We start from the raw sequence: 217,621 nt of genomic DNA, 5'->3' as shown, positions 1-217,621 counted from the left end.
TGGGTGGCTTTTTTGCGTTTGGGGGAAAGAAAAAATATTTTTCACCTGAATACGTGTTCTGAACCGGATAGCATGAATCAAAGTTTGCTAAGATAGTGACGGGCAGAAGCAAACAGTATCGGGGTCATCGTTGAAAGAGAAAAAAAACTGGTCTGTCCGGTATGTCGCAGGGCATCCGGCACGACAATCCGTCCTGAGTAGATCATAATGAATCACGGTGAGAAAGTGCACTATATACATGTATCGCTGTCATCTTTCTGATATCTTTCATATTCCTCAGAATGCAAACAAATAAGCTAAATCATCTCCTTCCCGGACTACCGGTAACACTCAGCAAAATAATTCCGTTTGTATTTTATCTGTCATTACAACGATACTTTCATCATCACTCTGATATTTCCCGGTCTTATTTCCTTAAATCACCAGAGAAAACTGAGTTTCTTCTCCAACAGGTATTCGGATAATTACGTTAATAATGGTAGTTTGCAGATAATGTATATACTTACCTTAGTTGTTTCAGAGCAAGACAGGGATACAACAGTAATAGTAATAAATGTTGCCGGGGATGATATCTTCAGGATAGATTCGTGAAATCAGTGAAGAAAAACAAGCAGATAATGAATCGGCTAATCAGCGCTGTGGTTTAAATAAACGGGTTGGTATTTCTGTGCCGGAATAAGATTATCTGTTGTTTTCTGTGGATTAATTTTCCTGCAGCTGTTTTATCCGCCAATTTGTCAATTCAATCTGACAGGCTTTCATGATATCGCCGGCACCGCTACCGCCGAGAGTGGCATCATAGCGATACCGGCATTCAGCCGGGTATTTGCGGTATTCAGCTTTGCATCCAGGCAGCCTGCAATTTTTGTCCGTGGTGCATCCCTGACAGACTGATAGCATTGCTCCAGCGGGCTCAATCCTTTTTCCTCTGCCGCTGTTACAGCGGAAAAGCTGATGCTTAGACCGGTAATACTCAGCATTACAGCAGTACGGGATAAATTCATGCTTACTCCTTATTTCAATCTATCATAGGTTTCCCCTGTGCCATAAGGGTATAAAATAATACCACTTTCCGGATCTTTAATATCCACGGGTAAACGTCCGCCGGGATAATTAAGCGGACGGGCATTTTTATCGGAAAATAACGTCCGTAAGCCACTCCGGATATTCGTTTCCAGTGCGTTACGCTGACCATTTGTGATATCAAACCCGGTAATACCATAGATGGCAATATTGGCTTTTACATTGCTCAGACGCGCAATATCGTATGGATCCCGTGACGATATCACGACGACAGGAATGTCCGCATTATTGGCGGAGTTGATGATAATTTGTGCATTTGTATCGCGGCTCCGCAGGTTGTAGGTGACCAGTAAAATAATATCCTGCCCGCTGATCATAGTGCTGACTCTCTTTTCAGAGAGTGTTTTCTGATCTGTTTTTATTTTTTGTGTAGTGACATGAATTCGGATTTCCGTTTCCTGCGCAATATCATTCAGATGTTTTTTAATTAACTGATTACGGGGATATTCATCAGAAATTACCAAAATTTTATTATCCGGTTTCAGTTGGTAAGGCAGGATGCCGTCATTTTTTATAATGGTAACAGCCTGTTCTGAAATTTTGTTTTCCTGATTTTTATGTTCTGCTGAAGCAACAATTTGCTGCGCTTTCACCGAATCAGCAGGTGCCCCGCTGAGAGCGTTATTCAGTTTCATCACAACCACCCGTTTTGCTGATTCATCAATACGTTGCTGTAGTTCCGGGTTTTTTTGTGCCTGTTCATCCAGGTAGCGGTATAAATTATCAAGGCGCTTAACCGCATCTTGATCCCACATTTTTACCGGCATCAGGATAATATCTGCACCTGCGGACAGAGCATGCTCAACGGCAACATTGAGCTCAAAGTTATCAGTGATGGCTTTCATATCCATGGCATCCGTAATTATCAGCCCCTGAAAATGAAGTTCATTGCGTAATATACCGGTCAGGATAGGTTTGGATAATGTGGCGGGTGTTCCCGTTTCTGAACCGTCCCGGGTTATTATTTTTGTATCATCCAGTGCCGGTACAATAATATGTGCAGTCATAACTGCGTCTGCGCCATGTTGCAGTGCATAAGTAAATGGCGGTAATTCTGTTTGCCGCCAGCTTTTTTCATCTGATGTGACAACCGGAAGAGAGACATGTGAATCCGTTGAGACATTGCCGTGGCCGGGAAAATGTTTCAGAGCAGTGATAAGTCCGTACTGATGAATACCACGGATATATTCAACCGACAAAATTTCTGTCAGCTCTTTTCTGTCAGAATAAGCCCTTACACCAATAACCGGGTTATCCTGATTATTATTGATGTCCACGACCGGGCCAAAATTCATGTTAAATCCCAGAGCGGATAGCTCACTGCCATGAATTTTACCGGTTAATCTTGCGGATTCCGGATCACGGGCAGCACCCAGGGCCATATTTCCCGGCATTTCTGTGCCGACCCGTAACCGGGTGATATATCCGCCTTCCTGGTCAGTACTGATAAATAACGGAAGACGATAACGGGAGGATTGAATATCATTGATCAGTTTTACTGTTTGCGGAGTATCAATTAAATTCTCCCTGAATAATACAACGCCGCCTAACCGGTAACGATAGATGATATCTTTGATATCGTTATTTATATTAATGACAGGGATAGAGACAGGACTCCGGAACATATCCCAATAGCGAAAATCAAGCATCATCAGTTGACCGATTTTTTCTGTCCTGCTCATTGATGCAACAATTTGTTCAGCTGCCTGCTCAGGATTTTTTCTCAGTGTATTCAACTCCTGATGCGTCAGTGGTTCAGCAATTCCCCTGAAACTGAATAGTATTATAAATAACAGTATTGATTTTTTCATAATGACATCCTTTTCATGATGTTCTTTCAATTATTTATTATTGCCGTTTATTTTTATTTTCTGAATTATCAGACTACTAATAATTCCTTTTATCCTGATAGCGTTATCCGGCGGATTTTTGTTCTAATTTCTGTTTGTCAGCAGGATATAACGGATGAATAAGGAAATCAAAAAATGATGCAAAAGACAGTATTGGCAAATACAATCTGCGGCGTACTTTTAGTGAATTCAATGACTGCTTCGGCGGCTATAACCTATCAATATGAAAAGGACGTTACGAACAAGACCGTTATTGATAATCAGGTTGGCATTAAGCCGGGTTCTGGTGATGACGGGAGACAAACAATTAGTCAGGGCGGAAAGTCAATCAACAGCTGGGTTTTTGATCATGGCAGTGTTGAGGTGGATGATGGCGGTATCCTGGATAAAGCTAAGGTGGGTGCCCCGAGAACGGCTTCTGAACTAAACAGTGAAAGTCGTTCAGACATATACCGTCCGGCAGGCCGTGATGGTCAGGTTGATGTGTACAGCGGCGGAAAAGCGACAGATACGCAGATCATTGGTCAGGGAATTGTTAATGTCCATGAAGACGGTATTGTCAGTAATACATCTGTCAGAGATTTGGGTGTTCTGCGTTTTCATATCGGCGGTGAAAGTCGCAGCGCACTGAATGTTGAACGCAGAGCATTCGTCATTTTGGATAACAATCCTTATTATGGTTCAGGTAAAAATACATTTATAGAGCAGATGAATCTTGCCGGTACTCTCTATATTCAGGATATATCTACAGTAATAACAAATGATAACTCATCATTGAGATGGGCAGGGCGGGATATAGATGTTGATCCTGATAGTTATTTTCAGGTTTCAGAGATCAATAAACTTCATTTGGATCACGGCTCAGTTTACCTTAAACCCTCTCTGGATAAGAGAAATGTAACGTTTAATCAGTTAGTGGTAAAGAATCTCAGCGGGCAGGGAACGTTTTCATTCCATACTCAAATTGCAGATGATGTTGGTGATAAATTAGTGGTAACCAATAAAGCAACCGGGAAATTTAACGTCAATGTTTATGATACCGGAAAGGATATTACTGACCCGGATGAAACTGTTGAGCTGATTGAAATTAATAAGGGTAATGCGAGTTTTAAATTAGCCGGAAAGAATGGTGTGGTTGACTTGGGTATTTATAAATACCGGCTGATTAAAGGTATAAAGAGTAACGGGAAATCCACCTGGTATTTAGCGACAAAAGCAGACCATATTCCGTACCCGGATATTGATCCTGACGGAGAAACTCAGGGCGAACCGGATATTGATAAAAACGATGAGTATATTCAGGAAATTGATACGGAAACCGGAAAGGATGTTACTGATGATACCAGTATACCTGAGCTCCGGGATGTACTGTCCAACAGCGCACTGGCCGGGTTATCAATGGCATCAGTAAATCGTCAGATACTGCGCAGTGAGAACATGTCCGGACCGTCACGACGCTATATCACAGATGATTTATCAGATAAGAAATACGGAGCCTGGGCAAATTACCGCTATGACAATACAAAATTCAGTGACAGTAAAAGCCGTGCGTTCAGAAACAGCCTGAATATTCTGGAAATCGGTTACGATAAAGTCAATAAAGCGCGTTACGGGGATATTGCATTCGGTTTATTTACCAGCGCAGGGAAAACCCGATCAACATTTGATTATACACCGGGGCAGGGCAATACGGACAGTTTTGCTATCGGTGGCTATACCCACTGGCAATATCAGGATGGGTATATCGCCGGTATGCTGAAAGGCTCGCATTTTAAAAATCGTGTTAATACTCAAAGCAGTGGTGGCGGAGCAGTTGATGGCTCATTTAAGCAAAATGCGCTGACCGTCAGTGCGGAAGCCGGAAAGAAACTGATTATTACACCGGAAATCAGCTTAACGCCTTACGGGCGGATAGATTACAGTCGTTTCAGTGAGGCAAAATATCAGTTATCGAACGGAATGGATATTCATGAGCATAACAGTGACAGTGTGAACGGGGAATTGGGGTCACGTCTCAGCATGAAGACGAAAATTAATGACATCAGCGTCAGTCCTTTTGTGAATATCGGTGTTTCACATGAGTTTGTGAAAAATAATAAAGTGACGCTGAATAAAAAAGATTTTTCCGCCAGAAATGAAACCACTACCGGTAAATACCAGTTGGGCGCAACGATTGATTTGACACCGGATACCCGGATAACCGGCAGCCTGGGTTATCGTCATGGTGATAAAAATGAATCACCGGTCAGTGCTTATATCGGATTGAAAGTCAGTTTCTGATGTTTATTTTTATCAGATAAACAGCCATACCGTTTCTCCGGTATGGCTTTTTTAATATCGTTACTGATGCGTGGCGGTCTCTTCCCGGGGTAATGCGGAAGCCGGCACCCCGAAAAGTTTGTCAAATGCCCAGTTGAAGAAGAATGTGTAGATCGGAATAAAAATAATCAGGGCAAAATCCAGCAGAAAAGCCTGTATTAAGCTGACCGATAACCACCATGCAATCAGCGGGATAAGGAAAACCACCAGTGTCAGCTGAAACAGAACGGCATGCACCAGTCTGCGGCGGAATGTCCGGATGCGGGACACCTGCCGGGATTCCCAGAACTCGAACAGAGTATTAAAGATAAAATTCCAGCTGACGGCGATGGTGGTGATCACCAGTGCCAGCGGTCCGGTCACCCCGGCTGAATTACCGGAAAGTAACGCCAGTCCTAAGGATGAGATGATCCAGCCGATAATCTCATAAGTGGTGATAAAGACCAGTTTTCGTTTTAAACCCTGCATATTTGTATCCTGAGTGTATCGCTGAAATAGAGAAGGCCGGAAAGGTAAATCAATAGAGATGATAATAAAAGTCAGCTACTATCAGATTTTCTGACAGGAAGGAGGGGGAATGCCGTTTAACAGTGATAATTTACAGCTTTTTCTGACCGTGCTGGAGAAAGGCTCATTTTCAGCTGCCGCAAGGGCACTGCACCGGGTGCCGTCAGCGGTCAGTATGGCGGTCAGTAATCTGGAAGCGGAACTGGGGTTTGCACTGTTTGAACGTTCTGGCAGAGCGCCGGTACCGACAGAAAGAGCCCTGGCGCTGGCGCCGTATGCCAGAGAGATAACCGATAAAATTCATCAGCTGAATGTGTTTACCCGTGAACTGACACAGGGTGTGGAGAGTACACTGGCTGTCGGTGTGGCAACGGATGTGAACCCGGCGTGCCTGTTTGCTGCACTGCAGATCATTAATCAGCGTTATCCGTTGCTGAAAACGGAGATTTTGTCCGCACCGCAGGATGACATCCTGCCATTGCTGCATCAGGGGCGGATCCAGCTGGCGCTGGTGTTCGGCGGGCTGCATGTGGATCCGCGTGAGCAGTTTCACTGTATCGGCTATGAATCCCTGGTGGCGACTATTTCAGCCACACATCCTTCACTTTCGCAGCAACAATCTGTTTATATTGAGGATTTGGTACAGATAAAACAAGTTGTGATTGCCAGCCATCACCATTCTCTCAGTGATGTCCGTTCTCAGGTGGCGACAAAAACCTGGCAGACCGATAATTTTTCGATGGCGCTGGGACTGGTTAAAGCGGGTATCGGCTGGGGGAATCTGCCGGAATCGATGATCCGGGCGGAAGTGGCGTCCGGGACACTGAAGGTACTGTCATTCCGCAATACCCGCAACGGTCTGGTGCTGCCGGTGCATATTGTCAGCCGGAAAGGGGATGTGCTTAAACGTGGTGCGCAGGAGTGTATCGGGTTGCTGACGGAAAGCCGTGTGTCTGCGGGAAATTAGTTGTTATGATAACGGGATAAATCAGCAGAGAGGAAAAGCGTATGTTTGAAATCCGCGATTTACAGGTTATTCAGGGCGGAAAAACATTGTGGGACGGCCTTTCTTTCCGGCTGAATGCCGGTGAGCGTCTGGGGATCTCCGCACCCAGCGGGTTCGGGAAAACAACGCTGGGGCGGATCCTGGCACAGTGGCAGCAGCCGCATGCCGGGGAACTGCTGCTCGACGGCAAGCCGGTACCGAAAACCGGCTATTGTCCGGTGCAACTGGTGCCGCAGCATCCGGAGAAGTGTTTTAACCCGTACCGTACGACCGGTGCCGGGTTATATGATGCCTGGAAACCGGATGCGGAATGGCTGGAAAAGCTCAGTATTGAGCCTCACTGGCTGGAACGCCGTCCGGATGAATTGTCCGGCGGGGAACTGGCGAGAATCGCACTGCTGCGGGCGTTAGATCCGCGTACCCGTTTCCTGATCGCCGATGAAGTGACCGCGCAGCTGGATGCACATATTCAGGCGCAAATCTGGCAGGTGCTGATTGAAGAATCAGAGAAACGGCCGCTCGGACTGGTCGTGTTCAGTCACAATAAGGCGCTGCTGGACAAGGTCTGCACATCGGTATGGGTTGCCGGGGAGCCGGAGGATAGCCTGCTGTCTGATGTGGCGGTTTGACTTTTCTGTCCGGTGACATAAAAATACGAAGCTGATAAATAATAATGATAATTATTACTGATTTTGAAGGATCAGCGACGTGAAAAAAACTCTGCTCTGCTGCGCGGCATTCTCTGCATTTTCCGCGCAGGCCTCTGCTTCCTGCCAGTCACTTTCCGCTCCGGATGAGAAACAGACGGTGGTGATTACCGGCACGTTTGATCACAACGGACAGGCTTGTGTGCAGTTGCCGCTGTCAGAAAAACAGGTTGTGATCGCGGAAAGTGAGAATGTCCGTGATTTGTCACTCTATGACAGTCAGATGACACCCCGCCGTGCGCTGCTTACCGATAATCCTGTCACCGAAATGCAATCTGTGACGTTCACATTACCGTTTGATGACACCTGGACACTGACCTCACAGGGTATACCCGGCTCTGAATGGAAGTTGGCGCTTACTAACTATCCGTATCAGCCGCTGGTTGAAAACCTCTCCCTGCCGGTGGACAGTGTTCGCCTGCAGCAGCTGATAACGCGGGTTAACGGGGGGGATACCTCGGCTTTCTGGCAGGCGGTGACAGAAACGCCGCTGGTTGAGGAGTATGACGAGCACCACAAACGGATCACTTTCCTCTGGCGAGGTGCGAAAGTGAATGCTTACATACTTGGCGCGCCTTCCGGACAGCATGATCCGATGGCCAGACTGAATGATACCGATATTTGGTATCGCTCCTACATTGTTCCCGCAGAGACTGTCAGCCAGTATAAAATCGCCCCGGATATTCCGCAGCTTGACCGTTCCGTTGAAGGTGCCCGCCGCAAAGCGCTGCTGAGCACGGCACAGGCGGATCCGCGTAACCCGCTGAGTGCGGGTGCAGACGGGGCGGATGAATTCAATCGCCATGCCATTATTGCGTTAGATAACAACAGAGTGTGTGATTTCCGGACGCCCGGACAACAGCCGGTTTTTGGTACGGTGGCACTGCATCAGCTGCACAGCGATATCCTGAATAATCAGCGGGAAATTGCAGTGTATACCCCGCCGGAGCCGGGTGCGGAGCCTTGGTTGCTGGTGCTGTTTGACGGGCAGATATACCGCAAAAACTATCATATCGTCACATTTATTGATCAGTGGGTGAAGCGCGGGGAAATTCCGCCGCTGTATGTGGTGATGGTGGACAGCATCAGCAGTGAACAGCGCGGCAAAGAGCTGCCGCCGAATGAGCTGTTCCCGCAGTTTCTGGATAAAGAGCTGATGCCGTGGCTTGTACAGCAGGGTATTGATATCCCGGCCGGCCGGACCATTGTTTCCGGCAGCAGTTACGGTGGTCTTGCGTCTTCCTGGAATGCGATGAAATTACCTCACCGTTTTGGCAATGTGCTGAGTATGTCCGGCTCTTACTGGTGGTCACCGGAGGGAGAGCCGCCGGAATGGCTGATTCGCGAGTTTGCAGGTACTCACAAACTTCCTTTGCGGTTTTTCCTTGAGGCCGGTGTGTTTGAAACCCGTGCCGGTGCCGGCGGGATTTTGCATAACAACCGGGCGCTGTATCAGATTTTACAGGAAAAAGGTTACGAGGTTACCCGTGAGGAGCGCCCGGGCGGACATGACTATGTCTCATGGTGCGAAACTCTGCATTCCGGGCTGATGTATCTGACTGACACAAAGAGGTCACAATAGTGTCACGCTGATGTCATAAGAGCGGATTAGGCTGTCCTGCGTTGATAACTGACTACGTTTTATTAATGACAAGGATTCTGCTCATGCTTCATGCGACGATGAAAACACGGGTTGCAGCTGCCGTTCTGGCACTGCTGACGGGCTCTGCATTACCGGCAGTTGCAGCGGGGAATGCCGATGCCATTCTGGCACAGGATCGCGCCGCCAAAGGCAATATCACGGAGTTCGGCGGTGCGCGCCGTCTGTCATCCGATCAGACTGAGGCGCTGAAAGCGGCTATCGGTCAGACCAAAGCAAAAAATGTGATTCTGTTTATCGGCGACGGAATGGGTGATTCCGAAATTACCGTGGCGCGTAACTATGCAGAAGGCGCGGGCGGCGTGTTTAAAGGGATTGATGCCCTGCCGCTGACCGGTCAGTACACCACGTATGCGCTCGATAAGAAAACACAGAAACCGAATTATGTGACTGACTCCGCTGCCTCTGCGACTGCCTGGGCGTCCGGGGTGAAAACCTATAACGGGGCGCTGGGCATCGATGTTACCGGCAAACCGCACACCACCATTCTCGAGCTGGCAAAGAAGAACGGCAAAGCGACCGGGAATGTCACCACATCTGAAATTCAGGATGCCACACCGGCAGCCCTGATCTCTCATATCAGCCAGCGTAAATGCTACGGTCCGGAAGAAACCGCAGAGCGCTGCAGTGCCGATGCACTGGAAAACGGCGGGTTGGGCTCTATCAGTGAGCAGCTGCTGAATGCCCGTGCGGATGTCACGCTCGGCGGCGGCGCGAAGAGTTTCCGCCAGACAGCCAAAGCCGGGGACTATGCCGGAAAAACCCTGGAAGAGCAGGCTGCGGCACGCGGTTATCTGGTTGTGAAAGATGCCAAATCGCTGGCGGATGTGAAAGCGGCAAATCAGGATAAACCGGTGCTCGGATTATTCAGTGACGGCAATATGGAAGTGGCGTGGGAAGGCCCGAAAGCGTCCTACCGCGGCAACCTCGATAAACCTGTCGTGGAGTGTAAACCAAGTTCAAAACTGGACCCGAATGCCCCGACACTGGCTCAGATGACTGAAAAAGCCATTGATCTGCTTAAAGATCATGAAAACGGCTTCTTCTTACAGGTGGAAAGCGCCTCCATTGATAAACAGGATCATGCGGCAAACGCCTGCGGTCAGATCGGTGAAACGGTCGCGCTGGATGAAGCGGTGCAGATCGGTATGGAATACGCGAAAACACACGGTGACACACTGGTGATTGTCACAGCTGACCATGCTCATTCCAGCCAGATTATTGAGGCGGATGTGGTCTCACCGGGGTTGACTCAGGCACTGCTGACCAAAGACGGCAGCGTGATGGCAGTTAACTACGGTAACTCGGAATCAGATTCGCAGGAGCATACCGGTGCCCAGCTGCGTGTGGCAGCTTATGGTCCGGGTGCGGCGAATGTGGTGGGGCTGACGGATCAGACCGATTTGTTCTTTACCATGCGGGATGCGATGGAACTGAAGTAATCTGCGGTACCTGATATTCACACTGTTCTGAAGTGCTTTTCTTCATGTTGATTGCATCATTTTGCTGATTTCAGCAGTGGCTGCCGCCGGTACTCTGTGCCGGCGGTTTTTTATTATTTTTTGTAACATGATGATTTTTGAAATATATTTACCATAAGGTATACTTATCCGATGTCCCGGCTCCGGGACAGATATCCTGTATTCCGTAAAACTGTGTGTTTTATGCGATTTTTTTCTTCTGATAGCGGCGGTGTTTATTACCATTATCACATTGCGGCACAGTGCCTGTGTGATATACCGTTGATCTGATCGTTTTAACGGAACTTTATGCTGACAAAAACACTATGCTGACATTACTCCATCTTCTTTCATCGGTTGCGCTGCTGGTCTGGGGGACACACATTGTCCGGACCGGAATTATGCGTGTCTTTGGCGCGGATTTGCGGCGTCTCCTCGAAAAAAGCATCCGGAAAACATCACGGGCGTTTCTCGCCGGTCTGGGGGTAACTGCGCTGGTGCAGAGCAGTAATGCCACCGCATTGCTGGTGATCTCGTTTGTGGCGCAGGGCATGATAGCGCTGCCGCCCGCGCTGGTGATTATGCTGGGGGCGGATGTCGGCACGGCACTGATGGCACGGGTGCTGACGTTTGATCTCTCCTGGCTCTCACCACTGCTGATCCTGGCGGGAGTCACTACGTTTCTCAGTCAGAAAAAGAGCCGGACAGGGCAGCTGGGTCGGGTGGGTATCGGGCTGGGTCTGATTATCCTGGCGCTTCAGCTGATAGTGTCCTCCGCAGAGCCGATTACACAGGCCTCTGCGGTTCAGGCTGTTTTCACGTCACTGAGCGGGGATGCGGTACTGGCGCTGCTGGTGGGGGCGTTGTTTGCCATGATCAGTTACTCCAGCCTGGCGGCGGTGCTGCTGACGGCTACCCTGAGTGCCACCGGTCTGGTACCGCTGCATATCAGTCTGGCGATCGTCATCGGCTCCAATCTCGGCAGCGGGTTCCTGGCCATGCTGAGCAGCCGTGGTCAGAATGCGGTTGCACGTCAGGTAGTGCTCGGCAGTATGCTGTTTAAGCTGATTGGCTGTGTGCTGGTGCTGCCGTGGGTGAAACCGCTGGCGCTCTGGATCGGCCAGTATAATCTGCCGGCGGCGGAAGTCGTGATTTATTTCCATGTGGTCTATAACCTGGTCCGCTGCGTACTGATGCTGGCGCTGGTAAAACCGATGGCACGGCTGTGTCAGCGGCTGATCGCCGAACCGGAGGCGGAAGAGGACAGCGCTGCCCCCCGTTATCTGGATCAGAGCGCGCTCGATACCCCGTCTCTTGCGCTGGCTAATGCGGTGCGGGAAACCCTGCGTCTGGGGGATGTGATTGAGCAGATGCTTCAGCGTTTTGACAGCCAGCTGGCGGGTAAAGGTGAGCAGAAACGGCTGATCGGGCACCTGGAAGAAGAAGCGGAGCTGCTGCACAGCAGTATCAAGCTCTATCTGGCACAGTTACAGCAAACCGAGCTGGGGGAAAGCGATTCCCGGCGCTGGGCGGAGGTGATTGATACCGCGATGTCGCTTCAGCAGTCGTCCCTGATTATCGGGCGGATGTCCCACGATGTGGCGAACCAGACAGCCGACCCGCAACGTATCTTCTCGAAGGACGGCTACGGTGAACTGACTACCATGATGTCGCGGTTGCAGAATAACCTCAATCTGGCGATGTCAGTGTTTGTGTCCGGGGATGTGGATAATGCACGGCGGCTGCGCCGGGCAAAACACCGGTTCCGTCTGCTGAATCAGCGTTATTCTTTTGCCCATGTGGAGCGGCTGCATGTCAACAATCTGCAGAGCATCGGCAGCAGCCGGTTACATATCGGGCTGCTGGGGGATATGAAGCGTCTGAACTCTCTGTTTTGCTCTGTGGCCTATCATGTGTTAGAAGGTGTCGCAGAGATAAAAACAGAGACAACAAATGATGATACTTCTCACGAGACAGCTTGAACGGCAGGAAATACCGCAGGTCTGGTCAATTGACCGGACCGAACTGATTGAACACCTGTACCTGCATCAGCACGGGGAGCTGGTGCTCTCCGCGCAGCGCTTTGACATGCGTGACTGGCCGACGGGCGAGGCGGAGCATTACACGCCGATCCTGCTGGACAGTTTTGATCGCGGTGCGCCGTTTTTCGCGGTATTTGACGGAGAGATGCTGGTGGCTGCCGCCAGTGTTGATCCGCGCCCGGTGGCATTTGAGGAAGATGAAACGGCGTTGCGTCAGCTCTCCTTCCTGCATATCAGCAAAGCATACCGGGGCAGAGGGATTGGTCGTCAGCTCTTTGCCTGCTGTGAAACGGCAGCAAAAGAGATGGGCGCAAAGGGGTTTTATGTTTCATCCATTCCGTCAGAAAATACCGTGCATTTTTATCAGCATCTGGGATGTGAACTGATCGCAAAGCCGGATCCGGCGCTGTTTGCCCTTGAACCGGAAGATATTCATTTTGTGTTTCTTTTCCGGAACTGATCATTTAACACATTAATATCCGTTCAATTTATAGACACATTAATTATAGGTGTATGATTTTCAGGTATATAATCATGCACCTTTTTTGCATTTTATGCGAAAAATCGGTTGCAACAGGCGGCAGATTATTTATGATAACAGGAATGATTCTCATTTCGTTATTGTAAGGAGTGGCTGTGATGCAAATCAAACACCCGCTTTCATCGTTTTTCTGGCAGCAGTTAACCGGGGTCGGTGGCATGATGCTGGCGCTGATACCGGTCGTGTTGTTTTTATCACAGGGGCATGAACAGGATGCTGCGCGTATTGCGTTAGCAGTGGTGATCCTGCTGACAATGCCGATGCTGTATAACCGCGTATTGCGTCATTTCCTGCTGATTCCGGCAGGTATTGCATTTGTTCTGGGAAGTCTGCTCTGGTTCGAGCATCTGAGGATGTGATATCCGGAAGTAAAGATTATTGCAGAAGATTGTCATAACAGTGGTGCGAAGGGGGGGACTTGAACCCCCACGTCCGTAAGAACACTAACACCTGAAGCTAGCGCGTCTACCAATTCCGCCACCCTCGCAGGTACTGTCATTCAATCTGCTGTCAGTTGTGTGTGATAAGATCTGATTGGTGCGAAGGGGGGGACTTGAACCCCCACGTCCGTAAGGACACTAACACCTGAAGCTAGCGCGTCTACCAATTCCGCCACCCTCGCAATTCAGAACTATCTTGTCACTGATAGCATGGAGGCGGATTTTAGCGGTTTTATCCGCGCCGTCAATAATTTTTTATCAAAATTGGTGACTTCGCTTAATTATTAGGCATTTGTGGCCAGGTAGACCTTAAATTTACCGGTTTGCGCCAGAACCTGATGCCGACCGAACGTGCTGTCCAGCAGATCCGGATACGGTAAAAAGGCGTTGGCCACGATACACAATTTTCCGCCGCGGTTCAGGCGGGCTTTGGCACCGGAGATAAGGCGCTGTGCGGCACTGTAGCTGGTGTTCAGACCGTCATGGAACGGCGGGTTGGCAACAATCCAGTCATAGCGGTCACTGATATCTGAATACACGTCACTGGCGATCACCCGGCCTTCCAGCTGGTTCCGTGCCAGGGTTGCACGTCCGGCCTCAAGAGCGGCGGCAGAGACATCACTGAGTGTCAGGGTCAGCCCCGGATTACGTTTTGCCAGTACAGTCGCGATAACGCCACTGCCGCAGGCAATATCCAGCAGTGAGCCGGTCACCGGCTGGTTCAGTGATTCCAGCAGCAGCGCACTGCCGGCATCAATATTGTCCTGGCTGAATACCCCCGGCAGCGTCACAATTTGCGCACCTTCTGCGGTATAACTGCCGATCCACTCCTGCAGGGCAAAGTGTGCCGGGGTGGTCAGTTCGCCGTAATAGAGGCCGCAGCGGCGTGCGCTGTCGATTTTACGCAGTGCGGTGAACGGTTCTGTCATTTTTTCCGCACTGCGGACACCACTGCGGTTTTCACCGACAATAAAAATATTACTGCCAACCGGCAGGCAGGAAAAAATCTGTGTCAGCTGGAACAGGGCTTCCTGTTTACTCTTCGGCCAGAAATAGATCAGGGTGTCGCACTGTGCGGCAGCTTCCGGGCTGACGGTCAGCGCAAATGCGGCGCGATCACCCAGCGCAGCGCGCAGGGCCTGCCACTGATGATACTGGCTGGTGCTGACATACACTGACTGCGCGGAAAGCTGTGCAGCGAGGGAGTCCTGAATGTCTCCGGCAAGCAGGACACGGCTCCCGGTAAATTCGTCTGCATGACGTAAAATCACTTCACTGGCCGGGGTAAGCATGGACATCCGTTAACTCCTGTAAATCATAATTCGGCAGCATTGGCGCGGGCAGCGCGCTTTGCTAAGATAGTGTCGTTTGTTATTTCAGGGATACATTATGACGCGACGAGACAGAATGCTGGCTCAGATGGGGATCACCCAATGGACGCTGCGTCAGCCGCAGCGCCTGAAAGGGGAACTGTCTGTACAGATCCCGGCTTCGGCACGTCTGCTGATCATAACCGATGAGCAGGCAGATCTCACCTGTGATTTACTCAGCGATATCTTCCGCAGCCTGAATATTACGGCAGAGGATGTGTACTGCATCACCCCGGACAATGTACAGAGTATCCCGGCGCAGACAAACTGCCTGTGCTGGCTGCCGGGAACGGAAGCTGAACTGCCGGATTCACTGCCTTCATTACACTCCCCCCGTATTGCCGATCTGTATCAGGATGCGCAGGCAAAACGCGGGTTATGGACACAAATTTATCATTATGACCAGACTGTCACCGCTGCTTCCCGCTGATTTTGCCGCCGCATTCCGTATTGAACAGGCCGCTCATGCTTATCCCTGGAGTGAAGCCACATTCCGCAGCAATCACGGCGAACGCTACCATAACCTGAAACTGGACGCAGACGGGGAACTGGCCGGATTTGCTATCAACCAGACCGTACTGGATGAAGCAACGCTGTTTAATATTGCGATTTCGCCTGAGCACCAGGGGAAAGGTTATGGCCGTCAGTTACTGGAAAAAGTGATTGAAGACCTGACAGCAAAAGGGATTGCGACACTCTGGCTGGAAGTCAGGGCATCAAACCGCCCGGCGATTGCGCTGTATGAATCGCTTGGTTTTAATGAGGTCTCGGTGCGGAAGAACTATTATCCGGCGGCACAGGGTAAAGAGGATGCACTGATTATGGCGCTTTATCTGAGTTTCGGAATGTAATAGCGCGATAAGTCAGATAAAACGGTGTTTTTTCATCCATTTCCCGGGTTTCTTTCCATGCTATCGTGATAATATACTTTTATCACAGGCGCTCTCCGTCATGTTTATCCATAAAATTATCACACCAATGTTTATCCGGCGCTTTGAATGCGTTGGTTCTGAGTGCCTGTCACACTGTTGCCAGGATTGGTTTATCAGTATTGATAAAAAAACCTACAAAAAATATCACAGTGCAGACAGTATTGAAATTAAACAAATTTCACAGGATTATGTACTAAAATCAGACCGCCCGGGGGCATATGCTTATATCCGGCTGACGGAAAAAAAATTGTGTCCGTTTCTGACAGAAAAACGGCTGTGCGGAATTTACAGCAAACTCGGTCCTTCGGCAATGAGTCATACCTGCCGGGAATACCCGCGCAGTGAAGTAAAATATCAGAATGCAACGTTTAAACGTCTGTCACTCTCCTGTCCGGAGGTTGTCCGCCAGCTGCTGTTTTCCGCCGATGCCATGCAGTTAACGGAAGAAGATCAGTTCCTGAAAAAAATACCACAGGATGCCGCGCTGACTGACCCGAAATACCTAGTGTATCTCTGGTGTATGAACCTGGTGCAGGCACCGTCACCGGAGTTTGAGGATAATCTCTATGCCGTCATGCAGTTACTGACGTTTATCAGCAAACTCAACTATGATATTGAGACGAATTTTGATCGTATTCAGGGTGTGTATGAATTCCTGCTCAATGCAACGGAAAACGGGGAACTGACTGCAGAACGCAGAGCACTGCCGCATCCGGTCAGTTTTCAGACGGGGATATTGAGTGTGTATGGCAAATTTATTCCGAAATTATCCCGTAACGGCCCTTTTTTACTTTCAACCTATATCAACACGCTGAACCAGCTGGGGCTGGACGATCAGCAGACGACAGCCCGCACGGAAGAGAATATGGCACGCCTGCGGGCAGAATGGAAAGTGCAGCAGCAGGACAGTTGTCTGAGTGAGTCGTACACGCTGCGCAATCTGTTTGCTTATCTGCTGTATCACAGTCAGTTTCCGCACGCGGATAATTTTGGCGGTGATGCTGCCGGTACCGATAATGCATTGTCTCACCTCAGTTTGCTGGTCATGGATTATTTCTATCTGCGCACCAATCTGGCAGCACTGGCGGCAACGGAAAAACGGCTTCTGACGGAACGTGATGTTCAGCTTTTGCTGGCAGCGTATTTTTCACTGAAAATGCATATGGGTGATATTAATAAGGATTTACTGGCACTGATGGAGAGTTGCCGGATGAGTGATGCACTCGCCTGTATCTGCCTGCTGGACAACTGACAGGGCCTGATTTTCAAGCTTTTGTTGTTTCACGGGGCAAACCGGGCGAAAATAAGCCCTATTAATGAGAAATCAGAGGCGGAAACCGGGTGTTTCTGCCTCACAGCCCCAGAAGAACGCTCAGATGTCAAATAATGCATTTTTACAGGAAGTGGCCAAGCGCCGCACCTTTGCGATCATTTCGCACCCCGATGCCGGTAAAACCACCATTACCGAAAAAGTCCTGCTGTTCGGACAGGCTATCCAGAAAGCCGGGACAGTCAAAGGGCGCGGCTCTAACCAGCACGCCAAATCTGACTGGATGGAGATGGAAAAACAGCGCGGGATCTCCATCACCACATCTGTGATGCAATTCCCGTATCACGATGCACTGGTGAACCTGCTGGACACCCCGGGGCACGAAGACTTCTCCGAAGATACCTACCGCACCCTGACGGCGGTGGACTGCTGCCTGATGGTGATCGATGCGGCAAAAGGGGTAGAGGATCGTACCCGTAAGCTGATGGAAGTGACCCGTCTGCGTGACACCCCGATCCTGACCTTTATGAACAAACTTGACCGCGATATCCGTGACCCGATGGAGTTACTGGATGAAGTGGAAAACGAGCTGAAAATTGCCTGCTCGCCGATTACCTGGCCTATCGGCTGCGGTAAGCTGTTCAAAGGGGTCTATCACCTGTACCGCGATGAAACCTATCTGTATCAGACCGGTCAGGGGCATACCATTCAGGAAGTCCGCACTGTAAAAGGGCTGAATAACCCGGATCTGGATGCCGCTGTCGGTGAAGAGCTGGCGGCGCAGCTGCGTGATGAACTGGAACTGGTGCAGGGCGCATCCCATGAATTCGATGAGGAACTGTTCCTCGCCGGTGAACTGACGCCGGTTTTCTTCGGTACCGCGCTGGGGAACTTCGGGGTGGATCATATGCTGGACGGCCTGGTTTCCTGGGCACCGGCACCGATGCCGCGTCAGACCGATGTCCGTGAAGTGACGGCGAAAGAAGACAAATTTACCGGATTTGTGTTTAAAATTCAGGCCAATATGGACCCTAAACACCGTGACCGCGTGGCATTCCTGCGCATTGTCTCCGGTGTGTATGAAAAAGGCATGAAACTGCATCAGGTGCGTCTCAAAAAAGACGTGGTGATTTCCGATGCGCTGACCTTTATGGCTGGTGACCGTGCGCATGTGGATTGCGCCTATCCCGGTGATATTATCGGGCTGCATAACCACGGTACCATTCAGATTGGTGATACCTTCACTCAGGGCGAGATTCTGAAATTCACCGGCATCCCTAACTTCGCACCGGAACTGTTCCGCCGTATCCGTCTGCGTGATCCGCTGAAACAGAAACAGCTGCTCAAAGGGCTGGTTCAGTTATCTGAAGAGGGCGCTGTGCAGGTTTTCCGTCCGCTGGCAAACAACGACCTGATTGTCGGCGCGGTGGGGGTGCTTCAGTTTGATGTGGTGGTTGCCCGTCTGAAAAGCGAATACAACGTCGAAGCGATTTATGAGGCGGTTAACGTCTCTACCGCCCGCTGGGTGGAGTGTAACGATGTGAAGAAACTGGAAGAGTTCAAACGTAAAAATGAACTGCATCTGGCACTCGACGGCGGCGATAACCTCTCTTATATCGCACCGACTATGGTGAATCTTAATCTCACCGCAGAACGCTATCCGGATGTGAGTTTCCACAAAACCCGCGAACACTGACAGAAAAATAACGCGCCGCCGGGCGCGTTTTTTTTATGGCGGAGTTAAGATACACTGACGGACAGATGATGTTCATCATGAAAATAAAGAAGGGGACGATAATGCGCAATACCATGAAATCACTGGCTGTTCTGCTGGTCAGCGGCACACTGTTCAGTGCATCCGCCATGGCGGAGGAATCGCTGAGTCAGAAAGCCGGGCAGGCGTGGGACAGTGCTTCTCAGTCTGCGGAAGATCTGGGTAAGCAGGCAGAGCAGAAATTTGACGGCGCGGTAAAAGATGCCTCACTGCTGGTGGATGACAGCACCATCACCGCGAAAATCCGCGGGCAGTTGTTAAGTGCAAATGACATTGACAGCAATGATATCGCTGTAAAAACCATTAACGGTACTGTGTATCTCTCCGGGTTTGTCACCACTGATGCTCAGCGTACAAAAATCATCGATATTGCCAAAGGCATCCCCGGCGTCCGCGCGGTGGAAGTCAGTATCGGGCAATATAAATAACCGGCAGATAATCTGCGCCGGGGGAAGACAGGATGGGAACGTATATCCCGGTAACGCCCGGGAAAATCGCACCGCTGGCCTGGTTGCCTGATCCGCTTCAGGCAGCCGGTAAACTGGCACTGGTCTGTGAAGGCGGCGGTCAGCGCGGGATTTTTACCGCCGGGGTGCTGGATGAATTTCTCAAAGCCGGGTTTAACCCGTTTGATTTACTGATCGGTACTTCTGCGGGAGCGCAGAACCTGTCGGCCTATTTGTGCGGTCAGCGCGGCTACGCCCGTCATGTCATCACCCGTTACACCACGGACAAACAATTCTTTAATCCGCTGCGTTTTATCCGCGGCGGAAATCTTATCGATCTCGACTGGCTTATTTCGTCAACCTCTGCAGAATGTCCGCTGGATATTGCGCATGCACTGCGGCGCTTTGAGAAGGGGCAGGAATTTTATATGTGCGCCAGCCGGGCGGATAATCTGAATGCCGCGTATTTCAGCCCGCAGGCGGAAGACTGGCTGGAATATATCAAAGCCTCCAGCGCCATCCCGGGATTCTACCGTGAAGGGGTGGAGATTGACGGTATCACCTATCATGATGGCGGCATCAGTGATGCAGTGCCGGTTATTGAGGCATGGCGGCGCGGTGCCACCCGGATTGTGGTGATCCGGACAGTGCCGTCACAGCTCTATTACACCCCGGAATGGGTGAAACGAATGGAACGCTGGCTGGAAAAAAGCCATCTGAAACGGATGGTTGCCATGATGAAACAGCACGCCAAAAGTTATTACCGGACACAAAAATTTATTCAGTCACCGCCGCCCGGGGTTGAAATTGCTGAAATTTATCCTAATGCCCCACTGGCGAGTAATGCGCTCGGCAGCAGGGTTAAAACCCTGATGCAGGATTACCGCCTGGGCCGCCGCAGCGGGCGCTATTTTCTGGCAACACTCGGTGAGCGCTGGGCGTCATATCAGCCGGTACGACGTTCCGTACTGAGGGTTCCGCCCGCATCCAACGACAGCGACTCTCGGTTGCCCGTCACTGACGGCACCGCCGCGGTATTGCATTCACCGGAACATTCACTAAAAAAACCGGCGGACTGAATAAATGCCGTTTATTGATACCCACTGCCATTTTGATTTCCCGTTTTTTACGGATGATCTTACCCGCCACAAAGCTGCAGCGGCACAGGCCGGGCTGACTGATATTATTATCCCTGCGGTCAGTCACTGGAATCTCAGCACCGTGGCCGGGCTGTGCCGGTCATCCGGCGATACCTGTCCCCGCCTGCACGCAGCGTTTGGTCTGCATCCGCTTTATATTGCAGAACACACCCCTGAACATCTGGAACAGCTTGAGTTGCTTATCACCGGAAGCGGAACAGAATGCGTGGCAGTAGGTGAAATCGGGCTGGATCGCTATATGGCGGAGCCGCAGTGGGATAAGCAGCTGGATTTTTTTATTGCTCAGCTGAAACTGGCCGCGCGGACAGATAAACCGGTTATTCTGCATTCCCGAAAAACCCATGACACGCTTGCTGCGGTTCTGCGCCGTCATCCGGTTCCCCGCCGTGGAGTGGTTCACGGTTTTTCGGGCAGTTTTTCCCAGGCGGATGCCTTTGTGAAACTGGGTTATTACATCGGGGTCGGCGGGACGATTACTTACGACCGGGCGCAGAAGACCCGGCGGGCAATCGCACAGCTGCCTCTCTCTGCGTTATTACTGGAAACCGATGCCCCGGATATGCCGCTCAGCGGTTTTCAGGGTGAGCCGAACCGGCCGGAGCGGATTGTCCGCACCTTTGAGGTGCTTTGTTCACTGCGCAGTGAGTCTCCGGAGGAAATTGCTGCTCAGATTTATCGCAACAGCTGTACACTTTTTTCGCTGTAATCATCTGATTAAGGTTCCTGAATCGATTTTTCCGCGATTTTGTCCTGTACGGCCTGCATTCTGTGTGCCAAATCACCCGAAATCACTTACAATTGTAAGCGGATATTATTTCACGGTCGTCATCTGGTTAAATACCCGCCAATTCCCGGTTTAGCAGGGTTTTTTCAGATAAAAACAGTTGAATAATGTGATTGTCATCATATTTTTGTATTTTTTGTTACTTTTTTCAGTCGTTATTTGTGACGCAAGTTGATTGTTGACCGGACTGACCGGGTATAATCAGCGCCACAGGGTCCTGCTCTGAGCTGCATGCGGAACAGGACTATTACTCTACATTATCGTGAACAGGGATACTTCCATGCAACTCCTTATGAGTCTGGTCGGGATGGCAGTGCTGATCTTTATCGCAGTGCTGTTTTCAAGTGATCGCCGGGCAATCAAACTGCGGACTGTCACCGGTGCCTTTATTATTCAGGTGCTGATCGGTGCGCTGGTTCTTTATGTCCCGGTGGGACGCAAAATCCTCCTGGCAATGTCCAACGGTGTCGCCAGTGTTATCGGCTACGGCCAGAAAGGGATGGACTTTATTTTCGGTGGCCTGGTATCCGACAAAATGTTCGAGGTATTCGGCGGCGGTGGTTTTGTCTTTGCCCTGCGCGTTCTGCCGGTTATCGTTTTCTTCTCCTCGCTGATTGCTGTTCTGTATTACCTCGGCATTATGCAGCTTGTGATTAAAATTCTCGGCGGTGGCTTACAGAAACTGCTGGGCACTTCCCGTACCGAATCCCTGTCCGCGACAGCCAACATCTTCGTGGGACAAACGGAAGCTCCGCTGGTGGTGCGTCCGTATATTTCAGGAATGACCAACTCAGAACTGTTTGCGGTGATGTGTGGTGGTCTGGCATCCGTGGCCGGTTCTGTTCTCGCCGGGTATGCGCAGATGGGGGTACCGCTGGAGTACCTGATCGCGGCATCCTTTATGGCGGCGCCGGGTGGCCTGCTGTTTGCGAAACTGATGGTACCGGAAACCGAGCATTTCGATGACCGCCGTGAAGCCATGGCCGGTATGGCAGAAGAAGAACGCCCTGCCAACATCATTGACGCGGCGGCAAGTGGTGCATCTTCCGGTATGCAGCTGGCGCTGAACGTGGGTGCAATGCTGCTGGCATTTATCGCGCTGATCGCCTTAATTAACGGTATCCTGGCCGGGATCGGCGGCTGGCTTGACTATCCGCAGTTATCACTGGAACTGATCCTCGGCTGGGTCTTCTCACCTATTGCCTTCCTGATTGGTGTTCCGTGGAATGAGGCAATGACGGCGGGTTCCTTTATCGGGCAGAAAGTTGTGGTGAATGAGTTTGTCGCCTATATGAATTTCGGTGAATACCTGAAGCCGGATACGCAGGTGATTGCTGCCGGTTTACAGCCGCTGTCTGATCACACCAAAGCGATTATCTCCTTTGCCCTGTGCGGTTTTGCTAACCTGTCCTCCGTTGCTATCCTGCTGGGTGGCCTGGGCGGTATGGCACCTAACCGTCGTAAAGACGTGGCACGTCTGGGTATGAAAGCGGTGATGGCCGGTACTCTCTCCAACCTGATGAGTGCAACTATCGCCGGTTTCTTCCTGGCACTGTAAAGCGCTTCCTGCACAGGTGAACCCGGTTCACCTGTGCATTCACTGATTCAGTGTACTTGTCTTTCTGTCTCTCCCTGTTTATCCCTTTCCTGCGCTATACTATGCCGTGAATATGTGCTGTCATTTTGCGCATATCGGGCTATTAACGTGATTTTTATCACATAATCATATGTATTGATGTAAATGCTGTTATATAAACGTGATGAAAGGCACGTATTATAGCGCCGGGACATGCTCAAATACGGCATGGATACCCTATAACGGATTCGGTGATTCTGTTTGTCAGGTCACCTGTATGACAGCGCGGTGAGAAGGATCTCAGCGTTAACTCTTAGCTCAAGAGAAACAACGTCTTCACGGAACCAAGTCCCGCTCGCCAACACATTTTGCATCGTTCAGATATTGCGTCTGCCCGGTAACGGCGCAGACATACGTTGGAGAGTTTTATGACCGATTTAACCGCCGCAGCGCAGCGCGCGCTGTCCTTAATGGATTTAACCACCCTGAATGATGATGATACTGATGCGAAAGTCACCGCGCTGTGTCATCAGGCGAAAAGCCCGGCCGGCCAGACTGCGGCTGTCTGCATTTACCCGCGTTTTATCCCGCTGGCCCGTAAAGTTCTGCGTGAGCAGGGTACGCCGGACGTGCGTATCGCGACTGTCACCAACTTCCCGCACGGCAATGATGACATTGAGATTGCACTGGCTGAGACCAATGCGGCGATTGCTTACGGCGCAGATGATGTGGATGTGGTGTTCCCGTACCGCGCACTGATGGCCGGTAATACACAGGTTGGTTTTGATATGGTGAAAGCCTGCAAAGAAGCCTGTGCGAAACACAATGTGCTGCTGAAAGTGATCATCGAAAGCGGTGAGCTGAAAGATCCGGCGTTAATTCGTCAGGCATCTGAAATCGCCATCAAAGCCGGTGCTGACTTTATTAAAACCTCCACCGGTAAAGTGCCGGTCAACGCCACGCCGGAAACAGCGGAAATCATGATGACCGTGATCCGTGATATGGGCGTTGGTAAAACCGTTGGTTTCAAACCGGCCGGTGGTGTCCGTACTGCGGAAGACGCTGCGCAGTATCTGGCGATGGCTGACCGTATCATGGGCGAAGGCTGGGCTGACCCCCGTCACTTCCGCTTTGGCGCATCCAGCCTGTTAGCCAGCCTGCTCAACGCACTGGGTTACGCAGACGCCAAATCTGACAGCAAGTATTAATCACGCTTTCCGGGCTGCTTTTGCCGCCCGGCTTTCTGATTAACCCGGTATCTGTGGTACCGGGACGGATCCGGTATTTTAAGGAGATCTCTGTGTTTCTGGCTCAGGAAATCATTCGCAAAAAACGGGACGGACACCCGCTCTCTGATGAAGAAATCCGTTTCTTTATTAACGGTGTGCGTGATAACTCAGTCTCTGAGGGACAAATTGCCGCGCTGGCGATGACGATATATTTCCATGATATGAACCCGCAGGAGCGTGTCTCGCTGACATTGGCGATGCGCGATTCCGGCTCGGTGCTGGACTGGAAAAACCTTGATTTACCGGGCCCGGTTGTGGATAAACACTCCACCGGCGGCGTGGGGGATGTGACCTCCCTGATGCTCGGCCCGATGGTGGCTGCCTGTGGCGGCTATATCCCGATGATCTCGGGCCGCGGCCTGGGACATACCGGCGGCACGCTCGACAAACTGGAAGCGATTCCGGGCTTTGATATTTTCCCGGATGATGAAACCTTCCGCCGTATCATTAAAGAGACCGGTGTGGCGATTATCGGCCAGACCAACTCACTGGCACCGGCGGACAAACGTTTCTACGCGACCCGCGACATTACGGCAACGGTGGATTCCATTCCGCTGATCACTGCCTCTATCCTCGGCAAAAAACTGGCTGAAGGACTGGATGCGCTGGTGATGGATGTGAAAGTCGGTTCCGGGGCATTTATGCCGACTTATGAATTATCGGAGCAGCTGGCGCAGGCGATCGTGCAGGTTGCCAACGGCGCGGGCTGCCGGACAACGGCACTGCTGACTGATATGAATCAGGTGCTGGCATCCAGTGCCGGTAATGCGGTGGAAGTGCGTGAGGCGGTGCGTTTCCTGACCGGTGAGTACCGCAATCCGCGCCTGTATGAAGTCACTATGGCGCTGTGTAAAGAGATGCTGGTTTCCGGCGGGCTGGCGGCTGACCGCACAGAGGCGGAAGCAAAATTACAGCGCGTGCTGGATAATGGTAAAGCAGCGGAAATTTTCGGACAGATGATTGCCGCACAGCGCGGACCGGCTGATTTTATCGAACGTTATCCGCACTATTTGCCATCGGCAGTGCTCAGTAAACCGGTCTATGCTGAGACAGAAGGGATTGTGACCGCGATGGATACCCGCGCACTGGGGATGGCGGTTGTCTCGCTGGGCGGCGGACGCCGTAAGGCCAGCGATCCGATCGACTACAGTGTCGGATTAAGTGATATTGCCCCGATCAACAGTGTGGCTGACGGACAGATGCCGCTGGCGATGATCCATGCCAATAATGAAGATGCGTGGAATGAAGCGGCTCAGGCAGTGCGTCAGGCGGTCACACTCAGTGAAAGCCCGGTTACCGATACCCCGCTGATTTACCGCCGGATCAGCGAATAAGAACAATTTTGTTATTCACGCGGAGCCCTGCATCCTGACGTGATCTGACACAGGAGAGAAGTATGAAACGTACATTTATTATGGTGCTGGATTCATTCGGTATCGGTGCTGCACATGATGCCGCTGATTTCGGTGACACCGGTGCTGACACGTTAGGTCATATCGCACAGGCCTGTGCCCGCGGTGAAGCAGACAAAGGCCGTAAAGGGCCGCTGCATCTGCCGAATCTGTCCCGTCTGGGGCTGGGTAAAGCCGCTGAGGAATCCACCGGACACTTCCCGGAAGGTCTGGATAAGAATGCGGAGATTATCGGCGCATACGGCTATGCCGGTGAGTTATCTTCCGGTAAAGATACCCCGTCCGGTCACTGGGAAATTGCCGGGGTTCCGGTTCTGTTTGACTGGGGCTATTTCAGCGATCATGAAAACAGCTTCCCGCAGGAATTACTGGATATCCTGGTTAAACGCGCCAATCTGCCGGGATACCTCGGTAACTGCCACTCATCCGGTACTGTGATTCTGGATCAGCTCGGCGAAGAGCACATGAAAACCGGCAAACCGATTTTCTATACCTCTGCGGACTCCGTTTTCCAGATTGCCTGCCACGAAGAAACGTACGGCCTGGAAAAACTGTATGAGCTGTGTGAAATCGCCCGTGAAGAACTGACCAAAGGCGGTTACAACATTGGCCGTGTGATTGCGCGTCCGTTTACCGGCGAAAAAGCCGGCTCATTTGAACGTACCGGTAACCGTCACGACTACGCGGTAGAGCCGCCGTCAGCGACCATGCTGCAAAAGCTGGCGGAAGAGAAGCAGGGCGAAGTGGTCTCCATCGGTAAAATCGCGGATATCTATGCCCATGTTGGTATCACCAAAAAAGTGAAAGCGACCGGTATTGATGCCCTGTTTGATGCATCACTGGAAGAGATGAAACTGGCGGGTGATAACACCATTGTGTTTACCAACTTTGTTGATTTCGATTCTTCCTACGGTCACCGCCGTGATGTGGCGGGTTATGCCGCTGCACTGGAACTGTTTGACCGCCGTCTGCCGGAAATGCTGAAACTGGTGAAAGAAGACGATATTCTGATCCTGACCGCAGACCACGGCTGTGACCCGACCTGGCCGGGTACCGATCACACCCGCGAACATATCCCTGTGCTGGTTTACGGGCCGAAAGTTAAACCGGGCTCACTGGGCTACCGTGAAACCTTCGCGGACATCGGGCAGACTGTTGCATCCTATTTTAATTTATCCCCGATGGATTACGGCAAAAACATGCTGTAATGTGTCTCTTTTTTCGGGCAGACTTTCAGTCTGCCCTTTCCCTTTGGATTGACTGAAAGGATTTTTTTATGGCTACCCCTCACATTAATGCCGAACGCGGTGATTTTGCTGATGTTGTTCTGATGCCCGGCGATCCGCTGCGTGCGAAATACATTGCAGAAAATTTTCTGGAAGACATTAAACAAGTCAACAATGTGCGTGGCATGCTGGGTTTTACCGGAACCTATAAAGGCCGCCGTATCTCCGTGATGGGGCACGGTATGGGGATCCCGTCCTGCTCTATTTATGCCAAAGAGCTGATCACGGAGTTTGACGTGAAAACCATTATCCGCGTCGGTTCCTGCGGGGCTATCAGCCCTGATGTCAAACTGCGTGATGTGGTTATCGGCATGGGCGCGAGCACGGATTCCAAAGTGAACCGTCTGCGCTTCAAAGATAACGATTTCGCGGCTATCGCGGACTTCGGGCTGGTACGTAATGCGGTTGAAGCGGCAGAAACCGCCGGGATCCCGGCTCGTGTCGGTAATATCTTCTCTGCGGATTTATTCTATACACCTGATCCGCAAATGTTTGACGTGATGGAGAAATACGGCATTCTGGGCGTGGAAATGGAAGCCGCCGGTATTTATGGCGTGGCTGCTGAATTCGGTGCGAAAGCACTGACTATCTGCACCGTTTCTGACCATATCCGTACCGGTGAAAACTTACCGGCAGAAGAACGTCAGACGACTTTTAATGAAATGATCACTATCGCGCTGGAATCTGTTTTACTGGGCGATAAAAAGTAATTTATTTCAGTCATTATAAAAACCGCTGCCGGTATTATTTTCCGGCAGCGGTTTTTTGTTATTTACTGTTGTCAGGTTCGGTATACATTTCTGAAGCACGGTTTTCCGTCGTAAGAGCAGTTATTAATACCACTGCAACTATAGCTAATGTTGTTATTGTTCTTCCGGTCATTTCTCTTGACTCCTTTAATTTAAGGAGGCAGAATCCCTATTGTTCAGGTAGAGATTCGGCCTCGGTTTATGTTGAAAAACGTAATCGGGGCTTTCTTCTATCCGGAACAGGGGAAATATAGCCTGATCCGGACAGAATCAGGCACCCGCAGAAAATATAACAACTGTGTTTCTCTTTATCTCTACCCCATTCGGGTGATAATACGGAGATATATCACAAAATATATTTTCACTCTCCGTTAATACAATGATCGTTATTTTTTTGGACGGCGAAAAAATAAAACCGCTGTTAAGCGGCTTTGTTTTATTATGGCGGAGTGAGCATAAATAATTTTTCATTCTCACCGCTATAGCGGGATAATGCCCGGTTTATATCCTCTGCAGTAATCTGATTAATTAACGCCTCTTCCGCGGTTATCCGGGTAAACGCATTATCGTCCCCGGCAATCTGAGCCAGTGATTCTGTCCAGAATGCGGTACTCTGATAAACCTGCTGTTTTTCCAGTAACCAGTTGGCTCTGGCTTCATTCAGAGCATTGTCACTGATACCGTCTGTTTTCAGGGTTTTCAGCACATTCCGGCTTAATGCCGTCATTTCGGCGGCGCGCTGAGGATCGGTGGTGAAATTCAGCCGGGCGCTGTAATACGGTGATGGTAGTTTTGCCAGCATAGAAGAGAAACTCAGGGCGTAAATACCGCCCGCCTGTTCCCGCAATGCACCACGCAACTGTTTGCTGATGATGCTGTCGGCCAGTTGCAGTGTCAGGCTTTCTTTCTGTGACCACTGTGCCGGGGCGGCATACTGAATACTCACCATGGTTTTATCAGAGCTGGCTATCGGGTAAGTCCGGCTGAAGGATTGCATTTTGGGTGCGATAGCCGGATCCCGCCACTGCAGGCGCTGACCGGACGCGGGAAGGGTGGCAATCCATTTCTCAACAGCCTGTTTTATCTGTTTTTTATCTGCTGCACCACTGATCACCAGTGTCATGTCCTGTACCGGGCTTAGCAGGAGACGGTGATTTTGCTGTAACTGTGCGGCAGTAAACTGACGCCAGCCGCCGTTTTCATTTATTACCAGACGTTCGCCGTGAGTATGGCTTTCGCGGTTAATGGCATCCAGGAAGCGGCGCTCCACCGTGGTGCTGTTCAGGCTTTCCAGCGTCAGCTGCTGATTGCGGCGTAATTTTTCGCCGCTGAACTGTGGCTGTGTGATCTTCAGGTGCAGCAGTTTCAGCAGGGTATCCAGCTCTTCCGGCGGTGCCTCACCCCGGAATCCGTGGTTCAGTAGTTCGCTGTACGGGCGCAGGCTGAGACTGTGCTGTTTACTGAATAATGCCAGCTCACGGGCGCTCAGCTCACCGTAGCCGCTGCTTTCCGGCAGTTTCAGTGCCCAGTCGGTCAGTCCTTCCTGTCCGGCAGGCTCCAGTGAGCGACCGCCCGGAATGCGCAGATTGATCTGAATATTATCTTTCAGGCTTTTATCCTGATGCACAATCACCCGCAGACCGTTGGATAACTGCCACGATTCCGTGGACGGCAGCGGCAGTGCCTGCTCCTGAACAATACTACCGGCTGCTGCCGGGGTAACATTCAGCGCAACCTGCCGCACGGTCAGGGAAAACGGCCCGGGATCGGACTGCCGGATCTGCTGCCAGCGGTCAGTGAACGCTTTTTCATCAAAACGGGTCTGTTCGCTGTCCGGCCCGAGCAGGGCCAGCCGTGGTGAGGCCTGATTCAGGAATTCGTTCACATGGGTTTTCAGCGTATCCGGCGTGACCGGTTTAAGCAGTTCCCATGCCGTAGTGAGCTGCTGGCGCTTGTCCTGAACCGGCATCCGGTATTCCAGTGCAGTGGTGATGGTATCGGCGAGATAATCATTGCCGTAGCGGGATTCCCCGGCAGCCTGCTGACTGAGTTTCGCCAGCAGACTCTGCCGGGCATCGTCCAGCTCTGCCTGTGTGACGGGCTGTGTCGCCAGGCGCTGAATTTCTGTCCACAATAAGGTGATACTGCCGGGGTAATCCGCGCCCTGCGGATGCATTATCATCAGTTGCTGAAGACGGCGGCTGTCCAGCATAGCGCCCTGCGGGTTGATACTGGCAGCCGGTAACTGTCCGTTATCCACCAGCGCGGTCAGGCGCTGATTAAGGATTGTCACCCAGAGATTATCCAGCAGGTCATCATACTGACCGTCACGGGTATTGAGCGGCGCGCGGATATCTCTCTGCAGCGCGAACTGCATGATGCGCTGTCCCTGCTCCTTATCAAAGATTGGCTTTACCAGCAGCCCCGGCTGCGGGGCAAAATGCTGACGGGCCGGATCATCCTGTGCGGCATCTTTTTTGGCAGGCTGATTAAAATACGCCGCCGCCAGATTACTGACTTCATGGCGGTTAAACTGCCCGATAACCACCAGACTCATCCGCTGCGGCTGGTACCAGGTCTGATAATAGTCTTTTGCTGTGCTGACCGGCGCATGGCGGATCACATCCAATAACCCGATCGGGTCACGCTCCGCATAGAGACTGCCCGCATAGCGCAACTGCTCAAGGGCATTATTGATGCGGAAGCCGATGCCCTGGCGCAGCCGCCACTCCTCAATAATCACGGAGCGTTCTTTATCAAACGCAACAGGGTCAAAGGTCATGCCCTGTGCCCAGTCGGCGAGTACCTGCAAACCGGTCTGAATCTGTTCCGGCGTGGCCTGCGGCAGTGACAGTTTATAGACAGTTGAATTGAGGCTGGTGGCGGCATTGACATGGCTGCCGAGGTTCAGCCCCTGTTTTTCCAGCTGTTTAAAACTCTGTGTGTCCGGGAAATGCGTGGTGCCTTTAAAGGCCATATGTTCGGTAAAATGTGCGAGACCGCGCTGCTCTTCTGTTTCCTGTAATGAACCGCTTTCCACCAGCAGCCGCAGCTCTGCGCCGGGCTGCGGGCGTGACAGAAGATACACATTCATGCCGTTTGCCAGGCGAATGTGCTGTAAATCACTGCGCTGCGGCAGCGGACGATTATCTGTGCCGGTTGTGCTGACAGCGGTACAGCCGGTGAGGATCAGCGCCACACCGGCAAAGGTCAGTTTATAATGCATATCGGACTCCTGATGTGCAGGTGGCGGCAGGGGCGGACAGGGCTATCACGCGATCTGCCTCCTGCTGAAGAAAGCGCTGGTGGCTGACCAGCAGAAGTGTGCTGTCCGGCAGACGCTGACGGAGCAGACGGATCATGCGGACCGCATTGTCATCATCCAGTGCCGAGGTAATCTCATCGAGCAGCATCAGTTTCGGCTGACTGAGCAGCAGACGGGCGATCAGCAACCGCTGCTGTTCACCGCCGGACAGGCGCTGACGCCAGTCGGCATCGGTATCCAGTTGTGATGCGAGTACGGTAAGCCCGGTGGCGTCGAGGACATCACGGTAATCGTTTGTCGTGAACTGTGATGCGGCATGCGGATACGCCAGCAGGGATTTCAGTGTCCCTGACGGCAGATAAAGTGACTGCGGCACCCACATCACATCCTGTTCACGGCTGATATTGCCCCGGTAGTAAGGCCAGTGGCCGCTGAGCGCGCGCAGCAGGGTCGATTTCCCCAGCCCGGAGCGGCCGCTGATAATGGCAAATTCCCCGGCGTGCAGAGAGAGTGAAAAATTCTCCAGCAGCGGCCGGTTATCCGGCAGCAGAATATCGGCGCAAACATCCAGGCGTACTGCGGACTGACAGGTTTCGGTGACATCAGACACCGCGTCATTTTCCAGCAGGCGGACAAAATGGTACAGACGGGTTACCGTCGCCTGCCAGGCTGCTATCTCTTTATAGGCAAAAATAAACCAGCCGAGTGACGTCGCGACACTGGTAAAGGCCTGACGCAGCTGCATTAATCCGCCCAGCATCAGTTCCCCGGCGAGGAATTTCGGCAGTGCAAACAGGATCGGTGCCAGCGCGGTTACCTGCTGATAACCCACGGTATAGAATGATAAATTCCGCTCGCAGCGGATCAGCTGATTCCAGTTGGCCGCCACCCGGGCAAAACGGGCCAGCAATTGCTGTTGATCCTGCAACTCCCCCCGCTGTCCGGCGATAGCATCACCGTGCTGTCTGCGGGTGATCAGTGCCGCACGATAATCCGCCTCACGCTGCTGTTTTTCCATATTCAGTTTACGCAGCGGCCCGCCGATAAGTTGTGTCAGCGCGATACCCACGAGGGTGTAGGCGATACAGGCCCAGAACATATAGCCGTCGATACGCCAGTCAGTACCGGCGACAGAGAGCATAATACTGCCGGAAAGCTGCCAGAGGATGGCGGCAAAGGACACCAGGGTCAGCAGCGAATGCAGGAACGTGATCAGCAGACTGAGGGTGGATTCCACCAGCAGGCGGACATCCTCGGCAATCCGCTGATCCGGGTTATCCGGCTCGCGGGCGGTCAGGCGCAGCAGATAATGGCGGCTCTGCGGCGACAGCCAGCGGCTGAGGATCTGCTCTGTCATCCCCTCCCGCCAGCGGATAGCCAGTTTCTGCCGGAAATACGTACCGAGCACCACCACCAGGATCAGCCCGCTGACCAGCACGACGAAAAATTTGATCAGCTGATACAGCGCCGCACCGTCCAGCTTTTGCAGTGCATTGTAAAAATCCCCGTTCCACTGGTTCATGCGGATATTGAACCAGACGGAAGAGAGTGTCAGCCCGAGAGACAACAACAGCAAGAACCAGCAAAACAGGGCGGCACGCCGCCCCCAGAACGGTTTCACCAGCCAGAAAAAGTGTTTTATTGTTTTCATTGATTATTCATAACGTTAAGAGACATTGCTCACATGCTCAGATTAAAAATCGTAATTCAGCTGTAACCAGAACTGACGGCCCGGATCATAGGCAATCACCTTGTTACCGGCATAGATAAAGGTATCCGCGACATTTTTGTTATTCAGGACGTTATTCACTTCCAGCGAGACAGATGCGCCGTAAGCAAATTCCGGTTTCCAGTTCACGCGGGTGTCCCAGGTGAATTTGGATGCGAAATGTTCTTTCTGATAGACACGTAACTCGCCGTACTGCGGATCACGGACCACTTCGTTGTCATGACGGACAGCCTGATTACGCGCTCCCCACCATTGCAGGCGGTTGTACCAGGAAATGTTGTAGTTATCCCAGTCACTGGTCAGCTCAACGTTCAGTTTCAGCGGCGAGTTAAAGTTGCTGGCAGGCAGGTCACTGACATCGATCACCTTGCCGCCGTACATTACTTTGTCGGAGTTAATGGCACTGCCCGGCTCAAAGAAGGCATAACCCTGGTCAGACGGGAAGTTGGTTTTGGTATCCTGCCAGACGATTGAGGAGGTAAAGACATGAGTTGCCTGACCCCATTCCCACGGCTGACTGTTACTGACCGCCAGGGTGACGGAATCATGCTTGCTGCGTCCGGCATTATCAAAGGTGCGGATGTTGCCTTTGTCGGAGTATTTGTCCGGGCCGGTCAGATTGGTATATTTGGTGCGGCTGCGGACTTCATCGTAACCTTCGCGGTGGACATAGGTCAGACGCCAGGTGGTGCTGAGGATTTCCTGTTGCAGGCCGAGGGAAATTTCATCGTTATACGGTGTTTTCAGTGAATCCAGACCTTCAAAATCATTGCTCGGGATCCAGTTTTCTCCCCAGTTACACATATAGCATTTTTCCAGCCCGGCATTTTGCGCACCGTACAGGGCGTAGGTCAGCATGGAGCGACCGTAATAACGGTTGGCACCGGCGATCAGCAGCGTTTCTTTATTGCCGAACAGATCATAAGTGGCGGCCAGGCGTGGTGCGACATTGGTGCGCTGAACAAAATCATCCCGATCCACGCGGATACCCGGACGCAGTGTCAGACGGCCAATCTCAATATTGTCATCGGCAAACAGCGCGTAGTTGTTATAACTGACCGAGGCCGTTCCCGGCAGGAAACGGTGGATATTGGTCATCTCCATGCCCATATCCGCATAAGTGGCCTTGTCATCACTGGTGTGATAATGCGATTTATCGCGGATATAGCGGCCTTTGGTATGGGTGGATTCCATCCCGAGTATCGGGCGGTGTGTGATCCCGAAGCCTTCTGACGGCAGGAAACGGGCAACGGCTTTGGTGGTGACATTGTCCTGCTCTGTCCGCAGATCACCCAGTCCGCCCATTTTGGTGTTAATAATTGTTTTGCCGTCCGGCAATTTATCCTTCATTTCATAAAAATGCTGCTCGTCATTCACGCGGTTATCTTTCAGTTTCTGATAACCCAGGGTGAATTCCAGATCAGCCAGGCTGGTCTGGTGCTTCAGAACACCGGTTACGCCTAACCCTTTGTGATTATTGTCATAACCGGAGTTGGCAATATTGGAGGCGAATAAACGCGCCTTGTAGTCAGAATAATTCAGGGAAATATCCGCCGTGGTGACCGGCGAGAGATCCATCGCATACTTCACAAACAGGTTGTCTGAGGTACGTTTCTGGTTACGTTTGCGCTTATCAAATTCATAACCGACCAGATCGTCGCCGTCCATCACCGCCATCAGTACCGAGGTATTGGCCGGGATGGTGGAGGTACGGCGGGAGGCCGATACTGTCAGGCCGCTGTTTTCTGTCACGCCGACTTCAAACCAGCCGCCGAAATCGTGTTTGTTATATTCATTCTGGAAACGGGCCGGATGGCTGATATCATTTTTTGATGAATCAATCGGCTGTGAGGAATCCTCAAACAGATGATTCCAGGCGGAGCGGGTGGTGCGGTAATACACATGGCCGCTGTTTTCGCCGTTCCAGCGGCGGCTGGTGACATCCACACTGCCGCCGGTAAAGCCGCCGAATTCTACCGGGATGTTGTTATCGTAAACCGTCACGCTGTCGATCAGACGGCTGTCGATATACATGCCCTGGTCGCCGCTGTCCAGACGGGTGGAGGTTTCGCCCAGGGTATCTTTTGCCGGGTCGAAATCGTTGTTAAAACTGATGCCGTCGAGTTTATAGGCGTTCTGGAAACTGGACGCGCCGTGAATGGAAATCCGTGACGGTTTGATTTCGCCCTGGTTGAGGGACGAGCTGTCATTACCGGCGAACTGCACCGCCGGGTTGGTGCGCAGCAGCTCCGTGACGTTGCCGTCACCGGTATTGCGCTGGCGGATCTCCTCCGCAGTAATGTATTGCGGGGCCGACATGACATCGGTAGCCGGATGGTAAGCCAGTTCGCCCTGAACCCGTGTTTCCGGGATTAAAATGGTTTCCGCTTCCGTGGTCAGCGGGCGGATAACATAGCTGCTGCCCTGCTGTACCAGTGTCAGGCCGGAGCCTGCCAGCAGTGTCTGAATGGCAGTCTGCGCGGAATAGCTGCCGTGCAGAGCCGGTGCCCGCAGTGCGCCGAGCTGCCCGGCATCATACAGTAACTGGATTTGTCCCTGCTGCGCGATGGTGTTCAGCGAACGGCTCAGTGCCTGTTCCGGCAGATCAAGCGTGAGATCCGCCGCCCCTGCCGGTGACGCTGTCAGCCCGAGTGCCAGCACAATGGCGGAACTGACTGCCCTGATGCTGAATGGTGATGGTTTTATTGTCATTTTTATCATTTCCGGAAGTGTCATCGTTATCCCCTGTATCAGAAGACGCGGAAATGAGAATTATCCTCACCTGATAATTATTCTTTTTTTCATTTATTTTTATTTTTCTTCACAATCAACAGGCTGCCGTCATGCAGTACGGTGACTTCAACCGGTAACAGCAGCGGCAGTGCGGTGAAAAAGGCATCGGTTTCGGAAAGGGTGACCCGGCCGGAGACGGTCAGATCCGCCGCATTGGCGGCAAGTGAAACGGGGTGGCTGCGGTAAGGTGCGAGGCGGTCAACAACATCACGCAGCGGGGTATCGGTGAGGGTGATTTGTCCGTTGCGCCACTCCCCGGCCTGTTCCGGCGGGATATGGCTGAGCAGCAGTGCAGCTCCCGGCGCGGGGCTGACGGCTTTATCCCCGGCGCGCAGATACACCGGTTTTTCATCCGGCGTATCCCGCAGAGCGACAATCCCGTTTGCCACGGAGACTGCCACTTCCGTTCCCCGGCGGCTGACATCAAATTCCGTGCCGACAACGGTTATCTCTCTGCCGTCCGCGCGGATAACAAACGGTCGCCACGGGTTGGATTTCACCTGAAAAAAGGCGGTACCGCGCACGAGGGTGATGCGGCGGTGTGTCTGTTCATAGGCAATATCCGCTTCGCTGTCACGGCTGAGAAAAATACGGCTGCCGTCCGGCAGGATCATGGATTTGCTCTCTGCGGCGGTGGCGAGTGTCAGGTTATCCATCAGCAGGGCGGGTAACTGACTGTAGGGCAGAAACAGCATTACCAGGATAAACAGTCCGGCGAGGGTATAACGCAGCGGGCGCAGGAGCGGAAAAGTCCTTACAGGTGTCTGCTCTGTGATTTCCGGACGCGGCAGAGCCGACATCTCCCGCCACAGCAGTGCCATATCATCAAACGCCTGCCGGTTTTCCGGGCAGGCCGCCAGCCATGTCTGTAATTCCCGCTGCTGCTGTGCCGTCATGCTCTGGCTGTGCCAGCGCGTAAACCATAATGCGGCGGCGTCTTCCCGTTCGTCCTGCTCCCGCCGGTCTGTCATTCCCCGTCCTTCTGTTCTGCGGCATTCATGGCGCGTTTACATTGCAGCAGGGCACGGGCGATATGCTTTTCCACCATACTGACAGAAATATCCATCCGTTCTGCAATGTCACTTTGCGAAAGTCCGTCAAACCGGTAAAGCACAAAGGCTTCCCGCTGACGGGGCGGCAGTGCATTCAGCACCTGATACAGCCGGTCCAGGCGCTGCCGGTGTTCGAGCTGTACCTGAGGATCGGCTTCCTCCTGTGCCACGTCCGCCGCCAGTGAATCATCCCACTCACTGACACGGTCACGTCCCTTCCGCCGGCTGTGACGCCAGTGGTCGGTCAGCACATTGTTGGCGATCTTAAACAGGAACGCGCGGGTTTCCTGCACAGAGGTCTCGTTGCCGCCTTTGAGCCAGCGGGCAAACACATCCTGCGACAAATCCCGTGCATCCTGAGTGTTGCCCAGCCGCTTATGGAAGAAGCGGACAAGCTGATGGTAGGTTGAGTGATAAGCACCGGCGATAAGCCTGCTTACCGATTTTTCAGTCGTCATTTTTCTGGTGTGTGTCGAAGTCATCGTAATTGAAGGAGTCATTACGCATTGCTTAGAAAAATCCAAAAAATCTCATTGTTGTTATTTGAATTATTATTTAATAATAAAAAGCAATATCATTTGCGTTATCATTATGCCTGTAATTTTACAAATTGAAATACGTGAATAACGATTAAAAAAGTGAGTTGAGTGATGTTGAATATGGCTGCGGCCTGTTATCAGAACAGGCGATATTCAGTCGGCGGTACGGTTGCCAGTGTGGGCGCACACGTGCTGTTGCTGGCATTGTTTCTGGGCTGGCTGAGTTTTTCAGCGGACGATCCGAAAGGCATGCTGCCCCCGGCGTTTGTGCTGACAGCGGGCGTTTATCAGCTGGAAAGTACACCGCCGGAAAAGGCGGAAGGCGTCAGACAGGTGATGTCACAACCGGCACCACAGCCGGTGGCTGAGCCGGAGCGGGAATCTGTGGTTGATAAACTGGCGGTTTCTGATCAGGGCACCTGGACGCGGAAAGCGGAGAAACCAAAGAAAAAAGCAGAGAAAAAGCTGCTGACGGAGATCAAAATGCCGGAAACGGATAACCCGTCCCCGGTACTGGCAGAAAGCACTTCCGCACCGCGTCAGGGCGACAGTTCCGCGAGCCGCGCGGATTTTACCAGTCATGCACCGCAACCGGTCAGCGGCAGTACCGGCTGGGAAAGCGCAGTGCATTCGCATCTGGCGAAATACAAACGCTATCCGCGTGCGCTGCTGCGTTATAAGTCCACCGGTGTTTCTCATGTGAAAGTGACACTGAACATGCAGGGAAATGTTGTCTCTGTGGAGCTGGTCAATTCATCCGGCACAAAATTGCTCGATAAAGAAGCACTTGCCACCGTACAACGGGCATCCCCTTTTCCGCTGCCGCCACAGGAACGTGGCAGAAACGGCCATATTGAGATAGTCACCCCCATCGGTTTTTACCTGTAACCAGCAGACAATTCCCGAAATTTCATTTTTATTACCAGGAATTGTCTGTATTTTCCGTTTTTTTATTTCTCACGTGACCTTTTCCCTGTTCAATATTTCGGTTTTTATATGGGTTTTCTTAATTTATCTGAATGAGTTTCAGTCACTCATATTGTAACAAGCACAGTAAGGCCGGTTCAGGCCTGGATAAAATGCTGTTATGACGTATTCCGATAGTATTTTCAAAACAGAAATAATTAATTTAATTAATCAATTTTACCGGGGGAAATTCAACCGTCATTCTCAAAAAGAGTGTGCTACACTGCAAAAAAAGGGGCTGCGGTGGTGTTGATGATACTCCCCCGGAGCTCATGTGTAATAAGTATAATATCTTGGCAAATCATCATTTTTTGTCTGTTTATGGGTTAATTGTTACAAAATATTTCATTTGTGAATTATCAGAGAAATATAAAATAGCGTTATTATTCAGCAGCAATATTGAATAAAAGAATTTAATATATGAGAAATCCGATTTTTACCACGATTCATTAGTATGCATCATTTCCGGACGTGATTTTAGTGGCATAAACTCTGTTTTCTTTGGTAGATTAATTTTTACAGGTGATTTTTCGTAATACCGGATTAACTTAAAATTAAATAATGAAAATTTTAGTTAGGTAAGGATGAATAATGACTAAAAAGTCAGTTTTTGCAAGAACACTCGTCTCTCTGCTGTTAGGTACAGCAATCAGTGCTTCAGCGCTGGCTGCGGCAGAAAATACCGGTCATACATTGCGGCTGGCCATCGGCGCAGAACCGACAGAAGGGTTTGACCCGATGCTCGGCTGGAGCCACGGCAGTTATCTGTTACTGCACAGCCCGCTGCTCAAACAAAAGGCCGATCTTTCCTGGCACAGCTATCTGCTGGACAGCTACGACCACAATGCCGACGGCAAAGAGTGGACACTGAAGCTGAAAAAAGACCTGAAATTCTCTGACGGCTCCCCGCTGACTGCCAAAGATGTGGCGTTCACTTATAACAATGCCGCCGCCGGCGGCGGCAAAATCGACATGGGTAACTTTGCCAAAGCGGAGGAAATTGACCCGCTGACAGTGAAAATCACCCTGTCCGAACCTCAGAGTACGTTTATCAACGTGCTCGGCTCTCTCGGGATTGTGTCTGCTGATAAATATGATGCCAGACAGTATGCCCAAAAACCGGTGGGTGCCGGGCCGTACCGTCTGGTGGCTTTCCAGCCGGGCCAGCAGCTGATTGTTGAGGCGAACCCGTATTACGCCGGGCCGAAAAACGACTTTAATAAGCTGGTGTTTGTGTTCCTGGATGAAGATGCCGCCTTTGCGGCCGCACAGAGCCGTCAGCTTGAGGTTGTCCGCATTCCGCCGGTGATCGCCGCAACTGCCGGTGATGTTAAAGGAATGAAACTGGTGGAGCGTGCCAGCGTGGAAAACCGCGGTATTGTCTTCCCGATTCCGAAAGCCGGTGAAAAAGACGCACAGGGTTATCCGATCGGTAACGATATCACTGCCGATATCGCCATCCGTAAAGCCATCAACTACGCGATTGACCGCAAACTGCTGTCTGAACAGGTGATGGAAGGGTACGCCGTACCGGCCTTTACCGGTGTTCACGGGCTGCCGTGGAACAATCCGGAAGCCGCCTTTAAAGATGGTGATGCGGAAAAAGCCAAACAGATTCTGGAAGACGCCGGCTGGAAACTGAATAAAGACGGGCTGCGTGAAAAAGACGGCAAAGTGGCCAAACTGACGCTGTGGTACACCAGCGGGGATACCACCCGCCGTGACCTGGCTCAGGCTATCCGCGCCTTCCTGAAACCTATCGGTATTGAACTGGATTTACAGTCCGGCAGCTGGGAAACCGTCGAACGCCATATGCACGCCAACCCGACGCTGTTCGGCTGGGGCAGTCTGGATCCGATGGAGTTAGTCCATCACTACAGCAGCAAAGCGGCGGGCGTGGAATTCTACAACCCGGGCTATTACAAAAATCCGCAGGTGGATGCCATCCTTGAGAAAGCCATGAGTGCACCGGACCAGGAAGCGGCTATTCCTGTCTGGCAGCAGGTGGACTGGAACGGCAAAACCGGTACCGGGATTAAAGGGGATGCCGCCTGGGCGTGGCTGCTGAATGTGCAGCATACCTATGTGGTGAGTGATTGTGTTGATTTGGGCAAGGGCGCACCGGAGATCCACGGATCATGGTCACTGCTCAACAGTGTGGATGATTGGGCCTGGACCTGTAAATAATGCGCAGTGCCCTGTTCCTTTTCGTGCGGTTTGTTTGTCTGCTGACGGTCACGGCGGCGGGGGTATTTATCCTCCTCAGTTATTCGCCAATCGACCCGATCAGAGCCTATATCGGAAATGATCTGCTGCATGTTCCGCCGGAGCAGTATCCGGCGATTGCAGCCCGCTGGGGACTGGATCAGCCGCTGTGGCAGCGGTTCTGGATCTGGTTCTCACAGATGCTGCGGGGCGATCTCGGTTACTCCATGCTGTATAACGCGCCGGTGTCAGAGGTGATTTCGGCGCGGCTCGGACCGTCACTGGCACTGCTTATCAGCGCCTGGCTGCTCTCGGGCATTGCCGGGCTGCTGCTGGGGCTGGTGGCCGGGCGTTACCTGAACCGCTGGCCGGACAAAATGATTTCGGCGCTGTCGTATCTGCTGGCTTCGATACCGACATTCTGGATAGGGTTGCTGCTGTTGTCGCTGTTTGCGGTCACCCTGAACTGGGCACCCATCTGTTGTGCCTGGCCGATGGGCGAGGATGCGGACACGGCAACCGTCGGGCAGAAAATTCATCACCTGATTCTGCCGGTGCTGGCGCTGGGCTTACTCGGTGTCGGTAACATTGCCCTGCACACACGGGCAAAAGTGGCGGAAGTGATGGGAACCGAATTTATCCGTTATGCGAAAGCGCAGGGGGATAAAGGCTGGCCGATGATTAAATTTCATGTATTGCGTCACGCTATTACCCCGGCACTCTGTTTACAGTTTGCCTCTGTGGGGGAACTGCTGAGCGGTTCGCTGCTGGCGGAGAAAGTGTTCGCCTATCCGGGACTGGGACAGGCGACGATAGACGCGGGGCTGCGGGGGGATATCCCGCTGCTGATGGGCATTGTGATGTTTTGCGCGATCCTGATTTTTATCGGTAACAGCACGGCGGATATTTTACTGCGCCGCGTGAATCAGGGAGTGATCCGCGAATCATGACGCATAACCCGAACCGCGCGCTGTTAAAACTGACGGGCACATTACTGATGCTGATCCTGCTGGGCGTGTATGCCATCTGGATCACACACACTGATATTGATATGGATTTCCTGGCGCGGCGGCAGGCACCGTCTGTCGCGCACTGGTTCGGCACTGACAGCCTGGGGCGTGATCTGTGGGATCGCACTTTTCAGGGGATGGCAACCAGTCTGCAGATCGGGCTGATTTCCGCCCTGACCAGCGGACTGGTGGCGCTGACGATGGCCGGGTTATCAACAATTAACAAAGGGACAGATTATCTGGTGCGCGGGGTGATTGATGCACTGCTGGCACTGCCGCACCTGCTGCTGCTGATTTTAATCTGTTTCACTCTGGGCGGCGGAAAATCCGGCGTGATCTGGGCGGTAGCGCTGACACACTGGCCGAAACTGACGCTGATCCTGCGCTCAGAAATTTTGCGGGTACGGGAAACGGATTATGTGATGCTGGCGCAGCGTATGGGAAATTCACGGTTGTATTGCTGGCGTCATCATTATCTGCCAATGTTATTACCGCAGTGGATTGTCGGCACGCTGCTGATGTTCCCGCATTCGGTACTGCACAGTGCGGCGCTCAGTTTTCTGGGCTTCGGGCTTGCGCCGCATGAGGCGTCACTGGGGATCCTGCTGTCAGATGCACTGCGCTATCTCAGTACCGGTGCCTGGTGGCTGGCATTTTTCCCGGGACTGGTGCTGGTCGGACTGGTGTTACTGTTTGATCAGTTTGCGAAAGCCTTACAACAGCTCTGGCTGAGGATCGCATAATGCTGAAATTTGACCGGCTTGCCATTGATGTCGCGCAGTTCAGCTGGCTGCGGAAAAAACGCTGGCAGCCGCTGCTGACAGATATTTCCCTGGCAGTTCAGCCCGGTGAGCTGGTGGCGCTGGTTGGCAGCAGCGGGGAAGGCAAAAGTCTGCTGCTGCAGAGTGCGCTGGGGCTGCTGCCGGACAATATGCGCTGCCGGGGCGCTATCTCGCTGGCGGGAGAAACCCTGACGGATGAGAGCAAGCCGCTGCACCGGGGCAACACCCTGTGTTATGTGCCGCAGGGGGTGAGCGCGCTCAATCCGCTGGTGCGGGTCGGCCCGCAGCTGGAACGCGCAGCCACGCTCAGCGGCATGCATGTGAAGATGCACGATGTGGCGCGTCAGCTGCAACGTTATAACCTCCGGCCAGAGCTGACGGATGCCTTTCCGAACCGGCTCTCAGGCGGGATGGCCAAACGGGTGCTGACCTGTGGCGCGACCCTGACCGGGGCGCAGTACATTCTGGCGGATGAAATTACCTCCTGGCTGGATGATGAACACGCGGGGCAGATACTCGCGCACCTGAAAGTGCTGTGTGCGGACGGGCGCGGCGTATTGTGGGTCACGCATGATCTGGCAATGGCAGCCCGCTTTGCTGACCGGATTGCGGTGCTGCGTCACGGGATTTTACAGGAAACACTGACATCACAGGCGTTACTGAACGGGGAAGGCAGTCCGTGGCTGCAGTCACTGTGGGATGCATTGCCGGAGCACCGTTTTCTGGCGGGCAGAAACAGACCGGGATGAGGCGATAATAAAATTGACGGATGAATACAGGTGATAATCTGCTTTATTTTGTCCGTATCTGAGTATTTTTTATTTATTAGCTGAAAATCTGCAGGGTTATTTATTTTATATTTAAACACAGTGGCAGATATTTACGCATTTATATGGCGGTAACGGAAGCACCGCATAGTCTGACAGGGATCTGAACCTCGTTTTCTTATCAGGAGAACAGCGGTGCATGATTTATTTTTTTATGGCTGATTAACAGCTTACATTTTTCACACTTTAGTATTTCCGGGTGTGCGCCTGCGCATGTCCGGCGGTCAGTGGCGGATTGTGTCTGCATTCAGCGGATGTGTCACTGAAATAAAAACTGAAATCACGGTGACCCGGAAACCGAAAATTCCCGGATTGCTGTCTGATGACTCTGGTTTCATTCAATTGTGGAGGCGTTATGCAATTAACCCCGAGAGAAGTTGAAAAGCTGATGATATACACCCTGGCGGATGTCGCGCAGCGACGCCGTGACAGAGGGGTAAAACTGAACTACCCGGAAGCGGTCGCGATTATCACGGTAACAGCACTGGAAGGCGCCCGTGACGGCAAAACAGTGGAAGATGTGATGAAAGAAGCCGCTACTGTGCTGACCAAAGCCGATGTGATGGAAGGGGTGGATGATTTAATCCCGAATGTGCAGGTTGAGGCGATTTTCACAGACGGCAGCCGTCTGGTGACGGTTCATAACCCAATCAAATAAACGTACAGCAAAAAGGTGAGGTTCTGATTATGAGCAATACAAAACAACCCACGCCGTTAGGCGGAGTCATTTTTGCGGATACCCCGATTGAATTTAATACCGGTAAGCCGGAAACCAAAATTAAAGTCCGTAATACCGGGGATCGCCCGATTCAGATCGGTTCGCATTTTCACTTTTTTGAAGTGAACCATGCCCTGGAATTTGATCGTGAAGCGGCTTACGGCAAACGCCTGAATATTTCATCCACGACTGCCATCCGTTTTGAGCCGGGCGATGAAACTGAAGTTTCTCTTATTCCTTACGGCGGCAAACAGACAGTGTACGGGTTTAACAACCTGGTGGACGGCTGGGCCGGTAATAATGTGGCCATCAGCGAACGTCCGGCAAAAGCGATTGCCCTGAACGAGGCAATTGCCCGCGGTTTCAGCCATAAAGCAGAAGCGAAGAAGTAATTCTCCGTCCTGACACGATTTTCCGGCAGTGATGCACAGGCATCCTGAACGAAATAAGGAACACGTTATGCCACAGATTTCCAGACAAGAATATTGCGGCCTGTTCGGGCCGACCACCGGAGACAAAATCCGTCTTGGTGATACTGATCTCTATATCGAAATTGAAAAAGACTTACGCGGTTACGGTGAAGAATCTGTTTACGGCGGCGGGAAATCCCTCCGTGACGGGATGGGTGCGAACAACACACTGACCAGCGACAACGGCGTGCTCGACCTGGTGATCACCAACGTTACGATTCTGGATGCCAAATTAGGCGTCATCAAAGCGGACGTGGGTGTGAAGGACGGTAAAATTGTTGGTATCGGTAAGAGCGGTAACCCGAATCTCCAGGACGGTATCACCCCGGGAATGGTTGCCGGGGTATCGACTGATGCTATCTCCGGTGAGCATCTGATCCTGACAGCGGCGGGTATTGATACCCACATTCACCTGATTTCACCACAGCAGGCTTATGCGGCGCTGTCCAACGGTGTCACCACCTTCTTCGGCGGTGGTATCGGGCCGACAGACGGTACTAACGGGACAACCGTTACCGCCGGTCCGTGGAACATCCGCGCGATGCTGCGTTCACTGGAAGGTTTACCGGTTAACGTCGGTATGCTCGGTAAAGGTAACTCTTTTGCCCGCGATCCGCTGGTTGAACAGATCATTGCCGGTGTTGCCGGTCTGAAAGTCCACGAAGACTGGGGTGCAACCTCCAACGCCATCCGTCATGCCCTGCGTGTGGCAGATGATTATGATATCCAGGTTGCGGTACACACTGACAGTCTGAACGAAGGCGGGTATGTGGAAGATACCATCGAAGCCTTTGAAGGCCGTACTATCCATACTTACCACACCGAAGGTGCGGGCGGTGGTCATGCGCCGGACATCATCAAAGTGGTCAGCCAGCCGAACGTGCTGCCGAGCTCCACCAACCCGACACTGCCGTACGGTATCAACAGCCAGGCAGAACTGTTCGACATGATCATGGTATGTCACAACCTGAACCCGAATGTGCCGGCTGATGTCTCCTTCGCGGAAAGCCGTGTGCGTCCGGAAACCATTGCGGCAGAAAACGTGCTGCATGATATGGGGGCTATCTCCATGTTCTCCAGTGACTCCCAGGCAATGGGCCGTGTCGGTGAGAACTGGCTGCGTGTGATCCAGACGGCTAACGCCATGAAAGCGGCGCGCGGCAAACTGCCGGAAGATGCGGCGGGTAACGATAACTTCCGTGTTCTGCGTTACGTGGCAAAAATCACCATTAACCCGGCGATTGCCCAGGGTATCAGCCATGTTCTCGGCTCAGTCGAAGTCGGCAAAATGGCGGACCTGGTCCTGTGGGATCCGCGTTTCTTCGGCGCGAAACCAAAACTGGTTATCAAAGGCGGCATGATCAACTGGGCAGCGATGGGTGACCCTAACGCTTCCCTGCCGACACCGCAGCCGGTCTTCTATCGTCCGATGTTTGGTGCGATGGGTAAAACCCTGCAGGATACCTGTGTGACCTTCGTTTCCCAGGCAGCACTGGAAGATGGTGTGAAAGAGAAAGCCGGTCTGGAGCGCGAAGTTGTCGCGGTGCAGGGCATGCGCACCACCACCAAACGCGACCTGGTCCGTAACGGCGAAACCCCGGATATTGAAGTGGATCCGGAAACCTTCGCGGTGAAAGTTAACGGGGAACACGCGACCTGCCAGCCAATCTCGGTAGCGGCAATGAACCAGCGTTATTTCTTTGGTTAACAGAATCCGGGGCTGAGAGGTCCCGGGTTAACTGACTTCCCCGGCGGGTGTTGTTCAGCCCGCCGGGCATAACAAAAAGGTAATTCCATGATCCTCATTGAGCACATTCTCGGCAACGTCAGAAAAGATCAGGCGTGGGCTGATAAAGCGAACGACATGACGGTGGATATGCTGATCCTCGATCAGCGTGAAGCCCAGAAAAGCCGCTGCCGTAAACACACCCAAAACGGGCTGGATATCGGGATCGCGCTGGATCGCAACGTGCTGTTGTCTGACGGAGATGTGATCCACACCGATGACGCCGCCAATACCATGGTTGTTGTCCAGATCGATCTGCGTGATGTCATGGTTGTTGATCTTAAACGTCTTCAGGGCAGCACGCCGGAAGAGCAGATCCGCATCAGTTTTGAACTGGGCCATGCGCTCGGTAACCAGCACTGGAAAGCCGTTATCAAAGAAAACAAGGTGTATGTCCCGCTGACCGTCAGTGAAAAAGTGATGGAATCGGTGATGCGCACTCACGGTTTCGGCAATGATACGTTTGCTTTCGTCAAAGGCGAAACCATTCTGCCGATCCTGACCAACTCAGAATCCCGTCTGCTGTTCGGCGGCGCGGAAGAGACAGATACTCACGTGCATGTGGCACATAACCACGGGCACTCACATGCACACGGCCACGATCACGGGCACAGCCATGATCATGACCACAGTCACGACCACGGTCACAATCATGATCACCACCACGATCACGACCATGATCACAAACACTGACAGACCGGAACGGGAGAACGTGTGATGAAAGCGGCTGATCTTATCCGGATCATGCAGTTTGGTGATTCGGCACTTCCCGTCGGCGCCTTTACTTTCTCAAACGGTGTGGAATCGGCGATTCAGACGGGCGTGGTACATGATGCCGAAACCCTGAAAGGCTTTGTCCGCACCGCACTGAAGCAGGCGGCGAGCGGTGACGGTATTGCCGTTGTCGCGGCACACCGCGCAGTACTTGCCGGTGACAATGATGCCATTCTGCGGGTCGACCGGGCGGTGAATAACCGTAAACTGAATGAAGAAGCCCGCCTGATGGCGACACGGATGGGGAAAAAACTGGCGGAAATTTCCGTTCATATTTTTGACGATCCGCTCGTGGCCTGGTGGCTGGCACAAATCAAAAGCGGGGACACCCCGGGCACCCAGCCTGTCACTCAGGCTATTGTGATGGCGGTACAGGGTATCGGCGAGCGTGAAGTCGTGGTTATGCATCAGTACGGGATCGCAATGACGATCCTCAGCGCCGCCATGCGCCTGATGCGGATTACGCACTTTGAAACACAGCACATTTTATTTGAACTGAACAACGACATTGAAACCTTCTGCGATATCGCAGCCTGCGGCGACATTGAACAGATGTCTTCCTATGTGCCGGTGATCGACGTCCTTGCGGCAGTTCATACCAAATCTTTTGTCCGCCTGTTTATGAACTGACCGGCGGCTGACTTATTTTCCGGGAGTATACTGATGAAAAAAATGACACGGATCGGCATCGGCGGCCCTGTTGGCTCAGGCAAAACGGCGATTATCGAAGTGATCACTCCGATCCTGATTGAGCGCGGGATCAAGCCGTTAATCATCACCAATGACATCGTGACCACCGAAGATGCAAAACAGGTCAAACGTACCCTGAAAGGGATTCTCGACGAAGAGAAAATCCTCGGTGTTGAAACCGGTGCCTGCCCGCACACTGCTGTGCGCGAAGACCCGAGCATGAACATTGCTGCTGTGGAAGATATGGAAGAACGCTTCCCGGACAGTGATGTCATCATGATCGAAAGCGGCGGCGATAACCTGACGCTGACTTTCAGCCCGGCGCTTGCTGACTTCTACATCTACGTCATCGATGTGGCGGAAGGGGAAAAAATTCCGCGTAAAAACGGTCCGGGCCTGGTGCAGGCGGATATCCTGGTGATCAACAAAATCGACCTCGCCCCGTATGTCGGTGCCAGCCTGGAAGTTATGGAAAGTGACACCAAAGTGGTGCGCGGTAACCGTCCGTATGTCATGACCAACTGCAAAACCGGCGAAGGCGTGGTGGAGCTGGTGGATATGATCATGGATAAATTCCTGTTCACCCACCAGGCGGGAGCAAAAGCATGACACAACTGAGGGCTGAGATCGCGGGGACGCCGACACGTCTCCGGGCTCATCTCTTAGGGGAAAAGGCGCCGGAAATGGCGCCTTACCAGGATGAGCCAAAACAGATGCAAAGTGGTGCCATCGGGAAAAGCGGCTATCTGAAACTGCGGTTTGCCAAACGGGAATACCGCAGTGAAATGGTGGAAATGGAGCGCCGAGTGCCCTCTCTGGTGCAGCGCGCGCTGTACTGGGATGAAATGATGCCGCAAATGCCGTGTGTCACGATGATTTCCACCTCCGGCTGCCTGTTACAGGGCGACCGCCAGGCGCTGGATCTGATTGTGGAAGAAGGGGCGTGCGCCCATGTAACCACACAGTCCGCCACCAAAATTCACATGATGGAGGCGAACTACGCCACGCAGTACCAGAATGTGGTGGTGGAAGCAGGCGGTTATCTGGAGTTTATGCCGGATCCGATTATCCCGCACCGTAATGCCCGTTTTTTAACGGACACACAGATAACGATTGATCCGACGGCCACGATGATCTATTCCGAGATCCTGATGTCGGGACGGAAATATCACCATCCGGATGAACAGTTCGGTTTTGATATTTTTTCATCAAAGATCAGGGCGGAAGATAATGAGGGGAAAGAATTATTTGTTGAAAAATACATTCTGGAACCGAAAAAAGAAGCCCTGAATGTGGTCGGCGTGATGGGGGGATTTGATGTCTTCGGTAATGTGATTTTACTGACACCGAAAGAGCATCATGCCCGTATCCTCGAGCGCCTGGAAGCCCGTTATGACACGGATGAAGAGGTTGCATTCGGGGCAACGCAGTTGCCGAACGAATGTGGTCTGGTCTTCAAAGTGCTGGGAATCGACAGCCCGAAAACCAAAGAAGCTGTCCGTTATTTCTGGCAAATCGCCCGGGAAGAGATCCTCGGCATCACATTGCAAAAACCGTTCCTGTGGCGCTGATGCGCTGCAGGATAACACCGGTGGTTACTCAGGGGACTGGTTATTATCAGCATAATCAATCCCTTTATCCGGTTTACCTTCAGGGGAAAGACGATGGCAACTTCAACAGTCAGTCAGAACGGCTGGAATAAACTGGCCGGATCCAATCCTGTCATACACTTTATTGATATCACACTGCGCGGCTGTGCACAGGTGATGTTTCAGAACAACCCGCTGACCGGGCTGTTCTTTTTCGCCGCTATTTTTATTGGTGCATACAGTGAAGGCATTCCGGCAGTCGGCTGGGGCTGTTTGCTCGGTACCGTGGTATCCACGCTGACCGCGTATGTCAGCAAAATGGATGTCACCTCACTGCGTGCCGGGCTGTACGGTTATAACGGCTGTCTGGTCGGTGTGGCGCTGCCGACCTTTCTGAATAACACACCGTTTATGTGGGCGGCCATTGTGCTCGGCAGTATCGTGGCGGTGATCGCCACCATTTCACTGACCGATTTCCTGAAAAACTGGAAAGTGGCGGCGCTGACCGCGCCTTTCGTGCTGGTGACCTGGACTATCCTGCTGGCCAGCTACAGTTTCTTCGGTATCAAGGGCGTCAGCCTGCCGGGACCGGCACTGCCGGATCAGTATGTGGCTCCGATCGCCGGGATCCCGTATTCCGATCTGATCCCGGATATTTTCCGTGGAGTGTCAGAGGTCTTTCTGCTGAGCAGTATCACGGTGGGCATTCTGTTTGTGATCGGCCTGGCGGTCAGCTCGGTGTGGGCAGCGGTCTTTGCGGTGCTCGGCTCACTGCTGGCTTTTGGGGTGGCATCTTTCCTGAAAGCGGATTTCGGCAGTGTGCATACCGGGTTGTATTCCTTCAGCGCCGTGTTAACCGCGATCGCGCTGGGCTCCACATTTAACAAACCGAGCTTCAAAGTGCTGGTGTATACCGTTGTGGGGGTGATTTTCACGGTGTTTGTCCAGGGCGCGCTGGATGTGGTGGTCTCGCCGTTCGGCATTCCGACACTGACCATGCCGTTCGTTCTGGCTTCCTGGCTGTTCCTGGTACCGAATCAGGACATCATGCCGGAACACCGTCAGTAAAAGGGGAGAAATATGCAGACTAATCTGCTGAAAACCGGGTTACATGAATTACTGAGTCTGCGGGTGATCCTGTCGGTACTGCTGTTTATTGACGGGGTGATGATCCTGTCGCCGGTGCTGTTTTCCTATACCGGGGATATTGCCTGGCAGGACGGCGGTTTCACTGCGTGGTTACAGTCGCTCGGGTTTATCAAACTGCTGGATATTCCCCGCTTTATGCTGGGGTTACTGCTGGCACTGCTGGCGCTGCTGATGCTGACCGGCGCACGTATCGCCTGGCTGTTCTCCCTGTTTATCCTGCTTACAATGGTGCTGATGGATCTGGGGCTGGCCCGGGAATACTCGCTGCAGGGGCTGTTCTCGCTGGCGCTGCTGATTGCGGCCGGCTGTCTGTGGCGGCAGTTCCCGCATCACAGCCTGACCAGTGCCGGGGTGGTGGCGGTCAGCAGTATTATCCTGCTGGTGGTGTATTCCGTCTTCGGCACCCTGTATCTCGGTAATGAGTTCCAGCCGCATGTTACCGATATCTCGGCGGCGTTCTATTTTGCCCTGGTCTGTATGACCACCGTCGGCTTCGGGGACATCATTCCGATCAGTGTGGAAGCACGGATGTTTACCCTGACGGTGGTGGTGTTCGGTATCACGATTTTCACCACATCCATTGTGTACATTGTGGGTGTCGTCCTGCGCGGCACACGCGAGATTGTCAAAAAGAGGTTGTTACACATGAAAGAGCATTATGTTGTTATCGGCGCGAATCCGCTGGCGGTCAGTATTTATAAGGGACTGAAAAAACGCGGTTTGCAGGTGGTGGTGATCTGTTCTGATGAGGACAAAGCTCACTTCCCTGACGGCACCGTGACCGTTGCCGGTGACAGTGCGGATGCCGTAACCCTGAATGAAGCCAATGTGAAAGATGCCCGCTGTGTGATGGCTATCAGTGATAATGACGCGGATAACACCTTTGCACTGCTGGCGGTGAAACAGCTGGCCGGTGAAGGTGTGAAAACCGTGACCGTGGTGAATCAGGAAGAGAACCGCGACAAAATGCGCCTGCTGCATGCGGATATGACCTTTTCCCTGTCACAGCTCGGCAGTGAAGTGCTGATGAAAATGCTGTGCGGCGAGAACATCAATAATAGCGTCATGGCTGACATCTTATTAGCCAAAGCGCCATAAGCAGGGCCGGTTGTGAAGCATAAAGAAAAAAAAATAAATCTGAGCCACGGGATCACCCGGGCTCAGTCATTCTTTTATTCCCGGTTTAAACAGCTGCACGGCATCCGCATTGCGCTGGCATTTACACTGACGTTTCTGGTGTTCCGGGAATTACACAGTGATAAGCTCGATTATATCATCATGACACTTATCTCTATCCTGATGCCGATGCCGTACTGGGGAAATGTGCTGATCCGCTCGATGCAGCGCACCCTCGGCACCGTTATCGGCTCGCTGATAGGGATGCTGCTGTTGTACACGGAAACTCACTCCTTTCCGCTGATGCTGGCGCTGGCGACGATTGCGATGTTTGTCTGCGGTCTGATCGCGCTGGGTAAAAACATGTATGTCGGGATGCTGATCGGGATGACCATCAGTATCGTTGCCACCGCACCGGTCGGGGATATGGACTCCGCGCTTATTCGTTCGGCGCAGACCGTGGGCGGCTCGATTCTGGCACTGGTGTTCTCGGCGATCCTGCCGCTGAAAGGGTTTGTGTTCTGGCGGATGAATATCAGCACCATTCTGCGTGATATTGCCAGATTATATGATGAGCACATCATGAAACTGAGCAGTACCGACCCGGAGCGGTGGGATAATCAGCTGAAAGACACGTTATCCACATTGCTGACCTGCAATACTTATATTGCACCGGCTGTCAAAGAAACCCATGTGCCGGCGGCTACTTTTACAGCCATTCACGGGCGCATCCGGCGGCTGGTGGCGATTCTGGAACTGCTGACCGATACCTTCAGTAAAAACTACTTCGCTCACGCGCTGAACACCGAAAATCCCTACATTGTGCAACTGCAGAAAAGTAACAGTGAGATCATGAAACTGCTCTCTGACATCTTTGTGCAGGGGAAAGACGATGACACCATGGATAAGCTTCAGGCACTGCGTGCCAGCACACATGAGCTGCATCAGAAGATCAATGCACAGCCGGAAAGTAATTCGGCGGATGCCATGATGGTCGGAATGAGTGTGGAGGTTATCAAACTGCTGGATGAAGTGTGCGGACTGGTTCAGATTGACATTTTAAAGAAATGCGCATAAACACAGAAACATTGAAACAAACATGACGTAAGGTTTTTCTATGTTAAATGTGATCCTCAGCATTTCCGCAGGATCAGTACTCGGCGGCCTCGGCCGCTGGGTGTTGAGTAATAAATTCAACCCGGTGCTGGCAATGATGCCGCTGGGGACGTATCTCGCTAATATTATTGCCGGTTATATTATCGGGCTGGCAGTGGCGTTTTTCTCTTCTCACCCGACACTCCCGGCAGAATGGCGGCTGTTTATTGTCACCGGGTTCTGCGGCGCGTTATCGACATTCTCGACCTTTTCACTTGAGATTGTGCAGGCTTTCCAGGCCGGACGCATTCACCACGGTATGGCAGAGATCGCCCTGCATGTACTCAGCTCCCTGCTGATGACCTGGCTCGGCCTGCTGACCTGGCAGGTGTTGCAGCACCGGTAATTTGCTGAATATAAAAACAGAATCTGCAAATTCTGCCTGTTTTAATCCGGCATGTTTGCAGATTGTTTTAATACCGGAACCGGGAGTTCGTGTTTATTTTCCGGTGCCGGAACAACGTGTCCTTTTTCAATTGCTACCATCTTTTCCATGCTGCTGACCAGATTTTCAAAAAGTGTTTTATCCATACTTTATTTCACTCATCCTTTTTATCTTTCTTCCCCGGCTTCTCATCTTCATTTTTCAGATTAGCGGTCAGCAGATACAGGGATTGCTGCCAGCGGCTCGGGGTCAGCTGCAGCAGATTATTAGCCAGTACAAAACCGATGCCGAGAGCGAGAAGTAACATCACCCGCAGCAGATTGGTGGTGTTATCCACCTGAGTGGATTCCGTGGCCAGCCGGTGAGTATCGATGGTCAGGCGCAGAAAGCCTTTCGGGCCTTTTTTCCCGGGAATGGCGGCGACAATCTGATGATTAAAATAACTGCCGGCTTTTTGCCCGTCCAGCGCCAGCCGGTCGCGAACCGTAATACTCTCACCGTTACCGGCTATCTGCACCCCGTCATCCTGATATACTGTGGCATCGAGAATGCGGCTGTTGGTGGTCAGCTGCGCTAAATTTGCCGTAATTTGTTTCTTATTGAGCACTTTCCCGTTATCGTCTATAGCATCGGAAAGGTTAAACGCCACCTGTTGTGCCAGCGAATAGGCCAGTTCATTAAACTGATCCATTGACGACTGCTGGTGGACGCGGCTGAAATAAGACACACCCTGTAACAGACACACCATCAGGGCGAGACAAATCAGAATAATGGCTGTTTTATGCAGCCGGAATGTTAACTTCGTTTTGGCCATTGTTTATCCGTTTTTCCGTTGTCGCCACCATATTGCCAGAAGCGGAAATTTTTATCTGCTACCATCATGAATATTATCAGGGATTATAGGAGTATCTGTTGATGTCAACGAGTCTGACCTACTGTTATTTGCCGAATGAAATCCATAAGTGGCCGGGCCTTCCTCTTTCCCTGAGTGGTGATGAAGTGATGCCGCTGGACTACCGGGCGGGTGACAGCGGCTGGCTGCTGTACGGGCGCGGACTGGATAAGGCGCGGATCAGCGATTTCCAGCACCGGCTGGGTGCGGCTATTGTGGTGGTTTCGTCATGGCGGATCGATGACTATCAGGTGGTGCGGATCGCAGGCAGCCTGACCGGTCGCATCAAACGGGTGGCGGATGAGTTTCAGATGGATGTGGTGCCGCTGGGGAACATTCCGAAATTGCGCTCTCCCGGATTATTGATGATGGATATGGATTCCACCGCAATCCAAATCGAATGTATCGATGAAATTGCCCGGCTGGCGGGTGTCGGTGATGAAGTTGCGGAAGTGACAGAAAGAGCGATGCAGGGCGAGCTGGATTTCAGCGAAAGCCTGAAAGCGCGTGTCGGCCTGCTGGCCGGGGCGGATGCCGCCATTTTACAGCAGGTGCTGGATACGCTGCCGCTGATGCCGGGGCTGACCAGCCTGGTGCGCAAACTCCAGGCGATGGACTGGCATGTCGCGATTGCCTCCGGCGGATTTACTTTCTACGCCAATCATTTAAAAGATTCTCTGCGTCTGATCGCCGTCTATGCCAATCAGCTGGAAATTAAAGACGGCAAACTGACCGGCAAAGTCAAAGGTCCGGTGGTGGATGCCAAATACAAAGCACAGGCGCTGGTGAAACTGGCGGAATTTCTCAATATTCCTTTAGAGCAGACCGTGGCGATCGGTGATGGTGCTAATGACCTGAAAATGCTGAAAAAAGCCGGTCTCGGCATTGCCTTCCATGCCAAACCGAAAGTGTATGCACGGGCGAAAGTGGCCATCCGCCACGCCGATCTGATGGGGGTGATGTGTACCCTCAGCGGTGGTCTGAAACACGAAGAACGTTAATTTATCAGTTATTACGGGGTCACGAGTGGCAAAACCAGCAAAACGCGCCTTTGTCTGTAACGAGTGCGGGGCGGATTATCCCCGCTGGCAGGGGCAGTGTACCGCGTGTCAGGCGTGGAATACCATCACGGAAGTCCGGCTGGCTTCAGTCTCATCCTCTGCGGCACGCAATGATCGCCTCAGCGGTTATGCAGGGCAGAGCGGCGTCAGTAAAGTGCAGAAGCTGTCGGAAATCAGTCTTGAGGAACTGCCGCGTTTCTCCACCGGTTTCAAAGAATTTGACCGTGTGCTGGGCGGCGGTGTGGTACCGGGCAGCGCCATTCTGATCGGCGGTAACCCGGGCGCCGGGAAAAGTACCCTGCTGTTACAGACCATGTGCCAGCTTGCCGCACAGATGAAAACCCTGTATGTCACGGGGGAGGAATCCTTGCAGCAGGTAGCGATGCGGGCCCACCGCCTCGGGTTGCCGATGGATAACCTCAATATGCTGTCGGAAACGGCGATTGAGCAGATTTGCCTGATCGCAGAGCAGGAACAGCCGAAGCTGATGGTGATTGACTCCATCCAGGTGATGCACATGGCGGATATTCAGTCTTCGCCGGGCAGTGTGGCGCAGGTGCGCGAAACCGCCGCCTATCTGACCCGCTTTGCCAAAACCCGGGGTGTGGCGATCATTATGGTCGGCCACGTCACCAAAGACGGCTCTCTGGCAGGGCCGAAAGTACTCGAACACTGTATTGACTGCTCGGTCATGCTCGACGGCGAGGCCGATTCCCGTTTCCGCACACTGCGCAGCCATAAAAACCGCTTTGGTGCGGTGAATGAGCTGGGCGTGTTTGCCATGACGGAGCAGGGGCTGCGCGAGGTGAGCAACCCGTCAGCCATTTTCCTGAGCCGCGGGGATGAAATCACGTCCGGCAGTTCGGTGATGGTGGTCTGGGAAGGCACACGTCCGCTGCTGGTGGAAATCCAGGCGCTGGTGGATCATTCGATGATGTCGAACCCGCGCCGTGTGGCGGTCGGGCTGGAGCAAAACCGGCTGGCGATCCTGCTGGCGGTACTGCATCGTCACGGCGGATTGCAGATGTCGGATCAGGATGTGTTCGTCAACGTGGTCGGCGGGGTGAAAGTGACCGAAACCAGTGCGGATCTGGCATTGCTGCTCTCGCTGGTGTCCAGTTTCCGTGACCGGCCGATCCCGCGTGATGTGGTGATCTTCGGCGAAGTCGGGCTGGCGGGGGAGATCCGTCCGGTGCCGAGCGGTCAGGAGCGGATCTCGGAAGCAGCCAAACACGGCTTTAAGCGGGCGATTGTGCCGAATGCCAACCGCCCGAAAAATCCGCCGCCGGGTATGCAGGTGTTCGGGGTGAAAAAACTGTCAGATGCCCTGTCTGTACTGGATGAACTGGAATAAGTGAGGCAGAGAATGACCGATTTTTCCTATCTGAAACAAGCCATTAAGCAGGCAGGTGTCACACTCCAGCAACTGGCGGATCAGTGCGGGGTGACCAAAGGGTATCTCAGCCAGCTGATCAACAACAAAATCAAAAGCCCCGGCGGTCAGAAACTGGCCAGTCTGCACAGTGCGCTGGGTCTGGATTATCCGCTGAAGAAAAAGAGCGTCGGAGTGGTGTTCGGAAAGTTTTATCCGCTGCATACCGGGCATATTTACCTGATCCAGCGGGCGTGCAGTCAGGTGGATGAGCTGCATGTGATCCTCTGTCACGATGAACCGCGTGATAAGGCGCTGTTTATCAACAGTTCGATGTCACAGCAGCCGACCGTCAGTGATCGCCTGCGCTGGCTTCTGCAAACCTTTAAGTATCAGAAAAATATCCGCATTCACTCATTTGATGAACACGCTTATGATCCGTATCCGCACGGCTGGGAGCACTGGAGTCAGGGCGTGTGTCAGTTTATGCGGGAAAAAGGGATCTCACCGGATTTTATCTATTCAGGCGAAAAAGCGGATGTGCCGCGCTACCGTGAATCGTTCGGCATTGAAACGGTGCTTATCGACCCGGAGCGTACCTTTATGAATATCAGTGGACGGCAGATCCGTCAGGCACCGTTCCGCTACTGGGACTATATTCCGACAGAGGTCAAACCCTTCTTTGTGCGGACGGTGGCGGTGCTCGGCGGGGAGTCCAGCGGCAAATCCACCCTCGTCAATAAACTGGCGAATATGTTCAATACCACCAGTGCATGGGAATACGGACGCGATTATGTGTTTTCCCACCTGGGCGGTGATGAAATGGCACTGCAATATTCCGACTACGACAAAATCGCACTGGGGCATGCTCAGTATATTGATTTTGCAGTGAAATATGCCAATAAAGTTGCCTTTGTGGATACCGATTTTGTCACGACCCAGGCTTTCTGCAAACGGTATGAGGGTAAAGAGCATCCGTTTGTGCAGGCGCTGATTGCGGAATACCGCTTTGACCTGGTGATCCTGCTGGAAAATAATACACCGTGGGTGGCAGACGGACTGCGCAGCCTCGGCAGTGACAATGACCGCAAAGCGTTTCAGGATCTGCTGATCGATATGCTGCGGGAAAACGGCATTAAGTTTGTCCATGTGACATCGGCAGATTACGACACCCGTTTTCTTGAGTGCGTCGGGCTGGTTCAGCGTCTGCTGATGCTGGATGCCCCTGAAATTCGTGACGGGGATCAGCAAAAATAAAGAATGTTGTGAGAATCGGAAAATAATCGGGTAGTTTCCGTGAGAAATTATTTTTCTCTTCTATACTGAAAGAACAAGGACAACACACAGCGTCCGGCAGAATTCAGGGCAACAAAGGGAGGAACGATGAAGAGTAAAGGATCCCTTTACTGATGGTGTTAACTGATTGATAGTTTGTCAGTTTTAAGTGTTATGAAAGCGGTAAACAGGAAGTAGTCAGTCAGCTTCGGTTGTACCTTAAGTACCAGGTTCAATGCAATACCCATAACAAAAGACACTCTTTTATCCATCCAACCAAAAAATGCCGCGTGGTTCCTCACTACGCGGCATTTTCAATAATGGTACCGGCAGGCAGCTACTTCAACTCCCTGGTTAGTAACACGGTAAACCAGCCGGTGTTCTTCCGTTATCCGCCGTGACCACCAGCCGGAAAGGTTATTTTTCAGTGGTTCCGGTTTTCCGATGCCTGTGAAAGGTGTTCTCTGTGCGGTTTTAATTAGTTCATTGATACGTCTGAGCGTTTTTTTATCTGTTTTTTGCCAGTACGGATAGTCTTCCCATGCCTGAGACGAAAACGTCAATGTCATTCATTGATTTCCTTTTTGAGCCCCTTTCCGGCATTTAATTCATCAATGGAATCCATTAAACGCCGTGCGTTATTCGGCGAACGCATCAGATAGGCGGTCTCTTTCAGAGACTGGTATTCATCAAGTGATAATAATACGCATGCAGTACCTTTCTGCCGTGTGATTAAAATAGGGATACGGTCATCCACTGTTTCATTCATCGCAGCGGTGAGATTTTGGCGTACTTCACTGTATGTTAATGTTTTCATATTGATTTCTCATGTACGAATTCTGTACAGTGAGAGTATAGCTTACCGGTCTTTCAGGTATAAGTTATTGTACAATGTGTGCGGGGATACAAAAAAGCCGCGTCATTTTCATTACGCGGCATTTTCCGTTATATGACCTATTTGGTCATACGTTTGTACTTGATGCGGTGTGGCTCCAGTGCGGCCTCGCCGAGAGTCCGTTTCTTGTAATCTTCATATTCACTGAAGTTACCTTCGAAGAACTCCACTTTGCCCTCATCCTGATAGTCGATGATATGGGTGGCGATACGGTCAAGGAACCAGCGGTCATGGGAAATGACCATGGCGCAGCCCGGGAATTCCAGCAGGGCGTTTTCCAGTGCGCGCAGGGTTTCGATATCCAGGTCGTTGGTCGGTTCATCGAGCAGCAGCATGTTGCCGCCGACCTGCAGCAGTTTCGCCAGATGCAGACGACCGCGCTCACCACCGGATAACTCACCGACACGTTTGCCCTGGTCAACGCCTTTGAAGTTAAAGCGTCCGACATAAGCACGGCTCGGGATCTCAGTGGTGCCGATACGCATGATATCCTGCCCGCCGGACACTTCTTCCCAGACGGTTTTCTTATCATCCATGGCATCACGAAACTGATCAACAGACGCGATAGTCACGGTATCACCGAGAGTGATAGTACCGGAATCCGGCTGTTCTTTGCCGCTGATCATGCGGAACAGGGTGGATTTACCCGCACCGTTCGGCCCGATAATCCCGACAATCGCCCCTTTCGGCAGGGAGAAACTCAGGTTATCGATCAGGGTGCGGCCATCGTAGGATTTGGTCAGGTTTTCCACTTCCAGTACTTTGTCACCCAGACGCGGACCAGGCGGAATAAAGAGTTCGTTGGTCTCGTTACGTTTCTGGTACTCGACGCTGTTCAGTTCCTCAAAGCGGGCCAGACGGGCTTTGCCTTTGGACTGACGGCCTTTCGGATTCTGACGGATCCACTCCAGCTCTTTCTCGATAGACTTGCGGCGGGCCGCTTCAGAAGAGGCTTCCTGTGCCAGACGGGCATCTTTCTGCTCCAGCCAGCTGGAGTAGTTCCCTTCCCACGGAATACCTTCACCGCGGTCAAGTTCGAGGATCCAGCCGGCGACGTTATCAAGGAAGTAACGGTCATGGGTGATCGCCACAACGGTGCCCTCGTAGTCGTGCAGGAAGCGTTCCAGCCAGGCGACCGATTCCGCATCCAGGTGGTTGGTCGGTTCGTCGAGCAGCAGCATGTCCGGTTTTTCCAGCAGCAGGCGGCAGATAGCCACACGGCGGCGCTCACCCCCGGACAGATTACCGATTTTTGCATCCCAGGCCGGTAAACGCAGGGCATCTGCCGCACGTTCCAGCTGGTTATCCAGGTTATGACCGTCATGAGACTGGATAATCGCTTCCAGTTCACCCTGCTCTTTGGCGAGTTTGTCAAAATCCGCATCCGGATCGGCGTACAGCGCGTACACTTCATCCAGACGGGTCAGGGCTTGTTTTACTTCAGCAACGGCTTCTTCAACCGCTTCGCGGACAGTGTGTTCCGGATTCAGTTTCGGTTCCTGCGGCAGATAGCCGATGTTCAGGCCGGGCTGCGGACGTGCTTCACCCTCAATGTCGGTATCCACACCAGCCATGATGCGCAGCAGGGTTGATTTACCGGCACCATTCAGGCCGAGAACACCGATTTTGGCGCCCGGGAAGAAACTCAGAGAGATATTTTTCAGTATATGACGCTTCGGCGGCACAATTTTGCCGACACGGTGCATCGAATAAACGTATTGAGCCAATGTAGTATACCTTTTGAAAAATAAGAAAATTATTTAACAACTTTTCGTTTATGGGGCATCTGAGTGGCATTATGACTGAGTTTTTCGTTTAGTTAAAGTGACTCCGGCTGCGGGATACGCCGGCGGCAGATATTCCCGTCCGGAAAAAGCAGCGGACACCCGATCGTCGTTGTATTATCCGGGGGTATTTACCCGGTTTAAAAAAAAAGACGACCGGAGTCGTCTGAAATACATTCACTACTTATAGAGTTATTGGTAGTGTTCAGGATCCCGTTTACGGCGGTAACCGGGATCCTGAGTTGTTATCATTTTAATTTTGAATTAAATTTTACTATATAGTAAAAATGTCAGTAATGCCAGATGATATCACTATGAAATAGTGGATAAACCATCATTTACGGCAAAGGGAATACACAATAAGAATAATCAGATATATATTCTGAATAATCCGATTTTGGGTATCGGGTTATCCGGCACCACAGTATGATTTGTGTCTGCATGACAGGGCACTTACACTGTGCATCAGGGTCTGAGGTATTGTGCAGATAAACGGGAATTTAGGAGACTGGAGCAGATCATGAGGAAATGTATATGGCCGGGCGTTGCAGCCCTCAGCATGCTGATGTTTTCAGCACTGGCGTCAGCGGATTCACTGAGTGAGCAGCGTCAGCGCTATCAGGATGTCAAATCTGCTTGGGATGCCAATAATATGGCGGAAGTGGAACGCCTGATGCCGTCACTGCGGGACTATCCGCTCTATCCTTATCTGGAATACCGTGAACTGACACAGGACATGAGCCTGCTGACAGCCGGTCAGGTGAAACACTTTACGGATACCCATCCGAACCTGCCGTCAGCGGCAAGCCTGAAAAATAAATTTATCAGTGAGCTGGCCAAACGTAATGACTGGCAGGGGCTGGTCAGCTACAGCACGACTGTGCCGAAACCAGTCAGTGCGAAGTGTGACTATTATTATGCCAACTGGCAGACCGGAAACCGTCAGGTGGCACTGGACGGAGCGAAATCTGTCTGGCTGGCGGGAAATTCTCTGCCGTCCTCCTGCGATAAGTTATTTGATGTCTGGGATCAGTCCGGCGGACTGACACCGGAGCGTGTCCTTGAACGCATCAGTCTGGCGCTGAAAAACGGCAACTCCTCTCTGGTCAGTTATCTGGCAAAACGCCTGCCCGCCTCTTATCAAACCATCAGTAATGGTCTGATTAATTTACAGAAAAACCCGGCATCCGTGGTGACATTTGCTCAGCTGAGCCCGACGGATTTCACCCGCCAGGCCACGATTTCCGCTTTCTCCGCCTATGCCCGCAAATCACCGGATGCGGCGCGGGCTGATCTGAACAGTGTGGCACGCGCCCAGAAAATGAATGACAGCGAGCGTCAGCAACTGAAAGACGCCGTTGCGTGGCAATATATGGGGAGTGACGTGACAGATGAGCAGGCGGCCTGGCGTGATGAGGTGATTCAGGAAACCGATTCTGTCACTCTGCGCGAGCGCCGTGTGCGGCTGGCGCTGAGTAACGCGGATGACCGTGATCTGGATCGCTGGCTGACCCGGTTACCGGCGGACGCTCAGCAGAAAGAGGAATGGCAGTACTGGCGCGCGGTATTGCTGGAAAAAGGCGGCAATAAAGCGGCAGCAGATGCCATTCTGGAAAAAATCACTCAGGGTCGCGGGTTCTATCCGATGGTGGCGGCACAGCGTCTGGGTAAACCGTATGTCATGATGATTAATGCGGCGGACAAACCGGACAACAGCATCAGCAATCTGCCGGAAATTCAGCGTATCCGTGAGCTGCTGTACTGGCAGATGGAAGGGCTGGCCCGTACCGAGTGGCTGAATCTGGTGGACAGCCAGATACCGGCACGCAAAGCACAGCTGGCGCGTTATGCGCTGGAACAGGGCTGGGCGGATCTGAGTGTGCAGGCGACGATCAACGGCAAGTTGTGGGATCATCTGGAAGAGCGCTTCCCGCTGGCCTGGCAGAATGAGTTTGATGAGTTCACGCAAAATAAAAATATCAGCAAAAGCTATGCGATGGCGATAGCCCGTCAGGAAAGTGCCTGGAACCCGCAGGCTCGTTCACCGGTCGGCGCGACCGGACTGATGCAGCTGATGCCGGCAACGGCAAGCCAGACTGTCCGCGACAACGGCATTACGGATTACAGCAATACTGCGCAGCTGGTTAATCCGCGTAAAAATATTGAGATAGGCACGGCGTATCTCAACGGTGTGTATAACCAGTTTGGTCAGAACCGTATCCTGGCGAGTGCCGCTTATAACGCTGGCCCGAACCGGGTAACCCGCTGGCTGAGCAACAGTGGCGGGCGGCTGGATGCGGTTGCCTTTGTGGAAACCATTCCGTTTGCAGAAACCCGGGGTTATGTGAAGAATGTGCTGGCGTTTGATGTCTTTTATCAGAACTTCCTGAAGGGGCAGCGTCCGGCAGATGTGCTGACACCTTCCGAACAATCAATGCGTTACTGATCCTTCCCATCCGGCCCGGTTCAGCAGAAGACAGCTGCACCGGGCTTGTGTTATCCTAGGTGTACTAGTTAACGGGTACTTTTTGTACTCCCGATCCTATGGGGTGACACATGACGACAGACCAACTTCAGGACAGCGACTGGCAGCGCTTTGTCAGCCTGCTGCGCAACGCCTATTCACAGGATATTGAATCCCACCTTTTTCAGCTGCTGTTTACCCCGGATGAGCGCACAGCGCTGGGAACACGTGTGCGGATCGTCGAGGAACTGCTGCGCGGTAAGATGAGCCAGCGTGAGCTGAAAAGTGAGCTGGGGGTCGGCATTGCGACCATCACCCGCGGCTCCAACAGCCTGAAATATGCTCCGGAAGAGGTGAAAGCCTGGCTGGAGCAGGAACTCCTCAGCAGCAAAAAATAACTCAGCGGTTCTGCCGCCGGTACGTTGTCAGGGAAATGCCGGTTTCCCGTCTGAAATAGCGGCACAGGTAGGACGGATCATCAAAGTGCAGTTTGTCTGCGATTTGCTCCACTGACAGCGTGCTGTAACGCAGGAGTGTCTTGATTTCAGGGATAACCCGGCGGTTGATCAGTGACTTGGGTGAATGATTGAAAAACGTTCCGGTCAGCTGTGACAGATAAAACGGCGTAATATTTAACTGCCGCGCATAGTACTGCACATCCCTGTGTTCCCGGCTGTGGCGGCAGATAAGTTCCCAGAACCGCCAGCACAGCGTCTCTTTCCGGCTGTATTTTTGTGTGGTTGCCGGGGCATCCGGCGGCATTCTTTCCGCTATCCGCAAAAACAGATTCTGTAAATGATTACGCTGCATAATATGCCGGTAAACCGGGCTGTTGCGGGTGATATCCTGCATTTGTGCCAGCCACATTGTCAGCAGCGGTTTTTCCTCCGGCAGCGGGATGCAGCGGGGATATTCATGCAGAAACAGAAACAGCGGATTCGGCAGGACATAAGCGATTTCGGCAGAGAAGGAGGCCGGGATCAGGCAAAAAAACACACGGAATCCCCGCGAGCGCCTTTTCAGCAGTGCGATCGTATCTTCCGCCAGCACCAGAATACCCCCTGCCCGCACAGCCTGAGATTTAAAATTCAGCGTCATATGCGCGTATCCCGTCCGGCAGATCATCAGGGTGAGATACGCATTTCCGAAGGTCAGCGGCACGCCGTTGTGATCGGTCAGTGTGCTTTCCCCTGTCAGCAATGTGTCTGTTTCTTCCGTCAGCACCGGAATCTGGTCTGTCAGTGTAATATCGTGAGTTGCCATTTTTGCCATCCAAAAGCAGATATCAGAGGAAATTTATCACAATAGTTTTCAAAAGTACCGAAAGTGCGGAGGTTTGTTGCTTACCGCCGGTCTGACGTCAGGCTACACTTCCCGTCATCACAGAGAGAGCCGCTGAGGCTGAATGTATAACTGAAGTAAGGTAAGCCGTATGACATTAGAAACAGAACGTATGATTTTGCGCCCGTGGGCAGAAACCGATGCCGCCGATTTATATGACGTGGCGAAAGATGACCGTGTCGGCCCGATAGCCGGCTGGCCGCCGCACAGCTGCGTTGCGGAAAGTGCGGATATTATCCGCACCGTCTTTAACCTTGATGAGGTTTATGCCACGGAACTGAAAGCGAGCGGACGGGCGGTGGGATGCATCGGGATTCTGATCGGTGAAAACAGCAACTTTGATATCAGTCAGCGGGAAGGGGAGATCGCCTACTGGATTGGTGTGCCGTACTGGGGACAGGGGCTGATCCCGGAAGCGGTCAGGGAAGTGATGCGCCATGCATTTGAAACCCTGGAGCTGGAGGCACTGTGGTGCGGCTATTTTGAAAACAATGAACAGTCACACCGCGCACAGGCCAAATGCGGGTTCCGTCATCATCATACGGAAGAGAACAAATTTAATCCGTTCCTGAATGATTACCGGACTGAACATATCAGCCGCATTACGCGGGAAGAGTGGCTGGCACAGCCGTAATGGTGCTGGGAAGGTCGCCGGGCCGGTAATTACCGGTCCGGTTTTTCAGATCAGGATTCTTTGGTGTTCAGGGACTTATAAATTTCGTGCTGGATAGGCACCAGCGCCAGGATAATCGCCTGCTCATAGACACTGGTCCGGGTCAGCGCGCCACCGGTGAAGAAACCGATCGCCCCGCCTTTTTGTTTGATATCTTCGACCCCGGTCAGGTCAGCCATTTCATCACCCAGCTCACGGCCTTCACGGATCCCCGCAAGAATTTTTTCCGGCAGCATCAGACTGGCGGAACGGGATTCCCCGCGCAGCTGGCGGTGCTCGATAACAATCCAGGCAAAGGTCATATCGCCTTCAATACCTGCCTCAACACCAACCCAGAAATCGGCTTCCGGTCTGACCTGACGGGCGGCATTGACGCGCTGGCGGGCGCCGGTACGGGTCTCGGTGTTCCCGATAGGCTGCTGCGGCACACTGCTGTCCACATTCACATCTTCAATATCAAAATTGCCGTTACCCAGTACCACTTCAAAAGCGGAACGGATAGCCTGAATTTTAGCCGGATTAGTCGTTGCTGCGATAATATGAAACATGATAATTAAACTATCCACGTAATTATGTTTGCCGCAGTATAGCGAATATTGACGGCTTTCCGCAGATTTTTTTAGACGGTGCCGTGCGGTGAAAGCGTTTCAGGGATAAAGCGTGATCCCGGGAATGTTTTTACGGTATGGTAGCGGGGTAATCAGACTTTCACACAGTAAAAACAGAGATTGATAGTTATGTCACAGGTATTTCTTGTCCGTCACGGTGAAACTGAATGGAACGTTCAGCGCCGTATCCAGGGTCATTCTGACAGCCCGTTAACACAAAATGGTATCGATCAGGCGAAGCAGGTTGCCGCGCGTCTGAAAAATGAAGGGATCACCCATATTATTGCCAGTGATCTGGGCCGCACACAGCAGACCGCGAAACTGATCGCAGAAGCCTGCGGTTGTGAGATTATTGCGGATCCGCGTCTGCGTGAGCTCAATATGGGCGTGCTGGAAAAGCGTCAGATCCATACCCTGACCGAAGAAGAAGAGGGCTGGCGTAAAAGCCTGCTTAACGGCGCGGAAGACGGGCGGATCCCGGAAGGGGAATCGCTCGCGGAGCTGGAAAGCCGTATGCGGGCGGCGCTGGAAAGCACCCTGGATCTGCCGGAGGGCAGCAAAGTCCTGCTGGTCAGTCACGGTATTGCGCTGGGATGCCTGATTGGCTCTGTGCTGGGGCTGCCTGCGTATGCGGAACGCCGTCTGCGTCTGCGTAACTGTTCGTTATCCGTACTGGAGTATCAGGAAAGCCCGTGGCTGGCGGATGGCTGGGTGGTTGAGACGGCCGGTGACACCACACATCTGAGTCTTCCGGCGCTGGATGAAGTACAGCGCTGAGTAAAACGGTAAATCAGACACCGCCCGGGTGAACAAGACACCACCACCGGCGGCGGTGTTTGTTCTGCGGCAGTGATTACTGCGGATCGCGTCTGACAGGAATGTAGTACTTAAATTCCTCAATATGACGGCGCGGATCGGTATCATCCACATCAGCCACATCCGGATACCGGATATCGGCACCTTTCTTCAGCTTATACCGCTCAATATCATAACCGCGGCGGCGGGTGATCCCCAGGCGCGGCACACACTGACCATAAATGGTGAACAGGAAATCCTGTATGGCGCTGCGGTAAGGAATACCGCTGAAGGTAAAGCAGAGATATTCCCCGCCCGGCATCTCCATTTCGCGGACATTTTCCTCAGTTGTGAAGGCGGCAAATTCACTTGCAACGGCGGTAGTATATGTCACCGTCTGCTCATCTTCTTTATCCGGATTGCGGGTGGTGCGGTACAGCCCGTACACATAATCCGGAATGATTTTCGCCACGGAAACATGATGCAGCCAGAACTCCTGACGCATATGGGTACAAGCGGTAGCCCAGTCTTCCAGACGGTGGGAACAGCTGTGCTCAATTCCGGTAACGGCAAGCGGCGGCAGTGTGACAAACTCATGTTCCGGCATCGGGGTATCATCGAGAAGAATCGCGGAACAAATTCCGTCAGAGCACCAATCATCAAGACGGCGGTACAGTGCCGGTGTTTTATTAAACTGTTTCTTGAATGCGCGGGTAAAGGTTTGCTGAGAATCGAAACGATACTGTAAGGCGATATCTAAAATAGGACGGGCAGTCAGCCGCAGTGCAATGGCTGCGCGTGATAAACGGCGGGCGCGGATGTAAGCGCCGATGGCTTCACCGGTAACGTCCTTGAACATACGTTGTAAATGCCACTTGGAGTAGCCTGCCTTCGCAGCGACGTTATCGAGGGAAAGTGGCTGATCTAAATGCTCATCTAACCAACGGAGTAAATCGCGAATGATGCTGGTCTGATCCATACATCTCCCTTATTGGATTGATGAAGTTCTGAAAGAGATATAACGAATTTATATTCTAACCTGAGTGATTATCAACAAGATAATCATTTACCAATTATTACTTTTGGCCGGAAAAATGTTTTAAGAACAGGGCGACTGTCATAAACTGGTAAGATGGATTATCTTTAAAATCATACAATTTTCAAATGGTTTTCTTGGGCTATTAATATTATGAATCAGACTCACCGGTCTATACTGGGAATTATCACAGCTATTTCATTGAGTTCGTTATCCTTTTTGAGCCATGCTGAAGAAATCGGCTCTGTGGACACCGTATTCAAAATTCTGGGGCCGGATCACAAGATTGTGGTGGAAGCCTTTGATGATCCGGATGTGGAAAATATTACCTGCTACCTGAGCCGGGCAAAAACCGGCGGGATAAAAGGCGGGCTGGGTCTGGCGGAAGATACCTCTGATGCCGCGATTTCCTGTCAGCAGGTCGGGCCGGTTACAGTCAGTGATAAAGTGAAAAAAGGCCGTAAAGATAAAGGCCAGGTGGTGTTCCAGAAACGGACATCCATGGTATTCAAAAAGTTACAAGTGGTTCGTTTCTATGATGAGAAACGTCATGCGCTGATTTATCTGACTTATTCAGACAAAGTGGTCGATGGCTCGCCGAAGAATGCGCTGAGTGCGGTGCCGATTATACCGTGGAACAAATAACCGGATAACAGCAACAACAAATCCCCGGTGGTGCTCGGCATCACCGGGGATTTCGTATATACGTTACCGCAGCGGAAGATTACTCTTCGAGGTCGCCGCAGAACCGGTAACCTTCGCCGTGAATGGTGGCGATGATTTCCGGCGTATCCGGTGTGGACTCGAAATGCTTACGGATACGGCGGATGGTGACATCCACGGTACGGTCATGCGGTTTCAGTTCACGGCCGGTCATTTTCTTGAGCAGTTCAGCACGGGTCTGAATTTTGCCCGGATTCTCACAGAAGTGCAGCATTGCACGGAACTCACTGCGCGGCAGCTTGTACTGTTCGCCGGTTGGTCCGATTAATGAGCGGCTGTTGATATCCAGTTCCCAGCCGTTGAACTTGTAACTTTCCACACTGCGGCGCTCTTCGCTGCCACCGGCCAGATTCATGGTCCGTGACAGTAAGTTGCGTGCGCGGATAGTCAGTTCACGCGGGTTAAACGGCTTGGTGATGTAGTCATCAGCACCGATTTCCAGACCGAGGATTTTATCCACTTCATTATCACGGCCGGTTAAGAACATCAGTGCCACGTTTGCCTGTTCGCGGAGCTCACGCGCCAGCAACAGACCATTTTTTCCCGGGAGGTTGATGTCCATGATAACCAAATTGATATCATGGTCTGACAGCACATTGTGCATCTCTGCACCGTCAGTGGCTTCATGTACCACGTAACCCTCTGCTTCGAAAATACTTTTCAGGGTGTTACGGGTGACGATTTCATCTTCAACAATTAAAATATGCGGGGTTTGCATAGTCGCTACCTAAATTACTTAGAATAATAAGAAATCTGATTATCTGCCTGTGTAACCGGTGCCGGTATCGTTGTGGTTATGTCCGGCACATCACCACAGACAGAAAAAAATCTTGTTCAGACCGCATTTTAACAATCACTCAACTCAGAACGTAAGGAATTGAAACGATTCGTACCAATATTAGTCTATTAACACCAATATAACAGCAACCCAATCATTTACCATCCGGAAATCTAACCTTTGTTGATACATATCAAAATCAATTGTAGCACGTTAACACAATTTTCAATTGTTAATTGCCGGTTTTAATGATTGTCAAATAAATAGAAATACAATGTTAAGCATTATATCTGACTTGTCTGATTATTGTACATTTTTCTGCCGGGTAAACAGCGAAAAACGCAACCTGTATGATAAAAGTGAAAAAATACAGAAACTCCTGGTTCTGTAAAATTAAATGCCGGTTGATGAGATGATAACGGCGTTAATTTGCCGTAATTTCTTTTTATACTGATATGTGATCAGATTCAAATTGTCTGATTCTGCGGGCAAATCTGAAGAATAATTTGACATCAACCTGCCTTTCCTTTAACCGTAATAGGGTTAACCAGACAAATGACAGACAGGAACCCCATGCGTAATCACAGCCTGACCATGATTATTATTACCACCACCACCACCATTACCACCGGCGGTGCGGGCTGACGCATATCTGAATCACGAAAAAAGCCCGCACAATGACTGTGCGGGCTTTTTTTTTGGACTAAAAACGGCAGGAGCAGGTGACACATGCGTGTACTTAAATTTGGCGGCACATCCGTGGCAAACGCGGATCGTATACTGAACATCGCAGGCATTGCGGAGAAAAAACTCGCACAGGGACAGCTCGCCATGGTGCTTTCCGCACCGGCGAAAATCACTAATTACTTAGTGGCGATGGTGGAGCAGACCGTCAGCGGGCAGGAAGCAAACACCCTGGTACACGATGCCGCCGCGATCCTCGGCGCGATTCTGGACGGGCTGCGCGATGCGGTGCCGGGCTTTGAATATGACCGGCTGAAGCATGAAACAGAGCAGGAAATCAGCCGGATCCGCCGGGTATTGCATGGCGTGTCACTGCTGGGACAGTGTCCGGACGGCATCAATGCCAATATGATCAGCTGCGGTGAGCGTTTTTCTATCGCCGTGATGGCATCACTGCTGAAAGCCCGCGGCCATAAAGTGACGGTGATTGACCCGGTGGCGAATCTGCTGGCGGTTGGCGGTTATCTCGAATCCACTGTCGATATTAATGAATCAACAAAACGCATTGCAGCGCTGAATATTCCGTCTGACCACATCATTCTGATGGCGGGATTCACCGCCGGTAATGAAAACGGCGAGCTGGTGGTGCTGGGACGTAACGGCTCTGATTATTCCGCAGCGGTACTGGCGGCGTGTCTGCGAGCGGCCTGCTGTGAGATCTGGACTGACGTGGACGGTGTGTATACCTGTGATCCGCGTTTTGTCCCGGATGCCCGTCTGCTGAAAGGCATGTCGTATCAGGAGGCGATGGAGCTTTCCTATTTTGGGGCAAAAGTCCTGCATCCGCGCACTATTGCGCCGATTGCTCAGTTCCAGATCCCGTGCCTGATTAAAAACACGCTCAATCCGGACGCGCCGGGCACGCTGATCGGCGACGGTCAGCGGGATGACAGCCTGCCGGTGAAGGGGATCACCAACCTGAATAATATGGCGATGTTTAACGTCTCCGGGCCGGGCATGAAAGGGATGGTCGGGATGGCAGCGCGGGTGTTTACGGTGATGTCCCGCCGCAATATTTCTATCGTACTGATTACTCAGTCTTCTTCCGAATACAGCATCAGTTTCTGTGTGGCGCAGAAAGATAAGGCGCGCACTCAGCAGGCGCTGGAAGAGGAATTTTATCTGGAGCTGAAAGAGGGCGTGCTCGACCCGCTGGACGTGCTGGATAACCTGGCGATTGTCTCCGTGGTCGGGGACGGTATGCGGACACTCAAAGGAATTTCCGCCCGGTTCTTCTCAGCACTGACCCGCGCCAATATCAATATCATTGCGATTGCGCAGGGCTCATCCGAGCGTTCCATTTCTGCGGTGGTGGATAATGATCTCGCGGCGGCGGGTGTGCGCCTGTGTCACCAGATGCTGTTTAACACTGACCGCATTGTGGAGGTGTTTGTGGTGGGCACCGGCGGGGTCGGCAGTGCGCTGCTGGAGCAGATCCGCCGCCAGCAGGCATGGCTGAAAGCCCGGAGTATCGACCTGCGCGTGTGCGGTATCGCCAACTCAAAAGCGATGCTGACCAATATGCGCGGCATTGATTTGCAGGACTGGCATCAGTCGCTGGCGCAGGCCAAAGAGCCGTTCAGCCTTAGCCGTCTGATCCGCCTGGAAAAAGAATATCACTTCCTCAACCCGGTGATTGTGGACTGTACGTCGAATGAGGAAATCGCCCTGCAATATGCGGATTTCCTGAAGGACGGTTTCAACGTGGTGACGCCGAACAAAAAAGCCAACACCCTGTCGATGGATTATTACCATGAACTGCGCAGTGCGGCAGCGGCATCAAAACGTCAGTTCCGTTATGACACCAACGTCGGTGCCGGGCTGCCGGTGATCGAAAACCTGCAAAACCTGCTCAATGCGGGGGATGAGCTGGTTCAGTTCAGCGGTATTCTGTCCGGTTCGCTCTCCTTTATTTTCGGTATGCTGGATGAAGGGATGTCACTGTCTGAGGCAACAGCGGCGGCGAAAGCCAAAGGCTTTACCGAGCCGGATCCGCGTGATGATCTCTCCGGGATGGATGTGGCGCGTAAGCTGCTGATCCTGGCCCGTGAAGCGGGGCTCTCCCTCGAATTAGCGGATATTGAGGTGGATTCTGTGCTGCCGCCGGACTTTGATGCCTCCGGGGATGTGAACACCTTTATGGCGAATCTGCCGTCACTGGATGCGGCCTTTGCTGCGCGTGTGGGGAAAGCCGCAGAAGCAGGGCGCGTTTTACGCTATGTTGGCATTATCGATCACGGCCGCTGTCAGGTGAAAATCACGGAAGCAGACGGCAATGATCCGCTGTATAAAGTGAAAAACGGCGAGAACGCCCTGGCGTTTTATACCCGCTACTATCAGCCGATTCCGCTGGTACTGCGTGGTTACGGCGCGGGGAATGATGTGACAGCGGCAGGGGTATTTGCGGATGTGCTGCGGACAATGTCATGGAAACTGGGAGTGTAAAACGTGATAAAAATTTATGCACCGGCGTCAATCGGGAATGTGAGTGTGGGGTTCGATGTGCTGGGTGCGGCAGTGTCTCCGGTCAGCGGGGCACTGCTCGGCGACTGTGTGTCCATCGCGAAGGCAGAGACGTTTTCACTCAGAAACCGCGGGCGTTTTGCCGGGAAGCTGCCGGTGAACCCGAAGCACAATATTGTGTATCAGTGCCGTGAACGGTTCAGTGAGATCATTCATGATGATCTGCCGGTCGCCATGGTGCTGGAAAAAAATATGCCGGTAGGCTCGGGGCTGGGCTCCAGCGCCTGCTCGGTGGTAGCCGCGCTGGTGGCACTGAACGAATATACCGGCAGACCGCTGGATGAAATGACGCTGCTGCGCCTGATGGGCGAGATGGAAGGGCGTATCTCCGGCAGTGTGCATTATGACAATGTCGCACCTTGTTTCCTGGGCGGATTACAGCTCAATATTGAAACCGGTGACAGCGTCAGCCAGACGGTGCCGGGGTTTGAACACTGGTACTGGGTGATGGCGTATCCCGGCATCAAAGTCTCCACGGCACAGGCACGGGCGATTTTACCGGCGACCTATTCACGGGCGGATATTGTCAGCCACGGGCGCAACCTGGCCGGGTTTATCCACGCCTGTCATACCGGACAGGCGGATCTGGCAGCAGAGATGATCCGTGATGTGGTGGCAGAGCCGTACCGCCGTGAATTATTACCGAATTTTGATGCGGTCCGTGAGCAGGTGCTTGCACGCGGCGCGAAGGCATGCGGCATCTCCGGCTCGGGGCCGACCCTGTTTGCGGTCTGTGACAGCAAATCAGCGGCAGAGCAGGTGGCGGATGTCTTTAACACACAGTATTTGCAGAACAGCGAAGGGTTTGTCCATCTGTGCCGTCTCGATCTCAAAGGCGCACGTCAGATAAGTGCATAAAGGTAAAAAATGGAACTGTACAATTTAAAAGATGAGAGTGAAAAAGTCAGTTTTGCACAGGCGGTAAAACAGGGGCTGGGGCGCGGACAGGGACTGTTCTTCCCGCGTGAGATCCCGTTTTTTGAACCGGCGGAAATGGATAAGCTGCTGGCGATGGATTTTGTCAGCCGCAGCACCGCCATTCTGCATGCCCTGATTGGTGATGAAATTCCGGAAGCTGAGCTGGCAGCGCGTGTCCGTGCCGCCTTTGCCTTCCCGGCACCGCTCAATCCGGTGGAGCCGGATGTGGCCTGTCTGGAGCTGTTTCACGGCCCGACACTGGCATTCAAAGATTTCGGCGGGCGTTTTATGGCCCAGGCGCTGGCAGCGGTTGCCGGTGACAAACCGGTCACTATTCTGACCGCGACTTCCGGGGATACCGGTGCGGCAGTTGCACACGCCTTTTACGGCCTGAAAAACGTGCAGGTGGTGATCCTTTATCCGCAGGGGAAAATCAGTCCGTTACAGGAAAAACTGTTCTGTACTCTCGGCGGCAATATTCACACCGTGGCGGTGCAGGATGATTTCGATGCCTGTCAGGCACTGGTGAAACAGGCATTTGATGATGATGAACTGAAACAGACGCTGCATCTGAACTCGGCAAACTCCATTAATATCAGCCGTCTGCTGGCACAAATCTGTTATTACTTTGAAGCGGTGGCACAGGTTCCGGCGGAAAAACGCGGTGAACTGGTGTTTTCGGTGCCGAGTGGCAACTTCGGTGACCTGACCGCCGGGGTGCTGGCGAAAGCGATGGGGCTGCCGGTGAAACGCTTTATCGCCGCGACCAATGCCAACGACACGGTGCCGCGCTATCTGGCGGACGGGCAGTGGAAACCGGCGGCGACCGTGGCAACGTTATCCAACGCCATGGACGTCAGCCAGCCGAATAACTGGCCGCGTATTGAGGCGCTGTTTGCGCGTGAAGGCTGGTCTCTGAAAGAGCTGCGTTCCGGTGCGGTAAGTGATGATGAAACCCGGGAAACCCTGCGCGATCTGGCTGCGAAAGGCTATATTTCCGAGCCGCATGCCGCGATTGCCTATCGTTTGCTGCGCAGTGATTTGCAGCCGGGTGAGTACGGTATTTTCCTCGGCACAGCGCATCCGGCCAAATTCCTGGAGAGTGTGGAAGCGATTCTGGGCAGTAAACTGCCGTTACCGGCAGAACTGGCGGAACGCGCTGATTTGCCGCTGCTGTCAGCGGTATTACCGGCGGATTTTGCCGCGCTGCGGGACTATCTGCTGAAGACGGTGGAGCCGTAACTTCCTGTCAGTTATGTGAGAAGACTGCGCCACGGATGGCGCAGTTGAATTATCCTGCGGTTATGCTGCGTGGTGTTCCGGTCGTGTAAACACCAGTTCCCGTTCACCGGACTGGCTTTCGTCAAAACGGTAACCGTCGAGGTTAAATTCCGTCAGCTGAGACGGCTGCGTCAGGCGGTTCTGAATAATAAACCGGCTCATCAGGCCGCGCGCTTTCTTCGCATAGAAGCTGATCACTTTGTACTTGCCGTTTTTCTCATCGAGGAAAACCGGTTTGATAATCACCGCATTCAGTTTCGCCGGCTTCACCGCTTTAAAGTATTCATCAGAGGCTAGATTGACCAGCACATTATCACCCTGTGCAGCCAGTGCCTGATTCAGATTGTCCGTAATAATATCCCCCCAGAACGCATACAGATCGTTGCCGCGCGGATTGGCGAGTTTTGTTCCCATTTCCAGGCGGTAAGGCTGCATCAGATCCAGCGGGCGCAGCACGCCGTACAGGCCGGAGAGCATACGCAGATGCTGCTGGGCGAAATCAAAATCGTCCTCACTGAAGGTTTCCGCCTGCATCCCGGTATACACATCCCCTTTAAATGCCAGAATCGCCTGGCGGGCATTGTCCGGCGTGAAATCCGGCTGCCACTCCCCGAAACGGGCAGCATTCAGTCCGGCCAGCTTATCACTGATATGCATCAGCGAGCCGATATCCGCCGGGGTCAGTTTGCGGCAGGTTTCCATCAGCGCTTCTGACTGCGCCAGCAGCGCTGGCTGTGTATGGCGTTCAGTGGCTAACGGGCTGTCATAGTCGAGGGTTTTGGCAGGGGAAATAGTCAGCAGCATGGTCGGCTCCGGTCTGATATTGTCATTATTAACGGTACTCTACCAAAAAAAAGCACAGAGCGGGCAAATCACTGTAATCGGTGACAGGCTCAAAACAGGAGACACTCCGGATTACCGCAGAATAACGGCGGACCACCGGTGCGGCACCGGATTTTCCCTGCTTGCGCGGCGGGCTGTCCGTGATATTATCAGGTGCAGTTGCGGCATATTGCCATCTGTACTCGTTATACTTCAGGGTTACCGGGTGTTGACTACGCAAAGTTCACCGGCAGGCATCCCGAATTATTCCGGGTATCTTCTGACATAAGATGAGAGACGAAAATGACCGATAAATTAACTTCCCTGCGTAATCTGACCACGGTCGTGGCCGATACCGGTGACATCGAAGCGATGAAACTGTATAAACCACAGGATGCCACCACCAACCCTTCTCTGATCCTCAATGCGGCGCAGATTCCGGAGTACCGTAAGTTAATTGATGATGCGGTGACCTGGGCGCGTGCGCAGAGCGATTCACGTGAACAGCAGATTATCGATGCCGGTGACAAACTGGCGGTGAATATCGGTCTGGAGATCCTGAAACTGATCCCTGGTCGCATCTCCACAGAAGTGGATGCCCGTCTCTCTTATGACACGCAGGCAAGTATCGCCAAAGCAAAACGTCTCATCAAACTGTATAACGATGCCGGTATCAGCAATGATCGTATCCTGATCAAACTGGCTTCCACCTGGCAGGGTATCCGCGCGGCGGAGCAGCTGGAAAAAGAAGGCATCAACTGTAACCTGACACTGCTGTTCTCCTTTGCTCAGGCGCGTGCCTGCGCGGAAGCAGGTGTATACCTGATTTCACCGTTTGTCGGCCGTATCCTCGACTGGTACAAAGCAAACAGTGACAAGAAAGAGTTCGCACCGGCAGAAGATCCGGGCGTGATTTCAGTGACTGAAATCTACAACTACTACAAAGAGCACGGCTACAAAACCGTGGTTATGGGTGCAAGCTTCCGTAACTCAGGTGAAATCCTGGAACTGGCCGGTTGTGACCGCCTGACCATCGCCCCTGCACTGCTGAAAGAGCTGTCAGAAGCGACCGGTGCGGTTGAACGCAAACTGGAATACAAAGGTGAAGTGAAAGCGCGTCCTGCACCGCTGACAGAAGCTGAGTTCTACTGGGGTCACCACAGTGATGCAATGGCAACCGAGAAACTGGCGGATGGTATCCGTAAGTTTGCGGTAGACCAGGGCAAACTGGAAAAAATGATCGCCGATTTGCTGTAATCGTTATAATACAGTCAGATACAGAGGGCAGCCGGCAGGCTGCCTTTTTTGTTTCCGGCGGCAATGCTATGCTGTGCCCCGGAGTCAAAATGACGTTGAGGTGACTATGAACAATGTGTTGCGCATCGGTCTTGTCTCGGTTTCTGACCGCGCATCCGGTGGTATTTATGAAGATAAAGGCATTCCGGCCTTACAGGCATGGCTGGAAAAAACCATCACCACGCCTTTTCAGACAGAAACCCGCCTGATCCCGGATGAAGAAGCGATGATCAGCCAGACGCTGTGCGAGCTGGTGGATGAATTCGGCTGCCATCTGGTGCTGACAACCGGCGGAACCGGCCCGGCGCGGCGTGATGTGACTCCGGATGCAACACTGGCGGTGGCGGATCGTGAAATGCCGGGTTTCGGCGAGCAGATGCGTCAGATCAGCCTGAAATTTGTGCCGACGGCAATCTTATCCCGCCAGGTGGGGGTGATCCGCAATCAGTCGCTGATCCTCAATCTGCCGGGTCAGCCGAAAGCTATCGCTGAGACCCTGGAAGGGCTGAAAGATGAAAACGGCAACGTGATGGTTTCCGGTATTTTTGCAAGTGTACCGTATTGTATACAATTGCTCGACGGGCCTTACATTGAAACTGACCCTGAAATTGTCGCGGCGTTTCGTCCGAAATCAGCAATAAAGCCGCAGTAATACTGCGTTTTCAGCATAAAATAAAAAACATTCCCCCGGACACCTTTCTTGTCCTATGATGCGGTTATCCGTTTATGTAAAGTAAAGATAACAGCAATGTAAAGACAGGAAAGGTGAACCCATGGCACAGACCATTCCCCGGACACTCAACCGGCAGGATTATAAAACACTCTCTCTCGCGGCCCTGGGCGGCGCACTCGAATTCTACGACTTTATTATTTTCATCTTTTTTGCCGTCACTATCGGCAAACTGTTCTTCCCGCCGGATATCCCCGCGTGGCTGGTGCAGATGCAGACCTTCGGGATCTTTGCTGCCGGTTATCTGGTGCGCCCGCTGGGCGGTATTGTAATGGCACATTTCGGTGACCTGGTCGGGCGTAAAAAAATGTTCTCCCTCAGTATTCTGCTGATGGCGGTGCCGACACTCTGTATCGGCCTGCTGCCGACCTATGAATCTATCGGTATTGCCGCGCCGTTACTGCTTTTATTAATGCGTGTGATGCAGGGGGCGGCGATCGGCGGGGAAGTACCGGGTGCCTGGGTATTTGTCTCCGAGCATGTGCCGAAGCACCGTATCGGTATTGCCTGCGGCACGCTGACGGCGGGGCTGACAGTCGGTATCCTGCTCGGCTCGCTGGTGGCCATGATGATGGCGACACGCTTTACTGAAGCGCAGCAGCTGGCCTGGGGCTGGCGTGTACCGTTCTTCCTCGGGGGGATTTTCGGCTTTGTGGCACTGTATCTGCGCCGCTGGCTGGCGGAAACGCCGATCTTTCAGGAGATGAAACAGCAAAAAGCACTGGCGAAAGAGTTGCCGCTGAAAACCGTGGTGGTGAATCACAAAGAAGCGATTGTGATCTCCATGCTGCTGACCTGGTTGCTCTCCGCCGGGGTTGTGGTGGTGATCCTGCTGACACCGGCGTATTTACAGACTGAATTCGGTCTGGCGAAAGCGGTGGTGTCTGTTGCTAATATGACCGCGATTCTGGCGCTGTGCGCCGGGTGTCTGGTGGCGGGTTATCTGTGTGACAAATTGGGCGCCTCTGTGGTCTTTACCGTCGGCAGTCTGCTGCTGGCAGTCTGCACCGGCTATTTTTATCTGACTGCCGGTGAGCCGGGCACACCGCTGTCGCTGACCTACGGACTGGCCGGATTCAGTGTCGGCGTGGTGGGGGCGGTGCCGTTTGTGATGGTGAACAGCTATCCGGCGGAGATCCGCTTCAGCGGTATTTCGTTCTCCTACAATCTTTCTTATGCCATTTTCGGCGGACTGACGCCGGTGGTGGTCACGCTGTTCCTGAAATGGACACCGCTGGCACCGGCGTATTATATGCTGGGGCTTTCGCTGATCGGCCTGTTACTGGGGCTGTATATGGGGAAAGCGGCGGTACGTCAGCGGATGATGGTGTTCAGCTCCTGATATCTCCTGCATTGTGCTGTGTGAATGCCGTGCTGATATGACTGTCAGCGCGGCATTTTTCAGTGTTTCATCATTTTCTTTTAAATAATCTGTTTTTTTTTCATTTTCCCCTTGATGAATGTATTTATGGCCCCATCTACTTGTCATCGGAAACTGAAACTCAGTTGAATCCCCTTTAACGCTGCGGGTGTCCGGTACCGCCGGAAAGGTTCCGGGTAACGGGTGAGTGAAAAATTTTTTCTTGAAAAGTGAAAATTGAACCTCATATACATGGGTAGCGTAAGACGAACAGAATTATTCGGAGGCCTTTAGATGGGTAAAATTATTGGTATCGACTTAGGTACAACTAACTCTTGTGTTGCTGTAATGGATGGTAATCAGGCACGTGTCCTGGAGAACGCAGAAGGCGATCGCACAACGCCGTCAATTATTGCGTATACACAGGATGGTGAAATCCTGGTCGGTCAGCCGGCAAAACGTCAGGCTGTTACCAACCCGCAGAACACACTGTTTGCAATCAAACGTCTGATTGGTCGTCGTTTTGACGATGAAGAAGTGCGCCGCGATATGAACATCATGCCGTACAAAATTGTCAGCTCTGATAACGGCGACGCATGGGTGGAAGCAAAAGGCCAGAAAATGGCACCACCACAGGTTTCTGCTGAAGTCCTGAAAAAAATGAAGAAAACCGCTGAAGATTATCTCGGCGAGCCGGTAACCGAAGCGGTTATCACCGTACCTGCTTACTTTAACGATGCTCAGCGTCAGGCAACCAAAGATGCCGGCCGTATCGCAGGTCTGGATGTAAAACGTATTATCAACGAACCGACTGCAGCGGCACTGGCTTACGGCCTTGACCGTGAAGTGGGTAACCGTACTATCGCGGTCTTCGACCTCGGTGGTGGTACTTTCGATATCTCCATCATCGAAATCGATGAAGTTGACGGCGAAAAAACCTATGAAGTGCTGGCAACGAACGGCGACACCCACTTAGGGGGTGAAGACTTCGACAGCCGCATGATCAACTATCTGGTTGAAGAGTTTAAGAAAGAACAGGGTATCGATCTGCGTAACGACCCGCTGGCAATGCAGCGTCTGAAAGAAGCTGCCGAGAAAGCAAAAATCGAGCTTTCTTCCGCACAGCAGACTGACGTTAACCTGCCGTACATCACGGCGGACGCGACCGGTCCTAAACACATGAACATTAAAGTGACCCGTGCGAAACTGGAATCACTGGTTGAAGATCTGGTTAAACGCTCTATGGACCCGGTCAAAGTTGCATTACAGGATGCCGGCCTGTCAGTGAATGACATCAATGATGTTATCCTGGTCGGTGGTCAGACCCGTATGCCGCTGGTTCAGAAAACCGTTGCTGATTTCTTCGGTAAAGAACCACGTAAAGACGTGAACCCGGACGAAGCTGTGGCTGTTGGTGCTGCGGTACAGGGCGGTGTGTTAGGTGGTGATGTTAAAGACGTGCTGCTGCTGGACGTTACCCCGCTGTCTCTGGGTATCGAAACCATGGGCGGCGTGATGACTCCGCTGATTGCGAAGAACACCACTATCCCGACCAAACACAGCCAGGTGTTCTCCACAGCGGAAGACAACCAGTCTGCGGTAACTATCCATGTTCTGCAGGGTGAGCGTAAACGTTCCGGTGACAACAAATCGCTGGGTCAGTTTAACCTGGATGGTATTCAGGCTGCACCACGCGGTATGCCGCAGATCGAAGTCACCTTTGACATCGATGCCGACGGTATCCTGCATGTGTCCGCGAAAGACAAAAACAGCGGCCGTGAGCAGAACATCACCATCAAGGCTTCTTCCGGTCTGAACGAGGAAGAGATCCAGAAAATGGTACGTGATGCGGAAGCGAACGCCGAAGCTGACCGTAAGTTCGAAGAGCTGGTTCAGGTCCGTAACCAGGCCGATCAGCTGGTTCACGCTACCCGTAAACAGATCGAAGAAGCGGGCGACAAACTGCCGGGCGACGATAAAGTGAAAATCGAGCAGGCGGTGAGTGAGCTGGAGATCGCAGCGAAAGGCGAAGATAAAGCGGCTATCGAAGAGAAAACGAAAGCCCTGATCGATGCCTCTGCCAAACTGATGGAAATTGCCCAGCAGCAGGCGCAGGCAGGTGCAGCAGGTGCTGATGCCGCGCAGGATGCAGGTAAAAATGATGATGTTGTTGATGCTGAATTCGAAGAAGTTGACGACAGCAAAGACAAAAAATAAGGCCCTTAGCGGGCGCGGTGATGACTGTTATTAATCACTGAAAACCGGCACGGGCGTTGAGGAAACTCTGCGCCCGTGTGCTTGTGTTAAGGGACAAAACGGATGGCAAAAAAAGATTACTACGAGGTGTTGGGCGTCTCGAAATCTGCGGATGACAAAGAGATTAAAAAAGCCTACAAACGCCTTGCGATGAAATATCACCCTGACCGTAATCAGGGCGATAAAGACGCGGAAGATAAATTCAAAGAAGTAAAAGAAGCATACGAGATCCTTACCGACGCACAGAAACGTGCGGCTTATGACCAGTACGGCCACGCGGCATTTGAGCAGGGCGGTATGGGCGGTGGCGGCGGATTTGGCGGCGGCGGTTTCGGCGGTGCTGACTTCGGTGATATCTTTGGTGACGTCTTCGGTGATATTTTTGGTGGTGGTCGCCGTCAGCAACGCGCGGCACGCGGAGCAGACCTGCGTTACAACATCGAACTGACCCTTGAAGAAGCGGTTCGTGGTGTGACCAAAGAGATCCGTATTCCGACCCTGGAGACCTGTGATAAATGTCACGGCAGCGGGGCGAAAGAAGGTACTGAGCCGCAGGAATGTCCGACCTGTCACGGTATGGGCCAGGTGCAGATGCGCCAGGGCTTCTTTGCGGTGCAGCAGGCGTGTCCGACCTGTCACGGCCGCGGCAAAATCATCAAAGATCCGTGCAGCAAATGTCATGGTCACGGGCGTGTTGAACGCTATAAAACCCTGTCAGTCAAAATCCCTGCAGGGATGGACAGCGGTGACCGTATCCGTCTGACCGGTGAAGGTGAAGCAGGCGAAATGGGGGCTCCGGCAGGCGATCTGTATGTCGAGGTTCACGTCCGCCAGCACAATATCTTCGAGCGTGACGGCAGCAATCTCTACTGTGAAGTGCCGATTGGCTTTACCGTTGCGGCGCTGGGCGGTGAGATTGAAGTTCCGACACTGGACGGGCGCGTTAAGCTGAAAATCCCGGCAGAAACCCAGACCGGCAAACTGTTCCGCATGAAAGGCAAAGGTGTCAGACCGGCGCGCGGCGGAATGCAGGGCGACCTGATGTGCCGTGTGGTGGTGGAAACCCCGGTGAAACTGAGCGAAAAACAGAAAGCACTGTTACGTGAGTTCGGTGAATCCGTAGATGGTCAGAGCGGTCACAACAACACCCCGAAAGCAAAACGCTTCTTTGACGGCGTGAAAAAATTCTTTGATGACCTGACCAAATAAGTCACTGTCAGATAAGTGATATCAAAACCGGCCGGAAAATTTTTCCGGTCGGTTTTTTTGTGCGCTTTATACAAGCATTTAGCGCCGGTTTTTCTATTCTGCTTTAACCATTTATTCGTTAAGGCAAACAATATGAAAATCACCGGTCAGGCAGTATCTGTTACAGAACTCATTAAAGATATATCAGAAAAGTTCGGAAACGGCGGGATCAGTCGTTTTATCTCGGGTGTGCAGAATTCATCGGAGCAGCAATTCTGCTGCACAAAAGAGCAGGCTGAGATTTTCAGGATAACGGATTTTGCCGCACTCGGGAGTCTGTTCAGGGAAGATATTGTGAGCATGGATATGAATATGGATATGACTCCGTTTAAAAATATCTCAGACGAAATTAATACCCTCCGGAAGAGCCAATCCTCTTTCTCACGTTTCTGCAAAGGTCGTGCTCTGGATAAAATTCAGGAAAAATGCACAAATATTATTGTCATGGCTGAATACTTCAGTCGTCTGCCTGAGTTACACAGCGATACCACATTGCCTGATTCAGTGAGGTACAGCGCCGGGGATGTCCCGAAAGCGTATTCTGACATTCCGCAGGAATATAAGAATATCGGGAAGCAGTCATCTGAGGACGGGGGTAATACAAAAAAAATGGTTCCGCCGGGAAATCGTGCCCCCGAAATCGATCCTAATGATATGGACAAATTACCTAAAGCGAAGATAACCATCGGTGAGATTGATCTTACCGGGCTGAAGCAGTTATATGACAACAATCCGGACTAACCGCCCAGTTTTGTCACAATCACCCCGGCCACAATAATACAGGCGGCCAGAATCCGGGTGGGTGTCAGCTTTTCTTTCAGGAAATACGCGGAGAGCAGCAGTGCGAACAGCACGCTGGTCTCCCGTAACGCTGCGACAATCATAATCGGCGCTTGTCCCATCGCCCATATCACAATGCCGTAGCTGAAGATTTGCAGGATGCCGCCGGTCAGCCCGGGCTTGCTGTAGCGCAGAAAATCACGGGTGAAATGGTGGCGGTAACGGGCAAAACCCATCACGACCATCACCAGCCCGTTCAGGGCGAACAACCAGAAAATATAAGTCAGTGAGTCTGTACTGCTGCGGGCACCGAAGCCGTCGGAGAGTGTGTAACAGGCGGTAAAAAAGGCGGTGATCACCGCATAGATCAGCCCGCTGCGGGCATGTCCGGACGTCCGGTGTTTCAGTGCGGGAAGGATAACCCCGGTGATAATCAGCAGAATACCGGCTAAAGAGAGCCACGGCAGATGCTCACCAAACAGAAGTACCGCAAAAAGGGTAGTCAGCAGCGGGGCACAACCCCGGGAAACCGGGTAAATCTGGCTGAGATCGCCCCTTGAATACGCTTTGCTCAGGAAGATGACATAACCGATGTGAAACAGGGCAGACAGCAGCAGCCATTTTACCGCTGCCGCATCCGGCAGACCGAGCCAGAGCAGGGCGGGAACAGAGACCACGCCGGACCAGATGGTCATCACCGCGATACCCAGAAAGCGATCCTGACCAAATTTAATCACCGCATTCCAGGATGCATGAAAAAAGGCAGCAAACAGTACAGCAATAAACAGCGTGGCGGACATGGGATAACCTGTTTTATTCAGTGAGCGGTGGTAACGACAGCAGAATATCCGCCGGTATGAGGGATCATACGATACACGTCACAAAAACTAAAATGTTAATATAACGTTAATTTATGGGTGTTTATCAGGAAATTCTGTGATGTAAACCCCCATTAATCAGAAATTACCGAGTTATTATTGCTGAATAATCTGCTTTTTTCGAGTTAATTGTTTGCATATTATTAACGCCGACAGTCTTAAAGGAGTTAACCCATGACCGCAATTATCCGACAGTTCTTAAAACTCGAAGCCGCAGGCGGCATACTGCTCATTATCGCCGCATTGATTGCGCTGGTAATGGCAAATACGCCGCTGTCTGCGCTGTATCAGTCGTTTCTTGATATTCCTGTTGCTGTAAAATTTGCGGCACTGGAAATTGATAAGCCCTTGTTATTATGGATTAATGACGCCCTGATGGCGATATTTTTCCTGGTCGTCGGGCTGGAAGTGAAAAGAGAGCTGATGACCGGTTCTCTGGCCGGGCGCGATAAAGCGATGTTTCCGGCGATTGCCGCACTCGGCGGTATGATAGCCCCGGCGCTGGTCTATCTGCTGTTTAACGGCGGGGATGCCGCTGCTGCACAGGGCTGGGCGATTCCGGCTGCAACCGATATTGCCTTTGCCCTCGGCGTGATGGCGCTGCTGGGCAAACGCGTGCCGACGGAGCTGAAAGTCTTTCTGCTGGCGCTGGCGATTATTGATGACCTCGGGGTTATCGTCATTATCGCGCTGTTTTACACCAAAACCGTTTCACTGACCGCACTGCTGCTGGCGGCACTGATGGTGGTGGTACTGTGTGTGATGAACCTGCGTAACGTCAGCAATACCGCCGCGTATATGATTGCCGGGCTGATATTGTGGGTGTGTATTCTGAAATCCGGTGTACACGCAACCCTGGCCGGGGTGATCGTCGGGTTCCTGATCCCGCTGCGCAGCAAAGATGGTGAGCACTCACCGTCAGAGGAGCTGGAACACGTATTGCATCCGTGGGTGGCGTTTCTGATCCTGCCGCTGTTTGCCTTTGCCAATGCGGGTGTCAGTGTTCAGGGTATTTCTTTTGATGCACTGATGGGCACACTGCCGCTGGGGATCCTGCTCGGCCTGTTTATCGGGAAACCGCTGGGGATTTTCACCGCATGTCTGATTTCGGTAAAACTGGGCTTTGCAAAATTGCCGGAGAGGATTACTCTTAATCAGATATTTGCTGTATCGGTGTTATGCGGGATCGGTTTTACAATGTCTATCTTTATCGCGGGACTGGCATTTACCGGGCTTCCGGAAGCATTTAACACCTACTCTAAGCTGGGAATTCTGATTGGTTCCACCATGGCGGCAGTCACCGGGTTGTTCCTGCTCCATTCCGTGTTACCGAAGAAAACAGTCCGGCAGTAATCCGCTGTTCACCGGCCTCCCCGGCCGGTGAATACAACAGAATTTCCGAGTTAACCATCAAAAAAAGATAAGGCATGTACCGGGAAAAACTATGCGAGCCTCCCATTTAAACTACAATCACCTCTATTATTTCTGGCACGTCTGCAAAGAAGGGTCGGTGGTGGGGGCGGCAGAAGCACTCTATCTGACCCCGCAAACCATTACCGGTCAAATCAAGGCGCTGGAAGAGCGTCTGGACGGTAAGCTGTTCAAACGTCAGGGACGCGGCCTGGTGCCATCAGAGCTGGGTCAGCTGGTGTTCCGCTATGCGGACAAAATGTTTATGCTGAGCCAGGAGATGCTGGATATTGTCACTTACAGCCGCGAATCCAATCTGTTGTTTGATGTCGGGGTCGCGGACGCACTGTCAAAACGCCTGGTCAGTAAAGTGCTGGAAACGGCGGTGATGGAGCATGAGCAAATTCACCTGCGCTGTTTTGAATCCACGCACGAAATGCTGCTGGAGCAGCTCAGTCAGCATAAACTGGATATGATCCTTTCAGACTGCCCGGTGGATTCGACCCAGCAGGAAGGGCTGTTCTCCGTGAAACTCGGGGAGTGCAGTATGAGTTTCTACTGTCGTCAGCCCGCGCCGCAGAAGCCGTTTCCGGAATGTCTGGAAGAGCGCCGTCTGCTGGTTCCCGGCCGCCGTTCAATGCTCGGTCGTCAGTTACTGACCTGGATCCGCAATAAAAACCTGGAAGTGGAAATTCTGGGTGAGTTTGATGATGCGGCACTGATGAAAGCATTCGGGATGTATCACAATGCGATTTTTGTGGCGCCGTCACTCTACAGCAAAGGTATCTTTGCGGACAGTGATGTTGTCGAACTGGGAACAGTGGATACCATCAAAGAAGAGTATTATGTGATTTTTGCCGAGCGTATGATCCAGCATCCGGCGGTTCAGCGGGTGTGTAACAAGGATTTCTCTGCATTGTTCAGCGGTTCGCAGTCGTCTGCGGATATCGGTTTGCCGGACTGAGGCGAAAAAAGGACATAAAAAAACCGGCATCAGCCGGTTTTTTTATGTCTGCACAATCAGATTACATTGCTTTGATCTGAGCAGCCAGGTTCGCCTTATGACGGGCAGCCTTGTTCTTATGGATCAGGCCTTTAGCAGCGTGACGATCCACAAGTGGTTGCATGTCATTAAATGCGTTCTGAGCAGCTTCTTTGTCGCCGGCAGCGATAGCAGCGTAAACCTTCTTGATAAAGGTGCGCACCATAGAACGACGGCTAGCATTGTGCTGGCGACGTTTTTCAGACTGAATGGCGCGTTTCTTAGCTGATTTGATATTAGCCAAGGTCCAACTCCCAAATATATTCTTCGAGGACAATACAAAGGTGGAGGAATATGCCTGCTCCGCTTTATTTTGTCAATGGATTTGTGCAAATATGCGTCGTTGTACAGCGACGCAAATGTACGTTGTGATGGGCGGGGATTTTATCAGTTTACGCAGCGGGAATACAGCCCTTACACGGAAAAAAGTCACCGGAATGGTAAGATTCTGACGAAAAAAATGATTTTTCACTTTCCGCAGAAGGGGATGCTCCGTTTTTTGTACAGAGAATTCGCGATTCAGCCGCATTAGTGGGTTAACCTGACGCGGCGGACAAGGTATAATCGGACTAATTTTGACTGTATTGAGCCGGCTATGGAGCTAATTCGCGGTACTCACAATATTCGTGCGCGTCACCATGGTTGCGTGCTGACTATCGGTAATTTTGATGGCGTTCATCGCGGACATCAGGCATTACTGTCACATCTGGCGCAGGAAGGAAAACGTCTGGGGCTGCCGTCGGTCGTCATGATCTTCGAGCCGCAGCCGCTGGAATTTTTTGCCCCGGATAAAGCGCCGGCACGCCTGACCCGGCTGCGCGATAAGGTAAAATATCTTGCGCAGTACGGTGCGGACTACTTATTGTGTGTTAAATTCAGTAAACAATTTGCATCGCTGACACCGGATGCCTTTATCTCACACCTGCTGGTTGAACAGCTGGGGGTGAAGTTTCTGGTGGTCGGGGATGATTTTCGTTTCGGAAAAAATCGTCAGGGCGATTTTCACGGGCTGTGTGAAGCGGGGAAACAGTATGGTTTCACGGTTCGCAGCACGGAAAGTTTTTGTGATAACGGCAAACGGATCAGCAGCACGGTCATCCGCCGCGCGCTGGAAAACGACGATCTGGCGCAGGCTGAGGCGCTGCTCGGGCACCCTTACCGCATCAGCGGGCGCGTGGTGCACGGCAACGAACTCGGGCGCACCATCGGTTTCCCGACTGCCAATATCCCCCTGAAACGTCTGGCGGCACCGGTACACGGTGTGTACGCTGTGGACGTTTACGGCCTCGGGCCGCATCCGCTGCCGGGTGTGGCTAATATCGGCTCCCGCCCGACGGTACAGGGTAAGAGCCAGCAACTGGAAGTTCATCTGATTGATGTGTCTATGGATTTATACGGGCAGCATCCGGATGTGGTACTGCGCAAGAAATTGCGAAATGAACAGCGGTTTGCCTCGCTCGATGAGCTGAAAGCGCAAATCGCGCGGGATGAGATTGCGGCAAGGGAATTTTTACAATCCAACCCCTCGTTATGTGTTTAACGGAATAATATTGGAACTGAGAATCGAATGAGTGACTATAAAAATACCCTGAATCTCCCGGAGACAGGGTTCCCTATGCGCGGGGACTTAGCAAAGCGCGAACCTGATATGCTGAAACGCTGGTACAAAGAAGGTCTGTACCAGGCGATCCGTAAAGCCAAAACCGGTAAAAAAACCTTTATCCTGCATGATGGTCCTCCGTATGCAAACGGCAGCATTCACATTGGTCACTCAGTCAATAAAATTCTCAAAGATATTATTATTAAATCCAAAGGCATGGCCGGTTTCGACTCCCCGTATATTCCGGGCTGGGACTGCCACGGCTTACCGATTGAACACAAAGTTGAACAGGTGATTGGCAAGCCGGGTGACAAAGTCACGCCGGCTGAGTTCCGTGCCGCCTGCCGTGAATACGCAAAAGAGCAGATTGAAGGCCAGAAGGAAGACTTTATCCGTCTGGGCGTGCTGGGTGAGTGGGATCATCCGTACCTGACCATGGACTTCAAAACTGAAGCGCACATTATCCGCGCACTGGCAAAAGTGATTGCCAACGGCCATCTGGTCAAAGGGGCGAAACCGGTTCACTGGTGTACCTCCTGTGCCTCTTCCCTGGCGGAAGCGGAAGTGGAATATTACGACAAAACCTCTCCGTCCATTGACGTGCGCTTCACTGCTGTTGATGCGGATGCGGTTTACAGCAAATTCGGCGTGAAAAATGACGGGCTGCCGGTTTCTCTGGTTATCTGGACCACCACGCCGTGGACCTTACCGGCAAACCGCGCAATTTCCCTGAATCCGGAATTTGATTATCAGTTAGTCCGTGTAAACGACGAGCGCCTGATTCTGGCCGCTGATCTGGTGGAAAGCGTGATGAAACGTGCCGGTATCACCAGTTGGACTGTTGAAGCAGACTGCAAAGGCAGCGACCTGGAATTGCTGCGTTTTAATCATCCGTTTATGGGCTTTGATGTTCCGGCTATCCTCGGCGATCACGTCACCCTGGATGCAGGTACCGGTGCTGTGCATACCGCCCCGGGCCACGGCCCGGACGACTATGTAATCGGTCAGAAATACGGCCTGGAAACCGCCAACCCGGTCGGCCCGAACGGCTGTTATGTCAGCGGCACCTATCCGTCACTGGACGGCGTGTTTGTGCTGAAAGCCAATGACATCATTCTGGAACTGCTGAAAGAGAAAGGCGCGCTGCTGCACAGCGAAAATATCTCGCACAGCTATCCGTGTTGCTGGCGTCACAAAACGCCGGTCATCTTCCGTGCCACGCCGCAGTGGTTTATCGGCATGGACGTGAACGGTCTGCGTCCGCAGTCTCTGAATGAAATCAAAGGCGTGAAGTGGATCCCTGGCTGGGGCGAAGCGCGTATCACCTCGATGGTGGAAAACCGTCCGGACTGGTGTATCTCCCGTCAGCGTACCTGGGGCACGCCGATGTCTCTGTTTGTCCATAAAGAGACCCAGGAACTGCACCCGCGCACGCTGGAACTGATGGAAGCGGTTGCCAAACGTGTGGAAGAGCACGGTATTCAGGCATGGTGGGATCTCGACCCGCGTGACCTGCTGGGTGATGATGCCGATATCTATGAAAAAGTGCCGGATACCCTGGATGTCTGGTTTGACTCCGGATCCACCCATTTTGCTGTTGTCGATGCCCGCCCTGAGTTCCATGGCAATTCTGCGGACATGTATCTGGAAGGTTCTGACCAGCACCGCGGCTGGTTTATGTCCTCACTGATGCTGTCTACCGCGATGAAAGGCAAAGCGCCTTACCGCGAAGTACTGACTCACGGCTTCACCGTCGATGGTCAGGGACGCAAAATGTCCAAATCGCTGGGCAACACCATCAGCCCGCAGGATGTAATGAACAAACTCGGCGCGGATATCCTGCGTCTGTGGGTTGCTTCTACTGACTACTCCGGTGAAATCGCCGTTTCGGATGAAATCCTGAAACGCTCTGCGGATTCTTACCGCCGTATCCGTAACACCGCGCGCTTCCTGCTGGCAAACCTCAATGGTTTCAATCCGGAAACTGATATGGTGAAACCGGAAGAGATGATTGTGGCAGACCGCTGGGCTGTCGGTCGTGCGCTGGCGGCACAGACTGATATTCTGAAATCGTATGAAGCCTATGATTTCCATGAAGTGGTACAGCGTCTGATGCAGTTCTGCTCGGTGGAAATGGGCTCTTTCTACCTGGATATCATCAAAGATCGTCAGTACACCGCGAAAAGCGATGGCCTGGCGCGCCGCAGCTGTCAGACCGCACTGTTCCATATCGCGGAAGCACTGGTTCGCTGGATGGCACCGATCATGTCCTTCACCGCCGATGAAATCTGGAATGTGATGCCGGGCAAACGTCCGCAGTACGTCTTCACTGAAGAGTGGTATGACGGCCTGTTCGGGCTGAATGCACAGGACAGCATGAACGATGATTACTGGGCAACGCTGCTGGCGGTGCGTGGTGAAGTCAACAAAGTGCTGGAGCAGGCACGTGCTGATAAACAGATTGGCGGCTCGCTGGAAGCAGCGGTGACCCTGTATGCGGATGATGCCCTGGCGGCACAGCTGAACAGCCTGGGTAATGAACTGCGTTTCGTGCTGCTGACCTCTCAGGCAGATGTGAAACCGCTGTCTGCGGCACCGGAAAGTGCGGTAAACAGTGAGCTGGACGGCCTGCGCATCGGCTTCGGCAAAGCGGAAGGCAGTAAGTGTCCGCGTTGCTGGCATTATGCGACCGATATCGGTCAGGACAGTGAATATCCTGAACTGTGCGGCCGCTGTGTGACAAACGTAGCCGGAAACGGTGAAGAACGTAAGTTTGCCTGATAAATGAAAAAACCACTGTGTTCGACCGGATTGCGCTGGCTGTGGCTGGCGGTCCTGGTACTGGTACTGGATGCGATTTCAAAGCAGCTGATTTTAGCCAATTACGGGCTGCATGAATCCACATCACTGATACCGTACTTTAATCTGACCTATGTGCGGAATTACGGTGCCGCATTCAGCTTCCTCGCATCTCAGGGCGGCTGGCAGCGCTGGTTCTTCACAGCGGTGGCTATCGGTATCTCCGTGACATTATTAGTGATGATGTACCGCACCAGTGCGCGTAATAAACTCAGTAATATTGCCTATGCACTGATTATCGGCGGGGCGCTCGGCAACCTGCTTGATCGCCTGATGCACGGCTTTGTGGTGGATTACATCGACTTTTATGTCGGTGACTGGCACTGGCCGACGTTCAACCTGGCGGACAGCTGGATCATCATCGGGGCGGGGCTTATCATCATAGAAAGCTTTATCCCTGACGGTAAGAAAAGCGACAAACCAGAGAATAAGACATCATCAGACTGATGACCCGAATATCCGCCGCGAGGCGGATATTTTTTATCTGATACAGAGAGTAATAATCATATGCAGGTTGCAGAACATCACAGCGTATTACTGGATTACACCTTAACACTGTCTGACGGCTCGGTAGCAGATTCCACAGAGGCGCAGGGCAAACCGGCACTGTTCCGTCTCGGTGACGGCAGTTTGTCTGACGCACTGGAGCAGCAATTACTGGGCTTATCCGCCGGGGATAAAAAAACCTTCACACTGCCCGGTGAAGCGGTATTCGGCAAGCCGAGCCCGGATCTGATTCAGTTTTTCTCCGCCGCTGATTTCCTGGAAGCCGGCCTGCCGGAAACCGGTACGATCATGCTGTTTACCGCCATGAACGGCAGTGAAATGCCGGGAATTATCAAATCCGTTACCGAAGATTCTGTCGAGGTGGATTTCAATCATCCGCTGTGCGGACAGGATGTGACGTTTGATATCAGTGTCCGTGACGTCACCGCATAATAAACAGAGCAATAATTAGCATTACGGTCCGGGGGACGGCTCTGGTATAGTAGCGCGCAAATGTTGAATGTTTGTTTTACTGCCCGTCCGGGCGATGGTTTGGAGGCTGAACGTGCGTATTTTACTGGCTAACCCGCGGGGGTTCTGTGCAGGTGTTGACCGGGCAATCAGTATTGTGGAGCGGGCGCTGGCGTTATACGGCGCGCCTATCTACGTCCGTCATGAAGTCGTGCACAACCGCTATGTGGTCAATGATCTGCGTGAGCGCGGCGCGATTTTTATTGAGGAAATCGCTGAAGTGCCGGATAACGCCATTCTGATCTTCTCCGCCCACGGTGTCTCACAGGCGATCCGTCAGGAAGCGCGTTCCCGCAATCTCACCATGCTGTTTGATGCCACCTGTCCGCTGGTCACCAAAGTGCATATGGAAGTCGCCCGCGCCAGCCGCAAAGGTAAAGAAGCGATTCTGATCGGCCACGCCGGACATCCGGAAGTGGAAGGGACGATGGGGCAGTACAACAACCCGGAAGGCGGCATGTATCTGGTGGAATCCCCGGAAGATGTGTGGAAGCTGAAAGTCAAAGATGAGGAAAACCTCAGCTTTATGACGCAGACCACACTGTCTGTTGATGATACCTCCGAAGTTATTGATGCGTTGAATGCCCGTTTCCCGAAAATTATCGGGCCGCGCAAAGATGATATCTGCTATGCCACCACCAACCGTCAGGAAGCGGTACGGGATCTGGCGGGTCAGGCAGATCTGGTGCTGGTGGTCGGCTCCAAAAACTCATCCAACTCCAACCGGCTGGCGGAACTGGCGCAGCGGGTCGGAAAACCGTCTTATCTGATTGATTCCGCCGATGACATTAATCCTGTCTGGCTTCATGATGTCGAGACTATCGGCCTGACGGCCGGGGCATCTGCGCCGGATGTGCTGGTACAGCAGGTGATCAGCCGCCTTCAGGAACTGGGGGCCGACGAAATCAGTCAGCTCGAGGGGCGTGAGGAAAATATTATCTTTGAAGTCCCGAAAGAGTTACGGGTGGATATCAAAGAAGTCTGATACAGCAAAGCAGAACACCGGTTCTGCTTTTTTTTGTCCGCTGCCCGGCGAATACAGTTTTACTGATAATCGGCGGGCTGTATTGTGATTTTCTGATGATAGCGGCGGGTAACTGGTAATCCGGCCGGACTGCCGTTAATCTGCTGGCATACAGACAGAAAACTGAGGATAACAAATATGGGTAAGTTACGGCTCGCGGTTGCGGGTGCCGGTGGCCGCATGGGACGCCAGCTGATTCAGGCGATTGCACAGAATGATGATGTGGTACTGGGGGCGGCATTTGAGCGCGAAGGTTCCTCACTCACCGGGACCGATGCCGGTGAACTGGCGGGTACCGGGCGCAATGGCGTGATCCTGACGGCAGATCTGAACAGTGAGAAAGACAATTTTGATATCCTGATTGATTTTACCCGTCCGGAAGGTACCCTGACACACTTGGCGTTCTGTACCGCTAACAGCAAGGGAATGATTATCGGCACCACCGGGTTTGATGACGCCGGAAAAACCGCTATTGCACAGGCTGCGCAGCAAATTCCTGTGGTTTTTGCGGCGAATTTCAGTGTTGGTGTCAATCTGGTGCTGAAACTGCTGGAAAAGGCCGCCAAAGTGATGGGCGACTATACCGATATCGAAATTATTGAAGCGCATCACCGCCACAAAGTGGATGCGCCGTCCGGAACAGCGCTGGCGATGGGAGAATCGATTGCCGGGGCGCTGGGGCGTGACCTGAAGGATTGCGCGGTGTACTGCCGTGAAGGCTATACCGGCGAGCGGGAGCGGAATACTATCGGGTTTGCCACTGTGCGTGCCGGGGATATTGTGGGCGAGCACACCGCGATGTTTGCGGATATCGGTGAGCGTGTTGAAATCAGCCACAAGGCTTCAAGCCGGATGACATTTGCAAATGGCGCAGTCAAGGCTGCAGCCTGGCTGAGTGATAAAAACAACGGTTTATTTACCATGAAGGATGTGCTTGATCTGGAAAATTTATAATAAAATGTAAATCACAACAGGTTGATAAGGTGGTAATATTTCTCATTATTACTACCTTAACCTTTGTTTTTTTAAAATTTCGCATCTGACCTCTGCTTGTTGTCATTATCATCGTAATCGATCTCCTTTTTATTGCTGTTTTTGCCTTTCTTATCATTTTTTCCGGTTGTAAGCCTTTTTTTCAGTCATCTCATCAAAAATTCAGTATAAAGCTGACAATGACACGGTTTTATCCCTCTCAGTCCGCCTGTTTTGATCATGATGGGTAAAAAAATATAAAAAAGTCGATTTTCTCTGGACAACTGCCCGTTCGATCTTTAGAATGCGCCGCAATTTGTCAAAATTTGGTTAAATTTCTATTTTGGCATTGCTTTATAGCCCCAAATCTGAATTAATATGCACTAATTGTGATTTATTATTCCTCCGGAGGGTGTTGTGTTTAAGTCAGCAATCCTGGTTCTGCAAGACGGAACCACATTTCACGGACGCGCCATCGGCGCAGAGGGTGCCGTTACCGGCGAAGTCGTTTTTAATACCTCGATGACGGGGTATCAGGAAATTCTCACCGACCCCTCTTATTCCCGCCAGATAGTCACTCTCACTTATCCCCATATTGGTAATACCGGCACGAACAGTGCTGATGAAGAATCCCCGGATGTCTATGCACAAGGCCTCGTTATCCGCGACCTGCCGCTGACCACCAGTAATTTCCGCAGTGAAGAAAGCCTCTCCGAATACCTGAAACGCCGCAACGTTGTGGCTATCGCCGATATTGATACCCGCAAACTGACCCGTTTACTGCGCGAGAAAGGCGCTCAGAACGGCTGTATCATTGCCGGTGAACATCCGGATGCGACACTGGCGCTGAAAAATGCGCAGAGCTTCAGCGGGCTGAACGGACTGGATCTGGCGAAAGAAGTCACCACCGCACAGCCATACAGCTGGACGCAGGGCTCATGGACACTGGACGGCGGTTTACCGGCGGATAAAACAGCGGAAGAACTGCCGTTTCATGTGGTGGCGTATGACTTCGGTGCCAAGCGCAATATTTTGCGCATGCTGGTTGATCGCGGCTGCCGTCTGACCGTCGTCCCGGCACAGACCCCGGCGGAAGCGGTGCTGAAAATGGCCCCGGACGGCATTTTCCTCTCTAATGGCCCGGGTGACCCGGCACCGTGTGATTATGCGATTGAGGCTATCACCCGCTTCCTGGAAACCGATATCCCGCTGTTCGGTATCTGCCTGGGACACCAGTTACTGGCACTCGCCAGCGGTGCAAAGACTATCAAAATGAAATTCGGTCACCATGGCGGCAACCATCCGGTTAAAGACATTGAAAATAATGTGGTGATGATCACCGCGCAGAACCACGGTTTTGCGGTGGATGAGGCGACGCTGCCGGCGACACTGCGCGTCACGCATAAGTCACTGTTTGACGGCACATTGCAGGGTATTCACCGCAATGATAAACCCGCATTCAGTTTCCAGGGTCACCCTGAAGCCAGCCCGGGCCCGCACGATGCCGCCCCGCTGTTCGACCACTTTATTGAACTGATGAAAAACGCCCGTCACTGATCAGGAGCAGAAAAATGGCAAAACGTACAGATATCAGCAGCATCCTGATTTTAGGCGCCGGTCCGATTGTTATCGGCCAGGCCTGTGAATTTGACTACTCCGGCGCCCAGGCGTGTAAAGCCCTGCGCGAAGAGGGTTACCGCGTTATCCTCGTCAACTCCAACCCGGCAACCATTATGACCGACCCGGAAATGGCGGATGCGACTTACATCGAGCCGATTCACTGGGAAGTGGTGCGCAAAATCATCGAAAAAGAGCGTCCTGACGCCGTTCTGCCGACCATGGGCGGACAAACCGCGCTGAACTGTGCGCTGGATCTGGAACGTCACGGTGTGCTGGCAGAGTTCGGTGTCGAAATGATTGGTGCGACAGCGGATGCGATTGATAAAGCAGAAGATCGCCGCCGTTTTGATATCGCAATGAAAAAAATCGGTCTGGATACGGCGCGTTCCGGTATCGCACATACCATGGAAGAAGCCTTTGCGGTCGCTGATGATGTTGGCTTCCCGTGCATTATCCGCCCGTCATTCACCATGGGCGGCACCGGCGGCGGTATCGCGTATAACCGTGAAGAGTTTGAGGAAATCTGTACCCGCGGCCTGGATCTCTCCCCGACCAACGAACTGCTGATTGATGAATCGCTGATTGGCTGGAAAGAGTACGAAATGGAAGTGGTGCGCGACAAAAAGGATAACTGCATCATTGTCTGTTCCATCGAAAACTTCGATGCCATGGGAATTCACACCGGTGACTCCATTACTGTTGCCCCGGCACAGACCCTGACCGACAAAGAATACCAAATCATGCGGAACGCTTCGATGGCGGTACTGCGTGAAATCGGCGTGGAAACCGGCGGCTCCAACGTACAGTTCTCGGTCAACCCGAAAACCGGCCGCCTGATTGTTATCGAGATGAACCCGCGTGTGTCGCGCTCTTCCGCGCTGGCCTCGAAAGCGACAGGGTTCCCGATTGCCAAAATCGCCGCCAAACTGGCGGTGGGTTATACCCTGGATGAACTGTCAAACGACATCACCGGCGGCCTGACACCGGCCTCTTTTGAGCCGTCCATCGACTATGTTGTGACAAAAATCCCGCGCTTTAACTTTGAAAAATTCGCCGGTACCAATGATCGCCTGACCACACAGATGAAATCTGTCGGTGAAGTGATGGCTATCGGCCGCACTCAGCAGGAATCCCTGCAAAAAGCCCTGCGCGGCCTGGAAGTAGGCGCAACCGGTTTTGACCCGAAAGTCAATTTGGATGACCCGGATGCACTGACCCGTATCCGCCGTGAACTGAAAGAAGCGGGCGGCGAGCGGATCTGGTATATCGCGGATGCATTCCGCGCCGGGCTGTCAGTTGATGGTGTATTTAACCTGACCAACGTTGACCGCTGGTTCCTGGTGCAGATTGAAGAACTGGTGCGTCTGGAAGAGCAGGTGGCAGATGTCGGGATTAACGGCCTGACCCCGGAATTCCTGCGTCATCTGAAACGCAAAGGTTTTGCGGATGCGCGGCTGGCAAAACTGGTCGGCGTGGCGGAAGCTGAAATCCGCAAACTGCGCGACAGCTACCAGTTGTGGCCGGTATACAAGCGCGTGGATACCTGTGCGGCAGAATTTGCCACCGACACCGCCTATCTCTACTCCACCTATGAAGAAGAGTGTGAGGCGCAGCCGAACAACGATAAACCGAAAATTATGGTGCTCGGCGGCGGGCCGAACCGTATCGGCCAGGGCATTGAATTTGACTACTGCTGTGTGCATGCGGCGATGGCGCTGCGTGAAGACGGCTACGAAACCATCATGGTTAACTGCAACCCGGAAACCGTTTCCACGGACTACGATACCTCTGACCGCCTCTATTTCGAACCGGTGACACTGGAAGATGTGCTGGAAATCGTGCGTGTCGAAAAACCGGCGGGGGTGATTGTCCAGTACGGCGGGCAGACGCCGCTGAAACTGGCGCGCAGCCTGGAAGCGGCCGGTGTGCCGGTTATCGGAACCAGCCCCGATGCGATTGACCGCGCGGAAGACCGCGAACGTTTCCAGCAGGCAGTCGTTCGCCTCGGCCTGAAACAACCGGCAAACGCCACTGTCTCTAATATTGAGCAGGCGGTTGAACGGGCAAAAGAGATTGGTTATCCGCTGGTGGTGCGTCCTTCTTATGTACTGGGCGGGCGCGCGATGGAAATCGTCTACGACGAAACCGACCTGCGCCGTTACTTCCAGAATGCGGTCAGTGTCTCCAATGACGCACCGGTGCTGCTCGACCGCTTCCTCGATGATGCGATTGAGGTGGATGTTGATGCTATCTGCGACGGCGAACAGGTGCTGATTGGCGGCATTATGGAGCACATCGAACAGGCAGGGGTTCACTCCGGCGATTCAGCCTGCTCGTTACCGGCTTACACGCTGAGTCAGGAAATCCAGGATGTGATGCGCGACCAGGTGAGAAAACTGGCGATGGAACTGCGCGTACGCGGCCTGATGAACACCCAGTTTGCGGTTAAAGACAACGAAGTGTATCTGATTGAAGTCAACCCGCGTGCGGCGCGTACCGTGCCGTTTGTCTCCAAAGCGACCGGGGTGCCGCTGGCGAAAGTGGCAGCGCGTGTGATGGCCGGACAGACCCTGGCGCAGCAGGGTGTGACAAAAGAAGTTATCCCGCCGTACTACTCGGTGAAAGAAGTGGTGCTGCCGTTCAACAAATTCCCGGGCGTTGACCCGATTTTAGGGCCGGAAATGCGTTCAACCGGGGAAGTGATGGGCGTGGGACGCACCTTTGCGGAAGCCTTTGCCAAAGCCATGCTCGGCAGTTCTTCCTCACTGAAGAAAAAAGGCCGTGCGCTGCTCTCTGTCCGTGAAGGGGATAAAGGGCGGGTGGTGGATCTGGCGGCAAAACTGCTGAAACAGGGTTTTGAGCTGGATGCGACACACGGTACTGCGATTGTGCTGGGTGAGGCCGGTATTAACCCGCGTCTGGTGAATAAGGTACATGAAGGCCGTCCGCATATTCAGGACAGAATTAAAAACGGCGAATACGATTACATTGTGAATACCACCGCCGGACGTCAGGCGATTGAGGATTCCAAAGTGATCCGCCGCAGTGCCCTGCAATATAAAGTGCATTACGACACCACCATGAACGGCGGCTTTGCCACTACACTGTCTCTGAATATGGATCCGACAGAGAGAGTGATTTCAGTACAGGAAATGCACAGCCTGATTACTGATAAATAAGGTGATTAATTAATATAAAAAATCCGCTGCGGCGGATTTTTTTATTATACGTATAAGTGAATATTGATAATAAATTCAATAAGAATGATATCTTAATTATGTTTTTTGCTTTTTTTTGTGTTTACTTTTTGTTTATTCTTTTTTCTGGTGGTTATCAGTATATTTTCGGCAGATTAAATTTTTAACGGATATCAGGATAACCTTATGAAAAAAAGTATATTAGCTTTAATTATCTCACCTTTATTTATTCATACCGCTAATGCAGCGCGTACGGATGTTGTACCTCTTCCGCTTGCAAAGGAAATTGGTGCACCGCTGTTCCATTTCTCGGCTGATAAAGCGGAGGGTGATCGTGAGGTCGGGATCTCTGAATTAGAGCAGGTAACTAAGGGTATCGGAACGCACCTCTCTGAAGCCTATGAATATATTGATGATGTCAGAAAAGACAGTGAAACGAGAGACACTGTTTTAGAGAAAAAAATAACGCATACCCATCAGGTGGCAACAAGTACTCAAAAATTGGTTGATACATTTATCGATGACGCAGGAAAAAAAATAGTCCCTGAACATATTAACCGTATGTTACCGGATGCAATTAAAAGCGAATTGTCACCGCTGGAAGAACGGACTGAGTTTTTAGAAAATAAAACGCAGGCGATGGATGCTCAGTTGGATATCACAGCCAGAAAAGCGGAGCATAACAATACACTTATCGGTACCCTTCCTGAGCAGATTAATCGTATCTTACCGGACGCGATTAAAAGCGAACTGTCACCGCTGGAAGCACGGACTGAAGTTTTAGAGAATAAAACAGAAGAGATAAATACAAAAACAAATAGCATGACTATGTTATTCAACGAAATTCCTGTTCTGATAAAACAGGAATTTGAGACTCATCAGAGTGATGTTGATACGCAGATTGAACAGCTTAGAAATATATCTCATTTTAATGATATAAATATTCATGAAGAAAAAAGAAATGCAGCGTCAACAAAAGTCGTCACTCAGGCATTACTCGGTGCAACAGAAGACCTGGAAACTGACGTTGATAAGCTGAAAAATAAAGTCCGGGCAGTGGAACTGCAGGCCAGTTTTGCAAAACATTCGGCGTATACCAGTGAGAAAGATATTCGCGAAAACAAGAATCAACTTGGCGTACAGTCCCGGGATATCGCAAAAAACAAAAAATTACTCGAATCAGCTAAAGTGGTGACCTCCGCTATCACCGATGCCACGTTAGCACTGGAAGCGGATGTGGCGAAGATGGATACCCGTATCAGCAACGCATCAAAAAAAGCCGGTACGGCCACAAATATTGCTAATCAAAACACACGGCATATTGCTGAGCAGAAAGTGAAAGTTGAGAAAAACACGCTGGATATCCTGAAAAACCGCCAGGATCTTCGTGCGTTAGAAAATGATCTGCGTGAGACCAATGAGCGTCTTGATAACGGCCTGGCGGCCAGCGCGGCACTGAATGGTTTATTCCAGCCGTACGGTGTCGGCAAACTGAATATCACTGCGGCTGTGGGCGGATATCAATCCACTCAGGCAGTCGCAGTGGGAACCGGTTACCGGTTCAACGAGAACATCGCCGTGAAGACCGGTATGGCATACACCGGTTCGAACGATGTGATGTACAACATGGCGGTTAACCTTGAATGGTAACGCTGTGTTATTGTGACTGAAAGGTCATGTTTCATATACTCCTCCTTTCATATTGACGTTTGAATTTATTTTTAATAAATAGTGAATTAATTATATTAATGACAGTAAGACTGAAATTCAGATAATTAATCCTGCTATATTTGCCATGCTTTGGGAAATACATATTGCGTTCGTGTATTTCCCCTTTTTTATTTTTTCCGTGTGTTTGTTTCCCATGTGATTATTAAAGAATAGTTGTTTTCGGAATGGTAATTCATAGCATGGTTATTTTCTGAATGATTATCAGATAAATAAAAACCACCTGTATAATTTATACAGATGGCTTTCAGACAGTCACTAACTTAATTAAATTCTTTTGGATCCGGCCCTAAGCGGGTACCTGAATCGAGAGACTGAATCTGTGAGAGTTCTTCTTTCTCCAGACGGAAATCAAAGACATCAAAGTTTTCCTGAATCCGCGAAGGGGTGACTGATTTTGGTATCACAATCAATCCACGATCCAGATGCCAGCGAATCACTATCTGTGCCGGGGTTTTCTGATATTTTGCCGCTAATGCCTGAATGATATCAGTATCAAAAACACCTTCACCCCCCTGTGCCAGCGGGCTCCAGGATTCAGTGTGAATAGAATGGGTCGCATTCCAGGCCTGAAGCTCGCGCTGTTGCAGCAGCGGGTGAAGTTCAATCTGATTGAGTACCGGTGCCACGCCGGTTTTGTGGATAATGCGCTGCAAATGACCGATATCAAAATTACAGACGCCGATACTGCGGGTCAGTCCGGATTTCTGTAATTCAATCAGCTGCTCCCAGGCGGAAACATAATGATCTTCTGCCGGTGCAGGCCAGTGGATAAGATACAGATCCACATAATCGAGCTGTAACTTTTTCAGACTATCTTCCAGCGCTTTACCGGCGTGCTGCTGGTCGCTGTTCCACAGTTTGGTGGTAATAAACAACTCGTCGCGGGGAACGGTGGTTGCTTTCAGTGCTTCACCGACACCTTCCTCGTTCTGATAAATCGCGGCAGTATCAATCAGCCGGTAGCCGGTTTCCAGTGCGGTCTGCACCGCAGCACCAACCACATCATTCCCGGCTTTCCAGACACCCAGCCCCAGTTGCGGCATGAAGTGTCCGTCAGATAAGGTAACTAATGCAGGTTTGTTCATGTGGCCTCCAATCAGTGTTTATGGTGTATCAGACGGCAGCCCGGTAGATCCGTTCACTGACTTCCGGCGTGATGTCCTGGTGTTCACCGAGAGCAGTCTGACCGTGTTCAGTGAGCTTGGCAACCAGTTTGGGAATGCCGCTGTCATCAATCTGATAATCAGAAAAACGGGTTTTCACACCCAGCTCTTCAAAGAAAACGCGGGTTGCTTCAATGGCGCACTCAATCCGGCTCTCTTCCGAACCATCCGTCAGATGCCAGACACGCTCAGCGTACTGTAATAATTTTTCGCGTTTGGTTTTGCGTTTTTCCCGCAGCAGTGCCGGTAAGACAATCGCCAGGGTTTGCGCGTGATCCAACCCGTACAGCGCGGTAATTTCATGGCCCAGTGCGTGGGTTGCCCAATCCTGCGGCACACCGGCACCAATCAGCCCGCTCAGTGCCTGGGTGGCAGCCCACATCACATTGGCACGGCTGTCATAATCTTCCGGATTAGCGAGTACTTTCGGGCCTTCCTCAATCAGCGTCAGCAAAATACCCTCTGCAAACCGGTCCTGAATTTTGGCATTCACCGGATACGTCAGATACTGCTCGAGAGTGTGAATAAAGGCATCGACCACACCGTTGGCTGTCTGGCGCGGTGGCAGAGTGTACGTGGTCTGCGGATCAAGAATCGCGCATTTCGGATGCACCAGCGAGTGACCGAATGATTGCTTATCTCCGGTTTCACGGCGGCTGACCACAGAAAAACAGTTGGTTTCAGAGCCGGTAGCCGGCAGTGTCAGCACACAAGCAATCGGCAGCGCACTGCGGATATTGCGGCCTCCGGTGGTGATGATATCCCACGGATCGCCCGGATAATCCACTGCAGCGGCAATAAACTTGGTGCCGTCGATCACGGAGCCGCCGCCGACTGCCAGCAGATAACTGATATCGTGCTCACGGATATACGCGATCGCTTTTACCAGCGTTTCATAGGCCGGGTTCGGCTCGATACCTGAAAACTCATGAACCTCATAGCCATCCAGAGCAGTCAGTACCTGTTCGTAAACACCGTTACGCTTAATACTGCCGCCGCCGTACAGCATCAGTACTTTTGCATCTTTCGGGATTTCACTGCTGAGTTTGGCGATTTGTCCTTTGCCGAAACGGATTTTTGTCGGGGTGAAAAGCGTGAAGTTGTTCATTATTTCTCCGGGTAAGATTAGGAAAAATGAAGCGGATAACCATTAAGTGTAGTGTAAATCAGGGCGGGTGTGGTGGCGAATCGGATTGTGCTTTCCGGCATGCAGGCAGCAAAAAGGCACCCGCAGGTGCCCTTAGCTTATTTCTTATGAACGCGGTGACGTCTGCGGTTAAGCAGGGCACGGCGTCTGCGGTAGTGGCGGATCAACAAATACAGGGATGCCACGATACCGACAATCAGAAAAAAGACCGGGATCAGCAGCAGTGCGGTCATTACGGTTTTTTCATGTGCTTTGACAAACGGGATCTGATTGAGCACATACCCGAAGGTGGTAATAATCGCCACCCAGAGGAATCCGCTTAGCCAGTTAAAGAACTGGAAACGGCGGGCCGGCAGCGAGGAAAGACCTGCCAGCATCGGCAGCAGAGTACGGACAAAACCGAGAAAGCGGCCAATCAGCAGGGCATACAGACCGTGGCGGTTAAACAGCACTTCGGCTTTCTGATGATAATTTTTCGGGATCTGCGTCATCCAGCGCCTGACGGTTTTGGTATCACTCAGCCAGCGCCCCTGAACAAAACCCAGCCAGCTGCCGAACCCGGCGGCGGCGGTCAGAATCGCCAGTGTCGGCAGGAAATCCATTACGCCTTTCGCAATCAGTGCGCCTGACAAAATAAGCAGGGTATCCCCGGGCAGAAACGCGGTGGGCAGAATGCCGTTCTCCAGCACAATAACGGTGAAGAGGATAGCGTAAACCAGCCAGAGGACTTCGGGATTAGAGAGTGTGGCAAAATCGTGAGACCAGAGCGCACTCACAATCTCTGATAAACTAGACATTAGATTTCCTGTAAAACGAGATCCGGAACAACGGTACAGACAGTGTATCGCAAAAATTGCTCACTCGTTTGATTTGATCGGGTTTTTCTTCCGATTCACTGACGGTATAAAGGGAGGTTGGTGAATCATATCCTGAGTACAGTTCCTGTGCGTTTTATTTGTGGGGACGCCGGGCGGACTACTGAAAACCCTTAGCATTCTGTGTGGTATTTTCCGCCGGAATCGCATTTTTTTGGTAAACGGTAATGATAATTACTATCAAATTGCTCAGGGTTTGGTATGATCAGCGGGTTTCGTTTTTGGGTAGCGATGAATAACACGATTTATTTTTTGCTGAGAAAGAGTTCATAACAAAAGAGAGTTGAAGGCCAACTGATGCGTAATTTGACCGTTTCTGTGCTATTGGCATTATGTTTAACCGGCAGTGCATTCGCAGACAACACTGCTGCTGTCACACCAGCGACAACAACACCTGTCACCGCGCCGGCAGCAACAGCCGGTCAGCCTGCTCAGACACCGGAACAACCGGCAGCCCCGGTATCTGCAACCGATGTTCCTGTTCAGGAAATCAGTGCTGCACCGGCAGATGGTAACCGTGGCTTTGCGGCGGAATTGTCTGTGATTTCCATGTATCAGGGCGCGGATGTTATCGTTAAAACGGTTATGATCGGCCTTATTATCGCCTCAGTGATTACCTGGTCCATTTTCTTTGCCAAGGGCGCTGATCTTATCGCTTCCCGCCGCCGTATCCGCCGTGAAGCGGCTGCTATCAAAGATGCCCGCTCGCTGGATGAAGCGGCCGCGATTGCCGATACGTTCGGGAAAAAGAGCGTCACCCGGATGCTGGTACTTGACGCCGTGACTGAACGGACGGCATCAGAAAAAAGCCGTGATCTGAGTGGTATTAAAGACCGTGTGGCATTCCGCCAGGAGCGTATTGTTGCCGGTGTTGCCCGTCATATGGGGCGCGGTAACGGCTATCTGGCGACTATCGGGGCTATCTCACCGTTTGTCGGTCTGTTTGGTACCGTATGGGGTATCATGAACAGCTTTATCGGTATCGCCCACTCACAGACCACCAACCTCGCGGTTGTGGCGCCGGGGATTGCAGAAGCACTGCTGGCAACGGCACTGGGTCTGGTCGCGGCAATTCCTGCGGTCGTTATCTACAACATCTTTGCCCGTATGATCTCCGCTTACCGTGGTGACCTGGGGGATACCGCAGCACACACTATTTTATGGCTGGGCCGTGATCTCGACCTGGCAGACAGCAAAGCAGGGTAATATCTGATGGCAATGCGTCTTAATGAAGAGTCGGATGACAGCGGCGAATTGCATGAAATTAACGTCACACCGTTTATTGATGTGATGTTGGTTCTGCTGATCATCTTTATGGTGGCTGCGCCGCTGGCGACCGTTGATATTAAAGTGAATCTGCCTGCCTCAACGGCAAAACCACAGCCGCGTCCGGAAAAACCGGTCTTCCTGACGGTGAAAGCGGATAACCAGCTGCTGGTGGGCGAGCAGGAAGTCACGAAAGAAACACTGGCTCAGATCCTGGATCAGACCACGGAATCCAATAAGGAAACCACGATCTTCTTCCAGGCAGATAAAACCGTCGATTATGAAACGCTGATGGGCATTATGGATGCCCTGCGCAAAGCGGGATATCTGAAAGTCGGGTTAGTGGGTATGGAGTCTGCGGAGAAATAATCATCCGCAGCCTGAAATAAAAAAAGCCGTTCATGATGAACGGCTTTTTTGTTACCACTCCCGGATAGCCTCAGCGCGGCGGCGGGAGAGCTCGGCTTTGATATCCGCGCCTTTAAAACCGGCCTCAATTACCGGTTTGACGGCAACCTGTTGTGCCAGCGTGAAAGCTTCAGCCAGTAATTGTCCCTGCGGATAATCTGCTGTGTCCGGTGCTATCCGGCTGCGGTAATCCGCTTCACAAAGGACAGCCAGTTGTGTGATGCGTTCCGGTTTACGCCAGGCATCCAGTGAATCAAACAGGGTAATGATATCGTCAGCGGTCAGATGACTGATGTTATGAACAGTCCGGTAATGACGGGTGGCAAGCAGAGCCAGATCCCGTGCCGGGTTTGGCACCCGCAGGCGTTCAGACATCTTCTGAATTGCGGCTGTTCCTTCGGCGGTACTGTGACAGCTCAGATAAAGACACAATGCGGCAAAGCGGATGTCGGTGCTGTCTGTCAGAAGTACTGTCCGGCGCAGGAGCGAGGCTGTCAGGATGTCATAACCGGTCTGCCCGTCAGAGGTACAAAACAGGGCTTCCAGCTCCGGAAACAGTACCGCCAGCGCGCCGCAACGCCGCAGTACAGTAAAGTAGATATCCGGACGCGGACTGTTCAGGGCTTTTTCTGTCTCTTTCCAGACCCGTTCCGCCGTCAGATGAGTAAGCTCTCCCTGCTGTGTGATGGCAGACATCAGCCCGAGGGTTTCCGGCGCAATCACAAATCCTTGTGGTGAAAAACGGGCAGCAAAACGCGCCACCCGCAGCACACGCAGCGGATCTTCTGTAAACGCGGCAGAAACATGACGGAGTACCCGGTTTTTCAGATCATTCGCCCCGTGATACGGGTCATACAGCGTGCCGTCAGCCGATTGCGCCATGGCATTGATGGTCAGATCCCGGCGCTGTAAATCATCTTCCAGCGTGACATCCGGCGCACTGTAACAGGCAAATCCGGTGTATCCGGCCCCGGTTTTCCGCTCTGTCCGCGCCAGGGCATACTCCTCCCGGGTATCCGGATGGAGAAAAACAGGAAAATCGCGCCCGACCTGCTGAAAGCCGCGCGCCAGCATCATCTCAGGGGTGGCACCGACGACCACCCAGTCTCTGTCCGAGACAGGCAGACCCAGCAGGGCATCGCGGACTGCGCCGCCGACCAGATAAATATCCACACGTTTCTCCGTACTGCGGTTACAGTGAGGCTCAGTTCATCCAGCGATCTTTTTTCTTGCGGCGCGGGATCATGTGCGGCAGCAGCAGACCCAGCAGCAGACCGGCACCGGCTACACCGCCGCCGTACATAAACCATTGCAGGATAATATCGCGCTGTTTGTCATCCAGCTGAACACTGATGGCATCCAGTTTTTTCTTTGCGACCACAACCTGATTACGCAGGCTGTCATTCTCTTTTTTCAGGTTATTAATGATATCATCACTGGCAGCCACACGGTTTTGCATGTCAGCCGTTTTTTCGTTCCAGGTGCCGTCGATATTGGCGAGTTTGCCGCGCAGGGTTTTAATTTCTTCTTCCATCGCCGGAACGCGCTCTTTCAGGCTCGGCGTTGTGCTCAGCAGCTCTTTCGGTAACCAGACATCGCGGTTTTTACTGTCACGGACACGGACAAAACCGCTCTCATTATTCACATCAAGAACGGTGACTTTTTCACCGGAATTGAGTGAACCGGCAATGCGGTAACGGTTGCTCGGGCCGCTGTGAACATAGGTGGAGAGGTCATCAGAGACATAACGGATTTCTTCAGCATGGGCGGTAATGCTGACGGTTGCTGCAAACAGCAAAGGGAGTAAGGCGAGTTTTTTCATCGTCATAAGCTTTATCAATCGTTGGTTATGAATAGCATACTAATGAGTTAAGTGTGCGGGTGCAAACGGTAAACAGCCATGAGATTACTCTTAACAACGGAATAAATGACGGGATAAAGTGGATAAACAGCGAAAAATCCGGCTGTTTATAACAAATGAGTGTCATCTTTATCACGAATGCAGGGTCAGACTGACGATAAATAACGGGATAAGATTACGGGAATGTCTATGAGCGATTACGAAACAGAACTGAAATTTGCGGTAAAACCGGAAGCCATCACGGCGGTGATCACTGCGCTGACCACCTTCCCTCATCAGCATTTCCGTGCTGTCCGCCTGACCAACAGCTATTTTGAAACAGCTGACGACACACTGCGGCAGTGGGACATGGGACTGCGGATCCGGGGGTGTGATACCGAATATGAAATGACCCTGAAAACTGCCGGAAACGATATCGGCGGATTGCATCAGCGACCTGAATATAATATCCCGCTCTCCCGTCCGGAACTGGATTTATCAGCACTGCCTGCTGACGTCTGGCCGCCGGAAACGGATGTCGCGGCGCTGCAGTCATCACTGCGCGCCCGTTTTACCACCGATTTCGCCCGTGAAAAGTGGCTGCTGACAGTCAATCACAGTGTGGTGGAAGCGGTGCTGGATCAGGGCAGTGTGGTTGCCGGAGAGGCAGAAAGCCCTATCTGTGAATTTGAGATGGAGCTGAAAGAGGGCACCGCCGCTGATTTGCTGACAGCAGCCAAAGCCCTGGCGGAATTACCGGGGCTGCGCCTGGCCGGGCGCAGCAAAGCGGCGCGCGGTTACTGGCTGGCTCAGGGAGCACCGGTACCGGCATTGCCTGAGCTGTTCACAGAGTGGGATCCGCAGACTCCGCTGACGGATGTGGTTGTCCGTCTGATCAAACAGTGGCAGAGCCTGGAAGAAGCCTGGTTGCTGGATGCGGACGGTGCATTACCGGCATTGCGGCAAACCCTTTCTCTGCTGCTGACACTGGCGGACAACTATCCCGGTGCAGTGCCTGATTTTGTCCGCGACTGCCCGCTGCCGGAGGTGACGGCGGCACTGGCGGAAGCGGATGCAAAATCTGCGGATGTCTGTTTCAGTCCGGTATGGTTGCAGTGTAAACTGGCGTTCACGCAATGGGTTTTCGCACTGTGGATGGCGGCTCCTGCCATGCCGTAACCGGGTGTAGAGCTGTCATGTGAATCTGATAACAAAAGGAACATTGATGCTGCCGCTGACCCCGATACTCCGGCAAGCCGCTGAGCGGGTAACCGCCCGGCTTGATACCGGACTGGTGCCGTATTCTGAACAGGAAGCGCTGATTTTTGCCGGCAGTGATTTTGTGGCGGAGCAGTGTATCCGCCATCCGGACTGGCTCTCCGCCCTCCGCAATACCCCACCGCAGCCGGATGAATGGCAGGATTATGCTACCCGGCTGACAGAGATGATGGCGGATGCCGCACAGGAAGAGGATGTGATGCGGGTGCTGCGCCTGTTCCGTTATCAGATGCTGATGCGCATTGCCGTCATGCAGATCCTGCGCCGGAGCACAACGGAAGAGACGCTGCGCCAGCTCAGTGAACTGGCGGAAGTGTTGATTATTGCCGCCCGTGACTGGCTTTATCGGCGCTGTTGTGCGGATTGGGGCACACCCTGTTCGCCGGACGGCAGCGCGATGCCGCTGCTGACCCTCGGAATGGGAAAACTGGGTGGCGGCGAACTGAATTTTTCCTCCGATATTGATCTCATTTTTGCTTATCCGGAAAACGGTGTCACACAGGGAGGGCGCCGTGAGCTGGAAAATGCGCAGTTCTTTACCCGCCTGGGACAAAAAATTATCAGAATGCTGGATCACGCCACGGCGGACGGTTTCGTCTACCGCGTGGATATGCGCCTGCGGCCGTTCGGTGACAGCGGGCCGCTGGTGTTCAGTTTCTCTGCCCTGGAAGATTATTATCAGGAGCAGGGCCGTGACTGGGAGCGCTATGCGATGGTCAAAGCGCGTATTCTCGGCCGTGATGATTCTGCTTACAGTGAAACACTGCGCCGGATGCTGCGTCCGTTTGTCTACCGCCGTTATATCGATTTCAGTGTGATCCAGTCTCTGCGCAATATGAAAAGCATGATTGGCCGTGAAGTCCGGCGGCGCGGGCTGACCAACAATATTAAACTCGGTGCCGGGGGCATCCGGGAAGTGGAGTTTATCACCCAGGTCTTTCAGCTGATCCGCGGCGGACGTGAGCCGGGATTACAGACACAATCCCTGCATGCGGCACTGGCGGAAATCGCCCGTCTGGGGCTGCTCGGTGAGGAGCCGGTTGCGCAGTTGCTGGATGCTTACGCGTATCTGCGGCGGCTTGAAAATCTGCTGCAGGCGATTAATGACAGCCAGACACAGACGCTGCCGGACTCACCGCTGGATCAGGCGCGGCTGGCTCAGGGAATGGATGCAGCCTCGTGGGCGGATCTGGAAACGGTGCTGAACAGAAAAATGGCAGCAGTACACCAGATTTTTACCGACCTTATCGGCGAGGATGATGAGGAAAGTGACGATGAAACCGCGTTACAACCTTTTATCTCGTTGTGGGAGAGTGAGCCGGAACTGAGTGATATCACCTCACTGTTTCAGCTGAACGAGGACGATGCGGCACAGTTTCTGACCGGTTTACAGGGGTTCCGGCAGGATCTCGGCAAACGGACCATCGGGCCGCGCGGACGGGATGTGCTGGATCAGCTGCTGCCCAAACTGCTGGCGAAACTGGTATCACAACCGGATGCACAACAGGTGTTGCAGCGCCTGACGCCGCTGCTGCTCAGTATTGTCAGCCGGACCACCTATCTGGAGCTGCTGCTGGAATCCGATGTGGTACTGACCCATGTGGTGCGGCTGTGTGCGGCATCCCCGATGATCGCGGTGCAGCTGGCGCGCCATCCGCTGCTGCTGGATGAACTGCTGGATCCGGCTTCACTTTATCAGCCGCTGCCGCTGAATGCGTACCGTGATGAGTTACGCCAGTATCTGATGCGGGTTCCGGAGGACGATGAGGAGCAACAGCTTGAGGCACTGCGTCAGTTTAAGCAGGCGCAGTTGCTGCGGATTGCGGCAGAGGATATCACCGGTGTGCTGCCGGTGATGAAGGTGAGTGATCACCTTACCTGGCTGGCAGAAGCGATGATCGGCGCTGTGGTGCAGCAGGCGTGGGGGCAGATGGTCAGACGTTACGGCGAACCTGCGCATCTGACCCGCGACGGGGATAAAGGTTTTGCGGTGATCGGTTACGGCAAGCTGGGCGGCTGGGAACTGGGTTACAGCTCTGATCTTGACCTAGTGTTCCTGCTGGATTGCCCGGAAGGCACACAAACCACCGGCCCGCGTGAAATCGACGCACGGCAGTTCTATTTGCGGCTGGCGCAGCGCATTATGCATCTGTTCAGTACCCGTACCTCATCCGGCGTGCTGTATGAGGTGGATGCGCGTCTGCGTCCGTCCGGGGAGGCCGGGATGCTGGTCAGCACTTTGGAGGCGTTTGCGGATTATCAGCAGAACAGCGCCTGGACCTGGGAGCATCAGGCACTGATCCGCGCCCGTCAGGTGTACGGTGATGAGGCGATTGCCGCCCGTTTTGACAGTATCCGTCGTGATATTCTGTGTCGTCAGCGTGATAACGCACAGCTGAAACAGGATGTCCGTGAGATGCGCGAAAAGATGTATCAGCATCTCGGCAGCCGTGACGACAGTGTGTTTAATATTAAAACCGACCCGGGCGGGATCACGGACATTGAATTTATCGCCCAGTATCTGGTGCTGCATTTTGCGCCGGAAAATAAAGCGCTGATCCGCTGGTCTGATAATGTCCGGATTTTTGAACTGATGGCAAATTATGATGTGATGCCGGAAGAGGAGTCACTGCGGCTGACTGCGGCCTATATTATGATGCGCGACAGGCTGCATCATCTTTCTTTGCAGGATAAATCCGGTGTGGTGCCGCTGACGGAATTTGCCGCTGAGCGCGAATTTGTCCGCGCCCGCTGGCAGCATTGGCTCGGGGAATAAGCACCGGCTGCTGCACGCGGATTTTCTGTCCGGCGGCCGGTTTGTGATATTATCAGCAATAATTTCGTTATTCATAAGGTGGAGCAGGGGATGAAAGTAACACTCCCGGATTTTCAGAATGCCGCAGTTTTAGTCGTCGGTGATGTGATGTTAGACCGTTACTGGCACGGGCCGACCAGCCGGATCTCCCCGGAAGCCCCGGTACCGGTGGTGAAAGTCACTGAAATTGAAGAGCGTCCCGGCGGCGCGGCAAACGTGGCCATGAATATTGCGTCTCTGGGCGCAAATTCGCGCCTCGTGGGTCTGACCGGTATTGATGACGCCGCCCGCGCACTGACCGAGCGCCTGAATGATGTGAAAGTCCGCTGTGATTTTGTCGGCCTGCCGACACACCCGACGATCACCAAGCTGCGTGTGTTATCCCGCAGCCAGCAGCTGATCCGCCTGGATTTTGAAGAAGGTTTTTCGGATGTCGATCCGCAGCCGATGCTTGAGCGTATCGCACAGGCGCTGCCGCACATCGGTGCGCTGGTGCTGTCAGATTACGCCAAAGGCGCGCTGGCGCATGTGGAAGAGATGATCGCACTGGCCCGTAAATCCGGCGTGCCGATCCTGATCGACCCGAAAGGCACCGATTTCGCCCGTTATCGTGGTGCCACCCTGCTGACGCCGAATATGTCTGAGTTTGAGGCCGTAGCCGGGAAATGCACTGATAATGCCGATATCGAAGAAAAAGGGCTGAACGTTATCCGTGATTTCGATTTGCAGGCACTGCTGGTGACCCGCTCCGAGCAGGGCATGAGCCTGCTGCGTCCGGGACAGCCAGCCCTGCATCTGCCGACACAGGCGCAGGAAGTGTTTGATGTGACCGGTGCCGGAGATACGGTAATCGGTGTGCTGGCAACCTCGCTGGCTGCCGGGAAAACCCTGGATGAATCCTGTGCGCTGGCCAATGCCGCCGCAGGTGTTGTGGTCGGTAAGCTGGGGACATCCACCGTATCACCGGTTGAGCTGGAAAATGCTGTGCGCGGCCGCAGTGATAACGGCTTTGGTGTGATGACTGAAGCAGAGCTGCATCAGGCGGTGGCGGATGCCCGTCAGCGCGGCGAGAAAGTGGTGATGACCAACGGCTGTTTCGACATTCTGCACGCCGGGCACGTCTCTTACCTTGCCAATGCGCGCAAACTGGGGGATCGCCTGATTGTGGCAGTGAACAGTGATGCTTCCACCAAGCGCCTGAAAGGAGAAAGCCGTCCGGTTAACCCGCTGGATCAGCGGATGATTGTGCTCGGCGCGCTGGGTGCCGTGGACTGGGTGGTGCCGTTTGAGGAAGATACGCCGCAGCGTCTGATTGCTTCTGTTCTGCCTGATGTGCTGGTGAAGGGCGGGGATTATCGTCCGGAGGAGATTGCCGGCAGTGAGGAAGTGTGGGCTGCAGGCGGGGAAGTGAAAGTCCTCAATTTTGAGGATGGCATTTCCACCACCAACATCATCAATACGATCAATAAATCAAAGTAACCGGCTGATTATGCAGGAGATACGCACGGCGTATCTCCTGTTGTCATTACTCGCCGCCTTTTTCCGCCAGGCGCGCTTCCAGCTCTGTCAGACGTTTTTCCATCTGCGACAGTTTTTCGCGGGTGCGCAGCAGCACCTGAGTCTGCACATCAAACTCTTCGCGGTTGACTAAATCCAGTTTGCCGAGCTGTGACTGTAAAATGGCACGCATCTTTTTATCGATATCCGCTCCGATCTCCCGCACACCTTTCGGCAGCGCGCTTTGCAGCTGTGTGGCAATCTGTTCAATTTTTTTCGGGTCAATCATGAGTTTTCCTTTCTGAGCCGGAGGATCGTTATGCCGCAAATAGTAACCTGTTACGGGATTCTGAACCAGTCTGAGTTCTCATTTTGAGCCCCCGGTAAAAATAACCACTGGCTGAGATGATTTATCGGGGGTATAGTGATCACGCTATCTCAGGGCGGGGTGAAAGTCCCCACCGGCGGTAAACATTCCATTGCGAATGAAGCCCGCGAGCGCTTCACCCAGGTGAAGGTCAGCAGATCCGGTGTAATTCCGGGGCCGACGGTTATAGTCCGGATGGGAGAGAGTCAGCATCAGCCGGGCAATATCTGCCCGTCCGATCGCATATCATCAATTATCTGTGCGGGTGACAGCCTGCTGCGGCATGATGTTATGATATGTATGCAACTCCTAAGATGCCCTGGTTCTGGTAATCATTTTTAATTACGATGAGGTTTATTTACCATGAATCAGACGCTGTTATCAGATTACGGCAATCCGATTGAACGTGCAGAACGTGCCATTGAAGCTATCCGTCAGGGACGGGGTGTGATGGTACTCGATGATGAAAACCGCGAAAACGAAGGCGACATGGTGTTCGCCGCCGAAACCATCACCGTTGAGCAGATGGCACTGACCATCCGCCACGGCAGTGGTATTGTGTGCCTGTGCCTGACTGACGAACGCCGTCAGCAGCTTGAGCTGCCGATGATGGTGGAGAACAACTCCAGCCAGTTCAAAACCGGCTTTACCGTCACGATTGAAGCCGCTCACGGTGTGACCACCGGGGTGTCTGCGGCTGACCGCGTCACCACCATCCGCGCTGCGGTGGCCGATGGCGCTGTTCCGGCGGATCTGAACCGTCCCGGTCATGTATTCCCGCTGCGTGCGCAGAACGGTGGTGTGTTAACCCGCCGCGGTCATACCGAAGCCTCTGTTGACCTGGCGACACTCGCCGGTCTGAAGCCGTACGGTGTGCTGTGTGAACTGACCAACGATGACGGCTCAATGGCCCGCGCACCGGAAGTCATTGTGTTTGCAAAAGCCCATGATATGCCGGTTGTGACGATTGATGATCTGGTACAGTACCGCGAACAGTTAATGGCGAAAGCGGGCTGAGATCACTGACAGGGTCAGTAACTGAACAAGAGTGAAATCCTGAGAATGCCGCTGCTGACACAGCGGCATTTTTGTCTCCGCTCTCCCGTCATATTTTTTGAATAACTTCATCATGATTACCCTGCGTGATAAATCCCGGAATGGCATACACTGATCTCAGTGAACAATTTTTGTGTGAGGTCAGCAATGAAACGATTACCGGCTCTGTTTGCGGGTCACGGCAGCCCGATGAATGTCCTGGAAACCAACCGTTATACCGAAACCTGGCGGCAGCTGGGCGAACAGATGCCGCGTCCGTCCGCTATTCTGGTGATTTCCGCGCACTGGTATACGCAGGGGACGTGGCTGACATCGGCTGCGCATCCGCGCACTATCCATGATTTTCGTGGTTTCCCGCAGGCACTGCATGAAACGGAATATCCGGCTCCCGGATCCTCAGCGCTGGTGGCGCGGGTAAAAGATCTGCTCAGTGATGATAATATCGGTGAAGATCACGGCGAGTGGGGGTTAGATCACGGCAGCTGGGGGATCTTAGTGAAAATGTATCCGGAGGCGGATATCCCGGTGGTGCAGCTCAGCCTCGACGGCAGCAAACCGGCACAGTGGCATTATGATACCGGCCGTAAGCTGGCGTCACTGCGTGATGAAGGTGTGCTGGTGCTCGGCAGCGGTAATGTGGTGCATAATTTGCGTGAGATGGACTGGCAGAATGCACAGGCGGAGCCGTATCCGTGGGCAGTGAGTTTTAATAATTTTGTGCGTGATAATCTGGAGAGCGACACCCGGCCGCATCCGCTGGTGAATGCGCTTGAGCGCGAAGACGGCAAGCGGTCAAATCCGTCGCCGGAACACTATCTGCCGTTGCTCTATATCCTTGGCATGCGGCAGGGCAGTGAGCCTGTCACCGTGCCGGTGGATGGCATTGAATCCGGTTCACTGAGTATGCTGACGGTGAAAGTCGGCTGACGATGTCTTTTCGTTATAAAAAATCCCCGCGATACCGGATATCGCGGGGATTTTTGTATCAGCCAGAGACTATTCGTCAGTCAATAATGACATGCGGATAGAAACGGGAGAGATCCTGGGTGATAAGCTCTTTATCTTCACGGATGCAGATCCCGGCAGATTCATCATTCACCAGCCAGCTGCCCACGAGGGTATAGCTGTCGCCGAATTTCGGCAGGGGATGGAACTGCTGGACAATCATACCTTCTTCACCGTAAGGGCCATCCGCGGCAGCAATTTCTTTGCCGTTTTCGATAATACGGATATTGGCACCTTCGCGGGAAAACAGCGGCTTGATGACGTAGCTCTCCATTTCCGGATACGGTTTATCCGCAAAATAGGCAGGCAGCAGGTTCGGGTGATCCGGGAACATTTCCCACAGCATCGGCAGCAGGGCTTTGTTGGAGATGATGCTCTTCCAGGCCGGTTCCAGCCAGCGTACACCGGCATCTGCCAGCTTAGTGGAGAAAATCTCCCGCATCATAAATTCCCACGGATAGAGTTTAAACATATTGCTGATAACCTGATCCTGAAGATCAGTAAACTCACCGCGATCGCCCAGCCCGATATCTTCAATAAACAGAAAATCAGTGGTGATACCGGCTTCCTGTGCGCAGTCCTGTAAATACTGGATAGTGCCGCGATCTTCCACGGAATCCTGACAGCAGGCCATGTGCAGATAACGGAACCCGTACTCTTCCGCCAGCACCCCGAAACGCTCAATCAGCTTTTCCTGGATGGCGTTGAACTGATCGGCATTTTCCGGCAGGTTACCGGCGGCAATCTGGTCTTCCAGCCAGATCCACTGGAAGAAAGCGGATTCATACAGTGATGTCGGCGTATCCGCATTATTTTCCAGTAATTTCGGCGGGTTAACGCCGTCATAGGCCAGATCCAGACGTGAATAAAGTGACGGCTGGCGGGTTGCCCATGACTCACGCACGAAATCCCAACAGTGTTTCGGGATTTGGAAACGGGTCATCAGCTCGTCACTTTGTGTGACCTTATCCACCACCTGAAGACACATCTGATGCAGTTCGTTGGTCACTTCCTCGATTTCATCGATTTGTGCCAGAGTGAACTGATAACAGGCATCTTCTGACCAGTACGGCTCGTCGTACATGGTATGAAAATGAAAGCCGAATTCCTCAGCTTTCCCGCGCCAGTCAGGGCGCTCGCTAATCGCTGTACGTTTCATGTAAATCAGCCGCCCATTGAACGGGAGGATGAACTGCTGCCGGATGAGCGCTGCATGGTGTTCTGTTTCGCCACGCTGTCACCGAAGCCGCCGCGTGTGGTGGTGGTTGTGGTGGCCGGTTTTGGTGCCATGGCGGTTTTCGGTACCGTCATGGAGCGCCCGCCGGTGGCAGAGCCGTAGTTCTTGCCGGTGGCATCAACAAATTTACCGTTGGCCGGGCTTGCCGGGTTACGGGACGTGAACAGCGGCTGAGAGTTTGCGGCACCGCCACCCATCATACGGCCCATCATATAACCGGCCATCAGCGGCATCCAGAAGCTGCCGGAGGCCTGGGCAGGCTGCTGCTGGCTGTTGTTTGCCAGTTCTGTTGGTGCCTGGGTACACTGGGCTTCACCGAATTCCGCCACACAATCTTCGCGGGTGGCATATTTCGGTGCGGTTTTTGCCGCCTCTTCCAGTGCGTTGTTATAAGCAGTGGTACATTCACCGGCCTGTGACGGGTTCGCGGCGGAGCACTGCTCTGCGGTGGTGTAGAGCGCAACGGTTTCATCGGCTTCATCGCAGGCGGTTAACATCAGAACAGCGCCGACAGCAGCCGCAACAGGTGCCAGGCGATACTGACGCCAGGTTTTGCGGAAAGCATCGCGGTTAATATTTTTGGTGCGTTTCATTGTCATCGTCGTTATATCCGGAAACGGTTTTATGGGGAGGTAATATCTGTCTAGGATAGGGGAAAATTGTGTTAAATTAAAGTAATAATCAGATTTTTGCGTCTGACGTCAATTAAATCAGATTAACAGAAAAAAAAGATACCGGTATGGCGGTATTTTTACGGATAAAGTACACATTACGGGGGTAATTATATTGCAGTTTCCGGTATATAACCTGATATTTCACTGCCCGGCAGAAGGATTATCCGTAAAAATAGCAAAAACATAAAAAAACCCGCCGAAGGCGGGTTTTTATCATCACAATACGAAAATCAGCGGGTGGTCGGTGCCACGGAAGCCGGTGATGTGGAAATGGTTTTACCCAGCACCTGGTTGAGACGCAGGATATCGTCTTCATTCAGTGTACCGCGTGCCTGACCGATATAAAGCTGGTTAATCAGATAGTCATAACGGGCATTGGACAGGCTTTTCTTCGCTTCATACAGGGTAGTGGTGGCGTTCAGCACATCCACAATCGTACGGGTACCCACCTGATAACCGGCTTCGGTTGCATTGAGTGAGCTTTCCGCCGAGGTCACAACCTGTTTGTAGGCGTTCACGCTGCTGATTGAGGCGTTGATATTGTTGTAAGAAGAGCGGGTGGTCTGCACCACCTGACGGAGTGTCGCTTCCAGCTTTTCACTGGCGGCGGTATAGCCGTACTGAGCCTGATCAACCTGTGATGAGACGTTGCCGCCGGTGTACAGCGGGATACTGACGTTCACACCGATGGAGCTCTGGCCGGCGTAGCTGTTATCCGGACGGCCATTAGGGTAGCCGCTGCCGCTGTAGTCTGTGTTGGTAACCCCGGTACTGGCAGTCAGACCTACCGTCGGATAGTGACCGGATTCTGCCAGGCTGATTTGCTCTTTCGCCAGATTACGGCTCAGTGTGGCGCTCAGCAGATTCAGGTTACGTTCCTGTGCTTCTTTCAGCAGGGCTTCGATGGCATCCGGGGCATTGGTTTTAAAGCGGTTAACATCCAGAGAGGCTAATTCGCTGTAATAAATACCGCTCACCTGACGGAGCACTTCAATGGCGTTTTCGACATCGTTACGGCCTGCCACTTCCTGAGCCAGAACACTGTCGTAGTTAGCACGGGCGTTCTGTACGTCAGTAATGGCGACCAGGCCAACATTGAAACGCTGAGTGGTCTGATCCAGCTGACGGTAGACGGCTTCTTTCTGTGCCTGTACGAAGGACAGGGTATCCAGCGCGCGCAGAACATTAAAGTAAGCAACGGCGGTATCGACAATCAGCTGCTGTTGTGCGCTCTGGAATGTGATGTCACTGATCCCGGCAGTTTGTTCCTGCAGGTTCAGCTGACGCCATTTGCTCATATCAAAAATCGTCTGAGTCAGTCCCAGCTGTGCATTCAGTGCATTATTACGTTGATTACTGTTATCACGGTAACCACTGTTATAATTATAACCCCCGCTTAAACCTAACTGCGGCAGTAACGGACTGCGGGCTTCGTTAATTTTTTCAAACGCCTGGTTACGTTCAGCCTGAGTCTGACGGAGGGTCGGGTTGGTCTCTTTCGCTTTTTGATAAACCTGCAGGAGGTCTTCAGCCTGGGTGACAGAGCTGAAACCTGCCACACTCACAGCAATGAGAAGAGAAAGCAGTTTCTTCATTAGGATTCCTTTTTGCACAGCGCTAATCTGTCAGTTGCCTCACGGGAAGCACCAAATGGCTTTAATTCTAGCAGAGTCCGCTCGCTAATAAAGGTAGCCGTTTGTGCCTTCCGGGTTAAATTAGCTTAACTTTACCTCAACGGGATGAAAATTTCTTTATCTCAGCAGAGGAAAAAGGTCATTATCACTGATAATTGATATATTGGCGGAGAAAATAGTATGAAACGCACATCCGGATTGCCTTTTGCGTTCAGCAGCGATGACGTGGAGATAATCAGTCAGAAAACCCTGTTTTCAGGATTTTTTAAGATTAATGAATACCGTTTCCGTCACCGGTTATTTGAGGGCGGCTGGAGCCCGGAAATCCGCCGCGAAGTATTCGAACGGGGAAATGCCGGCGTTATTTTGCCGTATGACCCGGTTCGTGATGAAGTTGTACTGATTGAACAGATTCGTCTGCCCGCCATTGAAAGCAGTCAGACCCCCTGGCTGCTGGAAGCGGTGGCCGGGATGATCGATAAAAGCGGGGAATCCGCTGAAGATGTGGTGCGGCGTGAGGCGGAAGAGGAAGCGGGGCTGAAAATCGGCCGCTGCACCTTCGCACTGAGCTATCTTTCAAGCCCGGGCGGGACATCCGAGCGGATGTATGTGTATATCGGCGAGGCGGATACCGCGGCGGCAGGCGGGGTTCACGGGCTGGCGCAGGAGAATGAAGACATCCGTGTTCATGTGGTCAGCCGTGAGCAGGCGTATGAATGGGTTGAAAAAGGTGTGATCGACAACGCAGCAACTGTCATTGCAATTCAGTGGCTTACACTGCACTATGAACGTATACGCACAACATGGCGGGATAAATAATCCGGATTTTTTTATACGCAACCGGGGAATTGTGTGCGGGATTGCAGATCTTCTTCGCCGAAACACGTTATCATTATATGTTAGTTATTAAAATAACAAGGACATCGATTGGAAACCCCGTTGCACTTGCCCGTGGCTGACGGCGCTGCGGTCCTAATTTTACAGATTACCGATACGCATCTTTTTGCCGGTGAAACAGACACGCTGCTGGGCATTAATACTCTGCACAGTTACCACGCCGTGCTGGATGCTATCGTAAAACAGCAGTTACCGGCTGACCTGATTGTGGCCACCGGTGATCTGGTTCAGGACCAGAGCACCCGGGCCTATCAGCGGTTTACGGACGGTATTGCCCGTTTACCGGCGCCGTGTGTCTGGCTGCCGGGGAATCACGATTATCAGCCGTCGATGGCACAGGAACTGGCCGCCGCCGGTATCTCCTCCTCCAAGCAGGTGCTGATCGGGGAGCAGTGGCAGATCCTGCTGCTCGACAGCCAGGTTCAGGGCGTGCCGCACGGCGAACTGAGTGATGACCAGCTTATCTGGCTGGATAACTGCCTGGCGCAGCAGCCTGACCGCCATACCGTTGTGATGCTGCATCACCATCCGCTGGCATCCGGCTGTACCTGGCTTGATCAGCACAGTCTGCGCAACTCCCATATGCTGGCGGAGGTTCTGACCCGTTATCAGAATATTGAAGGCATTTTATGCGGACATATTCACCAGGATATGGATGTGATGTGGAATGGCATCCGTATGCTGGCCACGCCGTCAACCTGTGTCCAGTTTAAACCGCACTGTACTAATTTTACGCTGGATACCGCCGCGCCGGGCTGGCGTTATCTGGAACTGACCACCGGTGATAGTCCGTCGCTGACGACACAGCTGTTCCGGCTCGATACGGATGAATTCAGCCCCGACCTGGGTTCGGACGGTTACTGATGGCAACGCTCCTTTATCTGCATGGCTTCAACAGTTCCCCGCTGTCAGAAAAAGGGACGATGCTGAAAGCGTGGCTGGCAGAGCACCATCCGGCGATCCGGATGTTACAGCCGCAGATCCCCTGCTATCCGGATGACGCCGCACTGTTTCTGGAAGATCTGATGAACTCGCTGGCCGGTGAGAATACCGGCATTGTCGGGTCGTCGCTGGGCGGGTATTTTGCCCTCTGGCTGTCACAGGCGTTTGATGTCCCTGCGGTGGTGGTCAATCCGGCGGTGTATCCGTTTGATTTACTTCAGGACTACCTCGGGGAGAATGAAAACCCCTATACCGGCGAGCGTTATACCCTTGAACCGCACCATATGCAGGATTTACGGGCGATCTTTACCGATCCCGTTGAATCACCGGATTTGATCTGGTTATTGCAGCAGACCGGCGATGAAGTGCTGGATTACCGTCAGGCGGTCACCCATCTGGTGGCATGCAAACAGACGATTGAATCCGGCGGAAACCACGCATTTACCGGATTTCAGCGCTATTTTCCGCAGATAATTGAGTTCCTCGGCCTCGGCCATTAATGAAAAATCGTATTTAAATTTATCCGGGACTGGTATTATCGCCAGTATCATTCACGTATTTTGTTTATTTTTTAGCGAAAAACCGATAATCCAACATGACGCAATCATCTTATAACGCAGAGGATATTGAAGTCCTCAGTGGTTTGGAGCCTGTCCGCCGCCGTCCGGGTATGTACACGGACACGATGCGGCCGAATCACCTTGCTCAGGAAGTTATCGACAACAGCGTCGATGAAGCTTTAGCCGGTCACGCTAAATCTGTCGAAGTCATTTTGCATAAAGATCAGTCTGTTGAAGTGATTGACAACGGGCGCGGGATGCCGGTGGATATGCACCCGGAAGAAAAAGTCTCTGCGGTCGAACTGATCATGACCCGCCTGCATGCCGGGGGGAAGTTCTCCAATAAAAACTATCAGTTTTCCGGTGGTCTTCACGGGGTAGGTATTTCCGTGGTCAATGCGTTGTCAAAACGCACCGAAGTGACTGTCCGCCGTGACGGACAGGTTTATCAGATTGCCTTTGAAAATGGTGACAAAGTCAGTGAACTGGCTGTCATCGGGCAGTGCGGCAAACGCAACACCGGTACCAGTGTGCATTTCTGGCCGGATGAGCAGTTTTTTGACAGTCCGCGCTTCTCTGTTTCCCGGCTGGTGCATCTGCTGAAAGCCAAAGCGGTGTTGTGCCCGGGGGTTGAGATCCTTTTCAAAGATAATGTGAACGAGACTGAACAGCGCTGGTGCTATCAGGATGGTCTGACCGATTACCTGATGGAAAACGTCAACGGCCTGGTGACCCTGCCGGAAGCGGCGTTTACCGGCAAACATGCCGGGGACAATGAAGAGGTGGACTGGGCGCTGCTGTGGCTGCCGGAAGGCGGCGAACTGCTGACCGAAAGCTACGTCAACCTGATCCCGACCCCGCTGGGCGGTACTCATGCCAATGGCCTGCGTCAGGGGCTGCTTGACGGCATCCGCGAGTTCTGCGAATTCCGTAATATTCTGCCGCGCGGCGTGAAGTTATCCGCTGACGACATCTGGGAGCGCTGTGCGTATGTGCTTTCCGTGAAGATGCAGGATCCGCAGTTTGCCGGTCAGACCAAAGAACGTCTGTCATCACGTCAGTGCGCGGCATTTGTCAGCGGCGTGGTGAAGGATGCCTTCAGTCTGTGGCTCAACCAGAATGTGCAGGCTGCGGAACAGCTGGCGGAAATGGCGATTGCCAGCGCCCAGCGCCGTCTGCGGGCCGCGAAAAAAGTGGTGCGCAAAAAACTGACATCAGGCCCGGCACTGCCGGGAAAACTGGCGGACTGTTCATCCCAGGATCTGAATCAGACAGAACTGTTTCTGGTGGAAGGGGATTCGGCGGGCGGCTCGGCCAAACAGGCCCGTGACCGCGAATTCCAGGCCATCATGCCGCTGCGCGGTAAGATACTGAATACCTGGGAAGTGTCGTCTGATGAAGTGCTGGCGTCTCAGGAAGTGCATGATATTTCCGTGGCTATCGGTATCGATCCGGACAGTGACGATTTAAGCACCCTCCGTTACGGCAAAATCTGTATCCTCGCGGATGCGGACTCGGACGGGCTGCATATCGCCACCCTGCTGTGCGCGCTGTTTGTGCGTCACTTCCCGGCGCTGGTGAAAGCCGGTCATATCTATATGGCTATGCCGCCGCTCTATCGTATCGACCTCGGCAAAGAGGTGCATTACGCCCTCGATGAAAACGAGAAAAATGCGATTCTGGATAAATTAAGCCGCAAGCGCGGCAAACCGAATGTGCAGCGTTTTAAAGGGCTGGGGGAAATGAATCCCGGTCAGTTGCGTGAAACGACCCTGGATCCGAATACCCGGCGTCTGATACAGCTCACTATCAGTGAGGAAAACTATCAGGAAACGATGTCGGTGATGGATATGCTCCTCGGCAAGAAACGAGCGGAAGACCGCCGTAACTGGTTGCAGGAAAAGGGTGATCGGGTGGAATTGGATGTGTGATGTCACCCCGTGACGGCACAAAAGGTCAGAGGAACAGAGTGAATGAGTGAAATAACTCATGACGGTGTGGAGCGCCAGGCGCTGCATAATTTTACAGAGAATGCCTACCTCAACTATTCCATGTACGTCATCATGGACAGGGCACTCCCTTTTATCGGCGACGGGTTAAAACCGGTTCAGCGGCGTATCGTGTATGCCATGTCTGAACTGGGGTTAAGCAACTCCGCCAAATACAAAAAATCCGCCCGTACTGTCGGTGACGTGCTGGGTAAATACCATCCGCACGGCGACAGCGCCTGTTATGAGGCGATGGTACTGATGGCGCAGCCGTTCTCTTACCGCTACCCGCTGGTGGACGGACAGGGGAACTGGGGGGCACCGGATGATCCGAAATCCTTCGCCGCCATGCGTTATACCGAATCGCGCCTGTCAAAATATGCGGAAGTGCTGCTCAGTGAACTGGGGCACGGCACCGCAGACTGGGTGCCGAACTTTGACGGCACGATGCAGGAGCCGAAAATGTTACCGGCGCGCCTGCCGAACATTCTGCTTAACGGTACCACCGGGATCGCAGTCGGTATGGCAACGGATATTCCGCCGCACAACGCCCGTGAAGTAACCGGTGCCCTGCTGGCGCTGATCGACAAGCCGTCTCTGTCCCTCGAAGAGGTGATGGCGTTTATCCCGGGCCCGGATTACCCGACAGAAGCGGAAATCATCACCGGGCCGGAAGATATCCGTAAGATCTACAAATCCGGTCGCGGCTCTGTGCGTATGCGCGCCGTGTGGACCATTGAGGACGGTAATGCGGTGATCACCGCATTGCCGCACCAGGTTTCCGGCGCGAAAGTGCTGGAGCAGATAGCGGCACAGATGCGGGCGAAAAAGCTGCCGATGGTGGAAGATCTGCGCGATGAGTCGGATCACGAAAACCCGACCCGTCTGGTGGTTGTCCCGCGCAGTAACCGGATCGATCTTGATCAGGTGATGACTCACCTGTTTGCGACCACGGATCTGGAAAGAAGCTACCGCATCAACCTGAATATGATCGGCCTGGACGGACGTCCTGCGGTTAAAGGGCTGGTTGAGATCCTTAATGAGTGGCTGGTTTACCGCCGCGAAACGGTGCGCCGCCGCCTGAATCACCGGCTGGAAAAAGTGCTGCGCCGTCTGCATATTCTCGATGGTTTGCTGCTCGCGTATCTCAACATTGATGAAGTGATTGACATCATCCGTTCGGAAGATGAGCCGAAACCGGTTCTGATGGATCGCTTCGGGCTGAGCGATACTCAGGCGGAAGCCATCCTCGAACTGAAATTACGCCATTTAGCCAAACTCGAAGAGATGAAAATCCGCGGCGAGCAGGATGAGCTGGCGAAAGAGCGTGATAAATTACAGGCAATCCTCGGCTCTGAGCGTCGTATGAACACGCTGCTGAAAAAAGAGCTTGAGGAAGATGCCAGACAGTACGGTGACGATCGCCGCTCCCCGCTCAATGAGCGCGAAGAGGCGAAAGCCATGAGCGACCATGACATTCTGCCGTCCGAGCCGCTGACCGTTGTGCTGTCACAGATGGGCTGGGTGCGCAGCGCCAAAGGCCATGATATCGACCCGTCCGGTATGAACTACAAAGCGGGTGATGCGTTCCTCGGTGCGGCACGGGGTAAAAGTAATCAGCCGGTGGTATTCCTTGATTCCACCGGGCGCAGTTACTCGCTCGATCCGCTGGAACTGCCGGGGGCGCGTGGTCAGGGCGAGCCGCTGACCGGCAAGCTGACACCGCCGCCGGGGGCTGTGTTTGAACAGGTGCTGATGAATGATGAAAATCAGAAGTACCTGATGGCCTCGGATGCCGGTTACGGCTTTATCTGTACCTTCAGTGACCTGGTCGCGAAAAACAAAGCCGGGAAAGTGCTGATCACGCTGCCGGATAACGCAAAAGTCATGACACCGATTGAGGTGAATGATGAGGAGAACGATCTCCTGCTGGCAGTATCGCAGGAAGGGCGGATGCTGCTGTTCCCTGTCGGTGACCTGCCGCAGTTGTCAAAAGGGAAGGGGAATAAGATTATCTCCATTACCTCTGCGGCGGCGGCGGCCGGGGAAGACGGCCTGGCACATCTGTTTGTGATCCGCCCGGATGCCAGTGTGACACTGCATTTCGGTAAGCGTAAACTGACGCTGCGTCCGGAAGAGCTGCAAAAATTCCGTGCTGAGCGCGGACGCCGCGGTACGGCGCTGCCGCGCGGCATGCAGAAGAAGATCGAACGGATTGATATTTCTGAACCGGAGCCGAAGGCGTAATATCCGGTATTAACAGCGATACTATTCACGGGGCAATGATTGCCCCGCTTTTCTTAAAAGGCCATTTTGCGGGGGACGCATGTTAGCCATTTTACGTATTATCATCGTTATTATTTATTGTATTGTCGGCAGCCTGGCCGGTATCCTGATCTGCCTGACCAGCCCGCGTAACCCGAAGCATGTGATGACCTTCGGGCGCATGTACGGCAAGCTTTCTTATGTTTTCGGCATCAAAATGGTGTACCGCATTCCGGAAGAAGCCAAACACTACGGTTCCTGTGTGTATGTGGGTAACCATCAGAACAACTATGACATGATCACCATGTCGAATGCGGTGCAGCCGCGCACGGTGACTGTCGGAAAGCGCAGCCTGATTTGGATCCCGTTTTTCGGGCAGCTGTACTGGATTTCGGGGAATATCCTGATCGACCGGAGCAACCGCAGCAAAGCCCATAACACCATTACCCAGGTGGCGGAGCAGATCAAAAAGCGTAATATCTCTGTCTGGATGTTCCCGGAAGGCTCACGCAGCCGCGGTCGCGGTATGCTGCCGTTTAAAACCGGTGCTTTCCATGCAGCAATGGCAGCCGGTGTGCCGGTAGTGCCGGTGTGTGTATCCACCACTCAGGGACGCATCAAACTGAACCGCTGGAATAACGGTGTGGTGATTGTGGATATGCTGCCGCCGGTTGATACCTCAAAATACAGCCGTGAACAGGTGCGTGAACTGGCCGAAGACTGCCGTCAGATGATGATCAAACGTATCGCGGAGCTGGATAAGGAAGTGATTGAAATGGAAAAACAAAAGGGCCGTAAAGACGCTTAATTTCCGTGACTGTCACGCCCGTTACACAATAGCAGTCTTATTATTTTGCAACTTATCATAGATAAGTTTAGGAATTGCTCTTCATCCGCTATATCATACGCTTAACACTCCGTTGTTAAGCGTATGCCCTTCATGAAAAGATAACACGGATGTCTCTGTCTGCTCACCGGCATACGGGTGTTCGGTACAAATCATAAAAATCATGGAAACGTTTTTTTCGGAGATGCTATGACACTGAGTCGGCGCCGGTTTATTCAAGCATCCGGCTTAGCGGTGTGTTTAGGTTCACTGCCTCTGTCTGTCCGCGCGGCAGATGAGGGCGGCAGTCAGCCGTTACCGGTTCCGCCATTGCTGGAAAGCCGCAACGGACAGCCGTTATTTCTGACGATGCAGCGCACTCACTGGTCATTTAACGGTAAAAATCAGGCCAGTATCTGGGGTTTTAACGGCCGTTATCTCGGGCCGACTGTGCGTGTCCGTAATGGCGATGATATCAAAATGATTTACAGCAACCGTCTGTCTGAGCCGGTTGCCGTCAATGTCAGCGGGCTGCTGGTGCCGGGAACGGTTGCCGGAGGGGCCGCACGCCTGATTTCACCAAATACAGACTGGTCGCCGGTGATCCCGGTGCGCCAGCCGGCTGCAACCTGCTGGTATCATGCCAATACTCCGAACCGGATGGCACCGCACGTTTATCACGGGCTTGCCGGCATGTGGATTGTGGATGATGAGGAAAGCCGTAATCTGCCGCTGCCGAAAGAGTACGGCGTCAATGATTTCCCGCTGATCATTCAGGATAAGCGTCTGGATTCCTTCGGGTCGCCGGAGTACCGCACGGAAGATAACGGTATGTTTATCGGTGACCGGCTGATCGTCAACGGTGCGGAAGATCCGTATCTGGAAGTGTCAAAAGGCTGGATCCGGCTGCGCATGGTCAATGCCGCAAACGCCCGGCGCTTTGAACTGAAACTCAGTGACGGTCGTCCGTTCTATATGATCGCTTCCGATCAGGGCCTGCTGCCATCACCGGTGGCGGTTGAGGTGCTGTCCCTGTCGCCGGGCGAACGGCGCGAAGTGCTGATCGATATGTCAAAAACGGAAACACTGACTATCACCGCCGGGGAATCCGCCACGCTGACAGAGCGTTTTAAAAGTCTGTTTGAGACTTCAAATACGCTGGTGAATACCAACGTGCTGACTATCCGCGCAACCGGCCTGATTTCGCTGGTAACGGATAATTTACCGGCCACCCTGATTCAGGATCCGACACAAATCACGACCGGTGTCCGTAACCGCGATGTGTCACTCAGTTTATCACCGCCGGCAATTAACGGCGCGATGTGGGACATGAGCCGTACCGATATCCGCACACAGCAGGGTAACTGGGAGCGCTGGGCTGTCACAACCGATACCCCGCAGCCGTTCCATATCAGCGGTGTGCGTTTTAAGGTGATCAGCCATAACGGTCAGTCACCGCAGCCGCAGGATTACGGCTGGAAAGACACTGTCTGGATTGACGGACGCAGTGAATTACTGGTGCAGATGATGCAGCCGTCGTATTCTCATTTCCCGTTCTTCTATTACAGCCAGTTCCTTGAACAGGCCGACAAAGGCGTTGTCGGGCAACTGGAAATTGAACCCTCTCCGCTGTATTAAAACACCCAAAATAAAAAAACCGCTGAATAATCAGCGGTTTTTTTGTGTTTATTCAGCGGTTCAGCAGCCGTTTTTCCTCATCCCGCAGCCAGCGGGAGAATGTCCCGGCAACGGCGATAAACTGGATAATCCCGGTATCCGGCTCTTCGGTCTGTCCCAGCAGAAAGGTGATCGCGTGGCGTTTTTCCGGATACAACGCAATCGCTTTTCCGGCCATCTGCGGTAACGGCAGCGGGTAAGTGCAGGTTTCATAATCATTCCACACCAGTGCGGTGGCACGCAGCAGACGCCGTGCGGTTTCCCGTTTTATCCGCCGGATTTCAGCCAGCGGCGGGCTTTTCTGTAACTGCATCAGGTTGGTGCGGACCAGCACCGGAAAGTCGCCGTTAATGCCGTGTATAATCTCACGGTTAAGTGTCACAACGGGCAGTTTCAGTGTCAGGTCATCACCCCAGACCGGCAGGCAAAAATGTGCCAGCCAGTAAGCCCAGACCGGCTGCTCTTCCGCAGAGGTCACTTCTGACAGCAGACCGGTATCAAACCCGATTTTTGACACACTGCTGTGACGCGCAGTCAGTGCTTTGTCCAGACTGCGGAGAATGGTTTTTTCCGCCGCACTGAGCGACCGGTGCAGCACTAGGGTCAGATCCAGATCAGAGCGGCCCGGGACAGCGCGGCCTTCCGCCACACTGCCATAGACATAGATGCTGTGCAGCACACCCGGCAGCGCCGTATACAGGGACTGTACGGCATCCTGTATGACAGCCTGAAATTCCGGCTGAAAAGTGTATTTATCTGTTTTCATTATCATTATCATCAACTCATTGCGACCCGGACGCCAAAGCCAATCAGGACGACGCCAAGGACTTTATCGATATACTTCTGAATTTTCGCCAATCCGCGGCGTACCGGATCACTCTGAATCAGCAGTACCAGTGATGGCCAGTAAACCACCGCCAGTCCCATTACAATAGCAGCATACCAGAGTTTTTCACCAAATCCGGAGTTGATATCCAGTACCTGGGTAAAAATAGCAAGGAAAAAGAGTGTGGCTTTCGGGTTCAGCAGGTTACAGAGAAATCCCTGCATAAAGGCTTTTTTAAAGGAGATACGCTGATGTGAGCCATCCCCGGTATCAAGGGTATGGCCGGCACGTGCCAGCAGGCTGTTGATCCCGATCCAGATAAGGTAAGCCGCGCCGGCATATTTGAGGATCATAAACAGCCACGGTGTGGTGGTGATGATCACCGCCAGCCCGGCCACGCAGTAGGTCATGTGAATAGCGATCGCGGACAGCACACCCAGTGCGGTCATCATGGCGGCGGCACGCTGGTAACGGGCTGCGTTTTTCACAATCAGAAAGAAATCCGGGCCCGGGGAGATCATACCGAGCGCAGCGATAGTGGTGACCATCAGAGTGGCATCATACATATGGTATATCCTTGCTGAAAAAGACCTGAATGCAGAGTAAAAGTATGACCCACCTTCAAGTGTGAAGACAAATAAATTATTTGTATTGATGAAACACTGAATTCTGTCGACGGCATTGAGTAGTTTACGTATAGTGACGGCAAAATTTCTCTCAGCCCTAAGGTGAAATGAATGAACATTAGCTTGATCGCTGCTTTAGCTATGGATCGGGTTATTGGCATGGAAAATGCGATGCCATGGACACTGCCGGAAGATCTGGCATGGTTTAAACGTAATACGGTAAATAAACCGGTGATCATGGGTCGCGTGACTTATGAATCTATCGGTCGTCCTCTGCCGGATCGCCTCAATATCGTGCTCAGCCGTACGCCGGGCAACGATGATCGCGTGGTCTGGGCTAAGTCTGTGGAAGAAGCACTGGCGATTGCACAGAAAGAAACAGACGGTGAGATCATGGTGATGGGCGGCGGTAAAGTCTACGGACAGTTCCTGCCGCTGGCGGATCGTTTATATCTGACGCACGTTGATGCGGAAGTCAGCGGGGATACTTACTTCCCGGACTATGAGCCGGATGAGTGGGACTCCACCTTTATGGAATATCATGATGCGGATGAAGCAAACTCGCACGGTTTCTGCTTTGAAATCTTAGAGCGCCGTAAGAGCTGATTAATCAGTTGATTCGTATTATTTCATAAATAATGTTAATACAAAAAAGCAGAGCCACCGGCTCTGCTTTTTCTTGTCTGTTGCCGGTGACTGCTCAGTTCTCATCCTCATCCCGCACCGCAAAAGATTCCTGCCAGAAATAGCAGCGATCTTCCCAGCGCAGCATGGTAAGCTGTCCGCCCCAGCAGCAGCCGGTATCCAGCGCATAAATACCGCGCGGCGTACCTTTGCCTTCCAGTGATGCCCAGTGACCAAAAGCCACGCTGTAACCTTCCGGCAGTTTTGACGGCAGGGCAAACCAGGGTTTCAGCGGTGCGGAAACCTGATCCGGTTTATCTTTGCAGACCATATCCAGTTGTCCGCCCGGGAAGCAGTAACGCATCCGGGTCAGGGCATTGGTGGAAAAGCGCAGACGTGCCAGGCCGGTCAGAGACGGGGACCAGTCATTCGGCAGATCACCATACATAGCATTAATAAACAACGGATAGGTATCGCTGCTGAGAACCGCTTCCACTTCACGGGCACATATAATGGCGGTATCCAGATCCCACTGCGGGGTGATCCCGGCGTGTGCCATAATCAGCTTTTTCTCATGATCAACCTGCAGCATCGGCTGGCGGCGCAGCCAGTTGATCAGCTCATCCAGATCCGGTGCGCTGAGCAGTTTGTTCAGATGGTCGCGTGGTTTGTTACGGCTGATCCCCGCGTAGATCCCCAGCAGGTGAAGATCATGATTACCGAGTACCAGCCTGACGCAGTCACCCAGGCTTTTGACATAACGAAGGACATCAAGTGAATCCGGGCCGCGGGCGACCAGATCACCGGTCAGCCACAGGGTGTCAGCCTGCGGATCAAAATCAGCCTGAGCCAGTAATGCGCGAAGTTCACGGTAACAGCCGTGAACATCGCCGATAAGATAGGTTGCCATAGAGAATCAGTGAATAAAGGTTGGTATTGCGAGCCGGAAAACAGGGATTTCACTGATGAAATCCGCACCCTCGTGATCCACCATAGTGTAGTAACCTTCCATGGTGCCCAGCGGTGTTTCCAGGACTGTGCCGCTGGTATAACGATACTCTTCACCGGGCCGGATCACCGGCTGTTCACCGATGACACCTTCCCCCTGAACCTCTGTCTGGCGGCCTTCACTGTTGGTGATACGCCAGTAGCGGCTGATAAGCTGCACAGGATCACGACCCAGGTTACGGATAGAAACGGTATAGGCGAAAACATAGCGTTCCGCATCCGGTTCAGACTGACTTTCGATATAAACACTCTGAACCTGAATACAAATTCTCGGGTCGTTATTCATGATGAATCCCCTATGAGGCGGGATGTTCCGCCAGGTAATTGGCCATCAGACAGTATTGCGCAACACTGATATTTTCTGCACGGGTCGCCGGATCAATACCCAGTTCAGTCAGGGTTTCCGGACTGAACAGATCACCTAAGCTGTTGCGGATCGTTTTGCGGCGCTGGTTAAAGGCCTGCGTGGTCACCCGGCTGAGCAGCGCGACATCTTTCAGCACATACGGATTTTCGCGGTGCGGGATCAGGCGGACAACCGCTGAATCCACTTTCGGTGCCGGGCGGAATGCCGTCGGCGGCACATCCAGAACCGGTACGACCTGGCAGTAATACTGCGCCATAACACTCAGACGACCGTAGGTTTTGCTGCCCGGACCGGCAACCAGACGGTTAACCACTTCTTTTTGCAGCATAAAGTTCATATCACTGATTGCGTTAGTGAAGGTGAACAGATGGAACATCAGCGGCGTGGAGATATTGTACGGCAGGTTACCGAACACCCGCAGCGGCTGACCGCGCTCCTGTGCCAGCGCCGTGAAATCGACGGTCATGGCATCCTGCTGAATAATGGTCAGTTTGCTTTGTAAAAACGGATGGCTGGCCAGACGGGCGGCCAGATCACGGTCGATTTCAATGACCGTCATTTTGTCCATGCGATCGGCGACCGGCTCAGTCAGTGCAGCCAGTCCCGGCCCGATTTCGACAATCGCCTGACCGGGTTGCGGGTTAATCGACGCGACAATGCTGTCGATAATAAATTGATCGGTTAAGAAGTTCTGCCCGAAACGTTTACGGGCAAAATGCCCCTGATGGACTCGTGTATTCATTGACTGTTTTTAATCATTGTAATCGCTAAATTTAATGCGGTGATAAAACTACCCGCATCTGCTTTGCCGGTACCTGCCAGTTCCAGGGCTGTGCCGTGGTCAACAGAGGTCCGGATAAACGGCAGTCCCAGCGTGATATTCACGGCACGGCCGAATCCCTGATATTTTAGCACAGGAAGGCCCTGATCGTGATACATGGCGAGCACCGCATCCGCGCGTTCCAGGTATTTCGGCTGGAACAGGGTGTCTGCCGGGAGCGGACCTTCCAGGGAAATGCTCTGCGCCCGAAGCTCATCGAGTGCCGGGATAATGGTGTCTATCTCTTCATGCCCCATATGGCCGCCTTCCCCCGCATGCGGGTTCAGACCACAAACGATGATATGCGGCTGCGCGATACCGAATTTGGTGCGCAGGTCATGATTGAGGATAGTGATCACTTCATGCAGGCAGGTGCGGTCAACGGCTGCCGGAACCTGTAAAATCGGCAGATGTGTGGTCGCCAGCGCCACCCGCATTTCTTCGGTCGCCAGCATCATCACCACACGCTTGCAGTGACTGCGGTCGGCGAAAAATTCGGTATGACCGATAAACGGGATCCCGGCATCGTTAATGATGCCTTTATGTACCGGGCCTGTAATCAAAGCACCAAACTCACCCTGTAAACAGCCGTCACAGGCGCGTGCCAGTGTTTCGGTCACATAGGCGGCATTTGCCACGTTAAGCTCACCGGCGACAGCCGGCGCTTTCAGTTCAACAGGCAGAATGGTCAGTGTGCCCGCGCGCTGCGGCTGGCAGGTGGTATCCGGTGAATAAGGTTCAAGGGTGAGCGGCAGTGACAGCGTGTGTGCTCGTTGCTGCATCAGTTGCGGGTCGGCACAAACCACCAGTTTTACCGGCCAGTCGCGCTGTGCCAGCGCGACTGTCAGGTCAGGACCAACCCCGGCAGGTTCGCCGGGGGTAATAACGACAGGTTTCAGCTTATTTGTTACTGCCATCTAAAATTTCCACGTAAGCGCCGGCGCGCTGTTCCTGCATCCAGCTCTGTAATTCTTCGCTGAATTTACGGTTAAACAGCATACGGTAAGCGCGATCTTTCTGAGCCGCTTCGGTCTTATCCACGTTGCGGGTATCTTCAAGCTGGATCAGGTGCCAGCCGAAAGAGGAACGGACAGGCTGACTCAGTTCGCCTTTTTTCAGTTTCATCAGTGCGTCACGGAAAGCCGGGTCGTAGATATCAGGCATTGACCAGCCTAACTCACCACCGCGCAGGGCAGAGCCCGGGTCTTCTGAGAATTGTTTTGCCGCAGCATCAAACGTGGTTTTACCGCTTTTCACATCAGCGGCAATCTGCTGCAGTTTGCTGCGGGCCTGGTCATCGGTCATTACCGGTGACGGTTTGATCAGAATATGACGGGCTTTTACTTCTGTCACTGAAATTGGCTGACTGTTTCCGCGGACGTCATTCACGCGCAGAATATGGAAGCCGACACCGGAACGTACCGGCCCGACAATTTCTCCGCTTTTGGCGGACTGAAGACGCTCGGCAAACAGACCCGGCAGCTCCTGTAAACGGCTCCAGCCCATATTACCGCCTTTGAGTGCCTGCGGATCCGCAGAATAGGTGATCGCCAGTTTACCGAAATCGGCACCATGCTGAAGTTCATTCATAATGGTGGTGACTTTTTCTTTCGCTGCATTCATCTGTTCTTCTGTCGGATTTTCCGGCAGCGGGATCAGGATATGGCTGATGTTCAGTTCCGTATCCGCAGCGTTTTGTGTGCTGATAAGGTTTGCCAGAGACTCCACTTCCTGCGGCAGGATCACTACACGACGACGGACTTCGTTATTACGGACTTCCGCCATCATCATTTCTTTGCGGATATCGCTGCGGTATTTGTCATAGCTCATCCCGTCACGTTTCAGGCGATCTTTCATCTGGGCAAGGGTCATGTTGTTCTGACGGGCGATATCTTCGATAGCGCCATCAACGGCCTGGTCAGGGATAGTGATCTGCATCTGTCCGGCCATCTGCATCACGATATTGTCCATGATAAGACGTTCCAGAATCTGCTGACGTAATGTCGCCTGATCCGGAATCTGCTGACCGGCATTGCGGGCATTCATGGCGACAGTCTGAAGCATATTATTGACATCACTCTCCAGAACCACACCGTTATTCACCACTGCCGCGACTTTGTCCAGTTGCTGCGGTGCTGCGAATGAGGCAGTGCTTGCCGTGAACATCAGGCCGAGAATGAGTGTTCTCCAGTTTTTCATAAGTATCCCATCATGTTTCGTATCGCCGTACCGCCGGTACGGCATGTGAAAATTGTGTCAGCTCAGGCGGTTAAAATGCCGGAACATACGGCAGAATACCACGCTCAAGCATTTTCTGGCTGCCCAGACTGTAATTGCTGCTCATGCCGCGTAATTCGATATTAAACGTCCATTTATTGTCGTATTCACTGGCATCATTTTTCCAGCCGATAATCTTACGCTCATAGCCAACGTTTGCCGCCCAGCAGCAGGTATTGTATTGCAGACCAACCAGCTGGCTGGCCGGCTGGCTCTCTTTGGTGTCATAGTAATACTGACCGACAAAGGCCCACTGCTCGGCAACCGGCCAGCTGGCCACGATACCGACCTGAGAGATACCTTGCTGGTTTGGCGGTGAAACGTATTTTTCACCATACCGGGTATGCTGACGCATCGCCTGAATATAGTCCCGATCCACATAGCGGTAGTTCAGCTGAATCAGACGTTCGGCATCCTGACGGTATTCCAGAGTGGCGTTGGACATGGCGACACTGCCCAGGCGGCGGTCATACTGAATACCGCCTTTCAGGCCCCAGTTGTCGTTATAACGCCACATGGAATCACCTGCCCAGACCATCGAACCGGTTTCATCTTTTTCATCCACGACCGTATTTTGAGAGTCACCGGTACGCGGACGTTCAAAGTAGTAGATTTGACCCACAGAAACGTTAAATCGTTCAACTAATTCATCATCATAAATCCGGCTGGTCACCCCGGTGGTCACCTGGTTGGCGGATGCAATGCGATCCAGACCACTGTACATACGGTCACGGAACAGGCCGCTGTAGCTGGACTGCATCAGCGTGGAGTCGAAGTTGTTGATATTGTCCTGGTTTTTATACGGGACATACAGGTACTGTGCGCGCGGTTCTAATGTCTGGGTGAAACTGTTGTTAAAGAACATCGGCCGCTCGAAAATCATCTTCGCATCAGCTTTAAACTGCGGCAGCACCCGTGTAACATTTTTTTCAAGTTCGGAGTTCTTCAGTACTTCAGGAATATCCTGATCATAATGGGTTGCCATCAGCTTCGCTTCGGTATTGAAGCTGGCCCAGCCGTTAGACAGTGGCATGCTGAGTGTCGGTTCCGCATGAATACGGGTAGCATCCGGATTATTTTTACCCACGCTGGTAAAGCGGGAGACCTGACCGTAGGCCCGGAAATCAAACACGCCGAGGTCATTTTTATAATAATTGAGATCCAGCTGCGGCTCAGCTCGGTAGGATGTCGCGTTATCATTGTTGGTCAGGATCTGGAACTGTTTGGAGGTTACAGTGGCGTTCCAGTTTGATTTTCGGATACCCACAGCCAGTTTCTGCGTGGCATAGCCGTCCGTGGAGTTACCGTAAGCGGAAGTGAAATCGGTAAAATAGCGCGAGTCACTGACTTTGGTGTAGTCAGAAGAGAACCACCAGTCCTGTGCAAACGATCCGCTGTGACCCCAGTAGAATAACCAGCGGTCGTTGGATTCCCGTTTTGCCCATTCCGCATTACCGGCGGCTTCTTTGTCTTTTTTGTACTGCGAGTCATCCAGCAGGAAATCAAAGGCCAGTGTACCTCTGCCGAACTGTGTCAGATAACGGAATTCATTATCCATTTTCAGGCCGCGTTTACTGAAATAGTGCGGCGTGATAGTGGCATCATAATTCGGGGCGATATTCCAGTAATACGGCAGGGTAAATTCCAGGCCGGAGGATTTGGAATAGCTGCCGTTCGGGATCAGGAAACCGGAGCGGCGTTTATCACCGATCGGTAACTGGAGATACGGGCTGTAGAAGATCGGGACATTGGCGACACGGAAACGGGCGTTCCAGATTTCCGCAACCTGCTCATCCTGGTCAATAATGACTTCTGAGCCTTTGACGCTCCAGCTGTCATTACCCGGCAGACAGGAGGTGAAGACCCCGTTCTCAAGGATGGTATAACGGTTTTCACCGCGAAGCTTCATTTTGTCGGCATCACCGCGGCCCTGGCGACCGACCATCTGGTAATCGCCTTTCTCAACATCGGCATCATTGTTGTTGAGATTCAGCCACGCTTTCGGCCCTTTCAGACGGATTTGCGGATCAGAATAGCGGACATCACCGGTTGCTGTCGCAATACGGACAGGATTGGTCTCTTCACCGCTCTGAGTGACTTCCACTTCATCCGCTTTCAGGTTCTGGTTACCTGAACGGATATCCACACCACCGTCATATTTTACCGCGTGCGGATATTCGCCTGACATACCTTGTGCAGTGATATTGACCGGAAAATCACCGGGTTTTCCGTCAACAACCGGCTCGTCATACACCGGAACACCCAGCATACACTGCTCGGCAAGTGTGGCGGCTTGTGCAGCCTGACTGTATAGCGCTGTCCAGATAATGGTGGCCAGCAGGGTTGGATAACTCTTCTTCATAAGTATGTCTGCAATTCCGTCCTCGGTAGCACATTGCCCGAACGCCAGGAGCTTAATTTACACGAAAAAAGAGCGTGCGTGAAACAGGTTCACGTATCCAAATGGCGTTAGGCATCGTACAGAATGGGTAGTATGATAATGCAAAATTGCGCCAAGGGCATTGTTGAATTGAGGAGTATATGCACTATTTGGGAAAAATCATCGGAATTTTATTAGGCATGGCATCCGGAGCCGGTTTTTGGGGTATTTTTCTCGGCTTTCTTATTGGTCATGCGATTGATAAAGTCCGCAGTCAGCAATTGGGTGGCTCATTCAGCAACAATCAGTCCAGACAGGCACTTTTTTTCAGCACGACCTTTCAGATTCTGGGGCATCTGACCAAATCAAAAGGCCGGGTAACGGAATCAGATATTTATCTGGCCACCGCACTGATGGATCGCATGCAGTTACACGGCAGTGCGCGGACACAGGCTCAGAACGCGTTCCGTGAAGGTAAAGCCGCCGGTTTCCCGCTGCGGGATGCCCTGCGTCAGTTACGCCGCGCCTGTTACGGGCGGGCGGATTTGCTGCGTATGTTTCTGGAAATCCAGATCCAGGCGGCGTTCGGTGACGGAGAGCTGCATCCGAACGAGCGCCAGGTGCTCCTGGTGATCGCCGAAGAACTGGGGATCCCGCGTCATCAGTTTGAAAATGTACTGGCAATGATGCAGGCGCAAATGCACGGCGGGGCACAGAGCGGTAACTGGCAGCAGCAGTCTCAGCAGGGGTACTACCGCGACCAGAGCGCTGATCTTGCCGCGGCTTACCGGGTGCTGGGTGTGAAAGAAAGTGACGACAGTACTGCCATCAAACGCGCCTACCGCAAGCTGATGAGTGAACATCATCCGGATAAACTGGTGGCGAAAGGGTTACCGCCGGAAATGATGGAACTGGCAAAAGAGAAAGCGCAATCAATCCAGGCAGCATATGATCTCATTAAAAAAGAGAAAGGCTTTAAATAATCCCGTTTAATACCGTTTTGAAGGTGTAAAACGTGTTGCCGGGAAAGTGCAGGGCGGATCATATTCTTTTCATATCATTGCTATAAAATATAAATGCAGTTGAAAAATTACGTAAATATTTTATTAAATATGTTAAGGATATGATCCATGGCCAATACCCGTGTTCTTATCGGAGTAGCGGGATTAGCACTTTGCCTGATTCTTGCCTCAATGAATTCGGTGACCGTGTTAATCCACTAAAAATCTGATTTACAAGTAAAATGCATCGGCTCACCGTTTGCCGGATGTGTGACAGACAGCGCCTCTGCATGAAGCTGCAGCCGGGGCGCTGCGGCTCTTGCTTCATCATGTGCATAAAAACGATCACCTAAAATCGGGTGTCCCAGTGCCAGCATATGCACCCGCAACTGATGTGAGCGTCCGGTAACCGGGAACAGCCTTACCCGCGTGGCATTTTTCTCATATTCCAGCACCTCATAACCTGTCTGAGCCGGTTTGCCGGTTTCAAAACACACTTTCTGTTTCGGCCGGTTCGGCCAGTCACAAATCAGCGGTAAATCCACCATGCCGGTTTCCGGCTCCAGCCGTCCCCAGATACGGGCAATATAGGTTTTTTTCGGTTCCCGTTCGCGGAACTGCCGTTTAAGTTCCCGCTCGGCAGCTTTGGTCAGCGCAACCACAATAATACCGCTGGTCGCCATATCCAGACGATGAACAGATTCTGCGGCAGGATAATCCCGCTGAATGCGTGTCATCACACTGTCTTTATGTTCGGGCGCACGGCCGGGAACGGAAAGCAGTCCGCTTGGTTTATTCACCACAATGATGCTTTCATCCTGCCAGAGGATATTCAGCCAGGGATCGGCAGGCGGGTTATAGGGTTCCATTAGCATGGGATCACCAAATCAGAGACCCGGCAGAGATTCTCTGCCGGGATACAGGTTACTGATGCGAAACGACAATCAGCCGGATAGCATCCAGGCGCCAGTTGGCATCATCCAGATGTGACAGGATTTGCTGACGTTCTTCTTCAATAGCGTCAAGTTCATCATCACGGATATTCGGGTTAACCGATTTCAGTGCCAGCAGGCGGTCGTGCTCCAGAGTAAGGTGCTGATCCGCCATTGCTTTCGCAGCGGTAATCAGTTCACGGGCCTGACCGGCGACAACGTCTTCGGACAGACGCAGCACCTGATGCACTTCATTTTGCACCGCATTGACAAACTTGCTGCCGGTATGACGGTTCACGGCATTCAGCTGGCGGTTAAAGCTTTCAAACTCCACCTGAGACGCCAGATTATTGCCTTTCACATCCATCAGCAGGCGCACCGGTGTCGGCGGCAGGAAGCGGGTCAGCTGCAGATTTTTCGGCGCCTGGGCTTCCACCACATAAATCAGCTCGGTCAGCAGTGTGCCGACCGGCAGGGCTTTGTTCTTCAGTACGGAGACCGCGCAGCTGCCGGTATCACCGGACAGGATCAGATCCAGACCGTTGCGGATAATCGGGTGTTCCCAGCTGATAAACTGGGTGTCCTCGCGGGACAGCGCCTGCTCACGTTTAAAGGTGATGGTACAGCCATCCTCCGGCAGACCCGGAAAATCCGGCACCAGCATATGGTCAGACGGGGTCAGGGCGATCATGTTGTCGCTGCGGTCATCCTGATTGATACCGACAATATCGAACAGATTCAGGGCAAAGGTGACCAGTTCGGTATCTTCATCCTGACCTGCAATTTCAGCAGCCAGCTCATTACCGGCTTCGCCGCCGTTGGAATGCATTTCCAGCAGGCGGTCACGGCCTTGTTCCAGCTGTTGTTTCAGGACATCATGGGTCTTCCGGCATTCGGCGATAAACTCATCAAAACCACTGAGATCCGCCGGATTCGCCATCAGGTTAATCAGTCTGTCGTAATAGCGGTCATAGATGGTGCGGCCGGTCGGACAGGTATATTCAAAGGCTTCCAGACCTTCGTGGAACCAGCGCAGCAGTACCGCCTGTGCGGTATTTTCCAGATACGGGATGCTTATCTGAATATCACGTTTCTGACCGATACGGTCGAGACGCCCGATACGCTGCTCCAGCAGATCCGGGTTGAACGGCAGATCGAACATCACCAGCTGATTGGCAAACTGGAAGTTACGGCCTTCTGATCCGATTTCGGAACAGAGCAGCACCTGTGCGCCTTCCTCTTCGGAAGCAAAGTAGGCCGCCGCCCGGTCGCGTTCCAGCAGGGACATATTTTCATGAAAAACCGCCGCGTGGATACCTTCGCGCTCGCGCAGAACCTGTTCCAGCTGCAGAGCGGTTGCGGCCTGGGCGCAGATCACCAGCACTTTTTCATTGCGGTTTGCCAGCAGGAAGCCGAGCAGCCATTCAACACGCGGGTCGAAGTTCCACCAGGTGGCGTTTTCGCCTTCAAATTCCTGATAAATCTGCTCCGGATAGAGCATCTCACGGGCTTTGATTTCGGTGGTTTTTTTACTGCCCATGATCCCGGCGACTTTAATCGCGGTCTGATACTGTGCCGGCAGCGGCATTTTAATCGCTTTCAGTTCGCGGCGCGGGAAGCCTTTCACGCCGTTACGGGTGTTACGGAACAGCAGGCGGCTGGTACCGTGTCTGTCCATCAGCATGCTGATAAGCTCACGGCGGGCATTCTCGCCGTCTTCGCTGTCGGTATTGGCGGCTTTCAGCAGCGGCTCAATATCCTGTTCGGCGATCAGGTCATGAATGGCATTCTGCTGATCTTTGGTCAGCGGTGCGCGGTCGAGCAGCAGGGTAACAGCATCAGCAACCGGCTGATATTTCTGCTGTTCGGCAACAAAAGTTTCAAAATCATGGAAACGGTTCGGATCCAGCAGGCGCAGGCGCGCAAAATGGCTCTCCATACCCAGCTGTTCCGGGGTGGCGGTCAGCAGCAGGACTGACGGGATGCTCTCTGCCAGGGTTTCAATCACCTGGTATTCACGGCTTGGCGCGTCTTCACTCCAGACCAGATGGTGTGCTTCATCCACCACCAGCATATCCCAGCCGGCTTCCGCCAGGTGTTCAAAACGCGGCTTGCTCTTGCGGACAAAATCCAGCGAGCATAATACCAGCTGTTCAGTATCAAACGGGTTGTCACTCTCGTGCTGTGCCTCGGTGTAACGGCTGTCATCGAACAGGGAAAAACGCAGATTGAAGCGGCGCAGCATTTCCACCAGCCATTGATACTGAAGGCTTTCCGGCACAATAACCAGCACACGCTCGGCGCGTCCGGCCATTAACTGCTGGTGGATAATCATCCCGGCTTCGATGGTTTTCCCCAGACCGACTTCGTCCGCCAGCAAAACACGCGGCGCGTGGCGTTTGCCGACTTCATTGGCGATAAACAGCTGATGCGGGATCAGACTGGCGCGGATGCCGCGCAGGCCGCTGGTGGCACGGCGGTATTCTTCACTCAGAAATTTGCGGGCGCGGTAGCGCAGCGCAAAGCGATCCATGCGGTCAATCTGACCGGCAAACAGGCGATCCTGAGGTTTATTAAACGTCAGTTTGCTGTCGAGAAACACTTCGCGCAGGCGGACATTATCTTCACCGGTATCGGTGCGTTGCCCGATATAGGTTAACAATCCGTCGCTCTCTTCAACGGCGGTCACACTGAGCTGCCAGCCTTCGTGACTGGTAACGGTATCCCCTTCGTTGAACATCACACGGGTGATAGGGGCATCGGCTGCGGCATAGAGACGGTTTTCACCGGTAGCAGGGAAAAGAAGGGTGATCATCCGGGCGTCGACAGATACAACTGTACCTAATCCCAGCTCGCTTTCAGTATCGCTTATCCAGCGTTGACCAAGAGTAAACGGCATATTTTTGGCTCGATTCTGTTATTCAGGGCTAATTAGACAAATGCTGTGGACATCATTACCGGTGATACAAAAACGGTATTGTATTCACCGGGAAAAAACACCGTCAGTCAGAACGACAGCATCAGCTGCGTCACTCTGTGCCGGTGATAAAAGCAGTAAAGGGGCGCTATGTTAATCCATAAGATCCGCAGCGTCACCTGTAAAATGGCAAAATTAAAATGGCATCAATAATTGCCCGGTTAACAACGTGGTGAAGTCATCCTCCAGGAAGGGCAGAATGGCATCGGCTATCGGCATCAGTTGCTTATTAATGTAATGTTCGTAGTCCGGCGGTGCCGTCAGAATTTCCAGCGGCTGCGGCCCGGCGCGGGTAATAATATAGCTTATTCCGGCGCCGCGCTGGTACTGCGGCGGACGATTCATGCGGACATTGTACTCATCCGCCATTCTGGCCGCTTTGACATGAGGCGGCACATTACGCTGATAATCCGCCAGCGGCCGGCGCAGGCGCTTACGGTATACCAGCCTGTCATCGTAGCGTCCGGTGAGGGTGTCGCGGACATAATCGCGGATAAACTGCTGATACGGCATTTTATCGAAAATCAGCCGGTATAGGGTTTGCTGGAAATGCTGTGCCAGCGGTGTCCAGTCACTGCGGACCGTTTCCAGCCCGCGAAAAACCATGTTATCTCCGGAAAGCCCTGCATACCGTTTTTTGCTGCCGAGATCGGTTCCGCGGATTGTCGGCATCAGAAAACGCCGGTAGTGGGTTTCATATTCAATTTCCAGGGCGGAAGTGAGTCCGTATTCATCTGTCAAATGCGTCTGCCACCACTGATTCACTTCATCTACCAGCCAGCGGCCGATGCGCTCCGCATCCGTTTCACTGTGAGCACTTTTCAGCCAGACAAAGGTGGAATCGGTATCGCCGTAAATGACCTGATAACCCAGGGATTCAATAATGGTGCGGGTTTTGCGCATGATATCGTGCCCGCGCATCGTCACGGAGGAGGTCAGGCGCGGATCATAAAAACGGCATCCGGCCGCCCCCAGGACACCGCAAAACGCATTCATAATGATTTTCAGTGCCTGTGACAGCGGCTTGTCCCCTGCCAGTTTCGCCATATCCCGCTCATGCCAGATACGGTTGACGATATCCGGCAGACAATTTATTTCCCGGGAAAAATATGCACCTTTAAACCCCGGAACCGCCTGTTCCGGCGCGGCAAGACCTTCGACCATGCCAATCGGGTCAATGAGGAAGGTGCGGATGATGGAGGGGTACAGGCTTTTGAAATCCAGCACTACCACGGAGTCATATAATCCCGGGGCTGAATCCATCACAAAGCCGCCGGGTATCGGTTCGCCGGGTTTTTCGCCGGGATCAGGCGCGACATAGCCTTTACGGTGCATCGGCGGCAGATAAAGATGGGTGAAGGCGGCGACCGATCCCCCCATGCGATCCGGTGCCAGGCCGGTTACCGCTGCCCGTGCCAGCAGGAATTCTGTCAGATGGGTGTGTTCAAAAATCCGGGTGACCAGACGGCAGTCCTGAAGGTTATACCGTGCCAGTGCCGGTTTATCCTCCCGGAAACGGCGGTTGATTTCATCCATGCGATCATACGGGGAATCGCTGTCTTTGCCCTCACCGAGCAGTGCCTGAGACACAGCCTCCAGACTGAAGGACGGAAACTGCCAGGTCGCGGCTTTCAGGGCATCGATACCATCAATAATCAGCCGCCCGGGAGCCCCGGCGAAAAATTGGCCGGGTTTGAAGCCGTGTTCCCGCCAGGAGAGCGGGGCATTATTGCGGCCGAAAATCAGCGGGATCTGATACTTTTCCGCATGGCGCTGCAGAATGCGCAGATCAAACTGGATCAGGCTCCAGCCGATTATCATGTCCGGATCATGTTCTGCCAGCCACTGGTTCAGACGGTGAAGCAGATCCGGACGGCGCGGGACGTACTCCAGCGTAAAATCCGGATTGGTCAGCGGTGTGCCGTTCTCCGGGCCGAGCATAAATACCGTATCGGCCCCGCAACCGGAGAGCCCGATGGAGTAAAGGTCACCGAACTCTGTGGTTTCAATATCCAGAGAAACGATTTTCAGCGCCGGACGGTAATCCGGATGCGGCTTCATCAGCACATGACCATCCGGCTGTGGCTGCACCCAGACAGCAGCGGTGATAAAGCGCTCCATCAGATAGCGTTCACAGGGGCGGATATCCGCTTCATAAAGGTGGAGATGCTGTTCGCCGAGCTGTTTTTCCAGCTGCTGTAACTGGCGGTACTGGCGGCAGTAAACAGCACTGACATCGTCCTGATGGAAATCCTTCAGCGGGCGCGCTGTCAGTGTGGCACTGGGGATATTGTTAATAAAGGGGCGGCTTTCCGCCAGCTCCCGATGCGGGACAAAGCCGACAGCCTGTTGCAGCGGAACAGAAACATGCCGTGGCCCGTTATCTGTCGCCAGCCAGTAACGGACCTCAATACCACGCGGGGTATCAGACCAGTGACGGGTCAGAATAAAACCGGCTTCCGCCGATGCTGCCACCTGACGGGAGGGAAAATTGTTGTGCCCTGCCATCATTTTGTCCGTTCTGCTGATGAAAAAATAACTATAGCAGAGTGGTGTGGATATATACAGTATTTAAGGTGCGGTTTACCGACTGATACCGAGGATCCGTGCCTGGGGAACCTCACCGCTGACCAGGGCGGCGGTGCTGCCGTCAAAGGCAATGGTGCCGTTATCCACCACCATCGCGCGGGGCGCGATTCTGGCCGCGTCATCGGTATTGTGGGAGACCATCATCAGGGTCAGTTGCCGTGAATCACAGATGGTTTCCAGCAGTGCCAGCATTTCATTGCGCAGTGCCGGGTCCAGGGCGGAGAAGGGTTCATCCAGCAGCAAAACCGGCTGGGAACGTACCAGACACCGTGCCAGTGCCACCCGCTGACGCTGACCGCCGGAAAGCTGTGACGGCAGACGTTTCAGCAGCGGTGTCAGCGAAACCTGTTCAGCAATCTGTGCCAGTTGTACTTTCTGCTCTGCATTCAGTTTCATGCCGGGATGAAAACCGAGGGCGATATTCTGCTCTGCCGTCAGGTGCGCAAAGAGATTATTTTCCTGAAACAGCATGGATACCGGGCGTGAAGCGGGCGGTGTGCGGGTGTGATCCTCGCCATTGAGCAGGATAGTGCCGCTTTCGGCAAACTGAAATCCCGCGATCAGTGACAGCAGGGTACTTTTACCCGCACCGCTCGGGCCGAGAATGGCAATTTTCTCTCCGGCGGTAACCGAAAAGCCAAAATTCATTGTCTGTTGCTGATAACGGTAATGAATATGATCAAAACAAATCATGGTCGTTTCCCCGGCAGGCGTTCCAGAATGGTAAACAGGCCGAAACAGAGTAAAAACAGGAGCAGTGCAGTGACCGCGGCATCCGAATTACGGTAAGCGCCGATCTGCTGATAAAGATAGAATGGCAGTGTGCGGAAATCTTCATTGCCGAACAGGGCTATCACACCAAAATCCCCGACCGACAGCACACTGGCAAATGCCATTGCCTGTGCCAGCGGGTTACGGAGAGCCTTCAGCTCAATCAGTTTCAGCCGGTTGAATCCGCTGATATTCAGCGAGAGACAAAGCGGGTTATAGCGTTCAGCCAGGTCACGCATCGGGTTATCCAGCACTTTCAGGGCATACGGGACTGCCATCAGCGCGTTGGTCAGGATCACCAGCCCGTATGGGATCGCCCCCAAATCAGTGGTGCCGGTCGTGCTGTTGAGCAGCAGGAAAAACCCGGTAGCCAGCACAATCCCGGGCATGGCCAGGATCACCAGCCCGGAAAGCTCCATGGCCTGTCCGGCTCTGACTGCCTGCCGCAGACGCAGTTCACGGCTGCTCCATAACAGCATCATGGTCAGCAGCACACAGATAAAACCGGAAGCCAGCGCAATACCGAGTGAGGTGAAAAATGCCCGCCACAACGCCGGTTGCTGCAATACCGGCAGTAATCCCGGATTCAGGCCGTCAGCGATAATGGCAAAAAACGGCGGCAGCAGAAACAGCAGGGCGCAGAGGATGATCAGGCCGTCAGATAATTTGCGCGGCAGCGTGTCCTGCGGATTGCGCCATTGCAGTGACTGGGTAAAGCCGACAGAAAAATGACCAGACAGGCGCTGACTGAGCAGTACCAGCCCGATGCAGCACACCAGCTGGATCAGCGCCAGCAGGGCAGCACGCCCGATATCAAAGTCATAATTCAGTGCCTGATAAATCGCCAGTTCAATAGTGGTTGCAGCCGGGCCGCCGCCAAGCGCCAGCACCGTGGCAAAACTGGCAAAGCAGAGCATAAAAATCAGCGCGGCGGTCGGCAGCAGCTGACGGCGCAGATAGGGCCATTCGACAATCCGGAAATGCTGCCATTCATTCATATTGAGCTGGGCGGCGAGTTGTCTCTGCTCCGTGGCAATATTATCGAGTTGCTGATACAGCATCCGGGTGGCGAGCGGCATATTAAAGAAGATGTGCGCCAGCAGAATGCCCTGTAACCCATACGGGGAGAAAGAATAATCCAGATCGAGAAAACCGGAAATATGTGCCAGCCAGCCGTTACGTCCGTAAACTGACAAAATACCGAATACCGCCACCAGCACAGGCAGAACCAGGGTCATTGCGCACAACCGCAGAAAGACGGTCCGCCCCGGGAAACGCCGCCGCCAGAGTGCTCGCGCCAGAAAAACAGCCGGAATAACGGAGAACAGGGCAGATAAGAAAGCCTGCCAGAAGGTAAAGCGGACGACATGCCACAGGTAGTTATCATCCCATATCTGCTGCCAGTCTGTATCCGGTGTGTTAAACCACAGCGCCCCGAAGGCACTGACAGCAACAACCAGCAGAAGACCGGACGCGAGTGCGCCCGGTATCAGGTATGCGGCAATTAACGGCTGACTGCGTTTTGCCATATCTGTATCCACTGATTGCGCTCTTTCGCCACTTCTTTTGCATCAAATTCCAGCGTTTTGACTGGTTTCGGCATGTTGTCGTAAACCGGCGGCAGCGGCATATCAATCACAGGATACATCCAGTTGGTGGTCGGCAGCGTTTTCTGGAAATCCGGAGTCAGCATAAACTGCATAAACTGTTCCGCCAGTGCAGGGTGTTTTGACGCAGCCAGCACACCCGCCATTTCTACCTGAAGGTAATGCCCTTCCTCAAATAGTGCGGCAGCATAGTTATCTTTGTTATCCGCCAGCATGTGATAACCCGGCGACGAGGTGTAACTCAGTACCAGATCAGCTTCACCTTTCAGGAACAGGCCGTAAGATTCGCTCCAGCCTTTGGTGACCGTCAGGGTTTTTTTCGCCATTTTGGCCCACTGTGCCGCCACATCATCCCCGTAGAGTTTTTCCATCCACAGCAGTAATCCCAGTCCCGGTGTGCTGGTGCGCGGATCCTGATAAATAATGGTCAGCTTCTGATCACTGTTAAGCAGTTCTTTCATGCTTTTCGGCGGATTCGGCAGAGTGTCTTTGTTGTAGATAAAGGCAAACCAGCCGTAATCATAAGGAATAAAGGTGTTGCTTTCCCATTTGACCGGCAGCACCAGTTTTGACTGATCAACATTGCTTTCTTTAAACAACCCGGTATCCAGCGCCGCCTGCATCAGGTTGTTATCCAGACCTAAGATGATATCGGCCTGTGATTTTTTGCCTTCCATCCGCAGACGGTTCAGCAGCGTCACGCCGTCACTCAGCCCGACGAGTTTCAGCTCGCAATTGCATTGCGCTTCAAAGTTTTTCTTAATTTCCGGCCCCGGTCCCCACTCGGCAACAAATGAGTCATAGGTATAGACAGTCAGAACCGGCTTGCTGTTATCTGCAGCGGCCTGGAAAGAGAACAGTGCAGCAAGGCCGCCTGCAATAATATTTCTGGTCAGTTTCTGTAACACTTTGCGCTCCTGTAAGGGAAGGATTGGCAAAGGATCTGAGTGCAGCATGATGGCGACAGGCTGTGCTGTCAGCAGTGGCGGCTCAAATCCCTACGCCGGTATTAACCGGATCAGGTTCCTCGGGTGTTATCTCAGCAGCACCGGCCGGAAAGCCGTCGCTGCACCCCGTTGAGAGAGGAACAGTGTAGTGTTTTTCCCGGGAATTTGCCACTGTCCGGAACGGCTGAAACAGCCTGTTGCTTTTTATCTCTCAGAGCCGGAAATGCGGCGGGCTGAAGGATTTTGAGTGCAGAGGTTTACCCCATGATGGGAGTGTGAAACAATTGGCTATCTTTCAGTTTTTTTCTGAGGTAGTCGAGTGATTGATGATGATGGCTACCGCCCGAATGTCGGGATTGTAATTTGTAATAAGGAAGGCCAGGTTTTATGGGCCCGCCGCTACGGACAGCACTCGTGGCAGTTTCCTCAGGGAGGTATCAATCCCGGCGAATCACCGGAACAGGCCATGTACCGTGAGTTGTATGAGGAAGTTGGTTTAACGCGTAAAGATGTGCGTATCCTGGCGGTTACCCGCAACTGGCTGCGCTACAAATTACCCAAACGTTTGGTGCGTTGGGATACCAAACCGGTTTGTATCGGTCAGAAGCAGCGCTGGTTTTTACTTCAGCTGCTCTGCGAAGACAAAGAGGTCAATGTGACCCGCAGCAAGTCGCCGGAATTTGACGGCTGGCGCTGGGTTACCTACTGGTATCCTGTTCGTCAGGTGGTCTCTTTCAAACGTGATGTGTACCGCCGCGTCATGAAAGAGTTTTCTTCCGTTGTGATGCCCGCCAACAGCGAAGCGACGGCTGTGCGGGCACCGTTTCCCTATCGTCGCCGGCGCCAGAATTAGGGGGAACGGATGCTGACGCGTTTACGTGAAGTGATTGAAAAAGTGGCTGCTGCCGCTGATCTCGCGGAAGCGCTGGAGCTTCTGGTTAAAGAAACCTGTCAGGCGATGGGAACTGATGTCTGTTCCATCTACCTGGCAGATAACCAGCATCACTGTTTTTATCTGATGGCAACGCAGGGGCTGAAAAAGCCCCGCGGCCGTGCTGTCAGCCTTGCTTTCGGCGAAGGTGTGGTCGGCCATGTCGGCCGCCGCGCTGAGCTTATCAATATCGCGGATGTCCGCGAACACCCCGGTTTTAAATATCTTCCTCAGGTTAAAGAAGACAACCTGCGTGCGTTTCTCGGTGCGCCGGTGGTTTACCGCCGTCAGTTACTGGGTGTGCTGGTGGTTCAGCAGAGAGAAAAACGTCTGTTCAGTGAAACGGAAGAATCTTTTATTGTCACTCTGGCAATGCAGCTGGCGGTGCTGCTGGCGCAGGCACAAACCAAAGGGTTGTTCGGGCAGTTCCGCCAGACCCGTATTCAGGCTATTCCGGTCTCTTCCGGGATTGTGATGGCCTACGGCTGGGAAGACCGTTCACAGCCGGTGCTTGAGAATGTTTCCGAAGCCTCGGCACTGGATCGTGTGCAGGAGCGTGCCCGCCTGAATAAAGCGCTGGAGGATGCCACGGCAGAGTGCCGCCGCATCAGCAAGCGTTTTAATGCTGCTTCACAAAAAGAAAGTGCCGCTATTTTCGATCTCTACTCCCATCTGCTGAACGACCTGCAACTGAAAAAGGGGTTGTACAGTATTGTGGAGCAGGGTTTTGTGGCTGAATGGGCTGTCAAAACGGTCATTGAGCAATTTGCGGGCCGGTTTGCCGGGCTTCAGGACAGCTATATGCGGGAGCGGGCCACGGATTTGCGGGCACTCGGGCAGCGGCTGTTATTCCATCTTGATGATAATTTTACCGGCAGCAACCAGTGGCCGGAGCGCTTTGTGCTGGTGGCTGATGAACTGAGTGCCAGCCTGCTGGCGGAACTGCCGCAGGAACAGCTTGCCGGTGTGGTGGTGCGTGACGGGGCAACACATTCCCATTCTGCCATTCTGGTCAGAGCGATGGGGATCCCGGTTATCATGGGCGCAGATATTCAGCCGGAGCTGTTACATAACCGCCTGCTTATTCTCGACGGCTACCGGGGCGTGGTGTATATCGAACCGGAACCGCTGATAGCACAGGAATTCAGCCAGATTATTGAGCAGGAGCAGGCTATCAGTCAGCTGGCGGAGGATGAACTCAGCCGCTCCGCTGCACTGAAAAGCGGCGAACGGGTTTCTGTTCAGCTGAATGCCGGGCTCAGTCTGAAATATGAGCAGAAAATCGTCAAAAGTATTGACGGGATTGGTCTGTACCGTACGGAAATACCGTTTCTTGTACACAATGGTTTTCCGTCAGAAGAAGAGCAGAAAGTCCGTTATCAGGATATGCTGCAACTCTTTGCCGGGAAACCGGTGGTACTGCGGACACTGGATATCGGCGCTGATAAGCAACTGCCGTATATGCCTATCAGCGAGGAAAACCCGTGTCTGGGCTGGCGCGGTATCCGCGTGATGCTGGATCAGCCGGAGATTTTTCTTATCCAGCTGCGGGCCATGCTGCGGGCTAATATCGGGCTGAATAATCTGAAGATATTATTCCCGATGATTTCCGGGCTCGCAGAGGTTGAAGAGGCTATCCGTCTGCTTGACCGCGCCTGTGAGGAGGTTTCGGCACTGACCGGGGAGCGGGTGGAACGTCCGCCGGTGGGGGTGATGCTGGAAGTGCCGTCATTGTTGTTTATGCTGCCGGAACTGAAACACTATATTGATTTTATTTCTGTCGGTACGAATGATTTAACTCAGTATCTGCTGGCGGTTGACCGGAATAATACGCATGTTGCACCATTATATGACTCACTTCATCCGGCGGTCCTGCGTATGCTGAATTTTGTCCGGACGGAAACCACCCGGCTGGGGATCCCGGTCTCGGTCTGCGGGGAAATGGCGGCGAATCCGTTAGGTGCAATGATACTGATTGGTTTAGGATACCGTCAGCTGAGTATGAACGGGCGGAGTATCCCGCGTATTAAGTATCTGCTGCGGCATCTGGATGCCGGAGCGCTGGAGCCGCTGCTGGCATCATTGCTGGATGCGCAGACGGCGGCTGAGATCCGTGAAAAAGCGGAGCTGTTTATTGAGAGCAAGGGACTGGGACAGCTTATCCGGGGCAGTGCTTAACCGGCACATAAGGTGTTTCTGTCCTTACCGTCATATATCCCGGTCTGCGGCAGGCAGAGCTGTAACCGCAGCCGGATACAACACACAGTGTGAGGTACGATGAGTAACACTTATCTGGCATTTCCGGATTTTGATCCTGTTATTTTTTCTGTGGGGCCGGTGGCGTTACGCTGGTACGGGCTGATGTATCTTGTCGGGTTTGTGTTTGCCATGTGGCTGGCCAACCGGCGGGCAGACAAACCCGGCAGCGGCTGGAAACGCAGTGAAGTTGAAACACTGTTATATGCCGGATTTGTGGGGGTTTTCCTGGGCGGCCGTATCGGCTATGTGCTGTTTTATAACTTCCCGCTGTTTGCGGAAAACCCGCTGTATCTGTTCAAAGTCTGGGATGGCGGTATGTCATTCCACGGCGGACTGATGGGCGTTATTATTGCTATGTGGTGGTTTGCCCGCCGCACGAAGCGTCATTTCCTGCAGGTTGCTGACTTTGTGGCACCGCTGATTCCGTTTGGTCTCGGCATGGGGCGTATCGGTAACTTTATTAACGGCGAGCTGTGGGGACGTGTGACACTCGATACGCCGTGGGCCATCCTGTTCCCGACGTCTTACAGTGAAGACGTGAAACTGGCCGCTGCTGATCCGTCTTTGATGCCGGTGCTTGAACAATACGGTGTTCTGCCGCGTCACCCGTCACAGCTGTATGAAATGCTGCTTGAAGGGATCGTCCTCTTTATCATTCTGAATGTGTTTGTCCGCAAATCCCGTCCGATGGGCAGCGTGTCAGGCCTGTTCCTGATTGGCTACGGCCTGTTCCGTATCATTGTGGAGTTTTTCCGCCAGCCGGATGCACAGCTTGGTTTATTCGGCGGGATCAGTATGGGGCAGATTCTGTCTGTACCGATGATTATTGTGGGTGTGCTGATGATGGTATGGGCCTACAAATGTCCGGGTAATAAAAAGCAGAGTGATACCGGAAAACAGAATGCGCCGGAATAGATCCGGTTTTAGCGTTTAGTGAGTAACAAAAAACTGCATCGTAACCGATGCAGTTTTTTTTATACGCAGCTGTTTAATGGTTTCTCAGACAGAGAACGGGTATTTAATCGGATCGTGGTGCTGGTAATCTGTCACCGTGAAGTCATCAGTGGTTACCCATGTCATTAAATCATCCAGCGTTTTAATCTCAGGGTTAATATGCAGTTTTGGTGATGCAAATGGTTTACGTGTAATCTGGACATCACGCATTAATTCCAGCTGGTCTTCATATAGATGAAGGTTAACCACTTTGTGATAAACCTTACCACATTTCAGTCCGGTTATCTGAGCCATAATAGCCAGCAGGAAATAACATTGTGGCGCATTGAAAACATAACCAAGCGCATAATCACAACTGCGCTGATAACTGTTTAAATATAATGTGCCATCAAGAACAGAAAAATGATGCATAAACATGCAAGGTCTCAGGCAGCCCTGATCAAATTCACCCGGATTCCAGAATGAAATTATTTCACCGCGGTCATCAATGCCTTTTTTTAAATTATTATAGACTTTACGGAGTTGGTCGAATGTATTTTTCCGCAGTTCAGTAATCAGTGTGTGAACACCCTCTTTATCTCCGGAGTCACTTAATGATAATAATAAATCATACTGTGCTTCTGTCGGTGATACTTTCAGTTGCCGTCCCTGAACACCATAAACGCGGCCCATATCATCCTCACCTTTGCGGTTCGGGTTTGCCAGCCAGTCAGTATTTTCATTGGCGTTAGCGTTCCAGGTATTACAGCCGATGGCTCTGAACTGAGCGGCGCTGTCATATCCGCGTAAGTAACCCAGCATTTCCGCAATTGCCGCTTTCCAGAATGCTTTGCGGGTGGTCACCAGCGGGAACTCATTTTTGTCAACATGGTAAGTGAAATCGGCATTAATAATTGTCAGGCATCTTTTACCTGTCCGTTTATTCTCAATCCATTTCCCTTCCTCCAGAATGCGCTTTGCAATGTCTAAATATTGTTCCACTTTTGTTTTCCTGTTGACGCAGTATATGGTCTTAATATTATAACATTATTTTCATTTACTTCATACAAAATAATATTGATTTTATTTTTATTAAAATTAAATTTATTAATGAAATTGATGATTAAGAATGTGTTTTTATTATTTTATAAAATAGTATCAGTGGTTGATTTTATTTTCTGGCTGATAGTATCCGGCACACCGGTACTGAGAGTTTAATACAGTACCGGTGGCCGGTTTTTATATCAGTTAATTTCCGGATTGTTAAAGAGCGGTGATGTCTGTTCTTTTTAGTCTCTTCATTTTATTCACTCCACACTTTTTTTTCCGGCAGGTGGTTTTTTTCCGCCCGGCACGAAACAAAATGTGTATTTGCCGTATCCCGCAGAAAATTTTTCCTGTTGCGTCGCATTTTTTCCGGTTTTGTCTTTCCGGGAGTGGCAAACACGTTATTTTTTCCACAGGAAACAGAAACGGGTGATCACATGCAGACAGAGCGGGGGATATCGCTGATGGAAGTCATTGTTGTTTTATTTATTATGGCATTACCTTTTTCATTTATTCATATTTCATGGGAAAGCTACAGAGAACGGCGGTACCTGACAGAAACGGCGGCGTTGTTTCAGCAATATCTCTGCAGTCATAAACTGAAAGCAACCTATCTGAATGAAACACGTAAAATAGCCGTTACGTTTGGTGAGAAAAGCCGGGCCTGTCATCAGGCATCATCAGCACCGTGTGATGATGGCCCGGAAGTATTCACACCGATGGCGGGAGTCCGGATTGTTTCCGGCACGACAGACACGGTGCTGTTCTGGGGAACCCGGCATACCGCCTCTGCTGCCAGCTTTTTACTGGAAAACACACAGGGACAGATAAAACTGATTATCTCAGCCCCCGGACGTATACGGTTGTGTACACCGGGAACGATATCCGGCGTACCGTCATGCTGAATAAGAGGCGGGAAAAGGGGTCATTGCTATTTGAAATGCTGGTGAGCATGGCGGTCAGTGCAATGCTTCTGGTCACGGTAACCCGTTTTTTTCCGGCACTGGGGCAGGATGTGCTGAATACATACCGGCAATATAAGCTGGATACCATTATGCGGGAAACCCTTTTGCGGCTGGAAAAAGATCTCCGGCGGACGGCATTCTGCCGGGGGCATTGTCAGGGAAATCCGCTGGATATTGCCGCCCGGCCCGGAGAGGCAAACGGCAGTTGTATCATTGTTGCTTATGATCTTAATCACAATGGCCGCTGGGAGCGGAATGTCCGCAAAACCGGGGAGCATTTTGGCTACCGCCTGAATAGTCAGGCACTGGAATGGACGCGCGATGCCCGCAGCTGCCGGGATACCGGCTGGCAAAAGGTCACGGATAACCGCTATGTGAATGTTTCCCGGTTTCTGGTCACGCCGGTAAAACTATACGGAAAAAATGGCCTGAAACTGACTCTGACACTCACCGGGCGGGACATGCCCTTAATACAGCGAACCGGAGAAAGCCTGATTGTTATGCCTAATTACCACCTGTAGCACCGGCAGGAAGAAAAATAGCCGTTCAGCGGGAAGTGCTCTGTTACTGATGATTATGCTGTTGCTGGGGATCTCACTGATGATGTTGTCTGTTTTGCATCGTTTTTATCAGACGGAGTGGCGTAACGGTCAGGATGAAACGGAATTTTACCGCGCAGATGCCGGCGCGGCTTCTGCGCTGGAATGGGGGCTTACACAAGCGTGGTCCCGGAAAGCACTGAACGAAACACCGTTTTACTGCCGGGCAGCGCCGGACCCGGCACTGAAGAGTTGTTTGCGGCGGCTGAGGGCCAACAAGCTGTTATTACAGGGCAGCATGTTTTCTCCCTGGTTTGAACAAAATATCACGCATTATCAGCTGGTCAGCGCCCGGGAAGAAGGAAACAACATGATTTTGACCGCAATTCCGCAGGGATGGAGTGATTTTTGTCCGCCGGATTTAAAGCCCGGCTGCAACCGGCATACTGAAACGGGAGAATACAATGAATGAACGCGGAATGTCGTTACCGGAAGTGATGATCTGTACCTTGATCTTTGCAATTCTGGTTACCGGATTATTACGCTATTATCAACTCCTGCACAGCGGAAAACAGCGGCAGTATGCGGATGTCAGTACGGTGCGTCATCTGCATCAGATGATGCGTTTTACGTCGGACCCCGGGATATTACGGCAGATGATGCAGACACATTTATCTCCCCGGCAGAAATGGGAAAGTTATCAGGAAAATGTGTCACCGGGCTGTATTTCCGTTACTATCAGGCTGGTCTCTCCGGGAGAGCGCCGGTTAACCGCCGGCAGATGGCAATGTATGTAAGGACAGGACAATGTTTACAGTTTATCACTCCAATGATCTGGATCTGCTGAAAGATTTGATTTGCCATATTATTGATAACGATAAAATTAATGATCCTTTCTGTCCGGAAACCGTACTGGTGCAAAGCCCCGGGATGTCGCAGTGGCTGCAAATCAGCCTGGCGGAAAAACTGGGCATTGCCGCGAATATTACATTTCCGCTGCCCGCCACATTTATCTGGGATATGTTTACCCGTGTGCTGCCGGGTATTCCGAAGGAGAGCGCTTTCAGTAAAGGGGCCATGACCTGGAAGCTGATGTCACTGCTGCCGCAGCGTCTTGATGATCCGGATTTTGCTCCGCTGCGCCATTATCTTGATGATGACGGGGATAAGCGCAAACTGCATCAGCTGTCAGGTCGTATTGCGGATTTATTTGACCAGTATCTTGTCTACCGGCCGGACTGGCTGACGGCGTGGGAAAGTAATGAACTGGTTGACGGGCTGAGTCAGAACCAGTCCTGGCAGAAATGTCTGTGGCGGGATTTACAGACACTGACCCGCAGCCTGGGGCAGCCGGAATGGCACCGTGCCAATCTTTACCAGCGCTTTATTGACGTACTCAATGAAGGTAACCCGGCGGTGGTTGCCAATCTGCCGCCCCGCCTGTTTATCTGTGGTATCTCTGCATTACCGCCGGTCTATCTGCAGGCTTTGCGGGCGCTCGGGCAGCATACTCATATCCATCTGATGTTTACTAATCCCTGCCAGTATTACTGGGGCGATTTACAGAGCCCGGCTGCACTGCGGCGTATGCTGGCGCGCAAGCCGCAAAGCTATTGGGATAAAAAAGCCGTCAGCTGGTTTAAATCGGATGAGGATGCGCCTGCACTGTTCGATTTTGACGCTGACGGGGAACAGAATACCGGTAACCCGCTGCTGGCGTCATGGGGACGTCCCGGCCGGGATAACCTGTTTTTTCTGGAAGATATTGAAGAAATCCATGCCATTAAAGCGTTTGTCGATCGCCCGGCAGATACACTGCTGTCCGCTGTTCAGCAGGATATTCTTAATCTGGAGGACGGCAGTGTGGTGGGGAAAAACAAAGAGGAGTTTTCCACCAGTGAAGGGCGGCGGATTATTGCGGATAATGACGGTTCCCTGACCTTTCATTCCTGTCACAGCCCGCAGCGGGAAGTGGAGATTTTGCAGGACTATTTACTGAACCTGCTGGAAAATGATCCGTCACTGACTCCCCGCGATATTATTGTGATGGTGGCGGATATCGACAGCTACTCTCCTTATATTCAGGCGGTTTTCGGGCAGGGGAACGAAAACCGCTATCTGCCGTTTGCGATTTCAGACCGCAAAGCCCGCCAGGCTCACCCCGTATTACAGGCCGTGCTGACACTGCTGGAATTACCGCAGAGCCGTTTCACTTCAGAACATGTGCTCAGCCTGCTGGAAGTCCCGGCGGTGGCGCAGCAGTTCGGGCTTGATGAGAGTGATCTGCCGCTTTTGCGCCGCTGGGTCAGCGGAGCCGGTGTCCGCTGGGGGCTGGATGATCATAACATTGAGTCTTTCTCGCTGCCGGTTTTTGGTCAGAACACCTGGAAATTCGGGCTGGATCGCATGCTGCTGGGCTATGCCATGGCAGAGGAGGAAGGTACTTGGCGCGGGATCCTGCCATATGACGAAGTTTCCGGGATGTCAGCGGACCGGGTCGGGCAGCTGGCCGCCTTTATCGATACTCTGCGGAAGTGGCAGAAAATACTGAGCGAGCCGCGGACACCGGCACAATGGCGTGAAACCGGATCTGAGCTGTTGTCTGCCTTTTTCATGACGACACCGGATACCGAACCGGTGCTCAGTATGGTGCTTCAGCAGTGGCAGCAGGTACTGGATCAGGGGGTGAAAGCCTGTTATGACGGGGATATCCCGCTCCCGCTGATCCGTGATGAACTCTCTCTGCGGCTGGATGACGAGAAAATCAGCCAGCGCTTTTTATCCGGGGCGGTAAACTTTTGCACGCTGATGCCGATGCGCTCTGTACCGTTTAAGGTTATTTGTCTGCTGGGGATGAATGACGGTGTGTACCCGAGAACAATTCCGCCGCTGGGGTTTGATCTGATGGCGGAAAAAAGCCGCCGGGGTGACCGCAAACGCCGGGATGATGACCGCTATCTTTTCCTGGAGGCGCTGGGGTCAGCAAAAGAATATTTATATATCAGCTATATCGGCCGATCTATCCGTGACAATGAAGAACGGAACCCGTCAGTGCTGGTCAGTGAATTGCTGGAATATGTCTGTCTCAGTTTCTGTCTGGAAAAAGATCGGTTTGCTGACCTGGATACCAGCCGGGAATCGCTGGAAAGCCATCTGATTGTCCGGCATTCCCGTGTTCCGTTTGCGGCGGATAACTACCGGGAGGGTGCAGAATTTCAGAGTTTTTCGCCGCAGTGGCTGCCGGCAGCATTACGGCAGGGTGAAGCACAGGGGGCGTTTAATGTCCCGGTTCCGTCAGAAGATATAACAGACATAACCGTTGAGCAGCTGCTGCGGTTTTACCGCCATCCGGTCAGAGCGTTTTTTCAGCAGCGCCTGAATGTGCATTTTGATATTGAGGATGTGGCACTGCCGGAAGAAGAACCGTTCAGTGTTGATAATTTGCAGCGTTACGGGTTTAACACCCGGCTGCTGGATGCGCTGGTGGACGGCGAACCGGAAGAACGGGTCTTCCGTATGCTGAAGGCGGCGGGAGAACTGCCGGCCGGCGCGTTCGCACAGGTTTACTGGGAAGAACAATTACAGGAAATGGATGTTCTGGCGGAGAAAATCCGCAATGCACGGACAGAATCGGATATTGAGTCGTTTCACTATGTTATCGGGCCGTATACTTACAGCGGGCAACTGACCGGTGTTCAGGATAACGGGCTGCTCCGCTGGCGTCCGGCGGCACTTACCGCCGCTGACGGGCTGCGTTTGTGGATTGAACATCTGACATACAGCCTGAGCGGACGGCAGCAGTACAGCCGGATGTACGGACGCAGTGATACGGTGTGGATCTTTAAGCCGCTGACGGCGGAGCAGGCGCAGGGCTATCTGCGTCCGCTGCTGGATGTGTTTGTCCGCGGTCTGAATGAGCCGCTGCCCGTCTTTATCAAAAGCGGCTGGGCATGGCTGACCACGCTGGCTGATGAGAACACCGGTGAACTCTCTGATGATGATGCACTCCAACATAAAGCCGGGTTACTGCTTCTGCAGACACTGCAGGGGGGATATCAGTTTACCGGTGAGGCGGAGGACGATTATGTCGTCCGTGCATTCCGCCATTTTGATGAAGCACTTATGGATGCGATAAAGCAATTTTCACAACAACTCTTTTTGCCGATGTTTCAACATCAGAAGAACAGGGAGAATGAGGCTGATGCCTAAACAACTAGTGCCGTTTATTTTTACGCTGCTTTTCTTTTTTACCGGTGCCAATGCACTTGCTCAGAGCAACTGGCAGGTTCTGCCCGGGGAGATTGAGAAAAGCGCCAACGATCCGCGTCAGTATCAGGCAATCACCCTGAAAAATAATATGACGGTTCTGCTGATTTCCGATAAAACCGCCCGCAAATCAGCGGCGGCGGTCAGTCTGGCTATCGGCAGTATGGATGAGCCGCAGAGCCAGGCGGGTCTTGCGCACTATCTGGAACATATGGTGCTGATGGGATCAAAACGTTTCCCTGAACCCGGTAACTTCAGTGATTATCTGGCGAAGCACGGCGGCAGCCATAATGCCAGTACCGGCTCCAACTACACAGATTTCTATTTTGAAGTTGAAAACAATGCACTGAAAGGGGCAACCGAACGGCTGGCGGATGCCCTGGCAGAACCGCTGCTGGATCCGGTAAATGCGGATAAAGAACGTAATGCGGTTAACGCTGAACTGACCATGGCACGTTCCCGTGACGGGCACCGCATGTATCAGGTACGGGCGGAAACCTGGAACCCTGCACACCCGATCTCCCGTTTCTCCGGTGGTAACCTGGAAACCCTGAGAGATAAGCCCGGCAGCATCCTGCATGAAGAGCTGCTGAAGTTTTATAACACCTATTATTCATCCAATCTGATGAAAGCCGTGATCTACGGGCCGGAGTCCGCAGAAGAACTGGCAAAACTGGCCAATGAGACGTTCGGTACAATTCCGGATCGCCATGCGGCTGTTCCGCAGATTACCGTTCCGCTGATCACCGCAGCCGAGCAGCAGAAAATTATTCACTATGTTCCTGCCCAGCCGCAGAAATCGCTGGATTTTGAGTTTGTCATCGACAACAACAGTAAAGATTTCCGCAAGCAGACAGATACTTATATTGCGTATCTGCTGGGCAGCCGCAGTGAAGGTACTCTGGCGAACTGGCTGATCTCAAACGGGCTGGCGGAGAATATCAGTGCATCGGCATCCTCAACCCTGGCACGTAATCAGGGCGTGTTTATTATCTCTGTCTCACTGACGGATGAGGGGATGGCGAAGCGCGATGAAATTACCGCCGCTGTTTTTGCGTACCTGAATCTGATTAAAGAAAAAGGGATTAACAAAGACTATTTCGATGAAATTGCCCGTGTGAATATGCTGGCGTTCCGTTACAACTCGGTTGTCCGTGATATGAATTATGTTGAATCACTGGCAAATACGATGATGGACTATCCGGTAAAAAATGTCCTGAATGTCGGTTATCTGGCTGATGACTGGGATCCTGCCGCCATCAAAGCCCGTCTTGCGGATTTAACACCGGAAAAAGCCCGTATCTGGTATACCAGCCCGCAGGAACCAAGCAATAAAAAAGCTTATTTCGTTGATGCGCCTTATCAGGTGGATGCAGTGACAGCAGCTCAGCTGGATAAATGGCGTAAATCTGAAGGTGATTTCCATTTCTCTCTGCCTGCACTGAACCCGTTTATTCCGGATAATTTTGATCTGATCAAACAGCAGGAACAGCAAAAACCGGTACAACTGACAGACACTGAAAAGCTGCGCCTGTTCTACATGCCGAGCCGCTATTTTGCGGATGAGCCGAAAGCGATTATTGCGCTGGAGCTGCGTAACCGCAATACCGGCAGAACAGCCAAAGATGTTGTTACCAGTGCGCTGCTCAGTTATGTCAGTGAACTGAAACTGAACCAGCTCAGTTATCAGGCCAGTGTGGCAGGCATGGGGATTAATATCAGTGATGATGATGGCCTGAATATCAGCGTCAGTGGCTATTCCCAGCATCTGCCGGAACTGCTGACCACGGCCGTGACGGAATATCAGTCCTTCACCCCGGCAGCATCTGAGCTGGCACAGGCGAAATCCTGGTATCGTGAGCAGGTTGCGGTATCGGATAACGGCAAAGCCTATGAAATGGCAATGCGTCCGTTCAGCCGTCTGAAATCAGTGCCTTATTTTGAAGATAAAGACCGTCTCGCAGCACTGGATACCATTACTGAAAGTGACATCACGCAGTACCGTGACCGTCTTATCCGTGAAGGGGCTCTCCAGATGTTTGTGTTCGGTAATCTGACAGCACCGCAGGCAGAGCAGATTGCGTCGAAAGCTCAGGCACAGCTCGGTTCACAGGGCACGGAATGGTGGGTAGGGGATTATTATGTGATTGATAAAGCCCTGAAACCAAACTTTGACGAAAAAGCCAACAGCACCGACAACGCGCTGGCCAATATCTTTATCCCGACCGGGTATTCACGGACGGAAGGCGCGGCATTCTCGTCAGTGCTGTCGAAAATTCTGCATCCGTGGTTCTATGATCAGCTGCGGACACAGGAACAGCTGGGATATGCCCTGTTTGCATTTAATCCGAACTTCGGCCGCCAGTGGGGGATCGGCTTCCTGCTGCAAAGCAATGAAAAGAATCCGGCTTATCTGTCACAACGCTTTAATGATTTTTATATCAATGCGGAAAAACGTCTGAAAGGCCTGGATAAGGCGGAATTTGATAAATACCGCAATGCACTGCTGACCGAAATGACACAGCCGCCGGAAACCTTTGAGGAAGAAGCATCCCGTTATTCATTTGATTTCAGAAATAATTATTTTGATTTCAACACCCGTGAGCAGACTATCGCGGCGGTGAAAAAAATGACCAAACAGGATGTGATGACCTTCTATGAAAACGCCGTGATGTCGAAAAACGGACTCGCGCTTTACTCCCAGGTAACCGGCACCGGCGGCAAAGCGGATGATTACGCGAAACCGGCCGGATGGACGACGTATCCGTCTGTAACGGCGTTCCAGACGCTGTTACCTGTGAAAGAAGAAATACGGTAAGACAATGGCGGCTGAATCTTTAAATCCGATGACAATACCGCTGCAGGGGCAGCGGTTAATTGAAGCCTCTGCCGGGACAGGGAAAACCTACACCCTGGCCCGGCTCTATCTGCGTTTGCTGCTGGGAATTGGTGAAGGGGCATTTGTCCGGCCGTTATCGGCGGAAGAGATCCTGGTGGTGACCTTTACCGAAGCCGCCACTAATGAATTGCGGGGGCGCATCCGTGAGAACATCCATAAGCTGCGGATTGCCTGCCTGCGTCATGAGGAGGGCGGGGAACCGGGCGGGGATGACGGGTTCGGCCCGCTTCTGGCGCTGATTGAGGATAAACAAAGTGCTGCCCAGCGTCTGCTGCTGGCTGAACGGCAGATGGATGAAGCCGCCATTTTTACTATCCACGGTTTTTGTCAGCGCATGCTGACACACAACGCCTTTGAATCCGGCGTGCTTTTTGAACAAACACTGATTCAGGATGAGCATCCTGTCCGTAAACAGGCCTGTGAGGACTTCTGGCGGCGTCATTGCTACCCGCTGCCGGTTGAGCTGGCCAGAGCCATTAAACAGCTCTGGTCTGATCCTCAGGCACTGCTGCGGGATATTTATCCCTGGCTGCAGGGGGAATTGCCCGGGATTACCGATGCACCGGAATCGGATGAGACATTACTTTCCCGCCATGAAAAAATTATCGCCGCGATCAATGAGGTTAAACAGTGCTGGCGGGAAAGTGATGCTGATTTTGTCAGTCTTATTCAGAACTCTGATCTGAATAAAAGCAGTTACCGCGCCAATCTGGTGCCCGGATGGATTGCCGGCATTGATGACTGGGCGAAGGAAACAGAAACCACACACTATGCTCTGCCGAAAAATATAGAACGTTTCAGTCAGGCAGTGCTGGATGAAAAAACCAAAAAAGGCGGCACACCGCCGTCACATCCGGTGTTCTCTGCGATTGAGGAACTGACAGCGCAGGCACTGACGCTGGAGGATGTTCTGTTTACCCGCGCGGTATATGAGATCCGCCAGACCATCACGCAGGAGAAACAGACCCGGGGCGAGATGGGATTTGATGATTTACTGACCCGGCTGGACAACGCACTGCATCAGGAAAACGGGGCGCTGCTGGCACAGACACTGCGCAGACGTTTTCCGGTGGCGATGATCGATGAATTCCAGGATACCGATCCGCAACAATACCGGATCTTCCGTACTATTTATCAGGAGACGGCTTATCAGGAAAACACCGGTGATAACGGCACACCGGCAGATCCGTACGGGCTGTTGTTTATCGGTGACCCGAAACAGGCGATTTATGCCTTCCGCGGCGCGGATATTTTCACCTATATCAAAGCACGGCAGGATGTCAGTGCGCATTATACGCTGGGGACTAACTTCCGCTCCGCGAAGACCATGATCGACAGTGTTAACAAGCTGTTTTTGCAGGCAGATGAGCCTTTCTGCTTTAAACAGATCCCGTTTCAGCCGGTCAGTTCCGCGCCCGCAAATGATGATGCCGCTTTTGTTGTTGCCGGAGAAACTCAACCGGCAGTGCAGTTCTGGTGGCAGGCCGCAGAGGGGGTCAGCAGCGGGGATTATGAACGGACAATGGCGGGAGTGTGTGCCGGGCAGATCCGCGACTGGCTGGATGCCGGACAGAACGGTACTGCGCTGATTGGCCCGCCTGGGAAACAACGTCCGGTCAGTGCGGCGGATATCACCGTACTGGTGCGCAGCCGCCGGGAAGCACAGCTGATAAAAGATGCCCTTAACCAGCGGGCGATCCCGTCAGTTTTTCTCTCAAACCGCGACAGCGTGTTTGACACACCGGAAGCCCGTGAGCTGTTGTGGCTGCTCCGGGCGGTGCTGAATCCGGAAAAAGAACGGTTATTGTGCAGTGCGCTGGCGTCCGGGTTGTTTGGTCTGAATGCGGCACAAATTGAGGCACTGAATCAGGATGAATCTGCCCGTGACAGGCTGGTGGACGAGTTCGCCGGTTATGGTCAGATCTGGCAGCAGCAGGGTGTTCTGCCGATGCTGCGCCGGGTACTCAGTCAGCGGAAGATCGCGGAAAATCTGCTGGCGGGACAGGACGGTGAACGGCGCTTAACCGATATCATGCATATCAGTGAGTTGCTTCAGGAAACCTCACTGACGCTGGAAAATGAACATGCGCTGGTGCGCTGGCTGGCACAACAGGTATTGCGTCCGGATGCGCAGTCGGAAAGCCAGCAGATGCGGCTGGAAAGTGATCAGCATCTGGTTCAGATTTGCACTATTCATAAATCCAAAGGGCTGGAATACCCGCTGGTATGGCTGCCGTTTATCTGTAATTTTCAGGCGGGCGGTCAGCGTCTCTATCATGATGAAACCACCTTTGAGCCGTGCCTGACATTGTCACCGGATGAAACACAGCTTGCCCTGGCGGATAAAGAACGTCTGGCAGAGGATTTGCGTCTGCTTTATGTGGCGGTGACACGGGCGGTTTACCATTGCAGCCTGGGTGTTGCGCCGATTATCAGAGGTAACCGTAAAAAAACGGGTAATACCGATCTGCATCTTAACGGGCTGGGTTATCTGCTTCAGAACGGGCAGGTGTGTGACAGCAAAACCCTGGAGGAGCGGCTTGATGCATTTTGTCAGGGTGACAGCGCCGCAGCGGTCACCCGGATAACAGAACCGCAATTGCAATTGTGGCAGCCCGGCGTTTCACAGCCGCCGTCCCTGGCGGTGAAGCCGTTTACCCGGACTGTCAGCAGCCGCTGGCGTGTGACCAGTTACAGCGGCCTGAGCTACGGTGCGTCATCCGGCGGCAGTGTGTATACGCAGGACAGGCAGGAAGAGATGATGGCAATGATCCGCTCTCTCAGCCCGTCACTGGATACTGACACGCTCGGTGAAGAGCAGGATGAAACGGTAACGCAGCAGACGGCATATACCTTCCCGCGTGGTGCGCTGGCGGGGACATTCCTGCACAGCCTGTTTGAAGAGCTTGAATTTGATAGTGAGCCCTCACTTGAGTGGCTCACTGAACAGTTGTTGTCATACGGATTTTCAGCGGAGTGGGCGCCGTTTCTGCAAACCTGGTTTACGGATTTGGTGAATACACCGTTGTCTGCGGACGGGCTGGTACTCAGTGCGATCCCGGTGCGTTACAAACAGGATGAAATGCAGTTTTTCCTGCCGATAGACGGTGACCTGACTGCGCAAAAACTGGATGCACTGACGCGGCAGTATGATCCGTTGTCAGCGCAGGCACCACCGCTGGATTTCGCGGCGGTGACGGGCATGCTGAAAGGCTTTATCGACCTTGTGTTTTATCACGAGGGTAAATATTACATAGCGGACTATAAATCAAACTACCTGGGTGACAGCCCGTCTGACTATCAGCCGGAGGCTTTGGAACAGGCTATGGTGGAGCACCGCTATGATTTGCAGTATCAGTTGTATACGCTGGCGCTGCACCGCTATCTGCGTCACCGGCTGCCGGATTATGATTATCAGACACACGTTGGCGGGGTGTATTACCTCTTTTTACGCGGCATGACACCGGACCATCCCGGTCAGGGGATCTGGTTTTATCGCCCGGAACAGGCATTTACAGAGCAACTGGATGCCCTGTTTAAAGGGGAGGAAAGTTAATGAACACTCACTTACAAATGTTGTGTGAAGAGCATATTCTGCGTCCCCTGGACTGCCAGTTTGCCGCGATGCTGGCACCGGATAGCCATCCTCTGCTGCAACTCGTCTTTGCCCTGCTCAGTGCACAAACCGGTAGCGGACATGTCTGCCTGCCACTGTCGCGGATTATTCCCGCAGCGGAACAGGGTGGGCGGCATGCGGAGATTATGCAGTCTGTCTGGCGGGCGCTGAATGAGCCGGGACTGCCGGAGATAAAAGCAGCGCTGTCTGCTTCTGATGCAGTTAGTGATGGCTCACTTCCCGCACCGGTTGTGCTGTCAGAAGAGAACTTGTATCTGCACCGGATGTGGCAGTATGAATGCCGGGTAGCGGAATTTTTCTCCCGGCCTCAGCGGGTTTCTGCTGATGCAGGGAAATTGCGCCCGGTTCTGGATGCACTGTTCGGTACGAAAGAACCGGAGGACTGGCAAAAAATTGCAGCGGCGGTGGCAGTCAGCAGCCGGACCGCCGTTATTTCCGGCGGGCCGGGCACCGGCAAAACCACAACCGTTGCCCGTATTCTGGCCACATTAGTGCAATCTGCCGCTGAACCGCTGCTGATTGAACTGGCGGCACCGACCGGTAAAGCCGCTGCCCGCCTGACTGAATCGCTGGGTGAGGCCATTGCACAGCTTGATTTGACAGACACACAGCGGGCCATGATGCCGGATCAGGCCAAAACCCTGCACCGTCTGCTGGGCGCTCAGCCGGACAGCCGCCGGTTACGTCATCATCAGAAAAATCCGCTGATGTCGGATGTGCTGATTGTGGATGAAGCCTCCATGGTCGATTTACCGATGATGGCAGCTCTGATTGATGCACTGCCGGAGAACGCGATGCTGATTCTGCTGGGGGATAAAGACCAGCTGGCTTCTGTGGAGGCCGGAGCGGTGCTGGGGGATATCTGCCGCTTTGCTGAATCCGGTTATACACCGCAGCGGCGGCAGGTGCTGGAAGCAATGACCGGTTGTGTGCTGCCGGATAAATCACCGGCGCATCCGGTGAATGTGCAGGATCACCTCTGTCTGCTGCGCAAAAGTTTCCGTTTTGATGCCGGTTCCGGCATCGGGCAGCTGGCTGCAGCAGTTAACCGTGGTGATGTCCGGGAAACCATGGCGGTTCTCGGCGGACAACGACCGGATGTTCGTTATGTGCCGCTGGAGGATGAAGACGGCTATGCTCAGGTACTGACAGACACCATGAAAGCCTATCTGCCGTTTTTATCACTGGTGAAACAGCATGCCGACCCTGCGGTGGTGCTTGATGCTTTCAGTCAGTTCCGGTTGTTGTGTGCGCTGCGTGAGGGGCCGTTCGGCGTGGAAGGGCTGAATGAGCGTATTGAACGGCTGCTGCATCAGCAGGGACACATCCGTCGTCCGCTGATACACCGGCACCGTGCCTATCACGGTAAACCGGTGATGATAAGCCGTAACGACAGCCCGCTGGGGCTGTTTAACGGTGATATCGGGATTATGCTGACGGATGAAAACCATGAACTGCGGGTGTATTTCCGGCTGCCGGACGGTACTATCAGGGGGATCCGCCCGAGCCGTCTTCCGGCACACGAAACGGCGTATGTGATGACGGTGCATAAATCACAGGGCTCTGAGTTTGCTCATACCGCGCTGGTACTTCCGGTACAGCCTTCGCCGCTGGTCAGCCGTGAATTGCTGTATACAGCACTGACGCGGGCGAAAAAGTTTCTGACAATTTACAGCCGCGAAGAGTGTGTTAAGCGGGCGGTGAAAACCCCCACTCAGCGGTACAGCGGGCTGAGCGGGCGCTTACGTTAGTCCGGCAGATTACTGAAAGCCGAGGATCAGGATTTTTGAACGCCGCTGATAGTTATACAGCGCCTGTTTTTTGACCGGCAGGTTTTCAATTTCTGCCGGGACAAAGCCGCGCTCCTGAAACCAGTGAATGCTGCGGGTGGTGAGCACAAACAGCTTTTCCAGTCCGATCTGTTTTGCCTGCTGTGTGACCCGGTGCAGCAATTCCTCGCCGCGTGCGGAGCTGCGGTAATCGGGATGTACCGCCACGCAGGCCATTTCACCGATTTTCTCTTCCGGATACGGATAGAGCGCGGCACAGGCAATGGTGGTGTTATCGCGTTCAATAATGGTGAATTTGTCGATTTCCATTTCCAGCTGTTCGCGGGAGCGGCGCACCAGAATGCCCTGCTGCTCCAGCGGACGGATAAGCTCAAGGATCCCGCCGATATCGTTGATATTGGCGCGGCGTGTCTGTTCCGAGCTTTCCATCACAATCTGTGTCCCGATACCGTCGCGGGAGAAGAGTTCCTGGATGAGCGCACCGTCCTCCTGGTAACTGAGCAGGTGACTGCGTTTCACGCCCCGGCGGCAGGCTTTCACCGCGCCGCGCAGGAAACGGACGGTTCCGGAGTAGTAATCGCCGCTGCTTTCCAGCGCCTGCACATAGTGCTCTGCATCATTCGGGTGCATTTCGGAGATAATCCCGCCGTCATCTGCCACCACGCCTTGCGCAGAGCAGAAACCGATCAGCTTTTCCGCTTTCAGTTTGACGGCAATCTGCGTGGCAATTTCCTCGGAAGTCAGATTAAAGCTTTCCCCGGTGACCGACACCGCCACTGGGCCAATCAGCACGATACCGCCGTTATTGAGCTGCCGATTGATGGCATCTTCATCGATCCGGCGGATACGCCCGCTGTGGCAGTAATCAATGCCGTCATCCACACCCAGCGGCTGGGCTATCACAAAATTTCCGCTCACCACATTGATATGCGCACCCTGCAGCGGTGTGTTACTCAGACACATCGACAGACGGGCGGTGATATCGAGCTGTAACTGTCCCGCTGCCTGCTTGACCAGCTCGAGAGTCCGCGCATCTGTCACACGGGTATTTTTGTGATAAACCGGCTCACACTGATGGGCCAGCAGATTTTTTTCAATTTGCGGACGGGCGCCGTACACCACAATCAGGCGGATGCCGAGGCTGTGCAGTAAGCCGATATCATTAACAATACCGGGAAAATTTTCATGCTCGATAGCTTCGCCGCCCAGCATCACCACAAATGTTTTGCCATGGTGAGCATTAATATAAGGAACCGACTGACGAAATCCGTCCACCAGTTCGATACTGCGCTCTTTCATAACACCCCTCGCAAGTGAATTTTTATTCGGAATTTATGTATTTTTATTCTTTTTGCGCAGGAATAGCAAGTGTAAATTTTGGTCGCCGGTGAAGATTTTGCCGGGTTTTATGCCGTGTTATCGCCATATAAGCCAAAAATGCATAATGACAGGGCGCAAATGATTAGATAAAGTGCCGTTTAAATTATTTACGGAATAAATTGTTCTGTTTCTTTATTTTCCGGTTTTTATAATCCGCACCGGTTATTGTTGATTTGATTTACGCTATGGATATTTTTTCATGAGTCATTCTGAACATGATGCGTCACGCCGTCTGTTACTGAAAGGCGCAGCGGCGTTTTGTCTGCTGAGTATCAGCCCGTTCGGCTTTGCGGCATCGTCACAAATTGTGGCGGTGCGTATCTGGCCGGCATCCAGTTATACCCGTGTGACTATTGAGTCGGATCATCCGCTGAAATATAAGCAGTTTTCACTGCAAAACCCGGAACGTATTGTTGTTGATCTGAAAAATGTACATCTCAACAGTGTGCTGAAAGGCATGGATAAGCAGGTGCAGGATCGCGATCCGCATCTGAAGCTGATCCGTGTCGGTCAGAATGACCCGCAGACTGTCCGCCTGGTATTTGAAGTGAAACAGGCGATGAGCCCGCAGGTGCTGGAACTGACCCCGGTCGCGGAGTTTAAAAACCGTCTGGTGCTTGATTTTTATCCGAAAAATGGTGCTGCGACAGAAGACGATCCGTTGCTGGCACTGCTGGAAGATTACAACCGCGGTGACCTGGAAGAGAGCCTGCCGCGTGAAACGCCGAAACCGGGTAAAGCCGGTCAGGACAGGCCGGTCGTTATTATGATTGACCCGGGCCACGGCGGAGAGGACCCCGGTGCTATCGGGAAATACAAAACCCGCGAAAAAGATGTGGTGCTGCAGATTGCCCGTCGTCTGAAATCGCTGATCGATCGTGAGCCGGGTATGCGTGCCTATATGACACGCAACGAGGATGTGTTTATCCCGCTGTCAGTGCGCGTGGCGAAAGCCCGAAAAATGCGGGCGGATCTGTTTGTCTCAATTCATGCGGATGCCTTTACCAACCGCTCTGCCAGAGGTTCGTCGGTCTTTGCGCTTTCGACGCGGGGAGCAACCAGTAATACCGCGAAATATCTGGCCCAGACCCAGAACGATGCGGATAAAATCGGTGGGGTCAGCAAAAGCGGTGACAAATACCTCGATCAGACCATGTTTGATATGGTGCAGAGTGCGAGTATCAAAGACAGCCTCAAATTTGGTTCAGAAGTGCTGAAACGGATGGGAAATGTCAACAAACTGCATAAACGGACGGTTGATCAGGCCGGGTTTGCGGTACTGAAAGCACCGGATATCCCGTCGATTCTGGTGGAAACCGCCTTTATCAGTAACCTTGAGGAAGAGCGTCTGCTGAAAACCGCCAAATTCCAGCAGGAGATGGCTAATTCGATTTTTCAGGGGATTAAGGCGTATTTTGCCAATGGCGGAGCCGTTGCGCGGCGCAACTGAGAACAGAACAAAGACAATGCATCACAAGGATGTGGTGTGAAACGGACACATACAGTACAAGCAGCGTTATGTGCTGAAATAATCGTGTTTCAGTGACGTGTTTTGTGTTTTTCAGGAAAAGTGACAGGAAAATCTGTCAGAAGAGTGGTTGCGGGGGCCGGATTTGAACCGACGACCTTCGGGTTATGAGCCCGACGAGCTACCAGGCTGCTCCACCCCGCGTCCGATTTTGTTAATGATATGAAGGTTGGTTGCGGGAGCCGGATTTGAACCGACGACCTTCGGGTTATGAGCCCGACGAGCTACCAGGCTGCTCCATCCCGCGTCCGAATATCATTAACTGAGCATATTACATTGTATTCACAGACCACACATTTCAAAAATTGGTTGCGGGAGCCGGATTTGAACCGACGACCTTCGGGTTATGAGCCCGACGAGCTACCAGGCTGCTCCATCCCGCGTCTGTGAGGCGCCCACTATACTCAGGATGAGAGCTGATGCAAGTTTTTTCTTGATAAAAAGCTATCCCGCCCCCTGATTCGGTTAATTATCCGGCCGATTGATTGTTTTTTATTCATTTGGCCGGATGATTGCTCAGCGATAAAAAATTAAAGCGGTTGCATAATAAAAGCGATTTGATATCGTTCTCATACATATTGTATTAATTCAAATTATTGGTTGGCAGATGGGTATGAGCAAAACCGGCAGGTATTTGTTGTGCGGTGTATTGTTTTCGTTATTAGTCGGTTGTGAATCCCGCCCGACAGATAAAGGTCAGCAGTATAAAGACGGGCATCTGACGCAGAATTTACAGGAAGTGGCTAACGTCAACAGCCCCGGTATACCGGTCAACGGCCCTGACTTTCTGAAACAGGTGGAAGCCATCCGGACGACCTCTCCGCGTCTGTACAACCAGTACAGTGATAACTTCCGGGCGGTTGAAAACTGGCTGCGTTCCGGTGCGGATACCGCGCAGCTGCGGCAGTTCAACCTGCACAGTTATCAGATGGAAGGTAAAGATAACTACGGAAACGTACAGTTTACCGGCTATTACACCCCGGTTGTTCAGGCCCGTCATACCCGTCAGGGGGAGTTTCAGTATCCTATCTACCGCATGCCGCCGAAAAAAGGCGGTCGCCTGCCGAGCCGTGCTCAGATTTATAACGGGGCGCTGAGTGATAACTATGTCCTCGCCTACAGCAATTCACTGATGGATAACTTCCTGATGGATGTTCAGGGCAGCGCTTATATTGATTTTGGCGATGGTTCTGAGCTGAACTTTTTCGCGTATGCCGGAAAAAACGGACACGGTTATACCAGTATCGGTCGTGTTCTGATCGAGCGCGGCGAGGTGGAAAAGAAAGATATGTCGATGCTGGCGATCCGCAAGTGGGCCGATAGTCACTCTCCGCAGGAAGTGCAGGAATTACTGGAGCAAAACGCCTCTTTTGTCTTTTTCACGCCAAAGCAGTTTGCACCGGTAAAAGGGGCGAGCGCGGTACCGCTGATTGCCAAAGCCTCTGTGGCCTCGGATAAAACCCTGATCCCGCCGGGGACTACGCTGCTGGCGGAAGTTCCGGTGCTGGATAACCAGGGTAATTTTACCGGCCGTTATGATATGCGTCTGATGATCGCACTGGATGTCGGCGGCGCTATCAAGGGGCATCACTTCGATATCTATCACGGTATCGGTCACGATGCCGGGCTGATGGCCGGTTTCTACAATCACTACGGCCGTGTCTGGGTACTGAAAAAAGGGATCCCGCCGATCCTGAACCCGGTGCTGTAGTCTTTCATTCTTGCGGTGTATACTTCGCAATGAAGTATGCACCCGCATTATTTCTTAGTCGTTTCTGTCATTTTTCACCGCAGGTTTCTGTATTATGCAAACCCTTTTATCTGATGCTTATCTGCAGCGTTTTGCCGGTATTGGTCGTCTCTATGGTCAGCAGGCGCTCCGTTTGTTTGCCCGATCTCATTTCTGTGTTGTTGGCATCGGCGGTGTCGGATCGTGGGCGGCGGAAGCGCTGGCGCGTACCGGTATAGGTGCTATTACACTGATTGATATGGATGATGTGTGCGTAACCAATACCAACCGGCAGATCCACGCCATGCAGGGTACGGTCGGGCAGCCGAAAATTGAGGTGATGCGGGAGCGGATCCTGGCTATCAACCCGGAATGTCAGGTGCATTGTACGGATGATTTTGTCACGCCGGACAATATCGCTGATATGATGAGCCCGGGATTTGATTATGTGATCGATGCTATCGACAGCGTCCGCCCGAAAGCGGCACTGCTGGCTTACTGCCGGCGCAACAAAATTCCGCTGGTCACCACCGGCGGCGCGGGCGGGCAGATCGACCCGACACAGATTCAGGTCGCGGATCTGGCGAAAACCTTACAGGATCCGCTGGCGGCGAAACTGCGTGAACGCCTGAAATCAGACTACGGTGTGCGTAAAAACGGCAAAGGACGGCTCGGGATTGATTGTGTGTTCTCGACAGAGCCGCTGCGTTACCCGCAGGCGGATGGCAGCGCGGCCTGTGGTATGAAAAACAGTACGGAAGGGAGTATGCGGATGGACTGTGCTGCCGGGTTTGGTGCCGCCACCGTGGTCACGGCATCCTTCGGGTTTGTGGCGGTCTCTCATGCACTGAAAAAACTGATGGCAAAAGCGGAGCGTGCTGCGGCTGAGTAAGTCTTTCAGGCGCTGAACCGCTGTGCAATGGCGCGGACGGCATCAATCAGTGCCTGAATCCCGTTTTGTCTGGACTGGCTGAGCTGCGAGCTCAGCCCGTACTGTTGATACGCTGCGGATAAATCCGCGGATAACAGTGCCGCCGGTGTCAGGCCTTCCGCTTCGGTCAGCAGTACCGCCAGCAGACCTTTAACAATCCGCCCGTCACTGTCCCCCCAAAAATGCAGCGTACCATCGTTGCTGAGAGTGCCATCCAGCCAGACGCGGTTTTCACAGCCTTTGATTTCGGTCTCTTCACCTTTGCTTTCCGGCGGCAGTGCCGGTAACTGACGTGCCAGCATCACCAGCTGACGGTATTTTTCCTCCCATGAGCGGCAGGCGGAAAAGGTTTCCGTGAGCTGCTCACGGCGGATAGTGTGACCGAACGGGTGTGCCGGGAATGTGTGTGTCATCTTTTTCTCTCAGTCATCAGCCAGGATTTCAAGGGCAAACTGTACCGCCTGCACCAGCTGACGGACATCATCCGGCTGATTATACGGCATAAAAGAGACCCGGAGACAGCCTTCCGTGCCCAGCGCCTGACACAGCGGCTGCGCGCAGTGCTGTCCGTGGCGCAGGGCAATATTTTTTTCCGCCAGCAGCGTGGCAATATCACTGTGATGAATACCATCGATATTAAAGGCCAGCAGCGGGCTGCCTGGGCTGCGGTAATTGCGGAAACCGGGCAGTGCCGCAAGTTGCTGCTCCGCACTGTCACACAGTGCAATGGTGTAATCGTGGGCGGCGGTGAGATCGATGGTATCCAGCCAGCGCAGGGTTTCCCCGAACGCGGTAACACCGGCCACATTCGGTGTTCCTGCTTCAAAACGGGCGGGAACCGGAGCAGGGGTGAAGCTGAAAAAGTCGGTGTCGGTCAGCATTTTGCCGCCACCCTGCCACGGCTGCATATCACGGAGCAGTTCCTGACGACCATACAGCACACCCAGCCCGTTCGGGCCATAGAGCTTGTGGGCGGAAAATGCATAGAAATCAACATCACTGAGGGTGACATTCAGCGGATGGTGAACCACGCCCTGAGCACCGTCAGCGACAATCAGTGCGCCGTGCTGATGTGCCAGCTGTGCCGCACGGGCGATATCCGGCCGGTATCCGGTAACATTGGACATCTGCGTGACCGCCACCAGCCGGGTGCGCGGTGACAGCAGGGTTGCCAGCTGATCGCAGCAAAGCGTTCTGTCCGCCGTCAGCGGCCATTTCACCAGGGTTGCTCCGGTCTGCTGTGCCAGTATGATCCACGGGATCAGGTTGGAATGATGTTCCATCTCACTGACAATGATTTCATCCCCCGGCTGCAGACGCGGGCGGAAAAAGCCCTGAGCGACCAGGTTCAGGGATTCGGTGGTGCCTTTTGTCCAGATACAGCTGCGGGCATCTTCAGCCTGAATCAGCTGCCGCACGGCGTCACGAGTCTGCTCAAACTGTTCAGTGACGGCTCTGGCCTGCCGGTGATGGCTGCGGTGAACGGTCGCGCCGCTGTCATTCTGATAATAGCGGGCGGTAGCCTGTGTCATCACCTCCGGTTTAAGGGCGGTGGCGGCGCTGTCGAGAAAAACAGTGTCACCGGCAGCCCCGGGGAAGGCACGGCGGAATGTATCGGGAGAAAAGGTTTTCATCAGTGTTATCAACGGCAGCCTGAGATAAACAGAGCTTATGCAAAAAGTGCGGTATCCGGTACATCAGAGGCGCGAGCCTGGCGGTGACCGGCCGGATCGCGGCGGCAGTACCGTCGGCGACGGTTTACTATAATCAACATTGTGGCGGCTTTCCAGACGGGGGACGCGTATCTGCCGGACGGAAGGCAAAAAAAAGCACCGCAATCGGCGGTGCATTCAAAAAATCACTATGGACAGACAGGGTAAATGTACAGGAAGTGAAAAAAACAGTAGCTTAAGCTACTATGTCCGGAACTCCCGGACAACTTGCAAACACAACATCACAACCACATAGCCAAAAGTTTTGCAGTATCGCTACCGTTCAACTTTTCGTTCCGGCTCAGGAAGTGGGCATACTATAGGTATTTGCTGGTGTATCATCAAGGGACAATTTATAATGCTTCGGATTACAAAAACTAATCCCGAATAAACTTACGTTACCGGTATCCGGATCTGACAGAAAAACCAGAAAATGTCCAAACGATTGCCTCCGCTCAACGCACTGCGTGTCTTCGATGCTGCCGCCCGTCATTTAAGTTTTACTAAGGCGGCGGAAGAGCTTTTTGTGACCCAGGCTGCCGTGAGCCATCAGATGAAAAGCCTGGAAGATTTCCTCGGGCTGAAATTATTCCGCCGCCGGAACCGTTCGTTGTTGCTGACGGAAGAGGGGCAGAGTTATTATCTCGATATAAAGGAAATCTTCTCAGCGATAAACGATGCCACACGCAAACTTCAGGCGCGCAGTGCCAAAGGGGCACTGACGGTCAGTCTGTCACCGAGTTTCGCGATTCAGTGGCTGGTGCCGCGTCTGTCCGGTTTTCATCAGGCCTACCCGGGGATTGATGTGCGGATCCAGGCGGTTGACCGCGAAGAAGATAAACTGGCTGATGATGTGGATGTGGCGATTTTTTACGGCAGAGGTAACTGGCCGGGTCTGCGTACAGACCGGCTGTATGCGGAATATCTGATCCCGGTGTGTGCGCCGTCACTGATGACCGGTGAACGACCGCTCAAAACACTGACCGATTTGTCGTATCATACACTCCTGCATGATTCATCCCGCCGTGACTGGCAGGCGTATATCCGCCAGGCGGATTTACAGCAGCAGGTCAATGTGCAGCACGGGCCGATTTTCAGCCACAGTGCAATGGTGATTCAGGCCGCAGTACACGGGCAGGGCGTGGCACTGGTCAATAATGTTATGGCAAAAAATGAACTGGATGCCGGTCGCCTGGTGTGCCCGTTTAAAGATATTCTGGTCAGTAAAAATGCGTTTTATCTGGTGTGTCAGGACAGTCAGGCTGATTCCGGTAAAATCGCAGCATTCCGTCAGTGGATTATGGCGCAGGCGGCGAGTGAACAGGAAAAACTAGGTTGGATGACAAGTGAGCAGGATTAACCTGAACATCACATAAGGTATGGCAAATGAATAGTCGGTTGATGTTAATTTTTGCCGGTTTCAGCGGCTTTTTTTATGTTGCATTCGGCGCAATAGGATCGCACCTTTTAACTCCGGTGCTGGCAAAGCACCAGATGGACTGGATTAATCTGGGTCTCCAGTACCAGATCTCACACACACTCGCTCTGATGGGGCTTGCTGCGGTTCTGATGCGCAAAGTGGTGTTGTGGTTTTACTGGAGCGGACTGTTTTTCGGGATCGGCATTTTGCTGTTTTCCGGCAGCCTGTATTGTATGGCGCTGTTACAGATGAAATATTTTGCCTATTTTACGCCGGTTGGCGGGGTAAGTTTCCTGTTAGGCTGGTTTTGTGTATTGATTGGCGCGTTGCGTCTAAGGAAAGTGGCTTCCGGCCATGAATAAAATAGCATTATATTGCCGTCCGGGTTTTGAGAAAGAGTGTGCCGCTGAGATCACGGATAAAGCCGGGCGTCTTGAGATTTTTGGTTTCCCGCGGGTGAAAGAGAACAGCGGTTATGTCATTTTTGAATGCTATCAGCCGGATGATGCCGATCGCATTGCAAAAGAGATCCCGTTTAAAGAGCTGATTTTTGCCCGTCAGATGATCGTTGTCGGCGAACTGCTGAAAAACTTACCCGAAAATGACCGGATCACACCGATCATGGGGATGCTGACCGGTGTGGTGGAGCGTGCGGGTGAGCTGCGCGTCGAAGTGCCTGACACCAATGAAGCCAAAGAGCTGATGAAGTTCTGCCGCAAATTCACGGTACCGCTGCGCTCAGCGCTGCGTCAGGAAAAACTGCTGCTGGCAAAAGAGAACCGGGGCCGTCCGGTCATTCATGTTTTCTTTATCGCACCGGGCTGCTGCTATGTCGGTTATTCGTATTCAAATAATAACTCGATGTTCTACATGGGCATCCCGCGTCTGAAGTTCCCGTCAGATGCACCTAGCCGTTCCACCCTCAAGCTGGAAGAAGCGTTCCACATGTTTATTCCGTATGACGAGTGGGAAGAGCGTCTGGAAGGCGGATTACAGGCGGTGGATCTGGGCGCATGTCCGGGCGGCTGGACGTATCAGCTGGTGAAACACAGTATGCGTGTTCAGGCGGTGGATAACGGCCCGATGGCCGAAAGCCTGATGGAAACCGGTCAGGTGCGCCATCTCCGTGAGGACGGCTTTAAATTTGTGCCGACCTCCAAAAATATTACCTGGCTGGTCTGTGATATGGTGGAAAAACCGGCGAAAGTGGCTGCGCTGATGACCACCTGGATGGTTAACGGCTGGTGCCGCGAGACGATTTTCAACCTCAAACTGCCGATGAAAAAACGCTATGAAGAGGTATCGCATATCCTCGAAAAAATGGCTGCTGAAATGAAAGAGCAGGGCGTAAATGCGCTGATCCATGCGAAGCATCTGTATCATGACCGTGAGGAAATTACGGTGCATGTTCAGCGGGTGTGGGGAGCGTATAACCCGGATCGGGTATTCTGATGAGTCATCCCGGCAATGATTGCCGGGATTCTTTTTTGTATCACTTCACTTTCGGCAGGAAAGAAGTATCCATGTAATATTTATCCGGATTTTTCTGGTCCACATAAACAGTAATAAATTCCTGATGAATAAACGGTGCCGGGTCAAATGCAAGATTGTGGCTGTAATACAGTTTCACTGTATTGTCAGCGCTGTTATACCCTTGTGCCACAATCTGAAACGGGCTGCGTCCGTTAATACTGATCATGGTGTTCATGATCACGTCAGTGAACCGGGCGTTGACCGGCATCCCTTCCCGCAGCAGACGCTGACCGGATTTCCCCCGCAGATACATGACAGCCAGCGGCAGAGTGCCGCCCAGGGCAAATACTGCCCCCATCCCGAGAAGAACCACAGCTCCGCCGTACAGGCCGCCGAAGGAGTGGATAACTGCGTGATCCGGGCTGCCCGGCGGGTAAATCACATCAATATCGTCACCCAGTGCATTGCGGTATCCGCTGCTGCAATAAGAGGACTTCATAACATACTCGTCCTGCCCGTCAGTGTATTTCACCACCGGGCAATATGACGTGCCGTTATCCGAGCGATGAACAGACAGATCGATGATCTGTCCGCTGACCACAATCCCGTTTTTTTCCTGTGAATAACCGGAAAGGTAAAAGTAGCTGCCGCCCATCAGCATCAGCAAACCAACAACAGCAAAAATCCCTAAAACAATGCGTGCTTTCGTAAACATAGGCCATCCGTCGGCTGGTTAATGTTAATAACGCGGAGAGTGTAGAGGATGCCCGGCGGTTTACCTAACGATTTCAACTTAAGTTAAATTCGGACGGGATTATTCCGGACGAGGCAGAAACGAAACAGGCAAGACAGGCTGCTGCCGGCAGTATGATCATGCCGATTACCACAAAAGTACCGGCAATATAGCGACGCTGAGTAAATGCAGGCATTCCGTTTATCTGGTTTAAGGTTTTTTTCCTGCCGGTAAACGCAGCTGACTGAGATTTCCCTGTAAATGCAGATCCCGCTTCAGGGTGGCGACGTCACGGCAGCAGTAAGCCATGGCTTTTCCGTCGATCAGTTTCTGACGCCATTTTTCCGGCACCTGGTCAATATTGCTGTAGAGTGAATCCAGATCGGCAAAGGTGCCGAGCAGCGCGGATGCTGCTTTCGGGCCGATACCGGTGATGCCGGGAATTTTACTGCTGCTGATACCGCTTAAGCCCCAGAAATCCGGTAATTGTTGCGCGGTAACGTCAAATTCAGCGGCAATAAACGGCATATCGAGCCAGCGTTTCTGAAAATAGTCGCGGATCTGAATCTGCGGGGAGAGCAGCTGGCAGTAGCCTTTGTCGGTGGAGACAATCGTCACTCTGTGTCCCGCCTGACCGACTTTGTGTGCCAGTGTGGCGGCGAGATCATCCGCCTCATCCCCTTCGGAATGCCATGCTTTGATACCGTGACGGGCAAACATTTCCCGCAGCAGCGGCAGTTCCTGCCGGACAACCTCCGGCATCTCACTGCGTCCGGCTTTGTAACCCGGCAGCAGCTGATGACGCCAGCTGTGACGGCGGTCGTCTTCATCAAAGACCGTGACCGCGTGTGTCGGTTGTGCGTGATTCAGGATCTGCATCAGCGCCTGTTCACAGACCAGCAGGCCGGACTGACTCTGCACGGCGTAGATCCGGCGGATCAGATTCATTGCATCGATAATCAGTAAATGGATCATAGTCGTTATATATAATTTCCCCGCCGGCGGCGGGGAAACAGTTCAGAGAAAAAGTATCAGCGGATGATTTCGTAGCATGGCTCGTAAGCCGTGCCGCCCGGTAATTTCATCCGGTGCTGTTCCACAAATCCGCGCAGCATCACATCCATCCGCTGCATAATGGCCTCTTCGCCGTGGATTTTGAACGGCCCGTGCTGTGCGATGGCCTGCATACCGTTTTCTTTCACGTTACCGGCGACAATACCGGAGAACGCACGGCGCAGATCGGCCGCCAGTTTTTCCGGCTCCTGATTGCGGTACAGGTTCAGCGCGGTCATATTTTCATGGGTCGGCTCAAACGGATGCTGCAGATCACCGGCAATTTTAATCGACCAGTTGAAGCTGTAAGCATCCCCGGTGCTGCGGCGGTTGTCTTTCACTTCCGGCATGGCGCGCTTCATCACGCGGGCAACTTCCACCGGATCATCAATAATGATCTGATAATGGCGGGTGGCTTCTTCGCCCAGGGTGTTGATCACGAAATCATTGAGCACACGGAAATAGTCAGCGCTCTCTTTCGGCCCGGTCAGCACCAGCGGCAGCACCTGATCTTTGTTGTCAGGATGCATCAGGATCCCCAGCAGGTAGAGCAGCTCTTCAGCTGTGCCGACGCCGCCCGGGAAGATGATGATCCCGTGTGCCAGACGGACAAAGCTCTCCAGCCGTTTTTCGATATCCGGCATGATGATAAGTTCGTTGACCAGCGGGTTAGGCGGCTCGGCGGCAATAATGGACGGCTCGGTCAGACCGATAAAACGGCTGTTTTTGTACCCCTGCTGGGCATGGCCGACAGCCGCGCCTTTCATCGGCGCTTCCATGGCACCCGGCCCGCAGCCGGTACAGATATTCAGTTCACGCAGCCCCAGCTCGTTGCCGACTTTACGCCCGTACAGGTATTCGGTTTCATTGATGGAGTGACCGCCCCAGCAGACGATCATATTCGGATCTTCATCAATATGCAGGGCGCGGGCGTTACGCAGAATAAAGAAAATCAGGTTGGTGATATGCGCGCTGTTGTCCAGATTCAGGCCGCGGCAGCGCTCGGCATCGGTGATCTGGGTCTGGACGAACAGAATATCGCGCAGCACGGCAAACAGGTTCGCCTGAAGTGAACGGATAATTTTGCCGTCAACAAACGCATTCTGCGGCGGGTTCACCAGTTCGAGTTTTACCCCGCGCTCACGGCGCAGTACGTTAATATCAAAATCCGGGAAACGGGACAGTAATTCATGACTGTTATCCATCTGGCTGCCGGAATTCAGCACCGCCAGCGAACAGTTGCGGTACAGACGGTACAGGTGACTGCTTGCTGTCCGTTTCAGAACATCAACTTCAAGCTGGGAAAGCAGATCCATAGAGCCTAACGGGCTGATATGTGTGATCAAGTAAAACTCCTTGTTATCCCGTGGATAAATTGTAGTCGTACAGGTTGCGCGCTGTCTGCCTTACTGACGGGCAAGACGGTCCGCAGACGGTGTAAAGTCCGTATTGGTGCGCCACGGATTGATATCCAGCCCGCCGCGCCGTGTATAACGGGCGTAGACAGTCAGGGCAACCGGGCGGCAGTGTGTGTTCAGATCGGTAAAAATCCGCTCAACACACTGCTCATGAAACTCGTTATGGTTGCGGAATGACACCAGATACCGCAGCAGTTTTTCACGATCAATTTTGGGCCCGCGATACTGTATGGCAACGGAGCCCCAGTCAGGCTGCTGTGTAATCAGGCAATTTGATTTTAGCAGGTGGCTGACTAACGTTTCTTCAACGACATCGTCATTTTCATTGACGGCATCAATAAGATAATCACTGCTGAACTGATAATCCGTAATCGTAATATCCTGATAATCAATACATTCGCCGGTAAAATCAATGATTTTTTGTTCCGTGAACTGATCCGGGCGCAGCAGTTCCACCGTCACCGCTCCCTGTGCGCAGGCGCTTAAATCCTGTTCCAGTGTGCGGCGGACATCATCCGCAGAGGCAAATACTGTCTGGTTAAAGCTGTTGAGATAGAGTTTGAAGCTCTTGGATTCGATCAGGTTCAGCCCGGCGGCATCAAGAGAAACATAGCCGAGCGCAACGCAGGGCACGCCGTTCGGCTGTAACCAGGAAAGCTCATAGAGGGTCCACAGATCTGCGCCGCGAAAAGGCAGATCATCCGCATGCAGATGCAGTGCATCCCGGTTGAGGCTGCGCGGCACACCCTGTAACAGAGCGGGATTGTAATGCTGCTCATAACCGGTTTTTTTACCGAGCGTCAGTGACGCCAGTTCCGCCTTTCCTTCATACAGAGACATAAATAACCCTTTTACCTCAGGTGAAAAATAGTACCGCCTGTCGCCAATACAGTCTGTCATACGTTACTATAGCGGCATGATACTTTTATGTTTAACAGGTTTTGCGATATGACCCGCACAGTTTCTCAGGCGTTACATCAGTTTACCCGGCATTATGTCGGTTTATGGCAGGAAAAAACAGGTTTACCGCCGATCAGTCACGATCTTTATGGTATTCCTTCCCCGTGTATTATCCGCACCGGTGATGAGTGTGTGTACTGGGAACCGGCGAAATTCACCGCAGACACGCATTTGCAGCCGGTTGAAAAAGCACTGGATATTCAGCTGCACCCGGATATCAGTGAATTTTACACACAGCAGTTTGCCGGGGATATGCAGGCTGTTTTCGAGGACATTCAGCTCAGTCTGGTACAGGTCTGGAGTGAGGATGATTTTATCCGCTTACAGGAAAACCTGATTGGTCATCTGGTTACGCAGCGCCGCCTGAAACTGCCGCCGACACAGTTTATCGCCACGCTGGAATCGGAATTCGACATGATTTCTGTCTGTAATCTGAACGGTGAAGTGATCCTTGAAACGTTCGGCACCACAAAACGCCGTGTGCTGGCAGCGGACACCGCATCGTTCCTGTCACAGCTGACGGCGGTATGCCCGGTATAAATATCACTGACAGCGGTGTGGGATTTTACCGGAGATAACTGTAATACCACTTGCCGGGAAATTGCGGATTACTGAAAATAATCTTTAAATTCAGTTAATTGATATTTTTATACCACGGTGATTTAGCGCCGGTATTATTGCCTGCCACGCCGTGCTGCGGCATGCTGTCCGTGCCCATAAGGAAGTGGACGGAAATACACGGATGTATTTTCAGCAGAGACAGGATGTTATTTTATTAGAAACGAGGGGGATTTTCCCCCTCGTTTTTAATCCTCCCGCAAATCCCCGTTATGCCTTTTTATGTCTTCCGGACAGGAATTGATTTTTACTTATCTGACCTCAATGTTACGCTACAGATATCAGCGGCATTGGCTGCGGAAAATGAATTTTACAGCGTAAACAGGTTTCAGTTATGACAAAACATCAGCAGATTACTGCGATCCTGACGGACATCGAGAACGAGATGCGCGCCGTCGATCTGTGGCAGGGGCAGCCTCCGGCGGCAGATGCATTTGAGAGTGAACTGCCGTTTGCGGTGGATACCATGAATGCCCACGAATGGTTACAGTGGATCCTTATCCCGCGTCTGTATGCCATGATTGAGCAGGGCGCGGCACTGCCGTCCGCCTTTCAGATAGCCCCGTATTTTGAAGAACATTACCGGGGAGATGACCAGGCCGCACGCTATCTGGTGCTGCTTAACCATTTACGGGCACTGGACGGGCTTTTCGCGTGACACGATCATTGCAGGACACGCCATTACCGGAAAAATCATTACCGGAAAAACCATTACTGGAAATCTGTTATCAGGATGAACATATCGTCGCGGTGAATAAACCCGCCGGATGGCTGGTACACCGCAGCTGGCTTGACCGTCATGAAACGGTGTTTGTGATGCAGACACTGCGCGACCAGATAGGTCAGCATGTTTTTCCGGTTCACCGTCTCGACAGACCGACTTCCGGCGTGCTGCTGATGGGGCTGTCATCAGAGGTGGCGCGGCTGCTGTCACAACAGCTTGAACGGCATGAAATGCAGAAAACCTATCATGCGGTGGTGCGCGGCTGGATAGAAGAAACGGCGACGCTGGATTACCCGCTGGTGGAGGAGCTGGATAAAATTGCTGATAAATTTGCGGCGGAAAAACCGGCGCAACCGGCGGTGACACACTACCGCCCGCTGGCGAAAGTGGAATGTCCGGTGGCTATCGGGCGCTATCCCACCTCCCGTTTTACCCTGACAGAACTGAAACCGGAAACCGGACGTAAACACCAGCTGCGCCGCCATATGCAGCATCTGCGGCATCCGATTATCGGTGATACCGCACACGGCGATCTGCGTCAGAACCGGGGCTTTACAGAACATTTCGGCAGCCGCAGGCTGATGCTGCACGCGTCGGAACTGGCGCTGACACATCCGGTCAGCGGAGAGCCGCTGGTATTGCATGCCGGTTTTGATGAAACCTGGCAGCGGGTGGCGGAACAGCTTGGCTGGACATTACCCTGATTTATTAATAATTTGATTTTACTGATGAAAAAGGACGGATAATGGCACGTATCGGTATTTTTATCGGCACAGTTTACGGCAACTCGCTGGCTGTGGGGGAAGAGGCGCAGACCATTCTGGAGCAGGCCGGTCATGAAGTGGTGTTATTTGATGAACCGGAACTGTCGCAGTGGAAAGATTATCTCACGGATGTGGTGCTGGTGATCACCTCCACCACCGGGCAGGGCGATTTGCCGGATAATATCCGCGGACTGTTTGCCGGTCTGCGGGATGACATCGGTTACCAGCCGTCACTGCGTTACGGTATTATTGCGCTGGGTGACAGCAGTTATGATAATTTCGCCGGCGGCGGTCGTCAGTTCAATGAGTTACTGCAGGAACAGCATGCGCAGCGTATCGGCGAGATGCTGGTGATTGACGGCGCAGACGTTGCTGCACCGGAAGAGTTTGCGCAGCCGTGGCTGAAAACCTGGGCGGCACTGGTCAGCTGATCACGGAAAATTAATGCCGCAGCGGCGTTGCAGCACTGCGGCACTGTTTCATCCGGTTACTTGCGGGTCAGTTTTTCCAGATCGCTTTCAATTTCGGCGATCTTATTGGACACCACATGCTCCAGATGGCGGAGATCGTCGAGGATCTTACGTTTCAGGTCGATTTCCGGCATTGCGCTTTCGGTCTGCTGGCAGATGGTATCCAGCTCTTCAATGACATAACGCAGGTTGCTGTTGATCTCATTAATCTCTTTGAAACCCTGTGCATCCTGGATAGTCTTGCGCTGACGCGGGTATTTGAACTTCACGCTCTTGGCAAAAAACTCACCTTTATCCTTGCGGAAATAGATTTTCAGAATGTCATTGTTCGCTTCCTGGCGAAGCGTATAGCGATCAATATCTTCAGGATGCGTAATTCCCAGGCTTTTTAAATTGTCGTACATGTGCGCCACCTATTGATTGTTATTCTGTCCTGTTTCCGCCGCAAAAGGCGGAAGATAAGATGCACGGATAAAAAAATAGCGGAGTTATTATCCGCTATTTCTGAGATTAGTCTATGGTGCGTAACAATTCATTAATTCCGACCTTGCCGCGCGTTTTTTCATCCACTTTTTTGACAATCACCGCACAATAGAGACTGTAACGGCCATCTTTTGACGGCAGATTACCGGAGACCACCACAGAGCCCGCCGGGACACGACCGTAATGGATTTCACCGGTTTCGCGATCATAAATTTTGGTGCTCTGACCGATATACACGCCCATGGAAATCACCGAGCCGGTTTCCACAATCACCCCTTCCACCACTTCGGAACGCGCGCCGATAAAGCAGTTGTCCTCGATAATGGTCGGATTGGCCTGTAACGGCTCTAATACCCCGCCGATACCGACACCGCCGGAGAGATGCACGTTTTTACCGATCTGCGCACAGGAGCCGACTGTCGCCCAGGTATCCACCATTGTGCCTTCATCCACATAGGCACCGATATTGACGTAAGACGGCATCAGCACGGTATTGCGGGCGATAAACGCACCACGGCGGGCTGCCGCAGGCGGTACCACACGGAACCCTTCGCGCTCAAAACGCGCCTGGTCGTAATCCGCGAATTTCATCGGGACTTTATCAAAGTAACGGGATTCAGCCCCGTCCATCACCTGATTGTCACTGATGCGGAAAGAGAGCAGCACTGCTTTTTTCAGCCACTGATGTGTCACCCAGGTGCCGCCGATTTTTTCAGCGACCCGCAGTTTTCCGCTGTCCAGTAACTCAATCACCTGATTAACTGCGTCACGCAGTGCCGGGGTGGCAGTTGCCGGTGTCACAGCGGCGCGATCTTCAAAGGCGGATTCAATAATGGCCTGTAATTGCTGCATCGGTGTTTGTTTCCTTTTATCTGGTGCTTTGATGAATTTACTCTGTTTTATCCTTTGAATTGAGGGCTTTTGTCAACCGCTCAGTCAGTTCTTCCTGAATATTTTTATCCAGCGCTTTATTATCCTTATCCGTCAGAATAAAAATATCCTCGACTTTTTCGCCGGTTGTGGTGATACGCGCGCCGTGCAGCTGAAGATCCAGTCCGGCAAAAATCTGACCGACCTGTGCCAGCAGTCCGGGTTTATCCAGCGCATACAATTCCATGTAGCTGCGCAGTCCGCGTTTATTGTGAATAAACTTCACCCGCGTCGGCACATCAAAATGGCGCAGTTTGGCGGGCGCGGTCCGGGTGCGGTGGTTCGGCACATAGTCTGTGGTGACCGCACGCGCCAGTGCTTTGCGGATGGTATCATGACGATCGGCAGCGAGAGGCTTGCCGTCCGGCTCCAGTACCACAAAGGAATCCATTGCCATATTGTCGCGGTTGGTAAAAATCTGGGCATTCTGAACACTGAGATTGCGGCGATCCAGTTCGCTGACCACCGAAGCAAACAGGGACGGACGGTCGTTGCACCAGATAAAAATCTCACTGCCACCGTGGCTGCGCTGGTTACTGATCAGGATCAACGGTGATGCCATATCATTTTTCAGCAGCGCCCCGGCGTGCCAGGCAAGCTGCTCCGGGGTATGGCGCAGAAAATAATCCGCATGACAGCGCGACCAGAACCGGTTCAGTTTTTGCTCATCGGCACCGTCCTGACGCAGCAGCGCCAGCGCACGATCGCGGTGGTGGCGGATCCGCTGGCGCAGATTCGGTTTGTTATGCACTCCGCGTAATAACTGGTTCTCGGTGCTGATAAACAGCTCGCGCAGCAGGCTGCGCCGCCAGCCGTTCCAGAGTGAGGCATTGGTCGCCCATATATCGGCAACGGTCAGGCAGATGAGGTAACGGAGCCGCTCTGTACTCTGTACCTCAGCGGCAAAGGTACGGATCACTTCCGGATCCTGAATATCCCGGCGCTGTGCGGTCACCGACATCAGCAGGTGTTTTTCCACCAGCCAGCTGACCAGATCGGTATCTGCTTCATTCAGGCCGTGATATTCACAGAATTCCCGTGCATCTGCCGCACCAAGAACGGCATGATCGCCCTGTCTGCCCTTGGCGATATCGTGGAACAGAGCCGCGAGGCGCAGCAGTTCCGGCTGCGGCAGTTTCGGCCAGACATCCACACACACCGGATGATTCACCCGCTCAGATTCCAGCCTGAAAGTATCGATTTTTCCCAGCACCCGCAGTGTGTGTTCATCCACGGTATAGGCATGGAACAGATCGAACTGCATCTGCCCGACAATATTGCCCCACAGCGGCATATAGGCACCCAGCACGCCGTGGCGGTGCATCGGAACAAACGCGGCACTCACACCACGCGGATGGCGCAGGATCGCGATAAACAGTTCTCTGGCCTCCGGATACTCCATCAGCGGGCGACTGAGGTGGCGCCGGGCATGGCGCAGCTGACGCAGTGTGCCGGAATGAATGCCGGTGATGGTGTCATCGCAGGCCATGCGGTAAAACATCCGCATAATGGCAGCGGGATCCTCACTGAACAGCGAATCACGGATAAGCCCGATACGGTGGCCGTACAGCTGAAAATCCTTATCAAGTGGTTTGGGGGTATCGTGGTGCCCGGCGTGCAGAATCGCTTCGTCGAACAATTGCAGCAGCATCTCATTGAGTTCGGACACGCGGCGGGTGACGCGGTAATAGGCTTTCATCATCCGCTCGACCGGCTGATTGTGTTCGCCGTCATACCCCAGTTGCTCCGCCACACTGAGCTGGCGGTCAAACAGCAGGCGGTTGTCGTAGCGGCTGAGTGACAAATGCAGGGCAAAGCGGATGCGCCAGAGCATATCCAGACACTCATTCAGCTCTTCCCGCTCGGCATCGGTCAGGAATCCGGAACCGGCCATTTCATACAGCGATGTCGCGCCGAAATGACGGCGGGCCACCCAGAGCAGGGTGTGGATATCACGCAGTCCGCCCGGACTGCTTTTGATATCCGGCTCCAGGTTATAACTGGTGCTGTGATAGCGGGCGTGGCGCTCTTTCTGCTCTGCCAGTTTGGCGGCAAAAAAGCGCGGTGACGGCCAGAAGCTGTCATTAAATATCTGCCGCTGTAACTGCAGGAACAGCGGCAGAGTGCCGCAGATAAGGCGCGATTCAATCAGGTTGGTGGCGACAGTCAGGTCGCCGAGCCCTTCGCGGAGACACTCATCGAGGGTGCGGACACTGTGGCCGACCGTCAGTTTCAGATCCCACAGTACCGCAATAAACTCACCGATTTTCGGCGTGAGTACTGCCGGCAGCGGGGCTCTGCTCAGCAGCAGGATATCGATATCCGACAGCGGGTGCAGTTCCCGGCGACCGTAACCGCCGACTGCCACCAGGGCGAAATCCGCCACCTCATCAAAACGGAAAAACTGCCACAGGCGGATCAGCAGCTGATCGATATAATCACTGCGGGTCAGCAGCAGGGTATGAACCGGCTGGCCTTCGCGGAAAGCCTCCGCCTGCCAGCGGCGGTAATGTTCCAGGTGTTCGCGCAGCACCGGCAGCTGCAAATCATCATCAGTAAAGGATAACGGCGAGGCGGGTTTCAGGGCTGATGCGGTATTCCGGGCGTTGTCCATACGGGATCCTTGTGGCAGAGGCGTTCTGCTGCAAGGTTACTGCGTCAGCGGGGAAATAACCAGTTTTTTGCCGGTCCGCCGGGGTTATATCAGCACCGGGCCGGGCATCGGGATAAACTGCAGAATAATGCGTTTGTTTTCATCATCCACCCGGTAAATCAGGCAGCTGCGGAAGTAGTTATGCAGGACATCACTGAGATTAATATAGGTATCTTCGGCGATCCCGCAGCCGCTGCTCTGTCCGTCTGTGCGGCACATGCCCTGATTGACGATATCCTTCAGGTACGGGGAGGATTGCAGGATGTCCGGCGCGTTATCATCGGTACTGAAACTGAACAGCACGCGATCCGGTGAGGCGGTCAGACGGGTGATACGGTAGCTCTCCCCGGCATTCAGGTACTGCCTGCTCTCGGTTGACAGCGCAGTGGTATCAATATTCAGGGCAGTGATGCTGATCCGGCCGTTGAAATAGGGATTTTCTGTCGGCAGCAGGATATTTTTCCGTGTCGGAAACGACTGTTGTGACAATGCAATCAGCGTGAAATAGGAGCCCAGTCTGCTTGCCGGGACATACACTGACTGATGATCAAACATTGGTTTGGTAAAGGCCAGATCAAACAGATTCAGTTCGTAAATATTCTGGTGGATCTGCACACCGACAGCATACCCGCGCGCAACAAACTCTTTTTGCCACCAGCCGAACGATTTGGTCAGGAAATAAAACGGCACCAGCATGACAAGCAGGATCAGTGTGGCAATACCAATAATGATACAGGCGGATTTCCGGGGGGAAGTCGTCATGCAGGTTTTATTCCTCAGCGTCCTGACGGCGGGGAGGTATCATGCCCGGCATGTGCGCCGGACATGAATACAGAGCGGTTACTGCGCAACGAGAATACGGGAAAGCACACCTTCCTCATCTTTACGCAGGGTCATGATTTCACAGCCGTCATCGGTGACAACCAGCGTGTGTTCATATTGTGCGGATAAACCGCGATCTTTGGTTTTGACAGTCCAGCCGTCTTTCATGGTACGGATGCGGTAATCACCGGTATTCAGCATCGGTTCGATGGTAAATGCCATGCCTTTTTTCAGCACCACGCCGCCGTCATCACCGTCATAATGCAGCACCTGCGGCTCCTCGTGGAAACCTTCGCCGATACCGTGACCGCAGTAATCGCGCACGACAGAGTAATCATGGTCTTCCGCGAATTTCTGAATAGCTGCGCCGATAGTCCGCAGGCGGATGCCCGGTTTGACCATACGCAGTGCCAGATAGAGGCTCTCCTGTGTCACGCGGCACAGACGCTCACCCTGAATCGTCGGTTTTCCGGCGATAAACATGGCGGAGGTGTCGCCGTGGAACCCGTCTTTGATAACAGTGACATCGATGTTCACAATATCACCGTTTTTTAAGATTTTATCTTCGCTCGGAATGCCGTGGCAGACCACATCATTGACGGAGATACAGACAGATTTCGGAAAGCCGTGGTAACCGAGACAGGCGGAAATGGCCTGCTGTTTTACCGTAATATGCTCGTGACAGATGCGGTCGAGTTCACCGGTACTGACACCCGGCACAACATGCGGGGCGATAATTTCGAGCACTTCAGCCGCAAGACGACCGGCGACACGCATCTTCGCGATGTCGTCTTCTGTTTTGATTGTAATTGCCATAATTATTGATATCCGAACCGGGAATGCCCGTTACTTTACTTAGGAAACTGGTACTGAGACGCAGTATGTTATCAGCCGGAGAAAAGGATGCCAATCATTGCGCGGAAACCCGGCAGACAACGGATAACCGCCGGCATGAAAACTGAAGAAAATGTGGTATCACTGCGGCTTTTATGGTATAAAGCGCGCCGGCATTCCGTGTATTTTGCCCGGTTGCCGGAAACTTAAATTAACTCAACTGTTATAACACACACGAATCGGCACGTGCGCCGGGGTGCTCCGAAGCTTAACGCTGACAGGGAGTCGGCAGCATGGGATTCGTGGAGGCATAACCCCAACTTATTATTTACAGAGGTTTAAAATGGCTACTGTTTCCATGCGCGATATGCTCCAGGCGGGCGTTCACTTCGGTCACCAGACTCGTTACTGGAACCCGAAAATGAAACCATTCATCTTTGGTGCCCGTAACAAAGTGCATATCATCAACCTGGAAAAAACTGTTCCGATGTTCAACGATGCATTAGCTGAACTGAACAAAATCGCTTCACGCAAAGGTAAAATCCTGTTCGTAGGTACCAAGCGTGCTGCAAGCGAAGCGGTACAGGAAGCTGCAATCAGCTGTGACCAGTTCTTCGTGAACCACCGCTGGTTAGGCGGTATGCTGACTAACTGGAAAACAGTCCGTCAGTCAATCAAACGCCTGAAAGATTTGGAAGCACAGTCTCAGGACGGTACTTTTGACAAACTGACCAAGAAAGAAGCGCTGATGCGTACCCGTGAACTTGGTAAGTTAGAAAATAGCCTGGGCGGTATCAAAGACATGGGCGGTTTACCTGACGCTCTGTTTGTTATCGATGCTGAGCACGAGCACATTGCAATCAAAGAAGCAAACAACCTGGGTATCCCTGTATTTGCTATCGTTGATACTAACTCTGATCCGGACGGTGTTGATTTCATCATCCCTGGTAACGACGATGCAATCCGTGCAATCAAGCTGTACCTGGGCGCAGTCGCGACGTCTGTCCGCGAAGGCCGTTCACAGGATCTGGCTGTTCAGGCTGAAGAATTAGCCGCTGAATAATCTGAGTCCGCTCTCTGAGCGCTCTTATTAACCAGGTATTGCTGCAAATGGTTAGGGAGCCGTCATGGCTCCCTATACGCATCTGATATACGAACAACTCCCTGCAGAAACAGTTTCTGCAGGCTCATCGAGGAAATAACATGTCTGGAATTACCGCTGCACTGGTAAAAGAACTGCGTGAACGTACTGGCGCAGGTATGATGGAATGTAAAAAAGCACTGGTTGAAGCAAACGGTGATATCGAATTAGCTATCGATAACATGCGTAAATCCGGCCAGGCAAAAGCAGCGAAAAAAGCAGGCCGCGTTGCTGCTGAAGGCGTTATCTTATCTGCAGTCAGCGCAGATGCTAAATTCGGCGCACTGATCGAAGTTAACTGTGAAACAGACTTCGTTGCAAAAGATACCGGTTTCCTGGCATTCGCACAGGACATCCTGAATTTCGTTATGGCTGAGAAAACGGCTGATGCAGAAGCTATCGTTGCGAAATTCGAAGAACAGCGTGTTGCACTGGTTGCTAAAATCGGTGAAAACATCAGCTTCCGTCGCGCTGCTATCTTAGAAGGCGACATCGTTGGTTCTTACATGCACGGCGCACGTATCGGTGTTCTGGTTGCTGCAACCGGCGCAAACGAAGAACTGGTTAAACACATTGCTATGCACGTTGCGGCAAGCAAACCTGAATATACCAAACCTGAAGATGTTCCTGCTGATGTTGTTGCTCACGAGAAACAAATCCAGCTGGATATCGCAATGCAGTCCGGTAAACCTCAGGAAATCGCAGAGAAAATGGTTATCGGCCGTATGAACAAATTCACCGGCGAAATCTCTCTGACCGGTCAGCCGTTCGTTATGGAACCAAGCAAATCTGTCGGCGACCTGCTGAAAGAAAACAAAGCAGACGTGACTGCATTCATCCGTTTCGAAGTGGGTGAAGGTATCGAGAAAGCTGAAGCTGACTTCGCTGCAGAAGTCGCGGCAATGAGCAAATAATCATTGCATATCAGAGCCGCCGGAAGGCGGTTCTGTTTTATCTGTCGTACCCCTGTTTATCATCCGGGCATCCGTCCGGGTATCTCTGGCAATAAATTCATCTGTTTAGGACAGAACACCATGGCTACCAATGCAAAACCTGTTTATCAACGTATTCTGCTGAAGCTCAGTGGCGAGGCTTTACAAGGGAATGAAGGTTTCGGAATTGATGCGACTGTACTTGACCGTATGGCGCAGGAAATTAAGGAACTGGTTGAACTGCAGATTCAGGTCGGTGTCGTTATTGGCGGGGGCAATCTGTTTCGCGGCGCAGGCCTGGCCGAAGCCGGTATGAACCGCGTTGTCGGTGACCATATGGGTATGCTGGCAACCGTGATGAACGGTCTGGCAATGCGTGATGCACTTCATCGCGCTTATGTGAATGCGCGGCTGATGTCTGCGATTCCGCTCAACGGCGTTTGTGACAATTACAGCTGGGCTGAGGCAATCAGTCTTTTACGTCACGGTCGTGTGGTTATTTTTTCTGCCGGAACAGGCAACCCATTCTTTACCACAGATTCTGCGGCCTGTCTGCGCGGGATCGAAATTGAAGCGGATGTGGTGCTGAAAGCCACAAAAGTGGATGGTGTTTACTCAGCCGATCCGGCCAAAGACCCGGATGCGGTGCTGTATGAAAAACTCAACTATCAGGATGTGCTGGAACGCGAACTGAAAGTAATGGATCTGGCGGCCTTTACCCTGGCCCGTGACCATAACCTGCCAATCCGTGTTTTCAACATGAACAAACCCGGCGCATTACGCCGTGTTGTGATGGGCGAGAACGAAGGTACCTTGATTTCGCGTGACTAAACGCCGGGACACCGGCGGAATTTGACGGTATCATTTATAAATCGATTCGCCAAAATTATACTGCGGGCCGCGCGACAGGCACGGTCTGAAAAATTACCCGTTTCCAAGGACTCATAACGTGATTAATGAAATCCAGAAAGACGCGCAGGAACGCATGGAAAAATGCGTCGAGTCGCTGAAATCCCAAATCAGTAAAGTGCGCACCGGCCGTGCTTCCCCGAGCCTGCTGGACGGTATCGTGGTTGAATATTACGGTACACCGACTCCGCTGCGTCAGTTAGCTAACGTGGTTGCGGAAGATTCACGCACCCTGGCTATCACTGTGTTTGACCGTTCCATGTCACCGGCTATCGAAAAAGCGATTATGGCCTCTGACCTCGGTTTAAACCCGTCATCTGCCGGTACGGTTATCCGTGTTCCGCTTCCTGCACTGACTGAAGAACGTCGTAAAGACCTGATCAAAGTCGTCCGCGGTGACGCTGAACAGGGTCGTATTGCTGTGCGTAACGTCCGCCGTGACGCGAACGATAAAGTCAAAGCACTGCTGAAAGACAAAGAAATCAGTGAAGATGATGATCGCCGTTCCCAGGACGACGTTCAGAAAATGACGGATCTGTTTATCAAAAAAATCGATGATGCACTGGCAGCAAAAGAAAAAGAGCTGATGGAATTCTGATCCGGATGCTGTGCTGAACAGAACATACAGAAATAGTGCCTGACGGCACTATTTTTTTACTTATCAGTTGCGGAAATGACTTCTCACCCTCCGTTGACCAAAGTGCTATACTTTTGCGATTCGAAATAACGATAAAGTCACATTGAGTATTTATCATGAAAGGTTTGGCCATTCTCGGATCCACGGGATCTATCGGTAAAAACACACTCTCGGTTATTCGTCAGCATCCGGATCTGTTCCGTGCGGTGGTTCTGGCTGCCGGGAAAAATGTCCAGACGATGTTTGAACAGTGTCTGGAATTTAAACCCCGCTATGCGGTGTTATCCGACGAAGTGGCTGCCGGTGAATTGCGCATTCAGCTGAAACTCCACGGCAGTGCAACCGAAGTGCTCAGCGGCAGTGCCGCTATCTGTGAAGTGGTTCAGCTTGATGAGGTGGATCAGGTCATGGCTGCCATTACCGGTGTGGCCGGGCTGCTGCCGACCCTCGCGGCTATCCGTGCGGACAAGCGTATTCTGCTGGCAAACAAAGAAGCGCTGATCACCAGCGGGCGTCTGTTTTTTGCCGCCATGAGCACCAGCCGCGCTGAACTGTTTCCTATCGACAGCGAACACAACGCGATTTTCCAGTCCCTGCCAACCGGCGTACAGTTATCGCTCGGGCATGCTGACCTGACTGCCGCCGGTATTGATTCCATTATCCTGACCGGCTCCGGCGGCCCGTTCCGCGAAACCACCTTATCTGAACTGGCTAATATGACCCCGGATCAGGCCTGCGCACACCCGAACTGGTCAATGGGACGTAAAATTTCCGTGGATTCCGCCACGATGATGAATAAAGGTCTTGAATATATTGAGGCGCGTTATTTCTTTAATGCATCAGCGAAACAAATGGAAGTGATTGTGCATCCGCAGTCGGTGATCCACTCCATGGTCCGCTATACTGACGGCAGCATTATCGCGCAGCTGGGCACCCCGGATATGCGTACCCCGATCAGTTACTCCATGAGTTATCCGGAGCGTATCACCGCCGGGGCTGAACGTCTTGATTTCACCCGCATGGGCGGCCTGACATTCACTGAGCCGGATTATAACCGTTATCCGTGCCTGAAACTGGCGATCGACGCCTGTGATGACGGGCAGGCGGCAACCACGGCAATGAATGCCGCGAATGAAGAAACCGTGCAGGCATTTTTACAAAACAGAATCCGTTTCACAGATATCGCGCAAATAAACCGTATGGTAGTGGAAAATCACCGGTTTACGGAACCTCAGTCAATTGATGATGTCCTTATTATTGATAAACAGGCGCGGGAACTGACCCGCAAATCAATCGGAAAAATCGCGAAGTAATTAATTTATATTAACGGGTTGCGTTTGTCGGTGAATAGCGCAAGTGATATAGTTCAGCGTTGCGATTTCTGTAAATCAGATTTTTAATGACCGGTTAATGACACCATGACGCTATCACTGACAAACAGAGACAACACCGTGAACCTGCACGGTGTTTTTGTGTCTGACGCCATGTATTAACCGATACCTCAAAGGATTAACTTGCGTGACAGTATCCAGTGAAAATGCCTCAGAAAAGCCGGGACCTCAGCATGTCGCCATTATTATGGACGGCAACGGCCGCTGGGCAAAAAAACGCGGAAAATTGCGGGTTTCCGGCCATCGCGCAGGGATCAAATCGGTCCGCAGCTCGGTCAGTTTTGCCATCAAAAACCAGATACAATCCCTGACACTTTATGCCTTCAGCAGTGAGAACTGGAACCGTCCTGAACAGGAAGTTCACTCACTGATGGAGTTGTTTGTCTTTGCGCTGGATAACGAAGTCAAAAGCCTGCACAAACACAATGTCAGATTATCCGTTATCGGTGATATCAGCCGGTTCAGTCCGCGTCTGCAGGAGCGCATCCGCCGCGGTCAGGTGCTGACCGCCAATAATACCGGTTTACAGCTGAATATCGCCGCCAACTACGGCGGGCGCTGGGATATCACCCACAGTGTGAAACAGGTGATAGCACAGGTGCAGCGCGGGGAACTGTCCGCTGAGGATGTCAGCGAACAGGATATCAGCCGTCATATCTCACTTCATGACCAGCCGCCGATTGATCTCGTGATCCGGACCGGTGGTGAGCATCGTATCAGTAACTTCCTGCTCTGGCAGGTTGCGTATGCCGAATTTTATTTTACAGAAGTGCTGTGGCCTGACTTTGATGAAAACGCATTCAGCGATGCGGTAACCTCTTTTACACAGCGTGAGCGCCGTTTCGGCGGAACCACACCTGATGATCAGTCTGAGCAGGCTCCGGGAGGAAATGTTGCTTAAGTACCGTCTAATTACTGCCATTATTTTAATTCCGCTGGTCCTGCTGGCGATGTTTATGCTCGCGCCACAGCATTTCGGCTGGGTGGTGATTGCTGTATGTGGTCTGGCCGGCTGGGAATGGGCGCAGTTTGCCGGTCTGAAAGGTAGCGGACAACGTATTGTTACCGGTGTGCTGTTTGCCGCCGGTCTGACTGCGTGGCAGCTGACACTGGATATGAGTAATCTGATGGCGGATACGACAGTGCAGGTCAGCCTGTGGGCCGCGCTGGTCTGGTGGGTCTGCGCGGTGCTGCTGGTGATCAGTTTTCCGAAATCCGCTGCGTTGTGGAAAGATTCTGTGATTATCCGCCTGATCTTCGGTGTGGTGACCATTGTTCCGTTTTACAGCGGCATGATGGTACTGCGCAACCAGGGATATGCGGCCGGTGATGTGTATCAGGGTGCCTGGTGGCTGCTGTATGTCATGCTGCTGGTCTGGGCGGCGGACTCCGGGGCGTATGCCTTCGGCCGCCTGCTGGGTAAACACAAAATGGCACCGCGTGTCTCGCCGGGAAAAACCCTGGAAGGTCTTGCCGGTGGCCTGATTACCGCCGGTCTGGTGTCCTGGCTGTTCAGCCACTATTCGCCGTTACAGACACTGCCGGAAAACCTGATTATTGTGTCAGTGATTGTGGTTCTGATTTCCGTGTTCGGTGATCTGACCGAAAGCATGTTTAAACGCCAGTCAGGCGTGAAGGACAGCAGTCAGCTGATCCCGGGACATGGCGGTGTGATGGATCGCATTGACAGCCTGACCGCAGCAGTGCCGGTATTTGCCGGTCTGATCCTGTTAGTATTCTCCGGCTTTTAAGCACACCGGGAGCAGACAGAAAACGCATGATGACTTTTCTCTGGAACTCAGCCGCTTTTATTATCGCACTGGGGATTTTGGTTACCGTACATGAATTCGGGCACTTTTGGGTGGCCCGGCGCTGCGGTATTTTTGTCGAACGATTCTCGGTCGGTTTCGGTAAAGCACTCTGGCGGCGCACAGACAAACACGGAACCGAATTTGTCATCGCCATGATCCCGCTCGGCGGCTATGTCAAAATGCTGGATGAACGTGTGGCACCGGTGGCGCCGGAGCGCCGTCATCAGGCGTTCAATAACAAAACTGTCGGTCAGCGGGCGGCGGTGGTCAGTGCCGGGCCGATCGCTAACTTTTTGTTAGCTATCGTGGCGTACTGGATTGTGTTTATGATCGGTGTGCCGGCAGTTCGCCCGGTGGTGGCGGATATCCGCGCGGGATCGGTCGCAGAACAGGCAAATATTTTGCCCGGAATGGAACTAAATGCCGTTGACGGTATCGAAACGCCTGACTGGAATAGTGTGCGGATGGCGATGATCAGTAAAATCGGGGATGATTTTACCGTTCTGAATGTGATTCCGGAACCGGGATCCGCACCGGCAGAAAAGCGTCTGGATCTTACCCGCTGGAAATTTGACCCGGAAAAACAGGACGCGGTTCTGTCTCTGGGGATCATGCCGGTGTCCGCAACGGTCAGCAATGAGATTAATGCACTGACCCCCGGGGGGCCTGCTGAAAAAGCCGGTTTACAACCGGGGGACAGGATCGTTAAAGTAAGCGGGGAGCCGCTTTCGGTTTGGCAGCCATTTACGCTCTTTGTACGTAATAGTCCCGGTAAAACGCTCGATTTACTGATTGAGCGGGGCGGAGAGCATATTAATGTGCCTCTCACACCGGAGATAAAAAACAGCGGCGGCAGTAAACAAATTGGTTTTGCCGGTGTCGAATTAAAGGTTATTCCGCTCGACCCGCAGTATATTACGGAACATCAGTACGGGCCGGTGGAAGCAGTTGCCGAGGCGACCGGGAAAACCTGGCAGTTAATGAATCTGACCGTGAAGATGATCGGTAAGCTGGTGACCGGTGATGTAAAACTGAATAATCTCAGCGGTCCGGTATCGATTGCGAAAGGTGCCGGTATTTCCGCCGATTCCGGCTTAGTGTATTATCTGATGTTTCTGGCGCTCATCAGCGTCAATTTAGGGATCATAAATCTGTTCCCGCTGCCAGTTTTAGATGGTGGACACCTGTTATTCCTGCTTATCGAGAAGATAAAAGGCGGGCCGGTGTCTGAGCGTGTACAAGACTTCAGTTATCGTATTGGTGTAATGGCACTGGTACTGTTGATGGGGCTTGCACTTTTCAATGATTTCTCCCGCTTCTAGATTAAAGAAGACCGGGACCGGTAAGGAAAACGCATAACAACGATGGCGATGAAAAAGTTGCTCATAGCGTCGCTGCTGCTTGGCAGCTTCACTGCATACGGTTCAGACGGATTCGTGGTTCAGGACATTCAGTTTGAAGGTCTTCAGCGCGTCGCCGTTGGTGCTGCATTACTGAACATGCCTGTCCGTGTCGGCGACACGGCCAGTGATGAGGATATCGGGCGTACCATTCGCGCACTGTTCGCGACAGGTAACTTTGAAGATGTCCGCGTCCTGCGTGAAGGTAATGTACTGCTGGTTCAGGTGAAGGAACGTCCGACCATTGCAAATATCACCTTCTCGGGTAACAAATCCGTGAAGGACGACATGCTCAAACAGAACCTCGAAGCATCCCGTATCCGCGTCGGGGAAGCCCTTGACCGGACGATGCTGTCAAACATTGAAAAGGGGCTGGAAGATTTCTATCACAGTGTCGGTAAGTACAACGCAACAGTAAAAGCCGTTGTCACGCCACTGCCGCGCAACCGTATTGACGTGAAATTCGTCTTTGCGGAAGGCGTATCCGCGACTATTCAGCAAATCAATATCGTCGGTAACACACAATTTACCACCGCTGAACTGGTTAACCGTTTCCAGCTGCGTGATGATGTACCGTGGTGGAACCTGGCGGCTGACCAGAAATACCAGAAACAGAAACTGGCCGGTGACCTTGAAACCCTGCGCAGCTTCTATCTGGATCGCGGTTACGCGAAATTCAATATTGATTCGACTCAGGTCAGCCTGACGCCGGACAAAAAAGGGATTTATATCACCATCAACGTGACCGAAGGCGATCAGTATCAGATTGCCGGGGTTCAGGTTGCGGGTGAAACGGCCGGTCACTCCGCGGAAATCACCGAGCTGACCGCCATTGAACCGGGTTCACTCTATAATGGTGCTCAGGTCACCAAAATGGAGAATGATGTCAAAAATATGCTCGGTCGTTACGGCTATGCGTATCCGCGCGTCATGACCCAGCCGGAAATTAATGAAGCCGATAAAACCGTGGTTCTGCATGTGAATGTGGATGCCGGTAACCGTTTCTATGTCCGCCAGATCCGTTTCGCCGGTAACGACGTGAGTAAAGACTCCGTTCTGCGCCGTGAAATGCGTCAGATGGAAGGGGCATGGTTAGGTAATGACCTGGTTGAAGCCGGTAAAGAGCGTCTGAACCGTACCGGTTACTTTGAAACCGTTGAGGTGGAAACCCAGCGTGTGCCGGGTGTGCCGGATCAGGTCGATGTCGTTTATAAAGTCAAAGAGCGTAATACCGGTTCCCTGAACTTTGGTGTGGGCTTCGGTACTGAAAGCGGCGTCAGCTTCCAGGTGGGTGTCACCCAGGATAACTGGTTAGGTACCGGTTATCAGGTCGGTGCTAACGCCAGTAAAAACGACTACTCCACTTACGCGGAACTGTCACTGACTGATCCGTTCTTCACCGTAGATGGTGTGAGTCTCGGCGGCCGTATCTTCTATAACGACTTCCGTGCTGATGATGCGGACTTGTCCGGTTACACCAACAAAACCTATGGTGTGGATGGTACGCTCGGCTTCCCGATCAACGAAAATAACTCTTTCCGTTTAGGTCTGGGTTATGTGCATAACACCCTGTCCCGTATGGAACCGCAGGTTAATATGTGGCGTTATCTGCACTCAATGGGTGAAGATCCGAACTATAAAGATCGCGCAGAATTCCGTGCCGATGACTTCACGTTTACAACCGCCTGGGTTTATAACAATCTTGACCGCGGTTACTTCCCGACCTCCGGTGTGAAATCCACCGTGAGTGCGAAAGTCACGATTCCGGGCTCTGATAACGAATACTATAAACTGATCGCCGATACCACCGGTTACTACCCGATTGACGAAAACGGCAGCTGGGTTGTGATGGGACGCGGTCGTTTAGGCTTCGGTGATGGTCTCGGCGGCAAAGAATTGCCGTTCTATGAGAACTTCTATGCCGGTGGTTCCGGTACCGTCCGTGGTTTCCGCTCGAATACCATCGGTCCGAAAGCAGTCTACTATGATGGGGCATCCGATAAGTTACGCAGCGACAGCCCGTCCCGTGATGCTATCGGGGGTAACGCGATGGCGGTGGCCAGTATGGAACTGATCACTCCGACACCGTTTATCGACGAAAAATACACGAATTCTGTCCGCACATCACTCTTTGTGGATGCCGGTACAGTGTGGGATACCAATTGGGACAATACTGAGCTTATGCAGAAGTATGGTATTCCTGATTACAGTAAAGCAGGGAACATCCGTGTTTCCACCGGTGTCGCGTTCCAGTGGATTTCTCCGCTCGGACCATTGGTCTTCTCGTATGCGAAGCCAATCAAAGACTACCAGGGTGACCGGACAGAACAGTTCCAGTTTAATATCGGTAAGACCTGGTAATTGCAGTACAGAGTTACCATACGTAATAACCAGTACGCTCAGTGTGCAAAGGGAATCTTTACCATTGGGTTTAATATCCAACCAGTAAATGGTGTTTAAGGGGTTTTATTGTGAAAAAGTTATTAACTGCTGCCAGCGTGGGTATGGTATTAGCGATGTCTGCCGGTGCTGCTCAGGCTGCTGACAAGATCGCGGTTGTCAATATCGGTGAAGTTGTCCAGAAAATGCCGGGCCGTGAAGCGGCAGCAAAACAACTGGAAAGCGAATTCAAAAGCCGTGGTACTGAACTGCAGAGTTTAGAAAAAGATCTGCAGACCCGTGCTCAGAAACTGCAGAAAGACGGCGCGACCATGAAAGACAGCGAGCGTCAGAAACTGGCCGGTGAATTCGACACCAAACGTGCTGACTTCGCGAAAAAAGCCCAGGCATTTGACCAGGATTTCCAGAAACGTCAGATGGAAGAGCGCAACAAAGTCATGAAGCGTGTTGAAGATGCAGTGAAATCTGTTGCTTCAAAAGGCGGGTATGACGTTGTGATCGATGCTAACGCAGTTGCTTACTCTGTTTCCGGCATTGATATCACTGCTGACGTTCTGAAACAGGTTAAATAATTAATGTCTTCCATTCGATTAGCTGATCTCGCTCAGCAGTTGAATGCAACGTTACACGGTGATGGCGACCTCGTCATCACCGGTATCGCACCTATGCATTCAGCAAACAGCGGGCAAATTACCTTTCTGTCTGATGCCCGTTACCGGGAAAAACTGGCCGGTTGTCAGGCGGGTGCTGTGGTATTGCGTGAAGACGATTTACCGTTTTGTCAGGTCGCTGCCCTTGTGGTGAAAGACCCGTACCTGGCGTATGCGCATATGGCGCAGATTATGGATACCACACCGGCTCCGGCTGAGAATATCCATCCGTCTGCTGTGATTGACCCGTCCGCCTCTCTCGGGGCCAATGTGTCGGTCGGTGCGAATGCTGTCATTGAGTCCGGCGTTGTCCTGAGTGACGATGTTATCATCGGCGCAGGATCGTTTGTCGGCAAAAATACCACTATCGGTGCCAAAACCCGTATCTGGGCAAATGTCACCGTGTACCACGGGATTGTGATTGGCGAAGGCTGCCTGGTTCATTCCAACACTGTTATCGGTGCGGACGGATTCGGTTATGCCAACGATCGCGGTCAGTGGGTTAAAATCCCTCAGCTGGGTTCCGTCATTATCGGTGACCGGGTTGAAATCGGCTCCTGTACCACTATTGACCGTGGTGCATTAGAAAATACGGTAATCGGTAATGGTGTTATCATTGATAACCAGTGCCAGATTGCCCATAACGTCATAATCGGCGACAACACCGCAGTAGCCGGTGGTGTGATTATGGCCGGGAGCCTGAAAATCGGCCGCAACTGTATGATTGGCGGAGCAAGCGTCATTAATGGTCATATGGAAATCTGCGATCGCGTCGTCGTGACAGGCATGGGCATGGTAATGCGGCCTATCACCGAACCGGGTGTATACTCCTCCGGTATTCCGTTACAGCCAAATAAGACATGGCGTAAAACTGCCGCGCTGGTAATGAATATCAGCGAAATGAATAAACGCCTTAAGGCGGTCGAACGGCAGCTGGATAACGACGATAAATAACAGCGCATTTTGCGGTATTTTTGCGGCCTGCTAACCGCGTGACGGGTATAGCAGGCCGTGTTATTAATAAGACATATGACAAAGAGACAGGAAGAGTATTCTGATGAGTGACAACCATACTCTCAAAATTGATGAAATTTTAGAGCTTCTTCCGCACCGGTATCCGTTTTTATTAGTGGATCGCGTGCTAGATTTTGAAGAAGGTAAATTTTTACGTGCCGTGAAAAACGTATCATTCAATGAGCCGTTTTTCCAGGGGCACTTCCCGGGCAAACCGATTTTTCCGGGTGTTCTGATTCTGGAAGCGATGGCGCAGGCCACCGGCATTCTGGCGTTCAAAAGCCTCGGTAAATTAGAGCCGGGCGAACTGTATTATTTTGCCGCCATCGATGATTGCCGCTTCAAACGCCCGGTACTGCCGGGAGACCAGATGATCCTCGAAGTGACTTTCCATAAGGAACGCCGCGGCGTTGCCCGTTTCACGGGTGTTGCGAAAGTTGACGGAGAAGTTGCCTGCGAAGCGACCATGATGTGTGCACGCCGCCGTGAGGGGTAATAAATGATCGATAAAACCGCCCGGATCCACCCGTCTTCCATTATCGAAGACGGTGCCGTTATTGGTGCCAATGTCACCATCGGTCCTTTCTGCTGTATTGGTGCGGATGTTGAGATCGGTGAAGGGACTGAAATCAAGTCCCATGTTGTGATTAATGGTCATACCAAAATTGGTCGTGATAACCAGATTTTCCAGTTTGCCTCCATTGGTGAGATAAACCAGGATCTGAAATACAAAGGTGAACCGACCCGCGTAGAGATCGGTGATCGTAACCGTATCCGCGAAAGTGTGACTATTCATCGCGGCACCGCGCAGGACACCGGCGTTACCCGTATCGGTAACGACAACCTGCTGATGATCAATGCTCATGTTGCTCACGACTGTGTGATCGGCAACCATTGCATCATTGCCAACAACGGAACCCTGGCGGGTCATGTCACGCTGGATGATTATGTCATCCTGGGTGGCTTATCGGCGGTTCATCAGTTCTGCCGTATCGGTGAGCACGTGATGGTCGGCGGCTGTTCCGGAGTGGCACAGGATATCCCGCCGTTCTTAATCGCGCAGGGTAACCATGTGACTGCTTTCGGCCTCAATGCTATCGGCCTCAAACGCCGTGGTTTTGATAAAGACGATATCAGTGCGTTACAGAATGCCTATAAAGTCCTGTACCGCAGTAATCTGACGCTGGCAGAAGCCAAAGTGCAGTTAGCTGAACTGGCGAAAGAAAATGTCCATGTAAAAACCTTCGCTGACTTCCTGGATACCGCTGAACGCGGGATCATCCGTCCGTAATTGCGGGGACTGCCATGTCGGTATCACCTCGTCCGCTCACGATAGGTATTGTCGCCGGAGAAACCTCCGGCGATATTCTCGGCGCAGGCTTAATGCGCGCACTGAAAGAAAAATATCCGGATGTTCGTTTCATGGGGGTTGCCGGTCCGCTGATGCAGGCGGAAGGCTGTGAAACCTGGTATGAAATGGAAGAACTGGCCGTGATGGGCATTGTGGAAGTGCTGGGTCGTCTGCCGCGTCTGCTCTCCATCCGCCGTGATCTCACCCGCCGCTTCCGTGAACTGAAACCGGATGTTTTTGTCGGCATTGATGCGCCGGATTTCAATATCACCCTGGAAGGACGATTAAAATCTTCCGGGATCAAAACGATCCACTATGTCAGCCCGTCAGTCTGGGCGTGGCGGCAGAACCGGGTCTTTAAAATCGCCAAAGCGACCAATCTGGTGCTGGCTTTCCTGCCGTTCGAAAAAGCGTTTTACGACAAATACAATGTGCCGTGCCGCTTTATCGGTCATACCATGGCGGATGCGCTGCCGTTGCAGCCGGATAAAGCCGCTGCCCGTGATGCACTGGGGCTGGATCCGTCCGCGCCGTGTCTGGCAATACTGCCGGGCAGCCGTCACGCGGAAGTGTCGATGCTCAGCGGCGATTTCCTGAAAACCGCGCAATTGCTGCGGCAATCGCTGCCGGATTTACAGATTGTGGTGCCGCTGGTGAATGCCAAACGGCGGGCTGAGTTTGAGGCCATCAAACAGGACGTTGCGCCGGAACTGGATGTGCATCTGCTTGATGGTCGTGCCCGTGATGCCATGATTGCCTCAGATGCCGCGCTGCTGGCGTCAGGTACGGCAGCACTGGAGTGCATGCTGGCGAAATGCCCGATGGTCGTGGGCTACCGCATGAAGCCGTTCACGTTCTGGCTGGCGAAACGGCTGGTCAAAACCCCGTATGTGTCATTGCCGAATCTGCTGGCAGGGCGCGAAATCGTGCCGGAACTGTTACAGGATGAGTGCCGCAGTGATCTGCTGGCAAATGCACTGCAGCCGCTGTTGCAGGGCGGAGAGTCAGTGGATAAACTCAGAGAAACCTTCCTGGAACTCCATCAGAAGATCCGTCTTGATGCGGATAATCAGGCGGCACAGGCCGTATCAGATATAGCGAGTAATTAATGGATTTTGTTTATCCGGACGCGGCACTGATTGCCGGTGTCGATGAAGTCGGCCGCGGGCCGCTGGTCGGCGCGGTGGTAACCGCCGCCGTTATTCTTGATCCGCAGAACCCGATCGACGGTCTGGCGGACTCCAAAAAGCTCACAGAGAAAAAACGTGAGCGGCTGTTTGCTGAAATTCAGGAAAAGGCGCTGTACTGGAGCATCGGCCGCGCGGAAGCGGCTGAAATTGATCAAATCAATATTTTGCAGGCCACATTCCTGGCGATGCAGCGGGCGGTTGCCGGGTTACCGGTACGTCCGGGATTTGTGCTGGTGGACGGCAACAAAGCGCCGGATTTTGGTGTCCCTGCTCAGGCGGTGATCAAAGGTGACGGCCTGGTACCGGAAATCAGTGCGGCATCGATACTGGCAAAAGTCACGCGGGATCGCGAAATGGCGGAGCTGGATAAACAATTTCCGCAGTACGGATTTGCAAAACACAAAGGTTACCCGACCGCACTGCATCTTGAGATGCTGGCGCAGTATGGGGTGACAGAGCATCACCGAACCAGTTTTGGCCCGGTCCGCCGCGCGCTGGCCGGTATCAGTCAGTGAGGATGGCGTAATGGCGGAACCGCGTTTTATTCATCTTAATATTCACAGCGACTATTCCATGATTGACGGACTGGCGAAAACCGGCCCGCTGGTCAAAAAAGTGGCGTCGATGAATATGCCGGCGATGGCGATTACGGACTTCACTAACCTGTGCGGGCTGGTGAAATTTTACGGCAGTGCGCACGGCGCCGGGGTGAAACCGATTGTCGGTGCGGACTTCCTGATGGAAAGTGAGCTGCTGGGTGACGAACTGGCATCACTCACGATTCTGGCACGCAATAACACTGGTTATCAGAACCTGACCCTGCTTATCTCTGAAGCCTATCAGAAAGGGTATGGCGCTCAGGGACCGACCATTCAGCGCGACTGGCTGGTTAATCATAAAGACGGGCTGATTATTCTCTCCGGCGGGCGCAAGGGGGATGTCGGTAAGTTTCTGCTGCGCGGTAACAGCGCGCTGGTGGATCAGGCACTGGAATTCTGGCAAACCCACTTCCCGGACAGCTTTTATCTGGAGCTTATCCGCACCGGTCGTCAGGATGAGGAAAGCTATCTGCATGCTGCAGTACAGCTGGCGACAGAGAAATCCCTGCCGGTGGTGGCGACCAACGATGTCCGCTTTATCAGCAGTGAGGATTTTGACGCCCATGAAATCCGTGTCGCCATTCATGACGGCTATACGTTAGCGGACCCGAAACGTCCGAAGCTCTACAGCCCTCAGCAATATCTGCGCAGTGAGGACGAGATGTGCGAGCTGTTCGCCGACATCCCGGAAGCACTGCAGAACAGCGTCGAAATTGCTAAGCGTTGTAACGTCACTATCCGTCTCGGCGAGTATTTCCTGCCGCAGTTCCCGACCGGGGATATGAGCACGGAAGATTATCTGGTCAAACGATCGAAAGAGGGACTGGAGGAGCGCCTGGCGTTCCTGTTCCCGGATCCGGAAGTGCGTGCGCAGCGCCGCCCGGAATATGACGAACGTCTGGATGTCGAACTGAAAGTGATTAACCAGATGGGCTTCCCCGGCTACTTCCTGATCGTGATGGAGTTTATCCAGTGGTCGAAGGATAACAATGTGCCGGTAGGGCCGGGACGTGGTTCCGGTGCCGGTTCACTGGTGGCGTACTCCCTGAAAATCACCGATCTGGATCCGCTGGAATTCGACCTCCTGTTCGAACGCTTCCTGAACCCGGAACGTGTTTCCATGCCCGACTTTGATGTCGATTTCTGCATGGAAAAACGTGACCGTGTGATCGATCACGTAGCGGAAATGTATGGGCGTGATGCGGTTTCCCAGATTATTACCTTCGGTACCATGGCGGCAAAAGCGGTGATCCGCGATGTCGGTCGTGTGCTGGGGCATCCGTACGGATTTGTTGACCGGATTTCCAAACTGGTGCCACCGGATCCCGGTATGACACTGGAAAAAGCCTTTGCGGCAGAGCCGCAGCTCGGCGAGGTGTATGAAGCTGATGAGGAAGTCAGGGCGCTGATCGACATGGCGCGTATCCTGGAAGGGGTAACGCGTAACGCCGGTAAACACGCCGGTGGTGTGGTGATCGCGCCGACAAAAATTACTGATTTTGCGCCGCTGTACTGCGACCCGGAGGGGAATAACCCGGTCACGCAGTTTGATAAAAACGACGTGGAATATGCCGGTTTGGTGAAGTTTGACTTCCTCGGTCTGCGCACGCTGACGATTATCGACTGGGCGCTGGGGATGATTAACCCGCGCAATGAGAAAAAAGGTAAGCCGCCGGTGGATATCGCGGCTATCCCGCTCGATGACCAGAAAAGCTTTGATATGCTGCAGCGCTCGGAAACCACCGCAGTTTTCCAGCTTGAATCCCGCGGCATGAAGGATTTGATCAAACGTCTGCGTCCGGACAGCTTTGAAGACATGATAGCCCTGGTGGCGCTGTTCCGTCCCGGCCCGCTGCAGTCGGGCATGGTGGATAACTTTATCGACCGTAAACACGGACGTGAGGCTATTTCTTACCCGGATGTGGAATGGCAGCATGAATCCCTGCAGCCGGTACTGGAACCGACGTACGGTATCATCCTCTATCAGGAACAGGTGATGCAGATTGCCCAGGTACTGGCGGGCTATACCCTGGGCGGCGCGGATATGCTGCGCCGTGCAATGGGTAAGAAAAAGCCGGAAGAGATGGCAAAACAGCGCTCGGTATTTGAAGAGGGCGCAGTGAAAAACGGCGTCGATGCCGAACTGTCCATGAAAATCTTTGACCTGGTGGAGAAATTCGCCGGTTACGGGTTTAACAAATCTCACTCCGCTGCTTATGCACTGGTTTCCTATCAGACACTGTGGCTGAAAGCACACTATCCGGCGGAATTTATGGCTGCCGTGATGACGGCAGATATGGATAACACCGAAAAAGTCGTCGGGCTGGTGGATGAATGCTGGCGGATGGGGCTGAAAGTTCTGCCGCCGGATATCAACAGCGGACTGTATCACTTCCATGTCAATGATGAAGGTGAGATAGTCTATGGCATCGGTGCGATTAAAGGTGTCGGTGAAGGCCCGATCGAAGCAATTCTGGAAGCCCGTAAGGACGGGTATTTCAAGGATATTTTTGATCTGTGTGCCCGTACGGACACCAAAAAACTGAACCGCCGCGTAATGGAAAAACTCATTATGTCCGGCGCGTTTGACCGCCTGGGGCCGCACCGCGCCGCGCTGATGTCCTCACTGGAGGATGCGCTGAAAGCCGCGGATCAGCACGCCAAAGCGGAAGCTATTGGTCAGGCGGATATGTTCGGGGTACTGGCGGAAGCACCGGAGCAGGTAGAGCGCTCTTATGCCAATATTCCGAAATGGCAGGACGAAATTATCCTCGAAGGGGAACGGGAAACACTCGGGCTGTATCTTACCGGACATCCGATAAACCGTTATCTGAAGGAAATTGAACGCTATACTCATGGTTTACGTCTGAAAGATGTTAACCCGACACCGCGTGGTCAGATGACTACGGTGGTCGGTCTGGTGCTGGCTTCCAAGGTGATCACCACCAAACGGGGAAACCGGATTGGTGTCTGTACCCTCGATGATCGTTCCGGCCGGCTGGAAATTATGCTATTTTCCGATGCACTGGAACGTTACCAGCATCTGCTCGAACAGGATCGCATTCTGATCGCCTCCGGGCAGGTCAGCTTTGATGATTTCAGCGGCGGGCTTAAAATGGTGGTCAGGGAGCTGCTGGATATCAGCGAAGCACGCGAAAAATATGCGCGCGGGCTTGCTATCTCGCTCACGGACGGGCAAATTGACGAACAACTGCTGCACCGGCTGCGCGGTGCGCTTGAACCGCACCGCTCCGGGACAATACCGGTTCACCTTTATTACCAGAAGGACGATGCCAGAGCGCGGATGCGTTTCGGTGCCACCTGGCGGGTTACTCCGACCGATACCCTTCTGACGGATCTGCGGACTCTGCTGGGTAATGAGCAGGTAGAATTAGAATTTGACTAAAATAGGAACATTATGAGTCTTAATTTTCTGGATTTTGAACAGCCGATTGCCGAGTTAGAGGCGAAAATTGATTCGCTGACCGCGGTCAGCCGCCAGGATGAATCACTCGATATCAATCTTGACGAAGAAGTTGAACGCTTACGGGCGAAGAGTCTGGAACTGACACGTAAGATTTTCGCTGACCTGGGTGCCTGGCAGATTGCGCAGCTGGCACGCCATCCGCGTCGTCCGTATACCCTGGATTACGTCAAACTGATCTTTACCGATTTTCAGGAACTGGCAGGCGACCGCGCATATGCGGATGACAAAGCGATTGTCGGCGGGATTGCCCGTCTCGACGGTCGTCCGGTGATGATTATCGGCCATCAGAAAGGCCGTGAAACCAAAGAGAAAATCCGCCGTAACTTCGGCATGCCGGCACCGGAAGGTTACCGCAAAGCCCTGCGTCTGATGGAACTGGCAGAGCGCTTTAATCTGCCGGTGATCACCTTTATCGACACTCCGGGGGCCTATCCGGGCGTAGGCGCGGAAGAGCGCGGTCAGTCCGAGGCAATTGCCCGTAACCTGCGTGAAATGTCGCGCCTGAAAGTACCGACTGTCTGTACCGTTGTCGGGGAAGGCGGTTCCGGCGGCGCACTGGCCATTGCGGTCGGCGACAAAGTGAATATGCTGCAATACAGCACTTACTCTGTCATTTCACCGGAAGGCTGTGCCTCGATTCTGTGGAAAAGTGCCGATAAAGCGCCGATCGCCGCAGAAGCAATGGGTATCACCGCACCGCGTCTGAAAGAGCTGAAACTGATCGACAATGTGATCCCTGAGCCGCTGGGCGGCGCGCACCGTGATTATGAAGCGGTTGCCGCATCCCTGAAAGCACAGATCCTGTCTGATCTGGCAGAGCTGGATAAACTGGACAGCGAGTCTCTGGCTAATCGCCGCTATGAGCGCCTGATGAGCTACGGCTACTGCTGATAACCGGTTGTGGATACTGCCTTCTGTGAGTCATTATCTGCCGTGTTCCGCCGTGTGTTTGCCTCTCAGCAGGCAATCCTGGCGGGACTAAGCGGCGGGCTTGATTCCGTTGTCCTGCTGCATGCTCTGCGGCAGTGGCAGACCGCTGAGCGCCCGGCGCTGCGGTTGCGGGCAGTCTACATTCATCACGGATTAAACCCGCTGGCAGATGACTGGGCAGAACACTGCCGGACATTCTGCGGCTCACTCTCTGTTCCGTTCCTGGTGTGCCGCGTGCAGGTGGATCCCCGCAAAAATGGGATCGAAGCTGCCGCCAGAGATGCCCGCTATCATGCTTTCCGTGAAGTCATCGCCCCCGGTGAGGCGCTGGTGACCGCACAGCATCTGGATGATCAGAGCGAAACCTTCTTTCTCGCCTTAAAACGCGGCAGCGGCCCTGCCGGTCTCTCCGCCATGCCGGAACAGATGGCATTCGGTGCCAATCCGCTGATCCGTCCGTTACTCTCCTTCAGCCGTGCTCAGCTCGAACAGTATGCGCAATACCATCAGCTTTCCTGGGTCGAGGATGACAGTAATCAGGATCGCCGTTATGACCGCAATTTTCTGCGACATGCGGTATTACCGCAACTGAATGCCCGCTGGCCGCACTTTGCTCAGGCGGTTTCCCGCAGTGCTGCGCTTTGCGGTGAACAGGAAGCCCTGCTGGATGAACTGCTGCTGCCGGAACTTATGCAGCTGACGGATGCCGATAACGGGTTGTCTTTTGTCCTGCTGCTCAGCGCCGGGACGGCAAAACGTAATGCTATACTGCGCCGCTGGCTGAAATACTGTGGTGTACAGATGCCGTCACAGCACCAGCTGGCTCTGCTCTGGCAGGAAGTAGCACTGGCGAAACCGGATGCGGAACCGGGCTATTATCTGAAACCAGTCACTATCCGCCGTTATCAGAACAAATTGTATGTAACAGAAAAAACAGCCGGATTATCAGAATACTGTCTGCCGTGGGATCTGCACTCTGCATTGTTATTACCGGATGATGCCGGGATTTTGCGGGTAGCGGAAGTTATCACTCCGCATGATATGGCTTCTGTGGTGCGCCCGCCGCGCCGGGATGAGCAGGTGACGATCCGGTTTGGTTTGCAGGGGCATTATCATATTTGCGGCCGGGATCGCGGGCGGTCAGCCAAAAAGCTGTGGCAGGAATCCGGTGTTGCGCCGTGGCTGCGCGAACGTACACCGCTGCTCTGGTATAACGATACGCTGATAGCGGCGGTCGGGGTATTTGTCACGAAAGAGGGCGAAGCGGATGAGGCAAAACTGATGATTATGCAGGAAAAAAACAACCCCGCAGGCGGGGTTGCAGAGTTATTCAGGACGGTGAGTGATCAATAACCACTGTTCCCAGGTCGGGATGACTAAAGCTGACAATCGAGTCCAGACGAAGCTCCCGCAGTTCGTTGTCAATCGTGACAACAAGGTATTCCACTTTCTTCCGGAGTACCAAATCGGTTGCTTTTCCTGTCAGAACATCGCCCCCCTGTAAGGTCACTTCCAGTACCATATGATGCTGGCAGGCCAGTTCGAGGTTGTCATAGTCATCACAATTAATTGGTTGATATTCGTTTTCTGCAGACATATTCCCTCACCATACTTTCGCTTGCGGTATCATCCGCGGATGGTTATTCAAATAGCCTCATCGCTCCCAGCAGACTATATCATAGTTATCATATTGGCTATTACTGATTACATTTTATTATCGGCAAAACATATTGTTTATCACTGTTTTGAAGAAAATCATTGCCATTTTAAAAATAAAAATGCGTAATTGTCTGAAAGCGCATGAATATACAAAAACTGACAATCATTTTGTTAACATTACCGCATCTGATGTTCAGGGGGAAACATGAAAAATCTGACAAAACTCTTATTGGCGGCAGGCATTTTCAGCATTACGGCCTGTAGTTCGACAGTCGTTGTACCACCAACGCCGGAAGTCCATGTTCTTGACCGTGCCTATAACGGTGTGGTTCCGTGTGCTGATTGCTCCGGCATGGATGTGACCGTTTTACTGGAAGGTGACGGTACCTATGTTATGCAGCGCACCTATCTGGAAACCCGCGACGGCAACCAGACCTTCTTTGAAACCGGGACCTGGGCGAAAGACGGTGACAAACTGCGCCTGACCGATACCGCCGGGCAGCGTGCTTACTATGATCCGCAGGATAAATCGCTGGTGATGCTGGATATTGATGGCAATCCGATCACATCAAATCTGAACTACACCCTGAAAATGGTGAAACCGGTACAGCTGAAAGGTGAATACCGTTATATGGCAGATGCGGCAACCTTTAAAGATTGCCAGACCGGTGTGGTTTACGCGGTACCGGGCAATATCGGTTTAGAGCAGGGTTACGGTAAGCTGGGTGTTGAAGGCGGTAAACCGGTTTATCTGGAAGTGGAAGGGTATTACACCATCCGTCCGTCCATGGAAGATGGTCAGTTTGATCAGGCACTGATCCAGACCGGTAAATCCGTACTGGATAAATCACGCGGCTGTCAGTAAGTCCTCTGAATCCCGCAGGCATAAAAAAGGCTGAACAGATGTTCAGCCTTTTTGTATTCACAGCACTGATAATCAGGCAGTGATGATTTTTTCTTTCAGCACACTGACAACATCGTCCAGCGCGATCAGAGATTTATCTTCGCTGCGGCGGTATTTGTATTCCACCACACCGCTGTCGAGGTTGCGATCACCGATAACGATGGTATGCGGGATCCCCATCAGCTCCATATCCGCAAACATTACACCCGGGCGCTCCTTACGGTCATCAAAGAGTACTTCAATGCCCTGTGCGGTCAGGTCAGCGTAGAGTTTTTCCGCCACTTCTTTCACACGGTAAGATTTGTGCATATTCATCGGTAGCAGAGCAACCTGGAACGGTGCAATCGCATCCGGCCAGATAATTCCGCGATCATCGAAGTTCTGCTCAATCGCTGCTGCGACAATACGGGTCACCCCGATGCCGTAGCAACCCATAAAGACCACTTCATTGTGACCGGATTCGTTCTGAACAGTCGCTTTCAGTGCTTCGGAATATTTTTTACCGAGCTGGAAGATATGACCGACTTCTATCCCGCGCTTGATCATCAGGGTACCTTTGCCGTCCGGGCTCGGGTCACCGGCGACCACATTACGGATATCCGCCACTTCCGGCAGGGCAGCATCACGCTCCCAGTTGATACCGAAATAGTGTTTGCCGTCGATATTCGCACCGGCACCGAAATCACTCATCATGGCAACGGTACGGTCAGCGACCACCGGCAGCGGCAGGTTCACCGGCCCCAGTGAACCCGGGCCTGCATTCACGGCTGCACGGATCTCTTCCTCTGTCGCGAACTCGAGCGGAGCCGCAACCAGCGGGTGTTTTTCTGCTTTCACTTCGTTGAGTTCGTGATCACCTCGCACCAGCAGTGCAACCAGTTTGTGGCCGCTCTCTTTGCTGCCGTGAACAATCAGGGTTTTGACGGTTTTCTCTACCGGCAGATTAAACTGTTCTACCAGCTCCGCGATAGTTTTCGCGTTTGGTGTATCAACCAGTTCCATTGCTTTCTGCGGCGCAGGGCGTTCAGTGATATTGCAGACCGCTTCTGCCAGCTCAATATTGGCTGCGTAATCTGACTCAGAGGAGAAAATCACATCATCTTCGCCGCTCTGTGCCAGTACCTGGAACTCGTGGGATGCACTTCCGCCGATAGAGCCGGTATCTGCCATTACCGCACGGAAATCCAGCCCGATACGGTTGAAGATTTTGCTGTACGCCTGATACATCGTATCGTACGTTTCCTGCAGTGAATCCTGGGTCAGGTGGAAAGAGTACGCATCTTTCATGATAAATTCACGGGAGCGCATCACACCAAAACGCGGACGGACTTCATCACGGAATTTGGTCTGGATCTGGAACACATTCAGCGGCAGCTGTTTGTATGATGTCACTTCGTTACGGATGATGTCCGTGACCACTTCTTCGTGCGTCGGACCCAGTACAAACTGGCGATCGCCGCGATCGGTGATACGGAGCAGCTCCGGACCGTACTGTTCCCAGCGTCCGCTCTCCAGCCATAAATCTGCGGGCTGAACCACCGGCATGGAGATTTCCAGTGAACCGGCATTTTCCATCTCTTCACGCACGATCTTCTCAACTTTACGTAATACGCGGACACCGGTCGGCATCCAGTTGTACAGACCTGAAGCAAGTTTACGGATCATCCCGGCGCGCAGCATCAGCTGATGACTGACCACTTCGGCGTCAGCAGGGGTCTCTTTCAGAGTAGAGAGCAGATATTGGGTAGTACGCATTATTTAGGTTCCATTAGAACGACAAACATGTCTTATCGCAGAGGTATTCTGCGCAGAAGTGAAGTCTGACAGTTTACCAGTGACTGCCGCGCCCCAAAAGGGGTTTAGCGTTTTTCCAGACTGATGACTTCGGTCACGCCGTCACGGATATGCCAGCGGACATTTAAATCCAGCAGATGGACGGCATAGATTTTATCGTCAGCCTGTTGTTTTTTATACGCCGGACGCGGATCCTGCGCCAGTACCTGAGTGATAAAACGCGCCAAATCAGGATATTGTGCGGCCTGAGCCGTTATGAATTGCTGTGCCGCAGTACTGAACACGACCGGCATATCGGCAGGCGGCTCTTCCTGCGCAAAACCGGCCTGTGCGCCGGGCACGGATTCAGCATAAGGCAGATAGGGTTTGATATCCAGCACCGGTGTGCCGTTAAGCAGATCCAGGCTGCCGAGGGAGAGATACGCCGTATCGCCGTCGTAACAGACTTTTTTCAGTTCGACCAGTGACATCCCGATCGGATTCGGGCGGAAGGTGGAGCGGGTGGCAAACACGCCCATTTTGGCATTACCGCCAAGGCGCGGCGGACGCACCAGCGGACGCCAGCTGCCGGACGGAATATCATGGAAAACAAAGATGACCCACACATGACTGAACTGCTCCAGTCCGCGCACGCAGTCGGCGTGATTATAGGGCGCCACAAAGTGCAGTTCCCCGGTGCCATCCTCAACCAGCCCCGGCTGGCGCGGAATCGCAAATTTTTCCTGCCACGGTGAGCGGATAAACCCTACGGGCGAAAATGAAAACTCAGACATCATCAACCTTAATTGCAGTACCTTCGCAAACCGCCAGCTGCTTACAACCCGGTGCGGGGTTCACAGCACACTGATGGAGTAACACGGCATCTGCTTTCAGTTTTCCGGCCCGGTACAGCATTTGCTTACGGGCTGCCGGAATACCGGACTGTGCAGGGTTTGCCGCTTCCCGGCAATTCTGACCCAAAACCACGCCAAGGTCACGGAAAGGTTTCCCCAGCAATTCTTCCGGGTGGAGGTAGAGTTTGACACGTGATGCTGCGGATGTTGATTTGGCTTTTTTACCGGCCGGTTTTTTCAGCCGCATATCGGCGTATTGCGCTTGTTCCTGCTCAGAATGGCTCTGACGGAAAGAACATCCCGCGATGAGAAGAGCAAGCAGGCTGATAATAAGCACTCGCATGAAAAGAGATCCTCTGGCTGTACAAAACAGGAAAGCAATGGCTGGTGAAGTATTATTATTTATATGATTAACATTTAATGACTATAACAAAATAAAAAGGGTGAACAATTGTTCACCCTCAGTGTAATATTCTTTCGCCTTCAATAAAAGAACTTAGCCGTTATTCTGAATTTCCGGTCTTTTACCAGCCTTTCACCGCACCGCCGTTGAAGACTTTATCTGCTTCATTAAAGACTTCATCTGACTGATATGCCTGAACAAACTCTTTCACCGCTTCGCTGTCTTTATTATCTTCACGGGAGACAATAATGTTGACGTAAGGTGAATCTTTATCTTCGACAAATAAGCCGTCTTTGGACGGGGTTAAGTTGATCTGGCTGGCGTAAGTGGTGTTGATGACGGCCAGGTCGATCTTATTATCATCCAGTGAACGCGGCAGCTGCGGGGCTTCCAGCTCGATCAGTTTCAGACCTTTCGGGTTTTCAACCACATCCAGAACGGTCGGCAGCAGACCGGTGCCTTCTTTCAGTTTGATTAATCCCTGCTTCTGTAATAACAGCAGTGAACGGCCGAGGTTAGTCGGGTCATTCGGCAGAGCGACCTGTGCGCCGTCCTGTAACTCATCCAGTGATTTGATTTTCTTTGAATAACCGGCAATCGGATACACAAAGGTATTGCCCACTGTTGTTAATTTGTAGTTACGGTCTTTAATCTGCTGATCCAGATACGGCTTGTGCTGGAATGCGTTCAGATCGATATCGCCGCGGCTGAGGGCTTCGTTCGGCATGACATAGTCGTTGAACGTGACCAGTTCCACATTCAGGCCGTATTTGTCTTTGGCGACTTTTTTCGCCACTTCTGCCACCTGCTGTTCAGCACCGACGATCACGCCGACTTTGATACTTTTCGGATCTTTTTCATTCTGTCCGCAGCCCGCCAGCACTAATGAACCCAGCAAAGCACCGGCAACGACAAGCGATTTTAATTTAAAAGCCATCTTTTCTTTCCTCGTTCTGTTTAATACGCGGTCGCAGTCAGTGCGGCGCGGAGAGAGTCTTATTTGTGGGTAACGGCTTTAACCAGACGATCACCACATACCTGAATAATAAAGACCAAAACAACCAGCAATGCCAATACCGTATTCATAACGACGGCGTTATAACCGACATAACCATACTGATAACCAATCTGACCTAACCCGCCTGCACCGACAGCACCACCCATTGCGGAGTAGCCCACGAGTGTGATCAGCGTAATTGTTGCGGCGTTGATCAGTCCCGGTAATGCTTCAGGCAGCAGGATTTTACTGACAATCTGTAATGGTGTGGCACCCATGGAGCGGGATGCTTCAATCAGGCCTGACGGGATTTCCAGCAGCGCGTTTTCCACCATACGGGCAATAAACGGTGCGGCGCCGACAGTCAGCGGCACAATGGCAGCCTGTAACCCGATAGAGGTACCAACGACTAACCGGGTAAACGGAATCATCCACACCAGTAAGATAATGAACGGAATCGCGCGGAAGATATTGACCAGCACGGACAGGATCCGGTACAGGCTTTTATTATCCGCAATTTGACCCGAACGGGTGATATACAGCAGTACCCCCACCGGAAGGCCGATTAAAAATCCCAGGAAACCGGATGCAAATGTCATGACCAGGGTTTCCCAGATGCCTTTAACTAACAGTAAAATCATTCCTTCAGACATAACCGAGAACCTCTGTTTTTACGTGGTGTTCTTTCAGAAAATCAATCGCAGCTTCAACATCCTGCGGGCTGTTGCCGTCCAGCTCTGCCAGCATGACCCCAAATTTCACACCGCCCGCATAATCCATCTGAGAACTCAGGATGCTGATATCAATATTAAACTTGCGTGATGCAATCGAGATCAGCGGTGCATCAACGGACTGACCACCAAATTCCAGTTTCAGCAGCGGCCCTAGGCCTTCCGCCGGTTCCGGTTTCAGACGCGCCAGATAATCTTCCGGCACATCCAGATGCAGTGTGGACTCAATAAAGGCCTGTGCCACCGGTGTTTTCGGATGAGAGAACACTTCACTTACCGTATTTTGTTCAATCAGTTGTCCGCCGCTGATAACGGCAACCTGGTCACAGATACGTTTCACCACATCCATTTCATGGGTGATCAGCAGGATAGTTAACTCCAGCCGGCGGTTGATGTCTTTCAGCAGTTCCAGTATCGACCGGGTGGTTGCCGGATCCAGGGCGCTGGTGGCCTCATCACACAGTAACACCTCAGGTTCGTTTGCCAGTGCGCGGGCGATAGCCACACGCTGCTTCTGACCGCCGGACAGATTCGCCGGATAAGCATCCCGTTTATCTGCCAGACCGACCAGGTCAAGCAGCTTCACAACCCGTTTTTCAATTTCCGCAGCCGGTACGCGATCCAGCTCCAGCGGCAGAGCAATGTTCCCGAAAACAGTACGGGACGACAGCAGGTTAAAGTGCTGAAAAATCATGCCGATGCCGCGGCGGGCACGGGTTAACTCTTTATCGTTCATCTTAGTAAGGTCTCGACCGCCGACGAGTACCTGTCCCGATGTTGGCCGTTCCAGCATATTCACACAGCGGATAAGCGTACTTTTCCCGGCACCGGAAGCACCAATCACACCGTAAATCTGCCCTTGCGGGACGTGCAGGTTAATATCAGAAAGTGCCTGTATTTCGCGATGACCCTGCTGAAAAACCTTATTTATATTCGTCAGCTTTATCATGTAATTATTATTACCTTGTTACGTGAAACTGGTTGTTCACCAGATGATTTCCGGATGTTAAGATGTCTGGATGGCTAAGTCAACAGGATTTAGTTATCAGGCCGCATTCTCATTCCGTATCAAATAAGCGATACTAAATACATTATTGATGACGGACTAAGAGTGTAACCATGGGTATCCCCGCAGTATTTCTGGACAGAGACGGCACCATTAACGTTGATACCGGCTATCTCCATGAGATTGATGATTTTCAGTTTATAGAGAATGCGATTGAAGTAATGCAGGCCATCAAACAGATGGGCTACGCTTTAATCATAGTCACAAATCAGTCGGGTATCGCCCGTGGTATGTTTACCGAAGATCAGTTTATGCATCTGACAGAGTGGATGGACTGGTCTCTGGCGGATCGCGGCGTTGATCTGGACGGTATCTATTATTGTCCTCATCATCCGGAAGGGACTGTCGAAGAGTTTCGTCAGGAGTGCAACTGCCGTAAACCGGCGCCGGGTATGCTGCTGGATGCACAGAAATTCCTGAAGATTGATATGAGTAACTCTTATATGGTAGGGGATAAGCTCGACGACATGCTGGCCGGACGGGCTGCCGAAGTGGGTACAACCGTATTAGTACGCACCGGTAAACCGGTAACGGAAGACGCTGAAGCGGCGGCAGATATTGTGATTAACAGCATCGCGGATTTACCTGCTCTGCTGAAACCCGTACAAAAAAGCGCAAAATCACCTAAAAAGTAACCCGATTGGGTGTTTTATC

At 52.6% G+C, this 217,621-nt stretch carries 186 protein-coding genes, 5 tRNA genes, 2 riboswitches and 1 other annotated feature; of the genes, 122 read left to right on the top strand and 69 right to left on the bottom strand.

Annotation, left to right across the window (positions count from 1 at the left end; translation table 11 throughout):
- Positions 1-758: 758 nt before the first annotated feature.
- Together ACF8OF_RS04185 and ACF8OF_RS04180 are read right to left on the bottom strand one after the other, a co-directional pair.
- Positions 759-1,004 carry a hypothetical protein gene (locus tag ACF8OF_RS04185; RefSeq protein ID WP_392495807.1) on the bottom strand — a complete coding sequence of 82 codons (246 nt, stop codon included), beginning with the start codon at positions 1,002-1,004 and terminating at the stop codon, positions 759-761.
- Positions 1,005-1,013: 9 nt separating this feature from the next.
- Positions 1,014-2,894: a glycoside hydrolase family 3 protein gene (locus ACF8OF_RS04180; RefSeq protein WP_392495806.1), complete on the bottom strand. Its 1,881-nt coding sequence runs from the start codon at positions 2,892-2,894 to the stop codon at positions 1,014-1,016.
- 174 nt (positions 2,895-3,068) lie between these two features.
- On the opposite strand from ACF8OF_RS04180, the gene ACF8OF_RS04175 reads away from it, so the two are divergent.
- Entirely contained in the window at positions 3,069-5,213 is a 2,145-nt protein-coding gene (locus ACF8OF_RS04175; protein ID WP_392495805.1) for an autotransporter outer membrane beta-barrel domain-containing protein, read from the top strand.
- A 60-nt stretch (positions 5,214-5,273) separates the two neighbouring features.
- Here ACF8OF_RS04175 and ACF8OF_RS04170 read toward each other — a convergent pair whose 3' ends face one another.
- On the bottom strand, positions 5,274-5,720 hold the full coding sequence (locus ACF8OF_RS04170) for a PACE efflux transporter (RefSeq protein WP_279797500.1): 447 nt from the start codon (positions 5,718-5,720) through the stop codon (positions 5,274-5,276).
- 109 nt (positions 5,721-5,829) lie between these two features.
- On the opposite strand from ACF8OF_RS04170, the gene ACF8OF_RS04165 reads away from it, so the two are divergent.
- From ACF8OF_RS04165 to ACF8OF_RS04135, 7 genes are all read left to right on the top strand, one after another.
- The gene (locus ACF8OF_RS04165) at positions 5,830-6,726 is read left to right on the top strand and encodes a LysR family transcriptional regulator (protein ID WP_025153890.1); all 897 of its coding nucleotides are present in this window, start codon (positions 5,830-5,832) and stop codon (positions 6,724-6,726) included.
- Between the two features lie 41 nt (positions 6,727-6,767).
- Positions 6,768-7,394 (top strand): ATP-binding cassette domain-containing protein, encoded by a 627-nt coding sequence (locus ACF8OF_RS04160; RefSeq protein WP_262882662.1) that lies wholly within the window; start codon positions 6,768-6,770, stop codon positions 7,392-7,394.
- A gap of 79 nt (positions 7,395-7,473) precedes the next feature.
- Complete coding sequence (locus tag ACF8OF_RS04155; RefSeq protein ID WP_392495803.1) at positions 7,474-9,054, top strand: alpha/beta hydrolase-fold protein; 1,581 nt, start codon at positions 7,474-7,476, stop codon at positions 9,052-9,054.
- Positions 9,055-9,137: 83 nt separating this feature from the next.
- On the top strand, positions 9,138-10,574 hold the full coding sequence (gene phoA / locus ACF8OF_RS04150; protein WP_279797493.1) for an alkaline phosphatase: 1,437 nt from the start codon (positions 9,138-9,140) through the stop codon (positions 10,572-10,574).
- Positions 10,575-10,918: 344 nt separating this feature from the next.
- On the top strand, positions 10,919-12,574 hold the full coding sequence (locus ACF8OF_RS04145; RefSeq protein WP_279797491.1) for a Na/Pi cotransporter family protein: 1,656 nt from the start codon (positions 10,919-10,921) through the stop codon (positions 12,572-12,574).
- Positions 12,546-13,094, top strand: a complete 549-nt coding sequence (locus ACF8OF_RS04140; RefSeq protein ID WP_392495801.1) for a GNAT family N-acetyltransferase — start codon at positions 12,546-12,548, stop codon at positions 13,092-13,094. The genes ACF8OF_RS04145 and ACF8OF_RS04140 overlap by 29 nt, the downstream gene beginning before the upstream one ends.
- A 179-nt stretch (positions 13,095-13,273) precedes the next feature.
- On the top strand, positions 13,274-13,534 hold the full coding sequence (locus tag ACF8OF_RS04135; RefSeq protein ID WP_004237051.1) for a DUF1435 family protein: 261 nt from the start codon (positions 13,274-13,276) through the stop codon (positions 13,532-13,534).
- 41 nt (positions 13,535-13,575) lie between these two features.
- Here ACF8OF_RS04135 and ACF8OF_RS04130 read toward each other — a convergent pair.
- The 3 genes from ACF8OF_RS04130 to rsmC all read right to left on the bottom strand — a co-directional run bounded on the left by ACF8OF_RS04130 (position 13,576) and on the right by rsmC (position 14,913).
- Positions 13,576-13,662: transfer RNA gene (locus tag ACF8OF_RS04130), tRNA-Leu, on the bottom strand.
- 48 nt (positions 13,663-13,710) lie between these two features.
- A tRNA-Leu gene (locus tag ACF8OF_RS04125) sits at positions 13,711-13,797 on the bottom strand.
- A 102-nt stretch (positions 13,798-13,899) separates the two neighbouring features.
- Entirely contained in the window at positions 13,900-14,913 is a 1,014-nt protein-coding gene (gene rsmC, locus ACF8OF_RS04120; protein ID WP_392495799.1) for a 16S rRNA (guanine(1207)-N(2))-methyltransferase RsmC, read from the bottom strand.
- A gap of 91 nt (positions 14,914-15,004) precedes the next feature.
- Between rsmC and ACF8OF_RS04115 the strand changes: the two genes are divergently transcribed.
- From ACF8OF_RS04115 to deoD, 12 genes are all read left to right on the top strand, one after another.
- On the top strand, positions 15,005-15,415 hold the full coding sequence (locus tag ACF8OF_RS04115; protein WP_392495798.1) for a DNA polymerase III subunit psi: 411 nt from the start codon (positions 15,005-15,007) through the stop codon (positions 15,413-15,415).
- Positions 15,384-15,836 carry a ribosomal protein S18-alanine N-acetyltransferase gene (gene rimI / locus ACF8OF_RS04110; RefSeq protein ID WP_392495797.1) on the top strand — a complete coding sequence of 151 codons (453 nt, stop codon included), beginning with the start codon at positions 15,384-15,386 and terminating at the stop codon, positions 15,834-15,836. Before ACF8OF_RS04115 ends, rimI begins: the two co-directional genes overlap by 32 nt.
- Positions 15,837-15,936: 100 nt before the next feature.
- Positions 15,937-17,169, top strand: a complete 1,233-nt coding sequence (fliB, locus tag ACF8OF_RS04105) for a flagellin lysine-N-methylase (RefSeq protein WP_262882654.1) — start codon at positions 15,937-15,939, stop codon at positions 17,167-17,169.
- A 124-nt stretch (positions 17,170-17,293) separates the two neighbouring features.
- Positions 17,294-18,883, top strand: a complete 1,590-nt coding sequence (gene prfC / locus ACF8OF_RS04100) for a peptide chain release factor 3 (RefSeq protein ID WP_392495795.1) — start codon at positions 17,294-17,296, stop codon at positions 18,881-18,883.
- Between the two features lie 101 nt (positions 18,884-18,984).
- A complete protein-coding gene (locus tag ACF8OF_RS04095) occupies positions 18,985-19,389 on the top strand; it encodes a BON domain-containing protein (protein WP_029991189.1) in 405 nt (134 codons plus the stop codon).
- A 32-nt stretch (positions 19,390-19,421) separates the two neighbouring features.
- Complete coding sequence (locus ACF8OF_RS04090; RefSeq protein ID WP_392495794.1) at positions 19,422-20,486, top strand: patatin family protein; 1,065 nt, start codon at positions 19,422-19,424, stop codon at positions 20,484-20,486.
- Positions 20,487-20,490: 4 nt separating this feature from the next.
- Positions 20,491-21,273, top strand: coding sequence for a TatD family hydrolase (locus ACF8OF_RS04085; protein WP_262882652.1), 783 nt, complete (start codon positions 20,491-20,493; stop codon positions 21,271-21,273).
- A 358-nt stretch (positions 21,274-21,631) separates the two neighbouring features.
- Positions 21,632-22,909: a NupC/NupG family nucleoside CNT transporter gene (locus tag ACF8OF_RS04080; RefSeq protein WP_279797476.1), complete on the top strand. Its 1,278-nt coding sequence runs from the start codon at positions 21,632-21,634 to the stop codon at positions 22,907-22,909.
- A 446-nt stretch (positions 22,910-23,355) separates the two neighbouring features.
- The gene (deoC, locus tag ACF8OF_RS04075; RefSeq protein WP_392495793.1) at positions 23,356-24,135 is read left to right on the top strand and encodes a deoxyribose-phosphate aldolase; all 780 of its coding nucleotides are present in this window, start codon (positions 23,356-23,358) and stop codon (positions 24,133-24,135) included.
- Positions 24,136-24,227: 92 nt separating this feature from the next.
- Entirely contained in the window at positions 24,228-25,550 is a 1,323-nt protein-coding gene (deoA, locus tag ACF8OF_RS04070) for a thymidine phosphorylase (RefSeq protein WP_392495791.1), read from the top strand.
- Between the two features lie 62 nt (positions 25,551-25,612).
- Positions 25,613-26,836 (top strand): phosphopentomutase, encoded by a 1,224-nt coding sequence (deoB, locus tag ACF8OF_RS04065; RefSeq protein ID WP_205515198.1) that lies wholly within the window; start codon positions 25,613-25,615, stop codon positions 26,834-26,836.
- A 68-nt stretch (positions 26,837-26,904) separates the two neighbouring features.
- A complete protein-coding gene (deoD, locus tag ACF8OF_RS04060) occupies positions 26,905-27,624 on the top strand; it encodes a purine-nucleoside phosphorylase (protein ID WP_262859035.1) in 720 nt (239 codons plus the stop codon).
- Between the two features lie 478 nt (positions 27,625-28,102).
- On the opposite strand, the gene ACF8OF_RS04055 is transcribed toward deoD, so the two are convergent.
- From ACF8OF_RS04055 to ACF8OF_RS04035, 5 genes are all read right to left on the bottom strand, one after another.
- Positions 28,103-30,889 carry a M16 family metallopeptidase gene (locus ACF8OF_RS04055; RefSeq protein ID WP_392495790.1) on the bottom strand — a complete coding sequence of 929 codons (2,787 nt, stop codon included), beginning with the start codon at positions 30,887-30,889 and terminating at the stop codon, positions 28,103-28,105.
- Positions 30,879-32,579, bottom strand: coding sequence for an ABC transporter ATP-binding protein/permease (locus ACF8OF_RS04050; RefSeq protein ID WP_392495788.1), 1,701 nt, complete (start codon positions 32,577-32,579; stop codon positions 30,879-30,881). Before ACF8OF_RS04050 ends, ACF8OF_RS04055 begins: the two co-directional genes overlap by 11 nt.
- Positions 32,580-32,621: 42 nt before the next feature.
- The gene (locus tag ACF8OF_RS04045) at positions 32,622-35,393 is read right to left on the bottom strand and encodes a secretin and TonB N-terminal domain-containing protein (protein ID WP_392495786.1); all 2,772 of its coding nucleotides are present in this window, start codon (positions 35,391-35,393) and stop codon (positions 32,622-32,624) included.
- 65 nt (positions 35,394-35,458) lie between these two features.
- Entirely contained in the window at positions 35,459-36,421 is a 963-nt protein-coding gene (locus ACF8OF_RS04040; protein ID WP_392495785.1) for a FecR family protein, read from the bottom strand.
- Positions 36,418-36,960, bottom strand: coding sequence for an RNA polymerase sigma factor (locus ACF8OF_RS04035; RefSeq protein ID WP_262859040.1), 543 nt, complete (start codon positions 36,958-36,960; stop codon positions 36,418-36,420). Before ACF8OF_RS04035 ends, ACF8OF_RS04040 begins: the two co-directional genes overlap by 4 nt.
- A 192-nt stretch (positions 36,961-37,152) precedes the next feature.
- Between ACF8OF_RS04035 and ACF8OF_RS04030 the strand changes: the two genes are divergently transcribed.
- From ACF8OF_RS04030 to crcB, 16 genes are all read left to right on the top strand, one after another.
- Complete coding sequence (locus tag ACF8OF_RS04030; protein WP_392495783.1) at positions 37,153-37,929, top strand: energy transducer TonB; 777 nt, start codon at positions 37,153-37,155, stop codon at positions 37,927-37,929.
- A gap of 669 nt (positions 37,930-38,598) precedes the next feature.
- A complete protein-coding gene (locus ACF8OF_RS04025; RefSeq protein ID WP_279797463.1) occupies positions 38,599-40,194 on the top strand; it encodes an ABC transporter substrate-binding protein in 1,596 nt (531 codons plus the stop codon).
- On the top strand, positions 40,194-41,162 hold the full coding sequence (locus ACF8OF_RS04020) for an ABC transporter permease (protein WP_279797461.1): 969 nt from the start codon (positions 40,194-40,196) through the stop codon (positions 41,160-41,162). The genes ACF8OF_RS04025 and ACF8OF_RS04020 overlap by 1 nt, the downstream gene beginning before the upstream one ends.
- Positions 41,159-41,965, top strand: coding sequence for an ABC transporter permease (locus ACF8OF_RS04015; RefSeq protein WP_025153864.1), 807 nt, complete (start codon positions 41,159-41,161; stop codon positions 41,963-41,965). Before ACF8OF_RS04020 ends, ACF8OF_RS04015 begins: the two co-directional genes overlap by 4 nt.
- Positions 41,965-42,753, top strand: coding sequence for an ATP-binding cassette domain-containing protein (locus ACF8OF_RS04010; RefSeq protein ID WP_392495782.1), 789 nt, complete (start codon positions 41,965-41,967; stop codon positions 42,751-42,753). The genes ACF8OF_RS04015 and ACF8OF_RS04010 overlap by 1 nt, the downstream gene beginning before the upstream one ends.
- A gap of 433 nt (positions 42,754-43,186) precedes the next feature.
- Positions 43,187-43,489 (top strand): urease subunit gamma, encoded by a 303-nt coding sequence (locus ACF8OF_RS04005; protein WP_025153862.1) that lies wholly within the window; start codon positions 43,187-43,189, stop codon positions 43,487-43,489.
- 29 nt (positions 43,490-43,518) lie between these two features.
- Positions 43,519-43,941: an urease subunit beta gene (locus ACF8OF_RS04000; RefSeq protein ID WP_080948011.1), complete on the top strand. Its 423-nt coding sequence runs from the start codon at positions 43,519-43,521 to the stop codon at positions 43,939-43,941.
- A 67-nt stretch (positions 43,942-44,008) separates the two neighbouring features.
- The gene (locus ACF8OF_RS03995; protein ID WP_004237084.1) at positions 44,009-45,727 is read left to right on the top strand and encodes an urease subunit alpha; all 1,719 of its coding nucleotides are present in this window, start codon (positions 44,009-44,011) and stop codon (positions 45,725-45,727) included.
- A gap of 87 nt (positions 45,728-45,814) precedes the next feature.
- Positions 45,815-46,498, top strand: a complete 684-nt coding sequence (ureE, locus tag ACF8OF_RS03990) for an urease accessory protein UreE (RefSeq protein ID WP_279797455.1) — start codon at positions 45,815-45,817, stop codon at positions 46,496-46,498.
- 24 nt (positions 46,499-46,522) lie between these two features.
- Positions 46,523-47,209, top strand: coding sequence for an urease accessory protein UreF (locus ACF8OF_RS03985; protein WP_004237086.1), 687 nt, complete (start codon positions 46,523-46,525; stop codon positions 47,207-47,209).
- Between the two features lie 33 nt (positions 47,210-47,242).
- A complete protein-coding gene (gene ureG / locus ACF8OF_RS03980) occupies positions 47,243-47,878 on the top strand; it encodes an urease accessory protein UreG (RefSeq protein ID WP_004237089.1) in 636 nt (211 codons plus the stop codon).
- Positions 47,875-48,840 carry an urease accessory protein UreD gene (locus ACF8OF_RS03975; protein ID WP_025153858.1) on the top strand — a complete coding sequence of 322 codons (966 nt, stop codon included), beginning with the start codon at positions 47,875-47,877 and terminating at the stop codon, positions 48,838-48,840. The genes ureG and ACF8OF_RS03975 overlap by 4 nt, the downstream gene beginning before the upstream one ends.
- 93 nt (positions 48,841-48,933) lie before the next feature.
- Entirely contained in the window at positions 48,934-49,926 is a 993-nt protein-coding gene (yut, locus tag ACF8OF_RS03970) for an urea transporter (RefSeq protein ID WP_025153857.1), read from the top strand.
- Positions 49,927-49,938: 12 nt separating this feature from the next.
- Positions 49,939-51,105 (top strand): NAD-binding protein, encoded by a 1,167-nt coding sequence (locus ACF8OF_RS03965; protein WP_025153856.1) that lies wholly within the window; start codon positions 49,939-49,941, stop codon positions 51,103-51,105.
- A 12-nt stretch (positions 51,106-51,117) separates the two neighbouring features.
- The gene (locus ACF8OF_RS03960) at positions 51,118-52,200 is read left to right on the top strand and encodes an FUSC family protein (RefSeq protein ID WP_262859024.1); all 1,083 of its coding nucleotides are present in this window, start codon (positions 51,118-51,120) and stop codon (positions 52,198-52,200) included.
- 40 nt (positions 52,201-52,240) lie between these two features.
- Entirely contained in the window at positions 52,241-52,624 is a 384-nt protein-coding gene (gene crcB / locus ACF8OF_RS03955) for a fluoride efflux transporter CrcB (RefSeq protein WP_004237097.1), read from the top strand.
- 41 nt (positions 52,625-52,665) lie between these two features.
- Here crcB and ACF8OF_RS03950 read toward each other — a convergent pair whose 3' ends face one another.
- Together ACF8OF_RS03950 and ACF8OF_RS03945 are read right to left on the bottom strand one after the other, a co-directional pair.
- Positions 52,666-52,809, bottom strand: coding sequence for a hypothetical protein (locus tag ACF8OF_RS03950; protein WP_392495780.1), 144 nt, complete (start codon positions 52,807-52,809; stop codon positions 52,666-52,668).
- Positions 52,810-52,817: 8 nt separating this feature from the next.
- Positions 52,818-53,477 (bottom strand): YtjB family periplasmic protein, encoded by a 660-nt coding sequence (locus ACF8OF_RS03945; RefSeq protein ID WP_262882638.1) that lies wholly within the window; start codon positions 53,475-53,477, stop codon positions 52,818-52,820.
- Between the two features lie 101 nt (positions 53,478-53,578).
- On the opposite strand from ACF8OF_RS03945, the gene serB reads away from it, so the two are divergent.
- The 3 genes from serB to nadR are packed head-to-tail and all read left to right on the top strand — an operon-like array spanning position 53,579 to position 57,245.
- Positions 53,579-54,556, top strand: a complete 978-nt coding sequence (gene serB / locus ACF8OF_RS03940) for a phosphoserine phosphatase (RefSeq protein ID WP_004242106.1) — start codon at positions 53,579-53,581, stop codon at positions 54,554-54,556.
- A 25-nt stretch (positions 54,557-54,581) separates the two neighbouring features.
- Positions 54,582-55,970: a DNA repair protein RadA gene (radA, locus tag ACF8OF_RS03935; protein WP_015422438.1), complete on the top strand. Its 1,389-nt coding sequence runs from the start codon at positions 54,582-54,584 to the stop codon at positions 55,968-55,970.
- 12 nt (positions 55,971-55,982) lie between these two features.
- Positions 55,983-57,245, top strand: a complete 1,263-nt coding sequence (nadR, locus tag ACF8OF_RS03930) for a multifunctional transcriptional regulator/nicotinamide-nucleotide adenylyltransferase/ribosylnicotinamide kinase NadR (protein ID WP_262859019.1) — start codon at positions 55,983-55,985, stop codon at positions 57,243-57,245.
- A gap of 332 nt (positions 57,246-57,577) precedes the next feature.
- On the opposite strand, the gene ACF8OF_RS03925 is transcribed toward nadR, so the two are convergent.
- From ACF8OF_RS03925 to ettA, 3 genes are all read right to left on the bottom strand, one after another.
- Positions 57,578-57,832, bottom strand: coding sequence for a Txe/YoeB family addiction module toxin (locus tag ACF8OF_RS03925; RefSeq protein ID WP_392495779.1), 255 nt, complete (start codon positions 57,830-57,832; stop codon positions 57,578-57,580).
- On the bottom strand, positions 57,829-58,080 hold the full coding sequence (gene yefM, locus ACF8OF_RS03920; protein ID WP_392495778.1) for a YoeB-YefM toxin-antitoxin system antitoxin YefM: 252 nt from the start codon (positions 58,078-58,080) through the stop codon (positions 57,829-57,831). The genes ACF8OF_RS03925 and yefM overlap by 4 nt, the downstream gene beginning before the upstream one ends.
- 137 nt (positions 58,081-58,217) lie before the next feature.
- Positions 58,218-59,885, bottom strand: a complete 1,668-nt coding sequence (ettA, locus tag ACF8OF_RS03915; RefSeq protein ID WP_262859018.1) for an energy-dependent translational throttle protein EttA — start codon at positions 59,883-59,885, stop codon at positions 58,218-58,220.
- A 577-nt stretch (positions 59,886-60,462) separates the two neighbouring features.
- Between ettA and sltY the strand changes: the two genes are divergently transcribed.
- The gene (gene sltY, locus ACF8OF_RS03910; protein WP_392495776.1) at positions 60,463-62,388 is read left to right on the top strand and encodes a murein transglycosylase; all 1,926 of its coding nucleotides are present in this window, start codon (positions 60,463-60,465) and stop codon (positions 62,386-62,388) included.
- A 110-nt stretch (positions 62,389-62,498) separates the two neighbouring features.
- The gene (gene trpR / locus ACF8OF_RS03905; protein WP_072872023.1) at positions 62,499-62,804 is read left to right on the top strand and encodes a trp operon repressor; all 306 of its coding nucleotides are present in this window, start codon (positions 62,499-62,501) and stop codon (positions 62,802-62,804) included.
- A 1-nt stretch (position 62,805) separates the two neighbouring features.
- Here the strand turns inward: trpR and ACF8OF_RS03900 are convergent, their stop codons facing one another.
- Positions 62,806-63,669, bottom strand: a complete 864-nt coding sequence (locus tag ACF8OF_RS03900) for a helix-turn-helix domain-containing protein (RefSeq protein WP_392495774.1) — start codon at positions 63,667-63,669, stop codon at positions 62,806-62,808.
- A gap of 169 nt (positions 63,670-63,838) precedes the next feature.
- Between ACF8OF_RS03900 and ACF8OF_RS03895 the strand changes: the two genes are divergently transcribed.
- On the top strand, positions 63,839-64,381 hold the full coding sequence (locus ACF8OF_RS03895; RefSeq protein ID WP_392495773.1) for a GNAT family N-acetyltransferase: 543 nt from the start codon (positions 63,839-63,841) through the stop codon (positions 64,379-64,381).
- A 50-nt stretch (positions 64,382-64,431) separates the two neighbouring features.
- Here the strand turns inward: ACF8OF_RS03895 and yjjX are convergent, their stop codons facing one another.
- Complete coding sequence (gene yjjX, locus ACF8OF_RS03890; protein ID WP_004237108.1) at positions 64,432-64,968, bottom strand: inosine/xanthosine triphosphatase; 537 nt, start codon at positions 64,966-64,968, stop codon at positions 64,432-64,434.
- A 189-nt stretch (positions 64,969-65,157) separates the two neighbouring features.
- Here yjjX and gpmB point away from each other — a divergent pair, with 189 nt between their 5' ends.
- Positions 65,158-65,805 (top strand): 2,3-diphosphoglycerate-dependent phosphoglycerate mutase GpmB, encoded by a 648-nt coding sequence (gene gpmB, locus ACF8OF_RS03885; protein ID WP_262882631.1) that lies wholly within the window; start codon positions 65,158-65,160, stop codon positions 65,803-65,805.
- Between the two features lie 76 nt (positions 65,806-65,881).
- Here the strand turns inward: gpmB and robA are convergent, their stop codons facing one another.
- Positions 65,882-66,802: an MDR efflux pump AcrAB transcriptional activator RobA gene (robA, locus tag ACF8OF_RS03880; RefSeq protein ID WP_279797425.1), complete on the bottom strand. Its 921-nt coding sequence runs from the start codon at positions 66,800-66,802 to the stop codon at positions 65,882-65,884.
- A 210-nt stretch (positions 66,803-67,012) separates the two neighbouring features.
- Here robA and creA point away from each other — a divergent pair, with 210 nt between their 5' ends.
- Positions 67,013-67,504, top strand: coding sequence for a protein CreA (creA, locus tag ACF8OF_RS03875; RefSeq protein ID WP_139294275.1), 492 nt, complete (start codon positions 67,013-67,015; stop codon positions 67,502-67,504).
- 79 nt (positions 67,505-67,583) lie between these two features.
- On the opposite strand, the gene arcA is transcribed toward creA, so the two are convergent.
- Positions 67,584-68,300: a two-component system response regulator ArcA gene (gene arcA / locus ACF8OF_RS03870; RefSeq protein ID WP_004237112.1), complete on the bottom strand. Its 717-nt coding sequence runs from the start codon at positions 68,298-68,300 to the stop codon at positions 67,584-67,586.
- Positions 68,301-68,915: 615 nt separating this feature from the next.
- Between arcA and thrL the strand changes: the two genes are divergently transcribed.
- From thrL to thrC, 4 genes are all read left to right on the top strand, one after another.
- Positions 68,916-69,005: a thr operon leader peptide gene (thrL, locus tag ACF8OF_RS03865; RefSeq protein WP_146749693.1), complete on the top strand. Its 90-nt coding sequence runs from the start codon at positions 68,916-68,918 to the stop codon at positions 69,003-69,005.
- Positions 68,947-69,060 (top strand) — a sequence feature (Thr leader region). Its footprint overlaps the gene before it by 59 nt.
- Positions 69,061-69,089: 29 nt before the next feature.
- The gene (gene thrA / locus ACF8OF_RS03860; RefSeq protein ID WP_392495772.1) at positions 69,090-71,549 is read left to right on the top strand and encodes a bifunctional aspartate kinase/homoserine dehydrogenase I; all 2,460 of its coding nucleotides are present in this window, start codon (positions 69,090-69,092) and stop codon (positions 71,547-71,549) included.
- A 3-nt stretch (positions 71,550-71,552) separates the two neighbouring features.
- Positions 71,553-72,485: a homoserine kinase gene (thrB, locus tag ACF8OF_RS03855; RefSeq protein WP_274370522.1), complete on the top strand. Its 933-nt coding sequence runs from the start codon at positions 71,553-71,555 to the stop codon at positions 72,483-72,485.
- A 9-nt stretch (positions 72,486-72,494) separates the two neighbouring features.
- On the top strand, positions 72,495-73,787 hold the full coding sequence (gene thrC, locus ACF8OF_RS03850; protein ID WP_279797416.1) for a threonine synthase: 1,293 nt from the start codon (positions 72,495-72,497) through the stop codon (positions 73,785-73,787).
- A gap of 60 nt (positions 73,788-73,847) precedes the next feature.
- Here the strand turns inward: thrC and yaaA are convergent, their stop codons facing one another.
- The gene (gene yaaA / locus ACF8OF_RS03845) at positions 73,848-74,630 is read right to left on the bottom strand and encodes a peroxide stress protein YaaA (protein ID WP_279797413.1); all 783 of its coding nucleotides are present in this window, start codon (positions 74,628-74,630) and stop codon (positions 73,848-73,850) included.
- A 321-nt stretch (positions 74,631-74,951) separates the two neighbouring features.
- On the opposite strand from yaaA, the gene tal reads away from it, so the two are divergent.
- The 6 genes from tal (at position 74,952) to ACF8OF_RS03815 (ending at position 82,279) form a co-directional block, all read left to right on the top strand.
- Positions 74,952-75,905, top strand: coding sequence for a transaldolase (tal, locus tag ACF8OF_RS03840; protein WP_004237118.1), 954 nt, complete (start codon positions 74,952-74,954; stop codon positions 75,903-75,905).
- A 106-nt stretch (positions 75,906-76,011) separates the two neighbouring features.
- Positions 76,012-76,596, top strand: a complete 585-nt coding sequence (gene mog, locus ACF8OF_RS03835; RefSeq protein WP_025153833.1) for a molybdopterin adenylyltransferase — start codon at positions 76,012-76,014, stop codon at positions 76,594-76,596.
- A gap of 121 nt (positions 76,597-76,717) precedes the next feature.
- Complete coding sequence (locus ACF8OF_RS03830) at positions 76,718-78,016, top strand: MFS transporter (protein ID WP_262859007.1); 1,299 nt, start codon at positions 76,718-76,720, stop codon at positions 78,014-78,016.
- Between the two features lie 312 nt (positions 78,017-78,328).
- A complete protein-coding gene (gene dnaK / locus ACF8OF_RS03825) occupies positions 78,329-80,251 on the top strand; it encodes a molecular chaperone DnaK (RefSeq protein WP_004242128.1) in 1,923 nt (640 codons plus the stop codon).
- A gap of 102 nt (positions 80,252-80,353) precedes the next feature.
- Positions 80,354-81,499, top strand: coding sequence for a molecular chaperone DnaJ (gene dnaJ, locus ACF8OF_RS03820; RefSeq protein ID WP_072872036.1), 1,146 nt, complete (start codon positions 80,354-80,356; stop codon positions 81,497-81,499).
- Positions 81,500-81,631: 132 nt separating this feature from the next.
- Positions 81,632-82,279 (top strand): hypothetical protein, encoded by a 648-nt coding sequence (locus tag ACF8OF_RS03815; protein WP_392495768.1) that lies wholly within the window; start codon positions 81,632-81,634, stop codon positions 82,277-82,279.
- Here ACF8OF_RS03815 and ACF8OF_RS03810 read toward each other — a convergent pair.
- Positions 82,276-83,118: a DMT family transporter gene (locus tag ACF8OF_RS03810; RefSeq protein WP_392495766.1), complete on the bottom strand. Its 843-nt coding sequence runs from the start codon at positions 83,116-83,118 to the stop codon at positions 82,276-82,278. The two genes, ACF8OF_RS03815 and ACF8OF_RS03810, sit on opposite strands and share 4 nt — an antisense overlap.
- Positions 83,119-83,370: 252 nt before the next feature.
- On the opposite strand from ACF8OF_RS03810, the gene nhaA reads away from it, so the two are divergent.
- Positions 83,371-84,549, top strand: a complete 1,179-nt coding sequence (gene nhaA, locus ACF8OF_RS03805) for a Na+/H+ antiporter NhaA (protein WP_262882620.1) — start codon at positions 83,371-83,373, stop codon at positions 84,547-84,549.
- A gap of 91 nt (positions 84,550-84,640) precedes the next feature.
- The gene (nhaR, locus tag ACF8OF_RS03800; protein WP_392495765.1) at positions 84,641-85,570 is read left to right on the top strand and encodes a transcriptional activator NhaR; all 930 of its coding nucleotides are present in this window, start codon (positions 84,641-84,643) and stop codon (positions 85,568-85,570) included.
- 61 nt (positions 85,571-85,631) lie between these two features.
- Here the strand turns inward: nhaR and rpsT are convergent, their stop codons facing one another.
- Positions 85,632-85,892, bottom strand: a complete 261-nt coding sequence (gene rpsT / locus ACF8OF_RS03795) for a 30S ribosomal protein S20 (RefSeq protein ID WP_015422441.1) — start codon at positions 85,890-85,892, stop codon at positions 85,632-85,634.
- Between the two features lie 351 nt (positions 85,893-86,243).
- On the opposite strand from rpsT, the gene ribF reads away from it, so the two are divergent.
- From ribF to ACF8OF_RS03750, 9 genes are all read left to right on the top strand, one after another.
- Positions 86,244-87,188: a bifunctional riboflavin kinase/FAD synthetase gene (ribF, locus tag ACF8OF_RS03790; protein WP_279797398.1), complete on the top strand. Its 945-nt coding sequence runs from the start codon at positions 86,244-86,246 to the stop codon at positions 87,186-87,188.
- 27 nt (positions 87,189-87,215) lie between these two features.
- On the top strand, positions 87,216-90,029 hold the full coding sequence (gene ileS / locus ACF8OF_RS03785; protein ID WP_392495764.1) for an isoleucine--tRNA ligase: 2,814 nt from the start codon (positions 87,216-87,218) through the stop codon (positions 90,027-90,029).
- A 3-nt stretch (positions 90,030-90,032) separates the two neighbouring features.
- Complete coding sequence (gene lspA / locus ACF8OF_RS03780; RefSeq protein WP_262859001.1) at positions 90,033-90,554, top strand: signal peptidase II; 522 nt, start codon at positions 90,033-90,035, stop codon at positions 90,552-90,554.
- 60 nt (positions 90,555-90,614) lie between these two features.
- Complete coding sequence (fkpB, locus tag ACF8OF_RS03775) at positions 90,615-91,046, top strand: FKBP-type peptidyl-prolyl cis-trans isomerase (RefSeq protein WP_262882617.1); 432 nt, start codon at positions 90,615-90,617, stop codon at positions 91,044-91,046.
- 112 nt (positions 91,047-91,158) lie between these two features.
- Positions 91,159-92,109 (top strand): 4-hydroxy-3-methylbut-2-enyl diphosphate reductase, encoded by a 951-nt coding sequence (gene ispH, locus ACF8OF_RS03770; protein ID WP_279797393.1) that lies wholly within the window; start codon positions 91,159-91,161, stop codon positions 92,107-92,109.
- A gap of 177 nt (positions 92,110-92,286) precedes the next feature.
- Positions 92,287-93,102 (top strand): 4-hydroxy-tetrahydrodipicolinate reductase, encoded by an 816-nt coding sequence (gene dapB / locus ACF8OF_RS03765; RefSeq protein WP_392495762.1) that lies wholly within the window; start codon positions 92,287-92,289, stop codon positions 93,100-93,102.
- Positions 93,103-93,537: 435 nt separating this feature from the next.
- Positions 93,538-94,677 (top strand): glutamine-hydrolyzing carbamoyl-phosphate synthase small subunit, encoded by a 1,140-nt coding sequence (carA, locus tag ACF8OF_RS03760; RefSeq protein WP_392495761.1) that lies wholly within the window; start codon positions 93,538-93,540, stop codon positions 94,675-94,677.
- Between the two features lie 14 nt (positions 94,678-94,691).
- Entirely contained in the window at positions 94,692-97,919 is a 3,228-nt protein-coding gene (gene carB / locus ACF8OF_RS03755; protein WP_392495759.1) for a carbamoyl-phosphate synthase large subunit, read from the top strand.
- A gap of 204 nt (positions 97,920-98,123) precedes the next feature.
- Positions 98,124-99,587 carry a YadA-like family protein gene (locus ACF8OF_RS03750; RefSeq protein WP_392495758.1) on the top strand — a complete coding sequence of 488 codons (1,464 nt, stop codon included), beginning with the start codon at positions 98,124-98,126 and terminating at the stop codon, positions 99,585-99,587.
- 341 nt (positions 99,588-99,928) lie between these two features.
- Here the strand turns inward: ACF8OF_RS03750 and dkgA are convergent, their stop codons facing one another.
- The 3 genes from dkgA to ACF8OF_RS03735 form a co-directional block, all read right to left on the bottom strand.
- The gene (dkgA, locus tag ACF8OF_RS03745) at positions 99,929-100,753 is read right to left on the bottom strand and encodes a 2,5-didehydrogluconate reductase DkgA (RefSeq protein WP_392495756.1); all 825 of its coding nucleotides are present in this window, start codon (positions 100,751-100,753) and stop codon (positions 99,929-99,931) included.
- Positions 100,754-100,781: 28 nt separating this feature from the next.
- Positions 100,782-101,939, bottom strand: coding sequence for an alcohol dehydrogenase (gene yqhD / locus ACF8OF_RS03740; RefSeq protein WP_392495755.1), 1,158 nt, complete (start codon positions 101,937-101,939; stop codon positions 100,782-100,784).
- A 137-nt stretch (positions 101,940-102,076) separates the two neighbouring features.
- Entirely contained in the window at positions 102,077-102,775 is a 699-nt protein-coding gene (locus ACF8OF_RS03735) for a DedA family protein (protein WP_262867841.1), read from the bottom strand.
- Between the two features lie 375 nt (positions 102,776-103,150).
- On the opposite strand from ACF8OF_RS03735, the gene exbB reads away from it, so the two are divergent.
- Positions 103,151-104,059 (top strand): tonB-system energizer ExbB, encoded by a 909-nt coding sequence (gene exbB / locus ACF8OF_RS03730; protein WP_262858991.1) that lies wholly within the window; start codon positions 103,151-103,153, stop codon positions 104,057-104,059.
- Positions 104,060-104,065: 6 nt separating this feature from the next.
- A complete protein-coding gene (gene exbD, locus ACF8OF_RS03725; RefSeq protein ID WP_004237145.1) occupies positions 104,066-104,488 on the top strand; it encodes a TonB system transport protein ExbD in 423 nt (140 codons plus the stop codon).
- Positions 104,489-104,539: 51 nt separating this feature from the next.
- On the opposite strand, the gene ACF8OF_RS03720 is transcribed toward exbD, so the two are convergent.
- Both ACF8OF_RS03720 and ACF8OF_RS03715 read right to left on the bottom strand, forming a co-directional pair.
- Positions 104,540-105,700, bottom strand: a complete 1,161-nt coding sequence (locus ACF8OF_RS03720; RefSeq protein ID WP_392495753.1) for a multifunctional CCA addition/repair protein — start codon at positions 105,698-105,700, stop codon at positions 104,540-104,542.
- Between the two features lie 31 nt (positions 105,701-105,731).
- On the bottom strand, positions 105,732-106,349 hold the full coding sequence (locus ACF8OF_RS03715; RefSeq protein ID WP_025153810.1) for a TIGR04211 family SH3 domain-containing protein: 618 nt from the start codon (positions 106,347-106,349) through the stop codon (positions 105,732-105,734).
- A gap of 228 nt (positions 106,350-106,577) precedes the next feature.
- Here ACF8OF_RS03715 and ACF8OF_RS03710 point away from each other — a divergent pair, with 228 nt between their 5' ends.
- From ACF8OF_RS03710 to hldE, 3 genes are all read left to right on the top strand, one after another.
- The gene (locus tag ACF8OF_RS03710; RefSeq protein WP_279797376.1) at positions 106,578-107,546 is read left to right on the top strand and encodes an inorganic triphosphatase; all 969 of its coding nucleotides are present in this window, start codon (positions 106,578-106,580) and stop codon (positions 107,544-107,546) included.
- 46 nt (positions 107,547-107,592) lie between these two features.
- Positions 107,593-110,421, top strand: coding sequence for a bifunctional [glutamate--ammonia ligase]-adenylyl-L-tyrosine phosphorylase/[glutamate--ammonia-ligase] adenylyltransferase (glnE, locus tag ACF8OF_RS03705; RefSeq protein ID WP_392495751.1), 2,829 nt, complete (start codon positions 107,593-107,595; stop codon positions 110,419-110,421).
- 90 nt (positions 110,422-110,511) lie between these two features.
- Positions 110,512-111,939 carry a bifunctional D-glycero-beta-D-manno-heptose-7-phosphate kinase/D-glycero-beta-D-manno-heptose 1-phosphate adenylyltransferase HldE gene (gene hldE / locus ACF8OF_RS03700; RefSeq protein ID WP_262862660.1) on the top strand — a complete coding sequence of 476 codons (1,428 nt, stop codon included), beginning with the start codon at positions 110,512-110,514 and terminating at the stop codon, positions 111,937-111,939.
- A 46-nt stretch (positions 111,940-111,985) separates the two neighbouring features.
- On the opposite strand, the gene ACF8OF_RS03695 is transcribed toward hldE, so the two are convergent.
- The gene (locus ACF8OF_RS03695) at positions 111,986-112,246 is read right to left on the bottom strand and encodes an accessory factor UbiK family protein (RefSeq protein ID WP_262858986.1); all 261 of its coding nucleotides are present in this window, start codon (positions 112,244-112,246) and stop codon (positions 111,986-111,988) included.
- 141 nt (positions 112,247-112,387) lie between these two features.
- A riboswitch (FMN riboswitch) is annotated at positions 112,388-112,533 on the top strand.
- Positions 112,534-112,687: 154 nt separating this feature from the next.
- Between ACF8OF_RS03695 and ribB the strand changes: the two genes are divergently transcribed.
- Both ribB and ygiD read left to right on the top strand, forming a co-directional pair.
- A complete protein-coding gene (gene ribB / locus ACF8OF_RS03690; protein WP_004237153.1) occupies positions 112,688-113,341 on the top strand; it encodes a 3,4-dihydroxy-2-butanone-4-phosphate synthase in 654 nt (217 codons plus the stop codon).
- A gap of 186 nt (positions 113,342-113,527) precedes the next feature.
- On the top strand, positions 113,528-114,307 hold the full coding sequence (ygiD, locus tag ACF8OF_RS03685; protein ID WP_392495750.1) for a 4,5-DOPA dioxygenase extradiol: 780 nt from the start codon (positions 113,528-113,530) through the stop codon (positions 114,305-114,307).
- 76 nt (positions 114,308-114,383) lie between these two features.
- Here the strand turns inward: ygiD and ACF8OF_RS03680 are convergent, their stop codons facing one another.
- The 3 genes from ACF8OF_RS03680 to tolC all read right to left on the bottom strand — a co-directional run bounded on the left by ACF8OF_RS03680 (position 114,384) and on the right by tolC (position 117,891).
- The gene (locus ACF8OF_RS03680; protein WP_262882961.1) at positions 114,384-115,544 is read right to left on the bottom strand and encodes a glutathionylspermidine synthase family protein; all 1,161 of its coding nucleotides are present in this window, start codon (positions 115,542-115,544) and stop codon (positions 114,384-114,386) included.
- A gap of 5 nt (positions 115,545-115,549) precedes the next feature.
- On the bottom strand, positions 115,550-116,215 hold the full coding sequence (locus tag ACF8OF_RS03675; RefSeq protein ID WP_262859039.1) for a DUF1190 family protein: 666 nt from the start codon (positions 116,213-116,215) through the stop codon (positions 115,550-115,552).
- Between the two features lie 311 nt (positions 116,216-116,526).
- On the bottom strand, positions 116,527-117,891 hold the full coding sequence (gene tolC, locus ACF8OF_RS03670; protein WP_262882960.1) for an outer membrane channel protein TolC: 1,365 nt from the start codon (positions 117,889-117,891) through the stop codon (positions 116,527-116,529).
- A gap of 219 nt (positions 117,892-118,110) precedes the next feature.
- Between tolC and nudF the strand changes: the two genes are divergently transcribed.
- The 7 genes from nudF to ftsP all read left to right on the top strand — a co-directional run bounded on the left by nudF (position 118,111) and on the right by ftsP (position 127,046).
- The gene (gene nudF, locus ACF8OF_RS03665; protein WP_025153801.1) at positions 118,111-118,749 is read left to right on the top strand and encodes an ADP-ribose diphosphatase; all 639 of its coding nucleotides are present in this window, start codon (positions 118,111-118,113) and stop codon (positions 118,747-118,749) included.
- Between the two features lie 108 nt (positions 118,750-118,857).
- Positions 118,858-119,691: a 3',5'-cyclic-AMP phosphodiesterase gene (cpdA, locus tag ACF8OF_RS03660; RefSeq protein ID WP_392495749.1), complete on the top strand. Its 834-nt coding sequence runs from the start codon at positions 118,858-118,860 to the stop codon at positions 119,689-119,691.
- Positions 119,691-120,269 (top strand): esterase YqiA, encoded by a 579-nt coding sequence (yqiA, locus tag ACF8OF_RS03655; protein ID WP_262862664.1) that lies wholly within the window; start codon positions 119,691-119,693, stop codon positions 120,267-120,269. The genes cpdA and yqiA overlap by 1 nt, the downstream gene beginning before the upstream one ends.
- Positions 120,270-120,364: 95 nt before the next feature.
- A complete protein-coding gene (gene parE, locus ACF8OF_RS03650; RefSeq protein ID WP_392495748.1) occupies positions 120,365-122,260 on the top strand; it encodes a DNA topoisomerase IV subunit B in 1,896 nt (631 codons plus the stop codon).
- A gap of 42 nt (positions 122,261-122,302) precedes the next feature.
- The gene (gene parC / locus ACF8OF_RS03645; RefSeq protein WP_025153797.1) at positions 122,303-124,564 is read left to right on the top strand and encodes a DNA topoisomerase IV subunit A; all 2,262 of its coding nucleotides are present in this window, start codon (positions 122,303-122,305) and stop codon (positions 124,562-124,564) included.
- 79 nt (positions 124,565-124,643) lie between these two features.
- Complete coding sequence (locus ACF8OF_RS03640) at positions 124,644-125,390, top strand: 1-acylglycerol-3-phosphate O-acyltransferase (protein WP_392495747.1); 747 nt, start codon at positions 124,644-124,646, stop codon at positions 125,388-125,390.
- 228 nt (positions 125,391-125,618) lie between these two features.
- Positions 125,619-127,046, top strand: a complete 1,428-nt coding sequence (gene ftsP / locus ACF8OF_RS03635; RefSeq protein ID WP_262858976.1) for a cell division protein FtsP — start codon at positions 125,619-125,621, stop codon at positions 127,044-127,046.
- A 52-nt stretch (positions 127,047-127,098) separates the two neighbouring features.
- Here ftsP and ACF8OF_RS03630 read toward each other — a convergent pair whose 3' ends face one another.
- Positions 127,099-127,851 carry a nucleotidyltransferase domain-containing protein gene (locus ACF8OF_RS03630; protein WP_262858975.1) on the bottom strand — a complete coding sequence of 251 codons (753 nt, stop codon included), beginning with the start codon at positions 127,849-127,851 and terminating at the stop codon, positions 127,099-127,101.
- An 11-nt stretch (positions 127,852-127,862) separates the two neighbouring features.
- On the bottom strand, positions 127,863-128,477 hold the full coding sequence (locus tag ACF8OF_RS03625) for a LysE family transporter (RefSeq protein WP_025153793.1): 615 nt from the start codon (positions 128,475-128,477) through the stop codon (positions 127,863-127,865).
- A 171-nt stretch (positions 128,478-128,648) separates the two neighbouring features.
- Here ACF8OF_RS03625 and folA point away from each other — a divergent pair, with 171 nt between their 5' ends.
- Positions 128,649-129,143, top strand: a complete 495-nt coding sequence (gene folA, locus ACF8OF_RS03620; RefSeq protein WP_015422448.1) for a type 3 dihydrofolate reductase — start codon at positions 128,649-128,651, stop codon at positions 129,141-129,143.
- 94 nt (positions 129,144-129,237) lie between these two features.
- Here the strand turns inward: folA and apaH are convergent, their stop codons facing one another.
- The 6 genes from apaH to lptD all read right to left on the bottom strand — a co-directional run bounded on the left by apaH (position 129,238) and on the right by lptD (position 135,995).
- Entirely contained in the window at positions 129,238-130,071 is an 834-nt protein-coding gene (gene apaH / locus ACF8OF_RS03615; RefSeq protein WP_392495746.1) for a bis(5'-nucleosyl)-tetraphosphatase (symmetrical) ApaH, read from the bottom strand.
- Between the two features lie 6 nt (positions 130,072-130,077).
- Positions 130,078-130,455 carry a Co2+/Mg2+ efflux protein ApaG gene (apaG, locus tag ACF8OF_RS03610; protein WP_004237169.1) on the bottom strand — a complete coding sequence of 126 codons (378 nt, stop codon included), beginning with the start codon at positions 130,453-130,455 and terminating at the stop codon, positions 130,078-130,080.
- 10 nt (positions 130,456-130,465) lie between these two features.
- The gene (gene rsmA, locus ACF8OF_RS03605) at positions 130,466-131,278 is read right to left on the bottom strand and encodes a 16S rRNA (adenine(1518)-N(6)/adenine(1519)-N(6))-dimethyltransferase RsmA (RefSeq protein ID WP_004237170.1); all 813 of its coding nucleotides are present in this window, start codon (positions 131,276-131,278) and stop codon (positions 130,466-130,468) included.
- On the bottom strand, positions 131,275-132,273 hold the full coding sequence (gene pdxA / locus ACF8OF_RS03600; protein ID WP_392495745.1) for a 4-hydroxythreonine-4-phosphate dehydrogenase PdxA: 999 nt from the start codon (positions 132,271-132,273) through the stop codon (positions 131,275-131,277). Before pdxA ends, rsmA begins: the two co-directional genes overlap by 4 nt.
- Positions 132,257-133,555, bottom strand: coding sequence for a peptidylprolyl isomerase SurA (gene surA / locus ACF8OF_RS03595; RefSeq protein ID WP_025153790.1), 1,299 nt, complete (start codon positions 133,553-133,555; stop codon positions 132,257-132,259). Before surA ends, pdxA begins: the two co-directional genes overlap by 17 nt.
- A 70-nt stretch (positions 133,556-133,625) precedes the next feature.
- Positions 133,626-135,995, bottom strand: coding sequence for an LPS assembly protein LptD (gene lptD, locus ACF8OF_RS03590; protein ID WP_392495744.1), 2,370 nt, complete (start codon positions 135,993-135,995; stop codon positions 133,626-133,628).
- Between the two features lie 179 nt (positions 135,996-136,174).
- On the opposite strand from lptD, the gene djlA reads away from it, so the two are divergent.
- Positions 136,175-136,996 (top strand): co-chaperone DjlA, encoded by an 822-nt coding sequence (djlA, locus tag ACF8OF_RS03585; RefSeq protein ID WP_262858970.1) that lies wholly within the window; start codon positions 136,175-136,177, stop codon positions 136,994-136,996.
- A gap of 236 nt (positions 136,997-137,232) precedes the next feature.
- Here djlA and rluA read toward each other — a convergent pair whose 3' ends face one another.
- From rluA to thiB, 6 genes are all read right to left on the bottom strand, one after another.
- A complete protein-coding gene (gene rluA / locus ACF8OF_RS03580; protein ID WP_392495808.1) occupies positions 137,233-137,883 on the bottom strand; it encodes a bifunctional tRNA pseudouridine(32) synthase/23S rRNA pseudouridine(746) synthase RluA in 651 nt (216 codons plus the stop codon).
- A gap of 55 nt (positions 137,884-137,938) precedes the next feature.
- Positions 137,939-140,845, bottom strand: a complete 2,907-nt coding sequence (gene rapA / locus ACF8OF_RS03575; RefSeq protein WP_262882950.1) for an RNA polymerase-associated protein RapA — start codon at positions 140,843-140,845, stop codon at positions 137,939-137,941.
- Positions 140,846-141,058: 213 nt separating this feature from the next.
- Positions 141,059-143,434: a DNA polymerase II gene (locus tag ACF8OF_RS03570; protein WP_392495743.1), complete on the bottom strand. Its 2,376-nt coding sequence runs from the start codon at positions 143,432-143,434 to the stop codon at positions 141,059-141,061.
- Positions 143,435-143,506: 72 nt separating this feature from the next.
- Entirely contained in the window at positions 143,507-144,205 is a 699-nt protein-coding gene (gene thiQ / locus ACF8OF_RS03565; RefSeq protein WP_279798985.1) for a thiamine ABC transporter ATP-binding protein ThiQ, read from the bottom strand.
- The gene (gene thiP, locus ACF8OF_RS03560) at positions 144,202-145,812 is read right to left on the bottom strand and encodes a thiamine/thiamine pyrophosphate ABC transporter permease ThiP (RefSeq protein ID WP_392495742.1); all 1,611 of its coding nucleotides are present in this window, start codon (positions 145,810-145,812) and stop codon (positions 144,202-144,204) included. Before thiP ends, thiQ begins: the two co-directional genes overlap by 4 nt.
- Positions 145,788-146,798 carry a thiamine ABC transporter substrate binding subunit gene (gene thiB / locus ACF8OF_RS03555; RefSeq protein ID WP_262858965.1) on the bottom strand — a complete coding sequence of 337 codons (1,011 nt, stop codon included), beginning with the start codon at positions 146,796-146,798 and terminating at the stop codon, positions 145,788-145,790. Before thiB ends, thiP begins: the two co-directional genes overlap by 25 nt.
- Before the next feature lie 69 nt (positions 146,799-146,867).
- Positions 146,868-146,976: riboswitch (TPP riboswitch) on the bottom strand.
- A 180-nt stretch (positions 146,977-147,156) separates the two neighbouring features.
- Between thiB and rppH the strand changes: the two genes are divergently transcribed.
- The 3 genes from rppH to lgt all read left to right on the top strand — a co-directional run bounded on the left by rppH (position 147,157) and on the right by lgt (position 150,942).
- On the top strand, positions 147,157-147,690 hold the full coding sequence (gene rppH / locus ACF8OF_RS03550; RefSeq protein WP_015422452.1) for an RNA pyrophosphohydrolase: 534 nt from the start codon (positions 147,157-147,159) through the stop codon (positions 147,688-147,690).
- Between the two features lie 9 nt (positions 147,691-147,699).
- On the top strand, positions 147,700-149,946 hold the full coding sequence (ptsP, locus tag ACF8OF_RS03545) for a phosphoenolpyruvate--protein phosphotransferase (protein ID WP_262858964.1): 2,247 nt from the start codon (positions 147,700-147,702) through the stop codon (positions 149,944-149,946).
- Between the two features lie 99 nt (positions 149,947-150,045).
- Complete coding sequence (gene lgt, locus ACF8OF_RS03540; protein WP_262858963.1) at positions 150,046-150,942, top strand: prolipoprotein diacylglyceryl transferase; 897 nt, start codon at positions 150,046-150,048, stop codon at positions 150,940-150,942.
- 84 nt (positions 150,943-151,026) lie between these two features.
- Here the strand turns inward: lgt and thyA are convergent, their stop codons facing one another.
- Positions 151,027-151,962, bottom strand: a complete 936-nt coding sequence (gene thyA / locus ACF8OF_RS03535) for a thymidylate synthase (protein WP_262882944.1) — start codon at positions 151,960-151,962, stop codon at positions 151,027-151,029.
- Between the two features lie 482 nt (positions 151,963-152,444).
- Here thyA and ACF8OF_RS03530 point away from each other — a divergent pair, with 482 nt between their 5' ends.
- The 8 genes from ACF8OF_RS03530 to recD are packed head-to-tail and all read left to right on the top strand — an operon-like array spanning position 152,445 to position 166,064.
- Positions 152,445-152,912, top strand: coding sequence for a peptidase (locus tag ACF8OF_RS03530; RefSeq protein ID WP_262882943.1), 468 nt, complete (start codon positions 152,445-152,447; stop codon positions 152,910-152,912).
- Positions 152,906-153,493 (top strand): prepilin peptidase-dependent protein, encoded by a 588-nt coding sequence (locus ACF8OF_RS03525; protein WP_279798991.1) that lies wholly within the window; start codon positions 152,906-152,908, stop codon positions 153,491-153,493. The genes ACF8OF_RS03530 and ACF8OF_RS03525 overlap by 7 nt, the downstream gene beginning before the upstream one ends.
- A 49-nt stretch (positions 153,494-153,542) precedes the next feature.
- A complete protein-coding gene (locus ACF8OF_RS03520; protein WP_279798993.1) occupies positions 153,543-153,983 on the top strand; it encodes a YgdB family protein in 441 nt (146 codons plus the stop codon).
- Positions 153,976-154,308 carry a prepilin-type N-terminal cleavage/methylation domain-containing protein gene (locus ACF8OF_RS03515; protein ID WP_279798995.1) on the top strand — a complete coding sequence of 111 codons (333 nt, stop codon included), beginning with the start codon at positions 153,976-153,978 and terminating at the stop codon, positions 154,306-154,308. The genes ACF8OF_RS03520 and ACF8OF_RS03515 overlap by 8 nt, the downstream gene beginning before the upstream one ends.
- A 10-nt stretch (positions 154,309-154,318) precedes the next feature.
- Positions 154,319-157,720, top strand: coding sequence for an exodeoxyribonuclease V subunit gamma (gene recC / locus ACF8OF_RS03510; RefSeq protein WP_392495739.1), 3,402 nt, complete (start codon positions 154,319-154,321; stop codon positions 157,718-157,720).
- A complete protein-coding gene (gene ptrA / locus ACF8OF_RS03505; RefSeq protein ID WP_392495737.1) occupies positions 157,704-160,595 on the top strand; it encodes a pitrilysin in 2,892 nt (963 codons plus the stop codon). Before recC ends, ptrA begins: the two co-directional genes overlap by 17 nt.
- Positions 160,596-160,599: 4 nt before the next feature.
- Positions 160,600-164,232 (top strand): exodeoxyribonuclease V subunit beta, encoded by a 3,633-nt coding sequence (gene recB / locus ACF8OF_RS03500; RefSeq protein ID WP_392495736.1) that lies wholly within the window; start codon positions 160,600-160,602, stop codon positions 164,230-164,232.
- The gene (gene recD / locus ACF8OF_RS03495; RefSeq protein ID WP_392495735.1) at positions 164,232-166,064 is read left to right on the top strand and encodes an exodeoxyribonuclease V subunit alpha; all 1,833 of its coding nucleotides are present in this window, start codon (positions 164,232-164,234) and stop codon (positions 166,062-166,064) included. The genes recB and recD overlap by 1 nt, the downstream gene beginning before the upstream one ends.
- Before the next feature lie 9 nt (positions 166,065-166,073).
- On the opposite strand, the gene argA is transcribed toward recD, so the two are convergent.
- Complete coding sequence (gene argA / locus ACF8OF_RS03490; RefSeq protein ID WP_392495734.1) at positions 166,074-167,402, bottom strand: amino-acid N-acetyltransferase; 1,329 nt, start codon at positions 167,400-167,402, stop codon at positions 166,074-166,076.
- Between the two features lie 280 nt (positions 167,403-167,682).
- Here argA and amiC point away from each other — a divergent pair, with 280 nt between their 5' ends.
- Complete coding sequence (gene amiC, locus ACF8OF_RS03485) at positions 167,683-168,933, top strand: N-acetylmuramoyl-L-alanine amidase AmiC (RefSeq protein ID WP_262863937.1); 1,251 nt, start codon at positions 167,683-167,685, stop codon at positions 168,931-168,933.
- Positions 168,934-169,078: 145 nt separating this feature from the next.
- Here amiC and ACF8OF_RS03480 read toward each other — a convergent pair.
- The 3 genes from ACF8OF_RS03480 to ACF8OF_RS03470 all read right to left on the bottom strand — a co-directional run bounded on the left by ACF8OF_RS03480 (position 169,079) and on the right by ACF8OF_RS03470 (position 169,394).
- Positions 169,079-169,155: transfer RNA gene (locus tag ACF8OF_RS03480), tRNA-Met, on the bottom strand.
- A 26-nt stretch (positions 169,156-169,181) separates the two neighbouring features.
- A tRNA-Met gene (locus ACF8OF_RS03475) sits at positions 169,182-169,258 on the bottom strand.
- Between the two features lie 59 nt (positions 169,259-169,317).
- Positions 169,318-169,394: transfer RNA gene (locus ACF8OF_RS03470), tRNA-Met, on the bottom strand.
- Positions 169,395-169,624: 230 nt separating this feature from the next.
- Here ACF8OF_RS03470 and mltA point away from each other — a divergent pair.
- Together mltA and tcdA are read left to right on the top strand one after the other, a co-directional pair.
- On the top strand, positions 169,625-170,722 hold the full coding sequence (mltA, locus tag ACF8OF_RS03465; protein ID WP_279799008.1) for a murein transglycosylase A: 1,098 nt from the start codon (positions 169,625-169,627) through the stop codon (positions 170,720-170,722).
- 94 nt (positions 170,723-170,816) lie between these two features.
- Positions 170,817-171,632, top strand: a complete 816-nt coding sequence (gene tcdA, locus ACF8OF_RS03460; RefSeq protein WP_392495732.1) for a tRNA cyclic N6-threonylcarbamoyladenosine(37) synthase TcdA — start codon at positions 170,817-170,819, stop codon at positions 171,630-171,632.
- 5 nt (positions 171,633-171,637) lie between these two features.
- On the opposite strand, the gene csdE is transcribed toward tcdA, so the two are convergent.
- Together csdE and csdA are read right to left on the bottom strand one after the other, a co-directional pair.
- Positions 171,638-172,084 carry a cysteine desulfurase sulfur acceptor subunit CsdE gene (gene csdE / locus ACF8OF_RS03455; RefSeq protein ID WP_392495730.1) on the bottom strand — a complete coding sequence of 149 codons (447 nt, stop codon included), beginning with the start codon at positions 172,082-172,084 and terminating at the stop codon, positions 171,638-171,640.
- 9 nt (positions 172,085-172,093) lie between these two features.
- On the bottom strand, positions 172,094-173,305 hold the full coding sequence (csdA, locus tag ACF8OF_RS03450; protein ID WP_392495729.1) for a cysteine desulfurase CsdA: 1,212 nt from the start codon (positions 173,303-173,305) through the stop codon (positions 172,094-172,096).
- 511 nt (positions 173,306-173,816) lie between these two features.
- Between csdA and ACF8OF_RS03445 the strand changes: the two genes are divergently transcribed.
- From ACF8OF_RS03445 to rlmM, 3 genes are read left to right on the top strand one after another with little or no spacing between them, the layout of a single operon-like run.
- Positions 173,817-174,743, top strand: a complete 927-nt coding sequence (locus ACF8OF_RS03445; RefSeq protein WP_004242201.1) for a transcriptional regulator GcvA — start codon at positions 173,817-173,819, stop codon at positions 174,741-174,743.
- 26 nt (positions 174,744-174,769) lie between these two features.
- The gene (locus ACF8OF_RS03440; RefSeq protein ID WP_015422457.1) at positions 174,770-175,165 is read left to right on the top strand and encodes a DUF423 domain-containing protein; all 396 of its coding nucleotides are present in this window, start codon (positions 174,770-174,772) and stop codon (positions 175,163-175,165) included.
- A complete protein-coding gene (gene rlmM / locus ACF8OF_RS03435; protein WP_045138339.1) occupies positions 175,158-176,255 on the top strand; it encodes a 23S rRNA (cytidine(2498)-2'-O)-methyltransferase RlmM in 1,098 nt (365 codons plus the stop codon). The genes ACF8OF_RS03440 and rlmM overlap by 8 nt, the downstream gene beginning before the upstream one ends.
- 40 nt (positions 176,256-176,295) lie before the next feature.
- On the opposite strand, the gene ACF8OF_RS03430 is transcribed toward rlmM, so the two are convergent.
- The 4 genes from ACF8OF_RS03430 to queF form a co-directional block, all read right to left on the bottom strand.
- Positions 176,296-176,991: a DUF3592 domain-containing protein gene (locus tag ACF8OF_RS03430; RefSeq protein ID WP_392495727.1), complete on the bottom strand. Its 696-nt coding sequence runs from the start codon at positions 176,989-176,991 to the stop codon at positions 176,296-176,298.
- A gap of 228 nt (positions 176,992-177,219) precedes the next feature.
- The gene (xni, locus tag ACF8OF_RS03425; RefSeq protein ID WP_392495725.1) at positions 177,220-177,984 is read right to left on the bottom strand and encodes a flap endonuclease Xni; all 765 of its coding nucleotides are present in this window, start codon (positions 177,982-177,984) and stop codon (positions 177,220-177,222) included.
- A gap of 56 nt (positions 177,985-178,040) precedes the next feature.
- On the bottom strand, positions 178,041-179,408 hold the full coding sequence (gene ppnN, locus ACF8OF_RS03420) for a nucleotide 5'-monophosphate nucleosidase PpnN (RefSeq protein ID WP_262860751.1): 1,368 nt from the start codon (positions 179,406-179,408) through the stop codon (positions 178,041-178,043).
- A 60-nt stretch (positions 179,409-179,468) separates the two neighbouring features.
- Positions 179,469-180,320 (bottom strand): NADPH-dependent 7-cyano-7-deazaguanine reductase QueF, encoded by an 852-nt coding sequence (queF, locus tag ACF8OF_RS03415; RefSeq protein WP_392495724.1) that lies wholly within the window; start codon positions 180,318-180,320, stop codon positions 179,469-179,471.
- 108 nt (positions 180,321-180,428) lie between these two features.
- Between queF and syd the strand changes: the two genes are divergently transcribed.
- The 4 genes from syd to ACF8OF_RS03395 all read left to right on the top strand — a co-directional run bounded on the left by syd (position 180,429) and on the right by ACF8OF_RS03395 (position 182,977).
- Positions 180,429-180,980 carry a SecY-interacting protein gene (syd, locus tag ACF8OF_RS03410; protein ID WP_262860749.1) on the top strand — a complete coding sequence of 184 codons (552 nt, stop codon included), beginning with the start codon at positions 180,429-180,431 and terminating at the stop codon, positions 180,978-180,980.
- A 412-nt stretch (positions 180,981-181,392) separates the two neighbouring features.
- Positions 181,393-181,716: a YqcC family protein gene (locus tag ACF8OF_RS03405; RefSeq protein ID WP_262860748.1), complete on the top strand. Its 324-nt coding sequence runs from the start codon at positions 181,393-181,395 to the stop codon at positions 181,714-181,716.
- Complete coding sequence (gene truC, locus ACF8OF_RS03400) at positions 181,713-182,486, top strand: tRNA pseudouridine(65) synthase TruC (protein WP_199914305.1); 774 nt, start codon at positions 181,713-181,715, stop codon at positions 182,484-182,486. The genes ACF8OF_RS03405 and truC overlap by 4 nt, the downstream gene beginning before the upstream one ends.
- Positions 182,487-182,527: 41 nt before the next feature.
- Positions 182,528-182,977, top strand: a complete 450-nt coding sequence (locus ACF8OF_RS03395; protein ID WP_392495722.1) for a flavodoxin — start codon at positions 182,528-182,530, stop codon at positions 182,975-182,977.
- A gap of 56 nt (positions 182,978-183,033) precedes the next feature.
- Here ACF8OF_RS03395 and ACF8OF_RS03390 read toward each other — a convergent pair whose 3' ends face one another.
- From ACF8OF_RS03390 to map, 5 genes are all read right to left on the bottom strand, one after another.
- Positions 183,034-183,420: a DUF3461 family protein gene (locus tag ACF8OF_RS03390; RefSeq protein ID WP_004237217.1), complete on the bottom strand. Its 387-nt coding sequence runs from the start codon at positions 183,418-183,420 to the stop codon at positions 183,034-183,036.
- Positions 183,421-183,526: 106 nt separating this feature from the next.
- Complete coding sequence (dapD, locus tag ACF8OF_RS03385) at positions 183,527-184,351, bottom strand: 2,3,4,5-tetrahydropyridine-2,6-dicarboxylate N-succinyltransferase (protein WP_004242209.1); 825 nt, start codon at positions 184,349-184,351, stop codon at positions 183,527-183,529.
- A 37-nt stretch (positions 184,352-184,388) separates the two neighbouring features.
- Complete coding sequence (gene glnD, locus ACF8OF_RS03380; RefSeq protein ID WP_392495721.1) at positions 184,389-187,043, bottom strand: bifunctional uridylyltransferase/uridylyl-removing protein GlnD; 2,655 nt, start codon at positions 187,041-187,043, stop codon at positions 184,389-184,391.
- 84 nt (positions 187,044-187,127) lie between these two features.
- Positions 187,128-187,844, bottom strand: coding sequence for a hypothetical protein (locus tag ACF8OF_RS03375; protein ID WP_392495720.1), 717 nt, complete (start codon positions 187,842-187,844; stop codon positions 187,128-187,130).
- A gap of 78 nt (positions 187,845-187,922) precedes the next feature.
- The gene (map, locus tag ACF8OF_RS03370; protein WP_392495718.1) at positions 187,923-188,720 is read right to left on the bottom strand and encodes a type I methionyl aminopeptidase; all 798 of its coding nucleotides are present in this window, start codon (positions 188,718-188,720) and stop codon (positions 187,923-187,925) included.
- Between the two features lie 361 nt (positions 188,721-189,081).
- On the opposite strand from map, the gene rpsB reads away from it, so the two are divergent.
- The 18 genes from rpsB to tilS all read left to right on the top strand — a co-directional run bounded on the left by rpsB (position 189,082) and on the right by tilS (position 209,933).
- Positions 189,082-189,801: a 30S ribosomal protein S2 gene (gene rpsB, locus ACF8OF_RS03365; RefSeq protein ID WP_004242214.1), complete on the top strand. Its 720-nt coding sequence runs from the start codon at positions 189,082-189,084 to the stop codon at positions 189,799-189,801.
- Positions 189,802-189,941: 140 nt separating this feature from the next.
- On the top strand, positions 189,942-190,793 hold the full coding sequence (tsf, locus tag ACF8OF_RS03360) for a translation elongation factor Ts (RefSeq protein WP_025153754.1): 852 nt from the start codon (positions 189,942-189,944) through the stop codon (positions 190,791-190,793).
- 120 nt (positions 190,794-190,913) lie between these two features.
- On the top strand, positions 190,914-191,642 hold the full coding sequence (gene pyrH, locus ACF8OF_RS03355; protein ID WP_015422460.1) for a UMP kinase: 729 nt from the start codon (positions 190,914-190,916) through the stop codon (positions 191,640-191,642).
- A gap of 118 nt (positions 191,643-191,760) precedes the next feature.
- Positions 191,761-192,318, top strand: coding sequence for a ribosome recycling factor (frr, locus tag ACF8OF_RS03350; protein WP_004242216.1), 558 nt, complete (start codon positions 191,761-191,763; stop codon positions 192,316-192,318).
- A gap of 155 nt (positions 192,319-192,473) precedes the next feature.
- Positions 192,474-193,670, top strand: coding sequence for a 1-deoxy-D-xylulose-5-phosphate reductoisomerase (ispC, locus tag ACF8OF_RS03345; RefSeq protein WP_262883681.1), 1,197 nt, complete (start codon positions 192,474-192,476; stop codon positions 193,668-193,670).
- A gap of 265 nt (positions 193,671-193,935) precedes the next feature.
- Positions 193,936-194,649 carry a polyprenyl diphosphate synthase gene (gene uppS, locus ACF8OF_RS03340; protein WP_051583066.1) on the top strand — a complete coding sequence of 238 codons (714 nt, stop codon included), beginning with the start codon at positions 193,936-193,938 and terminating at the stop codon, positions 194,647-194,649.
- Positions 194,642-195,499 carry a phosphatidate cytidylyltransferase gene (gene cdsA / locus ACF8OF_RS03335; RefSeq protein ID WP_279799074.1) on the top strand — a complete coding sequence of 286 codons (858 nt, stop codon included), beginning with the start codon at positions 194,642-194,644 and terminating at the stop codon, positions 195,497-195,499. The genes uppS and cdsA overlap by 8 nt, the downstream gene beginning before the upstream one ends.
- A gap of 26 nt (positions 195,500-195,525) precedes the next feature.
- On the top strand, positions 195,526-196,881 hold the full coding sequence (gene rseP / locus ACF8OF_RS03330) for a sigma E protease regulator RseP (RefSeq protein ID WP_262860741.1): 1,356 nt from the start codon (positions 195,526-195,528) through the stop codon (positions 196,879-196,881).
- A 42-nt stretch (positions 196,882-196,923) separates the two neighbouring features.
- Positions 196,924-199,320, top strand: a complete 2,397-nt coding sequence (gene bamA, locus ACF8OF_RS03325; protein ID WP_392495715.1) for an outer membrane protein assembly factor BamA — start codon at positions 196,924-196,926, stop codon at positions 199,318-199,320.
- A 110-nt stretch (positions 199,321-199,430) separates the two neighbouring features.
- Positions 199,431-199,931 carry an OmpH family outer membrane protein gene (locus ACF8OF_RS03320; protein WP_004242223.1) on the top strand — a complete coding sequence of 167 codons (501 nt, stop codon included), beginning with the start codon at positions 199,431-199,433 and terminating at the stop codon, positions 199,929-199,931.
- Positions 199,932-199,934: 3 nt separating this feature from the next.
- Positions 199,935-200,963 (top strand): UDP-3-O-(3-hydroxymyristoyl)glucosamine N-acyltransferase, encoded by a 1,029-nt coding sequence (gene lpxD / locus ACF8OF_RS03315; RefSeq protein ID WP_392495714.1) that lies wholly within the window; start codon positions 199,935-199,937, stop codon positions 200,961-200,963.
- 103 nt (positions 200,964-201,066) lie between these two features.
- Positions 201,067-201,519 carry a 3-hydroxyacyl-ACP dehydratase FabZ gene (gene fabZ, locus ACF8OF_RS03310; protein WP_004237234.1) on the top strand — a complete coding sequence of 151 codons (453 nt, stop codon included), beginning with the start codon at positions 201,067-201,069 and terminating at the stop codon, positions 201,517-201,519.
- Between the two features lie 3 nt (positions 201,520-201,522).
- A complete protein-coding gene (gene lpxA, locus ACF8OF_RS03305) occupies positions 201,523-202,314 on the top strand; it encodes an acyl-ACP--UDP-N-acetylglucosamine O-acyltransferase (protein WP_004237235.1) in 792 nt (263 codons plus the stop codon).
- A 14-nt stretch (positions 202,315-202,328) separates the two neighbouring features.
- Positions 202,329-203,483, top strand: a complete 1,155-nt coding sequence (gene lpxB, locus ACF8OF_RS03300) for a lipid-A-disaccharide synthase (protein ID WP_392495713.1) — start codon at positions 202,329-202,331, stop codon at positions 203,481-203,483.
- A complete protein-coding gene (gene rnhB / locus ACF8OF_RS03295) occupies positions 203,483-204,079 on the top strand; it encodes a ribonuclease HII (RefSeq protein WP_262883678.1) in 597 nt (198 codons plus the stop codon). Before lpxB ends, rnhB begins: the two co-directional genes overlap by 1 nt.
- Positions 204,080-204,089: 10 nt before the next feature.
- A complete protein-coding gene (gene dnaE / locus ACF8OF_RS03290) occupies positions 204,090-207,569 on the top strand; it encodes a DNA polymerase III subunit alpha (RefSeq protein WP_262860737.1) in 3,480 nt (1,159 codons plus the stop codon).
- Between the two features lie 12 nt (positions 207,570-207,581).
- Positions 207,582-208,541, top strand: coding sequence for an acetyl-CoA carboxylase carboxyl transferase subunit alpha (gene accA / locus ACF8OF_RS03285; protein ID WP_025153745.1), 960 nt, complete (start codon positions 207,582-207,584; stop codon positions 208,539-208,541).
- A gap of 9 nt (positions 208,542-208,550) precedes the next feature.
- Complete coding sequence (gene tilS, locus ACF8OF_RS03280; RefSeq protein ID WP_392495712.1) at positions 208,551-209,933, top strand: tRNA lysidine(34) synthetase TilS; 1,383 nt, start codon at positions 208,551-208,553, stop codon at positions 209,931-209,933.
- Here the strand turns inward: tilS and rof are convergent.
- The gene (gene rof / locus ACF8OF_RS03275) at positions 209,911-210,177 is read right to left on the bottom strand and encodes a Rho-binding antiterminator (RefSeq protein ID WP_025153743.1); all 267 of its coding nucleotides are present in this window, start codon (positions 210,175-210,177) and stop codon (positions 209,911-209,913) included. The two genes, tilS and rof, sit on opposite strands and share 23 nt — an antisense overlap.
- Before the next feature lie 267 nt (positions 210,178-210,444).
- Here rof and nlpE point away from each other — a divergent pair, with 267 nt between their 5' ends.
- The gene (gene nlpE / locus ACF8OF_RS03270; protein WP_025153742.1) at positions 210,445-211,104 is read left to right on the top strand and encodes an envelope stress response activation lipoprotein NlpE; all 660 of its coding nucleotides are present in this window, start codon (positions 210,445-210,447) and stop codon (positions 211,102-211,104) included.
- Positions 211,105-211,176: 72 nt separating this feature from the next.
- Here nlpE and proS read toward each other — a convergent pair whose 3' ends face one another.
- The 6 genes from proS to metN form a co-directional block, all read right to left on the bottom strand.
- A complete protein-coding gene (gene proS, locus ACF8OF_RS03265) occupies positions 211,177-212,898 on the bottom strand; it encodes a proline--tRNA ligase (protein ID WP_392495711.1) in 1,722 nt (573 codons plus the stop codon).
- A gap of 104 nt (positions 212,899-213,002) precedes the next feature.
- The gene (tsaA, locus tag ACF8OF_RS03260) at positions 213,003-213,710 is read right to left on the bottom strand and encodes a tRNA (N6-threonylcarbamoyladenosine(37)-N6)-methyltransferase TrmO (protein ID WP_262860731.1); all 708 of its coding nucleotides are present in this window, start codon (positions 213,708-213,710) and stop codon (positions 213,003-213,005) included.
- On the bottom strand, positions 213,703-214,113 hold the full coding sequence (gene rcsF / locus ACF8OF_RS03255) for an Rcs stress response system protein RcsF (RefSeq protein ID WP_262860730.1): 411 nt from the start codon (positions 214,111-214,113) through the stop codon (positions 213,703-213,705). The genes tsaA and rcsF overlap by 8 nt, the downstream gene beginning before the upstream one ends.
- A 181-nt stretch (positions 214,114-214,294) precedes the next feature.
- Complete coding sequence (locus ACF8OF_RS03250) at positions 214,295-215,110, bottom strand: MetQ/NlpA family lipoprotein (protein WP_025153738.1); 816 nt, start codon at positions 215,108-215,110, stop codon at positions 214,295-214,297.
- A 59-nt stretch (positions 215,111-215,169) separates the two neighbouring features.
- Entirely contained in the window at positions 215,170-215,823 is a 654-nt protein-coding gene (locus ACF8OF_RS03245; RefSeq protein ID WP_025153737.1) for a methionine ABC transporter permease MetI, read from the bottom strand.
- The gene (metN, locus tag ACF8OF_RS03240) at positions 215,816-216,850 is read right to left on the bottom strand and encodes a methionine ABC transporter ATP-binding protein MetN (RefSeq protein WP_025153736.1); all 1,035 of its coding nucleotides are present in this window, start codon (positions 216,848-216,850) and stop codon (positions 215,816-215,818) included. The genes ACF8OF_RS03245 and metN overlap by 8 nt, the downstream gene beginning before the upstream one ends.
- 170 nt (positions 216,851-217,020) lie before the next feature.
- Here metN and gmhB point away from each other — a divergent pair, with 170 nt between their 5' ends.
- A complete protein-coding gene (gene gmhB / locus ACF8OF_RS03235) occupies positions 217,021-217,602 on the top strand; it encodes a D-glycero-beta-D-manno-heptose 1,7-bisphosphate 7-phosphatase (RefSeq protein ID WP_392495710.1) in 582 nt (193 codons plus the stop codon).
- The last annotated feature ends 19 nt before the right edge of the window (positions 217,603-217,621 follow it).

The organism is Morganella sp. TYF_1 (genome assembly GCF_043105645.1).
Taxonomy (GTDB): Bacteria; Pseudomonadota; Gammaproteobacteria; order Enterobacterales; family Enterobacteriaceae; genus Morganella; species Morganella morganii_B.
The sequence above is the reverse complement of the archived record's forward strand: the minus strand, read 5'-3'. Positions and strand labels throughout refer to the sequence as shown.

What these genes read in the sequence shown, in the direction of transcription:
- ACF8OF_RS04185 (WP_392495807.1), bottom strand. Translation starts at nt 1,004, where the DNA reads ATGAATTTATCCCGTACTGCTGTAATGCTGAGTATTACCGGTCTAAGC.
- ACF8OF_RS04180 (WP_392495806.1), bottom strand. Translation starts at nt 2,894, where the DNA reads ATGAAAAAATCAATACTGTTATTTATAATACTATTCAGTTTCAGGGGA.
- ACF8OF_RS04175 (WP_392495805.1), top strand. Translation starts at nt 3,069, where the DNA reads ATGATGCAAAAGACAGTATTGGCAAATACAATCTGCGGCGTACTTTTA.
- ACF8OF_RS04170 (WP_279797500.1), bottom strand. Translation starts at nt 5,720, where the DNA reads ATGCAGGGTTTAAAACGAAAACTGGTCTTTATCACCACTTATGAGATT.
- ACF8OF_RS04165 (WP_025153890.1), top strand. Translation starts at nt 5,830, where the DNA reads ATGCCGTTTAACAGTGATAATTTACAGCTTTTTCTGACCGTGCTGGAG.
- ACF8OF_RS04160 (WP_262882662.1), top strand. Translation starts at nt 6,768, where the DNA reads ATGTTTGAAATCCGCGATTTACAGGTTATTCAGGGCGGAAAAACATTG.
- phoA (WP_279797493.1), top strand. Translation starts at nt 9,138, where the DNA reads ATGCTTCATGCGACGATGAAAACACGGGTTGCAGCTGCCGTTCTGGCA.
- ACF8OF_RS04145 (WP_279797491.1), top strand. Translation starts at nt 10,919, where the DNA reads ATGCTGACATTACTCCATCTTCTTTCATCGGTTGCGCTGCTGGTCTGG.
- ACF8OF_RS04140 (WP_392495801.1), top strand. Translation starts at nt 12,546, where the DNA reads ATGATGATACTTCTCACGAGACAGCTTGAACGGCAGGAAATACCGCAG.
- ACF8OF_RS04135 (WP_004237051.1), top strand. Translation starts at nt 13,274, where the DNA reads ATGCAAATCAAACACCCGCTTTCATCGTTTTTCTGGCAGCAGTTAACC.
- rsmC (WP_392495799.1), bottom strand. Translation starts at nt 14,913, where the DNA reads ATGTCCATGCTTACCCCGGCCAGTGAAGTGATTTTACGTCATGCAGAC.
- ACF8OF_RS04115 (WP_392495798.1), top strand. Translation starts at nt 15,005, where the DNA reads ATGACGCGACGAGACAGAATGCTGGCTCAGATGGGGATCACCCAATGG.
- rimI (WP_392495797.1), top strand. Translation starts at nt 15,384, where the DNA reads ATGACCAGACTGTCACCGCTGCTTCCCGCTGATTTTGCCGCCGCATTC.
- fliB (WP_262882654.1), top strand. Translation starts at nt 15,937, where the DNA reads ATGTTTATCCATAAAATTATCACACCAATGTTTATCCGGCGCTTTGAA.
- prfC (WP_392495795.1), top strand. Translation starts at nt 17,294, where the DNA reads ATGTCAAATAATGCATTTTTACAGGAAGTGGCCAAGCGCCGCACCTTT.
- ACF8OF_RS04095 (WP_029991189.1), top strand. Translation starts at nt 18,985, where the DNA reads ATGCGCAATACCATGAAATCACTGGCTGTTCTGCTGGTCAGCGGCACA.
- ACF8OF_RS04090 (WP_392495794.1), top strand. Translation starts at nt 19,422, where the DNA reads ATGGGAACGTATATCCCGGTAACGCCCGGGAAAATCGCACCGCTGGCC.
- ACF8OF_RS04085 (WP_262882652.1), top strand. Translation starts at nt 20,491, where the DNA reads ATGCCGTTTATTGATACCCACTGCCATTTTGATTTCCCGTTTTTTACG.
- ACF8OF_RS04080 (WP_279797476.1), top strand. Translation starts at nt 21,632, where the DNA reads ATGCAACTCCTTATGAGTCTGGTCGGGATGGCAGTGCTGATCTTTATC.
- deoC (WP_392495793.1), top strand. Translation starts at nt 23,356, where the DNA reads ATGACCGATTTAACCGCCGCAGCGCAGCGCGCGCTGTCCTTAATGGAT.
- deoB (WP_205515198.1), top strand. Translation starts at nt 25,613, where the DNA reads ATGAAACGTACATTTATTATGGTGCTGGATTCATTCGGTATCGGTGCT.
- deoD (WP_262859035.1), top strand. Translation starts at nt 26,905, where the DNA reads ATGGCTACCCCTCACATTAATGCCGAACGCGGTGATTTTGCTGATGTT.
- ACF8OF_RS04055 (WP_392495790.1), bottom strand. Translation starts at nt 30,889, where the DNA reads ATGCATTATAAACTGACCTTTGCCGGTGTGGCGCTGATCCTCACCGGC.
- ACF8OF_RS04050 (WP_392495788.1), bottom strand. Translation starts at nt 32,579, where the DNA reads ATGAAAACAATAAAACACTTTTTCTGGCTGGTGAAACCGTTCTGGGGG.
- ACF8OF_RS04045 (WP_392495786.1), bottom strand. Translation starts at nt 35,393, where the DNA reads ATGACACTTCCGGAAATGATAAAAATGACAATAAAACCATCACCATTC.
- ACF8OF_RS04040 (WP_392495785.1), bottom strand. Translation starts at nt 36,421, where the DNA reads ATGACAGACCGGCGGGAGCAGGACGAACGGGAAGACGCCGCCGCATTA.
- ACF8OF_RS04035 (WP_262859040.1), bottom strand. Translation starts at nt 36,960, where the DNA reads ATGACGACTGAAAAATCGGTAAGCAGGCTTATCGCCGGTGCTTATCAC.
- ACF8OF_RS04030 (WP_392495783.1), top strand. Translation starts at nt 37,153, where the DNA reads ATGTTGAATATGGCTGCGGCCTGTTATCAGAACAGGCGATATTCAGTC.
- ACF8OF_RS04025 (WP_279797463.1), top strand. Translation starts at nt 38,599, where the DNA reads ATGACTAAAAAGTCAGTTTTTGCAAGAACACTCGTCTCTCTGCTGTTA.
- ACF8OF_RS04020 (WP_279797461.1), top strand. Translation starts at nt 40,194, where the DNA reads ATGCGCAGTGCCCTGTTCCTTTTCGTGCGGTTTGTTTGTCTGCTGACG.
- ACF8OF_RS04015 (WP_025153864.1), top strand. Translation starts at nt 41,159, where the DNA reads ATGACGCATAACCCGAACCGCGCGCTGTTAAAACTGACGGGCACATTA.
- ACF8OF_RS04010 (WP_392495782.1), top strand. Translation starts at nt 41,965, where the DNA reads ATGCTGAAATTTGACCGGCTTGCCATTGATGTCGCGCAGTTCAGCTGG.
- ACF8OF_RS04005 (WP_025153862.1), top strand. Translation starts at nt 43,187, where the DNA reads ATGCAATTAACCCCGAGAGAAGTTGAAAAGCTGATGATATACACCCTG.
- ACF8OF_RS04000 (WP_080948011.1), top strand. Translation starts at nt 43,519, where the DNA reads ATGAGCAATACAAAACAACCCACGCCGTTAGGCGGAGTCATTTTTGCG.
- ACF8OF_RS03995 (WP_004237084.1), top strand. Translation starts at nt 44,009, where the DNA reads ATGCCACAGATTTCCAGACAAGAATATTGCGGCCTGTTCGGGCCGACC.
- ureE (WP_279797455.1), top strand. Translation starts at nt 45,815, where the DNA reads ATGATCCTCATTGAGCACATTCTCGGCAACGTCAGAAAAGATCAGGCG.
- ACF8OF_RS03985 (WP_004237086.1), top strand. Translation starts at nt 46,523, where the DNA reads ATGAAAGCGGCTGATCTTATCCGGATCATGCAGTTTGGTGATTCGGCA.
- ureG (WP_004237089.1), top strand. Translation starts at nt 47,243, where the DNA reads ATGAAAAAAATGACACGGATCGGCATCGGCGGCCCTGTTGGCTCAGGC.
- ACF8OF_RS03975 (WP_025153858.1), top strand. Translation starts at nt 47,875, where the DNA reads ATGACACAACTGAGGGCTGAGATCGCGGGGACGCCGACACGTCTCCGG.
- yut (WP_025153857.1), top strand. Translation starts at nt 48,934, where the DNA reads ATGGCAACTTCAACAGTCAGTCAGAACGGCTGGAATAAACTGGCCGGA.
- ACF8OF_RS03965 (WP_025153856.1), top strand. Translation starts at nt 49,939, where the DNA reads ATGCAGACTAATCTGCTGAAAACCGGGTTACATGAATTACTGAGTCTG.
- crcB (WP_004237097.1), top strand. Translation starts at nt 52,241, where the DNA reads ATGTTAAATGTGATCCTCAGCATTTCCGCAGGATCAGTACTCGGCGGC.
- ACF8OF_RS03950 (WP_392495780.1), bottom strand. Translation starts at nt 52,809, where the DNA reads ATGGATAAAACACTTTTTGAAAATCTGGTCAGCAGCATGGAAAAGATG.
- ACF8OF_RS03945 (WP_262882638.1), bottom strand. Translation starts at nt 53,477, where the DNA reads ATGGCCAAAACGAAGTTAACATTCCGGCTGCATAAAACAGCCATTATT.
- serB (WP_004242106.1), top strand. Translation starts at nt 53,579, where the DNA reads ATGTCAACGAGTCTGACCTACTGTTATTTGCCGAATGAAATCCATAAG.
- nadR (WP_262859019.1), top strand. Translation starts at nt 55,983, where the DNA reads ATGACCGATTTTTCCTATCTGAAACAAGCCATTAAGCAGGCAGGTGTC.
- ACF8OF_RS03925 (WP_392495779.1), bottom strand. Translation starts at nt 57,832, where the DNA reads ATGACATTGACGTTTTCGTCTCAGGCATGGGAAGACTATCCGTACTGG.
- yefM (WP_392495778.1), bottom strand. Translation starts at nt 58,080, where the DNA reads ATGAAAACATTAACATACAGTGAAGTACGCCAAAATCTCACCGCTGCG.
- sltY (WP_392495776.1), top strand. Translation starts at nt 60,463, where the DNA reads ATGAGGAAATGTATATGGCCGGGCGTTGCAGCCCTCAGCATGCTGATG.
- trpR (WP_072872023.1), top strand. Translation starts at nt 62,499, where the DNA reads ATGACGACAGACCAACTTCAGGACAGCGACTGGCAGCGCTTTGTCAGC.
- ACF8OF_RS03900 (WP_392495774.1), bottom strand. Translation starts at nt 63,669, where the DNA reads ATGGCAACTCACGATATTACACTGACAGACCAGATTCCGGTGCTGACG.
- ACF8OF_RS03895 (WP_392495773.1), top strand. Translation starts at nt 63,839, where the DNA reads ATGACATTAGAAACAGAACGTATGATTTTGCGCCCGTGGGCAGAAACC.
- yjjX (WP_004237108.1), bottom strand. Translation starts at nt 64,968, where the DNA reads ATGTTTCATATTATCGCAGCAACGACTAATCCGGCTAAAATTCAGGCT.
- gpmB (WP_262882631.1), top strand. Translation starts at nt 65,158, where the DNA reads ATGTCACAGGTATTTCTTGTCCGTCACGGTGAAACTGAATGGAACGTT.
- robA (WP_279797425.1), bottom strand. Translation starts at nt 66,802, where the DNA reads ATGGATCAGACCAGCATCATTCGCGATTTACTCCGTTGGTTAGATGAG.
- creA (WP_139294275.1), top strand. Translation starts at nt 67,013, where the DNA reads ATGAATCAGACTCACCGGTCTATACTGGGAATTATCACAGCTATTTCA.
- arcA (WP_004237112.1), bottom strand. Translation starts at nt 68,300, where the DNA reads ATGCAAACCCCGCATATTTTAATTGTTGAAGATGAAATCGTCACCCGT.
- thrL (WP_146749693.1), top strand. Translation starts at nt 68,916, where the DNA reads ATGACAGACAGGAACCCCATGCGTAATCACAGCCTGACCATGATTATT.
- thrA (WP_392495772.1), top strand. Translation starts at nt 69,090, where the DNA reads ATGCGTGTACTTAAATTTGGCGGCACATCCGTGGCAAACGCGGATCGT.
- thrC (WP_279797416.1), top strand. Translation starts at nt 72,495, where the DNA reads ATGGAACTGTACAATTTAAAAGATGAGAGTGAAAAAGTCAGTTTTGCA.
- yaaA (WP_279797413.1), bottom strand. Translation starts at nt 74,630, where the DNA reads ATGCTGCTGACTATTTCCCCTGCCAAAACCCTCGACTATGACAGCCCG.
- tal (WP_004237118.1), top strand. Translation starts at nt 74,952, where the DNA reads ATGACCGATAAATTAACTTCCCTGCGTAATCTGACCACGGTCGTGGCC.
- mog (WP_025153833.1), top strand. Translation starts at nt 76,012, where the DNA reads ATGAACAATGTGTTGCGCATCGGTCTTGTCTCGGTTTCTGACCGCGCA.
- ACF8OF_RS03830 (WP_262859007.1), top strand. Translation starts at nt 76,718, where the DNA reads ATGGCACAGACCATTCCCCGGACACTCAACCGGCAGGATTATAAAACA.
- dnaK (WP_004242128.1), top strand. Translation starts at nt 78,329, where the DNA reads ATGGGTAAAATTATTGGTATCGACTTAGGTACAACTAACTCTTGTGTT.
- dnaJ (WP_072872036.1), top strand. Translation starts at nt 80,354, where the DNA reads ATGGCAAAAAAAGATTACTACGAGGTGTTGGGCGTCTCGAAATCTGCG.
- ACF8OF_RS03815 (WP_392495768.1), top strand. Translation starts at nt 81,632, where the DNA reads ATGAAAATCACCGGTCAGGCAGTATCTGTTACAGAACTCATTAAAGAT.
- ACF8OF_RS03810 (WP_392495766.1), bottom strand. Translation starts at nt 83,118, where the DNA reads ATGTCCGCCACGCTGTTTATTGCTGTACTGTTTGCTGCCTTTTTTCAT.
- nhaA (WP_262882620.1), top strand. Translation starts at nt 83,371, where the DNA reads ATGACCGCAATTATCCGACAGTTCTTAAAACTCGAAGCCGCAGGCGGC.
- nhaR (WP_392495765.1), top strand. Translation starts at nt 84,641, where the DNA reads ATGCGAGCCTCCCATTTAAACTACAATCACCTCTATTATTTCTGGCAC.
- ribF (WP_279797398.1), top strand. Translation starts at nt 86,244, where the DNA reads ATGGAGCTAATTCGCGGTACTCACAATATTCGTGCGCGTCACCATGGT.
- ileS (WP_392495764.1), top strand. Translation starts at nt 87,216, where the DNA reads ATGAGTGACTATAAAAATACCCTGAATCTCCCGGAGACAGGGTTCCCT.
- lspA (WP_262859001.1), top strand. Translation starts at nt 90,033, where the DNA reads ATGAAAAAACCACTGTGTTCGACCGGATTGCGCTGGCTGTGGCTGGCG.
- fkpB (WP_262882617.1), top strand. Translation starts at nt 90,615, where the DNA reads ATGCAGGTTGCAGAACATCACAGCGTATTACTGGATTACACCTTAACA.
- dapB (WP_392495762.1), top strand. Translation starts at nt 92,287, where the DNA reads ATGGGTAAGTTACGGCTCGCGGTTGCGGGTGCCGGTGGCCGCATGGGA.
- carB (WP_392495759.1), top strand. Translation starts at nt 94,692, where the DNA reads ATGGCAAAACGTACAGATATCAGCAGCATCCTGATTTTAGGCGCCGGT.
- ACF8OF_RS03750 (WP_392495758.1), top strand. Translation starts at nt 98,124, where the DNA reads ATGAAAAAAAGTATATTAGCTTTAATTATCTCACCTTTATTTATTCAT.
- dkgA (WP_392495756.1), bottom strand. Translation starts at nt 100,753, where the DNA reads ATGAACAAACCTGCATTAGTTACCTTATCTGACGGACACTTCATGCCG.
- yqhD (WP_392495755.1), bottom strand. Translation starts at nt 101,939, where the DNA reads ATGAACAACTTCACGCTTTTCACCCCGACAAAAATCCGTTTCGGCAAA.
- ACF8OF_RS03735 (WP_262867841.1), bottom strand. Translation starts at nt 102,775, where the DNA reads ATGTCTAGTTTATCAGAGATTGTGAGTGCGCTCTGGTCTCACGATTTT.
- exbB (WP_262858991.1), top strand. Translation starts at nt 103,151, where the DNA reads ATGCGTAATTTGACCGTTTCTGTGCTATTGGCATTATGTTTAACCGGC.
- exbD (WP_004237145.1), top strand. Translation starts at nt 104,066, where the DNA reads ATGGCAATGCGTCTTAATGAAGAGTCGGATGACAGCGGCGAATTGCAT.
- ACF8OF_RS03715 (WP_025153810.1), bottom strand. Translation starts at nt 106,349, where the DNA reads ATGAAAAAACTCGCCTTACTCCCTTTGCTGTTTGCAGCAACCGTCAGC.
- ACF8OF_RS03710 (WP_279797376.1), top strand. Translation starts at nt 106,578, where the DNA reads ATGAGCGATTACGAAACAGAACTGAAATTTGCGGTAAAACCGGAAGCC.
- glnE (WP_392495751.1), top strand. Translation starts at nt 107,593, where the DNA reads ATGCTGCCGCTGACCCCGATACTCCGGCAAGCCGCTGAGCGGGTAACC.
- hldE (WP_262862660.1), top strand. Translation starts at nt 110,512, where the DNA reads ATGAAAGTAACACTCCCGGATTTTCAGAATGCCGCAGTTTTAGTCGTC.
- ACF8OF_RS03695 (WP_262858986.1), bottom strand. Translation starts at nt 112,246, where the DNA reads ATGATTGACCCGAAAAAAATTGAACAGATTGCCACACAGCTGCAAAGC.
- ribB (WP_004237153.1), top strand. Translation starts at nt 112,688, where the DNA reads ATGAATCAGACGCTGTTATCAGATTACGGCAATCCGATTGAACGTGCA.
- ygiD (WP_392495750.1), top strand. Translation starts at nt 113,528, where the DNA reads ATGAAACGATTACCGGCTCTGTTTGCGGGTCACGGCAGCCCGATGAAT.
- ACF8OF_RS03680 (WP_262882961.1), bottom strand. Translation starts at nt 115,544, where the DNA reads ATGAAACGTACAGCGATTAGCGAGCGCCCTGACTGGCGCGGGAAAGCT.
- ACF8OF_RS03675 (WP_262859039.1), bottom strand. Translation starts at nt 116,215, where the DNA reads ATGAAACGCACCAAAAATATTAACCGCGATGCTTTCCGCAAAACCTGG.
- tolC (WP_262882960.1), bottom strand. Translation starts at nt 117,891, where the DNA reads ATGAAGAAACTGCTTTCTCTTCTCATTGCTGTGAGTGTGGCAGGTTTC.
- nudF (WP_025153801.1), top strand. Translation starts at nt 118,111, where the DNA reads ATGAAACGCACATCCGGATTGCCTTTTGCGTTCAGCAGCGATGACGTG.
- yqiA (WP_262862664.1), top strand. Translation starts at nt 119,691, where the DNA reads ATGGCAACGCTCCTTTATCTGCATGGCTTCAACAGTTCCCCGCTGTCA.
- parE (WP_392495748.1), top strand. Translation starts at nt 120,365, where the DNA reads ATGACGCAATCATCTTATAACGCAGAGGATATTGAAGTCCTCAGTGGT.
- parC (WP_025153797.1), top strand. Translation starts at nt 122,303, where the DNA reads ATGAGTGAAATAACTCATGACGGTGTGGAGCGCCAGGCGCTGCATAAT.
- ACF8OF_RS03640 (WP_392495747.1), top strand. Translation starts at nt 124,644, where the DNA reads ATGTTAGCCATTTTACGTATTATCATCGTTATTATTTATTGTATTGTC.
- ftsP (WP_262858976.1), top strand. Translation starts at nt 125,619, where the DNA reads ATGACACTGAGTCGGCGCCGGTTTATTCAAGCATCCGGCTTAGCGGTG.
- ACF8OF_RS03630 (WP_262858975.1), bottom strand. Translation starts at nt 127,851, where the DNA reads ATGAAAACAGATAAATACACTTTTCAGCCGGAATTTCAGGCTGTCATA.
- ACF8OF_RS03625 (WP_025153793.1), bottom strand. Translation starts at nt 128,477, where the DNA reads ATGTATGATGCCACTCTGATGGTCACCACTATCGCTGCGCTCGGTATG.
- folA (WP_015422448.1), top strand. Translation starts at nt 128,649, where the DNA reads ATGAACATTAGCTTGATCGCTGCTTTAGCTATGGATCGGGTTATTGGC.
- apaH (WP_392495746.1), bottom strand. Translation starts at nt 130,071, where the DNA reads ATGGCAACCTATCTTATCGGCGATGTTCACGGCTGTTACCGTGAACTT.
- apaG (WP_004237169.1), bottom strand. Translation starts at nt 130,455, where the DNA reads ATGAATAACGACCCGAGAATTTGTATTCAGGTTCAGAGTGTTTATATC.
- rsmA (WP_004237170.1), bottom strand. Translation starts at nt 131,278, where the DNA reads ATGAATACACGAGTCCATCAGGGGCATTTTGCCCGTAAACGTTTCGGG.
- pdxA (WP_392495745.1), bottom strand. Translation starts at nt 132,273, where the DNA reads ATGGCAGTAACAAATAAGCTGAAACCTGTCGTTATTACCCCCGGCGAA.
- surA (WP_025153790.1), bottom strand. Translation starts at nt 133,555, where the DNA reads ATGAAAAACTGGAGAACACTCATTCTCGGCCTGATGTTCACGGCAAGC.
- lptD (WP_392495744.1), bottom strand. Translation starts at nt 135,995, where the DNA reads ATGAAGAAGAGTTATCCAACCCTGCTGGCCACCATTATCTGGACAGCG.
- djlA (WP_262858970.1), top strand. Translation starts at nt 136,175, where the DNA reads ATGCACTATTTGGGAAAAATCATCGGAATTTTATTAGGCATGGCATCC.
- rluA (WP_392495808.1), bottom strand. Translation starts at nt 137,883, where the DNA reads ATGGAACCCTATAACCCGCCTGCCGATCCCTGGCTGAATATCCTCTGG.
- rapA (WP_262882950.1), bottom strand. Translation starts at nt 140,845, where the DNA reads ATGCCGTTTACTCTTGGTCAACGCTGGATAAGCGATACTGAAAGCGAG.
- ACF8OF_RS03570 (WP_392495743.1), bottom strand. Translation starts at nt 143,434, where the DNA reads ATGATGGCAGGGCACAACAATTTTCCCTCCCGTCAGGTGGCAGCATCG.
- thiQ (WP_279798985.1), bottom strand. Translation starts at nt 144,205, where the DNA reads ATGATTTGTTTTGATCATATTCATTACCGTTATCAGCAACAGACAATG.
- thiP (WP_392495742.1), bottom strand. Translation starts at nt 145,812, where the DNA reads ATGGCAAAACGCAGTCAGCCGTTAATTGCCGCATACCTGATACCGGGC.
- ptsP (WP_262858964.1), top strand. Translation starts at nt 147,700, where the DNA reads ATGCTGACGCGTTTACGTGAAGTGATTGAAAAAGTGGCTGCTGCCGCT.
- lgt (WP_262858963.1), top strand. Translation starts at nt 150,046, where the DNA reads ATGAGTAACACTTATCTGGCATTTCCGGATTTTGATCCTGTTATTTTT.
- ACF8OF_RS03530 (WP_262882943.1), top strand. Translation starts at nt 152,445, where the DNA reads ATGCAGACAGAGCGGGGGATATCGCTGATGGAAGTCATTGTTGTTTTA.
- ACF8OF_RS03525 (WP_279798991.1), top strand. Translation starts at nt 152,906, where the DNA reads ATGCTGAATAAGAGGCGGGAAAAGGGGTCATTGCTATTTGAAATGCTG.
- ACF8OF_RS03520 (WP_279798993.1), top strand. Translation starts at nt 153,543, where the DNA reads ATGATTATGCTGTTGCTGGGGATCTCACTGATGATGTTGTCTGTTTTG.
- ACF8OF_RS03515 (WP_279798995.1), top strand. Translation starts at nt 153,976, where the DNA reads ATGAATGAACGCGGAATGTCGTTACCGGAAGTGATGATCTGTACCTTG.
- recC (WP_392495739.1), top strand. Translation starts at nt 154,319, where the DNA reads ATGTTTACAGTTTATCACTCCAATGATCTGGATCTGCTGAAAGATTTG.
- ptrA (WP_392495737.1), top strand. Translation starts at nt 157,704, where the DNA reads ATGAGGCTGATGCCTAAACAACTAGTGCCGTTTATTTTTACGCTGCTT.
- recB (WP_392495736.1), top strand. Translation starts at nt 160,600, where the DNA reads ATGGCGGCTGAATCTTTAAATCCGATGACAATACCGCTGCAGGGGCAG.
- recD (WP_392495735.1), top strand. Translation starts at nt 164,232, where the DNA reads ATGAACACTCACTTACAAATGTTGTGTGAAGAGCATATTCTGCGTCCC.
- argA (WP_392495734.1), bottom strand. Translation starts at nt 167,402, where the DNA reads ATGAAAGAGCGCAGTATCGAACTGGTGGACGGATTTCGTCAGTCGGTT.
- amiC (WP_262863937.1), top strand. Translation starts at nt 167,683, where the DNA reads ATGAGTCATTCTGAACATGATGCGTCACGCCGTCTGTTACTGAAAGGC.
- mltA (WP_279799008.1), top strand. Translation starts at nt 169,625, where the DNA reads ATGAGCAAAACCGGCAGGTATTTGTTGTGCGGTGTATTGTTTTCGTTA.
- tcdA (WP_392495732.1), top strand. Translation starts at nt 170,817, where the DNA reads ATGCAAACCCTTTTATCTGATGCTTATCTGCAGCGTTTTGCCGGTATT.
- csdE (WP_392495730.1), bottom strand. Translation starts at nt 172,084, where the DNA reads ATGACACACACATTCCCGGCACACCCGTTCGGTCACACTATCCGCCGT.
- csdA (WP_392495729.1), bottom strand. Translation starts at nt 173,305, where the DNA reads ATGAAAACCTTTTCTCCCGATACATTCCGCCGTGCCTTCCCCGGGGCT.
- ACF8OF_RS03445 (WP_004242201.1), top strand. Translation starts at nt 173,817, where the DNA reads ATGTCCAAACGATTGCCTCCGCTCAACGCACTGCGTGTCTTCGATGCT.
- ACF8OF_RS03440 (WP_015422457.1), top strand. Translation starts at nt 174,770, where the DNA reads ATGAATAGTCGGTTGATGTTAATTTTTGCCGGTTTCAGCGGCTTTTTT.
- rlmM (WP_045138339.1), top strand. Translation starts at nt 175,158, where the DNA reads ATGAATAAAATAGCATTATATTGCCGTCCGGGTTTTGAGAAAGAGTGT.
- ACF8OF_RS03430 (WP_392495727.1), bottom strand. Translation starts at nt 176,991, where the DNA reads ATGTTTACGAAAGCACGCATTGTTTTAGGGATTTTTGCTGTTGTTGGT.
- xni (WP_392495725.1), bottom strand. Translation starts at nt 177,984, where the DNA reads ATGATCCATTTACTGATTATCGATGCAATGAATCTGATCCGCCGGATC.
- queF (WP_392495724.1), bottom strand. Translation starts at nt 180,320, where the DNA reads ATGTCTCTGTATGAAGGAAAGGCGGAACTGGCGTCACTGACGCTCGGT.
- syd (WP_262860749.1), top strand. Translation starts at nt 180,429, where the DNA reads ATGACCCGCACAGTTTCTCAGGCGTTACATCAGTTTACCCGGCATTAT.
- ACF8OF_RS03405 (WP_262860748.1), top strand. Translation starts at nt 181,393, where the DNA reads ATGACAAAACATCAGCAGATTACTGCGATCCTGACGGACATCGAGAAC.
- ACF8OF_RS03395 (WP_392495722.1), top strand. Translation starts at nt 182,528, where the DNA reads ATGGCACGTATCGGTATTTTTATCGGCACAGTTTACGGCAACTCGCTG.
- ACF8OF_RS03390 (WP_004237217.1), bottom strand. Translation starts at nt 183,420, where the DNA reads ATGTACGACAATTTAAAAAGCCTGGGAATTACGCATCCTGAAGATATT.
- dapD (WP_004242209.1), bottom strand. Translation starts at nt 184,351, where the DNA reads ATGCAGCAATTACAGGCCATTATTGAATCCGCCTTTGAAGATCGCGCC.
- glnD (WP_392495721.1), bottom strand. Translation starts at nt 187,043, where the DNA reads ATGGACAACGCCCGGAATACCGCATCAGCCCTGAAACCCGCCTCGCCG.
- ACF8OF_RS03375 (WP_392495720.1), bottom strand. Translation starts at nt 187,844, where the DNA reads ATGACGACTTCCCCCCGGAAATCCGCCTGTATCATTATTGGTATTGCC.
- map (WP_392495718.1), bottom strand. Translation starts at nt 188,720, where the DNA reads ATGGCAATTACAATCAAAACAGAAGACGACATCGCGAAGATGCGTGTC.
- rpsB (WP_004242214.1), top strand. Translation starts at nt 189,082, where the DNA reads ATGGCTACTGTTTCCATGCGCGATATGCTCCAGGCGGGCGTTCACTTC.
- tsf (WP_025153754.1), top strand. Translation starts at nt 189,942, where the DNA reads ATGTCTGGAATTACCGCTGCACTGGTAAAAGAACTGCGTGAACGTACT.
- pyrH (WP_015422460.1), top strand. Translation starts at nt 190,914, where the DNA reads ATGGCTACCAATGCAAAACCTGTTTATCAACGTATTCTGCTGAAGCTC.
- ispC (WP_262883681.1), top strand. Translation starts at nt 192,474, where the DNA reads ATGAAAGGTTTGGCCATTCTCGGATCCACGGGATCTATCGGTAAAAAC.
- uppS (WP_051583066.1), top strand. Translation starts at nt 193,936, where the DNA reads ATGGACGGCAACGGCCGCTGGGCAAAAAAACGCGGAAAATTGCGGGTT.
- rseP (WP_262860741.1), top strand. Translation starts at nt 195,526, where the DNA reads ATGATGACTTTTCTCTGGAACTCAGCCGCTTTTATTATCGCACTGGGG.
- bamA (WP_392495715.1), top strand. Translation starts at nt 196,924, where the DNA reads ATGGCGATGAAAAAGTTGCTCATAGCGTCGCTGCTGCTTGGCAGCTTC.
- lpxD (WP_392495714.1), top strand. Translation starts at nt 199,935, where the DNA reads ATGTCTTCCATTCGATTAGCTGATCTCGCTCAGCAGTTGAATGCAACG.
- fabZ (WP_004237234.1), top strand. Translation starts at nt 201,067, where the DNA reads ATGAGTGACAACCATACTCTCAAAATTGATGAAATTTTAGAGCTTCTT.
- lpxA (WP_004237235.1), top strand. Translation starts at nt 201,523, where the DNA reads ATGATCGATAAAACCGCCCGGATCCACCCGTCTTCCATTATCGAAGAC.
- lpxB (WP_392495713.1), top strand. Translation starts at nt 202,329, where the DNA reads ATGTCGGTATCACCTCGTCCGCTCACGATAGGTATTGTCGCCGGAGAA.
- rnhB (WP_262883678.1), top strand. Translation starts at nt 203,483, where the DNA reads ATGGATTTTGTTTATCCGGACGCGGCACTGATTGCCGGTGTCGATGAA.
- dnaE (WP_262860737.1), top strand. Translation starts at nt 204,090, where the DNA reads ATGGCGGAACCGCGTTTTATTCATCTTAATATTCACAGCGACTATTCC.
- accA (WP_025153745.1), top strand. Translation starts at nt 207,582, where the DNA reads ATGAGTCTTAATTTTCTGGATTTTGAACAGCCGATTGCCGAGTTAGAG.
- rof (WP_025153743.1), bottom strand. Translation starts at nt 210,177, where the DNA reads ATGTCTGCAGAAAACGAATATCAACCAATTAATTGTGATGACTATGAC.
- nlpE (WP_025153742.1), top strand. Translation starts at nt 210,445, where the DNA reads ATGAAAAATCTGACAAAACTCTTATTGGCGGCAGGCATTTTCAGCATT.
- proS (WP_392495711.1), bottom strand. Translation starts at nt 212,898, where the DNA reads ATGCGTACTACCCAATATCTGCTCTCTACTCTGAAAGAGACCCCTGCT.
- tsaA (WP_262860731.1), bottom strand. Translation starts at nt 213,710, where the DNA reads ATGTCTGAGTTTTCATTTTCGCCCGTAGGGTTTATCCGCTCACCGTGG.
- rcsF (WP_262860730.1), bottom strand. Translation starts at nt 214,113, where the DNA reads ATGCGAGTGCTTATTATCAGCCTGCTTGCTCTTCTCATCGCGGGATGT.
- ACF8OF_RS03250 (WP_025153738.1), bottom strand. Translation starts at nt 215,110, where the DNA reads ATGGCTTTTAAATTAAAATCGCTTGTCGTTGCCGGTGCTTTGCTGGGT.
- ACF8OF_RS03245 (WP_025153737.1), bottom strand. Translation starts at nt 215,823, where the DNA reads ATGTCTGAAGGAATGATTTTACTGTTAGTTAAAGGCATCTGGGAAACC.
- metN (WP_025153736.1), bottom strand. Translation starts at nt 216,850, where the DNA reads ATGATAAAGCTGACGAATATAAATAAGGTTTTTCAGCAGGGTCATCGC.
- gmhB (WP_392495710.1), top strand. Translation starts at nt 217,021, where the DNA reads ATGGGTATCCCCGCAGTATTTCTGGACAGAGACGGCACCATTAACGTT.